The following is a 229,473-nucleotide window of genomic DNA, read 5'->3' as shown; positions in this document are numbered from 1 at the left end:
CCGAAGGCAACTCGGCCGGGTCGAGGTACAACCCGCGATACAGGAAAACGGCCACCACCAGAAAAATCGCCAGTGGCAACAGCATTAACCAACGTCTCATGCAGTGGCTCCCGTCATGCCCAGTGCTTCACGCACGCGGCTTTTCACCTTGACCCGATAACGGCGATCCAGCGCTGCCAGCAAACCGCCGAAACCGGTCAGCAGACCGCCGAACCAGATCCAGCGCACAAACGGTTTGACGTGCACGCGCACGGCCCAGGCGCCATCGCCCAGCGGTTCGCCGAGTGCGACGTAAATGTCACGGGTGAAACCGGCGTCGATCCCGGCTTCGGTCATCACCGAGTTCTGCACGGTGTAGAGGCGTTTTTCCGGGTGCAGTACGCTGACTTCCTTGCCGCCCTTGATCACCCGCACGGTGCCCTTGTCGGAAGTGAAGTTCGGGCCTTCGTAGTGCTTGGCGCCTTCGAACACGAAGTGGTAACCGGCCAGGTCCATGGACTCGCCAGGCGCCAGGCGCAAATCGCGCTCGGCACTGTTCTGGCTCGACAGCACGACGCCGAGGGCGCACACGGCGATGCCGAGGTGAGCGATTTGCATGCCCCAGTAGCTGCGGGTCAGGGTCGGCAGACCTTTGATCAGGCCTTTGTGGCGGGTCTTGTCGAAGATGTCACGCACGCCGGCCAACAGCACCCAGGCCGCGAGCATGAACGTGGCGATCACCGCCCAGTTGAAATCGCCGTAAGCGACGCCAGCTACTACGGCCAACGCGGCACTGCCGAGCAACACCGGGGTCAGCATGTTGAACAGCCATTTGACCGGGGTGTCTTTCCAGCGCACCAGCATGCCGACGGCCATCACCATCATCAGCAACGCCATCAACGGAATGAACAGCGCGTTGAAGTACGGCGGGCCGACCGACAGCTTGGCGCCGGTCATCGCATCGAGAATCAGCGGGTACAAGGTGCCGAGCAGGATCATCGACGCCGCCACCACCAGCACCAGGTTGTTGCCCAGCAGCAGGGTTTCCCGGGACCACAGGTTGAAGCCGACGTGGCTCTTCACCACAGGGGCGCGCAAGGCGAACAGCGTCAGCGAGCCGCCGACCACGAACAGCAGGAAAATCAGAATGAACACGCCGCGTTCAGGATCGGACGCAAAGGCGTGAACCGAAGTCAGCACGCCGGAACGCACCAGGAAGGTCCCCAGCAGGCTCAACGAGAATGCGGCGATGGCCAGCAACACGGTCCAGCTCTTGAACACGCCACGTTTTTCCGTGACCGCCAGCGAGTGAATCAGCGCCGTACCCACCAGCCATGGCATGAAGGAGGCGTTTTCCACCGGATCCCAGAACCACCAGCCGCCCCAGCCGAGTTCGTAGTAGGCCCACCACGAACCGAGCGTGATGCCGATACCGAGGAAGGCCCAGGCGACGATGGTCCATGGACGCGACCAGCGCGCCCACGCCGCATCAAGACGACCGCCCATCAGCGCCGCAATGGCGAAGGCGAAGGCCACCGAGAAACCGACGTAACCCATGTACAGCATTGGCGGGTGAACGATCAGGCCGATGTCTTGCAGCAGCGGATTGAGGTCCGCGCCATCGCTGGGCACTTGCGGCAGGATGCGCTTGAACGGGTTGGACGTGAGGATCAGAAACAGCAGGAAACCGGTGCTGATCATGCCCATCACGGCCAGCACGCGGGCCAGCATCACTTGCGGCAACTGCCGGGAGAACACCGACACCGCAAAGGTCCAGCCGCCGAGGATCAAGGCCCAGAGCAGCAACGAACCTTCGTGAGCGCCCCACACCGCACTGAACTTGTAGTACCACGGCAAGGCGCTGTTGGAGTTGCTGGCGACGTAGGCGACGGAGAAGTCGTCGGCCATGAACGCGTAGGTCAGGCAGCCGAAGGCGAACAGCAAAAAGGCGAACTGGCCCCAGGCGGCCGGTTGGGCCAGGCTCATCCACAAACGGTCACCGCGCCAGGCGCCGAGCAACGGCACGCTGGCCTGAACCAGCGCGAAACACAGCGCCAGAATCATGGCCAGGTGGCCGAGTTCAGGAATAAACAGTCCGGATGTCATCGATCAACCCTCCTTCGCGGGCGTTGGAGCAGATTGACCGCTGTCTTTCAAAGCCTTGGTCACTTCCGGCGGCATGTACTTTTCATCGTGCTTGGCCAGTACTTCGTCGGCCACCACCACGCCGTCGGCGTTGAGTTTGCCCAACGCCACGATGCCCTGCCCTTCGCGGAACAGGTCCGGGAGGATGCCGCGGTAGCTGATGGTTACGGACTTTTTGAAGTCGGTGACGATGAATTTCACGTCCAGCGAATCGCCGGAACGTTGCAGCGAACCTTTCTCGACCATGCCACCCGCGCGAATGCGCGTGTCTTGCGGGGCTTCGCCGTTGGCGATCTGGGTCGGGGTGTAAAACAGATTGATGTTCTGCTGCAGGGCGCTCAGGGCCAGGCCGACGGCAGCGCCGACACCCACCAGGATCGCGAGAATGATGATAAGACGCTTTTTGCGCAGCGGATTCACTTGCCGTTCTCCCGGCGCAGACGACGCGCCTCTTGTTGCAGATACCGCTTGCGGGCCAGGATCGGCGCCGCCACGTTGAGGGCCAGCACCGCCAGGCTTATGCCATAGGCTGACCAGACATACAGGGCGTGATGGCCCATGGCGAGAAAGTCGCCGAATGAAGCGAAACTCATCGAGCGGCCTCCAGGCTGTTCTGCACTTCGGCCTTGACCCAACTGGCGCGGGCTTCGCGCTTGAGCACTTCGAGGCGCATGCGCAGCAACAGCACCGCGCCGAAGAAACAATAGAAACCCAGCACCGTCAGCAGCAGTGGCAGCCACATCTCGGCCGGCATCGCCGGTTTTTCAGTGAGGGTGAAGGTCGCGCCCTGGTGCAGGGTGTTCCACCACTCCACCGAGTATTTGATGATCGGGATGTTGATCACGCCGACAATCGCCAGGACCGCGCAGGCCTTGGCCGCGCTGTCACGATTGCTGATCGCGTTGCCCAGCGCAATGAGACCGAAGTACAGAAACAGCAGAATAAGCATGGACGTAAGTCGCGCATCCCAGACCCACCACGAGCCCCAGGTCGGTTTGCCCCAGATTGCGCCGGTGACCAGCGCAATAGCTGTCATCCACGCACCGATGGGTGCCGCGCATTGCAGGGCGACGTCGGCCAGTTTCATTTTCCAGACCAGCCCGACGATGCCGCACACCGCCAGCATGACGTAGACGGACTGCGCCAGCATGGCGGCGGGAACGTGGATATAGATGATGCGAAAGCTGTTGCCTTGCTGGTAGTCAGGCGGCGCGAAGGCCAGGCCCCAGACGACACCGACGCCGATCAGCAGCAACGCGGCAATACTCAGCCACGGCAGCAGTTTGCCACTGATGCCGTAAAACCATTTGGGCGAGCCGAGCTTATGAAACCAGGTCCAGTTCATTACTGTTTCCATCACGGTTGCTCTTCGCTTTGAAGAGCCAAGGGTCTGCCTTTTTTTCAAAAGAAAGCGATCAAAAAATGACCAGACCTCATTATTATTCGCCGACGCTGATCTTCAGGCCAGCAGCTATTGCAAAAGGTGTCAGGGTTATCGCCAGGGCGGTCAGGCTACCAAGCCACAAGAGATAACCGGTCGCCGGCATGCCCTGCAACGCCGCCTGCAAGGCGCCACTGCCGAGAATCAACACCGGGATGTACAGCGGCAGAATCAGCAGCGCCAGCAACAGGCCGCCGCGCTTCAATCCCACCGTCAGGGCTGCGCCCACCGCACCGAGCAGGCTCAGCACCGGTGTACCCAGCAATAAAGAAAGCAGCAACACCGGCAGACAGGCGGTTGGCAAACCGAGCATCAATGCCAGCAGTGGAGCGAGCAAAACCAGTGCCAGGCCAGAGAAGGCCCAGTGTGCCAGTACCTTGGCCAAAACCAGAAGAGGCAGGGGGTGCGACGAAAGGACCCACTGTTCAAGCGATCCGTCTTCGAAATCACTGCGGAAGAGCCCGTCCAGCGAGAGCAGGACCGATAAAAGGGCTGCCACCCAGACCAGTCCCGGAGACAAGGTTTGCAACAATTGAGACTCGGGGCCGACCGCCAAAGGGAACAGCGAAACCACGATCGCGAAGAATACCAGCGGATTCGCCAGTTCAGCAGGACGGCGGAACAGCAGACGGGCCTCACGGGCGACCAACAGGCCGAAAACACTCATACGGCCCAATTCCCCAGATCGATGTCGCGATAGCCGGCCGGCATTCGGCTCAGCGTGTGGTGAGTGGTCAGCACCACCATGCCACCGCGCTCGCAGTGGGCGGCCAGGTGTTCTTCGAGTTGCGCCACGCCTTGTTTATCGAGCGCGGTGAACGGCTCATCGAGGATCCACAGCGGCGGACTGTCCAGGTACAAGCGCGCCAACGCCACGCGACGCTTCTGGCCGGCGGACAACGTGTGGCAGGGAACATCCTCGAAACCGCGCAGTCCGACATCGGCCAGCGCTTGCCAGATCGCCTCGTGGGTGGCCGGTTGATGCAAGGCGCAGAGCCAGATCAGGTTCTCCTCGGGCGTCAGCAAATCCTTGATGCCAGCGGCATGACCGATCCACAGCAGGTTGCGCGCCAGTTCAAGGCGCTGATCGTTCAGCGGCTGGCCATTGAGCAGCACTTGACCAGCGGTCGGCTGCATCAGGCCGGATAACAGACGCAGCAGGCTGGTTTTGCCGCTGCCGTTGGGGCCGCTGATTTGCAACATTTCGCCACTGGCCAGTCTCAATTCGAGATTTTCGAAGAGCAGCCGAAGGTCTCGCTCACAAGCGAGGGCAACGGTTTGCAGGACAGGACTGGTCACGAGATCACGGGCCTTCAAGGTTCAAGTCGGCAGTGGAGCGGCCGTTAAAGACATGCAGGATAAATGCATTGGCGGCCCGTTCTAAGGAGCTGGATCAAGTATTTGAAATGTTTTCAGCGCTCCGGATACAACGGGGCGGCATTATACATGCCATGCCCTACTCTCAAGAGGGCAATTTCCTCAGGTTGTGACCGCGTATGACAGGCGAAATGAACATCCTCCCGCTACCGCAGACCGCCCCCGCGACTTCGCGGCCATTGGTGGTGAGTGGCGATCTGCTCAAGCTGCTGACGCCGATGGAGGGCCTGATCACACCCGGCCAGACCGCCAAGGCTGAAGTGCTGTCGCTCAAGCAGGCGGATCAGACCTTTCAACTGTTGCTCAAAGTCACCCTTGAGAGTGGCCGCCAGACCACGGTCCAGGCCACCAGCACCCAGCCTTTGCCCCAAGGCACCAGCCTGGCCATCACCCAGCCGTCAGCCAGCAACCTGGCGATCACGGTGCAGCAGGCCATCGCTTCCAGCGTCGCCACCCTCACCCGCATCGACACCGCACAATTGCCGGTCGGCACCTTGCTGCAAGGCAAAGTGCTGACCTCACAGGTTCTGCCGCAGGTGCCGGGACAGCCGACGGTGTTTCGCTCGATGGTGAGCCTGCTCAACACTGCGTTGAGTGGCAGCACGCTAAGCATCGAAAGCCCGACACCGTTGCGCATCGGTACGTTGTTGAGTGCCTTGGTGCAAGACACACAAACCCTGAAATTCGTGCCGCTGAGCAATCGTCAGGAGCAGTTGGCGGTCACCCAGCAGCTGGTCAGTCAGCAGAGCCGCCAAGGCTCGCTGGATGGCTTGATCAAAGTCCTGCAAAACCTGCCTCCCCCGTCGGATCAGACGTCCAGTGACCTGCGGGTTGCAGTGGAAAAACTGCTGGCCGGTTTGCCGGACGTTCAACAACTGAGTACGCCCAAAGGCCTGGCTCAGGCGCTGGCCAACAGCGGCCTGTTCCTCGAAGCGAAACTGCTGACCGGGCAAAACCCGACGCTGGCGCCGGACATGAAAGGCGATTTGCTCAAGCTGATCGCGCAACTGACGCCGGGCTTGCCGGCCAACACCAATCTCAACGCGATCCTGGCGGCCAACACGCTGGTTCAGTCCATGCCGAGCTTCGTGCGCAGCGCCCTCGGCATGCTCGGCCAGGTCAGCGCCAAACCGCTGCCCACCAGTTTCCCGCTCCCTGAACGGCTGCTGCAAAGCCAGGACGGTGAAAACGATCTGGAGCATTTGCTGCGTCTGGCCGCGGCGGCCGTTTCGCGCCTGCAAAGTCATCAATTGTCGAGCCTTGAGCAAACCGGCGTCACTGACGATGGACGGCTGCTCAGCACCTGGCAGTTGGAAATCCCGATGCGCAACTTGCAGGACATCGTGCCGTTGCAGGTCAAATTCCAGCGCGAAGAAGCGCCCGAGAAAGAACAGCCGCACGAACGTCGGGACGAACGCGAGCCGAAACAGCAACTGTGGCGCGTGGACCTGGCGTTCGACATGGAGCCCCTGGGCCCGTTGCAGATTCAAGCGCAACTGATCAGAGGCAGCCTGTCCAGCCAGCTTTGGGCCGAACGGCCGTACACCGCCAGCCTGATCGAAAGCAATCTGGCCGCACTGCGCCAGCGCCTGCTGGACTCCGGACTGAACGTCGGCGATCTGGATTGCCACCTCGGCACGCCACCGCAAGGCCCTCAAACCCGCCTCGAACAACGCTGGGTCGACGAAACCGCATGAGAAACCCCAACACCCCACGCCAGGCCATCGCCCTCAAATACGACGGCAGCCACGCCCCTACCCTCACGGGCAAAGGTGACGAAGAACTGGCCGAAGCCATTCTGAAGCTTGCCCGCGATTATGAAGTGCCGATCTATGAGAACGCAGAGTTGGTGAAGCTGCTGGCGCGGATGGAACTGGGGGAGAGTATTCCGGAGGAGTTGTACCGCACGATTGCCGAGATTATTGCGTTTGCGTGGAACCTGAAGGGCAAGTTTCCGACGGGGTATGATCCGGATGCGCTGATGGTGGAGAAGGACATCACCGATCGCGGGGATGATTACTGATTTAAGTACTCTTTCACTTATATCCTTACACGGTCATCCCTCACCACAACCGCTCGTCGGTACTGTCAGATCTGACAGTAGCCTGACCTTTTCCGTCTCGCGCCTAATAACTCCGTCATTACCCACTTCGACAGGAGTCACTCATGAGTAACGCCAACAAAAACTTAACCAATACCCCCCTGAAAATCACCACCGTATTGGATGCGAAAGGCAAATCTGTTCTTCCAGAAGGGGAGCTCAGCACAACTGAAGGATTTGCGACTTTCTCTGGAACCTGTAAATCCTGGCCCGAAGAAAGGTCATTGTTCCTGAGAGCTGGCGAGACCGATGGAGGCTATCAATTCCCTGTAGACGCGAATATTACTGAATGGTCAACACAGGTATGGTTGAACGAACCAGGTCTCGTCAATCACAACCTAGTTGATGAAGAAACTGAGGAAGAATCTGACGCCTATCCGATTAATTGGGTTTGATGTGCTGGCGCAAAAAGGTGATGGAAGGCCCAAGAGTTCATCTTCCTGCAAGTTAACGTGTGGGCTTTCCTTGAACATCCCTCTCCGAACTTAACTACCGCCAGAGCTGATGCTGGTAATGAATGCGCCAGAAACCCTGGACATTGATTAGATTCAAATTTCAAAAACGCACCCTGCGGCATCTCGCCTGTTGACAGTGAACATTCACAAACAGGAGGTGCCGAGGCTGCGACCTTTCGATTTCATCAACTCTTGTGAAGCTTACGCATCAACTCCGCCTCAGCCTGGGTCAACCCGCAAGACTGGGTCAGCTCATCAACGGTAGCCCCCATCCCGACCAGGCGCGCCGCCTGGGCAAACGACAGGCTCGACGGATCGCGCTGTTCCAGCTGAGCCAGTTTGTCCGGCAACGGGCCAACGACGGCGCGCAGTTCGTGCAGGTCTTCACCCATGCGCACGTTGCCGCTCTGATAGTCGTCGACGCGCTTGGCCAGGTCCTTGATGCGCTGGTCGCGCAGCGCATCACCCTGGGCCTGTTGCGCGGCAATTTGCCGTTGAGCGCGAATGTACGCCAGGAACATTGCCAGCGTGCCTGCCCAGAAGAGGAACAGGACAATGACCGCTACCTCAAGAATCAATCAGATGTTCTCCAGGTCCGACCATTCTTCTTCGCTCATCATCTTGTCGAGTTCGACCAGGATCAGCAGTTCGTTGTTCTTGTTGCACACGCCTTGGATGAACTTGGCGGACTCTTCGTTACCCACGTTTGGCGCGGTTTCGATTTCCGACTGACGCAGGTAAACCACTTCGGCCACGCTGTCGACCATGATCCCGACCACTTGCTTGTCGGCTTCGATGATGACGATACGGGTGTTGTCGCTGATCTCGGCATTCATCAGGCCGAAGCGCTGACGGGTGTCGATCACGGTGACCACGTTACCGCGCAGGTTGATGATGCCCAGCACGTAGCTCGGGGCACCCGGGACCGGGGCGATTTCGGTGTAACGCAGGACTTCCTGAACGCGCATCACGTTGATGCCGTAGGTTTCGTTGTCCAGTTTGAAGGTTACCCATTGCAGGATCGGATCTTCAGAACCTTTTGCATTCGTCGCTTGATTACTCATACCCTGACCCCTCGAAAAACCGCTTCTGGCGGTGTGTGCTCTGTTGGCGGCATTCAACAATGCCATCGCATACTTGTTATGTCGGCAGCTATGTCGGTTTGTGTAGCGGCTTGCTGCTGCTCATGTGCTTAGCCCCGCCGCTGGCGATCAACTCGGCCAGGGCGGAAACGTCCAGCAATGCACACATGTGCTCAATCACCGTGCCGGCGAGCCATGGCCGCTGACCTCGATGACTTCTCCATTTGATTTCGTTCGGGTCCAGGCGCAACGAGCGGCTGACCTGATGCACCGCCAGCCCCCACTCGTAGCCCTGAACCGAAATAACGTATTGCAGGCCCTGACGGAAATCGTCGCGGTAACGGTCGGGCATGACCCAGCGTGCGGTATCCAGGACTTTCAGGTTGCCGGCCTGACTCGGCAAGATCCCGAGGAACCATTCCGGCTGACCGAACAGCGGTGTCAACTCGTGACCGGCCAGCGAATAAATCGAGCCCAGGCACACCAGCGGCACCGCCAGGGTCAACCCGGCGACATCGAACAACAGGCATTCGAACGGCTCGGCAGCCCACGCCGGACGACCGTCGGTTTCCACCGGTGGCGGCGTGTTGCTCGGCGGCAGATGAACTTCGACCAGCGGCGGTACAAGGGTTTGTAGCAACGGTGCGAGGGTCGAGACCGGCGCCAGAATCGGTGCCGGCGCCTCTTCGATCACCACCGGTGCTTTTGCGACCGCCGCAACCACTGGCGCCACGACAGGCGCGGCAGGCATAACGGGTTTCCGCGCATCACGCGCCTGCTCTTCAAGCACTGCTGCCTGGAACTCATCCAGTGCTGCTTCGACCTCGACCGTTTCAACGGCCTCAATGACTTCAGCCACCGCTTCGACTTCCAGCGGCAACTCTTCAGTCGCCTCCATCAGCAGGCTGTCCAGATAGGACTGGAGCGCCAGTTGTGGACGCGAGGTGATTTTCACCGGCCGACTCATGCGCGCACCTGTGTAGGAGCGAGCGGTGCGGCGATCCGACTTGCCCGCGAAGAACGATAATGCGATTTAACAGTTAAGACCGCGGTGCTGCCTTCGCGGGCAAGTCGGATCGCCGCATCGCTCGCTCCTACAAGAGCTAGGTTCATCTCAGGCCACCTGCGGGACAAGTTGTGCCGCCAGCAAATGCTTGAGCAAGGCGCGATAAGCGAGAACACCACGGCTCTTGCCGTCGAATTGTGAAGGCGTCAGCCCTGCCCGACTCGCATCCCGCAGGCGCGTGTCGATCGGGATGTAGCCTTGCCAGATTTCTTCCGGGTATTTGTCGCGCAGCACGCGAAGGGTTCCGAGGGAAGCCTGGGTGCGGCGGTCGAAGAGGGTCGGAATGATGGTGAACGGCAACGCCACTTTGCGTGAGCGGTTGATCATCGCCAGGGTGTTGACCATGCGCTCCAGGCCTTTGACGGCCAGGTGCTCGGTCTGTACCGGGATCACCAATTGCTGGCTCGCCGCCAAGGCATTGACCATCAACACGCCGAGCAGCGGCGGGCTGTCGATCACCGCGTAATCGAAGTCCTGCCACAGTTGCGCCAGGCTCTTGGCGATCACCAGGCCCAAGCCACTCTGGCCCGGCGACTGACGTTCAAGCGTGGCCAGAGCGGTACTCGACGGCAACAGGGAAATGCGTTCGTCACTGGTCGGCAGCAGCAACTGCCCGGGCAAGCCTTGCGGCACAGTGCCCTTGTGCAGAAACAGGTCGTAGCTGCTGTGTTCCAGGCTGTCGGGGTCGTAGCCGAAGTAGCTGGTCATGGAGCCGTGCGGATCGAGATCGACCACGACCACGCGCTTGCCCCCCTCGGCCAGTAAACCGGCTAAAGCGATAGAGGAAGTGGTTTTACCAACACCACCCTTTTGATTGGCAACGGCCCAGACTCTCATTCGGATTGTTCCACCCAGGTCAGGTCGACCGGGAAAAAGCTCAACGTGTTAATGCAGGCGACGGAGAATTGACGGCGCTCTCTCGTACCGGCGACTTGACCGGGGTAGGTGCAGTTTGTGTGCCAGCACGCTTCAACGCGGCATCCGGTTGTGCATGGGCGGTTCCGGTACCGGTGAGGCTGCGGCGTACATCGAGATTGCGTGACACCACGAGCACCACACGCCGGTTACGTGCGCGGCCCTCGGCGGTGGCGTTATTGGCCACCGGCTGGAACTCGCCGTAACCTACCGATGCAAGACGGCCGGGGTTTACACCCTGCATCGCCAGCATGCGCACGATGCTCGACGAACGGGCCGAGGACAGCTCCCAGTTGGTTGGGTATTGCGCGGTGCGGATCGGTTGATCGTCGGTAAAGCCTTCGACGTGAATCGGGTTGTCGAACGGTTTCAGAACGCCGGCAACCTTGTCGATGATGCTGAACGCCATGTCGCTGGGCATGGCGTCGCCGCTGCCGAACAACAGGCTGGAGTTGAGCTCGATCTCGACCCACAACTCGTTGCCGCGCACGGTCATCTGGTTGGACTTGATCAAGTCGCCGAACGCCGCGCTGATGTCATCGGCGATACTTTTCAGCGGATCGCTGGCCCCGGCCACACCCGCGTCGACCTGCTCGCTGTCCTTGACCAAGGGCTTGGCCGGGGTCACGGTCTGCGGCCGTTCTTCACCGATCGGAATCGGCTTGAGCGAGCGATCGGCATCCGCAAAGACCCCGATCAACGCTTGCGAGATGACTTTGTACTTGCCCTCGTTGATCGAAGAAATCGAGTACATGACCACGAAGAATGCGAACAGCAACGTGATGAAGTCGGCGTAGGAAACGAGCCAGCGTTCGTGATTGACGTGTTCTTCAGGTTGCCTGCGACGTGCCATGGTCCATGTCTCCCATCAATCCATGAAGCCCTGAAGCTTCAACTCAATAGAGCGAGGGTTTTCACCTTCGGCGATCGACAGGATCCCTTCCAGCAACATTTCGCGATAGCGCGACTGGCGCAATGCGACGGACTTGAGCTTGGCGGCGATTGGCAGCAACACCAGGTTGGCACTGGCCACGCCATAGATGGTCGCGACGAAAGCGACGGCGATGCCGCTGCCCAGTTGCGTCGGATCGGCCAGGTTGCCCATGACATGGATCAGGCCCATCACCGCACCGATGATGCCGATGGTCGGCGCGTAGCCGCCCATGCTTTCAAAGACTTTGGCCGCTTCGATGTCGCGGGATTCCTGGGTGTAGAAATCCACTTCCAGAATGCTGCGAATCGCTTCCGGTTCGGCGCCGTCCACGAGCAGTTGCAGGCCTTTGCGCGAGTAGCTGTCAGGTTCGGCATCCGCCACCCCTTCCAGGCCGAGCAAACCTTCCTTGCGGGCGGTCAGGCTCCAGTTCACCACGCGATCAATGCCACCGGCCAGATCAACGCGCGGCGGGAACAGAATCCAGCCGATGATTTGCATGGCGCGCTTGAAGGCGCTCATCGGCGATTGCAGCAATGCCGCGCCGATGGTCCCACCGAGTACGATCAGCGCCGCCGGGCCGTTGGCCAATGCGCCGAGGTGACCGCCTTCAAGGTAGTTGCCGCCAATGATGGCGACAAACGCCATGATGATCCCGATTAGGCTTAAAACATCCATCAGATACACGCCTCGACCAAGTGCTTGCCAATATCATCCAGGCCGTAGATCGCGTCAGCGAGGTCGGCTTTGACGATGGCCATCGGCATGCCGTAAATCACGCAGCTCGCTTCATCCTGAGCCCAGATCGCACTGCCGCCCTGCTTGAGCAGACGCGCGCCTTCACGACCGTCGGCGCCCATGCCGGTCAGTACGACCGCCAGAACTTTGTCGCCGTAGGACTTGGCTGCCGAACCGAAGGTGATGTCCACGCACGGTTTGTAGTTCAGACGTTCGTCGCCCGGCAGGATTTTCACCGCGCCTCGGCCGTCGATCATCATTTGCTTGCCACCTGGGGCCAGCAGCGCCAGGCCCGGACGCAGGATGTCGCCATCCTCGGCTTCCTTCACGCTGATGCGGCAGAGCTTGTCCAGACGTTCGGCGAAGGCCTTGGTGAAGGCGGCCGGCATGTGCTGGATCAACACGATCGGGGCCGGGAAGTTGGCCGGCAACTGGGTCAACACCCGTTGCAGGGCAACCGGGCCGCCCGTGGACGTGCCGATGGCCACCAGTTTGTAGGCTTTGCGTTTCGGCGCGGGCGACGACGGGCCGGCCGATGCAGGGGCGTGGGTACGCGCAGGAATCGAAGCCGGTGCCGGACGCGCAGGTGCACTGCTGCCGTAACTGCTGACGCTCGAAGGCGCAGGCATCGGGGCTGGCGCGGCGACCGGGGCCGGTGCACTGTAGGTATTGGCACGACGATTACTGCGCGAAATGCTGAGAATCTTCTCGCACAGCAGTTGCTTGACCTTCTCCGGGTTACGGGAGATGTCTTCGAAATTCTTCGGCAGGAAATCCACCGCGCCGGCGTCCAGTGCATCGAGGGTTACCCGAGCACCTTCATGAGTCAGCGAGGAGAACATCAATACCGGGGTCGGGCAGCGCTGCATGATATGCCGCACGGCCGTGATGCCATCCATCATTGGCATCTCGTAGTCCATGGTGATCACGTCTGGCTTGAGGGCCAGCGCCTGATCGATCGCCTCTTTTCCGTTGGTCGCCGTACCGACGACCTGGATGTTCGGATCCGCTGAAAGAATTTCCGAGACGCGGCGGCGGAAAAACCCCGAATCGTCCACCACCAGGACTTTGACTGCCATAAACACTCCGTTAGACGGAGCGAGGCTCTGTCGCCCCGCTCCACCAGAATCAAATACGCCGTGCGGCGTAACGCTTGAGCATGCTCGGAACATCGAGAATCAGCGCAATGCGGCCGTCACCGGTGATGGTGGCGCCCGACATGCCCGGGGTTCCCTGGAGCATTTTGCCCAATGGCTTGATGACCACTTCTTCCTGGCCCACCAGCTGGTCGACGACGAAGCCGATCCGCTGAGTACCCACCGAAAGGATCACCACATGGCCTTCGCGCTGCTCTTCGTGAGCGGCGGAGCTGACCAGCCAGCGCTTGAGGTAGAACAATGGCAGTGCCTTGTCCCGCACGATCACCACTTCCTGGCCGTCCACCACGTTGGTGCGCGACAGGTCGAGGTGGAAGATCTCGTTGACGTTCACCAGCGGGAACGCGAACGCCTGGTTGCCGAGCATGACCATCAGCGTCGGCATGATCGCCAGGGTCAACGGGACCTTGATGACGATCTTCGAGCCTTTGCCCTTGGTCGAGTAGATATTGATGGTGCCGTTGAGCTGGGCGATCTTGGTTTTCACCACGTCCATGCCCACGCCACGACCCGACACGTCGGAGATCTCGGTCTTGGTCGAGAACCCCGGGGCGAAGATCAGGTTGAAACAGTCGGACTCGCTGAGGCGGTCCGCCGCATCTTTGTCCATCAAGCCTTTCTTCACGGCAATGCCGCGCAGAACATCAGCGTCCATGCCTTTGCCGTCATCGGAGATGGACAGCAGGATGTGGTCGCCTTCTTGTTCGGCGGACAAAATCACTTTACCGCTGCGCGGTTTGCCCATCGCTTCACGCTCGGCCGGCTCTTCGATGCCGTGGTCGACCGAGTTGCGCACCAAGTGGACCAGCGGGTCGGCCAGGGCCTCGACGAGGTTCTTGTCGAGGTCGGTTTCTTCGCCGACCAGCTCCAGGTTGATCTCTTTCTTGAGCTGGCGAGCCAGGTCGCGAACCAGACGCGGGAAGCGCCCGAAGACTTTCTTGATCGGTTGCATCCGGGTCTTCATGACCGCGGTTTGCAGGTCGGCCGTGACCACGTCGAGGTTCGACACGGCCTTGGACATGGCTTCGTCGCCGCTGTTGAGGCCCAGACGGACCAAGCGGTTACGCACCAGTACCAGTTCGCCGACCATGTTCATGATTTCGTCGAGACGCGCGGTATCAACCCGCACGGTGGTCTCGGCTTCACTGGCCGGTTTTTCCGGTGGCGGCGCAGACGGTGCGCGGGCCGGAGCCGGCGCAGCGGCAGCAGCTGGCTTCGGCGCTTCGGCTTTAGGCTCGGGCGCTTTGGCAACCGGTTTCGGCGCAGCAGCCTTGGCGGCTGGAGCAGCCACCGCAGCACCTGTGCCGACTTCGGTGAACTTGCCTTTGCCGTGCAATTCGTCGAGCAGCGATTCGAACTCGTGATCGGAAATCAGATCACCGCCGGCCGCTTTAGCGGTTGGCGCAGCCGAAGCGGGTACGGAGGCAATGGCCGACTCCAGCGCATCAACAGCAAAGTTGCCTTTGCCGTGCAGCTGGTCGAGCAGTGCTTCGAATTCATCGTCGGTAATGTCGGAGCTGTCGCCTGCCGCTTTCGGGGCAGCCGGTGCAGCAGGTGCCGCCACCGCATCAACGGCGAACTGGCCTTTGCCGTGCAGTTGATCGAGCAAAGACTCGAACTCGGCATCGGTGATTTCGTCGCTGGCCGCTGAATCAGCGGCAGCTACTGGAGCCACGGCCGGCGCTTCGGCTTGAGCCTTGACGGCGTTCAGCGAGTCCAGCAGTTGTTCGAATTCGTTATCGGTGATGTCGCCCGATTCTTCAGCGGCCGGTGTTTCGACCACTTCAGCAACCGGGACCGATTCATCAGCCGTTTGCGGCTCGGCCAGACGGGCCAGTGCCGCGAGCAATTCAGGCGTTGCAGCCGTAATCGGGCTGCGTTCGCGCACTTCGGTGAACATGCTGTTCACCGCGTCCAGCGCTTCGAGAACCACGTCCATCAGTTCCGAGTCGACGCGACGTTCACCCTTGCGCAGGATGTCGAACACGTTCTCGGCGATGTGACAGCACTCCACCAGCTCGTTGAGCTGGAGGAAGCCGGCGCCCCCTTTTACAGTGTGAAAACCGCGAAAAATTGCATTGAGCAAATCCGCATCATCCGGTCGGCTTTCAAGCTCGACCAGCTGTTCGGACAGTTGCTCTAGAATCTCGCCGGCCTCAACCAGGAAATCCTGAAGGATCTCTTCATCGGCGCCGAAGCTCATTAAGGGGGTGCTCCTGAGGTCTAAAAACCTAAAAAACCTAAAATGCTAAAACTCTAAAATCCTAGGCTGGATAACAAATCGTCCACATCGTCCTGACCGGACACAACGTCTTCTCTTTTATCGGCATGAATCTGCGGACCTTCACCCTGAGAGAGATGTTTTTGCGGATCTTTTTCAGCGAGCATCGCATCACGGTCATGTTCGATACCCGCAAAGCGGTCTACCTGACTGGCCATGAGCACGAGCTTGAGCAGGTTGCTTTCAACTTCGGTGACCAATTGGGTCACGCGCTTGATCACCTGACCGGTGAGGTCCTGGTAATCCTGGGCCAGCAGAATGTCGTTGAGGTTGCTCGACACCGTGCGATTGTCTTCGCTGCTGCGCGTCAGGAAACCGTCGACGCGCCGGGCCAGCTCACGGAACTCTTCAGCCCCGACTTCGCGACGCATGAACCGACCCCAATCCGTGCTCAACGCCTGGGCTTCTTCGCTCAGGCGGTTGACCAGCGGCGTGGAATTCTCCACCAAGTCCATGGTGCGGTTGGCAGCGGCCTCGGTCAGCTTGACCACATACCCCAGACGCTCGGTGGCGTCCGTGATCTGCGACACTTCCTCGGCTTGCGGCATGTTCGGGTCAATCTGGAAATTGACGATCGCGCTATGCAGCTCGCGAGTGAGCTTGCCCACTTCCTGATACAGGCCGCGGTCACGGGTCTGATTGAGCTCATGGATAAGTTGCACAGCGTCGCCGAACCTGCCTTTTTCAAGGCTTTCGACCAGTTCGACCGCGTGTTTTTTCAGGGTCGATTCAAAATCGCCCAGTGAAGATTCTTTATGCTCCATAGCTCCCCCGTGGCGCAGTGGATCAACCGATGCGTTCGAAAATCTTCTCGATTTTTTCTTTCAACGCCTGGGCCGTGAAGGGTTTGACCACATAGCCGTTTACACCGGCCTGGGCCGCTTCGATGATCTGCTCGCGCTTGGCTTCAGCGGTCACCATCAGCACTGGCAAGTGCTTGAGCTTTTCATCGGCGCGCACGTGACGCAGCAGATCGATACCGGTCATGCCAGGCATGTTCCAGTCCGTTACCAGAAAGTCGATGCTCCCGCTGTTGAGAACCGGAATGGCAGTAGTGCCATCGTCGGCCTCGACCGTGTTGGTGAACCCAAGGTCACGCAACAGGTTTTTTATGATCCGCCGCATCGTTGAGAAGTCATCAACGATGAGGATTTTCATGTTCTTGTCCAATTCGACCTCCAAGCAGTCTTAAACGCGCCCAGCACCTGGACGCGCCATTTCAATCAATCCGGCAATGCACTCGATGACTGTCTGGAGCACAACAGATCGCGACCGGTGCAGTTCAACACCACACCGGCCTCGTTCGCAGTGTCCCCACACTGCCTTCAGCGCGCTCGCCACTCCCCCAAACGCCCCCGCAAACGGGCCGCGCACTGGCTGTGTAACTGGCTGACCCGAGATTCGCTGACCCCCAGGACCTCACCGATTTCCTTGAGGTTCAGCTCTTCGTCGTAGTACAGCGCCAACACCAGTCGCTCACGCTCCGGCAAATTGGCAATCGCGTCCGCCAGCGCAGCCTGGAAGCGTTCATCTTCCAGATCGCGTGACGGCTCGAGATGAGCACTCGCGCCATCCTCGTGCAGCCCTTCGTGTTCGCCGTCCTGCAACAGATCGTCGAAACTGAATAACCGGCTGCCCAGGGTGTCGTTCAAAATCCCGTAATAATCGTCGAGACTCAATTGGAGTTCGGCCGCAACCTCATGATCTTTAGCGTCACGACCGGTTTTAGCTTCAATCGAGCGAATTGCGTCGCTGACCATGCGGGTATTGCGGTGAACCGAACGTGGCGCCCAGTCCCCCTTGCGTACTTCATCGAGCATCGCGCCGCGGATTCGAATGCCCGCGTACGTCTCGAAACTCGCGCCTTTGCTGGCGTCATATTTGGTCGATACTTCAAGCAGGCCGATCATCCCGGCCTGGATCAGGTCTTCAACCTGAACACTGGCTGGCAGACGGGCCAGCAAGTGGTAAGCAATGCGTTTGACCAGTGGCGCGTAACGCTCGATCAGCTCGTACTGCGCGTCACGTGCCGACTTCTTGTAGAGGTTGTAGCCACTGGCTGTCATAGGACGGGTCCTGCGGTCTGTTGCACGAGGCGCTCGACGAAAAACTCCAGGTGCCCACGCGGGTTGGCAGGCAGCGGCCAGGTGTCGACCTTCTGCGCGATCGCCTTGAACGCCAGGGCGCACTTGGAACGCGGGAAGGCTTCATAGACTGCACGCTGCTTCTGCACGGCCTTGCGCACGCTTTCGTCGTAAGGCACCGCACCGACGTATTGTAAGGCGACGTCGAGGAAGCGGTCCGTGACCTTGGTCAACTTGGCGAACAGGTTGCGACCTTCCTGCGGGCTCTGGGCCATGTTGGCCAGGACGCGGAAGCGGTTCATGCCGTAATCGCGGTTCAGCAGTTTGATCAGCGCGTAGGCATCCGTGATCGAGGTCGGCTCGTCGCACACCACCAGCAAGACTTCTTGCGCTGCGCGAACGAAACTGACTACCGAGTCACCAATACCCGCAGCGGTGTCGATCACCAACACGTCGAGATTGTCGCCGATATCACTGAAGGCCTGGATCAGGCCGGCGTGTTGGGCCGGGCTCAGATGAACCATGCTCTGTGTGCCGGACGCGGCCGGGACGATGCGAATGCCGCCGGGGCCCTGCAACAGAACGTCGCGCAGCTCACAGCGGCCTTCGATCACGTCGGCCAGGGTACGTTTGGGTGTCAGCCCCAACAGGACGTCGACATTCGCCAGCCCCAGATCGGCGTCCAGCAGCATGACGCGCCGGCCGAGCTCAGCTAGAGCCAGGGACAAGTTCACTGACACGTTAGTCTTCCCGACGCCACCTTTGCCGCCGGTCACCGCGATCACCTGTACGGGATGCATGCTGCCCATGTTATTTCTTTACCTTGTCTTGCATAGACGGAGGCCACATTACTGGCTGCGCGTTCATCAACTGAACAATGCATGGCAGACCATCGATGTAGGTACAAAAACTGTTCATTAGTACCTCAGCCAACCTGCTTGGTCGGGCTGTGGTAAATATCAGCGAACATGTCAGCCATGGCTTCTTCGCTGGGTTCTTCTTGCATTTGCACGCTTACGGCGCGACTGACCAACTGATGACGACGCGGCAGATGCAGATCATCCGGAATCCGCGGGCCATCGGTCAGGTACGCCACCGGCAATTCATGACTGATCGCCAGGCTTAACACCTCGCCCAGACTTGCCGTTTCATCCAGTTTAGTCAGGATGCAGCCAGCGAGCCCGCAGCGCTTGTAACTGTGATAAGCGGCCGTTAGAACCTGTTTCTGGCTGGTGGTTGCCAACACCAGATAATTTTTTGACTTGATGCCACGTCCGGCCAGGCTTTCGAGCTGCATGCGCAGTGCCGGATCGCTGGCCTGAAGGCCCGCGGTATCGATCAACACCACGCGTTTGCGCAACAAGGGATCCAGTGCCTGCACCAGCGATTGCCCCGGATCGACGTGAGTTACCGACACGTTGAGGATCCGGCCCAGGGTCTTGAGTTGCTCCTGAGCTCCAATACGGTAGCTGTCCATGCTCACCAGCGCGATATTTTGTGCGCCATATTTCAGAACGTAGCGGGCCGCGAGCTTGGCCAGGGTGGTGGTCTTGCCCATGCCGGCAGGGCCGACCATGGCAATCACGCCGCCCTCTTCCAATGGCTCGACTTCCGGTGTGGCGATCATCCGCGCCAGGTGCGCCAGCAACATGCGCCAGGCCTGACGGGGTTCCTCAATGTCGGTAATCATCGACAGCAAGTCGCGGGACAACGGGCCGGACAGGCCGATGCGTTGCAGGCGACGCCAGAGGTTGGCCTGGGCCGGACGGCTGCCTTGCAGCTGATTCCAGGCCAGGGAGCCGAGTTGCACTTCCATCAGTTCGCGCAGGCTGTTGAGTTCGAAACGCATCGAGTCAAATGCCCGTGGGTCCACGCCGCCAGCGGCTGGTGCCGGGGCTGGAGCGGAGCGACGAGGTTCGGCATAGGTCGGTTCGATCAGCGGCTCGGCGGCGGTCAATGGCAGGCCGGCGAACAACTGGCGATTGGTGGTCTTGTCGCCTTCGGTTTCGCCTTCGCCACGCAGGCTCAATTCGGCCTGGGCAGTGACGATCCGCGACTGGGTCTTGCGCAGCTCGTCCTCGAGTTCCATGTTCGGAACACGCGGGGCCAGCGCCGACAATTTGTAATCCAGGGCAGCCGTCAGCTCGACACCACCGGCGATCCGGCGGTTGCCAATAATGGCGGCATCAGCGCCCAGCTCATCACGAACCAGTTTCATGGCCTGACGCATATCGGCGGCGAAAAAACGCTTAACTTGCATAAACCACTACCTCAGCCGTTGGGCCCTACTGTCGCAACGATGGTCACTTGCTTGTTGTCAGGAATTTCCTGGTAAGCCAACACATGCAAACCCGGGACTGCCAGTCGGCCGAATCGCGAAAGCATCGCGCGAACCGGACCGGCCACCAGCAGAATCACCGGTTGACCTTGCATTTCCTGACGCTGCGCCGCATCGATCAACGAGCGTTGCAGTTTCTCAGCCATGCTTGGCTCCAGCAGAACGCCCTCTTCCGAGCCTTGTCCTGCCTTCTGAAGACTATTGAGCAATATCTGTTCCAACCTTGGCTCCAGAGTGATAACTGGTAGCTCGGAGTCAGTCCCTACAATGCTTTGGACGATTGCGCGGGATACGCCGACGCGCACCGCGGCCACCAGAGCGGCAGTATCTTGACTCTTGGCAGCATTGTTGGCGATGGCCTCGGCGATGCTGCGAATGTCCCGCACTGGCACCTGTTCGGCCAGCAACGCCTGAAGCACTTTGAGCAGTTGCGACAGCGACACCACGCCCGGCACCAGCTCTTCAGCCAGTTTCGGCGAGCTTTTGGCCAGCAATTGCATGAGTTGCTGGACTTCTTCGTGACCGATCAGTTCGCTGGAGTGCTTGTACAGAATCTGGTTCAAGTGAGTGGCCACAACCGTACTGGCATCGACCACGGTGTAACCGAGCGACTGCGCCTGGGCACGCTGGCTGATTTCGATCCAGACCGCCTCCAGGCCAAAAGCCGGATCTTTGGCGGTTATGCCATTGAGAGTGCCGTAGACCTGCCCCGGGTTGATCGCCAATTCGCGATCCGGGTAAATCTCGGCTTCAGCCAGGATCACGCCCATCAGGGTCAGACGGTAAGCACTCGGCGCCAGGTCGAGGTTGTCACGAATGTGCACAGTCGGCATCAGGAAGCCCAGGTCCTGGGACAGCTTCTTGCGCACGCCCTTGATCCGCGCCAGCAACTGACCACCCTGGTTGCGATCCACCAACGGAATCAGGCGGTAGCCGACTTCCAGGCCAATCATGTCGATCGGCGTCACGTCGTCCCAGCCCAGCTCCTTGGTTTCCATGGCGCGGGCCGGCGATGGCAGCAACTCTTGCTGACGCTTGACCTCTTGCAGGGCCTGAACCTTGACCACATTCTGCTTCTTCCAGAACAGGTACGCGCCACCAGCGGCCACGGCCGCCATGCTGAGAAAGGAGAAGTGCGGCATGCCGGGCACCAGGCCCATCACTGCCATCAAACCCGCCGCCACGGCCAACGCTTTCGGCGAGGCGAACATCTGGCGATTGATCTGCTTGCCCATGTCTTCCGAACCGGAAGCACGGGTCACCATGATCGCTGCCGCTGTCGATAACAGCAGTGATGGCAATTGCGCCACCAAACCGTCACCGATAGTCAGAAGTGCATAAACCCGGCCGGCATCGCCGAAGGTCATGCCGTGCTGGAAGATACCGACCGCCATGCCGCCGATCAGGTTGATGAACAGAATCAGCAGACCGGCGATGGCGTCACCGCGCACGAATTTGCTGGCACCGTCCATGGAGCCGTAGAACTCGGCTTCCTGGGCGACTTCCGTCCGGCGCAGCTTGGCCTGGTTCTGGTCGATCAGGCCGGCGTTCAAATCGGCGTCGATCGCCATTTGTTTGCCGGGCATCGCATCGAGAGTGAAACGCGCGCTCACTTCGGAAATCCGCCCGGCACCCTTGGTCACTACGACGAAGTTGATGATCATCAAAATCGCGAACACCACGATACCGACCACGTAGTTACCGCCGATCACCACCTCACCGAAGGCCTGGATCACCTTGCCGGCTGAGGCGTGACCGTCCTGACCGTGGAGCATCACCACCCGCGTGGAGGCCACGTTCAACGCCAGCCGCAGCAGCGTCGCCACCAATAGAATGGTCGGAAACACCGCGAAATCCAGCGGTCGCAAGGCATAGACGCAGACCAGCAACACCACGATCGACAAGGCAATGTTGAAGGTGAAGAACACGTCCAGCAGGAACGGTGGGATCGGCAACATCATCATTGCCAGCATGACCAGCAGCAACAACGGCACACCCAGATTGCCCCGACTCAAGTCGGCAACGTTTGTGCGGGCAGTGTTGAATAACTGAGAGCGATCCACCGGTTTTCCCCGTTTCTTTAAAGCAAACTTTTGACGCCCAAAGCAGGCGCAGGGCGGCTACTGCAAGAAACCTTCCAACTTTTGCGGAGGCGGGAAATAGAGGGGCTTATGAAGCTTTTGGTAGCAGCTGCCGAGCCTGCGAGGCTGCGTTCGGCTGCGCAGCAGTCGTCAAGCCGTTCGAGGACTGCGGTCGATGACTCCGTTTCGAACGCAGCCTCGCGGGCTGGTCAGTTTGTACGCTTGTAAAGCACCCGATAAAAGGATCAACCCGCCGTCAGAATCTGCTCTTCGCGAATCTCGCCAAACTCAAGCTTGCTGCCAACCATGTACCGTGTACCTCGATTCATCTGTGATCCCTCCGCCTCCACCAACTCTTCTTGGGCATAACCAAGCATGACGACTGCCGCCGGCGACTTGGAATCATCCGCCACGTCATGCCCCAGCATCACGTCCAACGCCCATTGAAACTTAATGACCGGCAAATCATTCACCCGGATCTCGCGCTTTTTCGTATGGCGATAATCCAGTGTTGCGACAACCTGAAGCTGCCCATCGACAAATGAGAACTCAGGTTTATGAGCACGTTGCTGCAAGACCCCGGCTGACCACTGATCGTTGTAGTATCTTGGATCATCAAAGATGCGGCACAGCGCCTCTGCGCTATGGATATTTCCGGCAGAGCTTCCCAAATAGTTGAAGCTGTCATGGTTGGCGAGCCCATCCAACACGGGCCTGATGGCATTTTCTTCAAAGTTTAAATACCCAGGTATCCAGGCATTGGCCACCTGCACAAAGTGCGTGAAATCCAGCGACATTCTGAACGTGACCGAATAACCGATGGCGCTTTCTGCCGGCTTATTCTTCAGAACACCCGAAACAAACTTCAACTCCATACCCTGCAGTTTTCGATATACAAGTGCTGTCATGATTATTCCCATTGGAGCTGACGTAAACACCCATCCTTGGTGCTCCAATCGAATGATCAGAACCTCCACTGCAAGGACATTGATCGGGAGATTTCCCACGGGAATGACAGCGCGAGAGCCCACAGGCTGTCTACTGTCAGAACTAACAGGTGCGCAACGGTTTCGGACGAACGGAATCAGCGTGCGGGATCAGGAATCGCGGCGCAGATCCGGAGGAATCGGCAAATCATCCTTGAGCGGATCCGGACGCTTACCCTTGCCCGCGCGGTACTGACGGATCTGGTAGACGTAAGCCAGTACCTGAGCAACCGCCAGATAAAGCCCACCGGGGATTTCCTGCTCCAGCTCCGTGGAGTAATAGATCGAACGCGCCAGGGCGGGCGATTCGAGCAGCAGCACATTGTTGGCCACGGCGATTTCACGGATCTTCAAGGCGAGGAAGTCACTGCCCTTGGCCAGCAATACCGGCGCACTGCCCTTGTCCGGATCGTACTTGAGCGCCACGGCGTAGTGTGTCGGGTTGGTAATGACCACGTCAGCCTCGGGGATGGCCGCCATCATCCGGCGCTGGGACATCTCGCGCTGCAACTGGCGAATGCGCTGTTTGACCTCCGGCTTCCCTTCCTGATCCTTGTGTTCGTCGCGCACTTCCTGCTTGGTCATCAGCAGTTTCTTGTGGCTTTCCCACAGCTGCACCGGCACGTCGACGGCGGCGATGATGATCAGCCCGCAGGCCATCCACAACGTGCTCCAGCCCACCACTTGCAGACTGTGAATGATCGCCATGTCCAACGGCTCGTGCGCGATGCGCATCAGATCATCGATATCGGAAGACAACACCGCCAGCGCCACGAACAGCACAATGAAAAACTTCGCCAGGGCCTTGAGCAGTTCGACCAGCGCCTTGGCCGAAAACATCCGCTTCAGCCCTGCACCGGGGTTCATGCGACTGAATTTCGGCGCCAGCGAGCCCGCCGCAAACAGCCAACCACCGAGGGAAATCGGGCCGATCAACGCCGCCAGCAACAAGGTGATCATCACCGGCTGAACCGACAACAGGGCGATCAAACCGGAGTTCATCAGAAAGGTGCCCATGTTGCGCTGATCCAGAATCACTTCCCGCGACAGCGTGAAGTTCATCCGCATCAACTCCATCAGGTCCTGCGCCAAGGCGCCGCCAAAAATCAGCAGCGCCCCCGCGCCGGCGAGCATGACCGCCAGGGTGTTGAGCTCCTTGGAGCGCGCAATCTCACCCTTGTCCCGGGAGTCCTTTTTACGTTTCTCCGTGGGGTCTTCTGTTTTGTCCTGACCGCTTTCGCTCTCAGCCATGACTCAGCGCGCCCGTGCCAGTTCGCGTAACAACTGCAAGGCCTCGGAAGCCAGCGGTTGATACTGATTGATGATGTCCGCCAGACCGACCCAGACGATGAACAGACCGAGCACCAGGGTCAGCGGGAAGCCGATGGAAAAGATGTTCAACTGCGGCGCGGCGCGGGTCATTATGCCGAAGGCAATGTTGACCACCAACAGCGCCGTGACTGCCGGCAGTACCAGCAACAACGCAGCACCGAGAACCCAGCCAAGCTTGCCGGCCAGCTCCCAGAAATGATTGACCATCAAGCCACTACCGACCGGCATCGTGGTGAAGCTTTCGGTCAGGACTTCGAAGACCACCAGGTGGCCATTCATGGACAGGAACAACAGCGTCACCAGCATGGTGAAGAACTGCCCGATCACCGCCACCGAGACGCCGTTGGTGGGGTCGACCATCGACGCGAAGCCCATGCCCATCTGAATGGAGACGATCTGCCCCGCCACCACGAAGGCCTGGAAAAATAACTGCAGCGAGAAGCCCAGCAGCGCACCGATGAGAATCTGCTCGGCAATCAGCAGCAGCGCACTCAAATCCAATGCATTGATGGGCGGCATCGGCGGCAGGCCCGGCGCAATCACCACCGTGATCGCCAGGGCGAAGTACAGACGCACGCGCGTAGGCACCAGGGACGTGCCAAAGACCGGCATGACCATCAGCAGCGAGCCGATGCGGAACAGCGGCAACATGAACGTCGCCACCCAGGTACTGATCTGGGTATCGGTCAGTTGCAGCAGCGACGGCATGGTTTAGCCGATGACCTGAGGAATACTGCCGTACAGCTGCAGGATGTACTCCATGAACGTCTGCACCATCCACGGGCCGGCGACGATCAGCGTCACCAGCATGACCAACAGGCGCGGCAGGAAGCTCAGGGTCTGTTCGTTGATTTGCGTGGCGGCCTGGAACATCGCCACCAGCAGGCCCACCAGCAGACTCGGAATCACCAGCACAGCAACCATCATCGTGGTCAGCCACAGCGCTTCGCGGAAGATGTCTACTGCCACTTCCGGCGTCATGGCGACACACCGCCGAAGCTGCTCGCCAGGGTGCCGATAATCAACGCCCAGCCATCCACCAGCACGAACAGCATGATTTTGAACGGCAGGGAAATGATCAGCGGCGAGAGCATCATCATACCCATGGCCATCAGCACACTGGCCACGACCAGGTCGATGATCAGGAACGGAATGAAGATCATGAAACCGATCTGGAACGCGGTTTTCAGTTCCGACGTCACGAAGGCCGGCACCAGAATGGTCAGCGGTGCCTGATCCGGCGAGGCAATGTCGGTACGCTTGGACAGGCGCATGAACAGCTCAAGATCGCTGCTGCGCGTCTGCGCCAGCATGAAGTCCTTGATCGGCACCTGAGCCTTGGCCACGGCATCCTGAGCGGTGAGTTTTTCCGCCAGGTACGGCTGCAAGGCGTCCTGATTCACCCGGTCAAACACCGGCGCCATGATGAACAGGGTCAGGAACAGCGCCATGCCAGTGAGGATCTGGTTCGATGGCGTCTGCTGCAGGCCCAGGGCCTGGCGCAGGATCGAGAAGACAATGATGATCCGGGTGAAACTGGTCATCAGCATGACGAACGCCGGAATGAAACTCAGCGCAGTCATGATCAGCAGGATTTGCAGGCTGACCGAGTATTCCTGAGCGCCATCGGCGTTGGTGCCCAGGGTGATTGCCGGGATCGACAACGGATCGGCGGCAAACGCCAGCGGCGCGGCCAGCATCAGGGCCAGCGTCAAGACGATGCGTAACGCACCCATTACTTCTTATCCTTCTGATCCTTGCCGAGTATCTTCAACAGATGCTGGGCAAACTCCGGAGTCGCTTTATCGGTAGTGGTCGGCACTTCAATCGGCTCTTTAAGCACATGCAACGCAGTAATGGTGCCGGGGCTGAGGCCGAGCAGGATCTGCTCGTTGCCGACTTGCACCAGCATCAGACGGTCACGCGGGCCCAGTGCGCGGGAACCAACAATCTCGATCACCTGCCCTTTGCCGGCCGGCCCGGCCTGCTGGACCCGGCGCAACAGCCAGGCGAGGAAGAAGATCAACCCCAGCACCAGCAGCAAGCCGAACACCAACTGTGTCAATTGCCCGGCCACACCGCTGCCGGCCGCCGGCGCAGCAGCGACCGTTGCAGCCGTGGCCACAGGGTCGGCTGCCAGAACACTGAACGGCAACGCAAGCAGAAGCCCTAGAACCTTTTTCATTTAGCGCAGCTTCTTGATACGTTCGCTTGGGCTGATCACGTCGGTCAGGCGAATGCCGAACTTCTCGTTGACCACGACCACTTCGCCGTGGGCGATCAGGGTGCCGTTGACCAGCACGTCCAGCGGCTCACCGGCCAGGCGATCCAGCTCGATCACCGAACCCTGGTTGAGTTGCAGCAGGTTGCGGATGTTGATGTCGGTGCTGCCCACTTCCATGGAAATCGACACCGGGATGTCGAGGATCACGTCAAGGTTCGGACCGTCCAGGGTGACCGGGTCGTGGTTCTTCGGCACGCTGCCAAACTCTTCCATCGACAGACGGTTGGACGGCGAGCCCGCAGCGTCGGCAGCCAGCAAGGCGTCGATGTCGTCCTGGCCGGCGTCACCGGTTTCTTCCAGAGCGGCGGCCCATTCGTCAGCCAGTGCCTGGTCGTCCTGGGCGTTCATATCGTCGTTCATCATTTGTCCTCGGCGGGCAACTGCTCAATCAAGAGCAGCAAATTAAAAGGGGGGTTGGAGCGCCGGTCAGCGGCGCTCGATCGGCTCGATCACCTGCAACGCGAGGTTGCCTTTGTGCGAGCCCATCTTGACCTTGAAGGCCGGCACGCCGTTGGCGCGCATGATCATTTCTTCCGGCATCTCGACCGGGATCACATCCCCCGGCTGCATGTGCAGAATGTCGCGCAGACGCAACTGCCGACGGGCAACCGTGGCGCCAATCGGCACATCGACGTCCAGCACGTCCTGGCGCAGGGCGTTGACCCAACGCTCGTCCTGATCGTCCAGGTCCGACTGGAAGCCGGCGTCGAGCATTTCGCGCACCGGCTCGATCATCGAGTACGGCATGGTCACGTGCAGGTCGCCGCCACCGCCATCGAGTTCGATGTGGAAAGTCGAGACCACCACCGCTTCGCTCGGGCCGACGATGTTGGCCATGGCCGGGTTCACTTCAGAGTTGATGTACTCGAAGTTCACTTCCATGATCGCCTGCCAGGCCTCCTTCAAATCGACGAAGGCCTGCTCCAGCACCATGCGTACGACGCGCAGTTCGGTGGGGGTGAATTCACGCCCTTCGATCTTGGCGTGACGGCCGTCGCCGCCGAAGAAGTTGTCCACCAGTTTGAACACCAGTTTGGCGTCCAGGATAAACAGCGCGGTGCCGCGCAACGGCTTGATCTTGACCAGGTTTAGACTGGTCGGCACGTACAGCGAGTGCACGTATTCGCCGAACTTCATCACCTGCACACCACCGACGGCAACGTCCGCCGAGCGGCGCAGCATGTTGAACATGCTGATGCGGGTGTAGCGGGCGAAACGCTCGTTGATCATCTCCAGAGTCGGCATGCGTCCGCGGACGATGCGATCCTGGCTGGTCAGGTCGTAGCTTTTGACGCTGCCGGGTTCAGCAGCGTTATCGGTCTGTACCAGACCATCGTCGACGCCATGCAACAGCGCATCGATCTCATCCTGGGACAGCAGGTCCTGCACGGCCATGTCGTGTTCCTACTGCAGTACGAAATTAGTAAAAAGCAGCTGTTCGATAACCACTTTGCCGAGTTCTTTCTGCGCCACTTCCTGGACGCTGGCCGTGGCCTTCTGACGCAACATCTCCTGGCCGACCGGGGTCGCAAGCGTGGCAAAATCCTGGCCGGAGAACAGCATGACCAGGTTATTGCGGATGACCGGCATGTGCACTTTGAGCGCCTCCAGATCAGCCTGATTGCGACCTTGCATGGTGATGCTCACCTGCATGTAGCGCTGGCGACCGCTCACGTTGTAGTTGGCCACGAAGGCCGGGGCCATGGGCTCAAAAATCGCTGGCTGCTTGCCGACCACTGCGGATTCCGCGGCGGCAGGCTTGCTCTGGGCGCTGTGCATGAAGAACCAGGTTGCCCCCACGGACATGCCGATCGCCAGCAGCAGGGCCACCACGATCACAATGATCAGCTTGATCTTGCCTTTGGTTGCGGGGTCTTTTACTACTGCGTCGCTCTTCGCCATGCCAATAATCCGTCACTATTCGGGTTTTCACAGTCGCACGGCAAGGCAAGAGCAAGTGTTATGCCAGAAGTGTCGGGAGGGGTTTAGCCGGAGCACCACAACGCACTGTGGGAGCGGGCTTTTGTGGCGAGGGGGCTTGCCCCCGTTCGGCTGCGCAGCAGTCGCAAAATCTGACCATTTGCACTCGCCCTCAAAAAGGGACCGCTACGCGCTCCAACGGGGGCAAGCCCCCTCGCCACAAAAGCCCGCTCCCACAAGGGAAGGTGTTGTATTTGATCAGGCGTAGTAGTCGACGGCGCTGGAGCCGATCACGCTGGTGGCGGCGGCCGCTACTTCGGCGACGGTTGGTGCGATCTCTTCATCCACACCATCGAGGCGACCACCATTGGCGCTGGTCCGGCCTCCCTGCCCCTGCTGAGCCTGATCCTGGCCCTGACCTTGGCCCTGCCAGCCACGAGACTGGTCGGACACGTTGACGTCGACCTGGCCCATGCCCTGCTGCGTGAACATGTCACGCAGACGATGTATCTGGCTGTCCAGCGCTTCGCGAACGCTTGGATGGGCGCTCATGAAGGTGACCTGGGTCTGCTGGTCCGGAACCATGTTCACGCGGATATCGAGACGCCCCAGCTCAGCCGGTTGCAACTGGATGTCGGCGGCCTTGAGGTTGGCGCTGGAGAGGTACATGACGCGGTTAACCACTTCCTCGGTCCAGCCACTCTGATGCATGGCGATCGGCTGGTTCACCGGCAAGGCATTGGCGGTTTTCGGGGTGGCCGCCTGGGTCAGTGCTGCCAGACGGTTGGCGAAGTCATCGACACGAGTATCGCTGCTGGCGGACGTCAAATCCTTGAGGCCGCCATCGATCAGACCGCTGAAGGCTTTCTCGCCGCCCTGGCTGGTGCTGTCCTTGTCGGCTTGCACGTCGAGCATGCTGGCCATGCCGGCGGCAAAGTTCTGCGCCGTCGTCAGCTCACCGTCAGCCTGGGTTTGGGCAGGCGTGGCTTTTGGTTGGGACTGGCTGCTGGCAGATACGTGACCGCTCTGTTCCATGGCCATGCGCACGGCTGGCAGTGCGTCGAGCGGATCAGCTTCGGGGTCGAAATCGCTATCGGTGGTGGCCGCCGCTTGCGCGGTCGCGGCCACGACGATGGCGGCGGTAACCGGTGCTTCAACCTGTGGCGCTGCGCTCGTGACAACGGGCGCAGTAGTTTGCGCGACCGGCACGGTCACCAGCGGTTGCACTGCCTGCATCAACGCAGGATCAAGGGCCGGATCGAGGCTCGGATCAACGGGCGCCGTATCGGTCACCAGCGTTTCGGTGGTCCCGGGCTGGTCGTCGCTGGCAGTGGCGTCGTCAGTCGGCGCCGGTTTATCGGCGGGCAAGGAATTGCCGCTATCGGCAACCGCAGGTTCCGGGGCGGCAGGCTTATCACTGCTGGCATTCGGTTTGCCGGAGCCTTGCGCAGCATTGTTGGTCGCAGGTCTGGTCGATTTATCAGCGACCACAGAAGGCTTGTTCTGGGCTTGATCGGCGTAAACATCAGCGAAGCTGGGCGCCTTGTCCCCTGGCTCAGCGGCCGGCGCCGGGGTATTGGCGGGGGCGACTTGAGTCTTGGCCGTCGGGGCGGCCTGAAGAAGCGAATTGGGGGTAACGGGCATAAAACGGTCTCCGCTGCACTGGGATCGTAGGTACAGTTGAGTGAGATGACTGCAAAGGTCGAGCCAGGTTGGCTCGACAGATACCAAAAGCGCCGGACGGTCGCGTCAGTCAGCCAGAGAGCGCTGTCGCTCCGCCTCATACAGCGGTCGGACAATGGCGAATTCGCCGTCGATTTCGCCGACAAGCGCTTCGATACCCGCAAGACTTTTTTGCCTGGCGCGTTGCTCAAGCTCATTGCACAGTTCAGCCAGGCGAATGGCGCCCATATTGCTGCTGCTGCCCTTGAAGCTATGGGCGGCATTCATGAGTTGCGCGGCATCTTCGGCTTTGTGCAAGACGCGCAAGCGCTCTTCGGAGTCAGCGATGAAGGTATCCAGTAACGTCGGATACTCATCCTCCATGACTTCCTGCAACGCGCTCAGCACGTCGCGGTCCAGATGTGTGTCAGCCACTTGCTCACTCCTTGATCAAGAATGGGTGAATTATGCCAGAGCCTCCCAAAAAAACTCCACGCATGCACTTCGTCCATCGTCGGACCAGCTCGCACTGCGGCTCAATTGGCGGATCAGACTGACCCCGCGCCCCGACAGACGGCCACCATCGACAGGACGTTCCATCACTCGCGCCACATCAAAGCCCTTGCCGCTGTCTTCGACCCGCACAATCAGGCTCCCGCCCTTGCCCGTCGGCACGACCTGCAAATGCACCCGCACATAGCCGTCGTCCAACGCCTCCAGCCGCTCATTGCGCGCTTGATAATAGCGTGCGAACCCCGAAGCATCGCGCTTGAGGCTCGAATCCAGACCCAGCACGCCGTGCTCCAGGGCATTGGAATAAAGCTCTGCCAACACACTGTAGAGCGCGCCACTCTGAGCCCGCAGGCCGTGGACCTCAAGCAGCAATTGCAGAAGATACGGCAGCGGATTGAACCGTTTGAGCGTCGCGGCGCGTAACTCGAAACTCACCGACCAGTCCAGCGGACAGGACTGGCCGCTGTCGGAATACACCGGCGCCGGCGGGATCAGCTGCGCGGCCTCCAGCAGACTGACCTCGACCATGCTCACGTCATCGCGCGCCTCGCCACGAAAATCCCGCAGCGCCTGCTCGATCTCCTCGAACAGCGCGTCTGGCTGGCGATTGGCCGCGAACACCCGCTGCAACCGCTCCACACCAAACAGCTGTTCGTTGGCATCGCAGGTATCGATAACCCCGTCGGACAGCAGGAACACCCGATCGCCGACGGCCATCGGAAACACTTCGGTGCGGTCATTGAAGGTTTGCGGGCTCAGCACACCCAGCGGCAAGTGCCGCGCCGGCAGCGGCGTACGCTCACCGCTGGCGATGTTGTACAAATAACCATCCGGCATCCCGCCGTTCCAGACTTCCACCGAGCGCCGCTGAAAGCTCAGGCACAGCAAAGTGGCGCAACAGAACATGTCCACCGGCAGGATGCGTTTGAGCTTGGCATTCATCTCGCGCAGGGTTTCGGCCAGGCCGTAGCCCTTGGCAGTCATGCCGTAAAAGACTTCAGCCAGAGGCATGGCGCCCACGGCAGCCGGCAAACCGTGCCCGGTGAAATCACCCAGCAACACATGCATGTCGCCGGCCGGGGTGAACGCCGCAAGCAGCAGGTCGCCGTTGAACAGCGCGTAAGGGGATTGCAGGTAGCGGATGTTCGGCGCACTCAGGCAGCCCGAATGCGCCACCTTGTCGAACACAGCCTTGGCCACCCGCTGCTCGTTGAGCAAGTAGTCGTGATGTTTAGCAATCAGGTCGCGCTGTTGCAACACCGTGGCCTGCAACCGGCGCAAGCGGTCCATTGCCTTGATCTTGGCGGCGAGGATCACCTGGTTGTAGGGCTTTGCCAGAAAATCGTCGCCACCAGCCTCCAGACACCGGGCCAGGGCCTCGCTCTCGGTCAGCGAGGTCAGGAAGATGATCGGCACCAGGGTTTCCCCGGCCAGCGCCTTGATCTGTCGTGCCGCCTCGAAACCGTCCATCACCGGCATCATGGCATCCATCAGCACCAGGTGCGGCCGTTGCTCGCGAAACGCCTCGACCGCTTCGGCACCGTTGGCAGCCGTGAGCACTTCATGGCCCTGGCGTCGGACGATCGTCGACAGCAGCATTCGATCGGCCGCGCTGTCTTCGGCGATGAGGATCGTCAGCGATTCAAGCGACGGCTGCATGGCGGTCATGCAACTTTGAAGATTTGTTCGAAGTTGGAGATGGCGAGAATCTTGCGCACATCCGCATTAGCATTGGTCAAATCGATTTTGGCATTGTCGCCGCCAGCGTGATCACGCAATAGCAGGAGCATGCCGAGCGCGGAACTGTCGAGGTAGGTGGCGTCCTTCAAATTCACCTCGAAGGAATCCGGTTTTGGCTCAAGATTTTCGTAGGACTCACGAAATTCCTGGTGCTTGGCGAAATCGAATCGTCCCTTGATCGAAATCGTCAGCTTTTGCCCATCCTGGGAGACTTCTGTAACGACTGACATTTATCGGCTTCCTTGTCATGGGTGAACGTGCGTGTACAAGGTTTAGCACTTGGCGGAGATGGGGGCAAGGCGGGAATTGTGGCGTCTTTGAGTACGCCTTCGCGGGCAAGCCTCGCTCCTACAGGTTAGGTGTCGTTCGTGATGAACATAAACGACGAGAAACCTGTGGGAGCGTGCGGTGCGACGATTCGACTTGCCCGCGAAGAACGATGAAACGGTCCGACTGATTCAATAAGGATCATGCCGCGGCAACCGCTGGGACAACTCATCCAGCAGCTTCTGCTCGCGCTTGTCTTCCAGCTGCCGCGCTTCGTCCATGTAGCGTTGTACAAGTTTGCGCAAGCCTTCGACCCGGGCAAACGCCTGCTGCCAGGAATCGCGCGCCTTGTTCAGGTTGTTCTGGTGCCAGTTCAGGCTTTGGCGCTGCTGGTCGATGGCGGTGCCCAGTTGTGCAAGAAAGCCCTGATAGCCGAGCAACCACTGGCCGGATACGCCGGTGCTGCCGCGCACGATCCATTGCTCCTGGTATTCGAGGCGGAAGTTTTCGAGGTCGGCGAGCTTGCTTTCTGCCACACGCACCTGGCCCTGGAAGTGCCCGAGGCGCATGACCGCGGTTTTTTCGGCCTTTTCGGCCATTTCCACCACGGGTGCCAGGCGTGCCGCGCGGCTCAGAGCCATGGCCGGTTAGCCGCCCGCTGCCGGGGCGAAGATCGAGGCGAGATGGTTTTCGCTGGCGCCCATGCCGATGTTGTCGTTCAAGCCCTGACGCAGATAGGTGGTCATGGCCGGCTGCAGGGAAATCGCGACGTCGGTTTCTCGATCACCGCCCGGCACATAGGCACCGACGCTGATCAAGTCGCGGCTCTGCTGATAACGCGACCAGTACTGCTTGAACATCTGCGCGCGCGCCATGTGCTCGGGGCTGACCACCGACGGCATGACCCGGCTGATGGAGGCTTCGATATCGATGGCCGGGTAATGACCTTCTTCCGCCAGTCGCCGGGACAGCACGATGTGCCCGTCGAGCACGCCTCGCGCGGCGTCGGCGATCGGGTCCTGCTGATCGTCGCCTTCGGACAATACGGTGTAGAACGCGGTGATCGAGCCACCGCCCTTCTCGGCGTTACCGGCCCGTTCCACCAGTTTCGGCAACTTGGCGAATACCGACGGCGGATAGCCTTTGGTCGCTGGCGGTTCGCCGATGGCCAAGGCGATTTCCCGCTGGGCCTGGGCGAAACGGGTCAGCGAGTCCATGAGCAACAGGACGTTCTTGCCCTTGTCGCGGAAATATTCGGCAATGCGCGTGCAGTACATGGCGGCGCGCAGACGCATCAGCGGCGCATCGTCCGCAGGCGAGGCGACGACCACCGAACGCTTGAGCCCTTCTTCACCGAGGATGTGCTCGATGAACTCTTTAACCTCACGACCCCGCTCACCGATCAGCCCGACGACGATAATGTCGGCCTCGGTGAAGCGGGTCATCATGCCCAGCAGCACGGATTTACCGACGCCGGTACCGGCGAACAGGCCGAGACGCTGGCCACGACCCACCGTCAACAAACCGTTGATGGTGCGAATGCCCACGTCCAGCGGCTCGCTGATCGGATGACGCTTGAGCGGGTTGATGGTCGGACCGTCCATCGGCACCCAGTCTTCAGCCTTCATGCCGCCCTTGCCGTCCAGCGCACGACCGGCGCCGTCAAGCACCCGCCCGAGCATGCTCATGCCCATCGGCAGGCGGCCGGTATCCGCCATAGGAACCACGCGGGCACCGGGCGCAATACCGGCGACGCTGCCCACGGGCATCAGGAATACCTTGCTGCCGGAGAAGCCCATGACTTCGGCTTCGACCTGCACCGGGTGATAACTGTCGTCGTTGATGACCATGCAGCGGCTGCCCATGGCGGCGCGCAAACCTTCGGCCTCGAGGGTCAGGCCGACCATGCGCAGCAGGCGGCCTTCGAGGATCGGTGCGCCGGCAAGCTCCGTGGCTTCGGCGTAACTGCCGAGGCGCTTGGCGAAGCTGGTGCGATCAAGGCGCATCAGGTTCATCCAGTGTCGGCTCGACCGGTGCAACCGCAGGCTTTTCGTCGACCGGCAGTTCCAGGCTCAGGTCCGGCGCAGCCGGGTGCAAGGCCTGGTCATGCAACTGATCGAACAGCTTGGCCATGACCTGGGCGACGCGAGTTTCAACGGTGGCGTCGATGCGACTGTGTTCGGTCTCGACCCGGCAACCGCCGGGCAGCAGGGACTCGTCCTCGACGATGCGCCAGGTTTCTTCATGGCGCTCGCGCAGGGCTTTGACCTGTTCGAAATCTTGCGGATTGATGTACAGCCGCACATTGCCCACGCCCAATGGCAACAGCTTGAGGGCCTCGCGCATGACGTGTTCGATTTGCGTCGAATCGATGGCCAGTTCACGCTGGATCACCTGTTTGGTGATGTGCTGCACGAGGTCGACCAGCGACTTTTCAATCTGGGTGTCCTGCTCGGCGATGGGTTCGAACAGGTTGGCCATCAGCTGTTCAAGGCCGGCAATCTTCGGCGCCAGCGCCGCTTCGGCTTCCTGACGAACCTTGAGCGTGGTGCTGTGAAAACCCTCTTTCTCGCCCACGGCGAAGCCTTCGTTATAGGCTTCCTGGCGAATCGCTTCGAGTTCTTCGAGCGTCAGTGGCTGGACTTCATCCAGCGGCACCTCTTCCATTTCCGGCGGTTCGGGCTCAGGTTCCGGCTCGGGTTCCGGCACAAACGGGTCGAAACTGGGCAATGCCCAGACGTCGAAACCGGCGACGGCCTTGCCTCGGATCAGGTCGGTCTGGGACTCATCATGTTTGGACGACATAGTGACCTTAGATCATCTCTTCGCCGCCCTTCCCGCCGAGAACGATTTCTCCGGCTTCGGCCATACGGCGGGCAATGGTGAGGATTTCTTTCTGCGCGGTTTCCACGTCGCTGACACGCACCGGGCCTTTGGCCTCGAGGTCGTCGCGCAACAGTTCGGCCGCTCGTTTGGACATATTCTTGAAGATCTTTTCCTTGACGCCTTCGTCCGAACCCTTGAGGGCCAGTACCAGCACGTCGGAGGATACTTCGCGCAGCAACGCCTGAATCCCGCGGTCGTCGACATCGGACAGGTTGTTGAACACGAACATGAGGTCTTCGATCTGACCGGACAGGTCTTCGTCGACTTCGCGGATCGAGTCCATCAGCTGACCTTCGATCGAGCTGTCGAGGAAGTTCATGATGTCGGCCGCACGCTTGATGCCACCCAGGGTGGTGCGCGAGGCATTCGAGTTGCCGGAGAACTGCTTCTCGAGAATCTGGTTGAGTTCTTTCAGGGCTGCTGGCTGCACGGTATTCAGCGAGGAAACCCGCAGAATGATGTCCAGACGCACCTTGTGGTCGAAGTTGCCGAGTACTTCGCCGGCCTGATCCGGATCGAGGTACGCCACGACGATCGCCTGGATCTGCGGGTGCTCGTAACGGATCACGTCGGCGACGGCGCGCGGTTCCATCCACTTGAGGCTGTCGAGGCCGCTGGTGTTGCCGCCCAGCAGGATGCGATCGATCAGGCCGTTGGCCTTGTCTTCGCCCAGTGCCTGGGTAAGCATTTTGCGCACGTAGTCATCGGAGCCGACGCCCAGGCTGGTCTGGTCGCCGACGATGTCGACGAACTCGCTCATGACCTGCTCGACCTGCTCGCGATGGACGTTGCCCATCTGCGCCATGGCCACGCCAACGCGCTGGACCTCTTTGGGCCCCATGTGGCGCAACACTTGGGCAGCATCGGTCGAACCCAGGGACAGCAGCAGAATCGCGGCTTTGTCGACCTTGGTCAGTTTGGCGGCAACGGCTCGGTTATCACTCATCTGCGTTAATCCACTCTTTCACGACCTGGGCCACGCGACCCGGATCTTCTGCCACCAGACTCTTGATTGCGTTCAACTGTGCGTCATAGCCTTCGCTCGGGCTCGGCAGCAGGATGCTTTGCGGGCCGCCGAGGCTGACGCGGTCGTTGGCCAGTTCGCCGTCCAGGCCGCCCATGCCACCGAGTTCCACGTCGCTGCCGATGCCGGCCAGCTGCTTGCCTTTGCCGCCACCGGTGATGTTGTTGAGCACCGGACGCAGCACACCGAACACCAGCACCAGGATGAACAAGACACCCAGCACTTGCTTGACGATGTCCCAGAACCACGGCTGGGAGTAGAACGGAATATCGGCAATCACTTCACCGCGCTCGGCGGAGAACGGCATGTTGATCACGCTGACGCTGTCACCACGGCTGGCGTCGAAACCGACGGCGTCCTGCACCAGGCGAGTGAAGCGCGCCAATTCATCGGCGCTCCATGGCGCACGAGTGGTTTCGCCGTTGGCTGCGTTGAGCTTGACCTGATCGTCCACCACCACCGACACCGACAGGCGATTCAAACGACCCTGCTGTTGTTTGGTGTGGCTGATGGAACGGTCGAGTTCGAAGTTCTTGGTGGATTGTTGACGCTTGTCCGCCGGGTACGGCGCCAGCATCGGCTGACCGGTGGCCGGGTCCATGATTTGCTGACCGTTGGCATCGATCAACGGCTGGCCTGGCTGAACCATGCCGGCCGCGGCGGTGCTGCCACCGGTGGTTTGCGGCGCGGAGGCTGGCGATGGCGGCTGGTTGCTCAAGGCACCCGGCACACCCTGCGGGCCATTGCTGGCGGTGCGTTGTTCGTTGACCGACTGCTCGCTGCGCAACGCCGGCTGATCCGGGTTGAACTGCTCGGAGGTCGACTCGACGGCACTGAAGTCCACGTCTGCCGACACTTCGGCTTTATAGCGGTCGTTGCCCAGCACCGGTTGCAGGATGTTGTGCACGCGCTGGGTCAGCATGGTTTCCATGCGACGGCTGTAATCGAATTGCTTGCCGGCCATGGTCAGTTCGGAATTTTCCGCCTGATCCGACAGCAGGTTGCCCTTCTGGTCGACCACGGTGATCTGGGATTTGCTGAGCTCGGGAACGCTGGTCGCGACCAGATTGATGATCGCCACCACCTGACCCGGCTCCAGCGAGCGGCCGGAATACAGTTCAACCAGCACCGAAGCGCTTGGCTTGCGTTCGTCACGCACGAACACCGAGCTTTTCGGAATCGCGAGGTGCACGCGGGCACCCTTGACGTTGTTCAGGCTGGAAATGGTGCGAGCCAGTTCGCCTTCGAGGCCGCGACGATAACGGGTCGCTTCCATGAACTGGCTGGTCCCCAGGCCCTGATCCTTGTCGAGGATTTCAAAACCGATGTTTCCGTCGCTGGGAGTGACACCAGCGCCCGCGAGCTTGAGCCGCGCACGGGACAGGTCATCGGCCTTGACCAGCAAGGCACCGGAGTTGGGTTCAACGTTGTAGGGAATGTCGGCGGCGGCAAGGGTCTCCATGACCTGTTTGGCGTCCATGCCGGCAAGGCTGCCGTACAGAGGCCGGTAATCCGGTTGCTGTGACCACAGCACCACGGCAAAACCAATCGCCACGCTCGCAGCCAGGCCGACCAACAGGCCCACCTGACGCAACATGGTCATCTCGGAGAGGTTTTCCAGGAAGGACAACCCGAACAGCGGCGGTTTGCCGTCTATCGGAGTGGCCTTGGCCGGAACGTTATCAGCGACTGCTTCTGCCATGACTCAATTCGTCCTTAAACCGGCATCTGCATGATGTCTTGGTATGCCTGAACCAGCTTGTTGCGCACTTGGGTCAACGCCTGAAAAGACACGCTGGCCTTCTGCGAGGAAATCATGACATCCGTCAGGTCGACGCCACTTTTGCCAATCTCGAAGGCACTGGCCAACTGACTGGACGCCTGCTGGGTGTCGTTCACTTTATTGACAGCCTGACCGAGCATGTCGGAAAAGCTGCTGCCACCCAGTTCAGGGACTGCGGCAGTCGATTTAGGCGCAGACATGGCATCCATTTGCATGGAGCGCATGTCGAGCATCAACCGATTAAATTCAATACCTTGGCTCATCGTCTACTCTCGTTGGCGACCCGCAATTTTTTGACACTCACTCGGCGGGTAGTGAGGTGTTAGCAACAAGGGTGCCAGCTCCGTGGCCACTGCAAACAAAAGCCGTCCCGGCTTCACTTGAATCGTGAATTATCGCAAAACCCCTGTAGGAGCGAGCCTGCTCGCGATGAGGTCGTGTCAGCCTACATTTATGTATCTGTCACCCCCCTCATCGCGAGCAGGCTCGCTCCTACAGGGGTTTTGCGCACATCAAATTTCAGGTGGCGAACAGGTAGGCTTCCACGTCCATACCGGCGTCGCGCATCTGCGCCAACTTGTAGCGCAAGGTGCGCGGGCTGATGCCCAATCGCTCGGCGGCTTCCTTGCGACGGCCGCGCTCGGTGCGCAAGGTGTCGATGATCATCTGGAATTCACGGCGACGCAGGTCATCGCCCAACGCCCCGGCCGATTCAGCCTCGACCTCCACGGCACGCACCGACACCAATGCCGGCAACGGCGCACAGGCCACCGGGCCGGACAGGCAGAAATCCTGAGGCTGGATCAAACCGCCCTGCTGCAGAATCAAGGCGCGCTGGATCGCGTTGTCCAGCTCACGCACGTTGCCCGGCCACGGATAACCGATCAGGCACGCCTGCGCCTCAGGCGATAGTTTCGCCGCGGCATGCTTCATTTTATTGACGTGTTTGGCCAACAGACGCTCGGCCAGCGGCAGGATGTCGGCGGTGCGCTCGCGCAACGGACGCCAGGCCAGCGGAAACACCGATAACCGATAGAAGAGATCTTCACGAAACCGCCCTGCCGCCACCTCCCCGGCCAGATCACGGTTAGTCGTCGCGACCACGCGAATGTCCAGGGTGATCGGCTTGCGCGCACCGACCCGTTCGACTTCGCGCTCCTGCAACACACGCAGCAACTTGGCCTGGAGCCCAAGGGGCATTTCGGAAATTTCGTCGAGCAGGATCGTCCCGCCATCGGCCTGCTCGAACTTGCCGGCCTGCGCCGCGATGGCTCCGGTGAACGAACCTTTTTCGTGACCGAACAAGGTGGCTTCGAGCATGTTGTCGGGGATCGCCGCGCAGTTGATCGCAATGAACGGCTGACTGGCGCGATGGGAATGTTGATGGATGTAGCGCGCCAGGACCTCTTTACCTGTGCCGGACTCGCCGGAGATCAGCACTGTCGAATCGCTGCGTGCGACCCGCGCGGCCAGTTCCAGCAATTGCACACTCGCCGGCTCGAAGGCGATCGGACCTTCGCTATCTGTCGCACCGAGCGCGCCCAATGCATGCCGCGCCACCAGGTCGAGCAAAGCTTTAGGCTCGAACGGCTTGACCAGGTAATCTGCCGCGCCTTGACGCATCGCATCGACGGCCCGCTCTACAGCGCCGTGAGCGGTCATCAGCAACACCGGCAATTGCGGCTGGCGCGCTCGCAGCAAAGCGAGCAGTTGATGGCCGTCCATGCCCGGCATGTTGACGTCGCTGATCACCAGGCTGAACGCCTCATTGCCGACCGTCGCAAGCGCCTCTTCCGCCGAACCGACCGCCGTGTAGTCGTGCCCCGCGAGCAGCAGCGTATCGGCCAGTGCTTCGCGTAGCGCGCGGTCGTCCTCGACCAGCAGAACCTTGATTGCCATGTCCTTCACTCCGCTCCCTGAGCGCTGGGCTGCTCACCGGAAAAAAGCGGCAGAATGACTTGCGCGCAGGTGCCGCGACCTGGTCGCGAGCGCAACTGCAATTCTCCCTGATGAGCACGGGCCACCGCCTTGACGACGGTCAGGCCCAGGCCGGTTCCGGTGGTTTTAGTGGTGAAAAACGGTTCGCCCAGGCGCGCCAGAACCTTGCCGTCGATACCACTGCCGCTGTCACTGACGCACACGCGCAGGGTGTTTTCACGCGCATAGAAATGCACTTTCAACCGAACATTACCGGCACTGGCCTGAATCGCGTTCTCGATCAGATTGAGGATCGCCCCGACCAGGGTGTCGCGATTGCACAGCAACTCACCGGCGTGACTGTCGCACTGCCAGCGAATCGGCAGGTCCTGAACATGGGTCAGCGCCGCCGATTGCAGCGACTGCATCAGCTGTTTGGGGGTGACCCGGTCAGTCAACGGCAACTCGCCTCGAGCGAACACCAACATGTCGCGGACCTGATGCTCCAGCTCATGCAAACGCTCTTTCAGGCGCCCGGCGAAACGCTGCTGCGTGGCGACCGGCAATTCCTGCTCAGTCAAATGACTGGCGTAGAGCAAGGCGGCGGACAGCGGTGTACGAATTTGATGGGCCAGCGAAGCGACCATGCGACCGAGGGACGACAGGCGTTCGTGACGGGCCAGTTGATCTTGCAGATGACGGGTTTCAGTCAGGTCGTTGAGCAGCACCAACTGCCCAGGCTCGGCATCCAGCGAGCGCGTGGCGATCGACAGACGCCGACCGTCCTTGAGGGAGATTTCGTGGCCGTCGTCTTCGCGGGGAGCAAAGCAGCGAGCAATGACATGGCGCCAGAGCTCACCTTCGAGGGGCAGACCGAGCAACTCGCAGGCCGCCGGATTGGCTTCACGCACGATGCCCTGGGCATCGATGACGATGACGCCGCCAGGCAACAGATCGAGGAGGTTTTGCAGTCGGTTGGCCAGGCGTTCTTTTTCTGCCAACTCTTGCATGCGTTGAGCGCTGACCACCGCCAGCTCGCCCTTGAGCTCGGTGACCCGGGCCTCAAGCATGCTGTAGGAATCGGTCAACTGGCTCGACATCTGGTTGAACAGCGAGAACGCCTGCTCAAGGCCAAGCCGGCTTGCCTGCTCTACGGACGACGGTTGCCCCGAAACATCTGGGACAGGAGACATCTGGGCGGCTTGGGGCATCGTGCTCTCTCGCTTGGCTGACCGTCAGTTAAACGGAACGTTGCGAGGGCTGTAGCAATACCCGTGCCTAAAAAAAACCGCCTACAAATGAACGACTTGAAAAACAGGCGTCAATCATCCGCCTGTTCATCACCGTCGCGACGGCTCATGCCGTACTTGCGCATCTTTTCCACCAGGGTGGTACGACGAATTCGCAGGCGTTCCGCAGCGCGCGCAACAATGCCATTGGCATCATCCAGCGCCTGCTGAATCAGCCCCTGCTCCAGACCACCGAGGTAGTCTTTCAAGTCGAGACCTTCCGGCGGCAACAGCGCGTTGGCGGTGAAGTCCGGCGTATGACCGTTGATGGCCACGCGCTCTTCAAGGTCGCTGCGCAGGCTGTCGACCAGCTGCTCGTCTTCATCATCGACGTAACGGAATTTCTTCGGCAATTCGACCACGCCGATCACCCCGTACGGATGCATGATCGCCATACGCTCGACCAGGTTGGCAAGCTCGCGAACGTTGCCCGGCCAGCCGTGACGGCACAGCGACATGATCGCCGCCGAGTTGAAGCGGATCGAACCGCGCTTCTCGTGCTCCATGCGCGAGATCAACTCGTTCATCAGCAACGGGATGTCTTCGACACGTTCGCGCAGCGGCGCCATCTCGATCGGGAACACGTTCAGACGGTAGTACAAGTCTTCACGGAAGGTGCCGATCTCGATCATGCTTTCGAGATTCTTGTGTGTCGCCGCAATGATGCGCACGTCGACGCTTTGGGTTTTGTTGCTGCCCACGCGCTCGAAGGTTCGCTCCTGCAACACGCGCAGCAACTTGACCTGCATCGGCAGTGGCATGTCGCCGATTTCGTCGAGGAACAGCGTACCGCCGTTGGCCAGTTCGAAACGCCCGGCGCGGCTGGTAATGGCGCCGGTGAAAGCACCCTTCTCGTGGCCGAACAATTCGCTTTCCAGCAACTCGGCCGGGATCGCCCCACAGTTGACCGGAACGAACGGCGCGTCACGACGTTTGGAGTGGTAGTGCAGGTTGCGCGCGACCACTTCCTTGCCGGTGCCGGACTCGCCGAGGATCAGCACACTGGCGTCGGTGTCGGCCACTTGCTGCATCATCTGACGGACGTGTTGAATCGCCCGGCTGGTGCCGACAAGACTGCGGAAAAGATTGGGTTCGCGATGACGACCGCGCTCGCGGGCCTGGTCATACATCTCACGATAGACCTGGGCACGGTGCAGCGAGTCGAGCAGTTTGCTGTAGCTGGGCGGCATTTCGAGGGTCGAAAGCACTCGGCGACGCTGGTCTTCAGGCAAGTCAACGGAAGAATTATCACCCATTAACAAAACCGGAAGGAACTCATCCCAGGTAGCGAGTGTCTTTAACAAGCCCGGAAGTGCGCCAGGAGCATTGACCGTCCCGATCAGGACACAGATCACTTCACGACTTGATGACAAAGAGCCGACAGCCTGCTGCCAGTCATGGCTACCACAGGGTAAATTTTCTTCACCGAGAAAATTTAAAATCACCGCTAAATCGCGGCGGCGGACGCTATCGTCATCAATCAGCAGAATTTTGGTTTCACGCCACATGCAATAGCAACTTCCCTAGTCAACTCAATGCCCAAAATGATGGGGCAAGCTAGACGCTTGCAGACACGTTATGCCTGTAGACGCCTGAAATCTGGAACCAGCCACTAGTTAAGTCAAAAAACCGTGCACAGTCAAATTTATGGCGCACTATGTTTGGATTAACTGAGGATTAATTAACCAAACAGATGGTAAACCTTTGCCGCGCTCTGTGCTTGATGGATCTGCGACATCTCGTCGACTATCGCCTGCCTCTCCCCCGTCGCCGCCTCAAGAAGCTGCTTGTACACCCCCAGCAACTCCTCAAGATTGTCGCGCAGGGCACCTTCGTCCACCGAAGCTTCACTCAAGACGTCTTCCATGCAGGAACGACACGCCAGGTCCAACTCACCGATGGCCTCCCAGTTTCGCTCGGCCAATGCACCGACCAGGGCGTCGCGGGTGTGTTCGATTCGCTGCAATACAAGACTCATGGTGATCTCCTTAGAACTGCGGACCCGGTGCGGCAATAGCATCCCAACCGTCTTTGACTGTTCGAAGCAAATCAGAGACTTCGTCGAGAATCTTCGGATCAGTCTTGATGTTGGCCTCGGCCAGACGCTTCATCATGTAGGTGTACAGGTTATCCAGCTCACCGACGGTCTCAACAGAGTTCTCAAGGTCCAGGCCTTCACGCAAACCACCGATGATGCCGATGGCCTTGCCGATCAGAACACCCTTGTTCGGAATGTCTTTACGCTCCATCGCGCCCTTGGCCTGGGCGATACGGTCCAGCCCGCCCTCCATCAACATCTGCACCAGACGATGCGGGCTGGCTTCGGAAGTTTGCGCCTGAGCGCCAATCTTCTTGTATTGGCGAAGGGCTAACATTGGATTCATGTTGTACCTCATCAAAATTCTGTAGTTCGTCTAACCAGTGTATCGACGACGCGTCAAAAAACTTTAGATTCAAATGCAAAAAGCCCGGAGCGCTTGAAAACGCTGCCGGGCTTTTGGCGTTATGCGTGTTACGAGTTCTTCTGCTGCGCACTCATCGCCTCAAACATCGAGGTGATGTTGCTGGCGGTCGCTTTCAACTTACCAACGAGTGTATCCATGTCGTTGTACTTTTTGGTCAGTACCGCGGTCAGTGTTTCGACCCGACGATCCAAATTAGCCTGATCAGCGGTCAGCCTGGTTTTGGTCACATTCAGGTTGGTGGTGCGAGTATCGAGAATACCGCCTGTATCGGTGTACGGCTTGATCACATTGTTCATGCGCTCGAGCAAACCGTTGGTACCGGTAAACAGGGTCTGAACCTCGCCACCGAGCTTCTTGCCATTCATCGCGGCGGTGAACTTGGTGGAGTCAAAGTTCAGTGCACCGGTTTTCTGGTCAGTGGTGATCCCCAACTGCGAGAGCACGGTCAACTTGTCGCCAGCACCGGTCTGGGACAGCGGACCACGAATGGCGGCCAGCAGCGATCGTGGTAACGGGTCACCGGTCAGCGCAGCAGCGACAGTCGGCTTGCCATCGTCATCCAGGGAAGGCTTGGTCAAGGACGTCACAGCATTTGCGATGGCGTTATAGGCGTCAACGAACTTCTGGATCGATGCCTTCAAACCATCGTTGTTGGAAGCGACGTTAACAGTCGATGTACCTGCACCGGTCAGGGTCAGACTCAGGCCGGAGATCGTGTTGGCGACGGTATTGGACTTGCTGGTCATCGCCAGACCATCGACCGAGAACACCGCATCCGCGGCCAGGCCGCCGATGGCACCCGAAGAGGTCGCGGTCGGTGCGCCCATTGGGGCCGTCCCGTCGATTGTCAGGCCGGCGATACCGCTGGCGGAGATATCGGAACCTGCACCGGTCGCGGTAGAACCCAATACCAGGCGCGAACCGAAACTGTCGGTCACGATGTTAGCGCTCAGGCCACTGGCTTGGTACTGACTGTTGATCGAGTCACGAACCGATTGCAGCGTGGCGCCCGCACCTACGGTGACAGGGTAGCTGGTACCGTTCTGGGTGATGGTCAGCGTGCCTGCCGGGATAGCACTGGTCGCTCCGCCAGCAAATGCCTCGGAGGCTACTTTTGACGAAGTGGCAAGACTGGTTACTTTAACGACGTAATTGCCGGCAACAGCCGTGTTACTGGACGTGGCGGTCAGTACTTTGGCATCGGAAGACGTCGCAGCAAAACCCGTGAACTGGGGGGTTGTCGTGCTGCCCAGATCGGTGAGTGCTTTCTGGAACGTGGCCAGCAGCGACTTCAGCGTACCGATCCCGGAGATGCTCGCCGTGTTGGTAGTGGCCCCACGGTCGATCTGACCTTGCTTGGCCGCTTTGTCAGCGTTCACCAAGGCTTTGACGATAGCACCGGTATCAAGGCCTGAGCCTAAACCCGTGCCCGGTAAAATTGGACTTGCCATGTGGAACTCCCTTCAGTGTGTCGCCGGCCTTTTGACCACTACAACGCCCAAAAGAACATAGCAACAAAATTCATGCCAACTGTCAGGCTTTAGCGCTGAACAACAGGCTGCTTGCATCATTCAAACTATTGGCCAGTTTCAGGACTTCTTCGTTGGGGATCTGACGGACCACCTCACCGGACTCACTGGCAATGACCTTCACAACAACCTGACCTGAAGGCTCATCAATCGAGAACTCCAGATTACGTTTGACCGACTGAACGAACTTTTCAATTTCTTGAACAGCCATTTTCAGTTTGTCCTGCTCGGCTTGTGCGCTCTTGCGCACCTCCTTGACGTCGACCACTTTCGCGGGCTCCGCTTGAGGCTTTTCCGCGGGCTTGTCGGCAACCGTGGTCGCCTGCTTGGCCGCCGGATAAGACAAGTTCAGCTTCACGCTCATATCCATGTCCATCACCTCTAAAAGTAAAAAAGCGAGAGGGCACGACCAGCGCACACCCCTCGCCGAAACTCAATCGCTATTACTGAAGCAGTTTCAGTACAGCGGATGGCAGTTGGTTGGCCTGAGCCAGAACTGCGGTAGAAGCTTGTTGCAGAGTTTGTTGCTTGGTCAGTTCTGCAGTTTCAGAAGCGAAGTCGGTATCTTGTACGCGACCACGAGCAGCACTGGCGTTTTCGTTGATGTTCTGCAGGTTGGAGATGGTGCTGGTCAGACGGTTTTGTGCAGCACCGAGGTCAGCACGTGCGGTGTTGATGGTCTGCAGAGCGGCGTCGATACGGGTCAGGGCAGCGGAGAACGAAGCCTGAGCGGTAGCCGAGCTGTTACCAGTGATCTGAGTGGTAGCCGAGTCAACCGACAGGGTTGCAGCGCCGAAACCGGAGGCCAGGGTCAGAGTGATCTGGTTAGCCGAACCAGTGTTGGAACCAACCTGGAAGGTCATGGTGCCAGCAGTACCGTCCAGCAGGTTCTTGCCGTTCAGGTTGGTGGAGTTGGCGATACGAGTGATCTCGTCCGACATTGCCGCGAATTCTTTGTTCAGAGCAACGCGGTCTTGAGTACCGTTCGAGTCGTTTCGAGCTTGTACGGCCAGTTCACGCATACGCTGCAGAATGTTGGTGGTTTCCTGCATCGCGCCTTCAGCGGTCTGAGCGATCGAGATACCGTCGTTGGCGTTTTTGATCGCCATGGTCTGACCGCGGATTTGCGCGGTCATACGAGTGGTGATTTGCAGGCCGGCGGCGTCGTCTTTGGCGCTGTTGATTTTCAGGCCGGAAGACAGGCGAGTCATCGAAGTCGACAGAGCGTCGGAGGAGCGGTTCAGGTTCTTCTGAACGCTCAACGATGTGACGTTGGTGTTTACTGTTAAAGCCATGACGAATTCCTCGTTGGTTGGGTACTGCGGCTTCCGGCCCTGGCAACCGCCGGGTATGGCCTAGAGAACCTTCGTAATAGTTATCGTCGCCAATGCAACTTGCTTTAGGGGATTTTCAAAATTATTTGCCATCACGTTGCCACCCCCCGTAAATCAAGGGGTTGACAACAGTCTGACAGCGAAAAAATGACGTCAGGGAAATGTCGGCAACAGGTTGGCGAGGACTCGTCGGCACCGACAGAAGGGAAATGGCTTAAACAGACAGGCTTTCGGTCAGCAGCTCGACCAGTTCATATTCCAGGTAATCGGCCAGTGCGAGCCAGTTCTGCGCCTCCTGACACGCGAACATCTGGCCGAGCACAAACGCCCACTGTTGCTGAGCCTCCTGCGGCTTCGAATCGAACGCCGGGTGGACTGCACCGGCCAACTCGATCATCGCCAGCCCGGCTTCGACATCACGCCCCAAGCGGAACAAAGCTGCACATTGCTGCGCGTCGGCAACGAAGGTTTCAAGCGTGCTCATGATGCAAACTCCGGATGAAAAACCGTGCCGGCGATCATCGCCCCTGCCCGACTGCTGTTATAGAAGCGCACCTGCGGATGGCCCGCGATAAAACGCTCCAGCTCACACAGATAGCTGCGGAAGTTGAGCTGAGTCTTGATGCGCTGACCGTGACCGTCCAGCACCCAGTGTTTGGCAGCGCCCAATTGCGGCCCCAGATCACCGTCGTTCCAGCCAGCGTGGGTCTTGTCGCCCGGGAAGGCGAAGTCGGCGCCGAACAACGTGATCTGCGCCGCACCCATCTTCACCGCCAGATCCGCGGCCGGATGAATCACGCTGCCGCCGACATACAACTCGCCCCGGGGCAATTGCCGACGCAGCTGTTGGTAGATCGGGCTCGCGGAGTAACCGGCATAACGCGGCCCCTGCCAGGACTCGATCACCGCCGGATCCAACATGGGCATGTACACCAGCGTGATATCGGACGAGCCTTCAGCCGGCAGGTGCCGGTCGGAAATGCGCTGGTCGATGCTGACGACGATATCGGGACGAATGCCGTGCTTGAGCAACGGACGATAGGCCGTGTCGACGCAGATGAATAACGGTCGCTCGGCTTCATTGCGAATCGCGCGCAGGGTCGCGAAGTGCTGCTCCAGGCTTGGCCCGGTGGCAATGACAAAGGCCTCCTGCCCCGGTTGCGAACCAAACAACTCGGCCACATCGTGATCGGCCTGCACCCACTTGAGACTGACCTGCAAGCGCTCGATAATCTCAGGCGCCTGCGGGTCGAACTCACGATTATTGAACGTCAAGTGAGTTTCGCTGATCAGCCGATCACGGATCTTCGCATTGAAATCGTCGGCCAGTACCAGCTCCGATGGCAAGGCAAAAAACGGCAGCTGGATTTCTCCCAGATCGCCGGCATACAGCAGCTCGACCCGCGGATCGCTGAGCCACATGTGCTGATCGAGCAGTTGCAGCACCAGGGCAAACACGGCGCCGTTGAGAATGTGCACGTACAACCGCTCGAGACCGGCACGTTGCAGCAACTCCATTTGCAGATCGCCGAGCCCGGTGCCGTAGACGTGTATCACCGGGCTGTCTACCGGCAAGCTGTCGGCCTGAAGCACGGCTTCGCGACTGCGATCATGGCGGCTGGTCAGCTGAATGCCGTTGATGCTCAACGTCGAACCGAGGCCTTCCACCAGGTCAGCCTGCAACTGGCTCGCGTCTTCAATCAGCAAACGCACAGCCAACGCCGGCCAGCGTTGCTGGATGACATCGACGTTGTGCTCAAAGAACTCGCTCATGGAGCCTCGCTTTTTATTCGGGCAAAAAAATAGCGCTCAAGATTACACCTTGAGCGCTATTTTTGTGTCTGGCTTTCTTTGACTAAAGCACCGGGTTCAAGGGCGATAGATGATCGCCGAGCCCCAGGACAGTCCAACGCCGAAACCGCTCAGCGCAACGCGCTTCCAGTCGGAGTCCAGCACGTGTTTTTCCAACAGCAGCGGAATGCTCGATGACACGGTGTTGCCGGTCTCGACCATGTCCTTGATGAACTTCTCCGGCTCACCTTCGAAGCGGCGCGCCACAGCGTCGACAATCGCTGCGCTGCCCTGGTGAATGCAGAAGGCGTCGATGTCGTCAGCGGTCAGTTGCGAGTCGGCCAGCAGTTCATGCAAGTGCGCCGGGACTTTGAGCAGCGCAAAGTTGAACACCTGACGACCGTTCATGTAGAACACGCCGTCGGTGACTTTCAGGTGCGGCGCACCGGAACCGTCAGTGCCGAACTTGGCTTTGCCCAGCTGCCAAGGCGCGTTTTCACCCATCCAGGTCGCGGTGGCGGCGTCGCCGAAGAGCATGGTGGTGTTGCGATCTTCCGGGTCGACGATCTTCGAATACGGGTCGGCGGTGATCAGCAAGCCATTCTTCAGGCCGGCAGCTTCCATGAAGCCCTTGATCGCGTAGATGCCGTAAACGTAGCCGGAGCAGCCCAGGGAAATATCGAACGCAGCCACGGTGGTCGGCAGACCGAGTTTGTCCTGAACGATGGCTGCGGTGTGGGGCAGGCCTTCTTCGTCGCCGTTCTGGGTAACGACGATCAGTACGTCAATGGATTCGCGTTTCAAATCGGGGTTGTTGGCGAACAGCGCGTTGGCTGCTTCGACACACAGGTCCGACGTTTCTTGCCCGGCGTCTTTGCGCGGCAGGAAGGCCGAACCGATTTTGCCCAGGATGAACTCTTCATCCTTTTCGAATTTTGCACCTTGTGCGTAATTGTCCACGCCGGCTACAGGAACGTAGCTCGCAATGCTTTTTATGCCAATCATTACGGCTTCCCAATAATAAACAGCCCAATACCACCGCTCGTAATGATTCGAGGGGCGCCGACAAACAGAGAAAAACGTCGTCCCGTCGAGGCGACAACGGGAAGAATAAAAGGCTATCACTGGGCTAAACAGAGACCAGGCGCCACCTTCCCGATTAATACAATACAGTGAAGATGCGCGTTATGACTCGCAGGTCACGCTATTTTGCCGAAACAGACCGACAAGGCGTTATTCGACCAACGACCAGTCCAGCGCGGTTCCACGTTTGATGGCGTGGCGGGCGTGGCGGCTCAGAAGGGTTTCAGCGTGCTTGGGCGCCAGCCCCAGGCCAGGACGGATGGCACGCAGATTGGCGACAGTAAACGGCTCGCCGGCCGCCATGTCTTGCGTGACATAGAGCGAGCGTCGGTACACCAGTGACTTGCGCTCCGCTTCGGTAACGCCGTAATGCACCTGGCCCATGGCCTGCCAGGCACGCTCGGTTTCGATCACCAGGCTTTCGAGTTCGGCCGGCTCCAGGGAGAAACTGGCGTCCACGCCACCGGCCGCGCGGTCGAGGGTGAAGTGTTTTTCCACCACCGTCGCCCCCAGCGCTACCGCCGCCACGGACACGCCGACCCCCATGGAGTGATCGGACAGCCCGACTTCGCAGCCAAACAACTCGCGCAAATGTGGAATCGTGCGCACGTTGCTGTTGGCCGGTGTCGCCGGGTAGGTGCTGGTGCATTTGAGCAGCACCAGGTCCTTGCACCCCGCCTCACGGGCAGCACGCACGGTTTCGTCGAGCTCGGCGATACTGGCCATGCCGGTAGAGATGATCAAGGGCTTGCCGGTGGCGGCGACCCGACGAATCAGCGGCAGGTCGGTGTTTTCGAAACTGGCGATCTTGTACGCCGGCACGTCCAGGCTTTCGAGGAAGTCGACGGCGCTGTCATCAAACGGCGTGGAGAACGCCAGCATACCCAGCTCTTTGGCCCGGGCAAAAATCGGTGCATGCCATTCCCACGGCGTATGCGCTTTCTCGTACAACGCGTACAACGAGGTTCCAGCCCACAGACTGTTGGGGTCCTTGATGAAGAACTCGCCTTCGGACAGGTCCAGGGTCATGGTGTCTGCAGTGTAGGTTTGCAACTTCAAGGCATGCGCGCCGGCCCTGGCCGCGGCTTCGACGATTTGCAGCGCCATCTCCAGCGACTGGTTATGGTTGCCACTCATCTCGGCAATGATAAACGGTGGCGCGTCGGCACCGATTGAGCGGTTGCCGATCTTGAAGCTAGTCATTTCGATGATCCTTTAATACGCGCGTGAACGCGCAAGCACTCTGAGTGAAACCGGCTTCGCGAAATACCTTCAGCGACGGCTGGTTGGCCGGCAACACCTGGGCGGTGATGGCCGTCAGTTGCGGCCAGTGGGCCGTGACGAACGTTTCGCCGCGGGCCAGCAGCGCCCTGCCCCAACCCAGGCCGATGCGATCTTCGAACAGGTAAATCGAGACTTCGGCGTCGAAGCCGCGCAAGTCATAACGCAACACACCCACCGGACCGTCATCGGCTTCGGCGATCAATAGAAGGCGCTGCGCATTACTCAAACTAGCGGTCAGCCAGTTTTGATGCGACGCCCATTCAATCGCCCCGGTTTCAAGCGACCAGCGCCGCACCGCCTCGGCATTGCGTCCGTCGAACAGAAGCTGCGCATCGTCTGCTGTCGCGGGGCGGATTTGCAACACCGCACCGGCCAAGGCGGCCGCCACTCGCTGCGCACCCCGACCATCGACCAGTTGCCGCGAATGTGCGGCCAGGCTCTGGCGTATCCCCTGATTGCCCGTGACAAAACCGATGGCCTGGCGCAGTTGTTCGACGCTCACCTGCTCGCGCGCCCCCAGATAAACATGGGCACCCGAGGCGGCCATGACCTCGCCGTTGGCCTGCTGATTATTCGAGACCGCAATGCAAATCGTCGGCAGCCCCATGGCCGCCCGCTCCCAACTGGTGCCGCCACCGGCGCCGACAAACAGGTCAGCCTCGGTCATCAGCCGGTAAAAGTCGCTGACAAAACTGTGCAAGCGCCAGTTCGGGCGCTTCGCCGCCATGGCCTGCATTGCGTCCCAGGCCGGGTTGTCGGCACCGGCCACAAAATCGACTTCCAGCGCATCGAAATCCGCCATCGCCAACATCGCGTGATGCGTCTGCATCGCCGCATCGAAGCCGCCAAAATTCACCAGCACCCGTTTGGCTTGCGGCTTGATCGGGATCGCCGGGCAGCGGAACTCATCGCGCAGCATGGCAAAACGTGGACCGAACAATGTCTGGCAGCCGGGCGCGAGCAGCGATTCATAAGCCTCTGGCGTGCCCGACAGGTTCTGGTTGAGCAGCAGGTCGACGGCATACTGGCGAGTGGCAAGGTCATCCACCGCAGCGATCCGTGGCGCCCAGCGCCGGGCCGCAGTCTGCCAGTGATGGTCGAGGCCATAGTGGTCGACGATGATCCAGTCAAATGCCGGATGGTTTTCCAGCGCCTGCGCCAGCGCGTCGATGTCCGCCTGCCACGGCAGCATGGATTCGATGGCTTGCTGCGGGTCTTCGTCGGAATAACGTTCTGGCAGCGCGAAGGTTTCAAAGCCTTCGCCCGCCAGCGTCTCCAACCGATGGCCCGGCAGCAGGCGACACGCAAAGGCAACATGCGAGCCCTGCTTGCGCAAGGTTCTGGCCAGCGGCAACAAGCGAGCGATATGCCCGCTGCCAATGGTCGGCGACGCGTCGGAGCGAATCAGTACCCTCATTGCAATTCACCACCGGCCTTCAGCGCGGCGTACAGGTACTCGGCGCGTGTCCAGTCTTCGAGGGTGTCGATATCCTGCACCAGATGCCGTGGCAGAATCACCGGCAGGCTCGCCGGGGAAAACAACACATCGCCGCGCAACCAGGCCTCGCTGCGCCCCCAGTAGAACTGACCGGCGTCTTGAAAGGCTTCAGCCAGATCCTGCGAGCGGGTGTTGCGAAATTCCGGGTACAGCGACGTCAGTGCGCCCTGCTTGTCGAGGGTCAAGGTACGCTGCACGGGAAAGCCGAAACCGGCCACGGAAAACGCAAAGGATTTATCCGGGTGCTGCGCCAGCAATTCAAACCCCTGACGCAGAAACCGCGCCTGCAACAGTGGCGCGGTGGCGTAGAGGCAGCAGGCATAGTCGAACGCCGGAAGCTCTTTCAAGGCATGCACCATCACCGCAGCGGTGCCGGTGAAATCATCGGCCAGTGACGCCGGACGCATGAACGGCACTTGAGCGCCGTGCGCCCGCGCGACCCCGGCGATTTCTTCATCGTCGGTGCTGACGATCACCTGATCGAACAGCTGCGAATCCAGCGCAGTACGAATCGAACGGACGATCATCGGCACGCCGTCGAAGGGCTTGAGGTTCTTGCGCGGGATACGCTTGCTGCCGCCCCGGGCCGGAATAATGGCAACGCAGCTCAAGATTCACTCCTACTCAACGAGCAGCCGCCGTAATTGCTCGACCACATAATCCTGCTGTTCGTCGCTCAGCAAGGGAAACAGCGGAAGGCTGATCGCCTCGGCGTAATAACGCTCTGCTTGCGGGAAATCACCTTCGGCAAAACCCAGGTCGCGATAGTACGGCTGCAAGTGCACCGGAATATAGTGCAGGTTCACACCGACACCGGCCGCTCGCAAGCCTTCGAACACTTGTCGATGGTTGAGAGTGATGTGATCAGTCTGCAACCGCACCACGTACAAATGCCATGCCGACTCGGCCTCGGGCTGCGCATTGGGCAAGGTCAGCGGCAAATAGGCCAACAACCGGTCATATCGCGCCGCCAGTTCGCGACGGCGTTCGATGAAGTCGTCGAGCCTGTTCAGCTGCGACAAGCCGAGGGCCGCTTGCAGGTCGGTGATCCGGTAATTGAACCCCAACTCCACTTGCTGGTAGTACCAGGGACCGTGGCTGGCCTCGGTCATTCGCTGTGGATCGCGGGTCATACCGTGGCTGCGCAGGCGCTGCAAGCGCTCGGCCAGGTCCGCACGATTGGTCAGGACCATGCCGCCTTCGGCGCTGGTGATGATTTTCACCGGATGAAAACTGAACACCGTCATTGCCGCGAATTCGCCGCACCCCACCGGACGCCCGGCATAGGATGCACCCACCGCGTGGGAGGCGTCTTCGATCACCGTGAAGCCATATCGCTCGGCCAGTTCGGCGATCTTGCGCATGTCGCAGCTTTGGCCTGAGAACGCCACGGCCACCAATACTTTTGGCAGCGTCCCGTCACGTTCGGCGGCTTCGAGTTTCGATTCCAGCGCATAGGCATCGAGGTTCCAGGTCTGCGGATCGATGTCGACGAAATCCACCTCGGCGCCGCAATAGCGACCGCAATTGGCAGAGGCCAGAAAGGTGTTCGGCGTGGTCCACAAGCGATCGCCCGCCCCGAGCCCCGCCGCCAGGCAGGCGATGTGCAGCGCGGCAGTGGCATTGCACACCGCCACCGCGAAATCGGCCTGGCAGCGCTCGGCCACGGCCTGTTCAAAACGCTCGATGGTCGGCCCTTGGGTCAGCCAGTCAGACTGCAACACAGCAACCACCGCATCGATGTCTGCCTGATCGAGACTTTGCCGACCGTATGGAATCATGCCGGCAACTCGGCGTGCAGGTCGGCGATCTGGCCCACCGACAGGAAGTGCGGGTTGGTGTCGGAGCGGTACTCGAAGTCTTCATCCACAGGCCGGCCCTGCTCACCGGTGTTGTCGACGGCAAAATCCACGTCGACGCTGGTGAAGCGAATCGACGGCTGAATGGTGTAGTGATCGGCGAACTCCAGCGTCATGCGCGCATCATCCAGCGGCACCATCAACTCGTGCAGTTTTTCGCCGGGGCGAATGCCGACGTTCTTGTGCGGCAAGTGTTCAGCCATGCCCAGCGCCAGATCAACGATGCGGATCGATGGGATCTTCGGCACAAATACTTCACCACCGTGCATGCGGGCAAAGCTGTCGAGTACGAACTGCACACCGTGATCGAGGGTGATCCAGAAGCGCGTCATGCGCTCATCGGTGATCGGCAACTCGGTTGCGCCTTCGCTGATCAACTTGCTGAAGAACGGCACGACAGAGCCGCGCGAGCCCGCGACGTTGCCGTAGCGGACCACGGCAAATCGAGTCTGCTGCTCGCCGGCAATATTGTTGGCGGCCACGAACAGTTTGTCCGACAGCAACTTGGTCGCGCCGTACAGATTGATCGGGCTGGCAGCCTTATCGGTAGACAGCGCGACGACTTTCTTCACGCCGTTATCAATGGCCGCGGCAATGATGTTTTCCGCGCCATTGACGTTGGTACGAATGCATTCAGTGGGGTTGTATTCCGCCGCCGGCACTTGCTTCAGCGCGGCGGCATGCACCACGTAATCGATACCGCGCATGGCCTGACGCAAACGCTCGCCATCACGTACATCGCCGAGAAAGTAGCGCATGCACGGCGCATTGAACGTCTGCTGCATCTCGTACTGCTTGAGCTCGTCGCGCGAGAACACCACCACCCGCTTTGGCTGGTATTGCTCCAGCAGGCGGCGGATGAAATTGCGCCCGAACGAGCCGGTACCACCGGAGATGAAAATCGATTTACCATTGAACATGCCTTGAGTCCTTTTACCTGTCAGCAGGCTTAAGCAAGCAACTGCGCCCAGTTCACACTGGAAGCGTCGCCGAGGGTAAAGCCCTTGCCGGTCAAGGCCAGGTTCTGGTTGTAAGCCGAATCTTGGGCGAAACGTGCTTGCCACTTGTCTTGCAGGGCGGCGGCGGTCTGCGGCGCGTCAGGCAACAGGCCCGGGTGCAGCATTTGCGCCTGAGGACACCAGACAATCAGGTAACCGGCGTCGGCGGCTTTCAGGCACAGATCGATGTCAGCGAAGGCTTCGTCGAAATGCTCTTCGTCCAGACCGCCGACGGCTTCATAAAGGTCTTTGCGAACCATCATGCAAGCCCCGGACACTGCCGAGTAGTTCTGCTCCACCTGATGACCGTTCATATAGCCTTTGGCATCTTTGCGCTCACCGATAAACACCGAGCCCAGCACACCGTTGAAGCCCAGCACCAGGCCGGCCTGAGTGGTGACGCCACGGAAGTCCATCAGCTTGGCGCCGACAATCCCGACTTCCGGACGCTGGGCCTGGTTGAGCAGGCTGTCGAGCCAGTTGGAGTTGACCACTTCGACGTCGGCCGACATCAGCACCACGTAGTCACCCTTGGCCTCACGCACGGCAACGTTATGCAGCGCCGAGGCGCTCAGACGCTTGCCGGTACGCAGGATGCGCAGGCGATCGCTCTTGCCTTCCAGGCTGGCGAGCCAGGTCGCCAGCTCTTCGGATTGACTGTGGTTATCGGCAATAAGAATTTCATGCTGCTGATAACGGGTGCGTTGCAGCACGCTGACCACGGCGCGCCGCAGCGACTCTAAATTGTCCTGACTGTGCAGAATGATCGAGACTTTCGGCCGCTCGGCGTGCTGGTAGTCGATCTGCCAGGTTTGCGGCAGCTCGGAACTGACCCGGCCGCGGTAGCCGCGGGCCGTCAGGGAACGGGTCAGGGTCTGACGTTCGTGAGGGTTTTCCTCGGCAGACGGCGCGTTGCAGATCAGCAGCGGCTCGGCCAGATGTGCCAGGCCACCCAAGCCGCCGTCTTCGATCAGGCGCAGCACCAGATCGAATTCCAGCGCCGATGCGTATTCAGTCGAGTAACCACCGGCCTCGGCCAATACATCACGCTGGATCAGCCAGTGACGAGCCATCAGCGACGGCACGGTTTGCAGCAGATCGAGGTTGACGCCCGGACGGAACACTTCGCTCAGGGAGCCGTTTTCCTGACGCTGGATTTCGTCCATGGCCACCGCACGTACGCCTTCGGCGCCCTGCAATTCGAGACTGGCACGCAGCAGGCCGCTGGCGGTGAATTGATCACCGGCCTCGGCCAGCACCAGCCAGTCGACGGTGGACTGGGCCACGCTCTGGTTGATGCGCTCGACGTAGTTGGCAGCGGTGACTTTGACGAAGTGCACGGTGTCACGCGGCGTGGTGGTCGCCGGCAAATCGCCGGTGGTGAACACCACCAGCTTGAACGCTTTGCAGTGGCCACTGACCAGGCTGTCGAAGGTGGCCTGCAACTTGACCATATCGGCGTCCAGGTCCAGCAGCAGGATGCCGAATTGTGGACCGCCGTTGTGTTTGGCCAGGTGTGCACTGATCGACTTGAGTTGCTTGGCATCCGGGTTGCGCGCTTCGATCCAGTTCAGCAGGCGACCGGACGGCATGTTTTCGAACAACGACTGTTCGTCCTGCTTCGGCACCGACAACAGGCGCTTGGCCCAGGCTTGCAGCTTGACGCCCTCTTCCTCATCTTCGGTGCCCTGCAACGACTCGGCCAGACGTGCAACCACGGTGCGGTTGAACGCATAGAGGCTCAGCGCTTCCCACAAACGGGCGCGCAGGGTGCGGTCGTTGTCGTTAGGGTGAACGCGCATCAGCTCATGCTGCTTGAGCAAAATGCCTTCCAGTTCCTGCAACTGCAATTTGCCAGCGGGCATGGTGTGCAGAAGGAATTCGAATTCGGTCAGCAGGTCGAACACCGGCTGGTTGTAGAACGGCATTTCGACGAACTGCTCGGTGTTAAACGTACGCACCGGCTCTTTGCCGGACTCGAGCCAGGCCGAGGTGAAAATCAGCGTGCCCTTCAGCGAACGCATGTTATTCAGGCAGTCGGCCATGGTGGCGAAACTGTCCAGCGCCACCTGCTTGCCCTCGGCCAGCGTCTTGTGGCTCATGCCGGTGGGCAACGAAGCCAGAAACTCGGCGAAGCGCTCACGGTCGGCCACGGTTTTCGCGTCTTTAAGCGTCAACACCGTCAGCACGTTGGTGTTGTGTTCCGAGGCACCGTAAGGGATTTCTCGCACGGCGAACGGGATCGGCAGAATTCGCGCCTTGGCCCGCGCGAGCATGTAATAGGCATGGCCGATTTCCTGCCACTCGAAGCTGGTGCCCGGCAGCAGCGCGTTGTGCCAGTCTTGCAGCAGCTCGGTGCGGCTGACCGCATAGAACGGCGGCAGGAAGTGCCCCATGAATTGCATCAGGCGATCTTCGGCTTTATCCGAGCAATAATCTTCCGGCCCCTTGCGGTCGCGGCGGAAGTAATTCACTTCCGTGGCGCGGGCCAGGTACATGATCCCGTAACCGTGGGCCATGCCGTAGTCGGCGTTGTCCTCGAGGAATTCCAGCGACTCGGTGACCGCATCGTGCAGCAGGAAATCGTCATCGGCCGCCAGCACCATGTACGGCGTGGTCACCTGATTCACGCCATAGGCGAGTTTTTCCTGCAGCCCGGTGTAGGTGAACTGCGGCAGGTGCCGGTAATCGACCATCGGGTAATCCCGGGTGACGTCATCGTCGCTTTTGAGCGAAGAATCCAGGACCAGAATCGTGCAGGGATAGCTGCTGTAATACTGCAAGGTGCGCCGCAGGTAGGCGTTGCGATTGTGGGAAATCACCACCACCGTCAACCGTTGGTTCAGCGGTGCCACATCGTTACGAGCAGTGTTTTGAACGTGCATATCTCTATCCCCACAACCGGCCAAGCGCCGAGAACCCAGATTCAATAATGATTAACGAACGCGACGCAGGTAGCCGTCCGGCGCCACGGTGATCAGCAGCTTGTTCTGCAACTGACGGTCGATTTCGAAGTCAGCGTTTTCTTCCAGGTATTTCCACACGGCGGTCTTCGGGTTATCGCCCGGGCCCCATGGACGATCAGGGAAGAAGTCGGCCGGCATGTCTTCAACCACGGTGTCCATCACTACGCAGTAGCTGTCGACCGACACCAGTGGTGCGTACAGACGCAGCTCTTCCAGCACGTGGTCGTGGGTGTGGTTGGAATCCAGTACCAGAATGACTTTCTTGCCTTCGGCCGCCGCGCGCACTTGCTCGGCGATGGCCGCGTCGATGCTCGAACCTTCGATCATTTTGATGCGCTTGCTCATCGGGTGGCTTTCGATGGCTTCGCGGTTGTGCGGGCGAATGTCGAGGTCGATGCCCAGCACTTCACCGTGGCCTTGCAGCTCCAGCAACGAGGCGTAATAGATGATCGAGCCGCCGTGGGCGATGCCGCATTCGATCACCAGGTCAGGTTTGACCTGCCAGATGATTTCCTGCATCGCCATCATGTCTTGCGGCAACTGAATGATCGGACGGCCCATCCACGAGAAGTGGTAGCTGTACTTGTGCTTCGCTGACTGGTTGAAGAAATCCTGGGCCAGACCAGTGAGTTTCTGGTCGTCGCCCTGAGCTGCGATTTCTGCCTGGCATTGGGCTTCGAAGGCTGTATTGATGGTGTTGTCGGTCATTTTTCTAATCTCAATAGTCACTGGAACGAAGCGCTGTCGACGGCGTGATAGACGTAGCGTCCATCGGTCATCCGCTTGATTTCTTCGAGGTAGTTGGAGTTCATCACAAACAGGTTGGCGCCTTCGGGCAACGCATCCATCGCCTCTTGCGGCGAGGACACCCGCACGCCACTGAGGGGCAGATACCGGCCCTGTTTGGCCGGATTGATATCCACCACGCGATCCACCGCCACACCGGCCCGTTGCAGGAACAGCGAATAGATCACGCCTTTGGACGACGCGCCCCAGATCGCCGAACCTTGTTCAGGGGCGGCTTGAATAATCTGCACCGCGCGCTCGAGGCTGCTGGTGAAACCTTGCGGCAACTCAAGGCGCGGCACCGGTTGTTCGGGGGTCAGGCGTAAAGTTGCCAGGTCCGCCACGATGTACAGGTATTGGCCACCGAACAGGTGACCGGCCTCATGCACCGTGCCGAACATCCGGCGCAGGTCATCGAGGCGGAAGTAATTGACGTGCTCGTAGAACAGGTCGAACCAGGCACGGTGCTCCAGGATCCAGTCGAAGCACGGCACTTCGATGTAGATCTGCCCGCCCTGATTGGCGTCGGCCATTTCGGCGAGGAAGCTCACCGGGTCCTGAATGTGTTCCAGCACATGGCGCAGCACAATGGCATCCGCCGCCAGACCCAGGCCGCGGGTGAACGGCGCCTTGATCACGTCGGCGTTGTTGCCTTCGTAGGCCGGGTCGATGCCGGTGATGGCGTAGCCCAGGCTTTTCAGCAGTTCCAGGAAGTAGCCTTTGCCGCAGCCGACCTCGATCAGTTCCTGACCCTTGAAGTGGCGGGCAATGATGCCTTCGACATCGCTCAAGTGCTTCTGGAACTGGCCCGAGTGCGCCTGTTCGTTCTGGTAGTCAGCGTCGTAGCTGAGCTTGTCGGCATCGAAGGCCTGGTTGAAGATCAACCCGCTCTTCTCATCCTGCACCAACAGCATGTCGGCGCAGGCCGATGCCCGGGCCGACTCGAGGTCGGCAAAGGTGCGGTTCTGCAACACCGGCAGGTCGGCGACCCGATACAACTCATGCCTCATGCTCTGCTCCCAGTAGCTGTTGCAAACGGTCGGCCACGCCCCAGAACGCCATCGGCTCGTGGGTCGGGTATGGGTAGTGACCGAGGTTCAAACGGATCGCTGCGCCACGTTCCCGCAGTCGTTGCTCGACCAGCGCCCGCACCGAAACCGGCTGGCCGCTGGAACAATTGATCACGCCGTCGAAATCACGCTGTTGCACGATGGCGGCGAGGTAGCCGGCAGCCGCCTCGATCGCCAGGTAATCGCGCAACTGTTCGCCGGCCGACATATTGAAACTGTCGTCGCCGGCATCGATTGCCCGGTCCAGCGCCGCCAGCAAACTGTTCGGGTTTTGCCCCTCGCCGTGCAGGTAGAACAGCCGTGCCCATTGCAGGGTGAACGGTTGAACCCGCTGCAGATTTTCGAGGAACAGACGCAGGGTGTTCTTGGCCAAGCCGTAAGGATTACTTGGCTGCGGAGCGGTCTGCTCGCTGAGCGGACCGCTCTGCAGGCCGTATTCAAAACAGGTGCCGGTGACCAGCACTTGTGAGACGCCCGCCTCGACCGCGCCCTTGATGAACCGGTAGTCGGCCATCAGGTTATGCTCGAAGTGAAACAGCGCCTGATAGTTCGGCAACCCTGGCCAGGCCAGATGTGCCAGTGCGTCGATGCCATCGGTCAGCGCGGCGATGTTCACATCGTCGGCGTGAATATCCGCCGCAACGAACTCCACGGCATTGATCCACGGCATGTTTGCAGCGGTCTCGGCGTTGCGCGCCACGGCGCGGACTTCGCAGCCACGGGCGAGCAAGGCCTCGACCAGATGCCGACCGACGAACCCGGTCGCCCCGGTGACCAGGACCTTCACAGGACAGTCAACTCAGGCACGGCGATGACAAAGCGGCCGCCCCACTCGCGCACCTGGGCCAGTTGCTGACTGACTTCGTGCAACAGGTTCCACGGCAGCACCAGCACGTAATCAGGTTTTTCCAGATCGATCTGCGCTGGCGAAACAATCGGTATGCGACTGCCCGGCAGGTACTTGCCCTGCTTGTGCGGGTTGGCGTCGGCCACCCAGGCCAACAGGTCCGGTTTGACGCCTGCGTAGTTGAGCAAGGTGTTGCCCTTGGCCGCGGCGCCGTAACCGACCACGCGTTTGCCGTCGGCTTTCGACTGCAACAGGAAACGCAACAGTTCGTGCTTGATGCGTTCGGCGGCAGGCGCGAGGGTCGCGTAGTACTCGGGGGTTTTCACCCCGGCGGCGAGTTCGGCTTGCAGCTGCCGGGCAACCGCTGGCTGCACGTCGCGGCGTACACCGTCGGCACGCTGAACGAAGACTCGCAGCGATCCGCCGTGGGTCGACAGCTGACTGACGTCGAACACTTCCAGACCGTTGCGCTCGCACAGCGTTTGCACCGCGGTCAGCGACAGGTAGGAATAATGCTCGTGATACAGCGTGTCGAACTGCTGCCCGGCCATCAGGGTCAGCAACTGCGGAAACTCGAACGTCGCCACGCCGGTCGGCTTGAGCAACGTCGCGAAACCGCCGAGGAAATCATTGATATCCGGCACATGGGCCAGCACGTTATTGGCCGCCATCAAGTCGGCGGACCAACCGTCGGCGATCAACTGCGAAGCCGTGTCGCGGCCGAAGAACAGTTCGCGGATCTCCAGGCCTTTTTCCCGCGCCGCTTGCGCGGTGCTGCGGGTCGGCTCTACGCCCAGGCAAGGGATGCCGCGCCCGGCCACGTACTGCAACAGGTAACCGTCGTTGGCGGCGATTTCCACCACGCGACTGTCGCCAGTCAGGCCGAAGCGCTCGACCATCTCGGCCACATACTGGTCGGCATGGGCCAGCCAGGTGCTGGAGAACGAACTGAAGTAAGCGTACTCGGCATCGAACAGGCTGTCGGCGCTGGTGTAATCCTCGGTCTGCACCAGCCAGCACTGCTGACACACCGCAACCTTCAGCGGCACCCATTGTTCGGCTTGTTCGAGCTGATCGGCGCGCACATAAGCGTTGGACGGCGGCGAGGTGCCGAGATTGATCAGCGGCAAGGCCAGCGAAGTCCCGCAACCACGGCAGTTCATACACGTACTCCAGCGAAGTGCTCATCGAGCAAGGGATGGCTGGAATCCCTGGCCGACAGATTATTGACAGGCAACGGCCAGGCAATCGCCAGCCGTGGATCGTTCACGCTCAAACCACCCTCGTGCATAGGCGTGTAATCAGCGCTGTGCAGGTAGAGCAATTCGGCGTCGTCGGTCAGGGTCTGGAAGCCATGGGCGAACCCGGCCGGGATCAACAGGCTGCGTCCGTCGCCGGCGCGCAGGTGTTCGGCGTGCCAGTGCAGGAAGGTCTCGGAGTCGGGGCGCAAATCCACCGCCACGTCCCAGACTTCACCGCGCAGACAGGTGATCAGCTTGGCTTCCGGCGCGCTGGCGCTCTGGTAATGCAGACCGCGCACACTGCCGCGTTCGCGGGTGCAGGAATGGTTGATCTGGCGGATATGAAACGGCTCGCCAAAGGCGCTGAGGCTGCCTTCACAGAACAGCCGCGCAAAGTGCCCGCGCTCATCTTCGAAGCGTTTGTGCTGCACGCTGAACAGCCCGGCGAGCGGCAATGGTTTCAACAGAAACTCGCTCACAGCGTGCCTCGGTACAGGTTCAACTGGCCCAGGGTGATGGCGCGCATGTCGTCGCCGTTTTGCCACGCCAGGTGCCAGTCGAGGGTCTGGGTCAGGCACTGCTGCAACGACCAGCGCGGTTGCCAGGCCAACAGTTGACGGGCACGGCTGCTGTCCAGACGCAGCAGACCGGCCTCATGCAAATCACTCGGTTCGATACGCAGGCCGCGCGCTTGTGGCCAGCGACTGGCAAGCAATTCGACGACTTCGCCGACGCTGCACATGTCCGCTTCGCTCGGGCCGAAGTTCCACGCACCGGCAAACTCCGGACCTTTTTCGTAGAGCCCGGCAGCCAGTTGCAGGTAACCGGCCAGCGGCTCCAGCGCGTGCTGCCACGGGCGCACGGCTTGCGGGTAGCGCAGGGTCACGGGTTCGTCGGCGGACCAGGCTTTGAGCACATCGGGAATCAATCGCTCCGGCGCAAAATCGCCACCACCCAAGACGTTGCCGGCACGCGCCGTGGCCAGGGCCAGACCGTGCTCGGCATACTTTTCAGCCGGGAAAAACGAAGCGGCGTAAGACTGTGCCAACAACTCGCAGCAGGCTTTGCTGCTGCTGTAAGGATCGTGTCCGCCGAGGGCTTCGTTTTCACGGTATGGCCACAGCCATTCCTGATTGGCGTAGACCTTGTCGGTGGTCACCAGCACGCAGGCGCGCACACCGCCGATCTGGCGGATCGCTTCAAGCAGATTGAGGGTGCCCATGACGTTGCTGGAGTAAGTCCCCAGCGGGTCGCGATAACCTTCGCGCACCAGCGGCTGGGCCGCCAGGTGCAGGACGATTTCCGGTTGGGTCTCGGCGATCAGCTCCAGCAACGCGCCAAGGTCACGCAGGTCACCGCGCTGATCGTTGATGCCTTCATGCACCCGCGCCAGTTCGAACAGGCTCGGCTCGGTCGAAGGATCAAGGGAAAATCCGCTCACTTCAGCGCCGAGGCTTTGCAGCCACAACGTCAGCCAGCTGCCTTTGAAACCGGTATGGCCGGTCAGCAGAACCCGCTTGCCGCGCCAAAACTCTGGACTCAGTCCCATTGTTTCCATGGGGCCTCCCCGCTCAGCCACAGTTGCTCAAGGTGGTTTTTGTCGCGCAGGGTGTCCATCGGATGCCAGAAACCGTCGTGCTGGAACGCTTGCAATTGCTGTTCACTGGCCAACGCGGCCAAGGGCTCGGCTTCCCAGGAAGTCTGATCGTCGGCGATGTACGGCAGCACTTTTGGCGACAGCACGAAGAACCCGCCATTGATCCAGCCGCCGTCACCGCGCGGCTTCTCAATGAAGCCTTTGACACTGTCACCGTCGCGCTCCAGGGCGCCGTAACGGCCCGGTGGCTGCACGGCGGTCACGGTTGCGAGCTTGCCGTGGGTCAGGTGGAAGTCCACCAACGCGCCAATGTTGAGGTCCGAGACGCCGTCACCGTAGGTGAAGCAGAACGCTTCTTCGCCTTCCAGGTAACGCGCGGCGCGGCGCAGGCGGCCACCGGTCATGGTGTCTTCGCCGGTGTCGATCAGGGTCACACGCCACGGCTCGCTGTAGTTCTGGTGAACGTCCATGCGGTTGTTGCACATGTCAAAGGTGACGTCGGAGGTGTGCAGGAAGTAGTTGGCGAAGAAATCCTTGATCGCGTAGCCCTTGTAGCCAAGGCAGATCACGAAGTCGTGAATCCCGTGGGCGGAGTACTGTTTCATAATGTGCCAAAGAATTGGCTTGCCGCCGATTTCGATCATTGGCTTGGGCTTGAGGTGCGACTCTTCGCTGATCCGCGTACCGAGACCACCTGCCAGAATTACTGCCTTCATCGCTGTCCTCTTGCTCTTCGCGCGGCCCTGCCACCCCCGCAAGGGTCGGCGAACCGTCAGATGCACATCATTTACCCGCAGCCACTGGGGCCTTCACGCGTTTTCAGGTGAAGGTTTTATGGCGATATGCGGGGGACTTGCAGGAAGTGAGCCAATTGCTTGGGGTCGGCGACTGGCGGGGTTTGGAGGGATTTTGGATTTGGGATTTGGGATTTGGGATTTGGGATTTGGGATTTGGGATTTGGGATTTGTGTACATATCCGTTGCTGCGGTAACGGCTACTTATGGTTTCGCTCTTACAGCGACTCACTTTTCCAAACGCCGAAAAGTAAGCAAAAGGCTTCGCCCCGGCGTACGGCGCCTCGCTGAGGCTCCGCGTTCCCTCGCTACGGTGTCCATCAGGGGGCATCGCCTACGGTCTGCTTCGCGACGACCTCCTCTCGATGTGTGCGGCTTCGCCGCACGGCGCTACGCGCCTAACCCCCTGATGAACACCTACGCTCGGCCTGCCGAAGGGGCGAGAGATCAAGATCAAGATCAACTTCAAAAGCCAAAGCCAAAGCCACAGCCACAGCCACAGCCACAGCCAAGCTTCCTCACACCTGTAGGAGCGAGCCTGCTCGCGATGGCGGCAGTTCGATCAACATTGCTTTGCCTGACAAACCGCCATCGCGAGCAGGCTCACTCCCACAGTGGATTGATGTACACCTGTAAGAAATAGGTCGGCTGTCAGGCCGCCTTCGCGGGCAAGCCTCGCTCCTACATAAAACAGATTGGCGCAGAGCTTTTGCTTCTCACCACTCATCAGGCCGAGCGTTAGCTCGCCTTCAGCTTTTGATCTGCCCGCCCCTTTCCTGTAGGAGCGAGCCTGCTCGCGATATAGATAGTCCGATCAACATTGCTTTGCCTGACACACCGCCATCGCGAGCAGGCTCACTCCCACAGTGAATTGATGTACGCCTGTAAGAAATCGGTCGGCTGTCAGGCCGCCTTCGCGGGCAAGCCTCGCTCCTACAAAAAGCAAGCAGAGCAGCGTACGGCTTTTGCTTCTCACCACTCATCAGGCCGAGCGTTAGCTCGCCTTCAGCTCTTGATCTTGATCTACCCGCCCCTTTCGGGAGGCTGAGTGGAGGTGTTCATCCGGGGAGTGGCGCGTAGCGCCGTTCGACGCAGTCGAACACGCTGCATGTAGGTGCAGCGAAGCCAACCGGAGGGCAGTGTCCCCGGATGGATACCGGAACGAAGGAACGCCGAGCCTTAGCGAGGGGCCGGACGTTCGGGGCGAGCCTTTTTTTGCTTACTTTTTTTTGGCGTTTGAAAAAAAAGTGAGTCGCCGTAAGGGCGAAACCCTAAGCCGCCGTTACCGCAGAAACGGATATGTACACAGACAAAACAATCAGTCCGGCAACCACCCCCAAAGCCAGTGCTGCAGATTATCCCCACGCAACATAAAGTCCCGATGCACCGCCTCACGCAACTGATCCCCCATTCGATAACTCGCATCCGGATCAGCCAAATGCATACGAATCGCCTGCAACCACTCTTCAGTGCTATTGCTCAGAACCTTGGTGCAAGGCAGAAAACCATCATAAGCCCGGGTATCAGTGCAAATCACCGGATACCCACACGCGCCATACTCCAGCAACCGCAAATTGCTCTTGCAGTCGTTGAAGATATGAAACTCCAACGGCGCCAACGCCAAATCAAGATTCAGGCTCGCCAGTTTGTACGGATAACTCTGCAAATCGATGGTGCCGTGGAACTCATGGATGTACGGGCGCAACGCATCCGGACACATACCAAAGAACACCCAATCCACCTCATTGGCCAACTCGCGAACCACATCGGCAATGATCTCCAGGTCGCCGGTATGACTGGTACCGCCACCCCAACCAACCCGTGGCTTCTTCGAGGTACGACGCTGACTGCTCAACGTCAACCACGGCTCAGGCGGGAGCATGTTGGGCACCACGCGAATCTCGCTGTGCATGCTCGACAACACATCGGCCAGCGACTGAGTGGTCACCACCACGCGGTCGCACAGGGCAATGCCGTCACGCAACATCTGCTCCGTGTTGGTCGGCTTGTTACGGGCGTGGCTGTTCTTTTTCGGCGTGCTGACAATGTAGTCATCCAGCTCGAAAATCCGCAGGGCACTGGAATACTTCTTCATACGCAGAATATCGGCCGCCGAGCCTTCGCTATAGCGGCCCTGCAAGATAATTGTGTCTGGCGACAGACGCTCGATTTCCACGGTCGACGGCGACTCGTAAGCCACGCGCGCAATGACTCGCCCGGCGGCCTCAAGCTCTGCCAAAGGCGCGGTCACACGGTAATGCCCGATCGCTGATTCATTGACCGGCAAACCGAGAATCAGCGGCAGGTCGCGATGGCGGAACGGGTTCCAGTTATTGCGCAGCGAAGGCTCCAGACTGAAGCTCGCCACACCGAGTGTCAGCGCCGGGTTGTAGGCCGGGTCACGAGAGATCGTCGGCAGCCACTTTTTGTAAAAAGTTTCATGCTCAGACACCTGCGCCTGCACATCGGCCTGCGAGGCTACAGGCGACGGGTCTTCGCCCATCATCACATTCGCGAAAGGCGTCCAGACCACCAGGTAGCCGTTTTCGCCCGCCTTGAGGCACAGATCAACGCCGCTGAGCCCGAGGTTAAATTCGGCTTCATCGCGTTGACCGAGGCTGTCGAACACCTCTTTGCGCACCATCAGGCAATCACTGCTGACGGCACTCCAGTTCTGCGTCACTTGCAGACGCTGCATGTAGCCACGGGCACTGACGTGCTCGCCGAGAAATGGTGAACTGGCCGGGCCGGCCAGCCCCAGGATCAAACCGGCAGAGACGATCGCATTGTTGGGACCGAGCAGCCGCGCGCCCACCACACCGACTTCCGGGCGCTGCGCGTGATTGAGCAGTTCGGCGAGCCAGTCGCCCTCGCGAATCACGCTGCGCGGGTTGAGCGTCAGCAGGTACTCGCCACGGGCATGCTCGGAGGCGAAGTTGACCAGGGTCGCCTCACCGCCACTGCCGGCATAACGCAGCACTCGCAGCAGGGCCGCGCCCATCTGAGCCATGGCGTTCAGCCAATCGGCCATCGCCGGATCGCCGCGACCGTCATCGACAATCAGGACTTCATATTCGGAGTACGTGGTGTTTTCGATCAGGCTTTCGGTGCAGCGCTGCAACGCGCCCAGCGACGTGCCCGCGGCAATGATGATCGAGACCAACGGCCGGTGACCGTGCAGGTAATCGATGCGATTGAGCAGCGGCAATTCTTCATGGCGAATCCGGTGATCCAGACCAATGCGTGTCAGGTGCGCACTGACCAGCGCCTCACTGCCCTCAATCACCTCAGGCAACGACATCCAGTCCGGGAAGGTCTGGGTCGACTCCACCTGAATCTCGGCAATGTGCTCGATGGTGTGCAACCCGGCTTCTTCCACCAGACGCCAGAGCAAATCCTGCGGTGCCAATTCGCCGTGAGCCGAATCGAAACCACCCGCCGCCAGAAAGCGCTGGCGCTCGAACGCCAGGGTTCGGCCGACGTAAGGGTAGGAACGCATCAGGTCGAGGTTGAAGTCAGGCTTGAACACCGGGTCGACGGATTCCCCCTCGACCAGCGCGCCTTCATCGCTGTACGCGCACAGCATGCCCGGCGTACTGGCAATGCGCTCGGCCAGCACCAGCAGCGCCGACTCGCGCAACGTGTCACCCGCACGCAGCAGGTAGAACCAATGCGCACCTTCCAGTTGCGGCACCACGCCGTTGAGCTGTTGCGCCCAATTCGCCTCAAGCGGCAATTGCAGGACTTTATCGTCGGCATCGCAGTCAGCGTTGGACAGCACCACGACCGCTTGCGGTGCGTACAGTTGACTGGCAATGCTGGACAGCGTGGCTTTGAGCCCGACGCAGTCGGATTCGGTGTCGATGACGATCGGCACCAGGTTCGGACGCACAGCCCAGCGGCTGATGCGTTCCGGCATGTGCCGCGCTTCCGCCGGGTTGAAGGTGCGGACCGCCAGCCACTCGCGGTAGAAATCGGCGTAGCTGTCGCTGTTCCCGCCGACTCGGCCGTTGACCACGGTGTTGCGGTTGCCCAGCACACGCACCACACACAGCTCTTCCCACTTGCGCGGTTCTTCAGCAGCCTTGCTCAGTTCGACGCTGCGCACCCAACCCGAGGCCGGTGCCGACTCGCCGCCGCGTGCGGTCAGCATTTGCGTCAGCCATTCCCATTCCTGCACAGCGGCCCGCGTCATTTCCAGGGTCTTGCTCAGGCGTTCCGGGTACTGACGCTCGGTGCTCTGCACGGTGTTCAGCGCAGCCAGGTTGCCGCGACGTAACAGGCACACGAACAAGGCGAAATCGAGCATCGCGACGAAGCCGGAACCTTCCTGGATCAGCGCGGGCAACAGCTCGAGCACATCGGCACGGCGCATCAGCGTCGAGCTGAAGTTGCCGATGAAGTTCTTCGGCGTACCTTCGAAAATCGCCAGCATGTCATCGCCCTTGAGTAACGAATCAATGGGCGAAAAACGGCAATTGTCGATCCGTGGCGGCAAGATGAAGTTGTTGGCATCGCTCATCATGCGCAGGGCGCAAACGAGGGTGACCTCGGGATGATCGATCAGCACCTGTGCTTGCAGGGCAATAGCCGGCGCGAACAGACGGTCGTCGTCGCACAGCACTTTGATGAACTCGCCACGCGCGGCTTCGACGCAGCGCAGCAGGTTCTTTTGCAGGCCAAGACGCTTGGGGTTACGCAGGTAACGAACGGTGTGCACAGGGTCGGCAAACGACTCGACGATGTCGCGAATCTCGTCGCCGGACGAATCGTCACAGATGACGATTTCGACGTTCTCGTAAGTCTGAGCGAGCGAACTTTCCAGCGCCTGGCTGAAGAAGCGCGGGTTGAAGGCGGGGATGACGATACTGACTAGAGGGTGTTGATTCACGACAAAACTCTCGAGCGGCGAACCCCTGCCCTTTCAGGCAGAGGCTTCAAAACCGCTTAGGAAAAGACGGTTGGCAGCTCGACAGGCACAGACTCAGATCTTGTTGAACAAGCCCAGCTGAGCAATCTTGCTGAAGGCCAATTGCGACGCTTGCAACATGGTTTGTTGCAACGTCAGGCGAGTCATCACTGCGGCCGGATCGGAATCGCGGATCGCCGACTGGGTCTGGGTATTCGCCAGGACCAGGCTCTGGTTGGTGTCGCTTTGGGTATCCAGGGCCGAACCACGACCGCCCACCGAACTCAGTGCACTGGACAACTGATCGTTGCCGCTCTTCAGGTTGCCGATGCCCGAAGCGAGGGAGGCTTGCAGCTTCTGGGTCAGGATCGGATCGCCATTGGTTGGCGTGTTCAGCGCCGATTTCAACTGGCTCACGGTGTCCAGAATGTTCTGGGTTTCGTGAGTGTTGACCGCCACGCTGAACTGATCGCCTGCCGCCGGTGTACCGGCCAGGTTGAAGCTCACGCCCGAGGCGGTCGCAACGCCGGCCACCACGGTGCCGGAAGACACCGGTTTGCTGTCGGCCGTCAACGGTGCTGCGTACAAATCGAATGCGGTGGCACTGGTGAATTTCATCACCGCCGAACCGGTCGGGAAACTGGCGTGGTAAGCCGTCGGGTTGGTGATGCTGCTGCCGGTCACCTGAGTCGCTGACGGGTTGCCCGGGCTGCGAGTTGCGGTGAACGTGTCAGGCTTGGCCGCCAAAGTGAAGCTGCGGCCCGGCAATACGGTAGCTGCGTTGTCACCGGCTGCCAGGTTGATGTTGAGCGTCAGCTCGACACCACGGAAGGACACGCCCTGGCCGGCTTTGGCGGCCGGGTCGAACGCACCGCCCTGGCTGGCTTCGGCAGTCACGTCGTTACCGCCCGAGTCGGTGATTTTCAACTGGGTGGCGCTGACGAAATCAACGGTGTACGGCTCGCCCGCACGGAATTTGCTGTTGTAGGTCACGCTCGACGAAACCTGGCCATTAGACAGGACGACACGCCCGTCATCCACGGCCGGCGCGATGCGGGTGACCTGGCTGCGGCTGGTATTGATCGCCTGCTGGAACACCTCCCAACCGGTGCTGTTGGTCGCCATCGACATGGTGTCGCCGATTGCCAGGTCGAGGGTCACCTGGTCACCGTTGTAGCTGTAGGTGCCATCGTCGTTGCGCGAGAACGGCGCGGTGTCGCCCTTGGAACCGGCGAAGATGTACTTGCCGTTCTCGTCCTTGCTGTTCATCAGGCTCAGCAACTGCTCTTCGATCTGGCCCAGCTCTGTGGCGTTGGCCTGACGATCGGCGTCGGTGTAGCCGCCGTTGCCGGCACCGATAGCCAGTTCCTGGGCACGCTGCAGCACGTTGTTGATGCTGGTCATCACCGCTTCGGTCTGACCCAGGGTCGCCTTGAGGGTGTTGGTGTTGGCTTTGTACTGATCGAGCATCGACGCCTGTTGACCCAATTGCAGCAGGCGCGAGGCACCGACCGGATCATCGGCTGCGGTGTTGACGCGAACCAGGCTGCTGGCCTCTTCGCTGCTTTTGACCACGTTGGCGAAATTCTTCTGATAGTTCGCGGCAGAGGACTCGTAAAACTGGGCGGTAGAAATGCGCATGGGCTACGACTCCTTAAAGACTGTTGATCAGTGTGCTGAAGATTTCCTGCGCAGCCTTGATGATCTGCGAAGAGGCGGTGTAGTACTGCTGATACTTGACCAGGTTGCCGGTTTCCTCATCGAGGTCGACACCGGACAGCGAGTCGCGAGCACCTTTGGCGTTGGCCAGGATGGCGCCGGTTGCGGCACTGTCGAGCTTGCCCTGAGCGGCTTTGGCGCCCACACCTTCGACCAGTTTGCCGTAGGCGTCGGTCAGGGAAATGCCTTTGCTGGCGCTCCCGGTGTCCACGACCTGTTTGGTCTGCAAGCCGGCAAGGGCGGTACCGTTACGGTTGTCCATCGTGCCTGGCTGCGCAACGTTGATGTCGATCGCGCTGCCGGTGCCCGGCGAGCCGGCCACGGTCATGTCGAAGGTCGCGGTACGCTGCACGGCCGGCGGGCCCGGATCCATGATCGGCGCACCCAAGGCATCCTTGAGCGGTACGCTCAGGCTCAGGGTGTTGTTCTGGTTTGGCTTGATGGTGCCGGTGCTGATCTGCACGCCCGTGGCGTCCAGCAACTGGTAAGTCTGGCTGGTGCCGTCGGCAGATGCCGCACCGAACACCACTTTGACCGGCGTCGAATTCTTGATGCCATTCTGGATCGCCGTGGTGGTGGCGGCATCGTAAATATCAAACTTCGTGGTCAGGGTCGGCTGACCGCTGGCCGGGATCGTCAAGGTGCCGCTGCCGCCCGGCGTAATGGCCGCGCTCAACGGTGCAGCGATGGCCAGACGCTTGGAGTCGGTCATCTCGGTCTTGATGTTCGCCGCCGCGTTGCGAGTCGGAGTGATCTTGAACGTGTCGCCCGCAGCGGCGGTGCCGCCGGTCAGTTTCAACGAGAAACCATCGATCACCGGCGGTGGCGTGGTCAGGGTGCTGTAAGCGCCCATGGACGTGCCATCCGGCAGACGCGACACGGTGTAGTCGGTGCCGGTGGTGAAGGTGATCTTGTAGTCGTTGATGGTCAGCTTGCCGCTGTCCGCGATGGTCACATCGAAGTTGCCTGAACCGGCGCTGTTGCCGACGGTGGCAACACTGCGGCTGGCCATCTGCGCGGCACTGTTGATGCTGTTGAACAGGTTCGAGCCGAACGCACCGTTCTTGTCGATGCCCTGTGCCTGGAGGCTGTTCATCTGATCGGCGACAACCAGGGCCACGCGGCCCAGTTCGTTCATGGCTGGGTCCAGCACGGTGTCGCGATAACGCAGCAGACCGCCCATTTCACCACCGGTCATCACCGAGGTGATCTCAACGGTGCTGCCGTTGCGATCGAGCTGGATGCCCATGCGCGAAGGATCTTTTTGGCTCGGCACCACTGACAGGGTACTGGCGGTGCCACCTATGACCAGCGGCTGGCCGCTGCCCAGGTAAACGTCGAGGTTACCGTCGCGCTCGATGACCTGCGCACCGGTGAAGGTGGAGAGCTGACGCACGGTTTCGTTACGCGCATCGAGCAGCTCGTTCGGCATGCCGCCGGACTTGGAAACTTCGGAAATCTTCTGGTTCAACTGCGCCACGGTGGCGGCGAGTTTGTTGACCTGATCGGCCATGTTCGTCAGGTTGCCGTTGATGCTCGCGTTCTGCTGGGTCAACTGGCTGGACACTGAGTTGAAACGATTGCTCAAGGCCTGGGCATCGCTGAGCAGCAGCTGACGCGACGCGTCGTCACCCGGCTTGGCGTTGACGTTCTGCACCGAGGCGAAGAACTTGGTCAGGGCGCCATTGAGGCCAGTGCCGCTGTCCGACAGCAACGCGTCGAGCGGGCTGATCTGCCCGGCGTACGCGGCCGCATCGCTGTTGAGCGACGTGGTGGTCTGCAATTGCGCATCGAGGTAGCTGTTGTAGACGCGGCGTACATCGGCCAGGGTCGTACCGGTGCCAATGTAGACGTTGCCGAACTGATTCGAGGCTTTAGTACTCTGCACGGTTTGCTGGCGTGAGTAACCGGCGGTGTCGGCGTTGGCAATGTTATTGCCGGTAGTCATCAACGAGGATTGGCCAGCGGCCAGACCCGACATCCCGATATTGAGCAAACTCATGGTTCAGACCTTATGCCTTGTGCCTATAGAGGCGTAGTGGAAGCGCCCGCCGCAGCGTAGTTTTGGTAACTCGTCATCTGCTTGGCTATCTGCGAAATCTTGCTTGCGTAGGACGGGTCTGTTGCATACCCGGCTTTCTGCAGCTCGCGTACAAACTGTTCTGGGTTATCGGCAGACTTCAGAACATCTTGATAGCGATTATTGGATTGCAGCAAAGTCACCAGGTCATGGAAGCTGTCTTTGTACGAGTCGTAGGAACGAAACTCGGCCGTCTCCTTGACCATCTCGCCATTCCTGAATTCGCTGGTGATCGCGCGCGCCGATTCACCCTTCCAACTGCTGCTGGCCTTGATGCCGAACAGGTTGTGGCTGCTGCTGCCATCCTGGGCGCGCATGACCGATTTACCCCAACCGGTTTCCAGGGCCGCCTGGGCCACCAGGTAACGCGGATCGACGCCGATTCGGTCGGCAGCTTCCTTGGCCATCGGCAGCATGGTGTTGACGAATTCGTCGGCGGAGCTGAAGGCTTTCTTCGGCGGTGCCAGTGGAATCTGCGCCATCGCACGGCCGTAAACCTGCAAGCGTCCGCTCGATTTGTTATCGGTTGGCGAAGGCAGCCAGTCACCATTGAACAGCGGCCCGGCACCGGCCACTACCGGCGTCGCGGCGCGTTCAGGCAGCAGGGTTTTGTTCGGAGTTGTCGCGGCGGTCGTCGTTGCCGAAGGCACCAGACCGGCAAGCAAGCGATCGGCCAGTTTCGGTGGCAAGGCCAGACGGCGCTGATTGATCAGCTCCATGTCATTGCGATGGGTGCCCTCGCCTGTCGGCGCTTTGACCGAACGCGAAGCCCACAACGGACGCTGACCATTGAGCCGCGACAGTGGACCGTCGGTGGCCACGGTGCCCGCGGCAATCGGCGTCGGCACCGCGGCTTTCGCCGCTTCCTGCTTGGCGGCGGACAAGGCCGCAGCCTCGCCCGGCGCCAACGGTTTGTTCTTCGACATCTGACGCATCAGCACGTCCGCCAGACCAATACCGCCGCCTTCGCGGGACATGGAAACAGCCAACTGCTGGTCGTACATTTCCTGGTATTGCTTGGCCGCCGGCGTGTTGAGCGGGTTGTCCTTGCCCAGCGCTTCGGTGGCCGAGCGCATGGACTTGAGCATTTCACCGAGGAACAGCGACTCGAATTCCTGCGCAACCTTGCGCATGTTCGCGTCACTGTCCTTGTCGCCGACCTTGAGCTGGTTCAAACGATTCAAGTCCGAATAGGAGCCCGAATCGTTGCTGCTGACACCCAGACCGCCCTTGCGCATATCCATGGTCGCCGTCCTCAGATCACGATCAGGTCGGCTTGCAACGCGCCGGCCTGTTTCAGTGCTTCTAGGATTGCCATCAAGTCACCCGGTGCCGCGCCGACCTGGTTCACCGCCCGCACGATTTCATCGAGGGTGGTGCCCGGGCCGAACTTGAACATTGGCTTGGCTTCTTGCTGAGCGTTAACCCGCGAGCGCGGCACGACGGCGGTCTGGCCATTGGACAGAGGGCCGGGCTGGCTGACGATCGGGTCTTCGGTGATGGTCACTGTCAGGCTGCCGTGCGTCACGGCTGCCGGTGATACCTTGACGTTCTGGCCGATCACGATGGTGCCGGTACGCGAGTTGATGATGACTTTCGCCACTGCCTGACCCGGGTCGACTTCAAGGTTCTCGAGAATCGACAAATAGTCGACGCGCTGGCTTGGATCGAGCGGCGCGCTGACCCGAATCGAACCACCGTCGATAGCTTGGGCAACGCCAGGGCCGAGCATGTCGTTGATCTTGTCGACGATGCGCTTGGCGGTGGTGAAGTCCGAACGGTTGAGGTTCAGGGTCAGGCTGTTGCCCTGGTTGAAACCGCTCGGCACCGAACGCTCCACCGATGCACCACCGGGGATACGACCGGCCGACGGAACGTTGACGGTGATCTTCGAACCGTCGCGACCTTCAGCATCAAAACCGCCGACCACCAGGTTGCCCTGGGCAATCGCGTAGACGTTGCCGTCGATACCTTTGAGTGGCGTCAGCAGCAAGGTGCCGCCGCGCAGGCTCTTGGAGTTACCGATCGAAGCAACAGTGATGTCGACCTGTTGACCTGGCTTGGCGAACGCCGGCAGATCAGCACTGATCGACACGGCGGCGACGTTCTTCAGCTGCACGTTGCCCGAACCCGGCGGCACCTTGATGCCGAACTGCGAGAGCATGTTGTTGAAGGTCTGCAGGGTGAACGGGGTTTGCGTCGTCTGGTCGCCGGTACCGTTAAGCCCGACCACCAGGCCGTAGCCGATCAATTGGTTGGAACGCACGCCGGAAATACTGGCGATATCCTTCAGCCGCTCGGCTTGCGCGTTGAACGCAGCGGACAGCATCAGGGCGGCCACCATCAGGTGTTTAAGATTCAACGTAGCCACCTAGAAAGGGAACAGCGGGCTGAGGAAGAAACGGTCGAACCAGCCTGGCTGACTCGCATCGGCAAACGCACCGGTGCCCGAGTAGGTGATGCGTGCATCGGCGACGCGGGTCGACGACACGGTGTTGTCGGTGGCGATGTCATCGGCGCGCACCATGCCGGCAATCCGCACCAGCTCATCGCCGGTGTTGAGCGTCAGCCACTTCTCGCCGCGCACGGCGATGATGCCGTTGGGCAGCACGTCAGCGACGGTCACGGTGATCGAGCCGGTCAGGCTGTTGCTCTGCCCGGACTTGCTGTCGCCCTTGGTCGCACGGTCGCCTTCGTAACCGACGTCCAGGCTCAGGCTACCGCTGCCCACCGGATCGTTGGTGCTCAGACCGCCACCAAAGAACGAGCTCAGACCGATGTCGGTCTTGCTGTTCTTGGCCACTTGCGAGTTGGCGTTCTTGCTGGCCTGGGTGCGTTCGTTCAGGGTGATGGTGATGATGTCACCGACCCGGAACGCCTTGCGGTCGCTGTACAGGTTCTGTTCAAAACCGGCCTGATAGATCGAGCCGTTATTGGCGGCAGCCGGCAACGGCGTGCGCGGCAACACCGGGGCGTAGTAAGGGTCATTGGGCTTGGGCGGCGGAGCGACGCAGCCCGCGAGCACGACGACCCCACTCAGTGCCAGAACAGATACAAAGCGATTCATGACCCTACCTCACGGTATTGCAGGCGACCTCATGGTCGCCTCATAGACTGATTACAGATTCTGCGTTACGAACGAGAGCATCTGGTCGGCGGTGGAGATCACCTTGGAGTTCATCTCGTAGGCGCGCTGAGTGGTGATCATGTTGACCATCTCTTCAACGGTGCTGACGTTGGACGTTTCCAGGGTGTTCTGCAGCGTGGTACCGAAACCGTTCAGGCCCGGCGTACCGATTTGCGGCGCGCCGCTGGCAGCGGTTTCCAGGAACAGGTTGTTACCCACTGCCTGCAGGCCGGCCGGGTTGATGAAGTCGGCGGTTTGCAGGTTGCCGATCACCTGGTTGGCCGGGTTACCCGGAACGGTGATGGACACCGTGCCGTCGCGACCGACCGTGAAGGTCTGCGCGTCGTTCGGAATGACGATGGCCGGCTCCAGGGCGAAGCCGCTGGCGTTGACGACCTGACCGTTGGAATCAAGGTGGAACGTGCCGTCACGGGTGTAGGACGTGGTGCCGTCCGGTTGCAGGATCTGGAAGAAACCGCGACCGTCGACGGCCAGGTCGAGTGGCTGCTCGGTGGTTTGCAGGCTGCCGGCGGTGAAGTTTTTCTGGGTGCCGACGATGCGCACACCGGTACCCACTTGCAGACCCGACGGCAGTTCGCTGTCCTGGGTCGACTGGGCGCCTGGCTGGCGTTTGATCTGATAGAGCAAGTCCTGGAACTCGGCGCGGTCACGTTTGAAACCCGTGGTCGACACGTTGGCCAGGTTGTTGGAAATGGTAGTCAGGTTGGTGTCCTGGGCGGACAGACCTGTTTTGGCAACCCATAGAGCCGGAAGCATTCGATTCTCCTCGTGCGCCTGTTTTACGGCGCGACGTTCTGATAATTAGCTGATCTGCAAGACCCGAGCCATGGCCTGGTCATCGTCTTTGGCGGTGTTCATCATCTTGATGTGCAGCTCGAACTGTTTCGACAAGGCCAGCACCGAGGTCATCTCTTCCACGGCGTTGACGTTGCTCGACTCGAGGAACCCGGACACCAGTTTGACGCCCGCATCGGCTTGCGCCGGCTTGCCGTCTTTGGTGTGGATCGAACCATCCAGGCCTTTGGTCATGTTCTTCAGGTCAGGGTTGACCAGTTTGATGCGGTCGACTTCAGCCATCACGCGCGGGCCTTCGCCCATCGCACGGATGCTGATGGTGCCGTCTTCGCCGACTTCGATTTGCTGCTCGGGCGGCACGGCGATCGGTCCGCCATTGCCCATCACCGGCATACCGTTGCCGGCCCGCAGCACGCCCAGGGCGTCCACGTTCAGGCTGCCAGTGCGCACGTAGCTTTCAGCGCCGTCCGGGGTCTGCACGGCGATCCAGCCATTGCCTTGCACCGCGACGTCGAGGTCGCGACCGGTTTGAACCAGCGAACCTGGAGAGAAGTCGGTGGCCGGACGCTCGGTCATGGCAAAAGCACGCGCCGGAAAGCTGTCACCGAACACCGGCATCGAACGGGCCTGTTCCAGGTCCTTCTGAAAACCGTTGGTGGAAATGTTTGCCAGGTTGTTGGCATGAGCCTTCTGCGCCAGTGCATTCTGGCTGGCGCCGGTCATTGCCACATAAAGGTACTTATCCACGCTCTTTCCTCTGCATGCCGGACGTTTGCCGCCCACCGCTGTACTGCTGAGCGATAAGCAATTTGCAGACCAACTTTCTTTTGACGGCGCGAGGCCCGGCAAACAAAGGACTTGAGGTGTTTTGCGAGGACTGGGGAAATGTATCGGAGACGAAAAACCGGCGGTGTCATGCCGTTTGGTGGCAAGTGTCAGCCTCGTGAGCTCAACGCAACCCTTGTAGCAGCTGTCGAGCACCGCGAGGCAGCGTTCGGCGGCGAAGCCGTCGCAAACCCGGCATGCAAGATTTTCCTGTTACACCGCGGGGGATGGTTTTACGACGGCTGCGCCGCCGAACGGGGATAAATCCCCTCGCCACAACGACAGCTGCTACAGGGGCCTATGCGTTGCCGGTGTCTTTTCCGACTTCATACTCACGCAACTTGTTGGCGATGGTCGTATGGGAAACCCCCAAGCGCTTGCCCAACTGCCGACTGCTCGGATGTTCGGAATACAAACGCTCCAGCACCGCTTTCTCAAAGCGCCCGACGATCGCGTCCAGTCCGCCCTCCAGCGAGAAATCGCCAAGCGGCTGACGCACGCCGTAATCCGGTAAGCGAATGTGCTCGGCCTTCACCGTCCCGCCTTCGCACAGGGAAACTGCCTGGAACAACACGTTCTCCAGCTGCCGGACATTGCCCGGCCAGTGGTAATGACTCAGCCGTTCCATCGCCGCCGGCGCGAGTTTCGGCAGCGGGCAACCGATCTGCCGGCTGGCCTGATCGAGGAAGTGTTCTACCAGCGGCGTCAAACCGTCGAGGCATTCACGCAGCGGCGGGATGTGCAGCGACAGCACGTTCAAGCGGTGATACAAATCCTGGCGAAACTCACCGCGCGCGCACAACTCGGACAAGTCTACTTGCGTCGCGCAGATCACCCGCACATCCAGGTAAACCTCTTCATCACTGCCTACGCGGCGGAAGCAACCGTCCTGCAGGAAGCGCAGCAATTTCACCTGCAAGCGCGGGCTCATTTCCCCGACACCATCGAGAAACAGCGTACCGCCCGCCGTCAGTTCCAGCAGCCCGAGCTTGCCTTCGGCCCGCGCCCCTTCGAAAGCGCCGGGGCCATAACCGAACAACTCGGTCTCGGCCATCGATTCCGGCAGACCGGCGCAGTTGAGTGCCATCAACGGTGATTGACCGCGAGGGCTCGCCAGGTGGCAGGCACGCGCCAACAACTCTTTACCGGTGCCGGTTTCGCCTTCTATCAATAGCGGCGCATCCAGCGGCGCCATGCGCCGGGCTTCACGCACCACCGCTGCCATGACCTTTGAGCTCTGGAAAATGCTGTCGAACCCGCGCAGCTCCTGCTTGCGCACGTTATAGATGCGCTCGCCGACCCGATCAGCCCGGTGCAGCGTCAAAACCGCGCCCGCCATGGCTTCGCTGTCGTCATGCTCCGATTGCAGCGGCGCGATGTCAGCGAGAAACACATCGCCCTTGACCTTGACCCGCAAACCATTGATCCGCGACTTGTTGGCGCGCACCAGTTCCGGCAAGTCGAAATCCTCGGCATACCGCGACAACGGAATGCCCGGCACCTCATCGACCCGCACACCCAGCAACTGCGCCGCCGCCCGGTTGGCCGCGACGATGGAGCCGCCCATGTCGATCGACAACACCGGAAACTCCAGGGCGCCGAGCAAGGCATTTAGCTCCATGTGCCGACGCTCGCTGGGCATCAGCCCTACACGCTTGACGCCAAACACCCCGGCAATCGATTCGAATTTCGGACGCAACGCCTGGAACTGAATGTTGATCAGGTTCGGGCAATGCAGATAGATCGCATTGCCATGCTCACCGCCGACCTCGCCGCGAGCGACGTTGATCCCGTACTCGACCAGCAAGTTGAGAATGTCGCGCAGGATGCCGATACGGTTCTGGCAGTGGACTTTGATACGCATATAAAAGGCCTGAAAAACGATAAATGAGGTCAATGCCTGGATGCATTCCTTGTAGGAGTGAGACCGGCTTGCCGGCGATAGCGGTGTGTCAGGCGAAACTTGTACTGACTGGCACACCGCAATCGCGAGCAGGCTCACTCCTACATGGGCGAAACGCTCAATTGAGCGCGACCGGCAGGAGTTTTCTGTCGAGGCACGCAGATAGTCGTCAAGATTATGTGACAGCTGCAATGCTTTTCAAACCCGGAAAACTCAATACCTGCGCAGCAGGAGCCAATTCGTAACGAATACTTTACGAAATACGACGATTTTTCCTACTCATGCCAGCGATCACCTGCTGCAACACCGCACGCCTTGGGTTATTTCTAAGTCCATAGCAGCACATAACAAGAACGAAATCCCTTAGCAGGAGAGCAGCATGAAGCAGACGCAATACGTGGCTCGCGAGCCCGATGCGCAAGGTTTTATCGACTACCCCGCTGAAGAACACGCGGTGTGGAACACGCTGATTACTCGTCAACTGAAAGTGATCGAGGGGCGTGCGTGCCAGGAATACCTGGACGGTATCGAAAAACTCGGTCTGCCCCACGACCGCATTCCGCAACTGGGCGAGATCAACAAAGTCCTCGGTGAAACCACCGGCTGGCAAGTGGCCCGGGTTCCGGCGCTGATCCCCTTCCAGACCTTTTTCGAATTGCTCGCCAACAAACAGTTTCCGGTCGCGACGTTTATTCGTACCCGAGAAGAGCTGGATTACCTGCAAGAGCCGGACATTTTCCACGAGATCTTTGGCCACTGCCCGCTGCTGACCAACCCCTGGTTCGCCGAATTCACCCACACCTACGGCAAACTCGGCCTACAGGCCAACAAGGAAGAACGCGTGTACCTGGCGCGTCTGTACTGGATGACCATCGAGTTTGGCCTGGTCGATACGCCAGATGGTCTGCGCATTTACGGCGGCGGTATTCTCTCCTCGCCGAAAGAAACCGTTTACTGCCTGTCGGACGAACCTGAGCATCAGCCGTTTGATCCGTTGGAATGCATGCGCACGCCGTATCGCATCGACATCCTGCAACCGCTGTACTTTGTCCTGCCGAACCTCAAGCGTCTGTTTGATGTGGCCCATGAAGACATCATGAGCATGGTCAAGCAAGGCATGCAGCTAGGCTTGCACGCGCCTAAATTTCCGCCAAAAAAAGCCGCGTGATCCGCAGCTTTTAGAATCAAGTGAGCCTGTCAGAAACCGACGCTTTGGTTTAGCGTGGGGAGATTGACGGCCGATTTCCAATAATTAGATTTCAGGAACTCATCATGTCCACATTGAACCAAGCCCATTGCGAAGCCTGCCAAGCCGGCGCTCCTCAGGTCAGCGACGAAGAACTGCCGGTACTGATCAAGCAGATCCCGGACTGGAACATCGAAGTGCGCGACAGCATCATGCAGCTGGAAAAAGTTTTCCTGTTCAAGAATTTCAAGCACGCGCTGGCGTTCACCAACGCGGTCGGCGAAATCTCCGAGGCCGAAGGTCACCACCCTGGCTTGCTGACCGAATGGGGCAAAGTCACCGTGACCTGGTGGAGTCACTCCATCAAGGGTCTGCACCGCAACGATTTCATCATGGCCGCACGCACTGACGACGTGGCCAAGGATGCCGAGGGCCGCAAATAATGCATTTCGACGCCATAGGTCGAGTACCCGGCGACCCGATTCTCGGCCTGATGGAGGCCTACGCGCAGGACCCGAACCCGCGCAAATTCGACCTTGGCGTAGGCGTCTATAAAGATGCCCAGGGCCTGACGCCGATTCCCCAGTCCGTGAAGCTCGCCGAGCAGCGCCTGGTGGATCGCCAGACCACCAAGACCTACATCGGCGGTCACGGCGAACCGGCATTCGGCAAGGCGATCAATGAGCTGGTGCTCGGCGCCGATTCCCCGCTGATCGCCGAACAACGGGCCGGCGCAACCCAGACCCCTGGCGGCACCGGCGCGCTGCGCTTGAGCGCCGACTTCATCGCCCAGTGCCTGCCGGGCCGTGGCGTGTGGCTGAGCAACCCGACCTGGCCGATCCACGAAAGCATTTTCGCGGCGGCCGGGGTCAAGGTCAGTCATTACCCGTACGTTGGCAGCGATAACCGCCTCGACGTCGAAGCCATGCTCGCAGTCCTCAAGGATGCACCGAAGGGCGATGTGGTTTTGCTGCACGCCTGCTGCCACAACCCGACCGGTTTCGATCTGTCCCATGACGATTGGCGCCGAGTGCTGGACGTGGTGCGCAACCGCGATCTGGTGCCGCTGATTGACTTCGCTTACCAGGGTTTCGGCGACGGCCTGGAACAGGATGCGTGGTCGACTCGGTTGTTCGCTGCCGAGCTGCCGGAAGTGCTGATCACCAGTTCCTGCTCGAAGAACTTCGGTTTGTACCGGGACCGCACCGGCGCACTGATTGTCTGTGCGAAAACCGCTGAGAAGCTGGTGGATATCCGCAGCCAACTGGCCAACATCGCCCGCAACCTGTGGTCGACGCCACCGGATCACGGCGCTGCCGTGGTGGCGACGATTCTTGGCGATCCGGAGCTGAAAAGCCTCTGGGCCGACGAGGTGGAAGCCATGCGTTTGCGCATTGCCCAACTGCGCAGCGGCTTGGTGGAAGCACTTGAACCCCATGGTTTGCGTGAACGCTTTGCGCATATTGGTGTGCAACGCGGGATGTTTTCCTACACTGGGTTGACGCCGGATCAGGTTAAACAGCTGCGCGATCACCACAGCGTGTACATGGTCGGCACCGGCCGGGCGAACGTGGCCGGGATCGACGCAACACGCCTTGACCTGCTGGCCGAGGCAATTGCCGCAGTCTGCAAGTAACCCTCAGGCACAACACATCCTGTAGGAGTGAGCCTGCTCGCGATAGCGGTATATCAGCCACATTGATGTTGAATGTGGCGTCGCTATCGCGAGCAGGCTCACTCCCACATTGTTTTGTATTGGCCCTTCCAACGAGCCAATCGCTGAAGTCGCGCCCGGCCGTGTCAGACCTTTCTCAAAAAATCCCAAGCCAATAAACACGATCAGTCACGGCTGTTTATCGACACGCCGTGATACGCCCCAAGAGCTACAAAACCTTGCGCCGTTGCCTACGGCTACGCCAGAATCCGCCGGCTTGTGCGCCTGGTGCTTGCTGGGTAATTTGATTGCGTCACTGATTCCAGTGATCGAGTTTAGCGGCTCGGCCAGTCGTCTACGGTTGCACATGTCGAATCCAGTCAGGCACTCGCCTGCACTTGATGGTGGCTGTGCGCATGGCACCTTCGGGTGCACCGGGTTTTAGGTGACTACCGGTCCGCTAACTTGCGCACAGCTGCCACCCTTTGCTTAGCGGCGAGAGGGTCGCAGCCTCACCAGAGGTTAGTCACCCATGTTCAAGGTCACGCCAAACCCGCCTGTCACCGAACCGGCCTCCATCACCGATCCAGCATCCCCCTACGAATGCCCTGGCTCGAAAAAATTCAACGAAGCCGCCGAGCGCGCCCTCGACTACCACCTGGGGCCACCAGCCTCCCAAATCATGGCGGCGCCCTACCGCCCCAACCGCCTCGACATGGCCAACCCGAAGTCCGACAACGAATCCCTACTGGTCGACGCCAGCGAAACCCTCGGCTCCGCCAACGTCATGCTCAACGACTTCGCCGCCTGCTCGAAGGCACCCACCGCAAAACGCTGTTAGGGATCGCCCAGATTGTCATGCTGGGAGAGTTGGCGGTTAATCAGGTGCTGGATAGCCTGGTACCGACTGAGTAATACCTGCTGACCCAAGCAATTTCCATAGTCTGCAAATAACGAAATGTGGGAGCGAGCCGACTCCGGGCGGCGTTCCGACGACTGCGGTTCATCAGCCACATTGATGTCGAATGTGGCGCCGCTATCGCGAGCAGGCTCACTCCTACAATTGTTTTGTGGTGCTGCTACTGACCTGTCTAGACAACGCCATCCGTCGAAACAAATGGATATAAAAGTCTGATTGTCATTTCTCCTGCTGTATCCTGCCCAAGCTTTTTAAAAGCGCGGATCTACCAGATCTATCAACAGACTTTGCGAGGAGCGCGAAACATGCACGAGATCCCTAATCTCCCCTTCCCAAGCCTGCACGAAACTGAGCAGACAACCCCGCAACAAGCCGGTGCCCAACAGCCCGAGCCGAAAGAAGCCACTGAACGCCGCCAGGCCGACAGCGAAGACTGAAACACCTGCAATGCCAGACCGTGTGGAAAGCGCTAACATGCGCTTTCCACACCGCCTGAACCCTTGAGCTGCCCACCATGACCGACGACTTTTCTGAAACTCAAGCCAGCGTGCTGATCGGCACCGCCGAGAAGATGATCGAGATCTGGAATCGCCTGTCCCCCGAGAAACAAGCCGCGTTGCTCGCCCGTTTCGGCAGCGAAGAAAACGCCCTGGCCGCCCTGGTCACGACGCAATTGGTTGCCCCCGCCAAACCTGAATAACCCCGCCCGGCAAATAGTTTTACTTTTCCACGCCCTGCGGCCGCTCGCGCCGCTATCATAAGCAGCCTATCTATCCCGCTTTCCCGTGGACCTTTACCCATGTCTGAAAACCAGCGCCCCCTGGCGGTCACGCTGCAAGTCGTTTCCATCGTTCTCTTTACCTTCATCGGCTACCTGAACATCGGCATTCCTCTCGCCGTATTGCCCGGCTATGTCCACAGCGACCTCGGCTTCGGTGCCGTGATCGCCGGGCTGGTGATCAGCGTGCAATACCTGGCCACCCTGCTCAGCCGGCCATACGCTGGAAAAATCATCGACAACAAGGGCAGCAAACTGGCGGTGATGTACGGCCTCGCCGGCTGCGGTTTGAGCGGCGTGTTCATGCTGATTTCGGCCTGGACCCAGAGCCTGCCCATGCTGAGCCTGATCAGCCTGTTGATCGGCCGCCTGGTGCTTGGCAGCGCGGAAAGTCTGGTGGGCTCCGGCTCGATTGGCTGGGGCATCGGCCGGGTCGGCGCGGCGAACACCGCCAAAGTCATCTCCTGGAACGGCATCGCCAGTTATGGCGCACTGGCGGTCGGTGCACCGCTGGGCGTGCTGCTGGTCAGTCAATTGGGCTTGTGGAGCATGGGCGTGAGCATCGTGCTGCTGGCCGTCCTCGGCCTGGCGCTGGCGTGGCCGAAAACTGCCGCGCCGATTGTGGTCGGTGAACGGCTGCCGTTCATGCACGTGCTGGGACGGGTGCTGCCCCATGGATGCGGCCTGGCCTTGGGCTCGATCGGATTCGGCACCATCGCCACCTTCATTACGTTGTATTACGCCACGCAACACTGGGACAACGCGGTGCTATGCCTGAGCCTGTTCGGCGCCAGCTTCATCGGCGCGCGGCTGCTGTTTGGCAACCTGATCAACCGCCTCGGCGGCTTTCGCGTGGCGATTGCCTGCCTGTCGGTGGAAACCCTGGGGTTGTTGCTGCTGTGGCTGGCACCGGATGCTCATTGGGCATTGGCCGGCGCGGCATTGAGCGGTTTCGGCTTCTCGCTGGTGTTCCCGGCGCTGGGCGTGGAAGCGGTCAACCTGGTGCCCGCCTCCAGCCGTGGCGCGGCAGTCGGGGCCTATTCGCTGTTCATCGATTTGTCGTTGGGGATTACCGGGCCTGTGGCCGGTGCGATTGCCGCCGGGTTTGGTTTTGCCTCAATCTTTCTGTTTGCCGCGATTGCAGCGTTGAGTGGTTTGGCGCTAAGCGTTTATTTATACCGACAAGCGCCCAACCACCTTAATGAAAAGTACCGCGAAGAAAGAGACGCCCGCTAGAAATCGATCTTGCCGCGCCCAGCCTTGATGCTGCCACGCTTGGTCTTGGACTCCAGCCGACGCTTCTTCGAGCCGAGGGTCGGTTTGGTCGGACGGCGTTTCTTCTCGACCTTGGTGGCGCTGAGAATCAACTCGGTCAGCCGCTCCAGCGCATCAGCGCGATTGGCTTCCTGCGTGCGGTATTGCTGGGCCTTGATGATCAACACCCCTTCGCTGGTGATGCGACTGTCCCGCAGCGCCAGCAGCCGCTCCTTGTAGAACTCGGGCAAGGACGAGGCCGGAATGTCGAAGCGCAAGTGCACGGCGCTGGAGACCTTATTGACGTTCTGCCCACCGGCGCCTTGCGCGCGAATGGCCGTCAACTCGATCTCGGCATCCGGCAGATGCACATTGTTGGAAATCACCAGCATGGAAAAACGTCCGGGTTCAGGGACCGCTAGAATACCGCGATTGAACTGACGGAATACGACTCCTGTAGGAGCGAGGCTTGCCCGCGAAGCAGACACCGCGGTTCATCAGGTACACCGTGTTATCGTTCTTCGCGGGCAAGCCTCGCTCCTACAGGTTTTGCAGCGCACACAAAAAACCCGGCACATTGGCCGGGTTTGTTGTTTCTGCGTGCTGCGCTTACTTCGCGTTTGCCGCGTGCAACGCATGCTGCGCGCTGCGCTTGTTCTTGATGCCGTAGCAAATCCACATGAACGCGACCCACACCGGAATCGCGTACACCGAGATCTGGATGCCCGGGATCAGCAGCATCACGCCAAGGATGAACACCACGAACGCCAGGCAAACATAGTTCCCGTACGGGTACCACAGGGCCTTGAACAGCGGCGTCTGTTTGGTCTTGTTCATGTGCTGGCGGAACTTGAAGTGCGAGAAGCTGATCATCGCCCAGTTGATCACCAGGGTGGCAACCACCAGCGACATCAACAGTTCCAGCGCGTTCTGCGGGATCAGGTAGTTCAGCAGCACCGCGATCAACGTCACCGCCGCCGAGGCGAGGATCGAGCGCACCGGCACGCCGCGCTTGTCGATCTTCGACAAGGCTTTCGGCGCATCGCCCTGCTCGGCCATGCCCAGCAGCATGCGGCTGTTGCAGTAAGTACCGCTGTTGTACACCGACAATGCCGCGGTCAGGACCACGAAGTTGAGGATGTGCGCGGCGGTGTTGCTGCCAAGCATCGAGAACACTTGCACGAACGGGCTGCCGCTGTAGGAATCACCCGACGCGTTCAGGGTCGCCAACAGGCTGTCCCACGGCGTCAGCGACAGCAGAATGACCAGTGCGCCGATGTAGAAAATCAGGATCCGGTAGATCACCTGGTTGATGGCTTTCGGGATCACGGTTTTCGGCTTGTCGGCTTCTGCTGCGGTGAAACCGAGCATTTCCAGGCCGCCGAAGGAGAACATGATGATCGCCATGGCCATCACCAGACCACTGACACCATTCGGGAAGAAGCCGCCGTGAGCCCACAGGTTGGTCACCGAGGCTTGCGGGCCGCCGTGGCCGCTGACCAGCAGGTAGCTGCCGAGCGCGATCATGCCGACGATTGCCACGACCTTGATGATCGCGAACCAGAACTCGGCCTCGCCAAAGACTTTGACGTTGGCGAGGTTGATCAGGTTGATCAGGACGAAGAACCCGGCGGCCGAGACCCAGGTCGGAATGTCCGGCGCCCAGTAGTGGATGTATTTGCCGACCGCAGTCAGCTCCGACATGCCCACCAGAATGTACAGAATCCAGCAGTTCCAGCCCGACAGGAAGCCGGCGAAACCGCCCCAGTATTTGTGGGCGAAGTGGCTGAAGGAACCGGCAACGGGCTCTTCGACAATCATTTCGCCGAGCTGGCGCATGATCATGAACGCAATGAAGCCGCAGATGGCGTAGCCGAGGATCATCGACGGGCCGGCGGATTTCAGTACGCCGGCCGAGCCCAGGAACAGCCCGGTACCAATCGCGCCACCGAGGGCGATCAGTTGAATATGGCGATTTTTCAGGCCGCGTTTCAGCTCGCCTGAATGCGGGTTTTGTCCACTCATGAAAAGGGTCTCACGCAAGGTTTGATGATGTTCGTTAGACGTTGCTGCTCGGTTGCGATTTCAAGCAGCGCCGATCAAACCCCAGAGTAGGCAAAAGGAGTTCAGCGTTTTTACAACGGTCATGCGTCACCTGTTTGTTTTTATCTGTGACGAAATCGAACCCGACACGCTTGTGGCGCGGCGGAGTGAACAAGGCGGATAGCCTTGAGGTTTGCGCAGATGCGCAGGAGGTCACAGTTAAAACGCGGCGCATTGTACACCTGTAACCCCCTGCTGCCAGACACCGCTGGATCAGCGTGTCGTTTGCCGGGATTGCCTGTGTCCGCCCCGAGGGTCTCGGGCGGCTGCAAAAACTGGGTCAGACCTTTGCGGGTCGTCGATAAGGGCGACGGAAAAATCGCCCCTTGGGGAGAGGTGGATATGAGTCACGGCGTACATTGCGCCTCCTTCTTGTTATGCACCTGCACGACAGGCATGCAGCGCATCTCACCCTTCCAGCGCCGCTGAAACAAGCGGGCCAGAGCCTTGCAGGATCGCAGACCTGCGTACTTGCGGCAGGTTTTCCTTACACCCCTTCCGCAAGCGTCAATCCAAGGGCTTTCAGGCGCGATTTCGTCAGCTTTTCTTTACAAGCTGTAACGCATATTTTCCAAATCAGATCAATCCGTAGGACGACTGCAAATTGACGGTAGGAAGCTTCCTAAGGAAAAGGTCGAGTTAGTTTTCTGTTTTATATCGATAAATTTCTCACCAAAAAACAGAATAAAAAGTTCAAATAAATCTAATTTGATTATTTTTTTGCAATTTAAAAACCTCTGAACTAGGTTTTCAGCGACTTGCCGAGACGCATCGACCGGCAAGTTGGCTCGTTATTCAATGACTGAAAAACGCGCCGCTGCACTTACCGAAAAAGTCTCTAGGAGATTCACAATGCAAGCACTTGAAAAAGACTTGGAAACTGAACTGCAACTGGACGATTGGTTTGAAGCACCGACCCATGAAGCCGCCGTTGAAATGATGCAAGCCGATGCGGTCGTTCCGTTCGGCACGGCGATGTGGCCTTTGTAAGACACTCCGGCAGGCATGATCCGGCCGGTTGTGCCTGCCACTTTTCTCGGTTTGTCAGGGAGGACTACATGGATAAGCAACGCGCCATTTCGCATTTCCTTTACTATCTCGAACACCACCCTGCCCTTGTCGGCATCAACCCGGCGAAGGTTTTGCTCGGCCATACCGCTGATTACGAGGCACTGACCGGCGCCATCTCAGAACAGGCCGGTGACAGCCAGCCCTTCCGTTTCAGCGCCATGCGCCTGGACCTCGAACCTACAGAAAGGCTGGCCCAGGCGATTGCCGACAGCGATCTGTACATTTTCTTCTACGACTCTTCCACCCTGCCCAATCCTCGCCCCGACGGCCCGGAATTTGTCCGTGCGCTGCAAGGCGTAATGGCCGAGAACTGGAAGAAGTCGCTGCTGTTCAAGGATTACGGCGATTACTTCTACGACACCTTCAGTGTCACCCCGCAACGTATAGCGGGACTGAACAGCCACTTGATCCAGCGCATGTCCCACGCGACAACGTTAAGTTTCAAAGATGATCACGGTTCGTGGTTCGAAACGCCGATGCATAGCATCAAGAAGTGGACCGATATCAACGGTGTCGGCAACTTTGACCTGGCACCCGGTGAAATTGCGACACACAGCGAAGCGATTAACGGCCAGGTGAAATTCATGGGGACTTTCCTCAGCACCATTCCGTTTGCCCGCAAGTACGGGGTGCTGGATTCGCCGCTGGAGTTGTGGATCGAGAACTCGACCATCCGCAAAATCGCCACCGATGTGCCGGGGCTGGAACATGACTTCAACAAGTACCTTGAGGCCAATCCGTCGAACCGGCGCATTGAGGAACTGGGGATTGGCACCAACGAAGGCGTGAAGGCGCTGTATGCGCGCAATGCCGGGTTTGAGGAGCGTCATTGCGGGTTGCATCTCGGGTTGGGAGGTGGGGCCAAGGGCAGCCATCATCTGGACCTGATCTTCTCCAGCGGCGTGTTGGCGCTGGATGATGAGCCGGTGTTTGATGGGCGGTTTGTGTTTTAAGCGAGATTAATAGTGTTCGGGCCGACGCCTTCGCGGGCAAGCCTCGCTCCTACAAGGTCGACGCGATCCCTGTAGGAGCGAGGCTTGCCCGCGAAGAGGCCGGCAAAAACACCGCCATCACTAAAGCCAGACGAAAAAAAACGCCAACCCGAAGGTTGGCGTTTTTTATGGGGCGCTTACCGCTTACTCAGGCTTGCGACGACCAAAGCCCGGACGCTGGCCCGAACCGGCTGGCGCACCACGGCGTTTGCCCGATGGAGCATCCTTGTCGACCAGGACGATGCCTGGACGCTTCTTCGCCGGAGCCTTGGCCGGGCGCTTGGTGTCGGAAGGACGATCTGCCACTGGCGTACCGCGACTCGAATCACCACGAGACTCACCACGACCAGCTGGAGCGCCGCGATCGCTACGACCACCGGACGGAGCACCACGGCCTTCGCCGCGCTCGGTGCGACCGTTGGCCGGACGCGGCGTGCGTGGACCGCGCTCGCCATCAGCGCGTGGCGCCGCTGGTTTGCGGGCTGGACGCTCGCCTTCGATATGCGGTTCACGAGTATCACGTGGAGTAGCAGCGGTCTGGTTGCCGATGGCTGGACGCAACGAACGCACGCGCTCGGTCTTGCCCATTGGACGCGACGATTTACGCTGCATCCGGTCGAGCTTGTCTTTGCTCTTGGCGTTCATCTGCGGCATGGCCACAGGCGTCAGGCCGACTTCAGCACTTAGAATGTCGACTTCGTACTGGCTCATTTCGCGCCAGCGGCCCATCGGCAAGTCGGAGTTGAGGAACACCGGACCGAAACGCACGCGCTTCAGACGGCTGACCACCAGGCCCTGGGATTCCCACAGACGACGAACTTCGCGGTTGCGACCCTCCATCACCACGCAGTGGTACCAGTGGTTGAAACCTTCGCCACCCGGTGCTTGCTTGATGTCGGTGAACTTGGCCGGGCCGTCTTCGAGGACGACGCCAGCTTTCAGACGCTCGATCATCTCGTCATCGACTTCGCCACGCACACGTACCGCGTATTCACGGTCCATTTCGAAGGAAGGGTGCATCAGGCGGTTGGCCAGCTCACCGTCGGTGGTGAACATCAGCAGGCCGGTGGTGTTGATGTCCAGACGACCGATGTTGATCCAGCGACCTTCTTTCGGGCGCGGCATCTTGTCGAAAACGGTCGGACGGCCTTCCGGATCAAGGCGGGTGCAGATTTCGCCGTCCGGCTTGTTGTACATGATCACGCGGCGTACCGACTCGGCGGCTTCTTCGCGCTTGATCACCTTGCCATCAATGGTGATGGCGTCATGCATGTCGACGCGCTGCCCGAGGGTGGCGTCTTTGCCATTGACCTTGATGCGGCCGTGGCTGATCCAGGCTTCCACGTCACGGCGCGAGCCGACGCCGATACGGGCGAGGACTTTCTGCAGTTTTTCGCCTGCTGGGCCGATTTCCTGGTCGTCTTTCTGGTCGTTGATACTCATCTGGGCACCTCCCGGTGTGGTCTGTTCAGGCGGCCCTTGATTGAGCGTCCTGAAGCGATGTAAATCTGGTACTTTTTTGAAGAGCTTGGGCGAGGGGATCGCCGAAGGGTCGCGAATCATACGCTCATGGGAGCGTTTGCGCATCAGAGACTAGCTGATGATTGCCTGCTTATTTGCTTTTACGCCGAACGGCGCCGCCCAGCTTGATCAATCGTAGCGAGGCTTCAGCCAGGACGGTGCGCTTGTCGGCCTTGTCGAGTTTCTTCCAGGACTTGATCTCGCGCTTGCTGCGGCCGCAGCCGAGGCAGATATCGTCGGTGAATTTGCAGAGGCTGATGCAGGGGTCTTTGGTTGAGCTCATCAAATACTCCAGAGCCTGCTCGCGATAAGGGAGTGTCAGTCGACATCATTGTTGCCTGACCCACCGCTATCGCGAGCAGGCTCACTCCTACAGGGGGAATCGGCGCTCGCAAGGTCCGGGTCAGTCGTCGAATTCGCGGCGTTCGGCTTCGATGGCTTCGGCCAAGGCCCGAGCTTCGGCTTCTTCGTCGCTCAATTCGGGCTCGGGTTTTGGCTGCTCTAGAGCGGCGACAGCGGCCAGGAGTTTCTCTCGCGCTTCGGCGACGCCAAGCACGTCATCCTCCAGCTCTTCTTCCGGTTCTTCTTCGACTGGGGCTTCTGGCTCGACCTGAAGTTCAACTTCGATTTCCGGCTCAGGCTGATCCAGCACCTCTTCAGATTCCGTCACCGCGCTATCGCGCAGGATGTCATCAAAGTCGGTCTTGATCCCCTCCTCCATGGTGTCCAGTTCCAGCAACAGCGTATGGAAACTGGTTTCCTCTTTGGGCTCCTCCGGCTCGGCGCTGGCATCCGCCAGTTCTTGCAGACCGGCAGGCACCGGTGCGTCGTCGAAGTCGAGTACCGGATCAGGCTCCAGCTCGCGCAGGTCGGCAAGCGGCGGTAAATCGTCGAGGTTCTTCAGGTTGAAGTGATCGAGAAACGCTTTGGTGGTGGCGAACATCGCCGGTTTGCCGGGCACGTCGCGGTACCCGACGATGCGGATCCACTCGCGCTCCAGCAAGGTCTTGACGATGTGACTGTTGACCGCCACGCCCCGCACGTCTTCGATCTCGCCCCGGGTGATCGGCTGGCGATAGGCGATCAGGGCTATGGTTTCAAGCATCGCACGCGAGTAACGCTGCGGGCGTTCTTCCCACAAACGGCCGACCCACGGCGAGAACTTTTCGCGGATCTGCAAGCGATACCCTGAAGCCACTTCCGTCAGCTCAAAGGCACGACCGTCACAGGATTTGGCCAGAATCGTCAGCGCTTTCTTGAAGACAGGCGGTTCCGGCCGCTCGCCCTCTTCAAAGAGTTCGAACAGGCGTTCAAGCGATTGCGGTTTTCCCGAGGCCAACAGAAAGGCTTCAAGCAGTGGCGCCAGCTCGCGGGGTTCAGTCAGGTTCATGATTCAACTCGTTATTCGGCTCGGGCTCGCACGTGGATCGCCGCGAACGGCTCATTCTGCACCAGCTCGACCAAAGATTCCTTGACCAGTTCGAGGATCGCCATAAAGGTCACCACCACCCCCAGACGCCCTTCCTCAGCGGTGAACAGCTCGACAAAGGGCACGAAACCGCCGCCCTTGAGCCGTTCCAGCACATCACTCATGCGTTCGCGCGTGGACAGTGCCTCGCGGCTGACCTGGTGGCTTTCAAACATGTCGCCACGGCGCAGGACCTCGGCCATGGACAGTAATATTTCTGAAAGTCGCACGTCCGGCAACAGCTTGCGCGCCCTGGCTTCCGGGGCGTCGAGCTTGGGTACCACCACGTCGCGGCCGACCCGGCTCAGGCCATCGATACCTTCGGCGGCAGCCTTGAAGCGTTCGTATTCCTGCAAGCGGCGGATCAGTTCGGCGCGTGGGTCGTCTTCTTCGTCTTCGATGGTTTCGGCACGCGGCAACAGCATCCGCGACTTGATCTCGGCCAGCATCGCGGCCATCACCAGGTACTCGGCGGCGAGTTCCAGGCGCACCGACTGCATCAACTCGACATAGCCCATGTACTGGCGGGTGATTTCCGCCACCGGGATGTCGAGGATGTTGATGTTCTGTTTACGAATCAGGTACAGCAGCAGGTCGAGGGGGCCTTCAAAGGCTTCGAGAAACACCTCAAGTGCATCCGGCGGGATGTACAGGTCCAGCGGCATTTCCATGACCGCCTGGCCATAGACCATGGCGAAGGGCAGCTCTTGCTGGGCGCCAGCCTGACTGTCGACAACGGGTTCTACTGCAGACATCTACGCCTCGGCCATGAACGGCGTAGGGTCGCCGCAACCGACACGGATCACTTCCGGTTCACCATCGGCGAGGTTGATCACAGTGGACGCCTTGATCCCGCCGAAACCGCCATCGATGATCAGGTCGACCTGATGCTCAAGCAATTGGCGCATTTCGTAAGGATCGCTCATCGGGTCGGTTTCGCCGGGCATGATCAGGGTCACGCTCATCAGCGGCTCGCCGAGCTCTTCCAGCAGCGCCAGGGCAATCGGATGGCTCGGCACCCGCAGGCCGATAGTGCGTTTTTTCGGGTGCAACAACAGCCGCGGGACTTCGCGGGTGGCGTTGAGAATGAAGGTGTAAGGCCCCGGCAGGTGCGCTTTGAGCAGGCGGAAGGTGCCGGTGTCGATCTTGGCGAACAGCCCCAGTTGCGACAGGTCGCTGCAAATCAGCGCGAAGTTGTGTTTGTCATCCAGCCCGCGCAAGCGGCGCACGCGATCCACGGCAGTCTTGTCACCGATCTGGCAACCAATGGCGTAGGACGAGTCTGTGGGATAAATCACTACCCCGCCGTTGCGGATGATCTCGACAGCCTGTTTGATCAGGCGCACTTGCGGATTTTCCGGATGAATCTGGAAAAATTGACTCACATTCTCTACCTGTTCAGACGGCGGCAATAATTGGGTCATGTTTGAATCGACACCACAGTGGTGGCAGATCCTCCGGAAGCGGGCGGTATTCCCCGATCTCGGACCAGCCTCCAGGGCCATGAAAATCACTGCCGGCGCTGACCAGCAGACCGAATTCGCGGGCAAGAATCGCCAGGCTGCCCACTTGTTCGGCGGGCTGATGGCCATTGACCACTTCAATTGCGTGGCCCCCGGCTTGAATATAGTCAGAAATCAGGCGGCGACGCTTGCTGCGAGTGAAATCGTAGTGCCACGGATGCGCCAGGCTGACCCAGGCTTTCGCGGCTCGAAGGGTTTCGACCGTGTCTTCCAGGGTCGGCCAGTGCTGCTTAACGTCGCCCAGCTTGCCGGCGCCCAGCCATTTACGGAACGCTTCGGCGCGATCCTTTACGAAACCTTCACGCACCATCCAGTCGGCGAAGTGCGGACGGGCCGGCGCATTACCACTGTCGCCCAGTTCCTGCTGAATGGCCCGGGCACCTTCCAGCGCTCCGGGCATGCCTTTCAACGCCAGCTTGCGGCTTATTTCTTCGGACCGTAACCAGCGGCCATCGTGCAATTTGGCGATTGCCTCGACCAACGGTGCGGCATTGACATCAAATCCGTAGCCAAGCACATGAATGGTTGCGCCGCCCCAGGTGCAAGACAATTCGACGCCATTGACCAGTTGCATCCCCAGCGCAGTCGCCGCATTGCGGGCCTCATCGAGGCCCTCGAGGGTGTCGTGATCGGTCAAGGCCAGGACTCGCACGCCTTTCTCGAACGCACGCGCCACCAGGACAGCAGGCGCGAGAGCGCCATCGGAGGCGGTGCTATGGCAGTGCAAATCGACATTCACGGGGATGTGTTACCTCAAATCAGCTGGCGCTATCGCGCGCCCATATGTTTGTTATTATGCCGCCACATCCTGCTTCTGGCTGCCACTGTGAAACAATTCATCGATTTCATCCCGCTCCTGCTGTTTTTCATCGTTTTCAAAATCGATCCACGGGTCGTCGACATCGGCGGTCATCAACTGACTGTAGGCGGTATTTACAGCGCCACCGCGATGCTGATCATCAGCTCGCTGGTGGTTTACGGCGCGCTGTTCATCAAACAGCGCAAGCTGGAGAAGAGCCAGTGGCTGACCCTCATCGCCTGCCTGGTCTTCGGTAGCCTGACCCTGGCGTTCCACAGCGAAACCTTCCTGAAGTGGAAAGCTCCGGTGGTCAACTGGCTGTTTGCCCTGGCCTTCATTGGCAGCCACTTCATCGGTGACCAGCTATTGATCAAGCGCATCATGGGCCACGCGCTGACCCTGCCGGACCTGGTCTGGACTCGCCTGAACATCGCCTGGATCGGCTTTTTCCTGTTTTGCGGTGCCGCCAACCTGTTCGTCGCGTTCACGTTCCAGAGCTACTGGGTCGACTTCAAAGTCTTCGGCAGCCTGGGCATGACGTTGCTGTTCCTGGTCGCCCAGGGCATTTACCTGTCCCGCCACCTGCACGACGCCGATACCACCACGCCAAAAACCGAGGACTGACATGCTTTACGCAATCATTGCCACAGACGTCGCCAACTCCCTGGAAGCCCGCCTGGCCGCTCGGCCTGCCCACCTCGAGCGCCTGCAAGTGCTCAAGGGCGAAGGTCGTATCGTATTGGCCGGCCCGCACCCGGCGGTCGACAGCAATGATCCGGGCGCTGCGGGTTTCACCGGCAGCCTGATCGTCGCCGAGTTCGATTCCCTGAGCGCCGCCCAGGCGTGGGCCGATGCGGATCCGTACATCACCGCCGGCGTCTACGCCAACGTTTCGGTGAAGCCGTTCAAGCAAGTCCTGCCGTAAACTCCCTTGCGCGGTGAACCTTGTCGGCTCATCGCGCTCTCAACGCTCATTATTCTCGTTCAGCGGCCGACAACCTGCCCAATACTCGTATTGGAATCAGGAGTGGCGATGCGCAAAGGTCCGTTGTGTCTGATGTTGGTGACGTTGTCGATGGTGGCCCCCGCCCACGGTGAAGAAAGCGCCGAGGGCGGCAGTTCGACGCCGCTGTCGCTGAGCGCCGGCAGCCAGATCACCGAGTTGCAGCAGCGCTTGAAGGCAAGTGAGCAGCAACGAGAAGAACTGAGCAAACAACTGCAAAATACCGACAGCGAACGCGAAAGCGCTCAGCTGAGCCGGTTGCGCCAAGAGAATCAGCGCCTCAAGCTGCAACTCAAGGAAGCTCAGGCCAGCAATCCGCTGCCACGACTGCTGACTGATCAGCAGCAATGGTTCGTAATCGGTGGCGGAGTTGCGCTATTGGCCCTGCTCTGCGGTATCTTCGCCAGTGGTGCCACCAGAAAACGTCGGCAATGGCTAAATTGAGTGAGTGATGAGCGAGCTGCTATTAATTGATGATGACCAGGAGCTGTGCGAGCTCCTGAGCAGTTGGCTGAGCCAGGAAGGCTTTCAGGTCCGTGCCTGTCACGACGGCCAGAGTGCTCGCCGTGCGCTGGCCGAAACCTCCCCGGCCGCCGTGGTGCTGGACGTGATGCTGCCGGACGGCAGCGGTCTGGAACTGCTCAAGCAATTGCGCAGCGACCACCCTGACCTACCGGTGCTGATGCTTTCTGCGCGTGGCGAGCCGCTGGACCGCATCCTCGGCCTGGAACTCGGCGCCGACGACTACCTGGCCAAGCCGTGCGACCCACGGGAATTGACAGCCCGTCTGCGCGCCGTACTGCGCCGCAGTCATCCGGCGGCAGTGTCCAGCCAGCTCGAACTGGGCGACCTGTGTTTCAGCCCTGTGCGCGGCGTGGTCAGCATCGACGAACAGGAATTCACCCTCACCGTCTCCGAAAGCCGCCTGCTTGAAGCCCTGCTCAAGCAACCCGGCGAGCCGCTGGACAAACAGGAACTGGCGCAACTCGCCCTCGGCCGCAAGCTGACCCTGTACGACCGCAGCCTGGACATGCACGTCAGCAACCTGCGCAAAAAGATCGGCCCGCACCCCGACGGTCGCCCTCGCATCGTTGCCTTGCGTAGCCGTGGTTACTACTACAGCCTCTGAAACTGAACACGATCCGTTTTGTAGCAGCTGTCGAGCCTGCGAGGCTGCGTTCGGCTGCGCAGCAGTCGTAAAACCTGCAGGCATGTTCTTTCAGATACACCGCGTCAGATGGATCACGACTGCTACGCAGCCGAACGCAGCCTCGCTGGGGCTCGACAGCTGCTACAACGGTCGTGTTTCGTCAGGGGTATGGATGTGTCAGTTCGGCCAGAACTCGTCTTTACCCAAGCTTTACGCTCCGCTGACCGCCGCTGACCTTGATCTCCGTAATCTGAACTCATCCGGAACGTACCGGGAACGAGACAAGGAGATTCACCATGCGCAAGACTCTTATCGCTCTGATGTTCGCTGCCGCCCTGCCGACCGTTGCCATGGCCATGCCTGAAGGTGCCGGCCCGATGGGTGGCCCGATGGACGGCTCGCGCCACGGCGGTCAGATGCACGGCATGCACGGTAAAGGCCCGTACAGCCAGCTGGACCTGAGCCGCGAACAACGCGAGCAGATCCGCAAAATCATGGGCGAGCAGATGCACGAGCGTAAGCAAGTGGTCGAGAAGTACCTGGAGAAACTCTCGCCGGCCGACCAGAAAGCCATGAAAGACGAAATGGCCGCCAACCACAAAAAAGCTGAAGCCGATGTCCGTGGCCTGCTGAAACCGGATCAACAGAAGAAATTCGACGAGATCCAGAAGAAGAAGGCTGAGCGCCGCGCCGAATGGGCCGAGTTCAAGGCGTGGAAAGCGCAACAACCGCAAAAAGCGCAATAATGCGTTGACCACGGACCCGACAGCTAACCCCGTCGGGTCTTTTGCCATTGTAGGAGCGCTCCCACACTGGTTTATGTTTGTCTGAGGATTTTCTGTGCGCTCATTGTTCTGGCGTATCCTGGCCAGCTTCTGGCTGGCCATCGCTCTGGTTGCAGGGCTTTCCATTCTGCTCGGGCACATGCTCAACCAGGATGCGTGGATTCTCAGTCGCCACCCGGGCCTCAACACCCTGGCCGAACAATGGACGCAAACCTACGAAGCCCAAGGTGAGGAAGCGGCCCAGGACATTCTGGAACAGCGCAAGCGCCAGTATCACATCGACGTTCAGGTGCTCAACGAAAGCGGCGACCCGGTGGTACGCGGCACCTTCCCCCGGCGTGCGGCGGCCTTCGAAGCGCGGCAGAACAACGACGATCGCCGCCTGCCCTGGCGGCGTCTGACCGCGGAATACACCAGCGAGAAAACCGGCGACACGTACCTGCTGATCTATCGTATTCCGCACCCGGAACTGGACTCATGGCACCGTGAAAGCCTGCTCTGGCCATTGAGCGCGCTGGGCATTGCGCTGGTGGTGCTGACCCTGTTCAGCCTGTTCGTGACATTGTCCATTACCCGACCGCTGAACCGCTTGCGCGGTGCGGTGCATGACCTTGGGCAAACCACCTATCAGCAAAACAGCCTGGTGAAACTGGCCAACCGTCGCGACGAGTTTGGAGTATTGGCCAACGACTTCAACCGCATGGGTGCGCGCCTGCAAAGTCTGATCGGCAGCCAGAGGCAGTTGCTGCGCGACGTGTCCCATGAACTGCGCTCACCGCTGGCGCGACTGCGCATTGCACTGGCACTTGCCGAACGTGCCACCCCCGAAGAACGGGAAAAACTCGCGCCACGCCTGACCCGCGAATGCGACCGGCTGGAAGCGCTGATCAGTGAAATCCTGGTACTGGCGCGAGTCGATGCCGACAACGCCAGCGCTGAAGACGTGGATCTGAACGCATTGCTCAATACGCTGCAAAAGGATGCTCAATTGAGTTCGCCGGAGCAGACCGTTCGCCTCGACGCGGAACCGCAGCTGAACCTCAAAGGCTGGCCGACGATGATCGAGCGCGCCGTCGACAACCTGCTGCGCAACGCGCAGCGCTTCAACCCGCAAGGGCAGTCGATTGAAATGCAGGCGGTGCGTCAGGGTGAGCGGATTGTGGTCAGCGTCCGGGACCATGGACCCGGTGTCGACACCGAGCATTTGACTCAACTGGGTGAGCCGTTCTATCGGGCTCCGGGTCAGACGGCGGCCGGGCATGGCTTGGGATTGGCCATTGCGCGACGCGCGGCAGAACGGCATGGCGGGAGTCTGGTGTTGGCCAATCACCCGCAGGGCGGGTTCATTGCCAGCCTTGAATTACCGTTGGTGCCGGGAATCATCGTCCAACCTTAAAAGCTTCGCGGGCAAGCCTCGCTCCTACAGGTTTTATGCCGAACACAATATCGTGGCATGACACATAACCCTGTAGAAGCGAGCGGGCGGCGATCCGACTTGCCCGCGAAGCATTTGATCTTAAGGCTTGGAGGGCCAGGCGCTGACGAATTCGGCCAGGTCGACTTTCTCCGCCACGCGCGGTTCTTTCTGCGGTGTGCCGAGGTACAGGAAGGCAATCACCTCCTCCCCTTCCGCCAACCCCAATCCCTTGGCCACATGCGCCGAATAGGCCAGTTCACCGGTGCGCCACACCGCGCCAATGCCTTGCGCATAAGCGGCCAGCAGAATCCCGTGAGCCGCACACCCTGCCGCCAGCAATTGCTCGGATTTCGGGTATTTGACGTGGTCCTGCAACCGCGCGATCACCACAACCACCAGCGGCGCGCGCAATGGACCGTTACGCGCCTTGTCCAACGCCGCCTCGGACACCTCGCTGTCTTGCAGCTTCGCCGCTTCGGCCAGCAACTCGCCCATTTGCTCGCGCGCCGCACCTTCGACTGTCAGGAAGCGCCAAGGCTGCAAATGGCCGTGGTCCGGCGCACGCATCGCGGCAGAAAACAGCACTTCGCGCTGCGCTGCAGTGGGTGCCGGTTCGAGCAGTCGTGGAACGGAAACACGGTTGAGCAAAGCGTCGAGAGCCTGCATCGGCCACCTCCTGAAAAATATGTGCGGCTATTCTAGCTGCAAGTGCCACGGGGATGCCGGTTTACATGCCCCGCCCCACGGGTAGAATGGCGCCCTTCCTACTTTCAGCCCGAGCGGACTTCATGGCGTTGCCGACCTTACGTCTCATTGGTTTCATCATCGGCCTCTTCCTGATCACGCTGGCCATCGCCATGGTCGTGCCCATGGCCACGCTGGTGATTTACGAACGCACGGGCGATCTGCCGTCGTTCCTCTGGGCGAGCATGATCACCTTTGTCGCCGGCCTCGCGCTGGTCATCCCCGGTCGCCCGGAACACGTACACCTGCGTCCGCGAGACATGTACCTGCTGACCGTCAGCAGTTGGGTGGTGGTGTGCATCTTCGCTGCGCTGCCGTTCCTGCTGACCCAGCGCATCAGCTACACCGACTCGTTCTTCGAAAGCATGTCCGGCATCACCGCCACCGGGGCGACGGTGCTCACCGGCCTGGACACCATGTCCCCCGGCATCCTGATGTGGCGTTCATTGCTGCACTGGATCGGCGGTATCGGCTTTATCGGCATGGCGGTGGCGATTCTGCCCCTGCTGCGCATCGGTGGCATGCGCCTGTTTCAGACCGAGTCGTCGGACCGTTCCGAAAAGGTCATGCCCCGCTCACACATGGTGGCGCGCTTGATCGTTGCGGCTTACGTCGGCATCACCATTCTCGGCAGCCTGGCGTTCTGGTGGGCCGGGATGAGCCCGTTCGATGCGATCAACCATGCGATGTCGGCGATCTCCACCGGCGGGTTCTCCACCTCCGACCAGTCCCTGGCCAAGTGGACGCAACCGGCGGTGCACTGGGTGGCGATTGTCATCATGATTCTCGGCAGCCTGCCGTTCACCCTGTACGTGGCGACCTTGCGCGGCAACCGTCAGGCGCTGATCAAAGATGAGCAGGTTCAAGGTTTGCTCGGCATGTTGCTGGTGACGTGGCTGGTGCTCACCACCTGGTACTGGTGGACCACTCAGTTGCATTGGCTGGACGCGTTGCGGCATGTGGCGCTGAACGTGACCTCGGTCGTCACGACGACAGGATTTGCACTGGGGGACTACAGCCTGTGGGGAAATTTCTCGCTGATGCTGTTCTTCTATCTGGGGTTTGTCGGGGGCTGCTCGGGTTCGACCGCTGGCGGGATCAAGATCTTCCGGTTCCAGGTTGCCTATATCCTGCTCAAGGCCAACCTTAACCAATTGATTCACCCGCGCGCGGTGATCAAGCAGAAGTACAACGGCCACCGTCTCGACGAAGAGATCGTGCGCTCGATCCTGACCTTTTCGTTCTTCTTCGCGATCACCATCTGCGTGATCGCGTTGCTGCTGTCGCTGCTCGGTGTGGACTGGATGACCGCCCTGACCGGCGCCGCCAGTACCGTGTCCGGCGTCGGTCCGGGATTGGGCGAGACCATCGGCCCGGCAGGCAACTTCGCTACCCTGCCGGACGCCGCCAAGTGGATTCTTTCGTTCGGCATGCTGCTGGGCCGACTGGAGATCATTACGGTGTTTGTTCTGTGTATTCCTGCGTTCTGGCGGCACTGACAACCGCAGGCGTTTCCGTCAACCGCGCCCGGTACTCGCCGGGCGTCGAGTCGAACCAGCGCCTGAAGGCGCGGAAGAAGTTGCTCGGATCGGCGAACCCCAACAGGTAGGCAATTTCCAGCAAGGTCATGGTTGGCTGCGCCAGGTATTGCTCGGCCAGCTCACGTCGCGTGTCATCCAGCAACGTTTGAAAACTCGTGCCTTCTTCCTGCAAGCGTCGCTGCAAGGTGCGCTGCGACAAGTGCAGGGTCTGCGCCACCGTCTCGCGTTTGGGCTCGCCCTGGGGCAGCAAACGGCACAGCACTTGCCGCGCCTTGTGGGTTACGCGGCTCTCGGAAAACCGCGCCAGGTATTCGCCGGCAAACCGGTCATGCAACAGCGCCATCGCTTCGTTGGCCGTCGGCAGCGGCGCCTCCATATCGGCGCGCTCGAAGATCAGGGCGTCGTAAGGTGCGTTGAACACCAGCGGCGCGTGGAAGGCCAGTTTGTAAGGTTCGAGATCGGCGGGCTGATCGCCCTCCAGCAGCACTTTGCGCGGTTGCAGGGTGCGACCGGTCAACCAGCCGCACAGCGCCAGCGCACAGGCCAGCGACGCTTCGGCGCTCTGTCGGGTGGGCGGCAAGTGATCGCCATGCACCGTCAGAATCAGCGCATAACCTTCATCCAGCAGTCGGAAACTCAGGTCAGCGCTTTCGGCAATGATCCGCTGATAACGCACCAGTCGCTGAAAGCCTTCGGCCAGGGTCTGGCTGGACATCAGGGCGTAGCCGGCCACATGGAAAGAGGCCGGTCGCACCACTTTGCCCATGTTCAGGCCGATCGCCGGGTTGCCGGACAGCTCGACCGCTCGCTGCCACAGTCGTGTCATGGAATCTTGCGGGAAGCGCGCATCCGGATCGTCCAGTGACGCGTAGTCGAGCCCCAGCTGCTTGAACAGAAGCCGACAATCCAGGCCGTCCATCTCCAGTGTTTTGACAATCCCCATCGCCCAGCTTGCAGAAGTCGTTCGTTCGCTCATGGCGTCTACTTACTACTTTGTGAGCCGTCTACCGCGGCAAATTTGCGAAGGATACTAAAGTGGCGCCTATTGTCACTGGCTGATGCCAATGATCACTCTAGACTCAAATAGGCTACCCGCCGAACAACTTGCAATCAGAACAACAATAACCACAGAGATCGCAGTCGTGGAAAACATCAGACGTTTCAACAGTTTCGCTGAGTTTTACCCGTATTACCTTAGTGAACACAGCAACAGCACCTGTCGACGATTGCATTTTGTCGGTACCAGCCTCGTCATCTTCATCTTGGCGCTGACCATCGGCAAAGGCGCCTGGTTGATGTTGCTGGCCTTGCCACTGGCGGGTTACAGCTTCGCCTGGATCGGGCATTTCTTTTTCGAGAAGAACCGTCCCGCCACGTTCCAGCATCCTCTTTATAGCCTGCTCGGCGACTTTGTCATGTACCGCGACATGATTCTGGGTCGCGTGCCGTTCTAGGCTCCCTTGGCCACAAAAGCGTCCTGCATAGCCAGTGCGATCTTGGATCCAAGTTCTACACTCAAGACATCCCTTTCGATTAGAACAAGAGGATAGCTGATGAACGCCAATGCACGATTCACCCACATGCAGGATGGCACACAGGAAGACTGGGCAATCATCGCCGCAGACTTCAGTGCCTACGCCAGGCAGTTGCCGTCACGGATTGTGGCGCACCTGAAATTGCTGGAGGGTGATTTTGGCGGCTTCCCGGTGGATCGTCTGACCCACTCGTTGCAGACCGCCAGCCGTGCCTGGCGCGATGGCCGTGATGAAGAATATGTGGTCTGCGCGCTGCTACACGACATCGGCGACACACTGGGTTCCTATAACCATCCGGACATTGCCGCGGCGATTCTCAAGCCGTTCGTCAGTGCCGAGAATCTGTGGATGGTGGAGAAGCACGGGATATTCCAGGGGTATTACTTCTTCCATCACCTGGGCATGGATCGGCATTTGCGCGAGCAATTCAGCGGGCATCCGCAGTATCAGGCGACCATTGAGTTCTGCGCCAAATATGACGCGGCGGCGTTTGACCCGGCTTACGAGACGTTACCGCTGAGTTTCTTTGAGCCGATGATGGAGCGCTTGTTTGCGCATCCGAAGAACTCGATCTACATGGCGGCGATGGCAGAACATTCGCCAGCCTGACAGATTCGGGGGGACTGCTGCGCAGTCCATCGCGAGCAGGCTCACTCCCACAGGTGACCGAGTTCTTTCAGGGAAATACGATCAAAAATGTGGGAGCGAGCCTGCTCGCGATGAGGCCAGCCCGAACACCTTTTTCTTAAGCCGGCTCTGCAATTTTGATGGCCTTCAACTCTGCCTCCCGCGCCTGGGCATCCGCCAACCGGTACAACTCGATCGACCCGTCCCAATGCTCGATCAGCGCCGTGCACGACTCCACCCAATCCCCGCAATTGAGGTAGTCCACCCCACCGACCTTGCGAATCTCGGCATGGTGAATGTGCCCGCACACCACCCCATGCAACTCGCGTTTGACGCACTCGTGGGCGATGGCTTCTTCGAAATCACTGATGAAGCTGACCGCCGTTTTCACCTTGTGTTTGAGGTAGGCCGACAACGACCAGTAGCCGTAGCCATAACGGGCGCGCCAATGATTGAGCCAGCGGTTGAGGGTCAGGGTGAACTCGTAGGCCGAGTCGCCGAGAAAGGCCAGCCAGCGGTGATACCGGGTGATCACGTCGAACTGGTCGCCATGAATCACCAGCAGATGGCGGCCATCGGCGGTCACGTGCACCGCTTCGTCCACCAGTTGGATGTTGCCCAGAATCAGCTTCGAATAGCGGCGCAGGAATTCGTCGTGGTTGCCGGTGACGTAGATCACCTCGGTGCCGCGCTTGCTCATGGTCAGCAAACGGCGAATCACGTTGGTGTGCGCCTGAGGCCAGTACATGCCGCTGCGCAGTTTCCAGCCGTCGATGATGTCGCCCACCAGATAGACCTTGTCCGCGTGGTAGCCCTTGAGGAACTGGGACAAGTGTTCGGCCTGGCAGTCCCGGGTGCCCAAATGCACATCGGAAATCCACAAGGTCCGCACACGTTGCTTACGGCTGGGTTTGGCAAGCTCGGCGCTGGTCATGGGCAACCCTCTGGGCAAGTTTTGGCAACTTTGCCTCAATCCGGTTAATTGCCCATGACAACCGCGAGTCAATCCTGTGACAACGCCCGGCCGGTGTAGACTGGCCGCATCTTGACCGGGAGACCTGCGATGAGACCGATCCTCACGCTGCGCCAATACACCAAGGACCTGATCGTCCACAGCCACGACCACGCGCAACTGGTGTTCGGGCTGTCGGGAGCCCTGGACTTCGAGGTGGACGGGCATGGCAGCCAGGTGATTCAGCAGAGTTTCGTGGTAGTACCGTCGGGTTTCCATCACGCCTGCGGCAGCAGCAATGGCAGCCGCTGCCTGGTGCTGGATGTGCCGAGCGATCAATGGGTTTCGCAGTCCCTTGGCGATCACGCCGACGCCAGCCGCCGGTTGCTCGACAACGCCGGTCGCCTACCGCTGGATGCCGGGCAAAGCCAATTGGTGAGTTGGCTGGCGGGCAGCCAGGTCAGTGACCCGTTGATTGCCCAGCAAGGCGCTGTGCTGTTATTGGCCAGCCTCAATAACGCCAAGCCTGAGGTGGTGGGCGGTCGGCGCCTGCCGTATGCGGCGCTGAATGCGCACATTGATCAGTACGCGGCTTATCCGCTGCAAGTCGCCGATCTGGCGCGCGTCGCCGGGCTGTCCAGCGCCCGGTTGCATGCGCGGTTTGTCGCTGAATGCGGGCAGACGCCGATGGATTACATCCGCAGTCGGCGGCTGCATATTGCGGTAGGACTGCTGCGCGATTCACCCTTGCCGATCGGCGAGATTGCCAGTCGGGTCGGTTACAGTTCCCAAAGTGCATTTGCCGCGGCGGTGTTGCGCGAGTTTGGTACGACTCCGGGAAAACTGCGGCGCGAGGCTGGCGACAAAAGTCGATAGTTTGCCGACAGACTCGCGAGTGGCTACGCGGTCAAATGTGTAGCAGCTGGCGAAGCCCTGTGGCGAGGGGATTTATCCCCGTCCGGCTGCGCAGCAGTCGTGAAACCATTCAACCACGGTGTTTCAGGAAAACCGTGCACACCGGGTTTACGACTGCTGCGCAGCCGGACGGGGATAAATCCCCTCGCCACAGGGCTTCGCCAGCTGCTACAGGGCTGCGGTGTCTATCGTCCCAGGTTTACTCAGTTATCAAGGAATGCAATGACTCCCCGTACCGCCCTTGGCGCCTTGCATATCGGCGCACTGATGTTTGGCCTGACCGGTGTGTTCGGCAAACTCGCTGCCGCCTCGCCTGCCGTCATTGTATTTGGCCGGGCCGCATTTGCCGTCCTCGCCCTGGCGGTGTTCGCACGGTTCGCCAGCAACACGCGCTGGCAGAAACTCGAAGCAGTGGACTGGCGTCGTCTGCTGCTCAGCGGTTTGCTGCTGGCTGGGCATTGGGTGAGTTTTTTCATTGCGGTGAAAGTGGCCGGCGTGGCAATCGCGACCCTGGGTTTCGCCAGCTTCCCGGCGTTTACCGTGATCCTCGAGGGGCTGATATTCCGTGAGCGGATCCGCGCCAATGAAATCCTCTTGGTGGTGCTGGTGAGTGTCGGGCTGGTGCTGGTCACGCCCGACTTCGATCTGGCGAGTGGCGCCACCACGGGCCTGCTCTGGGCGGTCGGCTCAGGTTTGCTGTTCGCCCTGCTATCGCTGACCAACCGCGCCAGCTCCGGAAGAATTCCGCCGGTGCAGGCGGCGCTGTGTCAGAACGTGGTGGTCGCGCTGTGCCTGCTGCCGGTGGCGGCGCCGCAGTTGAGCGAAGTCCGCGCTATCGACTGGCTGTGGATCGGTTTGCTCGGGGTGTTCTGCACCGGCGTCGCTCACAGCTTGTTTGTCGCCAGCCTGGCGGTGATCAAGGCGCGCACCGCCGCCGTGGTGTTCGCCCTGGAGCCGGTGTACGGCATCACCATGGCCTGGCTGTTGTTCGATGAAAACCCGACGCTGCGCATGCTGATCGGCGGCGCGTTGATCATCGTCGCAATCGTGGTCTCCAGCAGGCTGTCAGGCGGTTCAAGCAAAAAGACCGTAGCCGCCGAAGCCGCGTCTCACTGAGTGCGGTCGTTGTGGCCGAGGTCGCGGTCAGGGTCGATCTGATCGCGGACCCGCTGCTTGAGCACCTTGGCCTCCGGGAAACCGCCGTCGGCCTTGCGCTCCCAGATCTGTACATCGTCACAAAAAATATGGAAAACCCCACCGGTGCCGGGCACCAGCGAAACTTTGCCCAAGTCATCGCCAAAGGTGCTGAGCAGTTCCTGGGCCAGCCAGGCCGCACGCAACAGCCATTGGCATTGCGTGCAATAGGTGATGATGATTTCCGGTTTACGCGTGGTCATGATGGGCAAGACTCCTGAGCCTGAGAGCGCCGCTATAGTAGAGGCTCAGCGGATTCCGGCCAACAGGCTCCGGGCGGTCTGCTTGAGCGGCTCATCGCCTTCCTTCAGCAACTCGTTGAGCAGTTCGATGGCGTTGTCCAGATCGCCGTCATCGATACAGGTCTGGGCTTGTTCCAGTTTGTCGTTGCTGGTTGACTCGGCCGGCTCCAGGCTGAGGGGTTCAAGTTCCAGCGACGGGCCGGCATCGCCGAATTCGTTGAGAAAGTCGTCATCCAGCGCCTGTGAATCCGGTTCTGCAACCCACTCAAGCTCCGGTTCGTCCAGAGTCGACTCTTCAGGCATCTCGATCACCTCGGGCAACACATGCAGGTTCGAGGTGAACTCGGGCTCTACAGCTTTTGGTGATTCGTCTGAAGATTTAGCCTTGTCGAAAGGGCTGACCAAGTCCCAGCTGGAATCCATGGACAGGTCATCCAGGTTCAACTGGAACTCGTCGACAGGTGCCGTTTCTTGCGCGGGAGTGATGACTGCAGCGGCTGCAATCGGAGCCGCATTGTTCAGTTTCGGGTAGCGGGCACGGATGTCCTGAAGCTTTTGTACATCGAACCCGTCGTCACGCAGACTTTTTTCCTGTGCGTCATAGGCGGGTACGTCGCCTTGCTTACCCAGGACTTCCAGCAGTTGCACGGCCAGATCCGTGCGCAGGGGTTCCTTGGCCAACGCTTCTCGCAACAAGCCGACCGCTTCGGAAAAACGGCCATAGGCCAGGTAAATACCGACCCCTTCCAGTACATCGCCTGTTGGCATTTCTTCACGATCTTCGGGAGCGGATTTGAGTATGGGTTGTTGCACCGACGATTGCGCCGCACGCTCAAGCATCGGCTCCTGTCGCGCAGGTGCAGCGGGCGAAGACTCGGGCAATGCCTGAAGCTGCTGGCGTTGACGTCGAACAAATAGCCCCAGCAATACCAAAGCGATCAGCGCCAGCAAGCCGATGATCAGCGGCCAATGGCTAGCCTCGGGTTCTTCGACAACGACGGGAGCAGGCGCTACCGCGACCGGCATCTCCGGTGGCGCCCGTTTGACCTCCGCCAGCTGGGTTTGCAGTTCGGTCACCTGTTTTTTCTGGCCAGCGATCTGCTCGTCCTGTGCCTGAAGCTTCGCATTCAGCTCATCGACGGTTTTTTGCAGCTGCTGGTTTTGCAGCACGCTGGCGGCCAATTGTTCGGCAACAGGATCAGGAACAGGCGCGGCAGGTTGAACGACGGCAGGCGCTGGCGCGGGTTTCTTCGCCGTGGGTGCCTGCGCAGTGGCCGGTTTGACGCTCGGGAATGGAGAGTTTTGCGCGCTGGCGACCGGTTCGTCGTCCGGAATAATCCCCGGTGAACCCGGTGGATCGATCAGTACCGTGTACTCGCGCAGCAAACGCCCGTTGGGCTGATTGAGCTGCACCAGGAAATTCAGGAAGGGTTCATTGACCGGTTTGTTGGAGGTCACCCGGATCAGGCTACGGTTGCCCCGCAGGACGGGCATGAACTTCAGATCGTTGAGGAAGAACACCCGATCGACGCCAGCGCGGGTGAATTCCTCCGCCGACGCCAGGCTGACCGAGAGCTCGCCCTCCTCCAGCCCACCGACATCCACCAGGGCAATGTCGGCACGCAATGGCTGATTCAACGAGGAATGAAGGGTAATGTCGCCCAATCCCAGCGCAGGGGCCAATGCCGAGTAAGTGACCGCACCACCGACCAGCAGCAGCCTGGCGCAACACCGCAATACAACGTGCCAACTCTCGAGCATGAGCATCCCTTAGATAACAAGAACCAACCTGTACGCGTTCGCACATCCGTTACGAACACGATATCGCCTAGTAGTTCTTTATAGTCTGCCCAACGGGGTATCTCAAAAAGCTGACGCGCGGTTATGCCTCAAGATTTTTCCAGGTTGGCCAGAATGTGCCCGTGCACACGCATGCAAATCTTTAAATCCGCCTCGTCGACGCCGTCAAACAGTTCGCGGCGCAGTTGCGTGGCAATGGTTTCAATTTGTTCGATCAGAGGACGGGCCGGCGCACAGAGGACAATTTTTTTCGCCCGACGGTCTTCCAGCACCGATTGGCGCTGAACCAGGCCTTGGGTTTCCAGGCTGTCGAGCAACCGGGCCAGGGTCGGCCCTTCGACGCCGACGCTTTGCGCCAGCTCACGTTGGGTCGGTGCTTCTTCGAAGCGCGCCAGGTGCAGCAGCACCAGCCAGCGCGCCTGGGACAGACCCAGGCCGGCCAGGCGGCGATCCAGTTCGGCACGCCAGCCGCGGGACATCTGGGCCAGTTGCATGCCAAAACGGTGTTGATCGGTTAACGGCATAAGAAACTCATGATTAGACTGAAATAGAGAAAACTAATTATTAGTCAGCTAAGCATGGCAGTTGGCTTGAGGCAAGGCCTGGTCTGTAGTGAATCGTTACATCACTGTAACAAGTCATTTAAACCTCAAATTCGGATTGCAGTGCCGCCCGAACGCAGTACAGGACACCTTCAGGCACTCTCCCTGCGAACAGCGCGGCAATCTCCGACACCGGCGGCAACTCGCCTTCGCCATCCAGGAAGGCATCCTGGACCTCACCCATCAATTCTTCAGGCAAGTCCAGCGCTTGCTCCAGCGACAACTGCTGCTTGCCGATCGCTTCGGCGAGCATGGTGTAGACATTCTTTTCCGAGCATTGCAACTGACCGGCGATCTGCAGCGGCGTCATGCCTGCGCGAGCGAGGGTGATCAGCTCGTGGCGCACATCGGCGACGACTTTCGGCGCCTCGACCTGACCGCCCAGCACTTCGAGGAAGGCCTCGCCGTAACGTTCGAGCTTGCGCGCGCCAACGCCGCTGACCGTGGCCATTTCCGCCAGCGAGGTCGGTTGGCTGCGGAGCATTTCCAGCAGTGTCGAGTCGGGGAAGATGACGTACGGCGGGACCCCGTGTTCTTCGGCGAGTTTGCGACGCAAGGCGCGCAAGGCTTCCCACTGTTCGCGTTCTTCGCCGCGAACCAGTTGGCTCGCCTGGCTCTTGCTGCTTTTGGCGGTGGTTTGCGGCTTGAGGTCGCGGCGCAGTTCCAGGGTCACTTCGCCCTTGAGCAGCGGCCGGCAGGAGTCGCTCAGGCGCAGGCCGCCATAACCTTCGAGGTCGATGTCTGCCAGACCACGGGCCACCAGTTGTCGGAACAGGGAACGCCATTCACTCTCGCCCATGGCCTTGCCGACGCCATACACCGACAGATGTTGATGGCCAAAGCTGCGGACCTTTTCGTTGTCCTTGCCCAGCAACACGTCTACCAGATGCCCGACGCCATAACGCTGGCCGGTGCGGTAAATCGCCGAGAGCGCCTGACGGGCCGGCTCGGTGGCGTCCCAGGTTTGCACGCCATCGACGCAGTTGTCGCAATGGCCGCACGGCTCGGGCATGTCTTCGTCGAAATAAGCCAGCAAGGTTTGCCGACGGCAGCGGGTTTCTTCGCAGAGCGAGAGCATGGCGTCGAGCTTGTGCTGCTCCAGACGCTTGTGGCGCTCGTCGCCTTCGGAGTTTTGCAACATTTGCTTGAGCATCACCACGTCTTGCAGGCCGTAAGCCATCCAGGCGTCCGCCGGCAGGCCATCACGGCCGCCGCGACCGGTTTCCTGGTAATACGCCTCAAGGGATTTCGGCAAATCGAGGTGCGCGACAAAGCGCACGTTGGGCTTGTCGATGCCCATGCCGAACGCCACGGTGGCGACCATGATCAGGCCTTCCTCGTTGAGGAAGCGCTTCTGGTGATGGGACCGGGTGTCGTTGGGCAAACCGGCGTGGTACGGCAGCGCCGGGAAGCCTTGTTCGCTGAGGAACACCGCGACTTCGTCGACTTTCTTGCGTGACAGGCAATAGACAATGCCGGCATCACTGCGGCGCTCGGCAAGGAACGCCAGCAACTGCTTGCGCGGCTGCTCTTTGGGCACGATGCGGTAGAAAATGTTCGGACGGTCGAAGCTCGACAAGAAGCGCTCGGCATTCTGCAAATGCAAACGATCGACGATTTCTTCGCGGGTACGCTTGTCGGCCGTGGCCGTCAGGGCAATGCGCGGTACGTTGGGGAACAGCTCCGCCAACTGGCCCAGTTGCAGGTATTCGCGACGGAAGTCGTGACCCCATTGGGACACGCAGTGGGCTTCGTCGATGGCGAACAGGGCGATTTCAAGACTTTGCAGGAACGCCAGCATCCGCGGCTGGACCAGACGCTCGGGCGCCAGATAGAGCATCTTCACTTCGCCGCGCTTGATCCGTGCCGCCAGATCGCGCTGCTGCTCGGCGCTCAACGTGGAGTTCAATGCAGCGGCAGCGACGCCCAGCTCTTCGAGGGTCGCGACCTGATCGTCCATCAGCGCGATCAGCGGCGACACCACCACCGCCAGGCCTTCGCGCAGCAGCGCCGGGACCTGGAAGCACAAGGATTTGCCGCCACCGGTAGGCATCAGCACCAGGGCGTCGCCGCCGTTGGCCACGCGCTCAATGATTGCACCCTGGCGGCCACGGAAACTGTCGTAGCCGAAGATGTCCTTGAGGACGCGTTGAGCCTGTTCGAGCATAAAAACTCCAAAAATCACAAAAACATCCCTGCAAGGCTGGTTCAGAACCACACAGGCTGCACTGACAAATCGTAAGTGCGCATTGCATGACGCTTCACATTCCAGCCGTGACGCCAGCAGGGCATCACAAAACGCGCGAGTATACCCGAGGCCTGCCCACCAAAGGGTGCCGCTGAGAAGACACATGATGCCAATGCCATTAAGCCCCCTGTAGGAGTGAGACCGGCTTGCCGGCGATGTCGGTGGGTCAGCAACATTGATGTTGGATGAGGCACCGCTATCGCGAGCAGGCTCACTCCTACAGGGATTGCGGGGGTGCTTGTTCTTGCGAAGGCTTCAAATATCCCGCGCGGCTGGCCTGACCGCTCAAGAAGGCCTAGAATTCCCGCATCTGTTAATTCCCCAAGGTAGCCCTTTAATGTCCTTCGCTGAGCAACTAACCCGCCTGCAAGTCTTCCTCGACGCCGACGAACTGCATGACGAGGCGCTGGACTACGTGGCCGCCCACGGCTACCTCACTGCGCTTTCGATCTGCTCCGAAGAGGTCCCGGATCGCGAATGGATTGACGCCCTCTTCGCCGAAGAGCCGCATTACGCCGACGACACCGAGCGTGAAGCGATCGAATCCACCCTGCTGGCCCTCAAGGCTCACATCGCGCGCCAACTGGCGTCCGATGAAGAGTTCGAGCTGCCGTGCGACCTGGACCTGGGCGAAGAGCCGGATGACTCCGACCTGCGCGGCTGGTGCATCGGTTTCATGGAAGGCGTGTTCTTGCGCGAAGCGGCCTGGTTCGAAACCGCCGAAGACGAAGTCAGCGAAATGCTGCTGCCGATCATGGTCGGTTCGGGTCTGTTCGACGAACAACCTGAGTTCGAAGACATCGCCAAAGACGCCAACCTGATGGACGACATGATCGTGCAGATCCCGGAAGCCCTGACCGCGCTGTACCTGCTGTGCCAGGCGCCAGACGAAAAACCGGCGATCCTCAAGCCACGTCACCACTAAGGTTTTGCCTATGGACAACCCCATAGGCAACCGCTCCCTGATGTTGCGTTACGTGCTGCTGGCCATCGGCTGGCTGAGCGTAGCGCTGGGGGTGATCGGGATCTTCCTGCCAGTGTTGCCCACCACACCTTTCCTGTTGCTGGCCGCCGCTTGCTTTGCCCGCAGTTCGCCGCGGTTTTATCAGTGGCTGGTGGGGCATCCACGGCTTGGCCCGTGGATTCGCGACTACCTCGACGGCAACGGCATCCCGCTCAAGGGCAAGGTCTACGCGATCGGTCTGATGTGGGTGAGCATCCTGTTTTCCTGCTACCTGGTGCCCCTGCCGTGGGCGCGGGGGGTCATGCTGACCAGCGCAGTGCTGGTGACGATCTACATCCTCAAACAGAAAACCCTGCGCAAATCCTGATACCAACACGGTCCCTTGTAATTGGATGGACTCGCCCAAGCCGAGGCGTCAATGCGCCACGATGGCAGTCTAAACAGCCAACGACAGCGAGGGCGAGTCCATGAAAAAGCATACTTCGGTTGATCAATCCCTGTCTTCTTCCGATTTGTCGGCCTGCACAACCGTAGCGGTCGATCTGGCCAAACAGGTCTTTCAGGTCGCCGGGGAAGATGTCCTCGGTCAGGTGCACTATGAGCAGCGGATCAAGTCGCGCGAGGCGTTTTATGAGTTTCTCCGCCAGTTGCCACCTCATGTCGTGGTTCTAATGGAGACCGGTCCGGGTGCTCAAGCCTGGGCCCGGCAGCTGCAAGACCAAGGCAATCTGGCGCGGATTCTTCCAGCCGGTTTGGTGGCCACCCATCGCAGCGGGCCTAAAAATGATCGCAACGATGCGCTGGCGATTCTGCGGGCTGGTCGCGATGAAAAGATCTACGCAGTGCCGGTCAAAAGCGTTGCGGCGCTGGCAATGCAGGCGTTGCATCGCGCCCGCCAAGGCTATGTGCGTCGACGCACGGCGGTGAGCAATCAGATGCGCGGCCTGCTGCTCGAGCACGGTGTGGCCTTGGCGCAGGGTGACGTTGCGATCAGCCAGAAAATCCCACGGGTACTGGAAGATGCCACCCAGCCGGTGCCGGGCCTGCTGCGTGAACTGATCGACGAACTGTTGGCCGAGTGGCGCCATTTGGGCGAACGCATCAGCGTACTGACGGGGCGCCTGGAAGTGGCTGCCAACGCCGACATGACGGCGAAGCGACTGATGACTGTGCGCGGCATTGGCCCAGTCACTGCCACGGCACTGGTGGCCAAGGAAACCAAGCCTGAGCGATTTCCCAATGCCCGCAAGTTTGCCGCGTACTTTGGCATGGTGCCTGACCAGTACAGCAGCGGGCAGACGGTCCGGCTGGGGGGCATGACCAAGCGAGGCGATGTTTATTTACGCAGCCTGATGATCCAGGGAGCCCATGCGGTACTGCAACAACTACGACCTGATTCCCAGCAACCCGATGACCGCCGCTTGTTGCGCTGGATGAGCCGACTGGGCCGTAAGGAGGCTGCGGTCAGGTTGGCCAACCGCAACCTGCGAATCGTCTGGGTGCTTCTACAGAATGACCAGACTTATCGTCGCCAGGCTGGTGATGGCCAGCAAGCGACGATGAGCCACTGAGCGACAGAGTTCTGCCACCGAGGTACTAACTGTCCGGCCCTTTGCTGAAAAAAAATTGACCCCAGGTAAGACCGGCGTGGATTGATGCCTTAGCTGCTACTGGCCTTCGAGGCCTGACTGTAATCGGCATACCACGAGCTCTTCCAATTTTGGCCAGAAGCCGAAGACGGCTTCCTCGAATAGGCCTAATACATAGATGCAACGGGGCGGCGGTTTTTCAAAAGCGGGTAGACAGTGGGGGCGAGTCCATACATAGCAGCTGGCGAAGCCTGCGTTCGGCTGCGAAGCAGTCGTAAACCCTGAATCCCGGATTTAACTGAAAGACCGCGTTGCCTGATTTCACGACTGCTGCGCAGCCGAACGCAGGCTTCGCCAGCTGCTACAGGTCCGCGTGCCACCCGACGATTTGTCCTGCCTCGCCGAAAACACCGCCTAGACTTCAGTCATCTGCACCCGAGCAGCCAGTCATGTCTCGTCGACGGCGTAGTCCAGGATGGCCAACGCTCCGACTTCGGCTCGGCGGATGGCTGCTGTTGGCCAGTTTTCTGCTGACGGGGCTGGGCAGTGTCTGGGCCGACTGGGATTTTACGCAGATCCTGCAAATCGCCGAAAAGCGCTACGGCCCGCTCGGCCCCGCTCAAGGAAGAATCGAGGCCTGGAGTCAAATGCTCAAAAGCGAACTCAACCAACCCGAGCGCGAGCAACTGAACGCAGTCAATCGCTTCTTCAATCAACAGCTGAGCTTTCAGGACGATACACGCATCTGGCGTCAAACCGATTACTGGGCCACGCCAGAAGAATCGCTGATCAAGGGCGCCGCCGATTGCGAAGACTACGCGCTGGCAAAATATTTCAGCCTGCGCCAACTCGGGATTCCCAGCGAAAAGCTGCGCATCACCTACGTCAAAGCCCTGAACCAGAATCAGGCGCACATGGTGTTGACCTTCTACAGCAGCCCCATTGCCGAACCGCTTGTGCTCGACAACCTGATTGGCGAGATCCGCCCCGCCTCCCAACGCAAAGACCTGTTGCCGGTCTACGCCTTCAACGCCGAAGGCCTGTACTTGCCGGGTGCCAATGGCGGTAAACGCAGTAGCGACTCGAAGAAATTGTCGCGTTGGCAGGATGTGTTGAAAAAAATGCAAGCCGAAGGGTTCGCCGTAGGTGAAGGCTAGCCGCCATCGCAAGGAGCGTTTTTATGTCACTGCGCAAACAGTTGTTTCTCGCCATCTGCCTGTTTCTGCTGGTGGCCTTCAGTGGCAGTTTTTTTGTCAGCCTTGAAAGTTCCCGTGAGCAAATGCTCGGCCAGTTGCGCTCCCACGCCCAGGACGCTGCCACCGCGTTGGGGTTGTCGTTGACCGCACAAATCGACGACCCGGCGATGACCGAACTGATGGTCAGCTCGATTTTTGACAGCGGCTATTTCCGCAGCATCCGCGTCGTCAGTATCGTTGATGAAAAGGTGCTGGTGGAGCGCAACGCACCGGCACAAATCGAAGGCGTGCCCGGCTGGTTTATGAGCCTGGTCAACCTGCGCCCGGAAGGTGGCGATGCGCTGATCATGCGCGGCTGGGAACAAGTGGCGCGGGTCGAAGTGCTGAGCAATCCCCAGTTCGCTCTGGCAAAACTCTGGGACAGCACTCTCGGCAGCCTGATCTGGCTGTTGATCTGTGGGCTGCTCAGCGCCGTGTTCGGTGGATGGCTGTTACGCCGGCAATTGCGCCCGCTCGACAAAATGGTCAGACAAGCCGAAGCCATCAGCAAGCGCGAGTTCCTCAGCCTGCCAAAACTGCCACGCACGCCTGAACTGAGGCGCGTGGTGCTGGCCATGAATCAGATGGTCGAAAAGCTCAAGACGCTGTTCTCCGAAGAGGCCACGCGCAGCGAAAAACTGCGCGCCGAATCCTATCAGGACAGCCTCACGGGCCTGGCCAATCGACGCTTGCTCGATGAACAACTGGCCGATCATTTGTTGATCTCCGAACAAAGCAGCGAAGGCCATTTGCTAATGTTGCGGATCAACGATCTGATCGGCCTCAACCAACGCCTGGGCGGTCAGCGCACCGATGGGCTGATCAGCGCCGTCGGCGAATTGCTCAAGCGTCTGACGCAACTGCCGGAACGGCGCACCTGGCTGGCGGCGCGCAACCGTGGTGGCGAATTCAGCCTGCTGACACCGGGCCTGGACAGCACCGAAGCGGCCCGCCTCGCCTCGGAAATCAGCGCCACGCTGGAAAATCTACGCCTGACCGGCGCCAGCGATTGCATGCCGGTGGCGCACTTGGGTGTGGTCGCCTATCAGCCCGGCGAACCGGCCGCCGACGTCCTGCTGCGCCTCGATCAAGCGCTGGCCCAGGCCCAGCAACACCCGGAACGGCCGTGGGTGCATCTGGCCCGTTCCGATACCGCGACGAACCACACCCAGCACGACTGGCGCACCTGGATCGACGACGCGTTGACCCAGGGCAACATGCAGCTGTATTTCCAACCCGTCGTGCAATGCGCCGACACCAGCCAGGTGCTGCACCACAAAGTCCTCGCGCGCCTGCTCGACCCGCAGGGCGAGGCCATTGCCGCCGGGCATTTCCTGCCGTGGATCGAGCGTCTCGGCTGGTCGGCACGGTTTGACCTGGCAATGCTCGAAGCCACCCTCGACTACCTCGTCGTCAACCGCTGGCCCTTGGCGCTAAGCCTGTCCGGCAGCACCTTGCGTGATCAAACGCAGCTGAAACAAATCATCGACATGCTCGAATCACTGCCCGACCTGGCGCCCCTGCTGACACTGGAAATCGACGAACGCCAACTGCCGCCGCCGGAAGAATTGCAGCGCCTGAGCCACAGCCTGCTCAACACCGGGTACCGCATCGGTTTGCAGCACTTCGGCGGCAGCTTCAGCCAGATCGGCAATCTGACGCAGTTGGGGTTGGCGTACCTGAAAATCGATGGGGCGTACATCCGTCACATCGATGAGCAGAGTGACAAGCGGCTGTTTATTGATGCGATTTTCCGGGCGACCAACAGTATTGATTTGCCGTTGATCGCGGAAATGGTCGAGACCAAAGGGGAGCTGGAGGCGATTCGGGAATTGGGGGTGTTTGGAGTGATGGGACGGTTGATCGGGCCGCCGGAGCCGATGTGAGCGGTATGACCGTTCGTCTGGGAATCACGCCAACCTGTCAGATCTGACAGTAGCCAGTCTTCCCAGCCTGGTGTGTGATCAACCCTCGCCCCGAGAGAGCGCAGGGCTTGTCACCTTCCAGGAGAACATAATGGATATCCAGTCCGCCGAGTTGAAAGCATTGTTAGTGCTGTACCCCTTTATCATCCCGGGCTGGGTCGAGCCAGTGAAACCGGACGGCATCGCCCACGGCGGCATTCCAAAAGCCCTTTACGATGGCCAGGCTCGTGGCCTTGAACTCCTGGTCGATCCTTGGAGCGAGCTGGGGCTGCGTTCCTTGATCATGGCGGCCGATGATCGCTTGGATTTGTATTGCAACGGCATTCTCGTCCCAGGAGCAGGCGTGACCGTCAAGCCGGGTGAGGAGACGCTGCGACAGCGTCTGTACCTGCCACACGGGTATTTGATGCAGGGCGTCAACCGTCTACATTACGTGGTCACCCGTGTCGGGGGGAACTCCGAACCCTCTCGGGATCTGCTGGTGTTGTACCACCTGCGGCCTGCGGACAACCTGGATCTGGTGATCCCGGACGACGTGCTCAAGGACGGCGTCAGCGCCGCACGGGCGGCGCAGGGGGTGGAGTTCAGGTTCACCTATGCCAACCGGCGCAACTATGACCGTATTGAATTTCTGTTGGGCGACACCCAGGTCCGGTTCGACGTCGCCGACGGCACGGGGCCAATCACCCACACACTGTTCACCGACACGTTCCAGAAGGCGGGCGACAACCCGAGTGCAGTGGCCGAGTTTCATGTCATCGACCAGTTGGGCAACCGGGTCAAATCCCCGGAGAAGCGGCTGGCCATTCATCTCGATCGATTTGACCTGCCGGCCCCTACCGTCAAGGGCATGATCGGCAACAACTTCAGCCCGACCCTGCCGGAAGTCCGGGTGCTGGTGCCGGAGGGTTCGCTGCAACCCGACGACAAGTTTAGCGTGAACTGGCAAGCCGCGGCCGGCACAGCGGTGGCGGGCTCCTACACCAGCCCGCAACGGCTGGTCAGCGCCGGTCTGGAGATCGCCGTGCCGCGCTCGGTGCTGGCCTACAACTTCGGCAAACAGGTGACTGTCACCTACGTCGTCGAACGCAACGGCAAACCCTCCCCCTCATTACCTTTGCTGCTGAACATCCTGACGCTGCCGGCGACGGCGCTGATCCCGCCAAAGATCGTCGAAGCCGACGACAACAACTCCTGGACCTGATGGCGCTGGGCAGCAAAAACGCGACCATTCACGCTCTGCTCCACACGTTGATCGAAGCGGGCCAGCCATGCTGGCTGAGTCTGGAAGGCAGAAAGGCGGACGGCACGGCGCACAACCTTGCGCTGTGGGACGGCCTCCCGGATCAGGTCAACGACACTTGGATCAGTCAAGGATTCTGGCCTGTCGAGCTGGCCAACAGCTACCTCAAGCAACTCGGACACGGCACCACGCTGACGATCAAGTTCGAGGTGTCAATGGACAAGAGCAACAACCCGGCCACGGCCACGGTGTTTCCGGATCGCACCTATACCATCAAGGCGATAGAGCTGGAGGCGCCGACCATCACCTCGGTGAGAGGTAATTCTGACAGCGGTCCGGAAATTCCCAATGGCACCTCCACCACCGCGACCACGCTGGTGTTCACTGGCAACGCGAGTGCCAATCAAAGGATCGAACTGCGAGACAAGGGCGTAGTGAAATACACGATCACTGTCGGTGCCACGGGCTACTGGAGCCATACCCTGACAGGGCTGGCGCAGGGAGATCACATCTATACGGCGAAGGCGACTTACGGGACATTACCGGAATCAGCGGCCTGGAGGTTGACCGTCATCGCCGAGGTGGCGCCCACCATCAGTTCGGTGAAGGACTCCAAGGGGGAAATTCCCCATGGTGGCTCCACCGTGGACTCCCGCATAACGCTGACCGGTACTGCCAGCAAGGGTCAAAAAGTTAAGGTTCTCGACGGCGGCACCGATATGGGAGAGGCCATTGCCGACCTGGTGACCGGTATCTGGACGCTAGTGGTGTCGGTGCTGAGCTTGGGGGGGCACATCTACTCTGCCAGGGCGCGCTATGGGACCGAACCCGTTTCCAACGCCCGGAATCTGGTCAGATACGCTCCACTGCGGTCCCCGACGATCACAGGGGTTTACGCCAACGGAGTGCGAATTCCACCGGGTGGTTCGCTCACGACGCCAGCCACAATTCACTTCACTGGCACCTGTTCTCCGGGACCTCAGGGGTATACATATTTTAGGTTCAATGGCGTGCGCGACACCGCGTGGGCGGTCAATATCTCGACAAATGGCACCGTCTGGACCTCAAGCAGCGTCTTTGTTCAGTTCTTCAGCGGGGGGCAGTCTATCCCCCAGACGGTCTCTTTATTGGACGATCGTATGGGCGGTAACCTCCTGAGCCCCACCTACACATTTACCCCTAAATATACCCCCTAAAAGTTGAGCAAAACCCAGCGACAGATCACGATATCAATCGTGGTCTGTCGCTTCGTGCCCCGGAAAAACGGAAAAAAACAAAAGAAAAGACAAAAGGGGACGTATTTATTTACCTCCCCTTTTCTATCTTCCGACATTTGATTGAGCATAAACGGCGATGTTTAAAAGACATCTCCAGACACTCACGCAGGCTACACATCCTTGCGCCGTTACCTACGACTGCGCCAGAATCCGCCGGCTTGTGCGCCTTGCTCCCTCGCTCTATCGTTTCCGTGTCGTTGCAAATGCAGCGATCGGGTTTAGCAGCTCGGTAAATATCAAGGCACGCGATGTCCCCTCTAGATCAGTCGGCTTTTTTGCCTCCTGATTGGCGTTTTGGTGACTGTGCGTGGGGCACTTCGGTGCGCCGGGTTCCTTGATCCCTGGTCTGCTAACCCGCGTACAGTCGCCACCCTTTTCGTTTAGCAGCGATGCGTGGCGGCCTCATTGATCAGGGAGTTTCACCATGTTCAAAATCACACCCAACCCACCCGAAACCGACGACGTCTCCCCCTACGAAACAACCGATTCCAAAAAACTCAACGAAGCCGCCGACCGCGCCCTCGATTACTACCTCAAACCGGTCATTCCCCAAGACACCCCGCGTAAACCGAGCACGATTTACTCCATCGACCCCGACACCAACGACGAAACGCTGCTGGTCAACGCCTGCGAAACCCTGGCGTCGGCGAGTGTGATGCTGAGTAATTTTGCGGGGTTGATGGAGGGGTCGCATCGCAATACGGTGTTGGGGATTCAGCAGGTGGTGATGCTGGGGGAGTTGGCGGTGAATCGGATGCTGGATAATTTTGTTCCGCAGGGTTAGCAAAGAACCAGCGGCGAACATTTTTCTGTGGCGAGGGAGCTTGCTCCCGTTCGGCTGCGCAGCAGTCGCCCTCCCGGCATAGGCGGGTGACCTGAAAAACTGCGGTGAATGGTTTTCGGGCTGCTTCGCACCCCAGCGGGAGCAAGCTCCCTCGCCACAACAGCTCTTCAGGCAGCAGGTTTTGCAGTAGTCTTTTGGGCCTCATCGCTAGCAAGCTTGCTCCCACAGCGGGCCTGCTGTGTATCCAGATTTTGCGACCGCTACAGATCAAAATTGTGGGAGCGAGCCGGCTCCGGGCGGCGATCCGACGATGGCGATGCTACAGACAACAAAGACCCGCCATTCCTTTTTCGGGAATGACGGGTTTTGTCGTTTCGGATTTCAGCCCTCAGATCACACCGTATCCACCTTCAACGAATGGTCATTCAACATGCCATTGATGATGGTCGCCGTATCGTGCCCGCCCGCGACCACCCCGCCCGCTCCTGGCGTGACGCCGTAGTGGCTGGCCAGGTTCACACCCGCCAGGTCGATGGTCTGGTTCGGGGCCGCGCCGGCCATGGCGCTGACGTCGATGCTGGTCAGGACCGAGGCGCCGCTGCCGATGACTTTGAAGTGCAGGTAGTCATCCAGCGAGGCTGCGGTGTTGTTTTCGCCTTGCAGCAGTTGCGACAGGTCCAGCTTGTCGGTGCCTGGGGTGAAGTCAGTGACGAGGTCGTGGCCGCTGTTGCCTTTGAGCCACTGGAAGGTGTCGGCCCCTGCCCCGCCGGTGAGGGTGTTGTTGCCCAGGCCGCCGATCAGGAAGTCGTCGCCGCCACCGCCCTTGAGGATGTCATCGCCCAAGCCACCGTTGATGACATTGCTGAAGTTATCGCCTGTGAGTGAGTCGTTGAAGTTGGAGCCGGTGAGGTTTTCGATGGCGGTCAGGGTATCGGTGCCGGCGCCTCCGGTGTTTTGCGCGGTGGCCAGGTTCAGGTCGACCGTGACCGCGCCACTGGCGTGGGCGTAACTCGCGGTGTCGGTGCCAGTGCCGCCGTCGAGCAGGTCCTTGCCGGTGCCGCTGAACAGCAAGTCATTGCCGGCGCCGCCACGCAGCTCGTTGTTGCCATTACCGGCGGTGAGCACGTCGTTGCCGTCGCCGGCATTGATGACGTTGTTGCCGGCGCCCGCCACCAGCACATCGTCGCCTGCCGTGCCGGTGAGGGTGTGACCATCCTGATAGCTGATGGTCACGGCCGCGCTGTCGCTGCCGCCATGGCTGTCATTGGCGGTGTAGGTGCCGTGGGCATCCGGGGCGATGTCGTGGCCCCCGGCGTAGTTGAGGGTCATGGTCAGCTGGTAGTTTTCGGCGTTGTTCACGCCGTTGCCGCTGGTGTTGGTGATGTTGGTGATGTGGATCTGATAGGTCCCGTCCGCCGCCGCAGTAAGGGTTTGCCCGTCCGCGAGGGTGATCCATGCACCCCCGTTGAGCGAGTACTCCATGGCGATGTGACCACCCGCCAGGTTGTGGTCCAGGTTGAGGGTTTCGCCCTGTTTCAGGTTGACGGTAATCCGGTCTTCATCGTTGGCATTGCCGGTGGTCACCCCTCCAAGGTAACCACTGACCACCAGCACGGCTGTCATGGTGGCCGCGTTCGCCGCGAAGGCGTTGCGCACATTCGCCAAGACCTGGTTAGCGGTGTTGTTGCCGGTCGAGGAGAAGCTGATCGCCCCGGTGCCGGTGAAGTCAGCGCCTTTTGAAATCCAGCCAGTGGTGAAGGTGGTGGGTGAAGCCGTCAGCGGATCACCATTGGCATCGGTGTCGTTGGCCAGCAGCAACTCGCCCGGCACCACGACGCTGCCCGAGAGCACGTTGGTGATGATGTGGTCATCCACCGCCACCGGCGCCGCGTTCGGAATGACTTTGACCGTCAGCGTGGAGCTGGCCAGGTCGCCATCGTTGTCGCTGGCGGTGAAGCCGATGCTTTCGGTGATCACCACCGCCGTGGTTTTTTGCGAGGTGTAGGTGTACTCGCCGGTGTCGAGGTTGACCACCAGGGTGCCGCCATTGTTGGTGGCGATGCTGATGGAGTTGTTCACCGTGTTGAACGTGCCGTGGTTGGCGCCGCCACTGAAGTTCAGCGCGCCCTGATTGCTGTTGCCTTTAGGGTCGTAGGTGTACGTGGTGCCGTCGACCACGAGGGTTTTGATGAAGCCGCCATCGGCGCCGAACGTACCGCCCTCCAGCAATGTGCCGGTGACCGGCGCGCCGACCACCGTGCCCGAGAGCACCGAGTTGAGCTGGTTGAGATCAGTCACCACCACCGCATTGGTGTTGGTGTGCGTGCTGCCGTCATAGGCCAGCGGATCGAGGTTGGCGTTGCTCACGCCGCTGCCCAGGCCGATCGCGTAGTTCTTGATGCTGTTGGCATCGAGGAAGGCTTTGAGCGCGGTTTCGTCCGCGGTGCCGATGTCGCCTTCGTTGGGTTTGCCGTCGGAGAAGAAGTAGCCGACGTTCTGCGCCCCGGTCAGCTTGCCCGAGGTGTTGAACGCGGTTTGCATCGTCGCGACAGCCGCGTCGTAGTTGGTGCCACCGCCGGCAGTCAGGCCGGAGATGATCGACTTGGCGGTCGCTACATCAACCCAGATCGATGTCTTGTCGGTGGCGTTGCTGCTGAAGGTGACGATCTGCACTTTCACATCGCCCAGGTCGTCGTACTTGTCGAGCAAGGCACTGATCGCCTGCTTGGCCAGCGCCAACCGCGACAGCCCGGGTACGCCCGAAGCGTCGGCCATACTGCCGGAGACGTCGATCACCAACAGCAGATTGGAATCGATCTCGACCGCGGCGACCGAACGATCGGCAGCGACCGCTTTGGGCACGTCATCGACGATGCTCACCACGATGGTGCTGGTGGTGCTGTTACCGGAGGCATCCGTGGCTTTGTAGGTGAAGCTTTCGCTCAGGGTGTTGGCCCCGTCGTTGGCGTTCGGCGACGTTTTCGGTGCCGAAGTCAGGGTGTAGGTATAGGTACCGTTGGGGTTGAGCAGCATTTGCCCGTACGTTCCGGTGGCGCTGCCGACCAGGGTGTACGTGACCGCGCCACTCGCGCCGGTGACGGAACCCACGAGGGTGCCAGTCGCCGTTTCGCCGGTGTTGCCCGGGTCGCTGCCAGTGACGGTGCCGGCCGCCAGATCCAGACCATCCTTGCTCAGGTCCAGCGCTTTCTCGTAGACGGTCACGTCGGTATCGGTGACCGCTTTGATGCAGCTGTTCGACACATCGATGGTGATGGTGGTGGTGCTTTCATCGCCATCGGCATCGCGCACGGTGTAGGTGAACGTGTCCGTGGCGCCCGCCCCACTCACGGCGTTTGGATTGCTGTGATAAACCGCGTTGCCGTTGGCATCCAGAGTCAAGTAGCCGTAGGTGCCGTTGATGTTTGTGCCCAGGCCGCCGATGGCCGAGGACGACGTGTCCGAGCCCGCGCGCACGCCGACCACAGCACCGCCGGAGGCCGCGCCGTCGGCGCCCTTGATGTCGTTATCCAGCACGTTGCCGCTGACCGTGCCGCCTTCGGTCACGCTCGCCGTGTCCGCTTTGGCGGTCGGCAGATCATCGACGATGTTGACGTTGATCTGGCCCGACGCGGTGCTGCCGTCGGTGTCCGTCGCCACCACGTTGAAGTTCTCGGTGATGCTGTTGGCGCCGTTGGCGGTTGGATGGGTTTCGTTGTCCGCCAGGGTGTAGCTGTAACTGACCACGCCGGTGGCCGGGTTGTAACCGGTGATGGTCAGCGTGCTGCCGAGCGGTGTGACCACCGATTGCGGGAAGCCTGCCGCCACGCCGCCGGTGACCAGCGTAATGCCGCCCACCGTCAAGGTTTGCAGACCATCCAGCGCGGTCACGGTGAAGGTGCCGCTCTGGGTCAGCGCCGGCGTATTGGGACTGGTGCCGTCGCTGAGGTTTTTCTCGTAGACGGTCAGTTCACCGCCGTACACATCGAGGCCGTTGAGGGTGACCGGGTCGTTGTTGTTGTGGACGTTCAGCACCAGGTTGGCGGTGCTGGTATCGCCGTCGGCATCGGTAATGGTGTAGGCGAAAGTTTCGGTGCCGTTGCCGCCGCCGTGCAGGTTTTTGAAGTCGGCATCGTTGGTGTTCAGCGTGTAGGTGTACGTGCCATTGGCGTTGAGCACCAGCGTGCCGTAAGTCCCGGCGAAGGTGCCGGGGGTCACAGGCCCGGCGTTCGGCCCGGTGGCGACGTGGTCCGCGCCCTGAACGTCGTTGGTCAGGACGTTGCCATTGAGCGTCAGCACGGCCTCCGACGCCGTACCGGTGTTGCTGTCGTTGACGGCTTTTGGCACATCATCGACGATCTTCACCACGATGGTGCTGGTGGTGCTGTTGCCCAACGAATCGGTGGCTTTGTAGGTGAAGCTTTCGGTCAGCGCATTCGCACCGTCGTTGGCATGCGGCGTGGTGGTCGCCGGCGACGTCAGGGTGTAGGTGTACGTGCCGTTGGGGTTGAGCTGGAGCTGGCCATAGTTGCCCGTGGCGCTGCCGACCAGCGTGTAGGTGATCGCGCCGGTCGCCCCGGTGACCGAGCCGACCAGTGTGCCCTTGGCAGTTTCGCCAGTGCTGGTGGGGTCGCTGCCGATGACCGTGCCGGCCGCCAGGTCTTGCCCGTCCTTGGTCAGGTCCAGGGCTTTTTCATAGACGGTCACGTCGGTATCGGTGGACGCGACGATGCTGCTGTTGGACACGTCGATGGTGACGGTGGTGGTGCTTTCGTCCCCATCGGCATCGCGCACGGTGTAGGTGAACACGTCGGTCGCGCCCGGGCCGTTCACCGCGTTGGGATTGCTGTGGTAGGTCGCGTTGCCGTTGGCATCCAGCGTCAGGTAACCGTAGGTGCCGTTGATGTTGGTGCCCAGGCCACCGATGGCCGAGGTCGATGTGTCCGAGCCTGCGCGCACGCCAATCACGGCGCCACTGAGCGCCGGGCCGTCGGCACCGCCGATGTCGTTATCCAGCACGTTGCCCGAGACGGTCGCGCCTTCCGCGACCGAGGCATAGTCCGCGTGGGCGGTGGGCAGGTCGTCGACGATGTTGACGTTGATCTGGCCCGACGCGGTACTGCCGTCGGTGTCCGTCGCCACCACGTTGAAGTTCTCGGTAATGCTGTTGGCGCCATTGGCGGTTGGATGGGTTTCGTTGTCCACCAGGGTGTAGCTGTAGCTGATCACGCCGGTGGCCGGGTTGTAGCCGGTGATGGTCAGCGTGCTGCCCAGCGGGGTGACGATCGATTGCGGGAAGCCTGCGGCCACGCCACCGCTGACCACGGAGATGCCGCCGACCGTCAGGGTTTGCAGGCCATCGAGGGCGGTCACGGTGAAGGTGCCGCTCTGGGTCAGGGCTGGCGTGTTAGGGCTGGTGCCATCGCTGAGATTTTTCTCGTAGACGGTCAGTTCACCGCCGTAAACGTCGAGGCCGTTGAGGGTCACCGGGTCGTCGTTGTTGTGGATGTTCAGCACCAGGTTGGCGGTGCTGGTATCGCCGTCGGCATCGGTGAGGGTGTAGGTGAAAGTTTCAGTGCCGTTGCCATTGCCGTGCAGCGCTTTGAAGTCGGCATCGCTGGTGTTCAGGGTGTAGGTGTACGTGCCGTTGGCGTTCAGCACCAGGGTGCCGTAAATCCCGGTGAAGGTGCCGGGGGTAATCGGGCCGGCATTTTCGCCGATGGCCACGCGGTCAGCACCTTGCGTGTCGTTGGTCAGCACGTTGCCGTTGAGGGTCAGCAGGGTTTCCGAGGCGGTGCCGGCGTTGCTGTCATCGACCGCTTTGGGCAGGTCGTCGACGATATTCACGTCGAGGTTGCCGTTGGCGGTGGTGCCGTTGTCATCCACCACGGTGACGGCGAATTGCTCGGAAAGGCTGTTGGCGCCATTCGCGGTCGGATGCGCTTCGTTATCGACCAGGGTGTAGCTGTAACTGACCACGCCGGTTGCGCTGTTGAACCCAGTGATGGTCAACGTGCTGCCGAGCGGCGTAACGATCGATTGCGGGAAGCCTGCGGAGACACCGCCGACCACCACGTTGATGCCGCCAACGCTGAGGGTTTGCACGCCGTCGAGGGCGGTGATGGTGAAGGTGCCGCTCTGGGTCAGCGCCGGTGTATCGGGGCTGCTGCCGTCGCTGAGGTTTTTCTCGTAGACGACGAGTTCGCCGCCCTCGACATTGAGGCCGCCAATCGTGACCGGGTCATCGTTGTTGTGGATTTGCAGCACCAGGTTGGCGGTGCTGGTGTCGCCATCGGCATCGGTGAGGGTGTAGGTGAAGGTTTCGGTGCCGCTGCCACCACCGTTCAGTGCTTTGAAATCGGCGTCGCTGATGTTCAGCGTGTAGGTGTAAGTGCCGTTGGGATTGAGCACCAGGGTGCCATATGTCCCGGTGAAGGTGCCGCCGATGATCGGCCCGCTGTTGGGGCCGGTGGGAATGCGGTCAGCACCCTGCGAGTCATTGGGCAGCACGCTGCCGGTCAGGGTCACCAGGTTTTCCGAGGCGATACTGGCGTTGCTGTCATCGACCGCTTTGGGCACGTCGTCTTTGATGTTGACGTCCAGCGTGCCGGTGGCGGTATCGCCATTGGAATCACCGGCAACCACGGTGAACTGTTCGCTGAGGTTGTTGGCACCGTCGCCGGCCGAATGGGTGTCGTTGCCGACCAGCGTGTAGCTGTAACTAACAACGCCGGTGGCCGGGTTGTAACCGGTGATCGTCAGGGTGTTGCCCAGTTGTGTGGTGATCGACTGCGGGAAACCGACGGCCACCCCGCCGGTGATCACGTTGATCCCGCCGATGCTCAGGCTGGTCAGCCCGTCGGGGGCCGACACGGTGAAGGTGCCGTTCTGGATCAACGCGCCCGGATTACTGGCAGAACCGTCGGCGAGATTGGCTTCGTTAAGGGTCAGCTCGCCCCCTGCCACCGACAGGCCCGCGAGGGTGACCGGGTTGTTCGGCAGGACGCCTGTCCCGCCTGAACCGGCACCGTTGTCGCCGTTGTCCGGATCACCGGCCAGCCGTTCCAGCGGAAATTCAGGAATGCCGTTGAAGCCCGCGGTGGGGAAGCCAATGACGGGATCGACCCGCCCGCCCACTTCTTCGAGCATGACGAAACTATGGCCACCGCCCGCCGCCCCACCGGGTGCGCCGGTCGGAGCAGCTCCGGCCGCCGTGGCTTCAGCCGTTTGAGTCGGGTCATCACCGGCTGCGATAGCTTTTTGCAGTTGCTCGACATCGGTCAGTTGCGCCTGAGTCGGCGTCACAGCTTCAGCGGTATCCACATGGGGTGCCTGATGCGCCAGTAGCTGGGAAGTCATCTGCAGGCTGCTGCCACGCCCAAGGGTCAGTTCCTGGCCATTTTCCAATTCCACGGCCACCGCGCCTTCGGCCCCGGTGATCAATTGGTCGCCGGCGAACAATCGGTCGCCCTCGACCAGCGCACGTCGGGTGCCACCGCTCGTTTCCGCGAACACCTGACCAATGACTTTACTGACGATACCGATGAGCGTTGCCATTTGCATTTCCTCCGCTGCCAACCGCTGTCGGCACCCTGTTTGTGCGAAGAACGTGCTCATGGTTCAAGCAGGTTTGCCTGGCGGATCGCCTGCGGGGCGCGTTTACCTGAGTAAGCCGATGCCCCGGCGTTCTTCTCGCCAAGCGTGTCGCTCGCAGGGGACGTGTCCGATTTCGGTAAAACCCCATTGCAATCAATAACCTTGGGGCGCCAATCACCATCAAATCGCCCTGCGAGCGATGCGTAACGATCTTGAACCTAAGCAGTGACAAAAAACTGTCACCTCAAAACCGTTTCGCTTCCCTCCCCTCCAGCACTTCTCCGCCCTATGTCGATAAGTGAATGGAACTTTCCTTAAACCCTCGAATACTCCCAAGAGCTCCTAAATCAAGGGCTTCCGGAGTGAACAATGTGCTGGATTTCGCAGCACGCATAAGTTTTTTTTGGAATAAACCATATGAAAAAAATTTCTTAGCTACGCTCTAGAATGTTCTTAGCTTCGTTGTTACAAGCATGAAACGGTTTTACCTATAAATGCCGTCAAATAATTGGCGACTTATAAAGAACCATCAGGAATCAGGGAGATGTACCCATGCGCGTTTTAACCCCCCTATACAGCGCAATTCTGCTGGCGATGGCCTGCACATCCCAGGCGCAAGCCATGTCGTTGACCGAGGCGATCCAGAGCACCATCGCCACCCACCCGGAACTGGCGTCGCGGGTGGACAGCCGCCTCTCGGCCGATGAGCAAGTGAAAGTCGCCAAGGGGGGATTTTATCCATCGGTGGACCTGAACGCCGCCTACGGGCGCGGGTACAGCGATAACACCAATACTCGGGCGTTCGGCAATCACCACACCGAAATCCTCACCTACACCCAGTCGGAGCTGCGCCTGCGGCAGATGCTCTTCGACGGTTTCAACACCGCGAACGAAGTCGAACGCACCAAGGGCGTGGTCAACTCCCGGGCCTATTACGCTCAAGGCACCGCTCAGGACCTGGCATTGCGCACCACCGAGGTCTACCTCGAAGTGCTCAAGCGCCGCGAACTGGTGACCCTGGCCACGAACAACTTGCAGGCTCACTTGCGGGTCAACGACCAGATTGGCCTGCGCACCCAGCGTGGCGTCGGCAGCAACGCCGACTCCGACCAATCCGGCGCGCGCCGGGCACTGGCGCAAAACAACCTCGACACCGCCGAGGTCGATCTGGCGGATGCCGAGTCGAACTTCTACGCCGTCACGGGGCGCATGCCCGATGAGCTCGAAGCGCCGCCGTCGATCCGTGGCGAACTGCCCGCCACCCTGCCGGAAGCCCAGCAGAGCATGGTGGAAAACAACCCGTACCTGAAATCCGCCCAGGCTGACGTGCAATCGGCCGAGAGCCAGTACGAAGTTGCCAAGTCGCCGTTCTACCCGCGTTTCGACGCCGAAGCGGCGGTGGGCGCGAACAACAACGTGCAAGGCGATGAAGGCCACGACAACGAATGGCGCGTGGGTGTGGTGATGAACTACAACCTGTTCCGCGGTGGCAGCGACAAAGCGCGCCTGCAGTCCAATGCGCATCAGATCAACCAGGCGATGGACATCCGCAACAACGCCCTGCGCCAACTCAACGAGAACATCCACCTGGCCTGGAACGCCATGGTCAATGCCAAGAAACAAACCCCGACCGCCCGCGAATACGCCGACACCAGTAAACGCGTGCGCGTGGCGTATCAGGACCAGTTCGGCCTCGGCCAACGTACCCTGCTCGACTTGCTCGACAGTGAAAACGAGCTCTACAACGCCAATCGCCGCTACACCGAAGTGCGCTACACCGAGGAATATTCGATGTACCGCGTGCTGGCGAACATGGGCCAGTTGCTGAGCAAACAACGGGTGGTACTGCCCGCCGATGCGATCGCCTCCACCGAAGTGAAAAACGAAGCCCGTTTGCCTGAACTGAAGTAGGCCTGTGGAGAGATCAATTTGACCAGCATGGAACCCGGCAACACCGGTGTCGATCCGCGCCTGAGCTTCGATGACCCGCTTCTGGACGGTCTGTTGATCCTCTGCAAACTCCACGGTGCGACGGTCAGTCGCGCCAGCCTGAGTGCAGGGCTGCCACTGAACAAGCAGCGCTTGAGCCTGGACCTGCTGCCCCGCGCAGCCGCCCGGGCCAGCCTGCAAGCGCGGGTGTTGCGCCGCGAACTGGCGGACATTTCCGCGCTCAACCTGCCCGTGATGCTGATCCTCAACAATGGCCGCACTGCCATCCTGCGACGCTTCGGCGATGACGGCCGATTGCTGATTCTGCCCAGCGAAGCGGACGGCGGTGAACAATGGGTCAGCCGTGAAGAGCTGGCCGAGAATTACAGTGGCCAGGCCTTGTTCGCCCGGCCACGCCATGAACTCGAAGACTTGCGCTCGCCGCTGGTGCCGCGTGTCGAGGCCTGGTTTCGCGACACCTTGAAGCTGTCCAAATGGCTGTACAGCGATGCGATTCTGGCGAGTTTTTTGATCAACCTGCTGGGGTTGATGGTGCCGCTGTTCGTGATGCAAACCTACGACCGGGTGGTACCGAACCAGGCCACGTCGACCTTGTGGGTGCTGTCGATCGGCTTGCTGATCGGCACCGGTTTCGAACTGGTGCTGCGGGTCGTGCGTGCGCACTTGCTGGACACCGCCGGGAAGAAAACCGATGTGATTCTTTCGGCGACGCTGTTCGAACGCATCACCGGCATGTCCATGAAAGCGCGGCCGGCGACCATCGGCGGTTTCGCCCAGAGCATCCATGACTTCCAGGGCCTGCGCGAATTCCTCACCGCCGTCACCCTGACCAGCCTGATCGACCTGCCCTTTGCCGTGCTGATGCTGGTGGTGATCGGCCTGCTCGGTGGCTGGCTGGTGGTGATCCCGTTGCTCGCCTTTCCGATCACGATCATTTTCGCGATGGTGATCCAGGTGCGCCTGCGCGAAACCGTGCAGAAGAGTTTGAGCCTCGGCGCCGAACGCCAGGCCCTGCTGATCGAAACCCTCGGCGGCCTGGAAACCCTCAAGGCGTGCAGCGCCGAAAGCGAGCGCCAGCACAAATGGGAAAGCACCCACGGCGCCCTCACCCGCCTCGACAGCCATGCGCGCAACCTCTCGGCGCTGGCCACCAACGGCACGCTGTTCATCCAGCAATTCTCCGGCATGGCGACCATCGTCGCCGGGGTCTACAGCATCATCGCCGGCAACCTCAGCGTCGGTGCGCTGGTGGCGACCTACATGCTCGGCAGCCGCGTGCTCGCGCCATTGGGACAAATCGCGGGTTTGATCACACGCTATCAGCAAGCGCAACTGACCATGAAAAGCACCGATGCGCTGATGTCATTGCCGCAAGAACGCGACGCCAAACAGCGACCGCTGGAGCGCACGCAACTGCAAGGTGCACTGGATGTCAGCGGTGTGACCTTCCACTACAACGGCCAGAACGCCCCGGCCCTGGCCAACGTTAGCTTCAGCGTCAAACCCGGCGAGCGGATCGGCATCATCGGTCGCAGCGGTTCGGGCAAAAGCACCCTGGCGCGATTGGTCATGGGATTCTATGCGCCGGAAGAAGGGCAACTGCTGCTCGATGGGCTGGACCTGCGGCAACTCGATGTCGCCGACCTGCGCCAACAGATCGGTTACGTCGCCCATGACCTGCCACTGCTCGCTGGCAGCCTGCGCGACAACCTGACCCTTGGCGCCCGTTACATCAGCGATTCGCGAATGCTCGAAGTCGCTGAGCTGACCGGCGTCACCGAGCTGGCGCGTCAGCACCCGCAAGGTTTTGACCGGCCCGTTGGCGAACGCGGGCAGTTGCTGTCCGGCGGTCAACGTCAGGCAGTGCTGCTGGCCCGGGCCTTGTTGCTGGACCCGCCGATCATGCTGCTCGACGAACCCACCAGCGCGATGGACAACAGCAGCGAAGATGTTTTGCGGCAAAAACTCCACGGTTGGGTGCAGGGCAAAACCTTGCTGCTGGTGACCCACCGCACCTCGATGCTCAGCCTGGTGGATCGGCTGCTGGTGCTGGACAACGGGCGGATCGTTGCCGACGGTCCAAAAGAAGCGGTCATCGATGCACTGCGCAAGGGCCGTGTCGGCTCTGCGGCTGTCTAGGAGCTACCCATGGCCCGTTCATCATCAGACAAGTCGCAGGACCGGGGCTATTTCGGCAGTTTCGGCAAAACCGCAGAAAGCGAATTCATGCCGGAAACCGCCGGCGCCTCGTTGCAGGACTCGCCCCGCTGGTCGCGAATTACCGTGTGGCTGGCCGCTGCGTTGCTGATTACAGCGCTGGTCTGGGCCAAGTTTGCGGTACTGCAAGAAGTCACCATGGGCGAAGGCAAGGCGATCCCGTCGAGCAAGGTCCAGGTGATTCAGAACCTTGAGGGTGGCATCGTCACCGAAATCTTCGTGCGCGAAGGGCAAATGGTGAACAAGGGCGACACGTTGCTGCGCCTGGATGACACGCGGTTTCTGTCGAACAAGGGCGAGAGCGAAGCGGATCGTTATGCGTTGACTGCGCAGGTCGAACGGCTGTCGGCCGAAGCGGAAGGCCGGCCGTTCAAGCTATCGCCTGAAGTGATCGCCAAGGCCCCGCAAGTGGCCGAGGACGAGCGCTCGCTGTACGAACAACGTCAGCGTCGACTGGCCAGTGAGCAACGCACGTTGAGTGAACAACTTCGGCAAAAAACCCAGGAACTGGCGGAATTCCGCTCCAAACAGGGGCAATTCAGTTCGAGCCTGGCATTGTTGCAACAAGAGATGAACATGTCCGCGCCGCTGGTGGGCACCGGGGCGGTTTCACCGGTGGAAATCCTGCGGCTCAAACGCAGCGCGGTGGAGATTCGCGGCTCGCTGAACGCCACGACGCTGGCGATTCCACGGGCGGAATCGGCGATCAACGAGATCAAAAGCAAGATTGATGAATCGGAACAATCCTTCCGTTCGGACGCAGCGAAAGAGCTGAATGAAAAACGCACCGACCTGTCGAAAATCACAGCGTCGAGTATCGCCATCGATGACCGTGTGACCCGCACCACCGTGGTGTCTCCGGTACACGGGATTATCAAGGTACTGAAGGTCAATACCATCGGCGGCGTGGTTCAACCGGGCAGCGACATGGTGGAAATCGTCCCCATTGAAGACAACTTGCTGATCGAAGCCAAGGTGCGGCCACAGGACGTGGCTTTCCTGCATCCGGGGCAGAAAGCGATGGTGAAATTCAGCGCGTACGACTACACGATTTATGGCGGGTTGACTGCCAAGCTGGAGTTGATTGGTGCAGACACGATTACCGATGACAAGGGCAACAGCTTTTATCTGATTCAGGTGAGGACGGACAAAAACCACTTGGGCGGGGATGTGAAACCGTTGCTGATTATTCCGGGGATGGTGGCGACGGTGGACATCATCACCGGGGAGAAAAGTGTGCTGGATTACTTGCTGAAACCGGTGTTGAAAGCCCGGACCGAGGCGATGCGGGAACGGTAGGCCTGACTCATTCTCTGTGGCGAGGGAGCTTGCTCCCGCTGGGCTGCGCAGCAGCCCCAAAATCATTCAACCAAGCGCAATAGGTGTACTGGGTCGACAAGTTTGGGAGCGCTTCGCACTCCAGCGGGAGCAAGCTCCCTCGCCACAAGAGATCACTTGCCATGGTTACGCAGGTAGGTCTCCTCCCCCATCGCCGCAATCTGCCCCTCGATCAATGCCTCGAACGGTTTTAACAGCGGCTCGAACGTCGTCGGCGCTTCCAGCGTCTGTAGCGCCTGAACAATCGCCTCCACCGTCGACAACGCCCCCGGCCCCGGGGCTTTGCGCAGTCGATATCGAGACACGCCGCCATCCGCCAACGTCACTCGTGGCAACGCCGCCAGCAACGGATTGAGGTGCAACATCTTGCGCGCCTTGCGCCAAGTGCCGTCCGGGACGACCAGCAACAGCGGCTCGTCATTCGCGGTGTACGCCTGCATCGGTTGCGCATCATCGGCCGGAAACAGCAGTCGCGCCTGATAACCCGGCTGATTCAACAGCGCCGGCAAATCCTCGAACACCTCGCCCACAATCAACTCGGCATTCTTCAAGCCCAACGCGGCCAGTCGCGCCGTGTTCAGCGCATGGTTCACTTCGCTCGGATGCTGCAACAGCAACACCCGGGTGCGGCTGTCGAGGCTCGGGATCAATGGGCACAGGCAATGGGTTTGTGGGCGCAGGCAGCGCGGACAGTGGATTCTGGACATGTTCTCAGGCCTGGTTCAGTTGTGCTTTGAGCAGATCGCGGAAGGTCTGGATCAGCGGCTCGCGACTGCGGCCACGGCGCACGATCATCGAAAACGGCGCCTGATAACCAAAGGTCGCCGGCAGCAATACGCGCAAATCGCCCTTGTCCGCCCAGGCCTGGGCGTAATGCTCCGGCAGGTAACCGATGTAGGCGCCGGACAGCACCAGAATCAGCTGCGCCTCCATACTTTCCACGGTGGCGGCGCTGTGTTTGAAACCGTGGCGGGCCAGTTCGGCCTGGCTCCAGTAACCACGGCCCACCATGCGCTGCTGGGTGATGACTTGTTCGGGAATGCGCCGCTCGGTGAACAGCGGATGACGGCTGCTGCAATACAGCCAGTGTTGTTCGCGGTACAGCGGCATGTAGACCAGGCCGCTCATGCGCGTGGAAAACGCGCCGATGGCCAGGTCGAGACGGTTGTCCTGCACGCCGAGTTGCAATTCGTAAGGGCTCATGACCGACAGGTGCAAATGCACGGCCGGGTGTTCCTGGCTGTAGGCGCCGATGGCTTCGGCGAAGGGCAAGGCCTTGTCGCTGACGGTGGAGTCGATGACGCCCAGGTTCAGCGTGCCGCGCAGTTCGCCCTTCAACGCCGCCGCGTATTGCTCGAAGCCTTCGAGCTCGCCCAACAGACGAAGGGTTTCCTGATGGAACAGTTCGCCCTTGCTGGTCAGACTGAAACCACCGCGACCGCGATGGCAGAGCACCAGGCCAAGGGCGGCTTCGAGCTGGCTCATGTAGGTGCTGATGGCCGAGGTCGAGAGGTTGAGCTCTTGCTGGGCGTTGGCGAACCCCTGATGACGGACCACGCTGACGAAAATGCGCAGGAGTTTCAGGTCGGGTAAAGCGTTGGCCATGGGGCACTCCAGCAGAAAACTTCAAACGTAGAAATCGTATAGCAACTGTCGAGCACCGTTCGGCTCTGTAGCAGCTGTCGAGCACCGCGAGGCAGCGTTCGGCTGCGCAGCAGTCGTGAAACCTGAACCCTGGGCATTCCTGAAAAACCGCGTTGATCGATTTTACGACTGCTTCGCAGCCGAACGCTGCCTCGCGGTGCTCGACAACTGCTACAGAATCGAGTGCAGGCTCGGCAGCTGCTACATGAGCATTGTGAGTCTATCGTCGTCATCGGCATTAGTTTAGAAAAATCTGAACTAAGTATTTGCCCGTAGCGATTCTTCCCGGCCACTACATTTCGCAGAATCGGCCCCCAACGGTGCCCGTACCTCCCCGGAGCGGCGCAACCGACATAAATAAAACAACGACGATGAGGCCTTACCCGTGGACAAGATTCTTCACCAACCACTGGGCGGCAATGAAATGCCGCGCTTCGGCGGCATCGCCACCATGATGCGACTCCCCCATTTGCCTACCGCTGCCGGTCTGGATGCTGCTTTCGTTGGCGTTCCGCTGGACATCGGCACCTCGCTGCGCCCTGGCACCCGTTTCGGACCTCGCGAAATCCGCGCTGAATCGGTGATGATCCGCCCGTACAACATGGCCACCGGCGCTGCACCGTTCGACTCGCTGTCGGTTGCCGACATCGGCGACGTGGCGATCAACACGTTCAACCTGCTGGACGCCGTACGGATCATCGAAGAATCCTACGACGCCATCCTCGAACACAACGTGATCCCGCTGACCCTGGGCGGCGACCACACCATCACCCTGCCGATCCTGCGCGCCATCCATAAGAAGCACGGCAAGGTCGGCCTGGTGCACATCGACGCTCACGCCGATGTGAACGATCACATGTTCGGCGAGAAAGTCGCCCACGGCACCACCTTCCGTCGCGCGGCCGAAGAAGGCCTGATCGATTGCGATCGCGTGGTGCAAATCGGTCTGCGCGCCCAAGGTTACACCTCTGAAGACTTCAACTGGAGCCGTAAACAGGGCTTCCGTGTGGTTCAGGCTGAAGAGTGCTGGCACAAGTCCCTGGCACCGCTGATGGCTGAAGTTCGCGAGAAAGTCGGCGGCGGTCCGGTGTACCTGACTTTTGACATCGACGGCATCGACCCAGCCTGGGCCCCAGGCACCGGCACCCCGGAAATTGGTGGTCTTACGACCATTCAGGCGATTGAGATCATTCGCGGCTGCCAAGGACTCGACCTGATCGGCTGCGATCTGGTAGAAGTCTCGCCCGCTTACGACACCACCGGCAACACCTCGCTGCTGGCCGCCAACTTGCTGTACGAAATGCTCTGCGTACTGCCTGGCGTGGCCCACCGCTGAGGATCGGTCATGAACGAACGTGATCAGGTTTTGAGAGCGGCTGCCGATCTGGTGTCCGCCTTCGCCCGTAACGATCGCGAAGCCTACTTCGGTGCGTTCAGCGCCGATGCCAGCTTCGTGTTCTACACCCTCGAGCAGCCTCTGCTGTCGCGCGATGCCTATCAGGCGTTGTGGGACACCTGGCGCACCGAGGATGGCTTCGAGGTGCTTGCGTGCACTTCAAGCAATGCCTTCGTCAGCCTGCAAGGTGACGTGGCGATTTTCATCCATGACGTGGCCACCGAGCTGCGCATGCAAGGGGAGCAACACTTCAGCCAGGAGCGCGAGACGATTGTGTTTCGCCGACAACAACAAGGCCTATGGCTGGCCTGCCACGAACATTTGTCCGCGATGCCGGAAGGGCTGCCACCCCCTTAGCCAAACAGGTGACGCTCACACACGATGAGCGCGCCTTTATGATCGGAGCTGATCATGAATAACAACAACAAAGACCAAAGCCTTACGCACATTGAAACCTACGGGGTCGAACAGATCCCGGACAACGAACGCACTGCAGGCCCGACGGACTTGTTCCGGATGATCTTCGGTGGTTCCAACACCTTTGCCACCGCCGTGCTCGGCAGTTTCCCGGTGCTGTTCGGCCTGTCTTTTCAGGCCGGCGTCTGGGCGATTGTGCTGGGCGTGCTGCTGGGCTCGCTGATCCTCGCGCCCATGGGCCTGTTCGGTCCGATCAATGGCACCAACAACGCCGTGTCTTCCGGTGCGCACTTCGGCGTGCACGGGCGGATCGTCGGTTCGTTTCTGTCGCTGTTGACCGCCATCGCCTTCTTCTCGCTGTCGGTGTGGAGTTCGGGTGATGCGCTGATCGGTGGCGCCAAACGCCTGATCGGTTTGCCGGAAACCGACCTGACCCTGGGCCTGGCCTACGGTCTGTTTGCGATTCTGGTGCTGACGGTCTGCATCTATGGCTTCCGCTTCCTGCTGTGGGTCAACAAGATCGCCGTGTGGAGCGCCAGCCTGCTGTTCCTGCTGGGCATCTTCGCGTTCGCCGGGCCTTTCGATGTGAACTACGCCGGCACCGTGAGCATGGGGCAGCCGGGTTTCTGGGCAGCCTTCATCGGCGCTGCACTGGTGGCGATGAGCAACCCGATTTCATTCGGTGCGTTCCTCGGTGACTGGTCGCGCTACATCCCGCGTGCCACTTCCAAGCGCCGGATCATGGCCGCCGTGGTGATCTCGCAGATCGCAACGTTCATCCCGTTTCTGTTCGGCCTCGCCACCGCCACCATCGTAGCGATCAAGGCACCGGACTACATCGCGGCCAACAACTACGTCGGCGGCCTGCTCGCGGTTTCGCCGAGCTGGTTCTTCCTGCCGGTGTGCCTGATCGCGGTGATCGGCGGCATGTCCACCGGCACCACTTCGCTCTATGGCACCGGGCTGGACATGTCCAGCGTGTTCCCTCGGGTGCTGTCGCGGGTCAAGGCGACGTTGCTGATCGGGGTGATGTCGATTGCCTTCATCTTCATCGGACGCTTTGCGGCGAACCTGGTGCAGAGCGTGTCGACCTTCGCCGTGCTGATCATCACCTGCACCACCCCGTGGATGGTGATCATGATCATCGGTCTGCTGGTGCGTCGCGGCTTCTATTGCCCGGATGACCTGCAAGTGTTCACCCGCGGCGAGAAAGGTGGCCGCTACTGGTTCACCCACGGCTGGAACTGGCGTGGGCTGGGTGCCTGGATCCCGAGTGCACTGGTGGGTTTGTGCTTTGTGAACCTGCCGGGGCAATTCGTTGGCCCGCTGGGTGAACTGGCGGGAGGCATCGACATCAGCCTGCCGGTGACCCTCGGCCTGGCGTCGCTGGTGTACCTGACGCTGCTGAGCCTGTTCCCGGAACCGGCCGCGGTGTTCGGACCGAACGATCCACGCAGCAAAGGCACGGATTCGCTCGGTAAACCGACGATGCGACAACCCGCCTGATTCAACGCACTACCTGTGGTCAACGCATTACCTGTAGGAGCGAGGCTTGCCCGCGAAGGCGGCGGCACATTCAACATCAATGTTGACTGACACACCGCCTTCGCGGGCAAGCCTCGCTCCTACAAGGAATGGGTATTTCCACAGGGATTGATTTTCGCCTCACCATAAAAAAGACAATCGGAGACACGCCATCATGGCTTTGGATTTATTCGTCGTACTCATCTACGCCGCCGCGATGCTGATACTCGGCTACTACGGCATGCGCAAGGCCAAGACCAACGAAGACTTTTTGGTCGCCGGTCGTAACCTCGGCCCGAGCCTGTACATGGGCACCATGGCCGCTACCGTTCTGGGCGGCGCCTCTACCGTCGGCACCGTGCGCCTGGGCTACGTCCATGGCATCTCCGGTTTCTGGCTCTGCGCGGCCCTCGGTTGCGGGATCGTGGCGCTGAACCTGTTCCTCGCCAAACCGCTGCTGAAACTGAAGATCTACACCGTTACCCAGGTGCTGGAAAAACGCTACAACCCGATGGCCCGCTCCGCGAGCGCGGTGATCATGCTGGCGTATGCGCTGATGATCGGCGTGGTCTCGATCCTGGCCATTGGCACCGTGCTGCAAGTACTGTTCGACCTGCCGTTCTGGCTGTCGGTACTGGTCGGCGGTGGCGTGGTGGTGATCTATTCGGCGATCGGCGGCATGTGGTCCCTGACCCTGACCGACATCGTCCAGTTCGTCATCAAGACCGTGGGCCTGATGTTCATCCTGTTGCCAATCTGCCTGTACCGCGTCGGTGGTTGGGATGAGTTGGTGTTGAAACTGCCGGCAACCGCCTTCAGCTTCACCACGATTGGCTGGGACACCATCATCACCTACTTCATGATCTACTTCTTCGGGATCCTGATCGGCCAAGACATCTGGCAGCGTGTGTTCACCGTCAAGAGCGCCAAAGTGGCTCAAGTCGCCGGTACCTTCGCAGGCTTCTACTGCATCCTTTACGGACTGGCCTGCGCCCTGATCGGCATGGCCGCTCATGTGCTGATCCCGGACCTGGACAACGTCAACAACGCCTTCGCCGCCATCGTCAAACTGTCCCTGCCGGACGGTATCCGTGGCCTGGTCATCGCTGCGGCACTGGCCGCCATGATGTCCACCGCCAGCGCCGGCCTGCTCGCCGCTGCCACCACCCTGACCGAAGACCTGCTGCCGAAACTGCGCGGCGGTAAACAGTCGAGCCTGGGCATCAACCGCCTGTTCACCCTGCTGACCGGCATCGCCGTGCTGGGTATCGCGCTGGTGGTGAACGACGTGATCAGCGCCCTGACCCTGGCCTACAACCTGCTGGTGGGCGGCATGCTGATCCCGCTGATCGGTGCAATCTTCTGGAAACGCGCAACCACCGCCGGCGCTATCGCCAGCATGGGCATGGGCTTTGCCACTGCGCTGCTGTTCATGTTCAAGGACGGTATGGACGCCAACACCCCGATCTACTACAGCCTCGGCGTCGGCCTGGTGAGCTTCGTCGTGGTCAGCTTGCTGTCCCGTCGCCCGGCAGCGGTGGCGAGTGCCATCTAAGCTTTCCATAACGACTTGATGCTTTCTTCGACGGGTGTGGCGTCGGTTGCCACACCCGTTTTTTTTCGTCTGGAGAAAACCTTTGATGAAGATTGTTTCTCGCGATCAGTGGTTCGAGGTCAAACAGCTCAGTGACGGCATTCGGCTGATTCACGAGCCTTACATCAGGCCCTTCTATCGCTGCAACCTCTGGCACATTCAGGGTCGCGACAAGGACTTGCTGCTGGACAGCGGTTCCGGGCTGGTGAGCCTGCGCGAACAACTGCCGTGGATCACCGAGCGGCCATTGGTGGCGGTGGCCAGTCATTGCCATTTCGACCACATCGCCGGGCATCACGAATTTCCGGAGCGGCTGGTGCATCCGGCAGAGGCCGACATCCTGGCGGCGCCTGACGGCGAAAACGATTTGAGCCGGGCATTTGTCGGTGACGAGATGTTCGAGGCGCATCCGGACTGCCCGCTGTGCTACGCCGAATACCGGGTCAAAGCCGCACCGGCCACGGGGATGATTGAAGAAGGCGACATGCTGGATCTGGGCAATCGCGTGCTGCACGTGCTGCACACGCCGGGGCATTCACCGGGAGGCATCAGCCTGTATGAAGCCGCGACCGAAACCCTGTTCAGCGGCGACATCATCTACGACGGTCCGCTGATCGAAGACGCCTACCACTCCAATCTCGACGACTACGCCCGCAGCCTGCAACGCTTGCGCGCGCTGCCAATCCGCACAGTACACGGCGGGCATTTCGGCAGTTTTTCCGGGGAACATTTGCGCACGATGATTGACGAGTGGCAACGCTCACACGCCTGAAGCCTGCTGTACTCAAACGCAGGGAAAACAACAATAACGCCCTCGAAGAACCATCATGAAAAGAGCTGCCGTCCGTGCCGCCGTGCATCGTTACATCAGCCGTCTGCTGGAGGGTCAGGATGACTTTGACGACAACGCCAGCCTGGCGCAGTTGGGATTGGATAAACAGGATATCGAAGAGCTGATCTTCCATCTGGAGGATGAGCTGGGCTTGACGGCGTTTACGGCGGAAGAAGACCGGATGCTCAAGAACGCCAGGACGGCGAATGATTTGAGTCGGTTTTTGATTGAGATCGGGCGGGATTGAGCCCGCCCACGATCTTGGATTCGCCTGTTTCCCTGTAGCAGCTGTCGAGCACCGCGAGGCAGCGTTCGACTGCGAAGCAGTCGTGAATCAGACGACGCGGTGTGTCAGGCAAATCTTGCAAACAGGGTTGACGACTGCTGCGTCCGAACGCGGCCCGAACCGAACGCTGCCTCGCGGTGCTCGACAGCTGCTACAACAACAGCAGCAGCGTTGCGATTACCGGCGGCGCTGCTGGCGTCGACGCTGTTCGTCGTCAGTGCGAATAGGCACAGGTTGCAGAGGCGGTTCGATCAAACCGAGTGCAACACCCAGATCGTGCAGCCAGTTTTGGATTTTCTCTTTCATGGTGCCCCCTTCAGGGTAGTGCCGAGCGACCGGAATTCTGTGGCCCCTTCGCACTGATAATAGTCCGAAGTCCTACGCATTGCTCGCCCAAATCCGCAATGATCTGTTACTGAATTGATCAAAATACCTGACCGATAGTTCAAGCTATCGCCGGGGCCTGAATCGGCGCCGACGGATAGACCGCCTGTTGCTGCTCAATCCACGCGTTCAGGTTGGCCCCGACCATGCCCTTGCGCCACATCAACCACGTCGTCGCGCGGGCAAACGGCTCCGCCAACGGGTGCACCGCCACACTTTCGCGGCCCGGCAGGCTGGCAAGCATCGACTCCGACATCAGCGCCACACCCGAGCCGGCAATCACACACGCCAGCATTCCCGGATAGGATTCAATCTCCATCGCCCGGCCCATGGCTGCGTGGTCATGGGCAAACCAGGCTTCCAGGCGCATCCGGTAGGAACAACCCTGCCGAAAGGTGAACACCGAGCGCCCTTCTACATCCAGGGCGCTGAGGATCGGCGGGTGATCGGCCTCGCTGATCAGCACCAGCCGCTCGTCGCATAACGGCACACCGTCCAGACCGGCCAGCTCCAGCGGGCCGTCCACCAGCGCCGCATCGAGACGACCGGTGAGCAAGCCTTCAAGCAATTCGCCACTGGGCCCGGACTGCACTTGCAGGTTCACCGCCGGGTAAGTGCGGTGATAACGCGCCAACAACCCCGGCAGATGAATCGCCGCCGTGCTGTACATGGTGCCCAGCACGAAGTCCCCGGCCGGTTGACCGCCCTGCACCGCTGCCTGGGCTTCGTCATGCAGGCTGAACAGTTTGGCGGTGTAGTCCAGCAGGACTTTTCCCGCAGGTGACAACTGCAAACGCTGACGCTCACGCACGAAGAGTTCTACGCCGAGCTGCTCTTCAAGTTGTTTAAGCCGCGTCGACAGGTTTGACGGCACCCGATGCAAACGTTCGGCAGCACGGGTTATCGAGCCTTCCTGCGCCACAGCCTGGAAGATCCGCAATTGGCTGAATTCCACGATCTTCTCCAAACCAGAACAAGTTGCTCAATATTATTCATTTTTAAAGAAAGTCAATCAGTCCTAGCCTGACGGTCATTGATCCATTGCCGGAACCCAGACCATGTCTCCGTTGATTCGCTTACTCGCCAGTTTTATTGCCCTGATGATGGCCATGGGCATCGGGCGCTTCGCCCTCACGCCGCAAATGCCACACTTGCTCAGTGAAGGTCAGATCGACCTGACCGCCGCCGGTCTGGTTGCCGCCGCCAACTACCTCGGCTACTTCGTCGGCGCCGTGGACGCGATGTTCTCTCGCCGTCCTGAACAGGTTCGCCGGCGATTGCTGGGTGGTTTGTGGTTGTGTGTGCTGCTGACGCTGGCGTCGTTCTGGGCCAACGGGTTCTGGTCGCACCTGGTGCTGCGATTCGGTACCGGCGTGGCCAGCGCCTGGGTGCTGGTGATGATTACGGCGTTGAGCCAGCCACTGGCAGCAGCCGCCGGTCGCCCGCGCCTTGGCGCCCTGGTATTTGCCGGACCGGGTTTGGGGATTTTTCTGACAGGGTTGCTGGCCTTGGGCTCGCACCTGCTGGGGCAGACTTCTGCAACCTTGTGGCTGGTGTATGCCGGTGTCGCACTGGTGATGCTGTTGGGCATTCTGCCGTTTTTGCCACAACCGACCGCAACCGTCGTTGCCGCACCGAGCGCAACCACTTCCAGCCATCAAGGCATGGGTCGTTTGGGTGTGATCTACGGGTTGTACGGCTTGGGCTACATCATCCCCGCCACTTTTCTTTCGCAAATGGCCAGCGCTCAGTTTCATGGCCAATGGCTGGCCGACCTGTTCTGGCCGTGCTTCGGCCTGGCGTCGGCTATCGGGGTGGTGCTGGTCAGCCTGCGTCGACCCCATCCGAATGGCACTCGCCACTGGCTGATCGCGACCTTATGGCTCCAGGCCGCCGGCGTCTTCGCCTGCCTGTTGGGCAGCGGGCCGGGTCTGGCGCTGGGGGTGATTCTTTGCGGCACGCCGTTCCTGGCCTGCATGCAACTGGTGATGCAACGTTCCCGGGAACTGGCGCCCCACGCCACCCAACGCAACGCCGGACTACTGACGGCGTGCTTCGCCGTGGGTCAGCTCGCCGGACCGTTGCTTGCAGCGATGAGCAGCCATTTCAGTGGCGGTTTGCAGCCAGCATTGGTGCTCGCCGGTAGCGGATTGCTGGTGGCTGGCGGGCTGTTGTTGCGTCCGGTCAATGCTGCCCAAGCGCTTTTCGCAAACGACGGCGCACCCACTGCTCAGCGCTGACAAACGTGATGCCCAGCAGCACCAACACCGCGCCGATGACGAAATTCAGGCTCAGCTCTTCACCCAGCAGCACCACGCCGAACGTGACACCAAACAGCGGCGTCATGAACGAAAACACCGCGAGGTTCGCGGCCAGATAACGGCGCAACAGCCAGAACCACGTCAGGTAGCTGAAGAACGACACGACCAGTCCCTGGAACAGCACACTCGCCACCGCCACGGTGGTCAGGCTGACATGGGTCACCTGACCGCTGAGAATCGCGATCAGCAACAGCCCGACGAAGCCAACGATCAGTTGATAAAACAGGGTCAGCGTGACGGGGGCTTCGGACAGTCGCGAGGCGCGCACCGCCACCGTGGTCGCGCCCCAGGATGCACCGGCCAGCACGCCCAACGCATCGCCCATCAACATGCGGTGATCGAGGTTGTCCCAGGACACCCCGCCAGCAAACGCGATGGCGATCCCAACGAAGGCGAGGAAAATCCCCAGCCACTGGACGGGTCTCAAACGCTCGCTTGGCAGCAGCCAGTGCACGCCCAGCGCGGTAAAAATCGGCGCGGTGTAAAGGAACACCGACATGTGTGCGGCCGTGGTCAATTGCAAGCCTTCGGAAATGAAGAAGAACTCCAGGCCAAACAGCCCACCGGCCAGCAAGCCGCCACGCCAAGTGCTACTGACCTGATCCCAGCCGCCCTTCCAGCAGATCAACAATCCTACGAGCAATGCGGAAATACCCGACCGCCCCGCCGCTTGCATGACCGGCGCGATGTCCGGCGCCGCCCATTTGATCATCACCTGCTGCACACCCCAGATCAGGCACAACCCGATCATCACTTGCAGGGCAAACCCATCGGCGCTACGCCGGGTGGCGCTCACCGGAAAACCTCGACAACACACAACATGGCAGTGACCCGACCGTAAAAACAAAGCCCCGGCCTGCTTGCTGAACAAACAGTACCGGGGCGAAAAATGAGGGTGTCGATTATTAACCAAACGGCCAGAAAATGCCGCTTCGACGAGACCTTAAAATTTCCTGGTGAACACGTCGAAAATCAATGGGGGAGTGCTCGCGATGACGGCCTCTCAAACCACGGAGATCACCGCGCCTTGCGCGCAGCCCAATACCCAGCGCTGCAAGCAACACACGTGGCAAAAGCGCCCCACGCCATATCCATCAATGCCAACTGTGCCGGCCACCCCTTTAACGTCGCCCAGTTGCTCAAGTCATACGTGCCATACGCCACCAATCCCAGAAGCGCCCCCAAACGGGCAGCACGCCGCCAGGTATTCGCCGGCAACACCACGAACACCACACAACCGAATACATAGAGAAGATAGAACACCGCTGCCGGGGCCAGCAGCGGTTGGTCGAGCATCAGCGAGCCGAGCAACGCCCGATACGTGGGCGCCATCAGCACGCCGAGCCAGAGGCCGTCGAGCACGAGAAACGCGAGCAAGGTGCCCGCGTATGCAAACAGCGCTTTTTTCATAGCCGCCCAACCCCATGTCATCGTCCTACATGGGGCCGGAGCGAGGTCAGCTTAGTTCAATGCGATCTGCATGAATGACGATCTGGCCATTCTTGTACAGCGCACCGATGGCCTTCTTGAAGTTGCCTTTGCTGACACCAAACATGCTGGTAATCACGGTCGGGTCGCTCTTGTCGCTGACCGGCAGGCTGCCGTTGTTTTCACGCAACTTGGCGAGAATCTTCGAATTGAGGCTGGTAGCCGCTTCTTCGCCCACCGGTTGCAGGCTCAGGCTGATCTTGCCGTCGGCACGGACTTCTTTGATAAAGCCCTTCTCTTCCTTGCCAGCGCGCATGAACTTGAAGATTTCGTTCTTGTGGATCAGGCCCCAGTGCTTGTTGTTGATGATTGCCTTGAAGCCCATGTCGGTCGCTTCGGCCACCAGCAAATCAACTTCCTGGCCTGGGGTGTAATTGGCCGTGGTTTTGTCGAGGTAGCGGTCCAGGCGCGCCGTCGCGGTGATGCGGCGGGTGTGCTTGTCGAGGTAGACGTGCACCACGACATATTCGCCGGCCGTCATCTGGCGCTTTTCTTCGGAGTACGGCAGCAGCAGATCCTTCGGCAGACCCCAATCCAGGAAAACGCCGATGCTGTTGACTTCAACGACTTTCAAACTGGCGAATTCACCGACCTGAACTTTCGGCGTTTCGGTAGTTGCGATGAGTTTGTCATCGCTGTCCAGATAAACAAAAACGTTGAGCCAATCTTCATCTTCGCTGGGAATATCTTTGGGAATATAACGATTAGGCAGGAGGATTTCGCCGTCCGCGCCACCGTCAAGATATAAACCGAAGTTAGTGTGTTTAACCACTTGCAAACTGTTGTAGCGCCCGACTAAAGCCATTTCCAATACCCTCATTGCGTGGGCGGCATTCTACCCGTTTTTCCGGGCGGCGTTTCTGTGGCCGGCCCGGTGACAGCAGAAATTCTTCTGAAGGCCTTCATTTTCCTGGGTTCTGCCTCAGGTCTTTGGCCGCTCGTCAGGCCGAACGGGGGATTTCACTCCTGCCAGCCCATCAGAATTTCATACGTTTCCACCGTCGTTCTTAGTTAAAACAGCAGCTTAGGGGCGTATTTCCAATATTAACTTGTGAGTCATTACGCCCCTACGATGTGTATTTTGAGGGGATATTTGCCAAGCAATTGTCAAGTATTTCCTGTACGATGCCTGGCCAAGTTAATTTTCTACAGGTTAATGGCCGCCATGCGTGTAAAAGCATCCAACAGCAAAGCAAAGCCAGCTCCAGCCGTTGAAACCAGCGAATCGATCAACAACCAGATTGCTGCGTTCCTCAAGTCCGGCGGCGAGATCCAGCAAATTGCCAAAGGCGTCAGCGGCCAGACGTTCGGCCCGTCCAAGCAGATCACTTTGGGCAAGAAGTAACACTCCCCCAAATATCTGCCGCGTCACCTGGTCCGTAAGCGCTTTGAGCTTCGAAGCGCTTGGACTGGAACCCTCCTCGCAACACCCCGCCAAACACACCCATATTTCAAAAATCGACGAACGGCCGTCAATGCCGATCATTCGCCGGTATGCTTGCACACGTCTAGATCAAGCGTTTCAGTAGGTTTTCGTTCCTGCTCCCCGCTGTCATGGAGTGACGCATGCTCAAACCCTCCTGTTTATTGCTCGGCACCCTGCTGTCGTGTTCGGTCGCCAACGCGCAAGTCTTTCAGCGTGAATTGGGCGTCTTCGATCTCAAACTCGGCACCACCCCCAGCCGCAGCATGGCCCAGGGGCTGGTCAAACCTTCCAGCACCGGCTCATTCCACGGTGGTCTCGACCTGAGCCACGACAGCGGTTTTTACGTAGGGCAATGGGCACCGAGCATGGGTTTGACGCCGGGGGCCAAACTGGAAGTCGACTCCTACTTGGGCTTTAAACAGCCTTTCGACAATACCCTCGGGTACGAAGTCGGCATGATCCGTTACAGCTATCCGAAAGTGGACACCCTCGACAGCCAGGAGCTGTTCGGTGGCCTGACTTTTCTCGGCAGCCGTTTCGGCGCCGCGTTCAGCAACGACCCGGACAAACAGAACAGCACCGTCTTCGCCGACCTGGGCGGCAATCAGCCGTTCGGCATCGGGATCAGCATGAAATACACCACCCACCAGCTCAACACGCCGGCGTCCGTCGACGGTGGGTACATCGGCAGTTTCACCGATTGGTCCGTGCAACTTTCCCGGCCGTTCATGGGCGTCGACCTGGACCTGATCTACAGCGACTCAAGCCTCAGCGGCAGCGACTGCTCCGCCTATTCCGGGCACAACACCCAATGCGACGGGCTGGTCACCCTCAAGGCCGAGCGCGCCTTCTATTGATCGGCTGAACTGCCGGGCACATTCTGCGTTCACATAAGAATCCACTCAAGAAGCCAGGCCTTCGCAAGGACTCGCCCATGTCGCGCTGGTTGAAGTATCTCGCCGTCATCATCACCCTCAGTCTCGCCCTTGGCGCGTGCAGCCGCGTGGGCCTGGCCTACCGCAACCTTGACGTGATCATTCCGTGGACGCTCAGCGACTACCTGGACATGAACGGCGAACAAAAAGGCTGGTTCAACGAGCGCCTCAAGGAACACTTGAGCTGGCACTGCACCACGCAATTGCCGGGCTACCTCGACTGGCTGGACCGCTTGCAGGTCATGGTCGAGACCAATCAGGTCACCGACGCCGCGCTGCAAACCCGCACTCAGGAAGCCAAAGCCGCCATCGCCCAGACCGCCCGGGAAATCACCCCCTCGGCCATCGAATTATTACAGGGACTGGATGACAAGCAAGTCGCGGAGATGAACGACGCTTTCGCCAAGGACCAACGCAAACGCCAGGAGGATTACGTTAAACCGTCTCTTGATCAGCAGATCAAACAGCGCGCCGAGCGCATGGAAAAACGCTTGAATGACTGGCTGGGTCCGCTCAGCCCGACCCAGCAACAACGGGTGGTCACCTGGTCGAACGCTTTGGGTGACCAGAACACGGAATGGATCGCCAACCGTGTCCATTGGCAGAAGCAGTTCAGTGCGGCGGTTGCGCAGCGCCAGAGTCCGCAATTCCCACAACGCATCGAGACGCTTCTGGTGAATCGCGAGAGTTTATGGACGCCGGCGTACCGTCAGGCTTTTGCCAACACAGAAGCGCAGGCACGAAGCTTGTTTGTGGATTTGATGGCTGAGAGTACGCCAGCTCAGCGTCAGCGGCTGTTGAAAAAGATTGAAGGGGTGCGCAAGGACTTCAACGATTTGAAATGCCTGAGAGCTGCACAGAAAGGCTAAGCCCAACACAAATCAAAATGTGGGAGTGAGCCTGCTCGCGATTGCGGAGTATCAGACAACGACGATGTCTACTGACACTCCGCAATCGCGAGCAGGTCGAATCGTTGCACCGTCACTCCCACATTAGTTATCGGTGGTCTTCAGGCAATCTGCGCCTTCGATGCCACCTCATCAAACGTCACCTCATCCAGCGCATCTTCCTGCTCATCCAACACCTGGCGCGGATGATCATTACCCGGAATGCTGCTGTCGATCAGGCTCAACAAACTCGAACCTCGCGGCGTCAAATTGTAATTGGAGCCGGTGCCGCCCTGCTCTTCGGGCCGAGGCTCAATGTAACCGCGCGCCAGCAGTAATTTTTCGTACTCGCCGGCCACCGCTTTCAGGTGATCCAGGTTTTCAGTCACTTCCCCTTTCGACGCTTTCTCCGCCGCATACCGTTCGGCATACGCTCTCGGCGTATAACTGGCCTCACCGTTTTGCACTTCGTGCAGCAAGCGTTCAATCAAATCCCAGTTGTAAGTTGTCATCCTGATTCAACCTCCAAAGCCTGTGAGTGAGATGGCCTTCTTAAGTTGTGACCGGCACCGCGCGCAGCCGTTCAGCCGATGTTTTCGCGGCCACCGACCGGCGGTATGTCGAATTGGGCGCAGGTCAAACGACTAGGCTGTGTAAGTCACCTCCCAGCATTGCGAAGGAGAACAACTGATGAACGTTCAGAATCATCCTGTCGTGTCCCGCGAAGAATGGCTCGCCGCCCGCAAACAACACCTGGCCCACGAAAAAGCCTTCACCAAAGAACGGGACAAACTCAGCGCCGAACGCCGCGCCCTGCCCTGGGTGAAAATCGACAAGGACTACCACTTCCAAGGCCCCCACGGCGAACTCAAACTCGCCGACCTGTTCGGCGGCCGCAGCCAATTGGTTATCTACCACTTCATGTTCGCCGCCGGATGGGACGAAGGCTGCCCCGGCTGCTCGTTCCTGTCCGACCACATCGACGGCGCCAACCAGCACCTGGCTCACCATGACGTGGCCGTGGTGGCGGTTTCCCACGCACCGTTTGCCGAATTCCAGGCCTTCAAACGGCGCATGGGCTGGAAATTCGATTGGGTGTCGTCAGAAGGCTGCGATTTCAACTACGACTTTGGCGTCACCGCCCGAGCCGAAGACGTCGCTGCCGGTAAAGCCACCTACAACTACGAAAAATCCGACGGCGCCGAAGAAGAACTTCCCGGCCTCAGCGTGTTTTATCGCAATGAAGCGGGAGAAATCTTTCACACCTATTCCACCTATGCCCGAGGCCTGGACATGTTGGTCGGGGCCTATAACTACCTCGACCTCATGCCCAAGGGGCGCAATGAAGAGCAGATCATGGAATGGGTGAAGCACCATGACAAATACGAAGACAAGACGTCGTCGAGTTGCTGCCATGGGGGATAGTTCGCGCTAAAACACATAACAACTTTCAGGTCTCAGAGTCTCGAATCGCCACGACCGGATCACGCCATCGGCCGTGGTGTACACCGAGTAGCTGCAATCGAACAACCAGTTGAAGTAGTAGCGATTGCCGTCGCCCTCGACCACTCGCTCATAGCGGTGTTCGTGATTGTTCGGGGACCACAACATGAGCCGACAGCGATCATCGCAAGGGCCGTTTTCGATGTTGGGCATTGGCTTCCCCACCAGGCTGTTGGCGCTATCGATCCATGCTGAACGAGAAGGTCCGCAAGCTGATAGCGAGAGGGCCAGCAACATCAATACCAATTTTGGAAACATGTCCGATCCTTGGGCATAGAGGTGCGCAAAAAAGGGGCAGCTTCACTGAGTAGGCACTGGATAGGGGGAAGATTTATTTTCTAGTCATTGCACCAATGGCAAACAAATAAATCCGTCCCCTTTTCTACAAGGTCTTCGAACTGCACGCGACCAACAAGAGCATGCTCGTTGATGCATGAGCGCCCTCTTCGACTAATGCGATGGCCTCCAGCAATCGGTCACAATTCTGCGGAATCTGCGCGATTGCACCTAGGACGCTGCAGAAGTACAGGCTATAGCGCTGCGCATCGTCCTGCTCAGAAAACACCTCGGCCGTAGCATGAAAACTTGTCGTGCATTGGAGTAGGTTCCCCCGGCGACGTGATAAAACTTAAGTTCCATGGGCATCCTTAAAATTTGGGGCCCCCTCAGGTTCCGCCCCCTGTTTGCGTTGCTCGTTTTTCTTACGGCAGTTTAAATGTAACTACTGACTCTTCCGACTCAGGCAATCCCAGAAAATACCTCCACTGCTCTAGAACGATTCGCCACTCCTCTAGGGTAAATTTGCCCTCGGGCTGTCCATTCCAATCGTCGTTGACGCGGATGTCGACTTGCACACCTGAAGCGTCCATAGTCAGTGCAACATCGTTCCCGCCAGTTTCGACAGACTGTTCCGAACCGTTTTCGATAGATGCAATATAACCAAGTAATCGATCGCAATCTTGTGGGATCTGGGCAATAGCGTCTAGCACAGAGCATATATAGAGCTCATAGCGCGGGGCATTTTCTCCCGAAGAAACCGTCGCACCCCGGCAATACAAATGCCCTAAAACAGCGTCATACCCCGCGTAAATATGGCAAAACTTCAGTTCCATTTCTCTCTCCTGCTTTAAGGTTTGTAGAGTGGGTAAACGGTTGCTCTTGGGGAAGTGTACCCGGTTACTTTAACACCGGAAGGCGTCCAGGAAGTCCAGCGGCTCCCATTTACTACTTTCCTAGGACTATTCCAAGCGCCATCAATTTCATCTATCAATTGTGCTTTAGTCCAAGAGGCAGGGAACATCGTATTTATCGAATTGTTAGTCCTTTTGGTCAGCCACTGACCTGGGTTTTTTGGGTCCGGAACCTGAACAGTGGCCCGATATACACCAGATGCGTCAGGAGCCGACTGTGATCCGGGAACAATTCTTACATCGCCATTCAATAATGTATGCGCCCCCGTCGGATTGCCATCCCTATCATCGGAAATCAGGGACAGACCACGTTTAATCGAAGAAGCACTGTCCCACTCTCAGAATAAACGTGGTCTGTCCCCGTTTATCCCGCTGTTGGCCGCTTCGTTGAGTTTGGCGATCCAGCCGCAACAGAAAAGGGGACAAATTTATTTACTCACCAAACCGACCAAGTAATAAATAAATTCGCCCCCCTTTTCTTCCACTTATCCTCCATCAGTCAAATTCAATAGCATCCAGAATAACTTGCAACTTTACCGGATCAGCAGCACCACCAAAATAGTATTCATTACCGCCAAAATCCTTGAGATCCTCAGGTGCTCCCTTCCAATAAAGCACATAATAAATCTCATCCAAAACTTCTTCCAGTGCGCCACCATCTTGAAATGTTGACACGCGAATATAGGGACCATAAACCTCATCCAGCTGGACCAAAATTCGCTCACCAGTTTTTGAGTCAATCATCTCATCAGTCCCATTTAATACTATCAAACCATTCCAGCTCCGCTCTGGTCGGAGCTCGCTTATCACCTTGTTTATTCACAGCGTCTTCAAATTTTACTGGTCTAGTGCGACCTGGAACGTAAGGATTACTCTCGGTTTCCTTAACTCTAGTTCGCGTCATATCAAACTCGGTGCCGTCCTTGAACACTATTTTTACACCAGGCTCTCCTGGTTGACCACCTAGACGGGTTTCATTTTTCGTTGTTCTTGTCGTAATGGTTCCAATCTCCTTCGGTGTTGTCGTTCCCTTTCCAGCTCCTAGACCAGGAATAATTCCGACGCCCATTCTTACAAAATCTGCAGCAATCCTAGTCAGGACACTACCGTTCGAAGAACTCACATCTGCAGCCATGGCCCCTGCAGAGCTTAAATTTCCTTCCTGTATATGAGCTACTAAGTGAGCTGATCCTCCCTTACCTTCGCTTCTCAGCTGCTCAATCAGTGCAGTCAGTTTCTGATCGTCATCCACCAGACCATGTGCAATTGTTTGACAGATTTTGGGGGATCGCGTGCAAAGTTCTTCACGCTCCGCCTCTCGTTGGCTGTCGAGGGCGGCGTATCGATCTCTAACCGCTCGCTTCTCTTCCTCGGTCTCCTTGCTGTCCATTTCCGCCAGCATTTCTTTCACCTCGCGGTGATAGAGATAGTTGTAAGTCGTGGCATTCCCCGCAATGCTGGCTCCCTGCTGAAGATCCCCATCTACCGCCGCAGCGGCCACAAGCCCGGTTAACTGCGACATCATTACGTGCAACTGGTCGTTGCCATCCGCAAGGCTGATCAGCTGATTCATCATCACTTCGTTAAGCCCTGCCGCCGCTGCGCCGGTGGCAAAATCGCCCCCCAGCGCCTGCGATAACAGGCCGCCCATCAACGCATGAGCAACGACTTTCTCGAGGCTGCCTTCTGGGAACTTGATGGTGTCGCCAATCCAGTCAAACCCGGTAGCCATGGCCACATTGCCAGCCTCCCCCAACAGTGCCGCACCGAGGTTGTCGCCAAAACTGCCGCCACCAATCGCGGTTGAGATGCTGCTGGAGATCACCGCACGGCCAGCTACCCGTGTCGCAATGTCGGTGAAGTTGGTGCTGGTGAGGATATTTGCTGAGTTGCTACCTCCAGCTGCAGAGGCAAACCAGTTCTGGTCCGCATAATTGAGTATCCCAGCGGTGAACCCGGCAATGGCGGCGCCTTTGAGGCTGTCAGCACTGAATGTTTCCTTGAACGCAGCGCCCAGATTGCCTTTGTTGCTGATGGTGCTGGTAACAGCAGTGGTCGCCAGACTCGTGGCAACGGCGCCCCCGGCAGTAGCCCCCACCAAGCCCAATCCTGCCGGGCCCATGATGAAAGACATCAGGATGGCGATGGCGATTTTTGCCCCCGCCCCGAGCCCTGAATTGTCGTACTTGAAGCTCTCGTGAATCTCCTTCACCTGACGCCAGTCGATGTCGCCGCGTGCTTCGGCTTGCTTCAACCAGGCCAGTTGCGGATCGGCCTTGACCATCGCATCAATGGATTGACTGACGCTTTGCTGATCGACTTGTTTGATGTCGATGCTGATCTGGCCAGCCGCTTTGATCACCAGTCGTCCCTGGGCGACGAGTTGGCTCTGACGAAGGGTTTCATCCGTGGAGCCCGAACCTTTGGCTTCGAACCAGGCCAAGTCTCCATCGCTTTTGGTATGGCTCTCGTCGTGAAGGTCCTTCACCCCTTCAAACGTAATGTTTCCACCGCTGTCGAGGATGATGTCCCGATCACTGTTGAGCTTCGCCACCTGATACCGCTGATCCCCACCGCTGGACAGCGTCAGGTCACCACCGGACTTGATCTGCATACCAATATGGGTGATCTGCGTCACCTCATCGCGCTGGGTCTTTTCACTGCCCCAACCACCGCTTTTTTTCATGTCGTACAGCGAATAGTCGCTGTTTTGCGCAGCCAGCAGTTGCAGGTCGCCGTCGGCGTGCAGGTAGGCTTCTTTGCCGGCGCTGATGTCGCTGGCGATCAGGGTCATGTCCTTGCCGGACTTGAGCGTGAGTTTGCCGCCGGCCTCCAGTGTGGTGCCGACCTGGCTGACGTGGTCTTCCTGTCGGGTTTCTTTTTTGTCCTTGAAGTAGCTGTGTTGTTCGTCGGCGGCAGTGGCGAACAGCAGGTCGCCTTTGGCGTCCATCGTCACGTCGCCCTTGGCGTCGAGCTTGCTCGCCACCACGGTCACGTCGCCGCCGGAATTGACTGTCAGGCCACCGCCCGCACTGACGCTGGAGCCATGCTGGGTGAGGGTTGAGTCGAGGAAGTTGGTACGGCTTTCGGACTTGCGCTCCTCCACGGAGGTGATGGTGACGTCGCGCTTGGCATCGATGTCCATGTTGCCACCGCTTTTCAACACACCACCGGTGTTGATCACATCGCGACCGGAGTTGATCACCAGTTTGTTGGCGGCTTCGATCCGTGCGGCGTTGTCCACGAAGTCTCGTGCGTGGCTGTAGTCGCCGACGCTGCTGTCGTGGGAGGTCACCGTGCGTTCGTTGATCACATCGCCGTTCGTGGTCGTGAGCGTCACGTCCCGCCCGGCAATGATGCCCCCCGCCTTGTTGGTCAGGTTATTAGTGGCGAGCACCTTCAACTGATCCCCCGCCTCCAGCAACCCGCTGCTGACCAGATCATTCTTGGCCGTCGCATCAAGGTTCTGGCTGGCGCGCAGGGTGCCGGCGTTGTTCAGGTCTTTGCCGGCGATGAGGGTCACGTCGCTGCCCTGGATCAGCGCGCCGTTGGCCGCCAGGCGATTGTTGGCGTTGGCCAGGTACAGCACCGGCACCAGGACTTTTTCGCCGTTCACTTCGTGTTCTTCGAGCCAGACGATGTCGTGGGTCAGGGCCGCGACTTGTTGTGAAGTGAGGGTCACGCCGAGGCTCAGGTTGAGCTGGTCCTTGCTGGCGATGGCGTTGTTCATCAGGTACTTGTAGAGCGCTTCGTCCGAGATCTGGCCGTCGATGAAGCGCTGGCCGGTGCGGGCGACCACGGCTTGCTGGATCAGTTTCTGCTCGTAGAGACCGTCGCCCAGGCGCTTGGCACTCTGGTCGGGGTCGTAGCCCAGGCCGGACAGTAGGTAGTCCGAACTCATGAACTGCTTGAGGTCGGTGAGTACCGGGTTGGTTTCGATCAGGTATTTGTGCGGCTGGGATTTGCCGGCGCTGTTCGGCAGGCCTTGCACGCGGTTGATAGTGACCGGCGTACTGGTGGACGAGGTGACACTGGCGCCGGTGAGGGTCCAGCTTTGCGGGCCGGTGGCGGTCGGGTTGGTGCTGCCTTCCTGGCTCAGACGGAACAGGCCGTTCTGGCTGGTGGGCAGGCTGAAGCCGGGGAGCGTCAGCGGGTTGACTTGCTGCTGGGCCAGGTCGGGGGCGAGTTGCTGGTTGATCTGGATCGGCGTCGAGTAACCACTGCCCGCGCCGGTGTCGGTTGTGGTGCGACCCGCCGCCACATAGGCATAGAACGGGCGGACCACGCTGTTGTTGATGTTCTGGGTGGCATCGAGGGTGACGTTTCCACCTGCCTGGATGATTGCATCCAGAGACTCGCCGTTGATGATGCGGCTGCTGGTCGGCAGGGTTTCGCCCATCCAGGCCAGAAAGTTGCTCATGTCCTGTTCGACGGTGGCCGAAGGTGTCGGGTTGTTTCGTTGGGTGAAGAGGTCAGCCATGCCAATGGCCGAGGCGGTTTCGTTGACCCAGCTCACGAATCGTCGGGTGGTTTCGATGTCCTGCTCTTGCACACCTTTGTTGTTGATCGTCGACGCCGTGATCTTTAAATCCCCGGCGGCGGTCATGCTACTGCTGGTGTTGTTCACTTCGCCGGCGTTAATCGTCAGGTCCGCGCCGCTGTTGATCGAGGCGGCTTCAGAATGAAGCGTGATCTTCAAGCGATCGGTTTCTGCAATTTCCCAAAGACCGTTGATGCGGCCACCGCCACGGCTGTCACATCCATAGGCAATCAGCGTGCATGACAACTGAGTGATGGTCGCGACACTTTTCTCATGCTCGGTGTACTGCAACACATCCATGACGTTGTTAACCGTCGTGGCGGCGATCGTCAGGTCGCCGGTGCTATCAATCCCTCCAGACCTGTTGTCCAGCAGATCAGCCTTGGTGCCGTTTTTGTCCCTGGCGATGAGCGTGTTGCCCAGGCTGTAGACCTGCCCGTAGCTGTTAGTGAAGCTGGGGCTCAGGAGCTGCATGTCTGCGCCACTGAAGATCAAGCCCCGGTCGTTGCGTAACACACCTGTGGTCAACGTCAGGTTCTTGCCGGCGCCCACGGTGCCGGTATTGTTTACGCCACCGGCCGTCAGGGTCAGGTCGGCCGCCGAGGTCAGGCGACCTGCGTTAGTGAGCAGTCCCCCCACGGAAATGGTGGTGTTGCCACCACCGGCGATGCTCGATGCGGCAGTGAGGTTCAGTTGTGCAGCGCTGAGGCCAAGCGTTCCCAGGCTGCTGACCCGACCATTGCCCGAGTACGTGCCACCCAGATTCAGGCTCAGGGTGCCGTCACTCGCGATCAGGCCATCGTTGTTCCAATTGCCGCCGTTGCCGGTCAGTGTGCTGACGGCCAGCAGTTGACCGCTGGCCGTCTGGTTGAGGCTGTTGATGTTGACGGTCAGGCGATCGGCCTGGATCAGGCTGCTGTTGGTCCAGTTGGCGGCGGTCAGGGTCAGGCCACCACGGGTGACAAAGTTGCCGCCAGCGCTGCCCAGTTGCCCGGTGGCGATGTCGAAGATACCGGTGCCGACGTGCAGCACGTTGCCGCCGGCGTTCTGCAAGCTACCGGCAGTGAGGGCCAGGTTGGTGTTGGCGGATTCCACGGTGCCATTGCGGTTATCGAACAGGCCGCCGATGGCGAACGTGGTTTTACCATTGCCGCCTAGCGCGCGAAGTTGACCGGTCTGGTTATCGAGGCTGGCGGCGGAAATGGTCAGGGTGCTTTCGCTTTCGATGATGCCCAGGCGGTTGTTCAATGCGCCACGCAGACTCAGGTCGATCTGCTGCCCGCCGATCTGCCCGTCGTTGTCGCCACTGTTGTCGAAGTCTTTAGCCGTGACGCTGACCAACCCCTTGGCGTAGAGGCCGCCATTGCGGTTGTCGAAGTTGCCGTTGGTGCCGGTATCGACGATGGCGTCACCGGTTTGCGCGGTTATCCGCCCGCCGTAGTTGTCGATGCCGGCCAGTGCCTTGAGGTCCAGGCTCTGGGCTTGAATGATCCCGACCTGACGGTTGTTGTTCAGGTCATAGCCGTTGCGCAATACACCCGTGATGTGGCTGCTGAAGGCGCCTTGCAGGCTGGAGAGCACACCGCCGCGGCTGTCGAGGCTGGCGGCGGTAATGTCGAGGTTGCCGCCCTTGGCGACGATGCGCCCGCTCTGGTTGTCGATGGCGCCGCGGGTTTTTACCGTCAGGTCGCCCTCGCTTTGCAGAGAGCCCTTGGCGTTGTCGAGGCTGGCGGCATTGAGTGTCAGGCCGGCGACGCTGCTGAAGATCTGACCGCCTGCGCTGTTCTGCACGGAACCACTGGCCGTGAGCGTCAACAGATCGTTGGCCGCGACAGTGCCACCATTGCGGTTATCGAGACCACCGGTCAACAGGCTCAGTAAACCCTGGCTGATCAATTTGCCGTTCTGGTTATTGATCTGCTGCGCGCGCTGAATGACCAGCGGGCCGTTGCTCGCCAGTTTGCCGCTGGTATTGGTCAAGGTGCCGAGCAGATCGAGGGTGATCGCGCCATTACCGGCCAAGGTACCGGCGCTGTTGTTCAGGTCAGTACCGGTGAAACTGATGTCCTGTTGTGCATTGATCGTTGCGTTGGTGTTGTCGAGCGCTTTGGCCTGGATATCCAGAGCGGCGCCGCTGTCGATCAAACCACCTTGGGCGTTATTCAGTGTTCCGGCGATGACGAAGGTTTGCGCACCGGCACTGGAAAGAATGCCGTTGTCGCTGTTGTCGAGGCTGGCCGCCGTGACCTTCAACGTGCCGTTACTGACCAGAGCGCCGGCGTTGCTGTTACGCACGGCACCGGTAAGGTCCACCAGCACGTCACCGTTGCGGCTGGACAAGGTGCCGTGATTGCGGTTGTCGAGGCTGCCGCCTAGAAGGCTCAGGCTTTGCCAACCGGAAATCAGACCATTGAGGTTAGTGGTGGTAGCGGCGCTAAGGTCCAGTTGCTGACGACTGATGAGCTTGCCATCGCTGTTGTCCAGGTGGCGACCCGTCAGCGTGTAGCTTTGGCTGCTGGAGATTTCACCACTCTGGTTGTTCAAGTCCCGCAGGTTGCGCAGGCTCAGTTGCCCGGTGGTGGTGATCAGGCCGTTGGCGTTGTTCAGGTCACCCATGGCGCCGCTGAAGTCGATGGCAATGGCGCTGCCAAGCAACGAGCCGCCATTCTGGTTGTTCAAACTCGCCGCGTTGATGTTCAGGTTTTGAGTGGCGTTGATCAGCCCTTGGTCCTGATTGTCGAGTTGGCCGTTAACCCGAAGTTCGAGGCCGGCACGACTGGTGAGGGTGCCGCCGTTGTTGTTCAGGCTACCGGCCTGTACATCGACGCTTGCCGCCGCGATCAGGCCTTTGATGTTGGTCAGCGCCTGCTGTATGCGTAGGGTCACCGCTTGATTGCCGAGCAGTTTGCCGTTGCTGTTGTCGAGGCTGTCGGCCGCCAGCGTGAAAGCCTGGGCGCTGGAAATTTCGCCGTTGCGGTTGTCCACCTGCGCGAGGTTTTTCAGCACCAGCACCGGGGCGTTGATCAAACCGTTCTGGTTGTTCAGCTCGCCGTGATTCAGATCCAGGGTCAGCAACGTGCCACTGGTGAGTTGCCCGCCATCGTGTTGGTCGAGGCCACTGACGGTGGCCGTCAGGGCCTTGTTGCTGGCGATCCGGCCCTTGTTGCCGTTATCGACCTTGCCGGCGTTGACGCTCAGGCTGTCGAGGCTGGTCAGTTTGCCGCCCTGGTTGTTCACCAAACCCGTGGCGGTGATGCTCAAAGCCTGACCGGCGTTCACCAGTCCCGCCACGTTATCCAGCGTGGCCATGCGCAACGTCGCGGTCGCCAGGCTCGAGAGTTCGCCATTGCGATTGTTCAGGTGGCCAAGGGTTGCGCTGAGATGGCCGGTACTGGTGATCAGACCGTTGCCGTTGAGCACCTGATTGGCGGTGAGATTGAGGTTGCCACTGCTCAACACCCGCCCGTTGTTCTGGTTATCCAGGGTTGCAGCAGTGATATTGGCGGTTTGCCCGGCGCTCAGCGTGCCGTTCTGGTTGCCCAGGGTCTGGCTGGTGTTGACCGTCAGGTTGCGGCTGGCAACCACGCTCTTGCCGGTGTTGGTGAGGTTCTGCGCGCTCAGGCTCACATCGCCGTTGGCGTTGCGACTGTTATCGGCATTGACCCCGGCTTCGATGATGCCGTTGTTGGTCAACTGCCCGCCGGCACTTAGGGCGATGGTGTCGCGAGCGGCGAGGGTTTGCTGGTTGGTCAGGTTGTCTTGGGTTTGCACGTTTAGCGCCGTGCCCGCATAGACCGGACCACGTACATCCAGGCTCGCGGCTTTGACATTGACCGCGCCATTGGTCGCCGAGGTGTCGACCAAGCTTAATTGGCCGCTGGCATCGAGCTGAATATCGCCACCGCTGGCGATCAGTTTGCCGTCGAGTTTCACCCCGACCCCGGCCTCGGTGCCGACCAGCTTGATCGCCCCGGCGTACATGCCGCCCAGCGCCGACGAGTCGATGGCCAGTTGCGGTTTGGCGCTGCCATCATCGGCGCGTACGGTGGCGTTGAGCGTCTGTGCATTGACGTCGTTGCGACCGGCCACAATCGTCAGGTTTTTCGCCTGAATCTCGGCGTTGATCTTCGCGCTGCGGGTGATGATTTCGAAGCTGTCGACATTGTTGGCATTGAGCCCGGCGCCGTCGATGGCAATGCTGCCCTGATCGACCTGAAAGCGATCCAGACGCCCGTTGTCCAGTACCGGTTTGCCGGTGGTCAAGGTCACGCGCGGGGTGTTAATGAAACCGCACCCGTTGCAGCTGATGCCATAAGGGTTGGCGACGATGACACGAGCGGACTGCCCCGCCACTTCCGTGTACCCGCGCAACTGACTCGGGCTGCCGCCGACCACTTCGTTAAGAATGGTTTGCGCCGCGACCCGGTTGGTGAGGTTGGGGTTACCGACGATGATGCCGCCCAACTGCGTCGCGCCGGTCTGATTGGCGACGTTGTTGAGGATGACGCCCTGGGTGCCGACGTTGTAATCGTGAAACTGGTTATGCGACAGGCCGGTGCCATTGGGCGTGGCGATATTGACGATCGGCACGCCATTGCCCGCTTGCCCAAGACTGGTCCCCGGCGTCGCCACCACGATCCCTTCGGCCTGGGCCCACATCGGTTGCCAGAACATGACGTTGGCCAACAGGAACGCTAGTCCGCGCTTGGGCATGCCCCAGAAGTGCTCGCGGTTTTTTACGGCAGCGGAAGGCTGGCGAGCGAGAAAAGCGTAGTGGCGAACGTCCATGTCAGATATCTCGATGCATCAGGGCAAGGGGAAATAGCAAATCGAAGGCGAAATTCAGCCAAGGCCAGTGCAAAAGGCATCGACCGTGGGTAACGACAAAATGGGCAGGGAGACGGCTGGATCAGAATGTCCAGTGCGTGGCGTAACGCGCCTTCGCCACCCTCAGCGACAGGCAGCTCGACCCCTCGAAATGGCAAAGTGATATCACTTTGGTGGCGCGATATTAAGTTGCCATCATTCTGACGTCAAATAGTTGATTGGTGTTTTTTCGCCAGCGCTCTAGTCCGGGGCCTTGCGCGATCAGCCTGAACTTTTCAGTGAGTTGAACCCTCAACTCAATAGAGTCGCAATCCTGAAAAATGAGGTCTGCCCGATGAAAATCCTGCTGAAAATAACCCTCGCCACCACACTCGCCTGCGCCCTCCCCGCTTGGGCCTGCACCCCCGAAGAAGCCACCGCCAAGCGCGAACAACTGGCCAAGGAAGTGACCAGGCTCACCGAGCAAAATCCGAAGAAAGCCAAAGAGATCAACGATGAGTTGCAGAAGATGGATTTGGGCACCGCCAGCGCGGATCTGCCCGATAAATGCCAGTTGATCGATCAGAGGTTGAAGGAGCTGAAAGTGGCGGATAAAAAGGCTGAAAGCTGAAAGCAAGGATCGCAACCTTCGGTAGTAACTGCGCAAGAATGACGTTTCCTCTCACGCGGCCAAACGAGGTGATGGTTTGATCTGGAATTTGCATTAGCGCATTTAATTATTTGCACAAATGCATATGCGTACCTAAGGTTACCTCGAGCCCGGATCGGAGCCGGCCATCCAGCATGGCAAAACGCACACGCCGATCGCTCAGCAACACCGCTACAGACCCACTAGCTGGACGCTAGTTTTCACTCATGGAGGATTGAAAAATGTTAACCACTGAAGCAACGTCATTCACCGGCGAATCCCTGCCAAGGTGCCTGACCGGCCATCTGCTGAACCCGCAACTGTCCGATGTCAAATCAGCTGCACCACTCGGTGCTCAGGCTGCTGCCAGCCTGAACTTCACGATGCAGAAACAAACCCAGACCAACTGGTGTTGGGCAGCCGTTTCCGCCTCGGTCGGCAACTATTATGGCACCGGGTCCTGGACCCAATGCGGCGTGGCCACCACTGCCCTGGACCGCAATTGCTGCGATCAACCGGGGCCCTGCAACGTGTATGGCTATCTGGATTCAGCCCTGACGATTACCCGAAGTTTCAACGGCATGAACCAGGGTTCGCTGCAGATGACGGCCATCCAGAACCAGATCAACATGGGCCGACCGATTGGTTTGCGCTGTGCCTGGTACGGCGGTGGTGCGCACTTCCTGACGATCTATGGCACCAACGGCAATTACGTGCTGGTTGCAGACTCTATCTACGGCTACTCGACCCGCGCGTTGAACTCGTTCCCCGGTTCTTACAACGGCGGCGGCAACTGGACCCACACTTACTTCACCGCTAAAAACTAGGAGGGCGACATCATGCAACTGACTTATCCAAAGGCGCCTTCCAACGGCGTGCAGACATTGCGTCCGGCGCTGCAAGACGCCCTGCAAACCCAAGGCTTCGGCGTCAATCGCCAGTTTGCCAGCGCCGCGCCCGGCAAGATCAGCCTCAGCGAGGCTTACCGTGGCTACTCGCTCAGCCTGGAAGACGTGAGCCAGGGCAAAGGCCTGAAAGACGCCAAGATCGGCGATTGGCATTACCTGGTGTTTTCCGATGGCGTGACGATTGCCGATGCGCAATTGGCCGACGTTCGCGGGCATGTCGAGTTCTCTTCGCTGAACCACGGGGCCATGGCGGCCGCGACGGTCGGGGCGTTGAAACTGGCGGAACAGTCGCCGCAACTGCAGGGCAAAACCGTTGAACTGCGGGTGCTGTTTGTTTCGGCGCTGCACTTGGTGGCGATCTGGCTGCATGCAGACACTGAAGACGTGTTGATCCCGATTGAACCGACGCCCCGGGAACTCGCGGTGACTCAGTTGTACAGCGAAGCCGCGCTGCTCGCGTTACTCAAACCCAAGGCTGATCAAGCCAAACAACGCTTTGATGCGGACACCAGCGGGCTGTTGGGGAGCTGACAAACGCTGGACCTAAAAAAACCCGGACACTGTCCGGGTTTTTATTGGATCGCTACGGCGCTTTATTCAGCAGCCGGCGCTTCCGGCTTGCGGCGCTTGAGCGGTGCCATGCCGTCCTTGCTGACCAGCGACAGGGCGTCGGTCTTCGGGCGGTTGGCGATTTTGCGTTTGGTCGGGGCCTTGGCACCGGTTTTCTTCTTGTCGCCCTTGGCGTCGACTTTTTTCTTCTTCACGCCAACGGCTTTGCCCGAGGCCTTGACCTTTTTCGGTCCGCCGTAGGTGCCTTTGACTTCCTTGATGGTGCGGCGCTCGAAGCTCTGCTTGAGGTAGCGTTCGACGCTCGACATCAGGTTCCAGTCGCCGTGGCAGATCAGCGAGATGGCCAGGCCATCGTTGCCGGCGCGGCCGGTGCGACCGATACGGTGAACGTATTCGTCGCCGCTGCGCGGCATGTCGAAGTTGATCACCAGGTCCAGGCCTTCCACGTCGAGGCCGCGAGCGGCGACGTCGGTGGCGACGAGGATTTTCACACCGCCCTGCTTCAGACGGTCAATGGCCAGTTTGCGATCTTTCTGGTCTTTGTCGCCGTGCAGCACGAACGCTTTGTATTCCTGCGCCACCAGACGACCGTAAATGCGGTCAGCCATGGCCCGGGTGTTGGTGAACACGATGGCCTTCTGATAGGTCTCGTTGGCCAGCAGCCAGTTCACGATCTGTTCTTTGTGCTGATTGTGGTCGGCGGTGATGATCTGCTGACGGGTGGTCGCGTTCAGATCGCTGACGTTGTTCAGTTGCAAGTGTTCCGGGTTGTTCAGGACCTTGGCGACCATCTCGCGCAAGCCCGAACCACCAGTGGTGGCCGAGAACAGCATGGTCTGCTGACGGTTGGTGCACTCTTCCACCAGACGCTGCACGTCTTCGGCAAAGCCCATGTCGAGCATGCGGTCGGCTTCGTCGAGTACCAGCACTTCAACTTCTTTCAAGTCGAGGTTGCCGGCGTTCAGTTGCTCGATCATCCGGCCCGGCGTACCGATCAGGATGTCCGGCACCTTGCGCAGCATGGCGGCCTGGACCTTGAAGTCTTCACCGCCGGTGATCAGGCCGGACTTGATGAAAGTGAACTGCGCGAAGCGCTCGACTTCCTTGATGGTCTGCTGGGCCAGCTCACGGGTCGGCAGCAGGATCAGGGTCTTGATGCTGACGCGGACTTTCGCCGGGCCGATCAGACGGTTGAGGATCGGCAAAACGAATGCAGCGGTTTTGCCACTACCGGTTTGCGCTGTCACCCGCAGGTCACGCCCTTGGAGCGCCAGCGGAATAGCCGCTGCTTGCACAGGCGTTGGCTCGACAAATTTAAGCTCGGCCACGGCTTTGAGCAGGCGTTCGTGCAGGGCGAATTGGGAAAACACGGGTGCTACCTCGAAGAAATACAAAAAAACAGCTGCATAGGGTAACGGTTTCGAGCGCCGAGGCCGAGTTTCTTTATGCAAACGACGGTAAACAGTGGCTTTTTTGTTGCCTGATTTGTCTCCAAACGTCATGCAAAGCGTCTTAAATGCTCTAATCGCCCCGTCGCGTCCTACAGAAGAACCGTTTTCGCCCATGGATATCAAACAGCTCTGGCTCAACGTCCAAGACCTTTGGGGTGCCCTCGATCAGCACCCCCTCCTGCATTCCAGCCTGGCGCTGATCCTGCTGCTGGTGGTGGCGCTGGTCCTCGGACGAGTGGCGCGCTACCTCATTCTTCACGCGACCAAAATGCTCGGTCGCCAACCGGCCTTGCACTGGATCAACGACTTTCGGCACAACAAGGTCTTTCATCGCCTGGCACAAATGACGCCGTCGCTGGTAATCCAGTTCGGCCTGTACCTGGTGCCGGATCTGAGCAAGACCAGCCTGATTTTCCTCGGCAACGTCGCACTGGCGTTCACCATCCTGTTCCTGGTGCTCTCGGTCAGCGCTTTGCTCAGCGCCCTGCTGGACATCTATGCGCGTACCGAACATGCCCGTACCCGCTCGATCAAAGGTTACGTGCAGCTGGCGAAAATGGTCTTGTACGTGTTTGGCGCGATCATCATTGTCGCGACATTGATCGACCGCTCGCCGCTGTTGTTGCTGTCAGGCTTGGGCGCCATGTCGGCGGTGATTCTATTGGTCTACAAGGACACGTTGCTGTCGTTCGTCGCCAGCGTGCAGCTGACCAGCAACGACATGCTGCGGGTCGGTGACTGGATCGAGATGCCGCAAGTCGGTGCCGACGGTGACGTGGTCGACATCACCCTGCACACGGTGAAAGTGCAGAACTTCGACAAGACCATCGTTTCGATCCCGACCTGGCGCCTGATGTCCGAATCGTTCAAGAACTGGCGCGGCATGCAGCAGTCCGGCGGCCGACGGATCAAGCGCAGCCTGTTCATCGATGCCAGTGGCGTACGATTCATCCGCGATGACGAAGAGATGAAGTTGTCGCAGGTGCATCTGCTGACCGATTACATCAGCCGCAAACAGGCCGAACTCAAGGCCTGGAACGAGGCTCAGGGCAACGTCGCGGCGATGTCGGCCAACCGTCGGCGGATGACCAACATCGGGACGTTCCGGGCCTATGCGTTGGCGTATCTGAAGAGTCACCCGGAGGTCCAGCCAAACATGACCTGCATGGTCCGCCAGATGCAAACCACCGCGCAGGGCATTCCGCTGGAAATCTACTGCTTCACCCGCACCACCGCGTGGGCGGATTACGAGCGGATTCAGGGGGATATTTTCGACTACTTGCTGGCGGTGCTGCCGGAGTTCGGGTTGAGCCTGTATCAACAGCCCAGTGGCGGGGATTTGCGAGTGGGGTTACTGCCGGCGGTGCTTGGTGCAAGTCACATACCTGAGCCCGAAAAACACATCATGTAGAACCACAAAACCCTGTGGGAGTGACGGTGTGAGGCTCACCCGGCTTGCTGCTGGATGATTACCGTCTGCGCCGGCATCGGAGCCGGGAAACCGGCTTCACCGAGGGAATCCTTGATGGTGCGGTTGGTGTCGAAATAAACCTGCCAATAGTGCTCGTTGTGGCAGTAAGGACGCACCGCCAACACCGGACCGACCAGGTTGAACTCCAGAATCTCGATCTCCACCGCAGGCTCGGCGAGCACGTTGGGGATCGCAGCAATGTGTTGTTTGAGCAAAGCCGCCGCCGCTTTCCAGTCGGCCGCGCCCGATAGCTGTGCTTTCAGTTCGACACGGCGGAACGGGTTGTGGGTGAAGTTCTGGATGTTGTCGCTGAAAATCTTGTTATTACCGACCAGAGTCAGCACGTTATCCGGGGTGTTGATAGCGGTAGCGAACAGACCGATCTCGGTGACCGTACCCGTCACCCCACCCGCGCAGATGAAGTCGCCGACCTTGAATGGGCGCAGGACAATAATAAACGCGCCCGCCGCCAGATTGGCCAGCAACCCCGACCAGGCCAGACCGATCGCAAGACCGACCGCAGCGAGCAGCGCGGCAAAGGTGGTCGTTTGCATGCCCAGGTAGCCGAGAATACCGATCACCAAAATGATATTCAGCGTCACGGTAATGGCTGAGCCAACATAGCGCAGTACGGTCGGGTCGACCTTCTGTTTGCCCAGGGCCCGCTGCACCATGCCGACAGCAAAGCCTATCAGCCAGCGCCCGACGATCCAGAAGGCGATTGCGGTGAGAATCTTCACCGCGAAAGCGGCGCCATACACTTGTATCACCGTGATTAACGCGTTGAACTTCGCGGTGGTCACGTCAACGATCGTCTCGTCCATGGCTGGAGCCCAAAGGTGAAGAATTGGTTCCGAAACACTAGCACAGCCTGTAGGCCCCGCCAGTCAATGGGCTGCGCTACGTATCGCGGTACAACAGCACCAAGCCTCCAGGGGTCAGGTGACCGCCAAAGACTTTCGTACACCCAACCGGCTAATCCACACCGCCATCAAAATCACCGACCCACCCAGGAACAACCGCCCCAGCTCTTCATGCTGATTCCAGATCAGCAGGTTGATCAGCAACCCCACCGGCACATGAAGGTTGTTCATCACCGCCAGCGTCCCGCCATTCACCAGGCAGGCGCCCTTGTTCCACCAATACAACCCCAACGCAGTCGAGACCAGGCCTAGGAACACCAGCACGCCCCATTGCAACGGCGCTTCCGGCAGGAAATTCTCTTTGCCGAACATCAGGAACGCCGGCAATGCCACCGCCAGCGCGCCCAGGTAGAAGTAGCCGAAGCGTCGGTAATGCGGAAGATCGCTCGGATGACGCGCCACCAGATGCTTATAAAGGACCTGCCCGGCGGCGTAGGTGAAGTTGGCCAGTTGCAGCAGCAGGAAGCCCATGAAGAAATCCGGGTTGATCCGGTCATAACGAATCACTGCCGCGCCGAGCACCGCCACCAGTGCTGCCACCAGCGCCCACGGATTGAAGCGTCGATTCAGGGCGTCTTCGATCAGGGTCACGTGCAGCGGTGTGAGGATGGTAAACAGCAGCACTTCCGGCACTGTCAGCACCCGGAAGCTCAGGTACAGGCATACGTAAGTCACGCCGAACTGCAACGCACCGATCACCAGCATGCCGCGCATGAACGCCGGTTCCACCGAACGCCAGCGCGTCAGCGGAATAAACACCAGCCCCGCCAACAACACGCGCACCAGCACCGCAAAGTAGCTGTCGACATGACCGGCCAGGTATTCGCCGATCAGACTGAAGGAAAACGCCTGGATCAGCGTGACAAAAAGTAGATAGCCCATGCTCGCCTCGTTTCGAATGGCGGCGACGATAGCGGGTTTTGGTGGTGATCGCGAGAACACACAGATCCCTGTAGGAGCGAAGCTTGCTCGCGAAGACGGCGTGTCAGCCGCAATCTATGTTGAATGTGACACCGTCTTCGCGAGCAAGCTTCGCTCCTACAGGTTCATGTTGCGGACACCAAATCACAGGCAAAAAAAAGCCCGATCTCGCTAAAGCGTTCAATCGGGCGACAGCACTCAGGAGCAACAAGTGCAAAGGGAGGTTCGATGCGCGTAAAGCCTTGAAGGGGTTGCGCCAGGTCACTTGAACATCAAGGGATTATCTGGCGATTAAAGCCTCAAGCCACTTGGGAAAGCTTGGCGTTGGCCTGGTTCAGGCCTTTCTCCTGGAAGTCACCGCCCAGGTTCATGCCCTCGGCGTGAATGAAGGTCACGTCGTGAATCCCGATGAAACCCATCACCTGACGCAGGTACGGTTCCTGGTGATCCGCGGTGCTACCGGCGTAGATCCCGCCGCGAGCAGTCAGCACATAGGCACGCTTGCCGCTGAGCAAACCTTGCGGGCCGGTGTCGGTGTACTTGAAGGTCACGCCGGCACGCAGCACATGGTCGAGCCAGGCTTTGAGGGTGCTCGGGATGGCGAAGTTGTACATCGGCGCGGCCATGACCAGCACATCGGCGGCCAGCAGTTCGTCGGTCAACTGGTTGGAGCGTTCCAGGGAGACCTGTTCGATGTCGCTGCGCTGTTCGGCAGGTTTCATCCAGCCACCGAGCAGATTGATGTCCAGGTGCGGCACTGGGTTGACGGCGAGGTCACGCACGGTGATCTGGTCGTTCGGGTGCGCGGCTTTCCACTGACTGATGAACGTCTGGGTCAACTGGCGGGAAACCGAGTCTTGCTGACGGGCGCTGCTTTCGATGATCAGAACGCGTGACATGGGATGTAGGCTCCATCTGAGAATGCTGTAAGGCGATGGAGTGAAGGTTAAACAGAGTCATATCGATGAAAAAGCGCAAATAACTGCTATAACCCATCAATAAATTCGTTTATAAGCTGAGCATACTTACTCTGTAGGAACGAGGCTTGCCCGCGAAGTGGCCGTGTCATTCAACATCGATGTCGACTGACACACCGCCTTCGCGGGCAAGCCTCGCTCCTACAGTGTTTCATGTCATTTGGGGTTGCAGGTCAGGTTGATTCGCATCTTGATAATGGTCCGGGTGAATTTGGCGGTGGCATTTTTGTGTTTGCCGGCGGCCACTTCGATAGAGCGGGTGCGCGGTGCTTCCGGGCCATTGTTGAAAACCACCTTACAGATCGCATCGGTGTCGCCGTAGTTGTTGACCTGAATGGAGGCGATGTCGTTATCCGTATCGTAGGCGTTGTAGTCGATCTTCATGCCGTTAAGGTTTTTCTCCACATCAATCGGATAAGCAAACGCGGTCAGCGGCAGCATCGCCAGCAGTACACAACAGAATTTTCTCATTCAGCAGTCTCCAATAAGGACTGCCAGCTTAGGACAAGAGGAGCTATTCATGAAAGCGCCCCGCGTGACCCTTGATCAATGGCGAACCTTACAAGCCGTGGTCGACCACGGTGGTTTCGCCCAGGCCGCCGAAGCGCTGCACCGCTCGCAATCGTCGGTGAGCTACACCGTGGCGCGTATGCAGGACCAACTCGGCGTGCCGCTGTTGCGCATCGATGGCCGCAAAGCGGTGCTGACCGAAGCCGGTGGCGTGTTGTTGCGCCGCTCGAGGCAACTGGTGAAACAAGCCAGCCAGCTCGAAGACCTGGCCCACCATATGGAGCAAGGCTGGGAAGCGGAAGTGCGGCTGGTGGTCGACGCCGCTTACCCGAGCGCCCGCCTCGTCCGTGCGCTGACCGCGTTCATGCCGCAAAGCCGTGGCTGCCGGGTGCGTCTGCGCGAGGAAGTGTTGTCGGGTGTGGAGGAAGTCCTGCTGGAAGGCGTGGCCGACCTGGCGATCACCGGGTTCAGCATTCCGGGCTATCTGGGTGCAGAGTTGAGTGACGTCGAATTCGTCGCCGTCGCCCATCCCGAACACGCCCTGCATCGTCTGAACCGAGAACTGAATTTCCAGGACCTGGAAAGCCAGATGCAAGTGGTGATTCGCGACTCCGGTCGCCAGCAACCACGAGACGTCGGCTGGCTCGGCGCCGAACAGCGCTGGACCGTCGGCAGCCTGGCCACCGCGGCGACGTTTGTCAGCAGCGGCCTGGGTTTCGCCTGGCTGCCCCGACACATGATCGAACGCGAACTCAGGGAAGGTACGCTCAAGCTGCTACCGTTGGACCAGGGCGGCAGCCGCAACCCGAGCTTCTATCTGTACTCGAACAAGGACAAACCCCTGGGCCCGGCGACGCAGATTTTGATCGAGCTGCTGCGCACCTTCGACACCGCGCCGCTGGATGCGCCGTTCGCCGCCCCTGAACAAGCCTGACATGGAGTATCCGCATGGCCTATTTCGAACATGAAGGTTGCAACCTGCACTATGAGGAATACGGCCACGGCACGCCGTTGCTGCTGGTTCACGGGCTGGGTTCCAGCACCCTGGACTGGGAAAAGCAGATCCCGGCGCTGTCCACCCGATACCGCGTGATCGTTCCGGATGTGCGTGGTCACGGTCGTTCCGACAAACCCCGGGAGCGTTACAGCATTGCCGGGTTCAGCGCGGACCTGGTTGCCCTGATGGAACATCTGAACCTCGGTCCCACGCATTACGTGGGCTTGTCCATGGGCGGCATGATCGGTTTTCAGCTGGCGGTGGATCAGCCACAAATGCTCAAAAGCCTGTGCATCGTCAACAGCGCGCCCGAGGTCAAACTGCGCAGCCGCGACGATTATTGGCAGTGGTTCAAGCGCTGGAGCCTGATGCGTGCCCTCAGTCTGGGCGCCATCGGCAAGGCCTTGGGCGCCAAGCTGTTCCCCAAACCCGAACAAGCTGATTTGCGCCAAAAGATGGCTGAGCGCTGGGCAAAAAACGACAAACATGCTTATCTCGCCAGCTTCGATGCCATCGTTGGCTGGGGCGTTCAGGAACGACTTTCGAAAGTCGCCTGTCCAACCCTCATCATCAGCGCCGACCGCGATTACACGCCGGTATCGCTGAAGGAAACCTACGTAAAACTGCTACCCGATGCGCGGCTGGTGGTGATCGCCGATTCGCGCCACGCCACCCCGCTGGATCAACCCGAACGCTTCAACCAAACCCTGCTCGAGTTTCTCACCGCAGTCGACACCACCCCACTCAGGATCACTGACCCATGCTGAAAAAAATCGCCCTTGTCGCCGGCTCCGTTCTGTTTGCCGCCAACCTGATGGCCGCAACGCCCGTCGCTAAAGCGCCACACGTGTTGCTGGAAACCACCAACGGCCAGATCGAAATCGAACTGGACCCGGTCAAGGCGCCAATCAGTACCAAGAACTTCGTTGATTACGTCAACAGCGGCTTCTACAACAACACGATTTTCCACCGTGTGATTCCTGGTTTCATGGTCCAGGGCGGTGGTTTCACTCAACAAATGCAGCAAAAAGAAACCAAGGCACCGATCAAGAACGAATCCAAAAACGGTCTGCATAACGTCCGTGGCACGCTGTCCATGGCACGGACCTCCGCGCCGGACTCGGCCACCAGCCAGTTCTTCATCAACGTCAAAGACAACGACTTCCTCGACCAGGGCGATGGCTATGCCGTGTTCGGTAAAGTCGTCAAAGGGATGGACGTGGTGGACGTCATCGTCAACTCCCAGACCACTACCAAAAGCGGCATGAAAGACGTGCCGGCCGATCCTGTGTTCATCAAGTCAGCCAAAGTAATCGACTAATCTGCACAGGAGTGCTTGAGCGGCTGCCGGTCTCCGGCGCCGCTCATATCGTTTAAAGGAGAGCCCGCGCGCGGGCGGAGAACAAATGCTTTATCGCCGTTTTGAACAACTGATCGACGTCTTCCGTGACGCCCCGACGGCGGCTCCGCCCGACCGTGTTTTCCCCTTCTATACCTATTATCTGAAGCAGGTCTGGCCGAGCTTCGCTGCCCTGCTGACCGTCGGCCTGTTCGGCGCGCTGATCGAAGTCGCGCTGTTCAGCTACCTGAGCCGCATCATCGACCTGGCCCAAGGCACGCCGAACGTCAACTTCTTCAAGGAACACGGCATCGAACTGGCCTGGATGGCGGTGGTGGCGCTGATCCTGCGCCCGATATTCGTGGGCCTGCACGACCTGCTGGTGCACCAGACCCTGAGCCCCAGCATGACCAGTATGATTCGCTGGCAGAACCACAGTTATGTACTCAAACAGAGCCTGAATTTTTTCCAGAACGACTTCGCCGGGCGTATCGCCCAACGCATCATGCAGACCGGCAACTCGTTGCGCGATTCGGCCGTGCAAGCGGTGGACGCGCTGTGGCACGTGCTGATCTACGCGATCAGTTCCCTGGTACTGTTCGCCGAAGCCGACTGGCGCCTGATGATCCCGCTGCTGAGCTGGATCGCCGCGTACATTGGTGCGCTCTGCTACTTCGTGCCACGGGTCAAGGAGCGCTCGGTGGTGTCCTCGGATGCGCGCTCCAAACTCATGGGCCGCATTGTCGACGGCTACACCAACATCACCACGCTGAAGCTGTTCGCCCACACCAACTTCGAGCAGCAATACGCCAAGGAAGCCATCGAAGAACAGACGGTCAAAGCCCAACTGGCCGGCCGCGTGGTCACCAGCATGGACGTGGTCATCACCAGCATGAACGGCTTGCTGATCGTCACCACCACCGGTCTGGCGCTGTGGCTGTGGACGCAGTCGCTGATCACCGTGGGCGCGATTGCCCTGGCCACTGGCCTGGTGATCCGCATCGTCAACATGTCCGGCTGGATCATGTGGGTGGTCACCGGCATCTTCGAAAACATCGGCATGGTCCAGGACGGTTTGCAGACCATTTCGCAACCGGTCAGCGTCACCGACCGCGATCAGGCCAAACCGCTGACCGTTGCCCGTGGCGAAGTGCGCTTCGAGCACGTGGATTTTCACTATGGCAAGAAGAGCGGGATCATTGGCGACCTCAACCTGACGATCAAACCCGGTGAGAAAATCGGCTTGATCGGACCGTCCGGCGCGGGCAAGTCGACCCTGGTCAACCTGCTGCTGCGCCTCTATGACGTGCAGGGCGGGCGAATCCTCATCGATGGGCAGGACATCGCCGAAGTCGGCCAGGAAAGCCTGCGCGAGCGCATCGGCATGATCACTCAGGACACCTCGCTGTTGCATCGTTCGATCCGCGACAATTTGCTGTACGGCAAACCTGACGCCACCGACGCTGAACTCTGGGAAGCCGTGCACAAGGCGCGCGCCGATGAGTTCATTCCGTTGCTGTCGGACGCCGAAGGCCGTACCGGTTTCGATGCGCATGTGGGTGAACGCGGGGTGAAACTCTCCGGCGGCCAGCGCCAGCGGATTGCGATTGCCCGGGTGCTGCTCAAAGACGCACCGATCCTGATCATGGACGAGGCGACCTCGGCGCTGGATTCGGAAGTCGAAGCCGCGATCCAGGAAAGTCTCGAAACCCTGATGCAGGGCAAAACCGTGATCGCCATCGCCCACCGGCTCTCGACCATCGCCCGTATGGATCGGCTGGTGGTGCTGGAAAAAGGCAAGATCGCCGAAACCGGCACCCACGCCGAGCTGCTGGCGCACGGCGGTCTATATGCGCGACTGTGGCAGCACCAGACGGGTGGGTTTGTCGGTATCGATTGAATGGAATGAACAACACTGAACCTGTGGGAGTGAGCCTGCTCCGGGCGGCGTTCCGACGATGGCGGAGTTTCAGTCGGCATAAATGTTGACTGTTACACCGCTATCGTCGGAACGCCGCCCGGAGCAGGCTCACTCCCACAGGGATTATCTACACCCTGATAAACCACCATATCCCTCTAACACAAGCTCTGGCGGTTTTTTTGGCCGTTGGAAATCCGCAAAAGTATCGCTGGCGGGGCAAGGAAGGCAATTGACGCCACAGGCGAGGATCATTCTTGCCGATAAGGCAACGCGGTCCTCGCTTCCTCAGCGTAAGCCATCACGCCGACCCTTTCCTGTTCCAGAAAGTCCTTTACCGCCGCTTTCAATCCCGCGTGACGCAAGTAATGCCAGGAATGCGTGATCACCGGTTCAAACCCGCGAATCAACTTGTGTTCACCCTGGGCGCCGGCATCGAAACGCTGTAAGCCGTTGGCAATCGCGTAGTCCATGCCCTGGTAGAAGCAGGTCTCGAAATGCAGACGGTCGAACTCCGCCAGGCAGCCCCAATAACGCCCATAAAAACTGTCGCCGCCCACCAGGCTGAAGGCCATGGCTACGGGGCGTGAACCTTGTTTGGCCAGCACCACGCGTATGGATTCGGGCATGCGCTCGGCCAGCAGACTGAAAAATTCCCGCGTCAGATAGGGCCTTTGCCGACGCACCGCGTAGGTATTGGCGTAACAGGCATAGACGAAATCCCATTGCGCCTGATCCAGTTGCCTGCCTTCAAGCCACTCGAAATCAATCCCCTGCCCCGCCACTTGCTCGCGCTCTTTGCGCATCTGCTTGCGTTTGCGTGAACTGAGGACGTCGAGGAAGTCCTGAAAATCTCGATAACCGCGATTCTGCCAGTGGTACTGACAGCCGATTCGCTGCAACCAGCCGGGTTGTTCGGCCAGTGCCGCGTCGGTGAAAGGGTCCGTGAAATTGATGTGAGCGCTGGAAAGCGCTTCGATCTCAAGGTAGCCCGGCAGACTGTTCAGTAATTCAAAGCCATCCTCGACCGTGGCCGCCAGCAAGCGCGGCCCGCTGACCGGACTGAACGGCACGGCGGTCAACAGCTTGGGGTAATAGTCGATACCGGCACGCTCGCAGGCATCGGCCCAGGCGTGATCGAACACATACTCGCCGTAGGAATGCCACTTGCGGTAACTAGGCAACGCGGCAATCAGCCGCCCCCCTTCGATGTGCAACAAATGCTCGGGTTGCCAGCCGGAATGAGGACCGAGACTGCCGCTGTCTTCCAGCGCGCTGAGGAAGGCGTGGCGCAGAAACGGCTGATTATCCGGCACCAGGGCATCCCACGTGTGCGGACCAATATCGGACAGGCTTTCCAGACGTTGCAGCGGCATCGACACCCTCTCTACTTCTTCGCGAAACAGCCTGGCGAGTATCGCCTATCGCCCGCCATTGCACATCCGTCAAAACCGCCGACAGGGCTTTGGATCAAAAGTTCAGACAGTCTTTGTATCGTCATCGAGACGCCATCACTTTGCCACCGCCCTGTCATAAACGATCGCGATACTGGCGCCAGTTTTTAGAGCGTCGGGTTCTACCCGGCCACTGTTTTCCGTCCATCAATGGTCGGTTGTGTCCCGGATGGCTCAGTCATCCCCTTACATCTTCGGAGATTGATATGCGTCTTGCTTCCACGAAAACTGCGGCGGTCCTGTGTGGCGGTCTGCTGCTGGCCATGAGTGTTCCGGCCAGCGCCGCAGTCGACGCCAAACTGCTCGACATGCTTAAGGCAAACGGCTCGATTACCAACGCGCAATACGGCGAACTGCAAGCCGAGCTGGCCAGGGATCAGAAAGATCAGCAAATCGCCCGTCAGGCTCAGCAAGAGACCAACGAGCAAATCGCGGCAACCGCGAAGAAAACCAATGAACTGAGCACCTTCGACCAGAAACTGGCCTGGGCCGCCAAGACCCAATTCAAGGGCGACGTGCGTTTCCGTCAGGAGACGGTCAAGAACGATGGCGTTTCCAACAACCGCGACCAGGATCGTCAACGCGTTCGTGCCCGCCTGGGTGCTTACACCGAGATCAACCCGCAAGTCGACACCGGTATCCGTATCGCCACCGGTAACAACGACGACGCGCGTTCCACCAACCAGAGCCTGGACAACTACTTCGACAAGAAGTCGATCTGGCTGGACCAGGGTTACGTCGACTACCACCCTACTGCCATCAAGAACCTGCACTTCGTTGGCGGCAAGATGCCACAGCAATGGGTGAGCATGGGCGACATCATCTGGGATAGCGACATCAGCCCTGAAGGCCTGGCGCTCACCTACAAATACCCGCTGGGCGCGAGCACCGAGCTGTTCGGTAGCGCCGGCCACTACACCCTCAAGGACAACGTCGACGGCGACGGTGTGCAGTTCAAGCACGACTTGCGTCTGTACGCCGGCCAGTTGGGCGCGCGCTTCGCCCTTACCGACAACCTGAAACTGACCCTGGGCGGCAGCGTCTACGGCTACGACAACGACGACGACATCACCGCAGGCGGCACCAGCATTCCATCCGTGCTGGCCACCAACGGCAACACCCCGAACGAGCAATTCAAACTGTACGAAGGCTTTGGTCAGATCGACATCACCGGCCTGCCACTGCCGCTCTCGTTCTACGGTCAGTACGTCAACAACAAAGATGCCAGCAACGATCAGGATTCTGCCTGGCTGGCCGGTGTAAAGACCAAGTTCTACGGCTTCGCGGTGGACTACAACTATCGCGACGTACAGCGTAACGCGGTGGTCGGTGCGTTCACCGACTCTGACTTCGCCAACGGTTTCACCGGTTCGCGTGGCAGCAAGTTGAAAGTGAGTTATGAGCTGGACAAGAACTTCGCCCTGGGCGCGACGTACTTCATGGCTAACTCTGACTACACCAACGCCAACCTCAAGGATTCGGACATCAACACCCTGCAACTGGACGCCGAAGCCAAGTTCTAAGCAGTACCGTTGCACGCCTCAGGTCATGGATGCTTGAGGCGCTTTACAGTCTGGCGTGGATGGATCGATCCCCATCATCCGTTCGATGCATCCACGCCGGCCTGCTTCTCTTCCGCGCAGTGCCCCACGAAACTTACGGAATGTTCTTGCGACGCTCCGCAGCGAGACGTTCGGCGAGTGCATCGACTTCCGGCATTGCCTCCTCCGGCAAGACGCGCAGCGTCGCCTGCATCAGCCGCATCTGACGAATGAACCGCCGGCAATTAGGGCAGAACATTAAATGATGCCGCACCATCAACTTCTCCCGAAAGCTCAACTGGCCATCGAGATAATCACTGGAACGTGCCACTTGTTCCTTACAGGTCAGCATTCACCGGTTTCCTCAAAATGCTCTACGGTCGCAAAGACCTTCAACCGTGCCCGATGCAGCAGCACGCGAACATTGGAGAGCGAGAGTTCCAGAAGATTACAGATCTCTTCCAGTTCCAGGCCCTGACGTTCGCGCAGCAGCAACACGCTGCTTTGCAGTTCCGACAGGCTGAGCAAGGTGTGTTCGAGGCATTCGCGCAGCTCGTTTTCGGTGAGCAACGCCTCTGGGGTGTCCTGGTGCCAGGCGAATGGCGCCACCAGCCAATGGCCATCGCCGGGCGAAAAACGATCATCATCGATCGTGCCATGGGGCGATGGAAGGTCATCGAGCAGCACTTCGCGACGGTTCTGCTTGTATCGCCCTTTCGCCGCATTGGCGGTGATGGTCAGCAACCAGGTCTTGAGGCTCGATCGCGCCTCGAACTTGCTCAGGTTGCGCACGACTGACAGCCACGCGTCCTGCACCACTTCGTCGGCATGCCGACTGCCGACAATCGCATAAGCCACCGCGCGCATGGGGCTCTGGTAGGTGCTGACTAAGTCTTTGAAGGCCTGTTGCTCACCTGCCAGCAATCGTTCCAGCAGTTGCGCGTCATCCACTGCCATTCACCAATCCCCTTGTCCTGACCTCGAAAATGAATCAGCAGGACTTCACCGTAGGCAAAGTCCTGCTGTCATTTGCGAAAAATTACAGCGTCCTGCCTGTTTCGACTGTAGGAAAAGCCGCCGCGAACCCGAGGAAAGAACCACAGCCGTGGCGCCTCAACGTTTGCGCAAAATCACGCTGCCAATCGAGTAACCCGCGCCGAACGAGCTGAGCACGGCCAGGGAACCGGCGGGCAGATCGTCCTGATGTTTGTGAAACGAAATCACCGAACCGGCGGAACTGGTGTTGGCGTAGGTGTCGAGAATCACCGGTGCTTCTTCTTCCGTGGCTTCGCGGCCCAGCAGTTTCTTGACGATCAGGTGGTTCATGCTGAGGTTGGCCTGGTGCAACCAGAAACGCTTCACGTCGCTGACGTTGAGCTTGTTCTCTTCCAGGTGGGTAGCGATCAGCTCGGCCACCATCGGGCAAACGTCGCGGAACACCTTGCGGCCTTCCTGCACGAACAGTTTGTCCTTGGCCCCGATGCCCTCTTCCGCCGCGCGGTTGAGGAAGCCGAAGTTGTTGCGGATGTTGTTGGAGAACTTGGTCAGCAGCTTGGTGCTGACCACGTCGAACTGATGCTTGGACGTCGCCAGGTCGGCCCGCTCGATGATTACCGCAGTGGCCGCGTCACCAAAGATGAAGTGGCTGTCGCGGTCGCGGAAGTTCAGGTGACCGGTGCAGACTTCCGGGTTGACCATCAGGATCGCCCGGGCCTGGCCCAGTTGCACGCTGTTGGCGGCGGCCTGGATGCCGAAGGTTGCCGAGGAGCAGGCCACGTTCATGTCGAAACCGAAACCCTGGATGCCCAGCGCTTCCTGGACTTCGATGGCGATGGCCGGGTAGGCGCGCTGCAGGTTGGAGCAGGCAACAATGACGCCGTCGATGTCGGCGGCGGTTTTGCCCGCACGTTGCAAGGCTTGTTCAGCTGCGCCGATGGCCATTTGGCAAAGCACCGACCACTCGTCGTTGGAACGCTCAGGCAGACGCGGTGCCATGCGTTGCGGGTCGAGGATGCCGTCCTTGTCCATGACAAAGCGGCTTTTGATGCCGGACGCTTTTTCGATGAACGCAGCGCTGGATTCGGTCAACGCTTCGACGTCGCCACGGGCGATGGCATCGGCGTTATCGGCGTTGAATTGCGCGACGTAAGCGTTGAAAGACTGCACCAGCTCTTCATTGGAGATGCTGTTGGCCGGGGTGTACAGGCCGGTGCCGCTGATGACGACGTTATGCATGGTCGTTTCTCTAATCTGTTCAGGCAGAAAGCGTTGGCACCGACGTACCAACACATAAAGGCTCTGCTCCCGTCACGGGAAGCACACCTGGCAACGCTTTATTCCGATCCGCCCGAACCTGTAAAGGCTCAAAACCGCGGGACCGGCGTTTATAGGCGCGAAGTTTGCCATAAACATTGGGTTTTGGCCCTATTTGCTGGATCAAACACCCACCGCAGACACAACGCATTACCGTAGGAGCCAGGCTTGCCGGCGAAGGCGTCCTTATGACCGCCTTCGCCGGCAAGCCTGGCTCCTACAAAAAGCCCTAGGGTTCTACCTGGGTCCATTGCTTGTTCAGGCGCTTGTCGGAGATCGGCACCCTGGTCCCCAGTTGCTGGGCGAACAGCGAAACCCGGTATTCCTCCAGCCACCAGCGATAAAGCTCCAGCTGCGGATCGCGTTTACCTTCCTGGACGTGCTTGTTGGCGCGGGTCTGGTATTGAGCCCAGAGACCAGACAGTTCGCCACTCCAGACCCGATCCCTCTGCACCTGAGCGCCGATTTTCTCGAAGCGCTGCTCGACCGCTTTCAGGTAACGCGGCAGCTCCTTGAGCCACTGCATCGGCGTTTCCCGGACAAACCCCGGATACACCAAATGGCTGAGCTGCTGCTTGATGTCATTCAGGGCCACCGCTTGTGCCAGGTCGATCTTGCCCTTGAAGCGTTTTTGCAGACCGTGCCAGTGTTTCAGAATCTCCAGCGTCAATTTGGCCAGACGCTCGGCATGCTCGGTCCAGCCACCGCGTTTACGCTCCGCCAACGCCGCCAGACCCGCACCATCCCGGGGCAACGGGTCTTCGCCGTCGAGAATGCAGCTGTCGAGGCTGGCCAGCAGAATGTCTTCCACCAGACTGTCGATACGCCCCATGTCGCGGTACATCAGGCCCAGTTCGGTCAGCCCCGGCAACTTGCCGCGCAGGAACTTCGCCGGCTCAGCCAGTTGCTGCATCAACAGACGCTGCAAGGCGCGGCGATGCTGGAACTCGGCTTCGGCCGGCGTGGAGAAACGCCCTTCCTTAACTGTGCCGCTCTCTTCCACCAGCGCCGGATACACCGTCATCGACAGTCCGGCGATTTTCTGTTGAGTCTTTTCGGCGACAGCGGCGAACACCTTCGCCTCCACCGGCTGCTGGTTTTTCGCGGTTTGCGGCACGGCCAACGCGGCCTGACTGGCCTCAGCAAAACGTGCGGTCAGCTCGGCCAGATCTCGCCCTTCGCCGAGGAACTTGCCCTGGCCATCGACGATTTCCAGGTTCATCCGCAGATGACTGTCGACCTGTTGCTCCGCTTCCGCCCAGGCTTCATCGCTGACCCGCGCGCCCGTCATGCGTAGCAGTTCGCGACCCAACGCCTGAGGCAACGAGCCGTCGGCGAAGGTCATGCGCTGCAATGCAGCTTTGACGAAGTCCGGCACCGGCACGAAATTCTTGCGCAGGGCCTTGGGCAGGTTGCGCACCAGCGCGATGCACTTGGCCTCGATCACGCCCGGCACCAGCCATTCCAGACGCTCCGGCGGCAACATCGGCAACAGCGGCGCCGGCACGCGCAGGGTCACGCCGTCGCGTGGATGATTCGGCTCGAAGTGGTAACTGAGGGCCAGTTCCAGATCGCCGATGTGCAAGGTGTCCGGGTAATGCAACGCGGTGACTTCACTGGCCTCACGGGCCAGCACGTCTTCTTCGCGCATGATCAGCAGCTGCGGGTCTTTCTGGCTAGTGACCCGATACCAGCTGTCGAAGGTCGCGGTCTGGTGAATCTCCGCCGGCAATCGCGCATCGTAGAAGGCGAACAGGGTCTCTTCGTCGGCCAGAATGTCGCGACGGCGAGCCTTGGCTTCCAGTTCGTCGAGCTGTTCCAGCAGTTGCTGGTTGGCCGTCAGGCACTTGGCTTTGGATTGGATCTCGCCCCGCACCAGGCCTTCGCGAATGAAAAACTCACGGGACACCACCGGGTCGATCGGACCGTAATGCACCGGCCGGCGACCGACCACGATCAACCCGAACAGGGTGATCTGCTCGAAGGCCACGACCTGTCCGCGCTTCTCCTCCCAGTGCGGTTCGAAGTGGTTTTTCTTGATCAGGTGCCCGGCCAGCGGCTCGATCCAGTCAGAGTCGATCTTGGCCACCATGCGCGCGTAGAGCTTGGTGGTTTCCACCAGTTCGGCGGTCATCAGCCATTGCGGGCGCTTCTTGCCCAGCCCGGATGACGGGTGAATCCAGAAGCGGCGCTGACGGGCACCGAGGTAATCGCCTTCATCGGTCTTCTGGCCGATCTGGCTGAGCAGGCCCGAGAGCACGGCTTTGTGCAGTTTCGGGTAATCCGCCGGCTCTTTGTTGAGGCTGAGCTGCATGTCGCGGCAGATCAGGCTCAGTTGGCGGTGAGAATCGCGCCATTCGCGCAGGCGCAGGTAATTGAGGAAATTCTTGCGGCACCAGTTGCGCAGCGGGCTCGCCGTCAGCGCCTGGCGCTGTTCTTCAAAACCACGCCACAGATTGACCAGCCCGGCGAAGTCCGAGTCCACGTCTTTCCATTGTGCGTGGGCCTGATCCGCCGCTTGCTGACGCTCCGGCGGACGTTCGCGCGGGTCTTGAATCGACATGGCGCTGGCGACGATCAGCACTTCCTGAAGGCTGCCGAGTTTGGCCGCTTCCAGCAGCATGCGGCCCATGCGCGGGTCCACCGGAAGGCGCGCCAACTGGCGGCCGAGCGGGGTCAGCTGACTGTTGCGGTCCACCGCCGAGAGTTCTTGCAGCAGGTTGAAACCATCGCTGATGGCCTTGCCATCCGGCGGCTCGATAAACGGGAAGTCGGTGATCTCGCCGAGGCGCAGATGCAGCATCTGCAGGATCACCGCCGCGAGGTTGGTCCGCAGGATTTCAGGGTCGGTAAATTCCGGGCGACCGATGAAATCTTCTTCGCCGTACAAGCGGATGCAGATGCCCGGCTCGACCCGTCCGCAACGGCCTTTACGCTGGTTGGCGCTGGCCTGGGAAATGGCTTCGATGGGCAGCCGCTGCACCTTGGCGCGGTAGCTGTAACGGCTGATGCGGGCGGTGCCGCTGTCGATCACGTAGCGAATGCCCGGCACCGTCAGCGAGGTTTCGGCGACGTTGGTCGCCAGCACTACGCGACGGCCAGGGTGTGACTGGAAAATCCGCTGCTGTTCGGCCGGCGACAACCGCGCGTACAACGGCAGAATCTCGGTGTGCTTGAGCTGGGCCTTGCGCAGCATGTCGGCGGCGTCGCGAATCTCGCGCTCGCCGGGCAGGAACACCAGCACATCACCGGGGCTCTTGCGCTCGCTGCGCTCGAACGCGGCGATTTCGTCGAGGGTGGCGAGGATCGCCTGATCCACGGTCAAGTCGTCCTCGACGCGGTTGCCCTCCTCGTCCTGCTCCAGAGTCAGCGGGCGATACCAGGTTTCCACCGGGAAGGTGCGACCAGAGACTTCGACAATCGGCGCATCGTCGAAGTGCTTGGAGAAGCGCTCCAGGTCGATGGTCGCCGACGTGATGATGACTTTCAGGTCCGGACGACGCGGCAGCAGGGTTTTCAGGTAACCGAGCAGGAAGTCGATGTTCAGGCTGCGCTCGTGGGCTTCGTCGACGATGATCGTGTCGTAGCGTTCGAGGTAGCGGTCGTTCTGGGTTTCCGCCAGCAGGATGCCGTCAGTCATCAGCTTGATCAGGGTGTTGGAATCGCTCTGGTCTTCGAACCGCACCTGATAGCCGACCAGCGCGCCCAACGGCGTCGCCAGTTCTTCGGCAACGCGGCTTGCCACGCTACGTGCAGCGATTCGACGCGGCTGGGTGTGGCCGATCAGGCCATGCTGGCCGCGACCGATTTCCAGGCAGATCTTCGGCAACTGGGTGGTTTTACCCGAACCGGTCTCGCCGGCAATGATCAACACCTGATGCTTGAGCAGCGCCTCTTTGATTTCATCGCGCTTGGCGGCGATCGGCAAACTGTCGTCGTAACGAATCACCGGCAGGCTGGCGCGCCGCGCCAACACCTGGTCACAGGACGCCTGCATGCGCGTCACCCACTGGGCCAGCTTGGCCTCGTCAGGTTTCTTGCGCAGCTCAAGCAACTGCCGCCGCAGCCGGTGGCGGTCGGCGAGCATGGCGTGATCGAGGTTTTTCAGCAGTTTGTCGATGGAAGGCGATTCGTCAGTCATCAGGTACGCAAAAGTCGTCTAGTGGCGCAGGGGGGCGATTGTCGCAGATTTGCGGGGTGTTTGGCGTGTCAGTTGGGCCCCCAATCCCCTCACCCTAGCCCTCTCCCAGAGGGCGAGGGGACTGACCTATGTGACTTTCGAAAATTTGCGATCTGAGATATCGCGCCGAACTCAGGCGTCGAAAAGCATGAAGATCTGCTCCCTTTCCCCCTCTCCCCCGTGGGGAGAGGGCTGGGGTGAGGGGGTGGTTTTCAGCCGTTATTCGTTATCAAGGCCTTTTCGGCGGTAAGGGAACACGTCGATCACCTTGCCGGCGCGAATGGCTTCCTGGAGGCTTTTCCAGTAGTCGGCGTTGTACAACTCGCCATGCAACTGGTCAAACAGCTTCCTCTGCCCGGAATCGGCAAACAGGAACGGCGGAAACTCTTCAGGAAACACATCCAGCGGCCCGATCGAGTACCACGGCTCGGACGCCATCTCGTCTTCCGGTGTGCGCGGTTGCGGGATGTGACGGAAGTTGGCTTCGGTCAGAAAGCAGATCTCGTCATAGTCATAAAACACCACGCGACCGTGGCGGGTGACGCCGAAGTTCTTCAACAGCATATCGCCGGGAAAGATGTTCGCCGCCGCCAGTTGCTTGATCGCCAGACCGTAATCCTCCAGCGCCTCGCGCACCTGCGCCTCGTTGGCGTTTTCCAGGTACAGGTTCAGCGGCGTCATCCGCCGCTCGGTCCAGCAGTGACGGATCAGCACCGTGTCTCCTTCCACCGACACCGTGGACGCGGCCACCTCAAGCAGTTCTTCCAGGCAAGCCGGATCGAACTTGCTCAACGGGAAGCGGAAATCCGCGAACTCCTGGGTATCGGCCATGCGCCCGACGCGGTCGACACTTTTCACCAAACGGTATTTCTCGATCACCGTGGCGCGGTCGACGTTTTTCGACGGCGAGAACCGGTCCTTGATGATTTTGAAGACGGTGTTGAAACCCGGCAGCGTAAACACGCTCATCACCATGCCGCGCACACCCGGGGCCATGATGAATTGGTCGTCGGTGCTGGCCAGGTGATTGATCAGCGCCCGGTAAAACTCGGACTTGCCGTGTTTGTAGAAACCAATCGAGGTGTACAGCTCGGCAATGTGCTTGCCCGGCAGGATGCGCCGCAGGAAACCGATGAATTCCGCCGGCACCGGCACATCCACCATGAAATACGAACGGGTGAACGAGAAAATGATCGACACGTCCGCTTCATCGGTGATCAGCGCATCGATCTGGATGCCGCGACCTTCGAGGTGCAGCAGCGGAATCGCCAGCGGCCATTGCTCGTCGGTGGTGTAGATGCGCCCCACCAGGTACGCGCCCTTGTTGCGGTAGAGCACCGAGGAAAACAGTTCGACGCTCAACTCCGGGTCCTTGCACACCCAGTCCGGCAGGTTCTCGCGCAGTTGCGCTTCGAGGCGGCGCAAGTCGCCGGCCAGATCGGCGTAATCCTCGCTGAAGCTGTAATCGGCAAAAATGCTCGCGAGCATGCCGGACAACTGGCCCTGAGGCTTATAGGTCCGGGTTTGCGCAGCGCGGGCGCGGCGCAGGCTCGGCCGGGTGGTGTGAATGAACATGCAGCCGTCGCTGATCAGGTCATGGCTGAACAGCCCGCAGAAAATCGAGTTGTACCAGGTCTCGGACAGTTCATCGTCGAAACGCAGGTCGATCAGGGTGATGTAAGCGCTTTTGACCAGCGGCCAGCAACTGACGTCCAGCGTGTCGGCGTCAAACGCAATGCGCAGGCGGTCGACCGTTTCGCTGACTTTCTCTTCGTACAGATTGATCCGCGCGGCCGAGGCGATTTGCGCCTCCTGCCACTTGGCCTGCTCGAAGCGAGCCCGGGCGCCATCGGTGATCTGACGGAAATGCTCGCGGTAATCGTCAAAGCCATCGAGGATCATTCGGGCGATGTCGGCGGCTGGCCATTGCTGCGGCATGGTGAGACCTCTGCGGGAATTCGGGAGCCCTGAGCTTAGCCAGTGAACCGGGTGCAGGAGAAGCGTAATTTTCGGCTCGAGTTAAATGCTCGTTTTTCGGTTGCCATGGATAAGGCGCTCGGCAACACTCTCGTCCTCATCAAGGAAGGAATGCACCGTGAGCCCTGTCGATATTTTCCGTTTATTGTCGCTGGCAGCGATCTGGGGCGCGAGCTTTCTGTTCATGCGCATCATCGCCCCAGTGATTGGCACAATCCCCACGGCCTTTTTCCGCGTGTCGATTGCTGCCACCGGCTTGCTGGTGATCCTCGGCCTGATGCGTATCAGCTGGGATTTCAAAGGCAAACTGAAGACGGTGATGCTACTCGGCGTGATCAACTCCGGCATTCCGGCGACCCTCTATTCCGTAGCCGCCCAAGTGCTGCCGGCCGGTTACTCGGCGATTTTCAACGCCACCACGCCGCTGATGGGCGTGTTGATCGGCGGCCTGTTTTTCCATGAAAGACTGACCGCTGCCAAGCTTGGCGGCGTGTTCCTCGGGCTGCTCGGCGTTGGCGTCCTGACCCGTGCCGGTCCGGTGGCGTTCGACATGGAGTTGCTGATGGGCGCCGTTGCCTGCCTGCTCGCCACCACCTGTTATGGCTTTGCCGGGTTCCTGGCGCGCCGCTGGCTTGACCACGCGGGCGGTCTCGACAGTCGTCTTTCGGCGCTGGGCAGCATGCTCGGGGCGACGCTGTTCTTGCTGCCGTTGTTCGGCTACAGCGTGATCAGCCAGCCACCGGCAAGCTGGGGTGGCTGGAATGTCTGGTTGTCGTTGCTTGGGTTGGGGCTGGTGTGTACCGCGCTGGCGTACATCATTTACTTCCGTTTGCTCAGTTCGATCGGGCCGGTGAGGTCGATGACCACGACCTTCCTGATCCCGCCGTTCGGGGTGTTGTGGGGAGCGCTGTTGCTGGATGAGCCGTTGTCGATGGCGCATATCTATGGTGGGGTGTTGATTGCGGCGGCGTTGTGGCTGGTGTTGAAGCCTTCGGTGGTGAAGGCTGCCGGGGTGGCGGCCAAGTAGATTTTTGGTGAGGCTGATGACGTCATCGCGAGCAGGCTCACTCCCACATTGGATCTCCTGTGAACACAATTTCTGTGAACACCGAGGTTAAATGTGGGAGTGAGCCTGCTCGCGATGGTGCCAGCCCAGGCGCTACAAAGCCGACTGACTCACTTCCCCATCCACCAACCGCCGAATCCCCAGCGGATTGGCGTTCTGCAACGCCTCGGGCAGCAATGCATCCGGATAATTTTGGAAGCACACCGGCCGCAGAAACCGGTCAATCGCCAACGTCCCGACCGATGTCCCGCGCGAATCCGACGTCGCCGGATACGGCCCGCCATGCACCATCGCCTCACACACCTCGACCCCCGCGTCTGGCTGAGCATGCCCGTCACTTCGGCCAGCGCCACGTGGGAGGTCCAGAGGTTTTCTGCCCGGTGCTGGCCAAATAGAACAGGCCCGGAGCAACGTTCCAGGCCTTATCATTTTTACACTGTTTTACGGAACACGAAGACCAGACCGATGATGATCAGCAGCATGCCGAGCATGCTCAATGCCGCCAGCCGATTGCCAAAAATCAGGTAGTCCATCACCGCTGTCACGGCCGGCACCAAGTAAAACAGACTGGTGACATTCACCAGATTGCCCCGAGCGATCAAGCGGTACAGCAACAACGTTGCCAGTACCGACACCACCAAACCCATCCACAACACCGGCACGATAAAACCGCTGCTGTGTTCGAAATGAAACGGCTGAAACGGCACGAAGATCCCGCAGAGCAACAGCCCCGCGAGGTATTGCACCGGCAGCGTGCCGAGCGGGTTGTCGGTGATGCGTTTCTGCATGATCGAACCGAACGTCATGCTCGCCAGCGCCAACAAACCGAAAAGCATCCCGGCCAGTGACATACCGGCCAGACCGATGCCCTGATAAACCACCATGATCAACCCGGCCAAACCCAGCGCCAGACCAAACATCCTGCTGGCTGAACGCTGCCGTTCCATGATCACCACCGTAAGAATCGGCTGCACGCCCATGATGGTTGCCATCACACCCGGGGTGACTTTCAGGTCCAGGGCCAGCAGATAAAAAATCTGATAAGCCCCCAGCAACACCACACCCGTGGTCATCGCATACAGCATCGGCTTGCCGCCCTTGGGCAGTTTCAGCTTGAGCAACGGCACCAGCAGCATCAATCCGCACAAGGCGATGCCAAAGCGAATCAGCAAAAAGGCAAAGGGTGATGCGTGGGCCAGGCCCCATTTGGAGAAGATCGCCCCACTGCTCCACAGCAGAACGAACAGGCTCGTGGACGCCGCCGCGAGCGCGGATTTTTTCGAAAGGACAAACATGAATACCACCTGTAGTCAGGCAAAAAGCGAAGCCAGCCGAAGCTGAAATTCAGTAGTTTTTCAGGCGAAAGCTTTTTAGACGGGCATGGGAACAGCAGAAAAAGCTGATCAACCCGAGAAGCCAACGCCCGACGGTGATACGACTGCGTACACCGGCGTGCTACTGACAGGTGGGGGGTAATGACTGATCTGCGCAGGCTGCTGATTCCCGCACGGCATGACGCCAGCGTTGACCGCTGAATCGACTACCGCGTTGATGAGGGAAGCTGGCATGGGCTGATCTTTTTTGATGGGGTGGGCGGTGGGTTGGAGATCACCGAGCGCCGACTATAAACAGCGCGTGACATGGATTGCAATGACTTGGACAAAGGGCCAGTAAAGACAGCATGTGCGGCTCGATCTACCTTGGAGGGGAATACAAACGCCCGATAATGGGGACATGGAATGCAAGAGATCACATGCCAAGGGAACGGACTCAACTTCGATATCAGCTGCACAGATCCAGGGCACGAAAACTGGCCAATCTCTCTATAGCTGAGAAAGACGCCGTACTAGAGCCTGATAGCACTCGAAACAATGATTTAGAGGGCGTTCGATTCGAAGCGATCAATGCGGAGGCTTTAACTGCGTTCAGCCTCTGGGATGAACCACACTTTTCATGGAACGAGGTCATTGCCTGGAAGGCGAAAGAGCCCATGGCACTGGATCTGGCTATCTGGTTCGGCCCCGAACTATGTGGGTTGTGCTTTGCCAACCCCAACAACAGCCGACTTCGAGTCAGGATTGTCCGGCTGGAAGGGAAACCAGGCAGGCCCCGTCGCCTCAAGAACCGTATAGCCCCATTGGCCTTGATTGCGGTCGAACATTACGCACGAATCATCGGCAGCACGCTGATAGAAATTCAGGAACCGGCGGAAGGCGCGGTCCCTATTTATCAAAAACTCGGTTTCGAGTTCGACAACGAAGACCGTCTTGTGATGGCCATAGGGAGCGACTAGTATCGTGAGAACTGTTCAATTTGAGATCAAAAATGGAGGTAATATGCGAGCGCGCGTTAAAAAGTCTTCCGCCCAAAGTGAATCGCCCAAGGCAGTAACAAAACCCATGCCGACAAAGCTTTCGGCCAATCAACTTCGCTTTCTCAAAGTAGCTTTGACGGGTACCCACATCGACGAACCGGATCTGCTCGCAGGACGTCCCTAGTACTCTCTAACTCAAAAAAAAACCGCTCCCAAAGAGCGGTTTTTTCTTATGTTGGTCGCTTTCACCCAAACAACCAATACCCCAACAACGTCAACACCGCCACCGCCAAAACCGGCCGCAGCACGCGGTATGCCTTGGGATTACGACGCTTCCACCGCTTGACCACGCCGCTGACCTTGTCGCTGGAGTTCTTGCTCCAGGCGTAAAACTGGTTAATCCCGCCAACCCGTTCATCATCAAGATTCTGCGGTGCGGTGGCGCGACCGAGCAAGCCGCTGATCCAGCGGTTGATACGGGTCATGACGCGATTGCTCAGTGGCCGCTCGATGTCGCAGAACAGAATGACTCGGGTTTTCTCGGTTTCGTTCTTGACCCAATGCACGTAGGTCTCATCGAACATCACATCTTCACCGTCACGCCAGGCGTAAACCTGACCGTCGACGAAGATACGGCAATCATCGGAGTTCGGCGTCGACAGCCCCAGGTGATAGCGCAGGGAACCAGCAAACGGGTCGCGATGCGGGTTGAGGTGGCTGCCACCCGGAAGCAACGCGAACATCGCGCCCTTGACGTTGGGAATGCTGCTGAGCAAGGACACGGTTTTCGGGCACAAGGTTTCGGCTGATGGCAGAGGTTTGTCGTACCACTTGAGGTAGAAACGTTTCCAGCCCTTCTTGAAGAACGAACCGAAACCGGCATCGTTGTTCTTTTCGGCGGCGCGGATGTAACCCTCGTCGAACAGGTGCATGGCTTCGTCGCGGATGACTACCCAGTTGTCCTTGAGCACGTCCAGTTCCGGGAACTTGCTGCGGTCAAGATAAGGTTTGGACGGCACGCCAGAGAACAGGTACATCAAGGCGTTGTAAGGTGCAAACAAGGCCGAGTGATTGACGAACTGCCGCAGAACCGGCAATCGCGCCTTGCCGCGTAAGTGCACATAGAGCGTGCTGCCGAGAAACAGCAGCAACAATGACGCTTTCGCGGCGAAGGAAAAGGTCATCTACGGCTCCTTGAGAATTGGTTCTATGCACAACGCCATTTACCCGACGTGGCAGCCGGCCATGATAAACACTACCGGCCTCGGGAAGAACCCGCAAAACTCAACATTCAGTATTAAGGCTTGTGCAATAAAGCACTTATTAACATAAGGTTCCTGAACGGGGGCTGACCTGAATCAGCCCTCTCGCCACACGTTAAAAAGATCCCGCAGACGTCACCGCTTTACTGCTGATTCTCCTGCTCGGTAAACAGATCGCTGAACAACATGCTCGACAGGTAGCGCTCACCGGAGTCCGGCAGGATCACCACGATAGTCTTGCCCTGCATTTCCGGTGTTTCGGCCAGACGCACTGCCACCGCCATCGCGGCGCCACAGGAAATACCGCACAAAATCCCTTCTTCCTGCATCAGGCGCAGGGCCATGGCCTTGGACTCGTCGTCGCTCACCAACTCAACCCGATCAACCATAGACAAGTCCAGATTCTTCGGGACAAAACCGGCACCGATCCCCTGGATTTTGTGCGGGCTCGGCTTGATCTCTTCACCGGCGATCGCCTGGGTAATCACAGGCGACACCATCGGCTCCACCGCCACCGAGATAATCGGTTTGCCCTGGGTATTCTTGATATACCGCGAAACACCGGTAATGGTTCCGCCGGTTCCAACGCCCGCTACCAGCACATCGACCGCGCCGTCGGTGTCGTTCCAGATTTCCGGGCCGGTGGTTTTCTCGTGAATGGCCGGGTTGGCCGGGTTGTCGAACTGCGCCGGCATAAAGTATTTGGCCGGGTCACTGGCCAGAATTTCGGCAGCCTTCTCGATTGCGCCCTTCATGCCCTTGGCCGGTTCGGTCAATACCAGTTCGGCGCCCAGCGCCTTGAGAACCTTGCGTCGTTCGATGCTCATCGACGCTGGCATGGTCAGCATTAATTTGTAACCACGGGCAGCAGCAACAAACGCCAGGCCAATGCCGGTATTGCCCGACGTCGGTTCGATGAGGGTCATGCCAGGCTTTAGTTTGCCGGAGCTTTCGGCGTCCCAGATCATGCTCGCGCCGATCCGGCACTTGACCGAATAACCAGGGTTGCGCCCTTCGATCTTGGCCAGGATGGTCACGCCGCGCGGGGCAATGCGGTTGATCTGCACCAGCGGCGTATTGCCGATGGAATGGGCGTTGTCAGCGTAAATACGGCTCATGGCTGGGTCCTTGTACAGCGTTGAATAAGCTCCCAAAGGTATGCCTGTTGCCGGTGGTCGTCCAGTCAGGTCGAACGTCCGGTGATCGCCGCAGTCAATGGCTTTACATCGCCAGAGATTTGCCGTCATGAAACGTCGATACAGTTGGCCCCTGTGGACCCTCGCCGGCCTCGTTGTGTTGCTGATTGCCCTGCACATCGCCCTGCCCTACCTGGTGCGCGATTACCTGAACGACAAGCTGGCGGACATGGGCGATTACCGAGGTCAGGTGACCGACGTGGACCTGGCCCTGTGGCGCGGCGCCTACAAAATCAACGGACTGAAGATCGTCAAGGTCGACGGCAAGGTGCCGGTGCCTTTCGTCAATGCGCCGCTGATCGACCTTTCTGTCAGTTGGCACTCACTCTGGTCCGACCGCGCAGTGGTGGCCGAGGTGCAGTTCTTCAACCCCGAGGTGAACTTCGTCGACGGCGGCGCCAACAAAAAAAACTCCCAGACAGGTCAAGGCACCGACTGGCGCGCACAGTTGAGCAAACTGGCACCGTTCACCTTTAATGAAATACGCATCTACGACGGCAAGATCACCTTTCGAAACTTCAATTCCAAGCCCCCCGTCAACATGAACGCCACCCAGGTCAACGCCAGCCTTTACAACCTGACCAACGTGGTCGATACCGAAGGCAAGCGCGACGCCCGTTTTGAAGGCAAGGCGCTGTTGCTGGGCCATGCTCCACTGGAGACAACGGCAACCTTCGACCCGTTAAGCAACTTTGAAGACTTCGAGTTCCGCCTGCGGGCCAGGGACATTGAACTCAAACGCATGAACGACTTTGCCTCGGCCTATGGAAAGTTCGACTTCAACGCCGGTCACGGCGATGTGGTGATCGAAGCGCAAGCCAAAAAAGCCAAACTGACCGGCTACATCAAACCGCTGCTGAAAGATGTCGACGTGTTCAACTGGCAACAGGATGTGGAAAACAAGGACAAGGGACTTTTCCGTTCCATCTGGGAAGCCATTGTCGGGGGCTCCGAAACCGTGCTGAAAAATCAGGGCAAGAACCAATTCGCAACTCGCGTCGAACTGAGCGGCAATGTGCATCGGCAAGATATCAGCGCGTTCCAGGCGTTTTTGCAGATTTTACGCAATGGTTTTGTTCAAGCGTTCAACGCACGCTATGAGCGGCCGAAGCCGGAGGCGGGTTAAGGTTTGCGCGTAACGGTGTAGCGACCGGTTTCTTCGGCGGCCCGCATCGGGCTCGCTTGCTGCTGCAGGAAATCCCACCCCAGACAGGCCAGCGCCAATGATCGGGGCACCGGTTCACGCCCGCTGCTATAACGCGTGATGCTGCGCGCGCTAACCCCCAACGCTTCAGCCGCCTGATTGAGCGGCAACCCGGTACGGGCGCGCCAATCGATAAAGACCCGGGTGTTTTCGTCCGATGCATTTTGCGCGAGCGCATCCAGATACAGAGTGTCGGCGCCGATCTGGATGTCGTGCTCCGGCCACTCGACACTCCAGCCGTCATCGCCCGACATTGCACTTTCGAATACACCAACCTCCAGCAATGGCTGCAATCCTGGAAAGGCGTGCAGGTCGCGACTCAAATCGAGGGTCAGTTGCTGACCGTCGATAAAGGTCAGCGCCAGGCGGTAGTCCGGCAAGGCCTGCACAGCCGACAGCCGTGGTCGTTTCATGGGTAGCATCGTTTCTTTAGACATGCCGGGCAAGCTATCGCCAATATGGCGATAGCTCAATACTGGCCAGCAGCCGAGACTGAGTCAAGATGTGACGCCCCATTCAGAGACTGAATAAGCCGTCTGCGTTCACAGTCGACGGGGCAGCGCGTTATAGTCGGGTACTACAATTATTGCGCCCCGCCCTGCCCCGTTCAGGTCGGCATTACCGTTCGAGGATTAGCAGATGAAGTTCGAAGGCACCCAGGCCTACGTCGCCACCGATGACCTGAAGCTGGCGGTCAACGCCGCCATTACCCTGGAGCGTCCACTGCTGGTCAAGGGCGAGCCGGGCACCGGTAAAACCATGCTCGCCGAACAACTGGCCGAGTCCTTTGGCGCCAAGTTGATCACCTGGCACATCAAGTCCACGACCAAGGCGCATCAGGGCCTGTACGAGTACGACGCGGTCAGTCGGCTGCGTGACTCGCAACTGGGCACGGAAAAGGTCCATGACGTTCGCAACTACCTGAAAAAGGGCAAGCTCTGGGAGGCGTTCGAGTCCGAAGAGCGGGTAATCCTGCTGATCGACGAAATCGACAAGGCTGACATCGAGTTCCCCAACGACTTGCTGCAAGAACTCGACAAGATGGAGTTCTACGTTTACGAGATCGACGAGACCATCAAGGCCAAGAAACGCCCGATCATCATCATTACCTCCAACAACGAGAAAGAGCTGCCGGACGCCTTCCTGCGCCGCTGCTTCTTCCACTACATCGCGTTCCCTGACCGTGTGACGCTGCAGAAGATCGTCGACGTGCACTACCCGAACATCAAGAAAGACCTGGTCAGCGAAGCGCTGGACGTGTTCTTCGACGTGCGCAAGGTCCCGGGCCTGAAGAAAAAACCATCGACTTCCGAACTGGTGGACTGGCTGAAACTGCTGATGGCCGACAACATCGGCGAAGCGGTATTGCGCGAACGCGATCCGACCAAAGCGATTCCACCGCTGGCAGGCGCCCTGGTGAAGAACGAACAGGACGTTCAATTGCTTGAGCGTCTGGCGTTCATGAGCCGTCGCGGCACCCGCTAAGAGGCTGATCGCCATGCTGCTCAACCTGTTCAATGAAATGCGCGCAGCCAAGGTGCCGGTCTCGGTGCGTGAGCTGCTGGACCTGATCAATGCGCTGAAACAGCGCGTGACCTTCGCCGACATGGACGAGTTTTATTACCTGTCCCGGGCAATTCTGGTGAAGGACGAACGGCATTTCGACAAGTTCGACCGCGCGTTCGGTGCCTACTTCAACGGCCTGGAAAAACTCGACGACCACCTTCAGGCGTTGATTCCTGAGGACTGGCTGCGCAAGGAATTCGAGCGTTCCCTGACCGCAGAAGAGCGGGCCGCGATCCAGTCACTCGGCGGCCTGGACAAGCTGATCGAAGAGTTCAAGAAACGCCTCGAAGAACAGAAAGAACGCCACGCCGGCGGCAACAAATGGATCGGCACCGGCGGCACCAGCCCGTTCGGCTCCGGCGGTTTCAACCCGGAAGGTATTCGGGTTGGTGATGCCGGCAAGCGTCAGGGCAAAGCGGTCAAGGTGTGGGATCAGCGCGAGTACAAGAACCTCGACGATTCGGTCGAACTGGGCACGCGCAACATCAAGGTCGCGCTACGGCGCTTACGCAAATTCGCACGTCAGGGTGCGGCGGAAGAGCTGGACATCGATGGCACCATCGACCACACCGCACGCGATGCCGGCCTGCTGAATATCCAGATGCGGCCGGAGCGGCGCAACACCGTCAAGCTGTTGCTGCTGTTCGACATCGGCGGCTCGATGGACGCTCACGTGAAGATTTGCGAGGAGTTGTTCTCGGCCTGCAAGACCGAGTTCAAGCACCTGGAGTACTTCTACTTCCACAACTTCATTTATGAATCGGTGTGGAAGAACAACATGCGCCGCACGTCCGAGCGCACGTCGACCCAGGACCTGCTGCACAAGTACGGCGCCGACTACAAAGTGATCTTCATTGGCGATGCTGCCATGGCGCCATACGAAATCACCCAGGCCGGCGGCAGCGTCGAGCACTGGAACGAAGAAGCCGGTTATGTGTGGATGCAGCGGTTCATGGAGAAGTACAAGAAGGTCATCTGGATCAACCCATATCCGAAAGATACGTGGAGCTATACGTCCTCCACCAATATTGTGCGGGACTTGATTGATGACCAGATGTACCCGCTGACGTTGCGGGGGTTGGAGGAAGGGATGCGGTTTCTTTCCAAATAGAGATTTGTGTTGCCTGAAAGGCAGCCTTCGCGGGCAAGCCTCGCTCCTTGTACAGGTTTCGGTGTTCGTGCGTCATGCACCAACCCTGTAGGAGCGAGGCTTGCCCGCGAAGCTTTTAGCGGTCTGAAAATCGGCGCAAATACTTGACCTGCTCCCGATGCGCAACATCCTGCACCACCGGCCGCAACCGCACCTTCGCCCCCGGCAAGCACTGCGCCAGCCGTGCCAGCGCCAACGGCGTCAACGCCCCCAATCGCGGATAACCGCCAATGGTCTGCCGATCATTGAGCAACACAATCGGCTGCCCATCCGGCGGCACTTGGACGGCGCCGAGGGGTATGCCTTCGGAAATCATCGGTTTGCCCTGGTACTGCAACGCCGTTCCCAGCAAGCGAATACCCATGCGGTCGGCACGGCTGTCGAGGGTCCAGACGCTGTTGAACGCGTCGAACAGACTTTGCCCGCTGAACTCACCGATCTGCGCGCCGAGGACCAGATCCAGTGGCGAATCGACTTTGAAATCCGGCCGATGTTCTACCGGTAACTCCCGCAGCAATAACAGCGCACTGCCGCTATAGCTCAACGGCGCGCCTTTGGCCAAAGGCCGGCCCATTCCATCCAGGCCGCCGAGTTCTTCACGCACCACCGTCGCGCTGCTGCCCAGCACCTTCGGCGCCTCAAACCCTCCCGGCGCCGCCAGATACGCCCGCGCCCCGAGCAACGGCTGAGTGAACTGCAAACGCTGGCCTTTGTTCAGCCGGAAACTGCGCCACGGCGCCAGTGCCTCACCATCCACTTGCGCACCTAGGTCCGCCCCGGCCAGCGCCAACACGCAATCCTCCTCGGCCACGACGCTGAATCCGCCGAGGGTGATTTCAATCACCGGCGCATCCAGCCCGTTACCCAGCAGCCAGTTGGCCCACGACATCGAGCGCCAATCCAGCCCGCCGCCCTGGGTCACGCCCAGATGCCGCACACCGAAACGGCCAGCGTCCTGCAACAGGCACAGCGGCGTACTCGCCTCAATCAATAGACGGCTCATGCCTGGGCCTCCAATGGTGTGTCGTCACCGCCCAGGTTGATGAACTCGGCATGACTGACCGCTTCAAAGCGCACGGTGTCACCCGGTTGCATCAGGCTGTAGCCGTCGCGTTCGCGGTCGAACAATTTAGCCGGCGTGCGGCCAATCAGGTTCCAGCCGCCGGGGGAAACCACCGGGTAAGCAGCGGTTTGCCGCTCGGCGATACCGACGCTGCCGGCGGCAACCTTTTTGCGTGGTGTATTCAGGCGTGGCGCGGCGAGTACTTCCTCCACCAGCCCCATGAAGGCGAACCCCGGTGCAAAGCCCAAGGCGAACACCTGATATTCACGCTCACTGTGACGGCGGATCACCTTGTCCACCGACAGCCCGCTGCGCTGAGACAACAGGCTCAACTCCGGGCCGACGCTCAAGTCATACCAGACCGGCAGCACATGGCATTTGCCACTGGTGCGGGCATTGGGCGACAGGTCGATCAGCGCTTCGGCGATCAGTTCCCGGGCCTGAGCCGGGCTTAACGCGGTCAGATCGTAATGCACCATCAACGTCGTGTAAGACGGCACCAGATCGATCAGATGCCCGGCGAACGCCGCACGCAGGTTTTCGCTGGCCGCCAGCATCCATGGCATGTTGGCTTCGGCAATTTCATCGAACAGCCGCACCATCAGACAATCCAGCGCCACCACCTCAACCCGAAATTTCATGGTGCGCTCTGCTGATCAAGGGCTTCGCGAATCCGGCGCACGGCCGCCACCGAACTGGCGTTGTCGCCGTGGACGCAAAGGGTGTTGGCCTGTAAATGCAAGGCGCTGCCGTCGCTGGCGGTGAGGTTATCGCCACGGGCGATGGTCAGCGCTTGCTCGATAATTCTCTCGGGATCGTGGTGCACCGCCCCCGGCAGTTGCCGCGAAACCAGCATCCCGGCGCTGTCGTAGGCGCGATCGGCGAAGGCTTCGAACCACAGGGTCACGCCGTATTCATCACCCAGTTGCTGCGCGGCGCTGTTGTCGCGAGTGGCCATCAGCATCAGCGGCAAGGTCCGGTCATACGCCGCCACGGCCTGAAGCACCGCGCGCAATTGCGCCGGGTTGGCCATCATGTCGTTGTACATCGCGCCGTGAGGTTTGACGTAGCTGAGGCGCCCGCCCTGAGCCCGGCAAATGCCGTCGAGGGCACCGATCTGGTAATGCAGAATGTCCTGAAGTTCCTGGGCGGCGTAGGTCATGGAGCGGCGGCCGAAACCCACCAGATCCTGATAGGCCGGGTGCGCGCCGATCTTCACGCCGTTGCTCAGGGCCAGGCTGACGGTCTTGCGCATGATGCTCGGGTCGCCGGCATGGAAGCCACAGGCGATATTGGCACAATCAATGAAAGGCATGACCTCGGCGTCCAGACCCATGGTCCAGTTGCCGAAACTCTCGCCGATGTCGCAGTTCAATAGCAGGCGGCTCACGGTGAACACTCCTGTAGGCATTTTCTTTTTTTACTGCCGGGCAGATCCCCGCAGATTATCAGTTACTGGGCGTCGAGTTGTTTGCCACGGGTTTCCGGCAGGCTCAACGCTGCAAGGATCACCACGCCGTAGGACACCGCTGCAAACGCCCCGATGCCTACGCTCAACGGCACCGTCTGACTCAGCAAACCGATCAGCAGCGGGAACAACGCCGCCAACGCCCGGCCGATGTTGTAGCAGAAGCCCTGGCCCGAACCGCGAATCCGTGTCGGAAACAGCTCGGTCAAAAACGCGCCCATGCCACTGAAAATCCCCGAAGCGAAGAAGCCCAGCGGGAAGCCCAGCCACAGCATCACACCGTTACTGACCGGCAATTGGGTGTAGAGCAGCACGATGGTGAACGAGCCCACGGCGAACAGGATGAAGTTCTTTTTGCGGCCGAGGATGTCAGTCAAATACGCACTGATGACGTAGCCGACGTAGGAACCGACGATCACCATCGCCAGATAACCGCCCGTGCCGAGTACGCTCAAACCGCGCTCGTTCTTCAGAAAAGTCGGCAGCCAGGAGGTGATCGCGTAGTAACCGCCCAGTGCGCCAGTAGTCAGCACCGACGCGCGAATCGTAGTGAACAGGATGCCGGGGGCGAAGATCTCGTAGAACTTCGCCGCGTTACCGGGTTCCTGTTTGGCTTTGGCTTCGCGGTAGATTTCCGGGTCCTTGACCAGTCGACGGACGAAAATAACGAAAATTGCCGGCACGATGCCAAGGATGAACAGCGCGCGCCAGGCATCTTCCGGCGGCAATACCGAGAACAGCAGCGCATAGAGAATCGCCGTCAGCCCCCAACCCAGCGCCCAGCCCGATTGCACCATGCCCACCGCTTTGCCGCGGTCCTTGGCGCGAATCACCTCGCCCATCAGCACCGCGCCGGCGGTCCACTCACCGCCAAAGCCGAAGCCCATCAAGGTGCGGCTGATCAATAGTTGCTCGTAGTTTTGCGCGAAGCCGCAGAGGAAGGTGAAGAAGGCGAACCACAGCACCGTCAGTTGCAAGGTGCGCACGCGGCCGATACGGTCCGACAAAATTCCCGCCACCCAGCCACCGATGGCCGAAGCAATTAGGGTGCTGGTGTGAATCAGTCCGGCCTCGCCGGTGGTGATGCCCCACATGGCAATCAGGGTTGGCACCACGAAGCTGAGCATCTGAGTGTCCATGCCGTCCAGGCCATAGCCGATCTTGCAGCTCCAGAAGGTGCGGCGTTCCTGCTGATTGATGTTGCGATACCAGTCGAAAGGTCCCGGGCGAGCCGTGGCTTTCGGGATGGCGGTGGTGTCGGGCGCACTCATGGCGAATCTCCGTGCAAATTTTATTGGTATTGTTCTGAGCCCCGACGACGCCTATCGTGGGAACCGGATGGCCCGATTTTTGGGCGCCCTGCCCCGTTCCGTCCAACTAATAAAACCCCGCCCTAGACATAAGAATTCTTTATCCCCGAGCAGATCCCATGAATTTGAAGTTTCTCGAGACCTTCGTCTGGGTCGCCCGACTCAAGAGTTTTCGCCTGACGGCAGACAAGCTCTTCACCACCCAGGCATCGATTTCCAGTCGCATCGCGGTGCTCGAAGGCGAGCTCGGGGTGAAGTTGTTTCTGCGTGATTCGCGGGGCGTGAGCCTGACGCCCGAAGGCTTGAAAGTGCTCGAGTATGCCGAGCAGATGATGGACACCATGCAGGCCCTCAAGCAGTCGATCGAGACGCGTTCGAGCAAGGTCGGGCGCGTGCGGATCGGCGTGATGGACACGGTGATCCACACATGGTTGAGCCCGTTGGTGGCACAGATGATGGATCATTACCCGCTGGTGGAAATCGAGCTGGTGGCCGATACGGCGCTCAACCTCTGCGATCAGCTGCAAAAAGGCTTTCTCGATCTGATCCTGCAAACCGACCTGGTGCGTCAGGAAAGCGTGCGCAGCCTGGAGCTGGCGAGCCATCCGATGGGCTGGATTGTGGCCAGTAACTCGATCTACAACCGTGAGTACTCAGGCATTGCCGATGTGGCGCGAGAGCGAATCATTACTTACTCGAAGAACTCACATCCGCATCAGGACATTTTGAGTCTGATGCAGGCTAACGGGGTGATGACGCCCCGGCTGAACTGCGTGAACTCTGTGTCGGCGATTACCCGGCTGCTGCGTGACGGATTCGGGATTGGTGCGTTACCGCCGGTCCTGGTGGCCGAGGAACTGGCGCGGGGGGAACTGACCTTGCTGGCCATCGATCAGCAGTTGCCGAATTTGCAGGTCGTGGTGTCGTGGCGGGTTGGTGTGGAGTGGGTCGAGGAGATTGTGGCGTTGTGTCAGCAGGTGCTGGAAGGGTATGCGCGCAAGGTGGGCGAAGACTACATCACCCTGGCGCGCTGAGCTTTTGCTTTTGTAGCAGCTGTCGAGCACCGCGAGGCAGCGTTCGGTGCGGGCCGCGTTCGGACGAAGCCGTCGTAAAACCAGCCCCCGCGGTGTATCAGGAAAACCTTGCATGCCAGGTTTGCGACGGCTTCGCCGCCGAACGCTGCCTCGCGGTGCTCGACAGCTGCTACAGGTGTCCGCGATGCGCCTTACAACCCACGCACATCCCGGTCTTCGATCGGGCGGCTCTGGCGCAGGCGTTTGCCGCCCAGCACCACCCAGTCGATCAGACGGAACAGGCATTCAATGCCGAAGGACAGGAGCAACGCGCCGCTCATGCCCCAGATCATCGCTTCCGGTGTCAGCAGGATCTGGTAGCTGTAGCCATTCCAGGTTTCCTTGCGGATATCCGGATCAGCCGCCAGCGCAACCTGCAGGACGCGGATGTACCACGGGCCCTGCATGGCCTGGAACTGTTTATCGAGCGCCAGCTGACGGGTGAGCAAGGTGCTCAGGCTGTCGGCGTCGCTGCGAAAAATCGGGTCTTCGCTGGCACGGTAATGCGCGACCAATGCCTGCATATCGCCCTTGAAGAACTGATTGGCTGTACCCTGAAAACCGCTCAAGCCGGTCTGCGCTTCAATCAGATGCGCTTCGACCCGCTTGGCGTAATCGTTGATGAACCCCGGCACCTGGACACCGATCAACAGGCCCGCCGCAAACAACACCAGCCGTAGATAACTGAGCAACATCGGGTGAGATCCTTATTCGGTCTGGCCCTGGCTGACGCATTCGCCGCGTCGCCAGAGGCTCCATTGGCCCGGTTCGTAACGGGTCCAGGTTTCGTTTTCGGTCAGGGGTTCGGTGGCGATCACCGTGACCACATCGTTGGGCGTGGTTTCGGCCTGGAAATCGACGATCACATCGACATCCTTCAACCGTGCCGGGCCGAACGGCGCGCGACGGGTAATCTGGGCCAATTTGGTCGAGCAATAGCAGAACAGCCAGTCGCCGTCGCTCAACAGGCAGTTGAACACGCCTTTGCTGCGGTATTCGGCGCAAGCGGCAACCAGGTCCGGCAGCAACGCTTCGATCTCCACCGGTTCCGGAAACGCTGCGCGCACGCGGTTGAGCAAATCGCAGAACGCCGCTTCGCTGTCGGTATCACCGACGGGGCGGTAAAAGCTTTTGATCGGTTCAAAATCCGCAAGCTGACCGTTGTGGGCGAAACACCAGTTGCGCCCCCACAGTTCACGCACGAAAGGGTGCGTGTTGGACAGGCAGACCTTGCCAACGTTGGCCTGGCGAATGTGCCCGATCACCACTTCGCTTTTGATCGGATAGCGCTGCACCAGGTTTGCCACTTCGGACTCGCAGCTTGCCGCCGGGTCCTGAAACAGCCGCAGGCCACGGCCCTCGTAGAAGGCGATGCCCCAACCGTCACGGTGCGGACCGGTACGGCCGCCGCGCTGCATCAGCCCGGTGAAGCTGAACACGATATCGGTCGGCACATTGGCGCTCATGCCCAATAACTCACACATGCTCGGACTCTCGATGGAAGGCAGGGGCAAGGTTACAAACGCGGTTCGACCCGCAATCGCTGAGGGTTGCTCGGCACTGGCGGACGACCGTAACGATCATCGCCGGCACCGCCGAAAGGATGATCGTCTTCAGGGTCGTCGGCCCGGGCTGCGGCCTTCGCGGCGGCAGCCTGTTCCTTGCGAGCGTTGGAGGCGCGTTCGAGCGGAAAGCGGATCGCCACGTAAACCAGGTAAATGCCGAAGGCGATCATGCCGTACATGAACAGATCGGAAACCGCCCGCCAGGCGTTGTTGCCCACTTTGAACAACAGATCGAGCGCGGTAATGGCGATGGCCGGGGCCACTTTTTCCTTCACCGGGTCGATGATGGTCGGGCTGAACAGCAGCACGGCAACCAGCAGCCGCAGCGGTTCGCGCAGCCAACGCCACATCCAGCGGGTCATGCGCATCCACACCAACAGGCAGCCTAAAGCGGCAAAGGCGTAGAGGCCCCAGGCGATCAGATAGTCGTTCTCGGTCATGGTGTCCATGGCAAGGCAGGCAAAGAGGCGCTTATAGTAACGACTTTTCGCCCGTCAGGCTTGCCCCAATGCCAGTCGGTCAAGACACAGAACCTGTGGGAGCGAGCTTGCTCGCGATGAGGTCAGTACATTCAACATTCATGTTGTCTGGCAGTCCGCTATCGCGAGCAGGCTCACTCCTACAGGGACTGCACAGGCATCAAGATTTGCGTGCTGTCTGCGAAACCCTATTTTCCGTACAACGTTCGAGAGTCCTTCATGCCTTTATCCGCCAACGTTTCCGACGCCCCTATCGCCCACAAGGCCGAGGGTGATGACCCGTATGCCTGGCTGCAGGAGCGCGACACCGACGCGGTGCTCGACTACCTCAAGGCTGAAAACAGTTATCAAGAGGCGCAAACCGCCGATCAGGCCGGGCTGCGCGAAACCCTGTTCGAAGAGATCAAGGGCCGGATCCTCGAAACCGACCTGTCGCTGCCCTCCCCGTGGGGCCCGTACCTGTATTACACGCGCACCACCGCCGGTGACGAATACGCCCGCCACTACCGCTGCCCGCGTCCGGCCGATGACAGCCTGCAGCTCGACGAAAGCCAGGAACAACTGCTGCTGGACCCAAACGAATTGGCCAACGGCGGCTTCTTTTCCCTCGGCGCGTTCAGCATCAGCCCGGATCATCAGCGCCTGGCCTACAGCATCGACGCCACGGGCGATGAGATTTACACGCTGTTCGTGAAGGAATTATCCAGCGGCCGTGTCAGCGAGCTGGAATTTCAGGACTGCGACGGCAGCATGACCTGGGCCAACGACAGCCTGACCCTGTTTTTCGGCGAACTGGACGACACCCACCGCCCGCACAAACTGTTGCGCTATCGACTGGACGGCACGGCGGCCGAAGAAGTGTTCAATGAGCCGGACGGACGATTCTTCCTGCATTGCTACCGCTCCAGTTCCGAACAGCAACTGCTGCTGTCGCTGGGCAGCAAGACCACCAGCGAAGTCTGGGTCCTCGACGCCTCGCAGCCGCAGCAAGCCTTTACGTGCCTGGCGCCACGGGTTGAAGACCATGAGTACGACGTCGACCACGGCACGCTGAACGGCGAGTGGGCCTGGTTCATCCGTACCAACCGCGACGGCATCAACTTTGCCCTGTATACCGCCGTCGATACCGGCGTGGCGCCCACTGAGGCCGACTGGCAGAACCTAATCCCCCACAGCGACACCACGATGATCGAAGGCATGAGCCTGAACGTCGGCGCGATGACCCTGAGCCTGCGGGTCGGCGGCTTGCCGGTGATTGAAGTCCACCCGCAAGACCTGCCGAGCTACCGCGTGCAACTGCCGGATGCGGCGTACAGCCTGCATGTGCAGAACAGCCTGGAGTTTGTCAGCGACAGGATCCGCCTGCGTTACGAGGCCTTGAACCGTCCGGCGCAAATCCGTCAGCTTGAACTGGACAGTGGCGAGCAGAAAGTCCTCAAGGAAACCCCGGTGCTCGGCCCGTTCGACGCCGACGCTTACGTCAGCCAGCGCCTGTGGGCGACGGCACCCGACGGCACGCAAGTGCCGATCAGCCTGGTGGTCAAACGCGAAGCACTCGGCAAACCGACGCCACTGTATCTCTACGGCTACGGCGCTTACGGCGAGAGCCTCGACCCGTGGTTCTCCCACGCCCGCCTGAGTTTGCTGGACCGCGGCGTGGCCTTTGCCATCGCCCACGTGCGTGGCGGCGGTGAACTGGGCGAAGCCTGGTATCGCGCCGGTAAGCAGGAACACAAGCACAACACCTTCAGCGACTTTATCGCCTGTGCCGAACACCTGATCGACAACGGTTTCACCACTTCGCAACAATTGGCGATCAGCGGCGGCAGTGCCGGCGGATTGCTGATCGGCGCGGTGCTCAATCAGCGTCCGGAGCTGTTCGGCGCGGCGATTGCCGAAGTGCCGTTCGTCGACGTACTCAACACCATGCTCGACCCGGACCTGCCGCTGACGGTTACGGAATACGACGAGTGGGGCAATCCTGAAGAGCCGGACGTTTATGATCGGATCAAGGCCTACGCCCCGTACGAAAACGTCACCGCGCAAGCCTATCCGGCGACCCTGGTGATCGCCGGCTACAACGACAGCCGCGTGCAGTACTGGGAAGCGGCGAAATGGGTGGCGAAATTGCGCGCGACCAAAACCGACACCAATCCCCTGCTGCTCAAGACCGAACTGGGCGCCGGGCATGGCGGGATGAGCGGTCGATATCAAGGATTGCGTGACGTAGCACTCGAATACGCATTTGTTTTCAAGGTTTTGGGGATTGCCTGAGGAACTTGGCCCGGTGCGCTGGTCTTAACACCAGACACCGGGGCTAGGCCCTTGTAGGAGCGAGGCTTGCCCGCGAAGGCATTTTCACAGTCAACATTGATGTTGGATGTTACGGCCTCTTCGCGGGCAAGCCTCGCTCCTACAAGGGATTCGGACCGGAACCAGACACAAAAAAAGACCGTGCCGACATGTCAGAACCGACCTTACTGAACAACGAAATCCGCGACTGGCTGATGGACTGCGGCCTGTTCGATCAGCTGTTGCCAGCAGACTTCGCCGCCGCTTCCGGCTACTTCAGCATCAGCACCATCCCCGAAGGCGAAGAGATTTTCCATGAGGGCGATGCCGGCAGCTTCATGTGCATCATCCACACCGGCCAGGTGTCGGTGCAGAAGACCAACGGCGACGGGCAATTGGTGACCATGGCCACCTTGCGCAGCGGTCGCTCGTTCGGCGAAATGGCCGTGCTCGATGGCGAACGACGTTCGGCCAGTTGCGTGGCCGCCAGCCATTGCCAGCTGCTTAACCTGGGCAAGGACTCTCTGGAAAAGATGATCAACGACGCGCCGAAAATCGCCGCCAAGATCATCCGCGCCCTCGCCGTCGCCCTCTCCAAACGCCTGCGCATGGCCGATGGGCAACTGCTCTCGCAGCAGGTTTAACCCCCGGGCGACTTGATCTTCGTGCTGCTTGGCTCAAGCCCCGGCAGCGGTAGATCCTTGGTCGGAGGGCTGGGCATTTCGATCGGTACCAGCGGTGGGCCGCCACTGCCAGGCCCGGTCCTGGGTGCAGTGGATGGGGTGATTTGCGGATACGGCGTCGGGGTCGCGGTGCCGGGCGAACCGGGCATCGGTGCCGGGCTGATCGGAACGGGTTGCAACTGCTGGGCCTGCACCGCAGTTATCGAGAGCGCGGCCAAGGCAATGACCGTTAGAATGGTGCGCTTCATCAATGGCTCCGTTGGCCTTGTTGTCATTGGCAGGCTACTCCCAACTGCCTCTGTTTGCCTTCCCCCAATTTGAGATTTCCATGAAACGTTTCGTTCTGCTCGACACCGCCCCTATCCCTGAAAACGGCGGCGCCTTGTGCCTGTTCGAGTATGGCGAAGATTTTGTCATCAAGATCCAGGGCGGCGACGGCGGGCAGCTGATGAACACCCGCATGCACGGTTCCGAAGATGCCCTGGCAGAGATCCCGTGCCGCAAAGTGGCCGGCCGGCCGAATTCGCGGGTGCTGATCGGCGGCCTGGGCATGGGCTTCACCCTCGCCTCGGCCCTCAAGCATTTGGGCAAGACCGCTGAAGTGGTGGTCGCCGAGTTGGTGCCTGGCGTGGTGGAGTGGAATCGCGGGCCGCTGGGAGAGAAAGCCGGCAACCCGCTGCTCGACCCTCGCACCGTGATTCGCATGGAAGACGTGGCCAAAGTGCTGCAAGCCGAGCCACAAGGTTTCGACGCCATCATGCTCGACGTCGACAACGGCCCCGAAGGCCTGACCCAACGGGCCAACAGCTGGCTTTACTCCGCCGGCGGCCTGAGCGCCTGCGCCAAGGCCCTGCGGCCCAAAGGCGTGCTGGCGGTGTGGTCGGCCAGCGCCGACAAGCAATTTTCCGACAAATTGAAGAAGGCCGGTTTCAAGGCCGAGGAAGTCCAGGTGTTCGCCCACGGCAACAAAGGCACGCGCCACACCATCTGGATTGCCGAGAAGCTCAAGGGCTGAGCTAAACTTCGTTCATAACCGTCATTAGTCTTTTACAAAGGTGAACCCATGAGTTCGTCAACGCCTCCGACCAACACGTCGAAACTGGACCGCATCCTTGCCGACAATCAGCGCGACAAGGAAATGGGTTACCGCGACAAGGCCCTGAAGATGTATCCGCACGTGTGCGGCCGCTGCGCCCGCGAGTTCTCCGGCAAGCGCCTGAGCGAACTGACCGTACACCACCGCGACCACAACCACGACAACAACCCTCAGGACGGCTCGAACTGGGAATTGTTGTGCCTGTATTGCCACGACAACGAACACTCGCGGTATACCGACCAGCAGTATTTTCACGAAGGCTCACTGAGCACGCCGAAAATCGCCAAGGCGACGCATAACCCGTTTGCGGCGTTGGCTGGGCTGATGAAGAAAGACGAGTAATCTTTAGCGCCTGAACTGGCCTCTTCGCGGGCAAGCCTCGCTCCTACAGGTATTGAGTCGCTCACCCGTTTGTGAGCGACTCAATACCTGTAGGAGCGAGGCTTGCCCGCGAAGACAATCTCCCCGACACCACCAATCTCCAAACTGAACACCCCTCCCCCAATCCCCGTATAATCGCCGTTTTTTCCCGAAGGCACCCCGCTCGTGGCAGATAAACGGTACAGCTGCATTGGTTTGTATAACCCCAAATCACCGGAAAACGTCGGCTCGGTCATGCGCGCCGCCGGCTGCTATGGCGTGGCGTCCGTGTTCTACACCGGCAAGCGCTATGAACGCGCCGCCGACTTCGTGACTGACACCAAGCGCGTCCACTACGACATCCCGCTGATCGGCATCGACGATTTGAAGAAAATCCTGCCATTAGGCTGCGTCCCCGTTGCGGTGGAGCTGGTCGAAGGCGCCCGCTCGCTGCCCGAATACACCCACCCGGACCGCGCGCTGTACATCTTCGGCCCGGAAGACGGCTCGCTGGATAAAGAGATTCGCGACTGGTGCGAAGACGTGGTCTACATCCCGACCACTGGCTGCATGAACCTGGCCGCCACGGTCAACGTCGTGCTCTACGACCGCATGTCCAAAGGTCTCAATACCCGCTCCGGGGCAAAATTCCGCTGAATCACCGCACATTCGATGGAACAAGCCGACGGCTCCGGTAGTCAGCTTAACTATCTATTGTTGAATGCCTGGAGACAGATCATGAGCGAACTCAAACGCGTAGAACGCATCGAATCCACCCCGTTCCAGACTCATTCCGAGCAAAATGTTCACGGCTGGGAACGCGTCGGCTCTCTCGCCGGTGGCGTGCTGATGATGGGCAAAGGGCTGCGTCGCGGCGGTCTTTTCGGGCTGATTCAAGTGGCGATCGGCGGTGTGGCGCTGGCTCGCGGGATTACCGGGCACAGCTCGGCGAAAAGCCTGCTGGAGAAAAGCCGTCAGGACATGAACAACGTTCGGGCGAAGATCGAGCGGGCCGGAGAAGAGTTGAGCAAGTTGAAGGCGAATGCCGAGGCGGCGACCAATACCGCTACGGTGACGGGTAATGATTCGTTGAAATCGCCTAAAGCCGGGGTTTGATCCGGAAGATGTGTTGAGGCATAGGGCCTCTTCGCGGGCAAGCCTCGCTCCTACAGGATTAGCGTGATCACACACAAAACCCTGTAGGAGCGAGGCTTGCCCGCGAAGGCGATGTTACTGGAGTAACTCGGTATCAAGGACTTTGGAAGACTCGCCAATCACGCTTTCCGCGAGTTGCACAAACTCCTTGGTATCCACACTCTCCAGATGCATCGCCCCACGCAACACATCATCCAGCGACCGCTTGTTGCGCGTCTTCAAGCGAATCTCGCGATCCAGTTCCTGCAGTAACAACACCGCTTTCGACACCTGAGCCGGGCTCACCTGTTCGCCACGCAACGTGGTGACTTTCTGGCTGTCCTTGATCAACTTGCGGTGCAAATTTTCATACCGCTCATCACTCATGCCGCCGGCGCGGCGCACCAGTTCGATGGCGTAGTACTCGGCAAACCCTTCGCTGATCCAGTCACTGCGCTGTTTGTCGTTGATCCGCGCGAACACCTGCGCCAGTTCACGTATCACCGCGCTGGTGCCGCTTTCGCTGACCAAGGGCAGACGCGTGTTCAGGTAGATCGATTCGCGCGCGGCGAGGCTACCGCGCCACATCGGATCGTTGGCGCCGACGATCAACAGTTTGGCGGGATGACGCGGGAACACTGCTTGAACCTGCGGCCAGACAAAGGTCAGCAGCGTCAGCACGTCCATGCGGCGCATGCCCTGACCTTGGGGCGAGGCGACGGTGACTTCGGTTTCCCCAAGCCGGGTGCGACGGCTGCCGAGGTGGCCGGCGAGCATCCAGCCCGTGGGACGGTCGAACAGTCGGGAGACATTCTCGATGCGGAATTTGTTCTTGCCGATTCGCGGCCAGGCGGTTTCGACGCTTTTCCAGCCGCTGGGCAACTCGAATTCAAGGCGTGAAACCAGCTCGATGCCGTCCTGCTGATCGAGTTTGGCCGGTGGCACCAGATCGTCGCCGCGCATCAGCGCCCAGGTCGGGGTCATGCGTGTATCGAAGCTGCCGCTCTTGCGACCGTGGCTGATGCGCACGCGGTAGGTCAGGCTGGCCTTGTCAGTGGCCGGACGCCAAACCCCGCGCGCCTGCTCGCCCGGCGTGAGCTGCCATTGGCCGTCGGCCTTGAAGTCACTGTAGTGGCTGCCGTCGCCCAGATCGAAATCCAGACTGCGCACCGCCGAGCCCTGGGCCAGCGTCAGTCGCACTTCAGCCTGATCGCTTTGCGGCAGCAGGCGCACGTGATAATCCAGATCGACCTTCTTCGCCGCCCACACGGACGAACTCAGGGCCAATAGCCCGACAGTCAACGCCAGCCGCAATCCCACAGCCATACACACTCCTTTGTAAAACTAGCCTGCCCGGAAAATCAGATGATCTTCCCAGTCATCTTCGTCCACGCTGCCTTCGGCGAGCATGCGCCCGGACTGGGAAATACGTTCGTGGTGCACCGCATCGCGATCACCGCACACCAGGTGATGCCAGAGTGGCAGGTCCTTGCCTTCGCTGACCAGGCGATAACCGCAGGTCGGCGGCAGCCATTTGAACTCGTCTGCCTTGCCCGGCGTGAGCTGGATGCAATCGGGGACGAATTCCCGGCGGTTCGGGTAGTCGGTGCACTGACAGGTGTTCAGGTCCAGCAGTTTGCAGGCGATGCGCGTGTAATAGACGGAGTTGTCGTCTTCATCTTCGAGCTTTTGCAGGCAGCACAGGCCACAGCCGTCGCACAGCGATTCCCATTCCTGTGGATCGAGTTGATCGAGGGTTTTGCGTATCCAGAACGGTTCGACGTTGGCGGCCATGGTTCGAGCATCGACATCAGGTGGTGAAAAGGCCGCCAGTCTAGTGCCAAGGCCCTTGCGGGCCAAGCATTGGCGACTGCCGGTAGAACGGGGCTTGTCAGTTATTGCGCCGCCACGTAGCTTTGCCAGTCGCAAGGAGCCATGCCCAAATGCCATTAACGCTCAACCGCGTTGCATTCAGGTGAACTGCCAGGCTCTGGAAAACCTTAGCGCTCAGCTCAACTGCGCCCGCAGGTTTCAGACGACCCTCACTTTCAAACGAAGCAAGGAATCTCTTGATGAGTGCAAATCCACGCGTTGCCGATTATGCGATCCACCCTCAGTTCACCGATCGCTGGTCGCCCCGCGCCTTCACCGGCGAAACCATTGCCGAAGAAACCTTGCTGAGCTTCTTCGAAGCCGCACGCTGGGCGCCATCGGCCTACAACTCGCAGCCTTGGCGGTTTCTCTACGCGCGTCGCGACACGCCGAACTGGGAGCGCTTTCTGGGCTTGCTGAACGAATTCAACCGCGGCTGGGCGCAACACGCTTCGGCGCTGGTGATCGTGATCTCGAAAACCACCTTCGCCGTACCCGGCGCCACCGAAGAAACCCCGGCCCTGTGGCACACCTTCGACACCGGTTCGGCGTGGGGTCACCTGGCGCTGCAAGCAAGCATCAGCGGCTGGCACACCCACGGCATGGCCGGTTTCGACCAGGACCTGACCCGCAAGGAGCTGAACATTCCAGAAGGTTATGCGCTGCACGCAGCGGTGGCCGTGGGCAAACTGGGCGATAAAGCGACGCTGGCCGATTACCTGCAAGCGCGCGAAGAACCAAGCCCACGTCGCCCGCTGAGCGAACTCGCGGCTGAAGGCGACTTCACCCTCTAAGCCACACCACAAAACCAAATGTGGGAGCGTGACTGCTCGCGATGAGGCCGGCACATTCAACATCAATGTTGACTGACATACCGCCATCGCGAGCAGGCTCGCTCCCACAGTTGATTTCTGGTGTTCCCACAATAGTGGATTCACCGCAGACCCCCATGTGGGAGCGAGCCTGCTCGCGATGAGGTCAGCACATTCAACATCAATGCTGACTGTCACGCCGCCATCGCGAGCAGGCTCGCTCCCACAGGTTTTGCACAATGTTCGAGTGAGCGGTGGTTTCAGTAGCCGCGGTTGAAATCCACTTCTCCGCGCAACGCCTCGCCCGCCTGATACGCCCGCAGGTTGTCGACAAACAGGTTCACCATCATCGATGGCGAGGTCGGTGCCGAGCTGTGGCCGGTCAGCAGCAAGCCCCAGGCTGTCCAGAACGGATGACGCTGCGGCAGCGGTTCCTGACGGCAGACGTCGATCACCGCGCCCGCCAGATGCCCTTCTTTCAAGGCTTCCACCAGGTCCGCGTCGACCACGGCCACGCCACGCCCGACGTTGATGAACAACCCGGTCGGCTTGAACTGCTTGAACAGCGCAGCATCGTACAAGTCGTGGGTATTGGGGGTATTGGGCAGCAGATTGATGACGAAATCCACTTCACCGACCAGGCGCGGCAAGTCTGCCATAGCGCCGACTTCAACAAACGGCGCCTGCTCGCGGGCTTCGCTGGCGATGCCGTACAACTCGACGCCAAACGGCACGAGGAACTGCGCCACGGTCTGGCCGATGTCACCGGTGCCGACGATCAACACTTTACGTCCCGCCAGGCTTTGACCCTGACGGCTGTCCCACTTGCGCTCGACCTGGCTGACCAACCGCGCCAGCACTTCGCGTTCGTGGCCGAGCATGTAGGTCAGGACGTATTCGGCCATGACCTGACCAAAAATCCCTACCGCACGCGTCAGGCGATAATCACGGCGCAAACCGTCGGCCAGCAGCGGCGTAATGCCGGCCCATGTCGATTGCAGCCATTGTGGCTGGTGGCCCTGGCGCAACAGGTTCGCCAGCAGGTCCGGCTGGCCCAGCCAGATCGGGCAGTCCGCCGCCTGGCTGGCCAATTCTGCGGAGTCGCCGCTGGTCAGCACTTCCAGATCAGGCGCAGCCTGACGCAGCAGTTGGGCGTACACAGGGTGGTCGTGTTCAGCAATCAGAACGCGCATGTTTCAAACCTTTCGAAAACAGTGCAGACGGCCGTCGAAGGAGTATCACTCCGTCGCCCTGGCCATCGCCAAAATCATTCCAGTGTTTCACACAGACTCTGAACAGAGCCTGTCTGCCGATCACATCGGGTCGTTACGTCGCAGCAACTCTTCCGGCAAGTGTTCGATGTATTCGTCTTCGGCCGGTGGCATCTGCAGGTGGTAGCCCTGCTTCTCAAGGTTTTCCAGGACCACGGCGATGTCCTCGCGCGACAGTTTTCGCTCGGGGGTCAGCACCAGATCGAAAGCGTGATGAGGTTTGCCGAAGGCGGCCATCAGGCTTTCCGGGACGCGCTCCAGTGCATCGCTTTTGAGCACATAGAGGTACATCTCGTTTTTCTTCAGGCTTCGATAGATGGAGCAAATACGTTTCAAGGCTGTTCTCCGGCGGTGGCCAGGCTGTCAAGCAGCGCTTGGCCCATCAATTCGCGGCGCCAGCCACGCAGCGAATCAGGCAATTGGTAGGGACCGTTGGGGTAGCCGCTCTTGAGCAGCGCTTCCAGGGTTTTCTTGCGCAGCATCAGCTCCGGCGCAATGTTCAGGCGCTCGGCTTCGGCCTGGCCGATCGCACGCAGCTGTTTGACCAGGGTGGCGGCGTCCACCGGCAACGGCTCCGGCACGGCGGGCGGCCATTGATCTGGCGACACACTGCCAGAGCGCTTGATCAGATCAAGCAGAAATTCGCCGTCCTGACGCACGGTACGCGGGTGCATGTCTTCGATTTTCGCCAGCGCTCCGAGGTTGTCGGGCTGCGTGCGCGCCAACGGCCACAGCGAATGCTCACGCACGATGCGATTGCGCGGCAGGTCACGGGCGCGTGCTTCGCGTTCACGCCAGGCACAGAGTTCACGCAAAACGGCGAGTTGGGCGCGGGAGAGCTTCCAGGCCAGCTTGGCTTCGCGATAGACCTCGTACGGATCGATCTCGCGGCGCAAGTTGGCCACCAACTCGGCGCCGTCTTCCAGGACCCAGTTGTACTTGTCGTCAGAAAGCTTCGGACGCAGTTGTACGAAAACTTCTGCCAGATGCAGCGCATCTTCAGCGGCATAGCTGATTTGCGTATCGGACAGCGGACGTTGCAGCCAGTCGGAACGGGTCTCGCCCTTGGGCAGGTCGATACCGAGCACTTCCTGCACCAACCGCGAATAACCCATCGAGAAACCGAGGTTCAGGTAGGCGGCGGCCAGTTGCGTATCGAACAGCGGCGCCGGCAGGCTGCCGGTCAGGCGCAGCAACACTTCGAGGTCTTCGCTGCACGCGTGGACGACTTTGACCACGGCCGGATTTTCCAGCAACGCGGCAAGAGGCTTCCAGTTGTCGATGGTCAGTGGGTCAATCAGGTAAGCGCGTACGCCATCGCCGATCTGCAGCAGGCCTGCGATCGGATAAAAGGTGTCGACCCGCATGAATTCGGTGTCGAGGGCAACGAATGGCAGCTGCTGCCACTCGGCGCAAAACTGACCGAGGCTATCGTTGTCGCGAATCCAGTGAATATCGATGGCCACACGGCTCTCCCTTGAAGAATGGCGCGCAGTATATATCGCCCCCGGCGATTTCCGCGCATTCACTGAACAAGAGCTTTAACGAAAAGACCTGCCAGACGGCAAGAAATGTCTGACAAGCGGAGGTTAACCGGCCTTACGCAGCACGTAGACCCGCATCCGCGCACAACCGGGCAGGAAGTCCTGATGACTGAGCAAGCGGAAACCCGCTTGCCTGAATTCGGCTTCGACCTCTGCCTTGTCTGCCAGCTGCCGGGCGTGAGCGCCTGATCGGCGGAGCTTGAAATGCGCATTGATCTGTACCGCCACAATCACGGTATCGCGACTCACACGGTGAAACTCTTTAAGCAAGGCCAACCGATGCTCCGGGCTGGTGATGTGCTGAAACAGTTGCATGCAAAAAATGCTGTCCACCGCGTTCGCCGACAAACCGAGGGTGAAGGCCGAACTCTGAAACGTCTTGATCCGCTGGAGCAGGCTCTGCGAATGGTGAGTCTGGGCGTGATTGAGCATGTCCTGCGAATGATCGGACGCGAGGATCACTCGATTCGTGTGCTCGACCAACACCGGCCAGAAGCGCCCGGCACCGCAAGCCACATCAAGCAACAAGCCCGGCTCGCCAGCGACCTTGAGCGCATTGCGCACCAGCTGCTCGTCGCGCCAGAACGTCAAGCGCCCCGCCAGGCCACGCGGTCGCGGCTGAAGGCAGGCGCGGCTGTGTTCCTGATCGTAGCGCCGGGCGAACTCAAGCTCGATGGCGGATGGGGGCTGCGCGGACATGTGCACTGACTCTTGTAGGGATATGTACCGGCCGCAGGTTAACCACCGGTACGTGAAAAAAAGGTCGAAACGCTTACTCTTTGGCCAACACACCGTCGATCACGGCCCCGCGGCAACCGGCGAACATGTCCAGATCCTGGTTGTAGACCTTGCTGTTGACCTCCAGCAGACCAAGCATCGAATGGAACAGGTTGTCCTGGCTCAGGGGCTTGTCGCGGCTCAATTGCAGGCAATGGGTGTCCACCGAGAACGACTTTTGGTAGCTGTCGGAGAACCACGCCAGCATCGCAACATGCTTCTGCTGATCCGGCGCCAGCATGTAAGGCGTACCGTGGAGGAACAGGTTGTATTCGCCCAGGGATTCGCCGTGATCCGACAGATACAGCATGGCGGTATCAACTTTGTCCTGGTTGCTGCGCAACAGATCGATCAGGGTCGACAGCACGTGGTCGGTATACACCAGCGTGTTGTCGTAGCCATTGACGATACTTTCGCGGCTGCAATTGTTCAGTGCGTTACTTTCACAGACGGGCGTGAAGCGTTCGTACTCTTTCGGGTAGCGCTTGAAGTATTCCGGGCCATGGCTGCCCATCTGGTGCAGGACCAGCACGGTGTCTTTATCCAGCGTGTCGATGAAGTGCTGCAAACCTTGCAGGAGAATTTCGTCGCGGCATTCACTGTTGGCGCACAGCACCGGGTCCTTGAGATTGCTGACGTCATCAAGGGTGACCCGGTCGCACGTGCCTTTACAGCCTGATTGATTGTCACGCCAGATCACCTCCAGACCGGCGCGCTTGAGCACGTCCAGCAGGCCTTCTTCATTCTTCGCCTTGCCGGCGTTGTAATTCTTGCGGCCCATGTTCGAGAACATGCACGGTACCGACACGGCCGTTTCCGTGCCGCAGGAATGCACATCGGTGAACGCAATCAGGCCGGCTTCCTTGTCCAGTTTGGGTGTGGTGTCGCGGTCGTAACCGAGGATGCCGAAGTTCTCGGCCCGGGCACTTTCACCGACGACCAGCACCGTCAGGGATTTACGGCCGTGGGTTTGCCAGGCGGGATTTCGCTGGGCATCTTCACCGACCTTGACGAAGGGCTGCCGGGCGGAGACGACTTGCTCACGCAGGTAACCGAACGCAGCACCGATGTAGTTACTCGGCACCACCATCAGGCGCAGTTCATGGTGATTGCGAAACAACGAGGACAGGCCCTGATAGTTCACCAGCGCGACGCCACCGACAACCGCAACCGACGCGACACTCACCAGTGCCTTGCTTAACAACTCACGGTGCCAGCGGCGATAACTAACCGGAACCTTCCACAACAACCAGGAGGGAAAAACACCCAGCAAAAGAATATAAACAAACAACTTCAACGACAGCAAATCACGCACTTCCGTCGCGTTGGTTTGCGCAAAGTTGCGCAACATGCCGATGTCCATCAGAACACCGTATTGACTCATAAAGTACGCCACGCCAGCGCTGATCATGAAGATCAGAATCAAGACCGGCTTCATCACGTGCCGAAACGCCAAAAGGGTCAACACAATGTTGAAGGCCGCCAGAATCATCACGCCGAACGCAACGCGAATGACGATGCCTTTACCGTCCGTGGCGGTGATATCAAACAGGTGCTGCCAGAGCACTAAATTAAAGCCCGTTAGTAGAAAGGCGCTGGCAATCAGTGTCACCCATTCCGGGCGCACGGGTTTGAACTTCAACATGATGATTGGCTGTTCCTGAAAAGAAGTGCCTTCGGCAAATGTGAAAATTTCATTTACCGTGACAGCACTAACTTTAGGCAGCCAACCATCAATTTTTTGTGAAAAAGAAGCCAACGATTAGTTGGCTTCTGTTGTTGGATTGATACTTTTAACTTATTTGAGAATGGTTCAGCTCTTGTTCAGGCCTGATGCAAGTACCAACGCCAATCCTGCTCGCCGACCTCGCCCATGAACTGCCGATACTCGGCGCGTTTCACCGCCAGGTACACGCCGAGGAATTCACCGCCGAACGCCTCCCGCGCCCAGGTCGAACCTTCCAGCGCCCGCAACGTGGTCAGCCAATCGGTTGGCAACAACTCCGTGGCCTGGGCGTAACCATTGCCTTCCACGGGTGCGCCCGGGTCGAGCTGTTCGCGAATGCCGCGATGGATGCCGGCCAAAATCGCCGCGGCCGCCAGATACGGGTTGGCGTCGGCGCCGCAGATGCGGTGCTCGATGTGCCGGGAGAAGGCCGGCCCACCGGGAACCCGCAAACTCACGGTACGGTTGTCGACGCCCCAGGTCGCCGCCAGGGGCGCGTAGCTATTGGTCTGGAATCGACGGTAAGAGTTGGCGTTCGGGCAGAACAGCAGCAACGAATCGAGCAAGGTACTGAGCATGCCGCCGACCGCTTGTTTGAGCAGCGGCGTGCCGTCCGCAGACTCACTGGCGAACAGGTTGTTGCCGTCCTTGTCCGCCAGGCTGACGTGCATGTGCATGCCGGTGCCCGCCAGGTCATCGAATGGTTTGGCCATAAAGCAAGCGGCCATCCCGTGTTTGTGCGCGACACCTTTGACCAGCCGTTTGTAGCGCACCGCTTCGTCCATCGCCTGCAGGGCGTCGGTGCGGTGTTCGAGGGTAATTTCCACCTGCCCCGGTGCGTATTCGGAAATCGCCGTGCGCGCCGGAATGCCCTGCAATTTGCAGGCACTGTAGAGATCCGCCAGAAACGGCTCGATCTGCTCCAGCTCACGCAAACCGTAGACCTGCGTCGAGCGCGGTCGTCCGCCATCGACGTCCCGCGCCGGTTGCGGCCGACCGTTGCTGTCGCGTTGCTGATCGAGCAGATAGAACTCCAGCTCTGCCGCCATCACCGGGTAATAACCGTCGGCCTGCAAGCCTTCGATCACCTTCGCCAGCAGGTGCCGTGGATCAGCAATCGTCGCCGGCATGCCTTCTTTCGGATGCATGCTGACCTGCACCGCCGCCGTTGGAATCAATCGCCATGGCATGCGCGTCAAACTCCCGCTGATCGGGTACGCCCGGCAATCGATGTCGCCGACGTCCCAGACCAGGCCAGAGTTTTCCACGTCATCGCCGTTGATGGTCAGGCCAAGAATGGTGCTCGGCAACGGCCGCCCACTTTCGTACACCGCCAGCAGTTCATCGCGATGCAGCAACTTGCCCCGAGGCACGCCGTTGTTGTCGAGGATGAACAACTCGAACATCTCGATATCCGGGTTCTGTTCCAGAAAGGTCAGGGCTTCTTGTTTGGTGGCGAAGGATGTCGTGGCACAACTCATGGGAATTCTCTTGTTTTCGCGTCAGGCAAACGCCCAGGCGTTGCCGGTTTGATCCCGGCGCACAGCGCGGGACCTGTCAGAAGAATCAACGGGAAAGGCAGGAATCCGGTGGGCGCGCGTGGCGACAGTGCCATAGCGCCCAGAAGGCTAATTCGGAGGGAAGTGCGACGGGGCAACCGTCCATAGAAATGACCGCAGGAAACAGATGAGCAGCAGCGTCACACGGGTGGTCAGGTCGTTAAATCGGGATTTGTAGAACCTTGGGTGTGGCTGGACTAAACAATCAATCTCCCAAACACCCAATATCCCCTGTAGGAGTGAGCTATGTGGCGAGGGGATTTATCCCCGTTGGGTTGCGAAGCGGCCCCGAATTGAACACTGTGGTGTTTCAGATACACCGCAAGCAATGGTTTTGCGACTGCTTCGCAGCCGAACGGGGATAAATCCCCTCGCCACATAGCTCACTCCTACAGGGGAATTGTGGTGTGGCGCAGGTATTTAATTTTTAAATACCGCTGCGGACTATCTGATTTGAGACCTCCAGCCCCTCGCGCGCCTAATCTGCCCCTGATTATTCAAGGTCCGATTGATGGAAAACGTTCGCGCCACTTCCCGCCCTGCCCTCTGGCTGATGGTCAGCATCATCCTTGTCGCCCTGAACCTGCGGCCATCGATGGCGGCTGTCGGGCCGTTGCTGTCGGCCATTCGCGGGGACATCCCGCTGAGTTTCAGCCTGGCCTCGCTGCTGACCATGCTGCCCGTCATGGCCATGGGGCTGGCGATGTTCTTTGGCCTGAGCGTCAGCCAACGCCTCGGCAAACAGCGCACCGTGGTGATATCACTGCTGATCATTGGCTTGGCCACGGTGTCGCGGTTGTTCGTGGACTCGGCAGTCGAACTGATCCTCAGCGCCATGCTGGCCGGTATGGGGATTGCGCTGATCCAGGCATTGTTGCCGGTGCTGATCAAATCCCGCTTCAGCGACAACGTTGCCGTGTGCATGGGACTCTACGTGACGTCGATCATGGGCGGTGCGGCGATAGCGGCATCGTTTGCAACCCCTGGTGATGACCCGCACCGGCAGTTGGCGGGTGGGGCTGGCAATTTGGGCCGCGTTGGCACTGGTGGCGTTGCTGTTCTGGAATCTCGGGCGTCAGGGGACATCGACGCCAACGGCACCAGCACCAGCAACACGCGAGACATCCTTCTTCACTAATTCCCGCGCCTGGTTACTCGCCATCTTCTTCGGTTTGGGCACTGCGTCCTACACCTGTGTACTGGCCTGGTTGGCGCCGTACTACATGGAAAAGGGCTGGAGCGAACAAAATGCCGGTTTGCTGCTGGGCTTTTTGACGGCCATGGAAGTGTTGTCGGGGCTGGTGACACCCGCCATCGCCAACCGCAGCCGTGACCGGCGCCGGGTGCTGGTGGTATTGCTGGTGCTGATCATGGCCGGTTTCTGCGGGTTGATCCTCAGCCCGCAACACTTCAATCTGCTCTGGCCGTGCCTGCTGGGACTGGGCATTGGCGGCCTGTTCCCGATGAGCCTGATTGTGTCGCTGGATCACCTCGACAACCCGCAACGCGCCGGTGGGCTGACGGCCTTCGTACAAGGTATCGGCTACCTGATCGCCGGTCTGTCGCCGCTGATGGCCGGAATGGTCCGCGATCAGTCGGGCAGTTTCGAATGGGCCTGGTGGTGCCTGACCGGGGTCATGGCGCTGATGATCCTGATGGCCCTGCGCTTCAATCCGCGGCATTACGCCCGACACATTCATTGATTTGGAAGCCCACTCTGAAATCCTCCGGGTGCACCGCCGCTCAGGAGTAAAGGCCTTCGGCCATGTTATGTAGGATTAAATTCCCACGTCGTGTTCGTAACATTTTCTGTCCCACAACTGACCGTGAAACGTCCTACAAGGCATTCTCCTGGCACCATCGTTCCGTTAGGATCATTCGCACACGTTTGCGCACAGTCAGCGCAAGGAGCACAGCGAGACAGAACGGATGCTGAACAGTAACTTGCTTAGAAAGCTCGATATGCAGGACCTCATGGTGTTTGTCGCCGTGTATGAGCAAAGCAGCGTCACCGGTGTGTCGGAGGCGCTCTGCGTCAGCCAGTCCACCGTGAGTTACTGCCTGAAAAAACTGCGCACCAGTTTTGAAGACGAGCTATTCATCAATACCCGCACGGGTATGCGCCCCACGTACAAAGCCAGCACCATGTACACGCATGTGCTGAAGATTCTCGAAAGCATCAATCTCTGCCACGCCGGCGCCCAGGCCTTCGACCCGACCTTGCAACCGGTCACGTTCAATATCTGCGCACCGGAATACTTCGAGCAGTTGATCCTGCCGCGCCTGTTGAAAAGCTTCGATTTCGCCGACCTGCCGGTGATGGTCAACATGCACAAGTTCGAAACCGACATCCCGACCGAAGATCTGCGCGATGGCAGCCTCGATCTGGTGATTTGTTTCGGCCCGCATTTTCATCGCAGCCACACCGACTTAAAATCCCGGATGTTGCTGGAAGATGACCTGGTCTGCGTCTTCGACAAGCGTGCCACACCACTGGAACCGCGATTAAGCCTGAAAGCCTTTGTCGAACGCCGGCATGTGTTTCCGACGCCGTGGACGTCCACCACCAACATGGTCGATGGCTGGCTGGCGCGACAGGCGCACAAACGGCAGATCGTCGCGCGGTCCAACAGCTACAGCGCGGCGCTGAAAATGATCACCGGCACCGACTTCATCCTGACGCTGCCCCGTCGCATCCAGCAATTGCTGGCCAACGAGGCGATCTTCAATCACTGCGAAGCGCCCAACGGCTTGCCGGGTTTCACCCTGGACATGCTGTGGAGTCAAAACGTCGATCAGGACAGCGCCAATACCTGGCTGCGCGAGCAAGTGATCAAGGCCTGCGTCGGGCAGGAAATGGCCTGAAATTCAGTGGCCGATGGCAGTCTTGGTGTAGGACTCTCGATCGATGTCGAGGATCTCCACGCACAACTGGACTTCAATCCCTGTCGGCCATTCACACAGATCCTGCACCACGGCCAGCAGGCTTTCGGACAACTGCTGTTTGATCTGTGGCGAGCGACCGCTCAGCAGCGCCAGCTTCACATGCACAAACGCCCGCTCCCCCATCGCCGTGCCGACCTTGAACGTCTCGACCTTCACCGCCCGGCTCTTGATGTCGAACTCCGCAGCAAACTGACCGGAAGCCACCAATGCATTATTGAGCCGAATCAACGCCACGTCGGCGTTCAGTCCGGGCAGGTTGGCGGTGTATTCCATGTGCAGGTGGGGCATGGTTTGGCTCCTGATGGTGAGCGGAAAAGTCCTACATATAACACAGCGCCGTCTGACTCATTTGGACAGCAGCGATTCAGCGCGCTCACTCATGAACGCCTCCAGCCGTGAGCGCAACCAGCGTTCGGCCGGGTCGGTATCCACATGACTGAGCCAGACCATGGACAAGTCCAGCGTCGGCGTCTTGAACGGAAAGGGTTCCTTGAACAGTTGCCCTGAGGCGGCCATCGCCTCGGCCGTGTAATCCGGCAGGCTGGCGATCAGGTCGGTGCCGGCGAGCAGGGCCGGCAGCGAACTGTATTGCGGCACTGATAGCACGACCTGACGCGTGCGGCCGATCTCCGCCAGCCATTCATCAGCGTAGCCGCTGACGTTGGCCGTGTGCGACACCAACACGTGCGGGCGGGCGCAATACTCATCGAGGGTCAGCGGGGTGTCCGAGGCATCGGCGCGCAAGATGCTTGGCTGGATGTGCCGCAACAACTTGCGCTTGGCATTGGCCGGCAGGCCGCGGGTCTGGCTGATGCCGACCGTGATATCGCCGGAGGCCAGCAGGTCGGGAATGCGCCAGTAATCGACATGCTGAACCACGAACACCACCTTCGGCGCTTCCTGACGCAAGGCGCGCAGCAGCGGCGGCAGCAGGCCGAACTCGACATCGTCCGACAGCCCGATGCGAAAGGTCATGGTGCTGCTGGCCGGGTCGAAATCGTGGGTCAGGCTCAGGGCCACCGACAACGAATCCAGTGCCGGCGACAGGTGCAGGATGATTTCCTCGGCCCGCGCCGTCGGCTCCATGCGATGGCCGACCCGAATGAACAGCGGATCGTTGAACATCGTCCGCAAGCGGTTGAGCGCGGCACTGATGGTCGGCTGGCCGAGAAACAACTTCTCCGCCACCCGCGTGACGTTGCGCTCGAGCATCAACGTTTCGAACACCACCATCAGGTTGATGTCAGCCTTGCGCAATTCGTTTCGATTCATTCCTTGCCCTCGGTCCTCAACACTTCAGGCAGTGTAGAAAGGCGCGAAGGGGGCGTCTACGTGCGTCGACCCTCAATTGACCGTCAGGGTCTTCAATCCGAATGCGAGTTGTCGGGCGTCCTCGCCTATCCCGAACTGTTTCGGGCTGACGGCGTCGGCGAACTGCATGTGCAAACTCAATACACCCTGACTCGACACCCGTTCCTGCATTTCGGTGGTGAGGCGCACATCGATAATGTTTCATCGGCCTGCTGGAGTTGGGTCTTCAACGCCGCAATGCCGTTGATGCTGATGACAACACGTTGGCCAGCATGCCCGGGAGGGAGAAACGCCGTGGCCTCCAGACGCAAGGAATGCACGGGCACCGGCACCCGGAACATGACTTCGGCGTCGGGACCTTCGGACCAGGTGCCCCAGAGTTCGGAATCGGACCAGCCCCTGGCCAGAAACGCCCTCCCCTTGCTGCCGTAGTTAAACAGCGCTTTTTGTCCGGTTTCAAGGGAAGGGATCAGCGCGAGCGGGTTAACTGGCGTATTCATCTGCAAGCAAGCTCCGCATTGTTTCCATCCCGGAGCAAGCACCGTAAATCCGTCAATCCTGTTGCCCGAAGCCGGTATTGCCTTGCAGTAAACCGACCACTGCACAGATGCCCAGCGTGATCAGCCCAAGTCCCAGAAAGGCAAATCCTTCGCCGTCACCGACCCCTTGAACACCAGGCAGATCCTTCAGTAAATAGGACCAGTTCCCCGGATCGATCAGTGACAGCAGGTTCATGGCGTACATGCCAAAACCATCGGATACCGCGCTGTCGCCGCCCACCGAAAAATACCCCGCCTGCCAACAGCAGAAGCTGACCAACGAAAACAGCACGATGAATTCGGTTAACGCCGACCGTAGCGTCAGTTTTTCCCGGGACCAACCGGCCGCGAGATTGGCAATCCAGATCACTGCAACCATTGCCAGAAAGTACGCGTGGACCAACGCGGCCGCCGCCAGCAACGCACCCCATTTCAGATATCGACGCTGCAGTTGCGGATGCAGCCCCAAGTACAACGAGGCCAGCACCAGAAAATGCCCGCCCAGGGACAAATGAAAGGGCATGCGCATGAGCATCGGCGGAACAAAAAGGAACAACGCCGTACTCACGGCCCGTACACCCACGTGCGAAGTCACCAGCCCGACCAGTTTCCAGGCGAACCACGCCTGCAGGACGAAGCAGGTCAGGAACCAGAGGCAGAAGTACTGAAAAGGCATCGGCAACAGCGAGGTGAACGGTTTGAACAGGAACGCCAGCAGCGGATTGGAATCAGAAAAAATGATGCCGGCCCAGCTCCAGCCCGTAGGACGGATTGAGCCCGATGGGAAAGCTCCAGGGCGACTGCCGGAAAAACACCCAGCCCAGATAATGCGTCGCCGGGTCACCATTGCCCAGCCACGCAATGTTGAGCGGGTTCAGCGCCCTGGGCCCGACGACGAGGAAAAAGGCCACAACACCGATCAACAGCGGCAACAGATTGAGCGGCAGGCGTTTAGCGAAATCCTTCATCGATACGTCCAGAAGTTATGCAATACAAAGGTGAAGGCCGGAAGGGTCAGCGCCACCGCACCGATCCCCAGCAAATAATGCAGCCCGGCCATTTGCGCAGCCCAGGCCACCAGCATCGCCAGCAGGAAACCGGCAACCGAAACCATCATGAAGCGCAGCAACGTTCGCCCATGCAATCGGGCGGAAAAGCTCCAGGTGGTATTGATCAGGTAAGACACCACGGTCGCCACGGCAAACGCCGCGCCGTTGGCCAAGGGCGGCAGAGGCAACACGTAGTTGATGAACAACACGGCCACCAGCGCGTGCAGGGCCGTGACGAACAACCCGGTCACGGCAAAACGCAGGCCACGCTGGATCAAGGCGGATTTTTCGGCTGACGTCACGGCTTCTGCGCCAAGACAAACACCGTCAACCCCGCCAGACGATTCGCGCCCATGAACGGCAGTTCGACGCTGCACAGCGTCTTCAAAATCGTATTCACCAGCGGATGGTGCTGCTTGAGCTGCGAGCGCGGTGGTGACGGCTGTGCACCGTTTGGCAGCAGTCTCAGGGTGGCGGCAATCGGGAACACCAGACCGAAATAGTAAGCCCCCTGCTTCACGGTCAAACCGGCATCCCGGGCCACAGTTTCCATTTGCGGCAAGGTATAGCGGCGCTTGTGTTCGAGGAAGTCATCGTGCCCGCTCCAGAGAAACTGGAACGCCGGCACCGTCATCAGGAAACGGCTGCCGGAAGGGACTTTATCGACGTAAGCCTTGAGCAGTCCGACGTCGTCATCGACATGTTCCAGCACGTCCATCAGCAGCACCAGATCGGCGTCCACCGAGTCGATGCCGCGACGGTAATGCACCGGTTTACCGGCAGTTGTGGCGTCCGAATCGGCGTCGTAGCTGATGTCGACACACCACGCTTCACAGGCAGCTGAGTGCGTCAGCAAATGGTGGGAAAAGAACCCGGAGCCTGCGCCCACGTCGAGAATCTTTTTGATCGGTGTGTTGCCCAACAGTCGCGTAGTGGCCGCCGCTTTGGAGGCGTAATACCAATGCTGGTCGATGCTTGAACCGAGGATATCGGTTTCCTTGAGATCCATTGTCAGTCCTTTGGGTCATAGACTCGTCGCACCAGATACACCGGGCGGCGTTTTGACTCGATGTAGGTCCGGCCCAGGTATTCACCCAACACGCCGATGCCAATCAATTGCAGGCCGCCGAGAAAAGTGACGGCGACCATCAGCGAGGCATAACCCGGCAGATCGACACCGGAGATCAGGGTGCGCAAGATGATAAAAATGGCGAACGAAAAAGAGATCAGCGAGACGAACAGCCCCAGATACGTCCAGATGCGCAGCGGTTCCGTGCTGAAACTGGTGATGCCTTCCAGCGCGAAGTTCCACAAGCGCCAGCCGTTGAACTTGCTCGCCCCTGCCACCCGCTCGAGCCGCTCGTAATTCACGTAGGTGGTGCGAAACCCGACCCAGGCAAACAGGCCTTTCATGAAGCGCCGGGACTCGGGCAAGGTTTGCAAGGCATCCACCACGCAGCGGTCCATCAGCCGGAAATCGCCGACGTTTTCCGGAAGGTGCTGCTCAGCGATTTTGTTGTGCAGGCGATAGAACCAGTTGGCCGAGGTTTGCTTGGCCCAGGAGTCGGTCTTGCGACTCACCCGATGGCCCAGCACCACTTCATAGCCTTCACGCCAGCGGGCGATCATTTCGAGGATGACTTCAGGCGGGTCCTGCAAATCGACATCGATCGGCACCACCACCTGGCCGGTGGCGGTCTGCAAGCCTGCGGTCAGGGCCGCTTCCTTGCCGAAATTACGGCTCAGATCGACGACGCGAATCCGCGGATCGGTCTGTTGACGCTCCAGCAGCAGGTCGAGCGTGGTATCGGTGCTGCCGTCGTTGACGAACACCATTTCCAGACTGACCAGCGTTTCTTCCTTGAAGACGTCAGTGATCCGCGCGATGAACAAATCAATGGTCGCCGCTTCATTGAGTACCGGTATCACGAGCGAAAGCTGCAAATGCCCGGCCAGTTGCGTTCCGTGCTGATGAGTCAATTGATTGCTCTTTTTTATAGTGATTTTTCTACAATCCGGGGTCGTCGACAGCCGCGCGACGCCATGAGCCGTGTCGTATTAAGCAGGACCGAGGGAGGTGATGCAAGGGCGAAACTGCGGGGGTTTTGGCCATTCGCGCCGGCCCGGTTGCGCTGGCTGAAATATTTTCAAATGCCTGGAAACAAATGCCTGATGGTCAAAAAAGCCAGCTCCGCTAGGCTTGCCCCCGATGCGTCACACAGGTTGTCGCAATTACCCATCGCATGGAGCGAGCAGAATGTATTTCGAGATTTACAGGCAATCCAAAGGCACGCCGAGCACCGGCAAAGGACAATGGCGCTGGCGCTTGAGGGCGGGGAACCACGAGACGATCGCCAGCGGTGAGTCGTACGTGAACAAGGCGGATTGCCTGCATGCCATCGGGTTGATCAAAGGGGTTGAGGGTGAGACGCCGGTGAAGGAGATCTAAACCTGAGGCCAATGCCGAAGCTGTTCAGCGGCTGTGAACAGCTTCGGCATTTCGGGTTGAACTCACTGGCCCCATCGCGAGCAGGCTCGCTCCTACATTGGATCTGTGGCGTTCACAAATCCCCTGTAGGAGCGAGCCTGCTCGCGATGAGGCCCGAAAGAGCCCATCAAATTCTTGGCCAAAAGCCCCCATTAGCCAGGCAACGGATACAACCCATCATCAAACTGCGACAACCGCGCAAACTGCATCGGCTGATCATCACTCAGGTGTTCCAGACGCTGCTGGTAACTCTGCAGGAAATCCTTGCGAGCCTCGTCAGTGATGTACGGCACATGCCAGGCCACGAACGGTTCCAGCACATCAAACCCGACATAGGCCAGCGTGCCGCGCAGGATTGGCCGCAACATGTCTTCCAGCGGACCGTGGATCGCGCCGTCACCGAACATATGCTCACGGCCGCCCAAGGTAATGGACACCAGCGCCTTCTTGCCGCTCAATCCGCCCTGGTCGTAAAAGCGCTTGCCGCCGTAGCAGATCCCCGACACCAGCACCCGATCAATCCAGCCCTTTAGGATGGCCGGGGTCGAGAACCAGAAAATCGGGAAGTTCAGAATCAGCAGGTCAGCCCACAACAGTTTGTCGAGTTCTTGCTGGATGTCCGGCGCCAGCGACTGGCTCTTCACCCCCAGACGTTGCTCCAGCGCATACACCAGGTACTCGGGGTTCTCCCGCGAAGAAAAGTCATCAGCGCTGGCCACCGGGTTCCAGTTCATCGCGTACAGATCGCTGACCTGGACTTCATGCCCCTGGGCCTCAAGTGTCGCCACCGCCTGATCACGCAGGGCGGCGGTGAAGGATTTCGGCTCCGGATGAGCGTGGACAATCAATACTTTCATGGCAATTCCCTAGACGCTTACAGGTTTTGAGTTTGAGGGCGATAACGCTTCACGTCACACTTGAATCGCCTTCACTTCGACGAACTCGTTGAGCCCTTCTTCCCCCCATTCACGGCCATTGCCCGACTGCTTGTAGCCGCCGAACGGCGCCTGATAATTGAACGCCGCGCCATTGAGAAAACACTGCCCGGCGCGCAACTGACGCCCAAGGTGCAAGGCGCGCTCGGTGCTGGCGGCCCAGACGCCGCTGGACAAGCCAAACGGCGAATCGTTGGCGATCTGAATCGCTTGTGCTTCATCGGCGTAAGGAATCAGGCACAGCACCGGCCCGAAGATTTCTTCCTGGGCGATGCGCATGCGGTTGTCGACATCGGCGAACAGCGTCGGACTGACGTAGTAACCGCGCTCGAAGGCGTGCGCCGTATCGCCGCCACACAACAGTCGCGCGCCTTCCTGTTGACCGACCTGAATGTAATCACGCACGGTGCGCCGTTGCGCCGCCGAACACATCGGCCCGAGGAAACTCTGCGGGTCCAGCGGATCGCCCATGCGCAGGCTTTGGGTTTCGGCGATGGCCAGTTCCACGGCCTCGGCGTAACGACTGGCGGGCAGCAACATGCGGGTCAACGCGGTGCAGGTCTGCCCGGAGTTGATCATCACGTCCTGCACGCCGTGGCGCACTGCGGCAGCGAGGTCCGCGTCTTCGGCAATCAACAACGCCGACTTGCCGCCCAGTTCCAGGCATACGCGCTTCACCGAACGTGCCGCCGCTTGCACCACGCGAACCCCGGCACCGGTGGAGCCGGTGAACGAGACCATGTCCACGTCCGGGTGTTTGGCCAGTGCTTCGCCGACCTTCGCACCCGGTCCGCTGACCAGGTTGAACACCCCGGCGGGCAAGCCGATGGCTTCGATCATTTGCGCCAGCAAAAAGGCGTGCAGCGGCGTTTCCTGACTTGGCTTTACCACCACCGTGCATCCGGCGGCCAGTGCCGGAGCGAGCTTGCCGATCAGTTGATGCAGCGGGTAGTTCCAAGGGTTGATGAAGGCGCAGACACCGACCGCCTCGCGGATCACCAGCGAATTGCCGACCTCGCGAACTTCATCCATCAAGCCGGCGAGTTCGACGTATTGCTCCAGGCCAATGATGGGGCCGTCGACCTGAACCGACCGACACCATTGCACCGGCATCCCCAATTCAGTGGTGATCACCGCGGCCATCTCGTCGGCCCGCGTGTGCAACTGCTCGGCGAGCGCGCGGATGTATCCGGCGCGAACACTTGAAGGCGTCCGCGACCATGAACCGAACGCGCGGCGGGCGGCGGCCACCGCGTTGTCGACATCGCGCTCATCGCCCAGCGGCACCGAACCGGCGACTTCTTCAGTGGCCGGGTTGATCACTTCGGCAATGCCTTGCCCCGACGGGGTTTGCCAGCGGCCATCGATAAACAGCGTCTTGTGGTTATGCATAGACTTGGGCTTCCATCAGTTCAGTGGCGCAACGGGTGATTCGCTGGCAGGCGTCACGCAAGGGTTCTGCGCCCAACACCAGCCCCAGACGGATATGCCCCGCAGCGCTCGGGCCGAAGGCTTCACCGGCCAGGACCGAGACGCCATGACGGTCGAGCAAGCGGTCGGCAAACGCCTGGGCACTGAGCCCGGTGTCGCGGACATCGACCATCACGAACATTCCGCCATCGGGCTTCAAGGCACGCACGCCGGGGCAGTCGGCCAGGCATTCGCAGACCAGATCGCGACGTTGGCGATAGGCTTCGCGCATCGCTTCCAGTTCCGGCAGGTTGCTTTCCAGCGCAACGACGGCGGCGTCCTGCACGAAATCCGGTAAACCGTAGAGCATGCACAGCGCGAGGTTTTCCAGATGCTCGGCCAGGGCGGGCGGCGCGATTGACCAGCCGATGCGCCAGCCGGTCATGGCATGGGATTTCGACAAACTGTTAAGTGTCGCGGTGCGCTCGGCCATGCCCGGCAGACTGGCCGGGCTGATGTGTTCGCCGTTGAACAGCAGCTCGCTGTAGACCTCATCGGAAATCAGCCACAGGTCGTGGGTGATGCACAGCTGCGCCAACGCTTGCCACGTGGCGCGCGGCAAACTGGCACCCGACGGGTTGTGCGGGCTGTTGAGTACCAGCGCCCGAGTGCGCGGCGTGATGCGTGCGGCGACGTCTTCGGGCAGTACCCGAAAGCCGTTTTCCGAGCGCGCCGGCACTGGAATCACCACTGCGCCACAGGCACCGAACACCGCTTCATAGGTGACGTACATCGGTTCGGCGACGATCACTTCATCGCCCGGATTCAGTACGCACTGAGCCACGCAGAACAACGCGCATTGCGCCCCGGCGAGCACGGTGACCTGCTCCGCCGAGACCTGCTGGCCGCTGTGTTTAGCGTAATGCCGGGCGATGCTTTCGCGCAGTGCGCGTTTGCCACGCACGTCGGCGTAGTGGGTGTTGCCCGACAACAGACTGTCGATGGCCGCCTGCACAATCGGCACCGGCGTGTCGAAGTCCGGGTCGCCAACTGACAGCAGCAGAATGTCTTCACCCTGTTCCAGCAGCGCCAGGGCGCGGTAATGAATGCCCCAGGCGGCAGCGCCGTCACCGGCGATACGTTGAGTCAGGTCGGAAAAACGCATGTCGGTATCCCTGTAAAAAAATGGCAGTCAGAGCGCGCACGCATGCTTGAGTTCGATCAGGGTCACGCCGTTGCGCTTGAAGC

Annotated in this window: 211 protein-coding genes and 5 pseudogenes (2 of these 216 running past the window's edge); 70 read left to right on the top strand and 146 right to left on the bottom strand. The window is 59.8% G+C overall.

Annotated elements, in window-relative coordinates; translation table 11 throughout:
- The 7 genes from ACYZTY_RS06760 to ccmA all read right to left on the bottom strand — a co-directional run.
- Positions 1-100: the 5' portion of a DsbE family thiol:disulfide interchange protein gene (locus tag ACYZTY_RS06760; RefSeq protein WP_403099509.1), read on the bottom strand. It extends 437 nt beyond the left edge of the window; the window shows 100 of its 537 coding nt (coding positions 1-100); its start codon is at positions 98-100; the stop codon falls past the left edge of the window.
- Complete coding sequence (locus tag ACYZTY_RS06755; protein WP_461957821.1) at positions 97-2,085, bottom strand: heme lyase CcmF/NrfE family subunit; 1,989 nt, start codon at positions 2,083-2,085, stop codon at positions 97-99. Before ACYZTY_RS06755 ends, ACYZTY_RS06760 begins: the two co-directional genes overlap by 4 nt.
- Before the next feature lie 3 nt (positions 2,086-2,088).
- The gene (gene ccmE / locus ACYZTY_RS06750) at positions 2,089-2,544 is read right to left on the bottom strand and encodes a cytochrome c maturation protein CcmE (protein WP_095127755.1); all 456 of its coding nucleotides are present in this window, start codon (positions 2,542-2,544) and stop codon (positions 2,089-2,091) included.
- On the bottom strand, positions 2,541-2,717 hold the full coding sequence (gene ccmD, locus ACYZTY_RS06745) for a heme exporter protein CcmD (RefSeq protein ID WP_150655118.1): 177 nt from the start codon (positions 2,715-2,717) through the stop codon (positions 2,541-2,543). The genes ccmE and ccmD overlap by 4 nt, the downstream gene beginning before the upstream one ends.
- A complete protein-coding gene (locus ACYZTY_RS06740) occupies positions 2,714-3,469 on the bottom strand; it encodes a heme ABC transporter permease (RefSeq protein ID WP_461957820.1) in 756 nt (251 codons plus the stop codon). The genes ccmD and ACYZTY_RS06740 overlap by 4 nt, the downstream gene beginning before the upstream one ends.
- A 94-nt stretch (positions 3,470-3,563) precedes the next feature.
- Complete coding sequence (gene ccmB / locus ACYZTY_RS06735) at positions 3,564-4,232, bottom strand: heme exporter protein CcmB (protein WP_090188533.1); 669 nt, start codon at positions 4,230-4,232, stop codon at positions 3,564-3,566.
- Positions 4,229-4,864: a cytochrome c biogenesis heme-transporting ATPase CcmA gene (ccmA, locus tag ACYZTY_RS06730; RefSeq protein WP_461957819.1), complete on the bottom strand. Its 636-nt coding sequence runs from the start codon at positions 4,862-4,864 to the stop codon at positions 4,229-4,231. Before ccmA ends, ccmB begins: the two co-directional genes overlap by 4 nt.
- Positions 4,865-5,061: 197 nt before the next feature.
- Here ccmA and fliK point away from each other — a divergent pair, with 197 nt between their 5' ends.
- The 3 genes from fliK (at position 5,062) to ACYZTY_RS06715 (ending at position 7,438) form a co-directional block, all read left to right on the top strand.
- Positions 5,062-6,639 carry a flagellar hook-length control protein FliK gene (gene fliK, locus ACYZTY_RS06725; RefSeq protein WP_461957818.1) on the top strand — a complete coding sequence of 526 codons (1,578 nt, stop codon included), beginning with the start codon at positions 5,062-5,064 and terminating at the stop codon, positions 6,637-6,639.
- Positions 6,636-6,965, top strand: a complete 330-nt coding sequence (locus ACYZTY_RS06720; RefSeq protein WP_461957817.1) for an EscU/YscU/HrcU family type III secretion system export apparatus switch protein — start codon at positions 6,636-6,638, stop codon at positions 6,963-6,965. Before fliK ends, ACYZTY_RS06720 begins: the two co-directional genes overlap by 4 nt.
- Before the next feature lie 143 nt (positions 6,966-7,108).
- On the top strand, positions 7,109-7,438 hold the full coding sequence (locus ACYZTY_RS06715) for a hypothetical protein (RefSeq protein ID WP_461957816.1): 330 nt from the start codon (positions 7,109-7,111) through the stop codon (positions 7,436-7,438).
- Between the two features lie 245 nt (positions 7,439-7,683).
- Here ACYZTY_RS06715 and ACYZTY_RS06710 read toward each other — a convergent pair whose 3' ends face one another.
- The 66 genes from ACYZTY_RS06710 to ACYZTY_RS06385 all read right to left on the bottom strand — a co-directional run bounded on the left by ACYZTY_RS06710 (position 7,684) and on the right by ACYZTY_RS06385 (position 80,256).
- Positions 7,684-8,076 carry a DUF2802 domain-containing protein gene (locus ACYZTY_RS06710; protein WP_461957815.1) on the bottom strand — a complete coding sequence of 131 codons (393 nt, stop codon included), beginning with the start codon at positions 8,074-8,076 and terminating at the stop codon, positions 7,684-7,686.
- A complete protein-coding gene (locus ACYZTY_RS06705) occupies positions 8,077-8,562 on the bottom strand; it encodes a chemotaxis protein CheW (RefSeq protein ID WP_008155806.1) in 486 nt (161 codons plus the stop codon).
- Positions 8,563-8,650: 88 nt separating this feature from the next.
- A complete protein-coding gene (locus ACYZTY_RS06700; protein WP_461957814.1) occupies positions 8,651-9,547 on the bottom strand; it encodes a CheW domain-containing protein in 897 nt (298 codons plus the stop codon).
- 147 nt (positions 9,548-9,694) lie between these two features.
- Complete coding sequence (locus ACYZTY_RS06695; protein WP_461957813.1) at positions 9,695-10,483, bottom strand: ParA family protein; 789 nt, start codon at positions 10,481-10,483, stop codon at positions 9,695-9,697.
- Positions 10,484-10,523: 40 nt separating this feature from the next.
- Positions 10,524-11,414 (bottom strand): flagellar motor protein MotD, encoded by an 891-nt coding sequence (gene motD, locus ACYZTY_RS06690; RefSeq protein WP_461957812.1) that lies wholly within the window; start codon positions 11,412-11,414, stop codon positions 10,524-10,526.
- Between the two features lie 15 nt (positions 11,415-11,429).
- On the bottom strand, positions 11,430-12,170 hold the full coding sequence (locus ACYZTY_RS06685) for a flagellar motor protein (protein WP_131061601.1): 741 nt from the start codon (positions 12,168-12,170) through the stop codon (positions 11,430-11,432).
- Complete coding sequence (locus ACYZTY_RS06680; RefSeq protein WP_461957811.1) at positions 12,170-13,309, bottom strand: protein-glutamate methylesterase/protein-glutamine glutaminase; 1,140 nt, start codon at positions 13,307-13,309, stop codon at positions 12,170-12,172. The genes ACYZTY_RS06685 and ACYZTY_RS06680 overlap by 1 nt, the downstream gene beginning before the upstream one ends.
- Positions 13,310-13,358: 49 nt before the next feature.
- The gene (locus ACYZTY_RS06675) at positions 13,359-15,590 is read right to left on the bottom strand and encodes a chemotaxis protein CheA (protein WP_461957810.1); all 2,232 of its coding nucleotides are present in this window, start codon (positions 15,588-15,590) and stop codon (positions 13,359-13,361) included.
- Positions 15,591-15,643: 53 nt separating this feature from the next.
- The gene (locus ACYZTY_RS06670; RefSeq protein ID WP_461957809.1) at positions 15,644-16,432 is read right to left on the bottom strand and encodes a protein phosphatase CheZ; all 789 of its coding nucleotides are present in this window, start codon (positions 16,430-16,432) and stop codon (positions 15,644-15,646) included.
- Positions 16,433-16,454: 22 nt separating this feature from the next.
- Positions 16,455-16,826: a chemotaxis response regulator CheY gene (locus tag ACYZTY_RS06665; RefSeq protein ID WP_003183998.1), complete on the bottom strand. Its 372-nt coding sequence runs from the start codon at positions 16,824-16,826 to the stop codon at positions 16,455-16,457.
- A 167-nt stretch (positions 16,827-16,993) separates the two neighbouring features.
- Entirely contained in the window at positions 16,994-17,734 is a 741-nt protein-coding gene (gene fliA, locus ACYZTY_RS06660) for an RNA polymerase sigma factor FliA (protein ID WP_007894214.1), read from the bottom strand.
- A complete protein-coding gene (gene fleN, locus ACYZTY_RS06655) occupies positions 17,731-18,561 on the bottom strand; it encodes a flagellar synthesis regulator FleN (RefSeq protein WP_003222917.1) in 831 nt (276 codons plus the stop codon). The genes fliA and fleN overlap by 4 nt, the downstream gene beginning before the upstream one ends.
- Before the next feature lie 116 nt (positions 18,562-18,677).
- A complete protein-coding gene (gene flhF, locus ACYZTY_RS06650; protein WP_461957808.1) occupies positions 18,678-20,012 on the bottom strand; it encodes a flagellar biosynthesis protein FlhF in 1,335 nt (444 codons plus the stop codon).
- Between the two features lie 11 nt (positions 20,013-20,023).
- The gene (flhA, locus tag ACYZTY_RS06645; protein WP_461957807.1) at positions 20,024-22,153 is read right to left on the bottom strand and encodes a flagellar biosynthesis protein FlhA; all 2,130 of its coding nucleotides are present in this window, start codon (positions 22,151-22,153) and stop codon (positions 20,024-20,026) included.
- A gap of 263 nt (positions 22,154-22,416) precedes the next feature.
- Positions 22,417-23,079 carry a hypothetical protein gene (locus ACYZTY_RS06640; protein ID WP_461957806.1) on the bottom strand — a complete coding sequence of 221 codons (663 nt, stop codon included), beginning with the start codon at positions 23,077-23,079 and terminating at the stop codon, positions 22,417-22,419.
- 189 nt (positions 23,080-23,268) lie between these two features.
- Entirely contained in the window at positions 23,269-24,408 is a 1,140-nt protein-coding gene (gene flhB, locus ACYZTY_RS06635; RefSeq protein ID WP_461957805.1) for a flagellar biosynthesis protein FlhB, read from the bottom strand.
- 3 nt (positions 24,409-24,411) lie between these two features.
- Positions 24,412-25,197, bottom strand: coding sequence for a flagellar biosynthetic protein FliR (gene fliR, locus ACYZTY_RS06630; protein WP_461957804.1), 786 nt, complete (start codon positions 25,195-25,197; stop codon positions 24,412-24,414).
- A gap of 3 nt (positions 25,198-25,200) precedes the next feature.
- Positions 25,201-25,470: a flagellar biosynthesis protein FliQ gene (fliQ, locus tag ACYZTY_RS06625; RefSeq protein WP_219095676.1), complete on the bottom strand. Its 270-nt coding sequence runs from the start codon at positions 25,468-25,470 to the stop codon at positions 25,201-25,203.
- Positions 25,467-26,225, bottom strand: a complete 759-nt coding sequence (fliP, locus tag ACYZTY_RS06620) for a flagellar type III secretion system pore protein FliP (RefSeq protein ID WP_007948917.1) — start codon at positions 26,223-26,225, stop codon at positions 25,467-25,469. The genes fliQ and fliP overlap by 4 nt, the downstream gene beginning before the upstream one ends.
- Positions 26,225-26,674, bottom strand: a complete 450-nt coding sequence (fliO, locus tag ACYZTY_RS06615; protein WP_461957803.1) for a flagellar biosynthetic protein FliO — start codon at positions 26,672-26,674, stop codon at positions 26,225-26,227. Before fliO ends, fliP begins: the two co-directional genes overlap by 1 nt.
- On the bottom strand, positions 26,675-27,133 hold the full coding sequence (gene fliN / locus ACYZTY_RS06610) for a flagellar motor switch protein FliN (RefSeq protein WP_461957802.1): 459 nt from the start codon (positions 27,131-27,133) through the stop codon (positions 26,675-26,677). It lies immediately after the preceding gene.
- A 66-nt stretch (positions 27,134-27,199) separates the two neighbouring features.
- The gene (gene fliM / locus ACYZTY_RS06605; protein ID WP_010456950.1) at positions 27,200-28,168 is read right to left on the bottom strand and encodes a flagellar motor switch protein FliM; all 969 of its coding nucleotides are present in this window, start codon (positions 28,166-28,168) and stop codon (positions 27,200-27,202) included.
- A 9-nt stretch (positions 28,169-28,177) separates the two neighbouring features.
- Positions 28,178-28,675, bottom strand: coding sequence for a flagellar basal body-associated protein FliL (gene fliL, locus ACYZTY_RS06600; protein WP_461957801.1), 498 nt, complete (start codon positions 28,673-28,675; stop codon positions 28,178-28,180).
- 276 nt (positions 28,676-28,951) lie between these two features.
- Complete coding sequence (locus ACYZTY_RS06595) at positions 28,952-30,337, bottom strand: flagellar hook-length control protein FliK (RefSeq protein ID WP_461957800.1); 1,386 nt, start codon at positions 30,335-30,337, stop codon at positions 28,952-28,954.
- 105 nt (positions 30,338-30,442) lie between these two features.
- Positions 30,443-30,790 (bottom strand): Hpt domain-containing protein, encoded by a 348-nt coding sequence (locus tag ACYZTY_RS06590; protein ID WP_461957799.1) that lies wholly within the window; start codon positions 30,788-30,790, stop codon positions 30,443-30,445.
- A gap of 30 nt (positions 30,791-30,820) precedes the next feature.
- Positions 30,821-32,527, bottom strand: coding sequence for an ATP-binding SpoIIE family protein phosphatase (locus ACYZTY_RS06585; protein ID WP_461959262.1), 1,707 nt, complete (start codon positions 32,525-32,527; stop codon positions 30,821-30,823).
- Between the two features lie 5 nt (positions 32,528-32,532).
- Positions 32,533-32,838, bottom strand: coding sequence for an STAS domain-containing protein (locus ACYZTY_RS06580; protein WP_461957798.1), 306 nt, complete (start codon positions 32,836-32,838; stop codon positions 32,533-32,535).
- Positions 32,839-33,066: 228 nt separating this feature from the next.
- A complete protein-coding gene (gene fliJ, locus ACYZTY_RS06575; protein ID WP_461957797.1) occupies positions 33,067-33,516 on the bottom strand; it encodes a flagellar export protein FliJ in 450 nt (149 codons plus the stop codon).
- Positions 33,517-33,522: 6 nt separating this feature from the next.
- The gene (gene fliI, locus ACYZTY_RS06570) at positions 33,523-34,881 is read right to left on the bottom strand and encodes a flagellar protein export ATPase FliI (RefSeq protein WP_461959261.1); all 1,359 of its coding nucleotides are present in this window, start codon (positions 34,879-34,881) and stop codon (positions 33,523-33,525) included.
- Positions 34,871-35,680, bottom strand: a complete 810-nt coding sequence (gene fliH / locus ACYZTY_RS06565; RefSeq protein WP_461957796.1) for a flagellar assembly protein FliH — start codon at positions 35,678-35,680, stop codon at positions 34,871-34,873. Before fliH ends, fliI begins: the two co-directional genes overlap by 11 nt.
- A gap of 7 nt (positions 35,681-35,687) precedes the next feature.
- Complete coding sequence (gene fliG, locus ACYZTY_RS06560; protein ID WP_007894195.1) at positions 35,688-36,707, bottom strand: flagellar motor switch protein FliG; 1,020 nt, start codon at positions 36,705-36,707, stop codon at positions 35,688-35,690.
- Entirely contained in the window at positions 36,700-38,487 is a 1,788-nt protein-coding gene (gene fliF / locus ACYZTY_RS06555; RefSeq protein WP_461957795.1) for a flagellar basal-body MS-ring/collar protein FliF, read from the bottom strand. The genes fliG and fliF overlap by 8 nt, the downstream gene beginning before the upstream one ends.
- A gap of 14 nt (positions 38,488-38,501) precedes the next feature.
- A complete protein-coding gene (gene fliE / locus ACYZTY_RS06550; protein ID WP_010456962.1) occupies positions 38,502-38,831 on the bottom strand; it encodes a flagellar hook-basal body complex protein FliE in 330 nt (109 codons plus the stop codon).
- 256 nt (positions 38,832-39,087) lie between these two features.
- The gene (locus ACYZTY_RS06545; RefSeq protein ID WP_461957794.1) at positions 39,088-40,467 is read right to left on the bottom strand and encodes a sigma-54-dependent transcriptional regulator; all 1,380 of its coding nucleotides are present in this window, start codon (positions 40,465-40,467) and stop codon (positions 39,088-39,090) included.
- 5 nt (positions 40,468-40,472) lie between these two features.
- Entirely contained in the window at positions 40,473-41,678 is a 1,206-nt protein-coding gene (locus ACYZTY_RS06540) for a sensor histidine kinase (RefSeq protein WP_461957793.1), read from the bottom strand.
- 128 nt (positions 41,679-41,806) lie between these two features.
- Entirely contained in the window at positions 41,807-43,282 is a 1,476-nt protein-coding gene (locus ACYZTY_RS06535; protein WP_131061623.1) for a sigma-54 dependent transcriptional regulator, read from the bottom strand.
- Positions 43,283-43,455: 173 nt separating this feature from the next.
- Positions 43,456-43,752 carry a flagellar protein FliT gene (locus tag ACYZTY_RS06530; RefSeq protein ID WP_461957792.1) on the bottom strand — a complete coding sequence of 99 codons (297 nt, stop codon included), beginning with the start codon at positions 43,750-43,752 and terminating at the stop codon, positions 43,456-43,458.
- Between the two features lie 10 nt (positions 43,753-43,762).
- Entirely contained in the window at positions 43,763-44,158 is a 396-nt protein-coding gene (gene fliS / locus ACYZTY_RS06525) for a flagellar export chaperone FliS (protein WP_461957791.1), read from the bottom strand.
- Positions 44,159-44,286: 128 nt separating this feature from the next.
- On the bottom strand, positions 44,287-45,690 hold the full coding sequence (fliD, locus tag ACYZTY_RS06520) for a flagellar filament capping protein FliD (protein WP_461957790.1): 1,404 nt from the start codon (positions 45,688-45,690) through the stop codon (positions 44,287-44,289).
- 82 nt (positions 45,691-45,772) lie between these two features.
- On the bottom strand, positions 45,773-46,138 hold the full coding sequence (locus ACYZTY_RS06515; protein WP_461959260.1) for a flagellar protein FlaG: 366 nt from the start codon (positions 46,136-46,138) through the stop codon (positions 45,773-45,775).
- A 73-nt stretch (positions 46,139-46,211) separates the two neighbouring features.
- Positions 46,212-47,063 (bottom strand): flagellin domain-containing protein, encoded by an 852-nt coding sequence (locus tag ACYZTY_RS06510; RefSeq protein WP_461957789.1) that lies wholly within the window; start codon positions 47,061-47,063, stop codon positions 46,212-46,214.
- A 253-nt stretch (positions 47,064-47,316) separates the two neighbouring features.
- Positions 47,317-47,586 carry a hypothetical protein gene (locus tag ACYZTY_RS06505; RefSeq protein ID WP_461957788.1) on the bottom strand — a complete coding sequence of 90 codons (270 nt, stop codon included), beginning with the start codon at positions 47,584-47,586 and terminating at the stop codon, positions 47,317-47,319.
- Positions 47,583-48,875 carry a motility associated factor glycosyltransferase family protein gene (locus ACYZTY_RS06500; RefSeq protein WP_461957787.1) on the bottom strand — a complete coding sequence of 431 codons (1,293 nt, stop codon included), beginning with the start codon at positions 48,873-48,875 and terminating at the stop codon, positions 47,583-47,585. The genes ACYZTY_RS06505 and ACYZTY_RS06500 overlap by 4 nt, the downstream gene beginning before the upstream one ends.
- Positions 48,876-48,971: 96 nt before the next feature.
- Complete coding sequence (locus ACYZTY_RS06495; RefSeq protein ID WP_438662276.1) at positions 48,972-49,898, bottom strand: ketoacyl-ACP synthase III; 927 nt, start codon at positions 49,896-49,898, stop codon at positions 48,972-48,974.
- Between the two features lie 228 nt (positions 49,899-50,126).
- Positions 50,127-51,179: a pseudaminic acid synthase gene (gene pseI, locus ACYZTY_RS06490; RefSeq protein WP_461957786.1), complete on the bottom strand. Its 1,053-nt coding sequence runs from the start codon at positions 51,177-51,179 to the stop codon at positions 50,127-50,129.
- Positions 51,172-52,677, bottom strand: a complete 1,506-nt coding sequence (pseG, locus tag ACYZTY_RS06485; protein ID WP_461957785.1) for a UDP-2,4-diacetamido-2,4,6-trideoxy-beta-L-altropyranose hydrolase — start codon at positions 52,675-52,677, stop codon at positions 51,172-51,174. The genes pseI and pseG overlap by 8 nt, the downstream gene beginning before the upstream one ends.
- Positions 52,674-53,369 carry a pseudaminic acid cytidylyltransferase gene (gene pseF, locus ACYZTY_RS06480; protein WP_461957784.1) on the bottom strand — a complete coding sequence of 232 codons (696 nt, stop codon included), beginning with the start codon at positions 53,367-53,369 and terminating at the stop codon, positions 52,674-52,676. Before pseF ends, pseG begins: the two co-directional genes overlap by 4 nt.
- A gap of 9 nt (positions 53,370-53,378) precedes the next feature.
- Positions 53,379-54,539, bottom strand: a complete 1,161-nt coding sequence (gene pseC / locus ACYZTY_RS06475; protein WP_461957783.1) for a UDP-4-amino-4,6-dideoxy-N-acetyl-beta-L-altrosamine transaminase — start codon at positions 54,537-54,539, stop codon at positions 53,379-53,381.
- The gene (gene pseB / locus ACYZTY_RS06470; RefSeq protein ID WP_461957782.1) at positions 54,536-55,537 is read right to left on the bottom strand and encodes a UDP-N-acetylglucosamine 4,6-dehydratase (inverting); all 1,002 of its coding nucleotides are present in this window, start codon (positions 55,535-55,537) and stop codon (positions 54,536-54,538) included. Before pseB ends, pseC begins: the two co-directional genes overlap by 4 nt.
- Positions 55,538-55,566: 29 nt before the next feature.
- The gene (locus ACYZTY_RS06465; protein WP_461957781.1) at positions 55,567-58,500 is read right to left on the bottom strand and encodes a TIGR00180 family glycosyltransferase; all 2,934 of its coding nucleotides are present in this window, start codon (positions 58,498-58,500) and stop codon (positions 55,567-55,569) included.
- A 51-nt stretch (positions 58,501-58,551) separates the two neighbouring features.
- The gene (locus ACYZTY_RS06460; RefSeq protein ID WP_461957780.1) at positions 58,552-59,289 is read right to left on the bottom strand and encodes a cephalosporin hydroxylase family protein; all 738 of its coding nucleotides are present in this window, start codon (positions 59,287-59,289) and stop codon (positions 58,552-58,554) included.
- 17 nt (positions 59,290-59,306) lie between these two features.
- Positions 59,307-60,377 carry a class I SAM-dependent methyltransferase gene (locus tag ACYZTY_RS06455; RefSeq protein WP_461957779.1) on the bottom strand — a complete coding sequence of 357 codons (1,071 nt, stop codon included), beginning with the start codon at positions 60,375-60,377 and terminating at the stop codon, positions 59,307-59,309.
- Positions 60,367-61,224 (bottom strand): NAD-dependent epimerase/dehydratase family protein, encoded by an 858-nt coding sequence (locus tag ACYZTY_RS06450; protein WP_461957778.1) that lies wholly within the window; start codon positions 61,222-61,224, stop codon positions 60,367-60,369. The genes ACYZTY_RS06455 and ACYZTY_RS06450 overlap by 11 nt, the downstream gene beginning before the upstream one ends.
- Complete coding sequence (locus ACYZTY_RS06445; protein WP_461957777.1) at positions 61,221-62,447, bottom strand: methyltransferase domain-containing protein; 1,227 nt, start codon at positions 62,445-62,447, stop codon at positions 61,221-61,223. The genes ACYZTY_RS06450 and ACYZTY_RS06445 overlap by 4 nt, the downstream gene beginning before the upstream one ends.
- Complete coding sequence (locus tag ACYZTY_RS06440; RefSeq protein WP_461957776.1) at positions 62,444-63,004, bottom strand: dTDP-4-dehydrorhamnose 3,5-epimerase family protein; 561 nt, start codon at positions 63,002-63,004, stop codon at positions 62,444-62,446. The genes ACYZTY_RS06445 and ACYZTY_RS06440 overlap by 4 nt, the downstream gene beginning before the upstream one ends.
- Entirely contained in the window at positions 63,001-64,083 is a 1,083-nt protein-coding gene (gene rfbG / locus ACYZTY_RS06435) for a CDP-glucose 4,6-dehydratase (RefSeq protein ID WP_461957775.1), read from the bottom strand. Before rfbG ends, ACYZTY_RS06440 begins: the two co-directional genes overlap by 4 nt.
- Complete coding sequence (gene rfbF, locus ACYZTY_RS06430; protein ID WP_461957774.1) at positions 64,065-64,838, bottom strand: glucose-1-phosphate cytidylyltransferase; 774 nt, start codon at positions 64,836-64,838, stop codon at positions 64,065-64,067. Before rfbF ends, rfbG begins: the two co-directional genes overlap by 19 nt.
- A gap of 1,396 nt (positions 64,839-66,234) precedes the next feature.
- The gene (locus ACYZTY_RS06425; protein ID WP_461957773.1) at positions 66,235-69,807 is read right to left on the bottom strand and encodes a glycosyltransferase; all 3,573 of its coding nucleotides are present in this window, start codon (positions 69,805-69,807) and stop codon (positions 66,235-66,237) included.
- A gap of 93 nt (positions 69,808-69,900) precedes the next feature.
- Entirely contained in the window at positions 69,901-71,466 is a 1,566-nt protein-coding gene (locus ACYZTY_RS06420) for a flagellar hook-associated protein 3 (RefSeq protein ID WP_461957772.1), read from the bottom strand.
- A 13-nt stretch (positions 71,467-71,479) separates the two neighbouring features.
- Positions 71,480-73,546 (bottom strand): flagellar hook-associated protein FlgK, encoded by a 2,067-nt coding sequence (gene flgK / locus ACYZTY_RS06415; RefSeq protein WP_461957771.1) that lies wholly within the window; start codon positions 73,544-73,546, stop codon positions 71,480-71,482.
- Positions 73,547-73,569: 23 nt separating this feature from the next.
- Entirely contained in the window at positions 73,570-74,868 is a 1,299-nt protein-coding gene (flgJ, locus tag ACYZTY_RS06410; protein ID WP_461957770.1) for a flagellar assembly peptidoglycan hydrolase FlgJ, read from the bottom strand.
- A gap of 11 nt (positions 74,869-74,879) precedes the next feature.
- Positions 74,880-75,968 carry a flagellar basal body P-ring protein FlgI gene (locus ACYZTY_RS06405; protein WP_219097715.1) on the bottom strand — a complete coding sequence of 363 codons (1,089 nt, stop codon included), beginning with the start codon at positions 75,966-75,968 and terminating at the stop codon, positions 74,880-74,882.
- Positions 75,969-75,995: 27 nt separating this feature from the next.
- On the bottom strand, positions 75,996-76,691 hold the full coding sequence (flgH, locus tag ACYZTY_RS06400) for a flagellar basal body L-ring protein FlgH (RefSeq protein WP_461957769.1): 696 nt from the start codon (positions 76,689-76,691) through the stop codon (positions 75,996-75,998).
- Between the two features lie 51 nt (positions 76,692-76,742).
- On the bottom strand, positions 76,743-77,528 hold the full coding sequence (flgG, locus tag ACYZTY_RS06395; RefSeq protein WP_461957768.1) for a flagellar basal-body rod protein FlgG: 786 nt from the start codon (positions 77,526-77,528) through the stop codon (positions 76,743-76,745).
- A 45-nt stretch (positions 77,529-77,573) separates the two neighbouring features.
- On the bottom strand, positions 77,574-78,314 hold the full coding sequence (locus ACYZTY_RS06390) for a flagellar basal body rod protein FlgF (protein WP_461957767.1): 741 nt from the start codon (positions 78,312-78,314) through the stop codon (positions 77,574-77,576).
- Positions 78,315-78,690: 376 nt separating this feature from the next.
- Positions 78,691-80,256 (bottom strand): sigma-54-dependent transcriptional regulator, encoded by a 1,566-nt coding sequence (locus ACYZTY_RS06385; RefSeq protein WP_461957766.1) that lies wholly within the window; start codon positions 80,254-80,256, stop codon positions 78,691-78,693.
- A gap of 418 nt (positions 80,257-80,674) precedes the next feature.
- Here ACYZTY_RS06385 and phhA point away from each other — a divergent pair, with 418 nt between their 5' ends.
- The 7 genes and pseudogenes from phhA to ACYZTY_RS06350 all read left to right on the top strand — a co-directional run bounded on the left by phhA (position 80,675) and on the right by ACYZTY_RS06350 (position 86,068).
- Complete coding sequence (gene phhA, locus ACYZTY_RS06380; protein WP_461957765.1) at positions 80,675-81,463, top strand: phenylalanine 4-monooxygenase; 789 nt, start codon at positions 80,675-80,677, stop codon at positions 81,461-81,463.
- Between the two features lie 104 nt (positions 81,464-81,567).
- On the top strand, positions 81,568-81,924 hold the full coding sequence (locus ACYZTY_RS06375) for a 4a-hydroxytetrahydrobiopterin dehydratase (RefSeq protein ID WP_131061639.1): 357 nt from the start codon (positions 81,568-81,570) through the stop codon (positions 81,922-81,924).
- Entirely contained in the window at positions 81,924-83,117 is a 1,194-nt protein-coding gene (locus tag ACYZTY_RS06370; RefSeq protein WP_461957764.1) for an amino acid aminotransferase, read from the top strand. Before ACYZTY_RS06375 ends, ACYZTY_RS06370 begins: the two co-directional genes overlap by 1 nt.
- 550 nt (positions 83,118-83,667) lie before the next feature.
- Positions 83,668-84,050 (top strand): annotated as a pseudogene (locus ACYZTY_RS06365) (DUF6124 family protein).
- A 309-nt stretch (positions 84,051-84,359) separates the two neighbouring features.
- A complete protein-coding gene (locus ACYZTY_RS06360; protein ID WP_017337149.1) occupies positions 84,360-84,491 on the top strand; it encodes a hypothetical protein in 132 nt (43 codons plus the stop codon).
- Between the two features lie 77 nt (positions 84,492-84,568).
- Positions 84,569-84,754, top strand: a complete 186-nt coding sequence (locus ACYZTY_RS06355) for a hypothetical protein (RefSeq protein WP_461957763.1) — start codon at positions 84,569-84,571, stop codon at positions 84,752-84,754.
- Between the two features lie 99 nt (positions 84,755-84,853).
- Positions 84,854-86,068, top strand: a complete 1,215-nt coding sequence (locus tag ACYZTY_RS06350) for an MFS transporter (RefSeq protein WP_461957762.1) — start codon at positions 84,854-84,856, stop codon at positions 86,066-86,068.
- Here the strand turns inward: ACYZTY_RS06350 and arfB are convergent.
- Both arfB and ACYZTY_RS06340 read right to left on the bottom strand, forming a co-directional pair.
- Entirely contained in the window at positions 86,065-86,478 is a 414-nt protein-coding gene (gene arfB, locus ACYZTY_RS06345; protein ID WP_123364512.1) for an alternative ribosome rescue aminoacyl-tRNA hydrolase ArfB, read from the bottom strand. The genes ACYZTY_RS06350 and arfB overlap by 4 nt on opposite strands.
- A 217-nt stretch (positions 86,479-86,695) precedes the next feature.
- Positions 86,696-88,111, bottom strand: a complete 1,416-nt coding sequence (locus ACYZTY_RS06340; protein ID WP_461957761.1) for an amino acid permease — start codon at positions 88,109-88,111, stop codon at positions 86,696-86,698.
- A 930-nt stretch (positions 88,112-89,041) separates the two neighbouring features.
- Here ACYZTY_RS06340 and ACYZTY_RS06335 point away from each other — a divergent pair.
- Entirely contained in the window at positions 89,042-89,179 is a 138-nt protein-coding gene (locus ACYZTY_RS06335; RefSeq protein WP_010461921.1) for a hypothetical protein, read from the top strand.
- A gap of 68 nt (positions 89,180-89,247) precedes the next feature.
- Positions 89,248-90,213, top strand: coding sequence for a leucyl aminopeptidase (locus ACYZTY_RS06330; protein WP_461957760.1), 966 nt, complete (start codon positions 89,248-89,250; stop codon positions 90,211-90,213).
- A 183-nt stretch (positions 90,214-90,396) separates the two neighbouring features.
- On the opposite strand, the gene rluB is transcribed toward ACYZTY_RS06330, so the two are convergent.
- From rluB to ACYZTY_RS06300, 6 genes are all read right to left on the bottom strand, one after another.
- Positions 90,397-91,695, bottom strand: coding sequence for a 23S rRNA pseudouridine(2605) synthase RluB (gene rluB, locus ACYZTY_RS06325; protein WP_461957759.1), 1,299 nt, complete (start codon positions 91,693-91,695; stop codon positions 90,397-90,399).
- 169 nt (positions 91,696-91,864) lie between these two features.
- Positions 91,865-92,056, bottom strand: a complete 192-nt coding sequence (locus ACYZTY_RS06320) for a DUF1289 domain-containing protein (RefSeq protein ID WP_461957758.1) — start codon at positions 92,054-92,056, stop codon at positions 91,865-91,867.
- 120 nt (positions 92,057-92,176) lie between these two features.
- Complete coding sequence (scpB, locus tag ACYZTY_RS06315) at positions 92,177-93,163, bottom strand: SMC-Scp complex subunit ScpB (RefSeq protein ID WP_461957757.1); 987 nt, start codon at positions 93,161-93,163, stop codon at positions 92,177-92,179.
- Between the two features lie 11 nt (positions 93,164-93,174).
- Positions 93,175-93,996, bottom strand: a complete 822-nt coding sequence (locus tag ACYZTY_RS06310; protein WP_461957756.1) for a segregation and condensation protein A — start codon at positions 93,994-93,996, stop codon at positions 93,175-93,177.
- Positions 93,997-94,626 carry an L-threonylcarbamoyladenylate synthase gene (locus ACYZTY_RS06305; RefSeq protein ID WP_461957755.1) on the bottom strand — a complete coding sequence of 210 codons (630 nt, stop codon included), beginning with the start codon at positions 94,624-94,626 and terminating at the stop codon, positions 93,997-93,999. It lies immediately after the preceding gene.
- Positions 94,627-94,639: 13 nt separating this feature from the next.
- Positions 94,640-95,503 carry a PHP domain-containing protein gene (locus ACYZTY_RS06300; protein ID WP_461957754.1) on the bottom strand — a complete coding sequence of 288 codons (864 nt, stop codon included), beginning with the start codon at positions 95,501-95,503 and terminating at the stop codon, positions 94,640-94,642.
- 87 nt (positions 95,504-95,590) lie between these two features.
- Between ACYZTY_RS06300 and ACYZTY_RS06295 the strand changes: the two genes are divergently transcribed.
- The 6 genes from ACYZTY_RS06295 (at position 95,591) to ACYZTY_RS06270 (ending at position 99,897) form a co-directional block, all read left to right on the top strand.
- Entirely contained in the window at positions 95,591-96,187 is a 597-nt protein-coding gene (locus tag ACYZTY_RS06295) for a septation protein A (RefSeq protein ID WP_219095129.1), read from the top strand.
- Between the two features lies 1 nt (position 96,188).
- The gene (locus ACYZTY_RS06290) at positions 96,189-96,488 is read left to right on the top strand and encodes a YciI family protein (protein WP_149418689.1); all 300 of its coding nucleotides are present in this window, start codon (positions 96,189-96,191) and stop codon (positions 96,486-96,488) included.
- Positions 96,489-96,596: 108 nt separating this feature from the next.
- Complete coding sequence (locus ACYZTY_RS06285; protein WP_461957753.1) at positions 96,597-97,010, top strand: translation initiation factor 2; 414 nt, start codon at positions 96,597-96,599, stop codon at positions 97,008-97,010.
- A gap of 7 nt (positions 97,011-97,017) precedes the next feature.
- Positions 97,018-97,695 (top strand): response regulator transcription factor, encoded by a 678-nt coding sequence (locus ACYZTY_RS06280; RefSeq protein ID WP_461957752.1) that lies wholly within the window; start codon positions 97,018-97,020, stop codon positions 97,693-97,695.
- 317 nt (positions 97,696-98,012) lie between these two features.
- Positions 98,013-98,462, top strand: a complete 450-nt coding sequence (locus ACYZTY_RS06275; protein WP_131062526.1) for a Spy/CpxP family protein refolding chaperone — start codon at positions 98,013-98,015, stop codon at positions 98,460-98,462.
- 94 nt (positions 98,463-98,556) lie between these two features.
- Positions 98,557-99,897, top strand: a complete 1,341-nt coding sequence (locus ACYZTY_RS06270; protein ID WP_461957751.1) for a sensor histidine kinase — start codon at positions 98,557-98,559, stop codon at positions 99,895-99,897.
- A gap of 120 nt (positions 99,898-100,017) precedes the next feature.
- On the opposite strand, the gene ACYZTY_RS06265 is transcribed toward ACYZTY_RS06270, so the two are convergent.
- Positions 100,018-100,584, bottom strand: coding sequence for an NAD(P)H nitroreductase (locus ACYZTY_RS06265; protein WP_461957750.1), 567 nt, complete (start codon positions 100,582-100,584; stop codon positions 100,018-100,020).
- Between the two features lie 122 nt (positions 100,585-100,706).
- Between ACYZTY_RS06265 and ACYZTY_RS06260 the strand changes: the two genes are divergently transcribed.
- The gene (locus ACYZTY_RS06260) at positions 100,707-102,161 is read left to right on the top strand and encodes a TrkH family potassium uptake protein (RefSeq protein WP_461957749.1); all 1,455 of its coding nucleotides are present in this window, start codon (positions 100,707-100,709) and stop codon (positions 102,159-102,161) included.
- On the opposite strand, the gene ACYZTY_RS06255 is transcribed toward ACYZTY_RS06260, so the two are convergent.
- The gene (locus ACYZTY_RS06255) at positions 102,118-103,179 is read right to left on the bottom strand and encodes an AraC family transcriptional regulator (RefSeq protein ID WP_461957748.1); all 1,062 of its coding nucleotides are present in this window, start codon (positions 103,177-103,179) and stop codon (positions 102,118-102,120) included. The two genes, ACYZTY_RS06260 and ACYZTY_RS06255, sit on opposite strands and share 44 nt — an antisense overlap.
- 166 nt (positions 103,180-103,345) lie before the next feature.
- On the opposite strand from ACYZTY_RS06255, the gene ACYZTY_RS06250 reads away from it, so the two are divergent.
- Together ACYZTY_RS06250 and ACYZTY_RS06245 are read left to right on the top strand one after the other, a co-directional pair.
- Entirely contained in the window at positions 103,346-103,657 is a 312-nt protein-coding gene (locus ACYZTY_RS06250; RefSeq protein ID WP_131062531.1) for an Mpo1-like protein, read from the top strand.
- Positions 103,658-103,756: 99 nt separating this feature from the next.
- A complete protein-coding gene (locus tag ACYZTY_RS06245; RefSeq protein WP_461957747.1) occupies positions 103,757-104,347 on the top strand; it encodes an HD domain-containing protein in 591 nt (196 codons plus the stop codon).
- A 136-nt stretch (positions 104,348-104,483) separates the two neighbouring features.
- On the opposite strand, the gene ACYZTY_RS06240 is transcribed toward ACYZTY_RS06245, so the two are convergent.
- A complete protein-coding gene (locus ACYZTY_RS06240) occupies positions 104,484-105,299 on the bottom strand; it encodes a UDP-2,3-diacylglucosamine diphosphatase (protein WP_461957746.1) in 816 nt (271 codons plus the stop codon).
- 129 nt (positions 105,300-105,428) lie between these two features.
- Here ACYZTY_RS06240 and ACYZTY_RS06235 point away from each other — a divergent pair, with 129 nt between their 5' ends.
- Both ACYZTY_RS06235 and ACYZTY_RS06230 read left to right on the top strand, forming a co-directional pair.
- Positions 105,429-106,193: a helix-turn-helix transcriptional regulator gene (locus ACYZTY_RS06235; protein ID WP_461957745.1), complete on the top strand. Its 765-nt coding sequence runs from the start codon at positions 105,429-105,431 to the stop codon at positions 106,191-106,193.
- 261 nt (positions 106,194-106,454) lie between these two features.
- Positions 106,455-107,348, top strand: coding sequence for a DMT family transporter (locus ACYZTY_RS06230; RefSeq protein ID WP_461957744.1), 894 nt, complete (start codon positions 106,455-106,457; stop codon positions 107,346-107,348).
- Here the strand turns inward: ACYZTY_RS06230 and ACYZTY_RS06225 are convergent.
- From ACYZTY_RS06225 to recQ, 4 genes are all read right to left on the bottom strand, one after another.
- The gene (locus ACYZTY_RS06225; protein WP_461957743.1) at positions 107,342-107,629 is read right to left on the bottom strand and encodes an Rdx family protein; all 288 of its coding nucleotides are present in this window, start codon (positions 107,627-107,629) and stop codon (positions 107,342-107,344) included. The genes ACYZTY_RS06230 and ACYZTY_RS06225 overlap by 7 nt on opposite strands.
- Before the next feature lie 45 nt (positions 107,630-107,674).
- Positions 107,675-109,429: a FimV/HubP family polar landmark protein gene (locus tag ACYZTY_RS06220; RefSeq protein ID WP_461957742.1), complete on the bottom strand. Its 1,755-nt coding sequence runs from the start codon at positions 109,427-109,429 to the stop codon at positions 107,675-107,677.
- A 128-nt stretch (positions 109,430-109,557) separates the two neighbouring features.
- On the bottom strand, positions 109,558-109,992 hold the full coding sequence (locus tag ACYZTY_RS06215) for a MarR family transcriptional regulator (protein WP_461957741.1): 435 nt from the start codon (positions 109,990-109,992) through the stop codon (positions 109,558-109,560).
- A gap of 118 nt (positions 109,993-110,110) precedes the next feature.
- Positions 110,111-112,237 carry a DNA helicase RecQ gene (gene recQ / locus ACYZTY_RS06210; RefSeq protein WP_461957740.1) on the bottom strand — a complete coding sequence of 709 codons (2,127 nt, stop codon included), beginning with the start codon at positions 112,235-112,237 and terminating at the stop codon, positions 110,111-110,113.
- A 418-nt stretch (positions 112,238-112,655) separates the two neighbouring features.
- Between recQ and ACYZTY_RS06205 the strand changes: the two genes are divergently transcribed.
- The 8 genes from ACYZTY_RS06205 (at position 112,656) to ACYZTY_RS06170 (ending at position 121,335) form a co-directional block, all read left to right on the top strand.
- Positions 112,656-113,243: a UPF0149 family protein gene (locus ACYZTY_RS06205; RefSeq protein WP_010461974.1), complete on the top strand. Its 588-nt coding sequence runs from the start codon at positions 112,656-112,658 to the stop codon at positions 113,241-113,243.
- Between the two features lie 10 nt (positions 113,244-113,253).
- The gene (locus ACYZTY_RS06200) at positions 113,254-113,649 is read left to right on the top strand and encodes a YbaN family protein (RefSeq protein ID WP_461957739.1); all 396 of its coding nucleotides are present in this window, start codon (positions 113,254-113,256) and stop codon (positions 113,647-113,649) included.
- 145 nt (positions 113,650-113,794) lie between these two features.
- Positions 113,795-114,853 carry an IS110 family RNA-guided transposase gene (locus ACYZTY_RS06195; protein ID WP_461959259.1) on the top strand — a complete coding sequence of 353 codons (1,059 nt, stop codon included), beginning with the start codon at positions 113,795-113,797 and terminating at the stop codon, positions 114,851-114,853.
- Positions 114,854-115,320: 467 nt separating this feature from the next.
- Entirely contained in the window at positions 115,321-116,028 is a 708-nt protein-coding gene (lapG, locus tag ACYZTY_RS06190) for a cysteine protease LapG (RefSeq protein WP_461957738.1), read from the top strand.
- Positions 116,029-116,051: 23 nt separating this feature from the next.
- Complete coding sequence (lapD, locus tag ACYZTY_RS06185) at positions 116,052-117,992, top strand: cyclic di-GMP receptor LapD (protein ID WP_461957737.1); 1,941 nt, start codon at positions 116,052-116,054, stop codon at positions 117,990-117,992.
- Between the two features lie 130 nt (positions 117,993-118,122).
- Entirely contained in the window at positions 118,123-119,235 is a 1,113-nt protein-coding gene (locus ACYZTY_RS06180) for a hypothetical protein (RefSeq protein WP_461957736.1), read from the top strand.
- Positions 119,235-120,470: an Ig-like domain-containing protein gene (locus ACYZTY_RS06175; RefSeq protein ID WP_461957735.1), complete on the top strand. Its 1,236-nt coding sequence runs from the start codon at positions 119,235-119,237 to the stop codon at positions 120,468-120,470. The genes ACYZTY_RS06180 and ACYZTY_RS06175 overlap by 1 nt, the downstream gene beginning before the upstream one ends.
- Positions 120,471-120,975: 505 nt before the next feature.
- Positions 120,976-121,335 (top strand): DUF6124 family protein, encoded by a 360-nt coding sequence (locus tag ACYZTY_RS06170; protein ID WP_461957734.1) that lies wholly within the window; start codon positions 120,976-120,978, stop codon positions 121,333-121,335.
- Between the two features lie 393 nt (positions 121,336-121,728).
- On the opposite strand, the gene ACYZTY_RS06165 is transcribed toward ACYZTY_RS06170, so the two are convergent.
- Complete coding sequence (locus tag ACYZTY_RS06165) at positions 121,729-128,889, bottom strand: retention module-containing protein (protein ID WP_461957733.1); 7,161 nt, start codon at positions 128,887-128,889, stop codon at positions 121,729-121,731.
- Positions 128,890-129,480: 591 nt separating this feature from the next.
- On the opposite strand from ACYZTY_RS06165, the gene ACYZTY_RS06160 reads away from it, so the two are divergent.
- From ACYZTY_RS06160 to ACYZTY_RS06150, 3 genes are read left to right on the top strand one after another with little or no spacing between them, the layout of a single operon-like run.
- The gene (locus ACYZTY_RS06160; RefSeq protein WP_461957732.1) at positions 129,481-130,839 is read left to right on the top strand and encodes a TolC family outer membrane protein; all 1,359 of its coding nucleotides are present in this window, start codon (positions 129,481-129,483) and stop codon (positions 130,837-130,839) included.
- A gap of 18 nt (positions 130,840-130,857) precedes the next feature.
- Positions 130,858-133,017, top strand: a complete 2,160-nt coding sequence (locus tag ACYZTY_RS06155; protein ID WP_461957731.1) for a type I secretion system permease/ATPase — start codon at positions 130,858-130,860, stop codon at positions 133,015-133,017.
- 9 nt (positions 133,018-133,026) lie between these two features.
- Positions 133,027-134,394, top strand: coding sequence for an HlyD family type I secretion periplasmic adaptor subunit (locus ACYZTY_RS06150; protein WP_131062547.1), 1,368 nt, complete (start codon positions 133,027-133,029; stop codon positions 134,392-134,394).
- 152 nt (positions 134,395-134,546) lie between these two features.
- On the opposite strand, the gene ACYZTY_RS06145 is transcribed toward ACYZTY_RS06150, so the two are convergent.
- Entirely contained in the window at positions 134,547-135,140 is a 594-nt protein-coding gene (locus tag ACYZTY_RS06145) for a tRNA-uridine aminocarboxypropyltransferase (RefSeq protein ID WP_461957730.1), read from the bottom strand.
- 4 nt (positions 135,141-135,144) lie between these two features.
- On the bottom strand, positions 135,145-136,038 hold the full coding sequence (locus ACYZTY_RS06140) for a LysR family transcriptional regulator (protein WP_007945995.1): 894 nt from the start codon (positions 136,036-136,038) through the stop codon (positions 135,145-135,147).
- 424 nt (positions 136,039-136,462) lie between these two features.
- Here ACYZTY_RS06140 and speB point away from each other — a divergent pair, with 424 nt between their 5' ends.
- The 6 genes from speB (at position 136,463) to ACYZTY_RS06110 (ending at position 142,087) form a co-directional block, all read left to right on the top strand.
- Positions 136,463-137,413 (top strand): agmatinase, encoded by a 951-nt coding sequence (gene speB, locus ACYZTY_RS06135; protein ID WP_010462004.1) that lies wholly within the window; start codon positions 136,463-136,465, stop codon positions 137,411-137,413.
- A gap of 9 nt (positions 137,414-137,422) precedes the next feature.
- Positions 137,423-137,830, top strand: a complete 408-nt coding sequence (locus tag ACYZTY_RS06130; RefSeq protein WP_461957729.1) for a YybH family protein — start codon at positions 137,423-137,425, stop codon at positions 137,828-137,830.
- Between the two features lie 54 nt (positions 137,831-137,884).
- A complete protein-coding gene (locus ACYZTY_RS06125) occupies positions 137,885-139,396 on the top strand; it encodes a purine-cytosine permease family protein (protein WP_461957728.1) in 1,512 nt (503 codons plus the stop codon).
- A 193-nt stretch (positions 139,397-139,589) separates the two neighbouring features.
- Complete coding sequence (locus ACYZTY_RS06120) at positions 139,590-140,969, top strand: sodium:solute symporter family protein (protein ID WP_461957727.1); 1,380 nt, start codon at positions 139,590-139,592, stop codon at positions 140,967-140,969.
- 85 nt (positions 140,970-141,054) lie between these two features.
- Positions 141,055-141,780 (top strand): MBL fold metallo-hydrolase, encoded by a 726-nt coding sequence (locus ACYZTY_RS06115; RefSeq protein ID WP_461957726.1) that lies wholly within the window; start codon positions 141,055-141,057, stop codon positions 141,778-141,780.
- Between the two features lie 55 nt (positions 141,781-141,835).
- A complete protein-coding gene (locus tag ACYZTY_RS06110) occupies positions 141,836-142,087 on the top strand; it encodes an acyl carrier protein (RefSeq protein ID WP_461957725.1) in 252 nt (83 codons plus the stop codon).
- A 216-nt stretch (positions 142,088-142,303) separates the two neighbouring features.
- Here the strand turns inward: ACYZTY_RS06110 and ACYZTY_RS06105 are convergent, their stop codons facing one another.
- Both ACYZTY_RS06105 and ptrR read right to left on the bottom strand, forming a co-directional pair.
- Positions 142,304-142,432 (bottom strand): PA1414 family protein, encoded by a 129-nt coding sequence (locus tag ACYZTY_RS06105; RefSeq protein WP_007914492.1) that lies wholly within the window; start codon positions 142,430-142,432, stop codon positions 142,304-142,306.
- A gap of 139 nt (positions 142,433-142,571) precedes the next feature.
- On the bottom strand, positions 142,572-143,465 hold the full coding sequence (ptrR, locus tag ACYZTY_RS06100; RefSeq protein WP_461957724.1) for a putrescine utilization regulator PtrR: 894 nt from the start codon (positions 143,463-143,465) through the stop codon (positions 142,572-142,574).
- A 103-nt stretch (positions 143,466-143,568) separates the two neighbouring features.
- On the opposite strand from ptrR, the gene ACYZTY_RS06095 reads away from it, so the two are divergent.
- Positions 143,569-144,750 carry an MFS transporter gene (locus tag ACYZTY_RS06095; protein WP_461957723.1) on the top strand — a complete coding sequence of 394 codons (1,182 nt, stop codon included), beginning with the start codon at positions 143,569-143,571 and terminating at the stop codon, positions 144,748-144,750.
- Here ACYZTY_RS06095 and ACYZTY_RS06090 read toward each other — a convergent pair.
- The 3 genes from ACYZTY_RS06090 to ACYZTY_RS06080 form a co-directional block, all read right to left on the bottom strand.
- Entirely contained in the window at positions 144,695-145,627 is a 933-nt protein-coding gene (locus ACYZTY_RS06090; protein WP_461957722.1) for a DMT family transporter, read from the bottom strand. The genes ACYZTY_RS06095 and ACYZTY_RS06090 overlap by 56 nt on opposite strands.
- Positions 145,628-145,848: 221 nt before the next feature.
- Entirely contained in the window at positions 145,849-146,241 is a 393-nt protein-coding gene (locus tag ACYZTY_RS06085) for a DUF2177 family protein (protein WP_461957721.1), read from the bottom strand.
- A 46-nt stretch (positions 146,242-146,287) separates the two neighbouring features.
- Positions 146,288-147,124, bottom strand: a complete 837-nt coding sequence (locus ACYZTY_RS06080; RefSeq protein WP_461957720.1) for a CvfB family protein — start codon at positions 147,122-147,124, stop codon at positions 146,288-146,290.
- A 351-nt stretch (positions 147,125-147,475) separates the two neighbouring features.
- On the opposite strand from ACYZTY_RS06080, the gene ACYZTY_RS06075 reads away from it, so the two are divergent.
- From ACYZTY_RS06075 to ACYZTY_RS06065, 3 genes are all read left to right on the top strand, one after another.
- On the top strand, positions 147,476-147,664 hold the full coding sequence (locus tag ACYZTY_RS06075) for a hypothetical protein (RefSeq protein ID WP_017337097.1): 189 nt from the start codon (positions 147,476-147,478) through the stop codon (positions 147,662-147,664).
- A gap of 221 nt (positions 147,665-147,885) precedes the next feature.
- Positions 147,886-148,602 carry a TorF family putative porin gene (locus ACYZTY_RS06070; RefSeq protein WP_461957719.1) on the top strand — a complete coding sequence of 239 codons (717 nt, stop codon included), beginning with the start codon at positions 147,886-147,888 and terminating at the stop codon, positions 148,600-148,602.
- Positions 148,603-148,679: 77 nt separating this feature from the next.
- The gene (locus ACYZTY_RS06065) at positions 148,680-149,549 is read left to right on the top strand and encodes a DUF6279 family lipoprotein (protein WP_461957718.1); all 870 of its coding nucleotides are present in this window, start codon (positions 148,680-148,682) and stop codon (positions 149,547-149,549) included.
- Positions 149,550-149,689: 140 nt separating this feature from the next.
- On the opposite strand, the gene ACYZTY_RS06060 is transcribed toward ACYZTY_RS06065, so the two are convergent.
- On the bottom strand, positions 149,690-150,079 hold the full coding sequence (locus tag ACYZTY_RS06060; protein ID WP_461957717.1) for a transcriptional regulator: 390 nt from the start codon (positions 150,077-150,079) through the stop codon (positions 149,690-149,692).
- A 178-nt stretch (positions 150,080-150,257) separates the two neighbouring features.
- Here ACYZTY_RS06060 and ACYZTY_RS06055 point away from each other — a divergent pair, with 178 nt between their 5' ends.
- Positions 150,258-150,992 carry a DUF899 domain-containing protein gene (locus ACYZTY_RS06055; RefSeq protein ID WP_461957716.1) on the top strand — a complete coding sequence of 245 codons (735 nt, stop codon included), beginning with the start codon at positions 150,258-150,260 and terminating at the stop codon, positions 150,990-150,992.
- Positions 150,993-150,998: 6 nt separating this feature from the next.
- Here ACYZTY_RS06055 and ACYZTY_RS06050 read toward each other — a convergent pair whose 3' ends face one another.
- The 5 genes from ACYZTY_RS06050 to ACYZTY_RS06030 all read right to left on the bottom strand — a co-directional run bounded on the left by ACYZTY_RS06050 (position 150,999) and on the right by ACYZTY_RS06030 (position 161,588).
- Positions 150,999-151,223, bottom strand: a complete 225-nt coding sequence (locus ACYZTY_RS06050) for a hypothetical protein (protein WP_461957715.1) — start codon at positions 151,221-151,223, stop codon at positions 150,999-151,001.
- Between the two features lie 548 nt (positions 151,224-151,771).
- On the bottom strand, positions 151,772-152,182 hold the full coding sequence (locus ACYZTY_RS06045) for a hypothetical protein (protein ID WP_461957714.1): 411 nt from the start codon (positions 152,180-152,182) through the stop codon (positions 151,772-151,774).
- A gap of 14 nt (positions 152,183-152,196) precedes the next feature.
- Positions 152,197-152,511: an EndoU domain-containing protein gene (locus ACYZTY_RS06040; RefSeq protein WP_461957713.1), complete on the bottom strand. Its 315-nt coding sequence runs from the start codon at positions 152,509-152,511 to the stop codon at positions 152,197-152,199.
- Positions 152,512-152,755: 244 nt separating this feature from the next.
- Positions 152,756-153,004, bottom strand: coding sequence for a hypothetical protein (locus ACYZTY_RS06035; RefSeq protein WP_461957712.1), 249 nt, complete (start codon positions 153,002-153,004; stop codon positions 152,756-152,758).
- Positions 153,005-153,008: 4 nt separating this feature from the next.
- Positions 153,009-161,588 (bottom strand): two-partner secretion domain-containing protein, encoded by an 8,580-nt coding sequence (locus ACYZTY_RS06030; RefSeq protein WP_461957711.1) that lies wholly within the window; start codon positions 161,586-161,588, stop codon positions 153,009-153,011.
- A 373-nt stretch (positions 161,589-161,961) separates the two neighbouring features.
- Between ACYZTY_RS06030 and ACYZTY_RS06025 the strand changes: the two genes are divergently transcribed.
- The 3 genes from ACYZTY_RS06025 to ACYZTY_RS06015 all read left to right on the top strand — a co-directional run bounded on the left by ACYZTY_RS06025 (position 161,962) and on the right by ACYZTY_RS06015 (position 163,694).
- A complete protein-coding gene (locus ACYZTY_RS06025; RefSeq protein ID WP_461957710.1) occupies positions 161,962-162,237 on the top strand; it encodes a hypothetical protein in 276 nt (91 codons plus the stop codon).
- 260 nt (positions 162,238-162,497) lie between these two features.
- Positions 162,498-163,082, top strand: coding sequence for a papain-like cysteine protease family protein (locus ACYZTY_RS06020; RefSeq protein WP_461957709.1), 585 nt, complete (start codon positions 162,498-162,500; stop codon positions 163,080-163,082).
- A 12-nt stretch (positions 163,083-163,094) separates the two neighbouring features.
- Positions 163,095-163,694 carry a hypothetical protein gene (locus ACYZTY_RS06015; RefSeq protein ID WP_461957708.1) on the top strand — a complete coding sequence of 200 codons (600 nt, stop codon included), beginning with the start codon at positions 163,095-163,097 and terminating at the stop codon, positions 163,692-163,694.
- A 62-nt stretch (positions 163,695-163,756) separates the two neighbouring features.
- On the opposite strand, the gene ACYZTY_RS06010 is transcribed toward ACYZTY_RS06015, so the two are convergent.
- The gene (locus ACYZTY_RS06010) at positions 163,757-165,103 is read right to left on the bottom strand and encodes a DEAD/DEAH box helicase (protein ID WP_008153197.1); all 1,347 of its coding nucleotides are present in this window, start codon (positions 165,101-165,103) and stop codon (positions 163,757-163,759) included.
- A 193-nt stretch (positions 165,104-165,296) separates the two neighbouring features.
- On the opposite strand from ACYZTY_RS06010, the gene ACYZTY_RS06005 reads away from it, so the two are divergent.
- Positions 165,297-166,595, top strand: coding sequence for a mechanosensitive ion channel family protein (locus tag ACYZTY_RS06005; protein ID WP_461957707.1), 1,299 nt, complete (start codon positions 165,297-165,299; stop codon positions 166,593-166,595).
- A gap of 35 nt (positions 166,596-166,630) precedes the next feature.
- On the opposite strand, the gene ACYZTY_RS06000 is transcribed toward ACYZTY_RS06005, so the two are convergent.
- From ACYZTY_RS06000 to ACYZTY_RS05985, 4 genes are all read right to left on the bottom strand, one after another.
- Positions 166,631-167,479 carry a mechanosensitive ion channel family protein gene (locus tag ACYZTY_RS06000; protein WP_461957706.1) on the bottom strand — a complete coding sequence of 283 codons (849 nt, stop codon included), beginning with the start codon at positions 167,477-167,479 and terminating at the stop codon, positions 166,631-166,633.
- 114 nt (positions 167,480-167,593) lie between these two features.
- Positions 167,594-168,460, bottom strand: coding sequence for a carboxylate/amino acid/amine transporter (locus tag ACYZTY_RS05995; protein WP_461957705.1), 867 nt, complete (start codon positions 168,458-168,460; stop codon positions 167,594-167,596).
- A gap of 338 nt (positions 168,461-168,798) precedes the next feature.
- Positions 168,799-169,398 (bottom strand): FMN-dependent NADH-azoreductase, encoded by a 600-nt coding sequence (locus tag ACYZTY_RS05990; RefSeq protein WP_219095154.1) that lies wholly within the window; start codon positions 169,396-169,398, stop codon positions 168,799-168,801.
- A gap of 234 nt (positions 169,399-169,632) precedes the next feature.
- On the bottom strand, positions 169,633-169,947 hold the full coding sequence (locus ACYZTY_RS05985) for a 3-phosphoglycerate kinase (RefSeq protein ID WP_461957704.1): 315 nt from the start codon (positions 169,945-169,947) through the stop codon (positions 169,633-169,635).
- Between the two features lie 49 nt (positions 169,948-169,996).
- Here ACYZTY_RS05985 and ACYZTY_RS05980 point away from each other — a divergent pair, with 49 nt between their 5' ends.
- The 4 genes and pseudogenes from ACYZTY_RS05980 (at position 169,997) to ACYZTY_RS05965 (ending at position 174,222) form a co-directional block, all read left to right on the top strand.
- Positions 169,997-170,920 (top strand): LysR family transcriptional regulator, encoded by a 924-nt coding sequence (locus ACYZTY_RS05980; RefSeq protein WP_028621594.1) that lies wholly within the window; start codon positions 169,997-169,999, stop codon positions 170,918-170,920.
- A gap of 14 nt (positions 170,921-170,934) precedes the next feature.
- Positions 170,935-171,740 (top strand): annotated as a pseudogene (locus tag ACYZTY_RS05975) (alpha/beta fold hydrolase).
- Between the two features lie 3 nt (positions 171,741-171,743).
- The gene (locus tag ACYZTY_RS05970) at positions 171,744-172,304 is read left to right on the top strand and encodes a peptidylprolyl isomerase (RefSeq protein ID WP_461957703.1); all 561 of its coding nucleotides are present in this window, start codon (positions 171,744-171,746) and stop codon (positions 172,302-172,304) included.
- A gap of 85 nt (positions 172,305-172,389) precedes the next feature.
- Positions 172,390-174,222, top strand: a complete 1,833-nt coding sequence (locus tag ACYZTY_RS05965) for an ABC transporter ATP-binding protein (RefSeq protein WP_461957702.1) — start codon at positions 172,390-172,392, stop codon at positions 174,220-174,222.
- Between the two features lie 269 nt (positions 174,223-174,491).
- Here the strand turns inward: ACYZTY_RS05965 and ACYZTY_RS05960 are convergent, their stop codons facing one another.
- Complete coding sequence (locus tag ACYZTY_RS05960) at positions 174,492-175,616, bottom strand: GNAT family N-acetyltransferase (protein ID WP_461957701.1); 1,125 nt, start codon at positions 175,614-175,616, stop codon at positions 174,492-174,494.
- Positions 175,617-175,900: 284 nt separating this feature from the next.
- On the opposite strand from ACYZTY_RS05960, the gene ACYZTY_RS05955 reads away from it, so the two are divergent.
- The gene (locus ACYZTY_RS05955; protein WP_461957700.1) at positions 175,901-177,217 is read left to right on the top strand and encodes a putative porin; all 1,317 of its coding nucleotides are present in this window, start codon (positions 175,901-175,903) and stop codon (positions 177,215-177,217) included.
- A gap of 133 nt (positions 177,218-177,350) precedes the next feature.
- On the opposite strand, the gene ACYZTY_RS05950 is transcribed toward ACYZTY_RS05955, so the two are convergent.
- The 5 genes from ACYZTY_RS05950 to aceK all read right to left on the bottom strand — a co-directional run bounded on the left by ACYZTY_RS05950 (position 177,351) and on the right by aceK (position 185,666).
- Positions 177,351-177,587 carry an anti-sigma factor family protein gene (locus ACYZTY_RS05950; protein ID WP_461957699.1) on the bottom strand — a complete coding sequence of 79 codons (237 nt, stop codon included), beginning with the start codon at positions 177,585-177,587 and terminating at the stop codon, positions 177,351-177,353.
- Positions 177,581-178,192 carry an RNA polymerase sigma factor gene (locus tag ACYZTY_RS05945; protein ID WP_461957698.1) on the bottom strand — a complete coding sequence of 204 codons (612 nt, stop codon included), beginning with the start codon at positions 178,190-178,192 and terminating at the stop codon, positions 177,581-177,583. The genes ACYZTY_RS05950 and ACYZTY_RS05945 overlap by 7 nt, the downstream gene beginning before the upstream one ends.
- Before the next feature lie 156 nt (positions 178,193-178,348).
- Positions 178,349-179,470, bottom strand: coding sequence for a beta-ketoacyl-ACP synthase III (locus tag ACYZTY_RS05940; RefSeq protein ID WP_461957697.1), 1,122 nt, complete (start codon positions 179,468-179,470; stop codon positions 178,349-178,351).
- A 307-nt stretch (positions 179,471-179,777) separates the two neighbouring features.
- A complete protein-coding gene (hrpA, locus tag ACYZTY_RS05935; RefSeq protein WP_461957696.1) occupies positions 179,778-183,689 on the bottom strand; it encodes an ATP-dependent RNA helicase HrpA in 3,912 nt (1,303 codons plus the stop codon).
- Between the two features lie 258 nt (positions 183,690-183,947).
- The gene (gene aceK / locus ACYZTY_RS05930) at positions 183,948-185,666 is read right to left on the bottom strand and encodes a bifunctional isocitrate dehydrogenase kinase/phosphatase (protein ID WP_461957695.1); all 1,719 of its coding nucleotides are present in this window, start codon (positions 185,664-185,666) and stop codon (positions 183,948-183,950) included.
- Positions 185,667-185,823: 157 nt separating this feature from the next.
- Between aceK and ACYZTY_RS05925 the strand changes: the two genes are divergently transcribed.
- Positions 185,824-186,732, top strand: a complete 909-nt coding sequence (locus tag ACYZTY_RS05925) for a DMT family transporter (RefSeq protein ID WP_461957694.1) — start codon at positions 185,824-185,826, stop codon at positions 186,730-186,732.
- A 132-nt stretch (positions 186,733-186,864) separates the two neighbouring features.
- On the opposite strand, the pseudogene ACYZTY_RS05920 reads toward ACYZTY_RS05925, so the two are convergent.
- The 3 genes and pseudogenes from ACYZTY_RS05920 to ACYZTY_RS05910 form a co-directional block, all read right to left on the bottom strand.
- A pseudogene (locus ACYZTY_RS05920) lies at positions 186,865-187,083 on the bottom strand (aldehyde dehydrogenase (NADP(+))); the annotation flags it as partial.
- 119 nt (positions 187,084-187,202) lie between these two features.
- On the bottom strand, positions 187,203-188,066 hold the full coding sequence (locus ACYZTY_RS05915; protein ID WP_461957693.1) for a DMT family transporter: 864 nt from the start codon (positions 188,064-188,066) through the stop codon (positions 187,203-187,205).
- Between the two features lie 108 nt (positions 188,067-188,174).
- On the bottom strand, positions 188,175-188,339 hold the full coding sequence (locus tag ACYZTY_RS05910; protein ID WP_461957692.1) for a hypothetical protein: 165 nt from the start codon (positions 188,337-188,339) through the stop codon (positions 188,175-188,177).
- A 422-nt stretch (positions 188,340-188,761) separates the two neighbouring features.
- On the opposite strand from ACYZTY_RS05910, the gene ACYZTY_RS05905 reads away from it, so the two are divergent.
- On the top strand, positions 188,762-189,064 hold the full coding sequence (locus ACYZTY_RS05905; protein WP_461957691.1) for a hypothetical protein: 303 nt from the start codon (positions 188,762-188,764) through the stop codon (positions 189,062-189,064).
- A 266-nt stretch (positions 189,065-189,330) separates the two neighbouring features.
- Here ACYZTY_RS05905 and ACYZTY_RS05900 read toward each other — a convergent pair whose 3' ends face one another.
- Positions 189,331-190,269, bottom strand: a complete 939-nt coding sequence (locus tag ACYZTY_RS05900; protein ID WP_461957690.1) for an aspartyl/asparaginyl beta-hydroxylase domain-containing protein — start codon at positions 190,267-190,269, stop codon at positions 189,331-189,333.
- Positions 190,270-190,490: 221 nt separating this feature from the next.
- Entirely contained in the window at positions 190,491-191,465 is a 975-nt protein-coding gene (cysK, locus tag ACYZTY_RS05895; protein WP_461957689.1) for a cysteine synthase A, read from the bottom strand.
- Positions 191,466-191,592: 127 nt separating this feature from the next.
- Between cysK and ACYZTY_RS05890 the strand changes: the two genes are divergently transcribed.
- The gene (locus tag ACYZTY_RS05890; RefSeq protein WP_461957688.1) at positions 191,593-192,669 is read left to right on the top strand and encodes a DUF748 domain-containing protein; all 1,077 of its coding nucleotides are present in this window, start codon (positions 191,593-191,595) and stop codon (positions 192,667-192,669) included.
- Here ACYZTY_RS05890 and ACYZTY_RS05885 read toward each other — a convergent pair.
- Entirely contained in the window at positions 192,666-193,169 is a 504-nt protein-coding gene (locus ACYZTY_RS05885; RefSeq protein ID WP_461959258.1) for a DUF2442 domain-containing protein, read from the bottom strand. The two genes, ACYZTY_RS05890 and ACYZTY_RS05885, sit on opposite strands and share 4 nt — an antisense overlap.
- Before the next feature lie 217 nt (positions 193,170-193,386).
- On the opposite strand from ACYZTY_RS05885, the gene ACYZTY_RS05880 reads away from it, so the two are divergent.
- The gene (locus ACYZTY_RS05880) at positions 193,387-194,232 is read left to right on the top strand and encodes an AAA family ATPase (RefSeq protein WP_010462104.1); all 846 of its coding nucleotides are present in this window, start codon (positions 193,387-193,389) and stop codon (positions 194,230-194,232) included.
- A 13-nt stretch (positions 194,233-194,245) separates the two neighbouring features.
- The gene (locus ACYZTY_RS05875; protein ID WP_461957687.1) at positions 194,246-195,424 is read left to right on the top strand and encodes a vWA domain-containing protein; all 1,179 of its coding nucleotides are present in this window, start codon (positions 194,246-194,248) and stop codon (positions 195,422-195,424) included.
- A 115-nt stretch (positions 195,425-195,539) separates the two neighbouring features.
- On the opposite strand, the gene ACYZTY_RS05870 is transcribed toward ACYZTY_RS05875, so the two are convergent.
- The 4 genes from ACYZTY_RS05870 to ACYZTY_RS05855 all read right to left on the bottom strand — a co-directional run bounded on the left by ACYZTY_RS05870 (position 195,540) and on the right by ACYZTY_RS05855 (position 199,265).
- The gene (locus ACYZTY_RS05870; protein ID WP_461957686.1) at positions 195,540-196,466 is read right to left on the bottom strand and encodes a 5-oxoprolinase subunit C family protein; all 927 of its coding nucleotides are present in this window, start codon (positions 196,464-196,466) and stop codon (positions 195,540-195,542) included.
- Complete coding sequence (pxpB, locus tag ACYZTY_RS05865; RefSeq protein WP_461957685.1) at positions 196,463-197,167, bottom strand: 5-oxoprolinase subunit PxpB; 705 nt, start codon at positions 197,165-197,167, stop codon at positions 196,463-196,465. Before pxpB ends, ACYZTY_RS05870 begins: the two co-directional genes overlap by 4 nt.
- Positions 197,164-197,916, bottom strand: coding sequence for a 5-oxoprolinase subunit PxpA (locus tag ACYZTY_RS05860; protein ID WP_461957684.1), 753 nt, complete (start codon positions 197,914-197,916; stop codon positions 197,164-197,166). The genes pxpB and ACYZTY_RS05860 overlap by 4 nt, the downstream gene beginning before the upstream one ends.
- Before the next feature lie 62 nt (positions 197,917-197,978).
- Complete coding sequence (locus ACYZTY_RS05855) at positions 197,979-199,265, bottom strand: MFS transporter (RefSeq protein ID WP_461957683.1); 1,287 nt, start codon at positions 199,263-199,265, stop codon at positions 197,979-197,981.
- Between the two features lie 158 nt (positions 199,266-199,423).
- On the opposite strand from ACYZTY_RS05855, the gene ACYZTY_RS05850 reads away from it, so the two are divergent.
- Positions 199,424-200,338: a LysR family transcriptional regulator gene (locus ACYZTY_RS05850; protein ID WP_461957682.1), complete on the top strand. Its 915-nt coding sequence runs from the start codon at positions 199,424-199,426 to the stop codon at positions 200,336-200,338.
- A gap of 191 nt (positions 200,339-200,529) precedes the next feature.
- Here ACYZTY_RS05850 and ACYZTY_RS05845 read toward each other — a convergent pair whose 3' ends face one another.
- The 3 genes from ACYZTY_RS05845 to ACYZTY_RS05835 are packed head-to-tail and all read right to left on the bottom strand — an operon-like array spanning position 200,530 to position 202,391.
- Positions 200,530-201,072 (bottom strand): DUF2937 family protein, encoded by a 543-nt coding sequence (locus ACYZTY_RS05845; protein WP_448092066.1) that lies wholly within the window; start codon positions 201,070-201,072, stop codon positions 200,530-200,532.
- A gap of 12 nt (positions 201,073-201,084) precedes the next feature.
- Positions 201,085-201,861 carry a class II glutamine amidotransferase gene (locus ACYZTY_RS05840; protein ID WP_461957681.1) on the bottom strand — a complete coding sequence of 259 codons (777 nt, stop codon included), beginning with the start codon at positions 201,859-201,861 and terminating at the stop codon, positions 201,085-201,087.
- A gap of 32 nt (positions 201,862-201,893) precedes the next feature.
- The gene (locus tag ACYZTY_RS05835; protein ID WP_461957680.1) at positions 201,894-202,391 is read right to left on the bottom strand and encodes an MFS transporter; all 498 of its coding nucleotides are present in this window, start codon (positions 202,389-202,391) and stop codon (positions 201,894-201,896) included.
- 249 nt (positions 202,392-202,640) lie between these two features.
- On the opposite strand from ACYZTY_RS05835, the gene ACYZTY_RS05830 reads away from it, so the two are divergent.
- Together ACYZTY_RS05830 and ACYZTY_RS05825 are read left to right on the top strand one after the other, a co-directional pair.
- Positions 202,641-204,695, top strand: a complete 2,055-nt coding sequence (locus tag ACYZTY_RS05830; protein WP_461957679.1) for a S9 family peptidase — start codon at positions 202,641-202,643, stop codon at positions 204,693-204,695.
- A gap of 188 nt (positions 204,696-204,883) precedes the next feature.
- A complete protein-coding gene (locus ACYZTY_RS05825) occupies positions 204,884-205,357 on the top strand; it encodes a cyclic nucleotide-binding domain-containing protein (RefSeq protein ID WP_403099087.1) in 474 nt (157 codons plus the stop codon).
- On the opposite strand, the gene ACYZTY_RS05820 is transcribed toward ACYZTY_RS05825, so the two are convergent.
- Positions 205,354-205,644 (bottom strand): hypothetical protein, encoded by a 291-nt coding sequence (locus ACYZTY_RS05820; RefSeq protein ID WP_461957678.1) that lies wholly within the window; start codon positions 205,642-205,644, stop codon positions 205,354-205,356. The genes ACYZTY_RS05825 and ACYZTY_RS05820 overlap by 4 nt on opposite strands.
- A gap of 80 nt (positions 205,645-205,724) precedes the next feature.
- Between ACYZTY_RS05820 and ACYZTY_RS05815 the strand changes: the two genes are divergently transcribed.
- The 4 genes from ACYZTY_RS05815 to ACYZTY_RS05800 all read left to right on the top strand — a co-directional run bounded on the left by ACYZTY_RS05815 (position 205,725) and on the right by ACYZTY_RS05800 (position 207,968).
- Positions 205,725-206,411, top strand: coding sequence for a spermidine synthase (locus ACYZTY_RS05815; protein ID WP_027925870.1), 687 nt, complete (start codon positions 205,725-205,727; stop codon positions 206,409-206,411).
- Between the two features lie 48 nt (positions 206,412-206,459).
- A complete protein-coding gene (locus ACYZTY_RS05810; protein WP_461957677.1) occupies positions 206,460-206,834 on the top strand; it encodes a YajD family HNH nuclease in 375 nt (124 codons plus the stop codon).
- A 204-nt stretch (positions 206,835-207,038) separates the two neighbouring features.
- On the top strand, positions 207,039-207,509 hold the full coding sequence (locus ACYZTY_RS05805; protein ID WP_008153126.1) for an RNA methyltransferase: 471 nt from the start codon (positions 207,039-207,041) through the stop codon (positions 207,507-207,509).
- A gap of 81 nt (positions 207,510-207,590) precedes the next feature.
- The gene (locus ACYZTY_RS05800) at positions 207,591-207,968 is read left to right on the top strand and encodes a YgaP family membrane protein (protein WP_461957676.1); all 378 of its coding nucleotides are present in this window, start codon (positions 207,591-207,593) and stop codon (positions 207,966-207,968) included.
- Positions 207,969-208,082: 114 nt separating this feature from the next.
- On the opposite strand, the gene ACYZTY_RS05795 is transcribed toward ACYZTY_RS05800, so the two are convergent.
- The gene (locus ACYZTY_RS05795; RefSeq protein WP_461957675.1) at positions 208,083-209,312 is read right to left on the bottom strand and encodes a hypothetical protein; all 1,230 of its coding nucleotides are present in this window, start codon (positions 209,310-209,312) and stop codon (positions 208,083-208,085) included.
- 18 nt (positions 209,313-209,330) lie between these two features.
- Entirely contained in the window at positions 209,331-209,780 is a 450-nt protein-coding gene (locus ACYZTY_RS05790; protein ID WP_461957674.1) for a YcgN family cysteine cluster protein, read from the bottom strand.
- 278 nt (positions 209,781-210,058) lie between these two features.
- On the opposite strand from ACYZTY_RS05790, the gene ACYZTY_RS05785 reads away from it, so the two are divergent.
- Complete coding sequence (locus ACYZTY_RS05785) at positions 210,059-210,652, top strand: nitroreductase family protein (RefSeq protein WP_131060411.1); 594 nt, start codon at positions 210,059-210,061, stop codon at positions 210,650-210,652.
- 278 nt (positions 210,653-210,930) lie between these two features.
- Here the strand turns inward: ACYZTY_RS05785 and ACYZTY_RS05780 are convergent, their stop codons facing one another.
- The 6 genes from ACYZTY_RS05780 to ACYZTY_RS05755 all read right to left on the bottom strand — a co-directional run bounded on the left by ACYZTY_RS05780 (position 210,931) and on the right by ACYZTY_RS05755 (position 217,469).
- Entirely contained in the window at positions 210,931-211,863 is a 933-nt protein-coding gene (locus ACYZTY_RS05780; protein WP_461957673.1) for a D-2-hydroxyacid dehydrogenase, read from the bottom strand.
- A gap of 120 nt (positions 211,864-211,983) precedes the next feature.
- Entirely contained in the window at positions 211,984-212,277 is a 294-nt protein-coding gene (locus ACYZTY_RS05775; RefSeq protein WP_131060409.1) for a YcgL domain-containing protein, read from the bottom strand.
- Positions 212,274-213,407 (bottom strand): ribonuclease D, encoded by a 1,134-nt coding sequence (rnd, locus tag ACYZTY_RS05770; protein WP_131060408.1) that lies wholly within the window; start codon positions 213,405-213,407, stop codon positions 212,274-212,276. Before rnd ends, ACYZTY_RS05775 begins: the two co-directional genes overlap by 4 nt.
- 123 nt (positions 213,408-213,530) lie before the next feature.
- Positions 213,531-214,184, bottom strand: a complete 654-nt coding sequence (locus ACYZTY_RS05765) for a class I SAM-dependent methyltransferase (protein ID WP_461957672.1) — start codon at positions 214,182-214,184, stop codon at positions 213,531-213,533.
- A 73-nt stretch (positions 214,185-214,257) separates the two neighbouring features.
- Positions 214,258-215,907: a phosphoethanolamine transferase gene (locus ACYZTY_RS05760; RefSeq protein ID WP_461957671.1), complete on the bottom strand. Its 1,650-nt coding sequence runs from the start codon at positions 215,905-215,907 to the stop codon at positions 214,258-214,260.
- A 179-nt stretch (positions 215,908-216,086) separates the two neighbouring features.
- Positions 216,087-217,469 (bottom strand): glutamine synthetase family protein, encoded by a 1,383-nt coding sequence (locus ACYZTY_RS05755; RefSeq protein ID WP_461957670.1) that lies wholly within the window; start codon positions 217,467-217,469, stop codon positions 216,087-216,089.
- A gap of 589 nt (positions 217,470-218,058) precedes the next feature.
- Between ACYZTY_RS05755 and ACYZTY_RS05750 the strand changes: the two are divergent.
- Together ACYZTY_RS05750 and ACYZTY_RS05745 are read left to right on the top strand one after the other, a co-directional pair.
- A pseudogene (locus ACYZTY_RS05750) lies at positions 218,059-219,250 on the top strand (cyanate transporter).
- Between the two features lie 226 nt (positions 219,251-219,476).
- Entirely contained in the window at positions 219,477-220,412 is a 936-nt protein-coding gene (locus tag ACYZTY_RS05745; protein WP_461957669.1) for a LysR family transcriptional regulator, read from the top strand.
- Positions 220,413-220,415: 3 nt separating this feature from the next.
- Here the strand turns inward: ACYZTY_RS05745 and ACYZTY_RS05740 are convergent, their stop codons facing one another.
- The 7 genes and pseudogenes from ACYZTY_RS05740 to ACYZTY_RS05710 form a co-directional block, all read right to left on the bottom strand.
- A complete protein-coding gene (locus ACYZTY_RS05740; RefSeq protein ID WP_461957668.1) occupies positions 220,416-220,781 on the bottom strand; it encodes a 5-carboxymethyl-2-hydroxymuconate Delta-isomerase in 366 nt (121 codons plus the stop codon).
- Between the two features lie 57 nt (positions 220,782-220,838).
- The gene (locus ACYZTY_RS05735) at positions 220,839-221,765 is read right to left on the bottom strand and encodes a LysR family transcriptional regulator (RefSeq protein ID WP_461957667.1); all 927 of its coding nucleotides are present in this window, start codon (positions 221,763-221,765) and stop codon (positions 220,839-220,841) included.
- Between the two features lie 176 nt (positions 221,766-221,941).
- Positions 221,942-222,304: a hypothetical protein gene (locus ACYZTY_RS05730; protein WP_461957666.1), complete on the bottom strand. Its 363-nt coding sequence runs from the start codon at positions 222,302-222,304 to the stop codon at positions 221,942-221,944.
- Between the two features lie 70 nt (positions 222,305-222,374).
- Positions 222,375-223,311: pseudogene (locus tag ACYZTY_RS05725) on the bottom strand (DUF6311 domain-containing protein); the annotation flags it as partial.
- On the bottom strand, positions 223,308-223,694 hold the full coding sequence (locus tag ACYZTY_RS05720; protein ID WP_461957665.1) for a GtrA family protein: 387 nt from the start codon (positions 223,692-223,694) through the stop codon (positions 223,308-223,310). The gene ACYZTY_RS05720 and the pseudogene ACYZTY_RS05725, both read right to left, overlap by 4 nt.
- Positions 223,691-224,401, bottom strand: coding sequence for a class I SAM-dependent methyltransferase (locus ACYZTY_RS05715; RefSeq protein ID WP_461957664.1), 711 nt, complete (start codon positions 224,399-224,401; stop codon positions 223,691-223,693). The genes ACYZTY_RS05720 and ACYZTY_RS05715 overlap by 4 nt, the downstream gene beginning before the upstream one ends.
- 2 nt (positions 224,402-224,403) lie before the next feature.
- Positions 224,404-225,372: a glycosyltransferase family 2 protein gene (locus ACYZTY_RS05710; protein ID WP_461957663.1), complete on the bottom strand. Its 969-nt coding sequence runs from the start codon at positions 225,370-225,372 to the stop codon at positions 224,404-224,406.
- Between the two features lie 277 nt (positions 225,373-225,649).
- Between ACYZTY_RS05710 and ACYZTY_RS05705 the strand changes: the two genes are divergently transcribed.
- Positions 225,650-225,841: a YegP family protein gene (locus ACYZTY_RS05705; RefSeq protein WP_010462174.1), complete on the top strand. Its 192-nt coding sequence runs from the start codon at positions 225,650-225,652 to the stop codon at positions 225,839-225,841.
- A gap of 191 nt (positions 225,842-226,032) precedes the next feature.
- On the opposite strand, the gene ACYZTY_RS05700 is transcribed toward ACYZTY_RS05705, so the two are convergent.
- The 4 genes in view from ACYZTY_RS05700 to ACYZTY_RS05685 are tightly spaced (at most 54 nt apart) and all read right to left on the bottom strand, a layout consistent with a single transcriptional unit that may run on beyond the window.
- Positions 226,033-226,737, bottom strand: coding sequence for an NAD(P)H-dependent oxidoreductase (locus ACYZTY_RS05700; protein WP_461957662.1), 705 nt, complete (start codon positions 226,735-226,737; stop codon positions 226,033-226,035).
- A gap of 54 nt (positions 226,738-226,791) precedes the next feature.
- Positions 226,792-228,207 (bottom strand): aldehyde dehydrogenase family protein, encoded by a 1,416-nt coding sequence (locus ACYZTY_RS05695; protein WP_461957661.1) that lies wholly within the window; start codon positions 228,205-228,207, stop codon positions 226,792-226,794.
- Positions 228,200-229,390 carry a pyridoxal phosphate-dependent aminotransferase gene (locus ACYZTY_RS05690; protein WP_461957660.1) on the bottom strand — a complete coding sequence of 397 codons (1,191 nt, stop codon included), beginning with the start codon at positions 229,388-229,390 and terminating at the stop codon, positions 228,200-228,202. Before ACYZTY_RS05690 ends, ACYZTY_RS05695 begins: the two co-directional genes overlap by 8 nt.
- Positions 229,391-229,417: 27 nt before the next feature.
- A protein-coding gene (locus ACYZTY_RS05685; RefSeq protein ID WP_461957659.1) for a 5-guanidino-2-oxopentanoate decarboxylase crosses the window boundary here: on the bottom strand, positions 229,418-229,473 show its 3' end. 1,552 nt of this gene lie beyond the right edge of the window; 56 of the gene's 1,608 nt are visible here — the last part of the coding sequence; its start codon lies beyond the right edge, outside the window; its stop codon occupies positions 229,418-229,420.

This window comes from Pseudomonas sp. LB1P83, from assembly GCF_054897885.1.
This window is presented reverse-complemented; position numbering and strand designations above follow the sequence as displayed.

Excerpts from the sequence above, each read along its gene's own strand:
- ACYZTY_RS06075 (WP_017337097.1), top strand. The coding sequence starts at position 147,476 with ATGGCCGCCATGCGTGTAAAAGCATCCAACAGCAAAGCAAAGCCAGCT.
- ACYZTY_RS06465 (WP_461957781.1), bottom strand. The coding sequence starts at position 58,500 with ATGCACGTTCAAAACACTGCTCGTAACGATGTGGCACCGCTGAACCAA.
- ACYZTY_RS06110 (WP_461957725.1), top strand. The coding sequence starts at position 141,836 with ATGAAAAGAGCTGCCGTCCGTGCCGCCGTGCATCGTTACATCAGCCGT.
- ACYZTY_RS06025 (WP_461957710.1), top strand. The coding sequence starts at position 161,962 with ATGAAAATCCTGCTGAAAATAACCCTCGCCACCACACTCGCCTGCGCC.
- ACYZTY_RS06085 (WP_461957721.1), bottom strand. The coding sequence starts at position 146,241 with ATGAAAAAAGCGCTGTTTGCATACGCGGGCACCTTGCTCGCGTTTCTC.
- ACYZTY_RS06045 (WP_461957714.1), bottom strand. The coding sequence starts at position 152,182 with ATGGAACTGAAGTTTTGCCATATTTACGCGGGGTATGACGCTGTTTTA.
- ACYZTY_RS06080 (WP_461957720.1), bottom strand. The coding sequence starts at position 147,124 with ATGGCTTTAGTCGGGCGCTACAACAGTTTGCAAGTGGTTAAACACACT.
- ACYZTY_RS06535 (WP_131061623.1), bottom strand. The coding sequence starts at position 43,282 with ATGTGGCGTGAAACCAAAATTCTGCTGATTGATGACGATAGCGTCCGC.
- ACYZTY_RS06580 (WP_461957798.1), bottom strand. The coding sequence starts at position 32,838 with ATGTCAGTCGTTACAGAAGTCTCCCAGGATGGGCAAAAGCTGACGATT.
- ACYZTY_RS06420 (WP_461957772.1), bottom strand. The coding sequence starts at position 71,466 with ATGCGCATTTCTACCGCCCAGTTTTACGAGTCCTCTGCCGCGAACTAT.
- scpB (WP_461957757.1), bottom strand. The coding sequence starts at position 93,163 with ATGAACCTGACTGAACCCCGCGAGCTGGCGCCACTGCTTGAAGCCTTT.
- ACYZTY_RS06050 (WP_461957715.1), bottom strand. The coding sequence starts at position 151,223 with ATGCCCAACATCGAAAACGGCCCTTGCGATGATCGCTGTCGGCTCATG.
- ACYZTY_RS06225 (WP_461957743.1), bottom strand. The coding sequence starts at position 107,629 with ATGACCACGCGTAAACCGGAAATCATCATCACCTATTGCACGCAATGC.
- ACYZTY_RS06055 (WP_461957716.1), top strand. The coding sequence starts at position 150,258 with ATGAACGTTCAGAATCATCCTGTCGTGTCCCGCGAAGAATGGCTCGCC.
- ACYZTY_RS06545 (WP_461957794.1), bottom strand. The coding sequence starts at position 40,467 with ATGGCAATCAAGGTTCTGCTGGTCGAGGACGACCGCGCGCTACGCGAA.
- ACYZTY_RS06355 (WP_461957763.1), top strand. The coding sequence starts at position 84,569 with ATGACCGACGACTTTTCTGAAACTCAAGCCAGCGTGCTGATCGGCACC.
- ACYZTY_RS05780 (WP_461957673.1), bottom strand. The coding sequence starts at position 211,863 with ATGCGCGTTCTGATTGCTGAACACGACCACCCTGTGTACGCCCAACTG.
- fleN (WP_003222917.1), bottom strand. The coding sequence starts at position 18,561 with ATGGGCAGCATGCATCCCGTACAGGTGATCGCGGTGACCGGCGGCAAA.
- ACYZTY_RS06005 (WP_461957707.1), top strand. The coding sequence starts at position 165,297 with ATGGATATCAAACAGCTCTGGCTCAACGTCCAAGACCTTTGGGGTGCC.
- ACYZTY_RS06290 (WP_149418689.1), top strand. The coding sequence starts at position 96,189 with ATGCTTTACGCAATCATTGCCACAGACGTCGCCAACTCCCTGGAAGCC.
- pseB (WP_461957782.1), bottom strand. The coding sequence starts at position 55,537 with ATGTTCAATGGTAAATCGATTTTCATCTCCGGTGGTACCGGCTCGTTC.
- pseC (WP_461957783.1), bottom strand. The coding sequence starts at position 54,539 with ATGATTCCATACGGTCGGCAAAGTCTCGATCAGGCAGACATCGATGCG.
- ACYZTY_RS05940 (WP_461957697.1), bottom strand. The coding sequence starts at position 179,470 with ATGCATAACGTCGTCATCAGCGGCACCGGCCTGTACACCCCGGCCAAC.
- ACYZTY_RS06170 (WP_461957734.1), top strand. The coding sequence starts at position 120,976 with ATGTTCAAAATCACACCCAACCCACCCGAAACCGACGACGTCTCCCCC.
- phhA (WP_461957765.1), top strand. The coding sequence starts at position 80,675 with ATGAAGCAGACGCAATACGTGGCTCGCGAGCCCGATGCGCAAGGTTTT.
- cysK (WP_461957689.1), bottom strand. The coding sequence starts at position 191,465 with ATGAGCCGTATTTACGCTGACAACGCCCATTCCATCGGCAATACGCCG.
- lapD (WP_461957737.1), top strand. The coding sequence starts at position 116,052 with ATGTCACTGCGCAAACAGTTGTTTCTCGCCATCTGCCTGTTTCTGCTG.
- ACYZTY_RS05800 (WP_461957676.1), top strand. The coding sequence starts at position 207,591 with ATGAGCGAACTCAAACGCGTAGAACGCATCGAATCCACCCCGTTCCAG.
- ACYZTY_RS05695 (WP_461957661.1), bottom strand. The coding sequence starts at position 228,207 with ATGCATAACCACAAGACGCTGTTTATCGATGGCCGCTGGCAAACCCCG.
- ACYZTY_RS06285 (WP_461957753.1), top strand. The coding sequence starts at position 96,597 with ATGCGCAAAGGTCCGTTGTGTCTGATGTTGGTGACGTTGTCGATGGTG.
- ACYZTY_RS06120 (WP_461957727.1), top strand. The coding sequence starts at position 139,590 with ATGGCTTTGGATTTATTCGTCGTACTCATCTACGCCGCCGCGATGCTG.
- ACYZTY_RS06530 (WP_461957792.1), bottom strand. The coding sequence starts at position 43,752 with ATGAGTCTTGTATTGCAGCGAATCGAACACACCCGCGACGCCCTGGTC.
- rluB (WP_461957759.1), bottom strand. The coding sequence starts at position 91,695 with ATGAGTATCAACGACCAGAAAGACGACCAGGAAATCGGCCCAGCAGGC.
- ACYZTY_RS06720 (WP_461957817.1), top strand. The coding sequence starts at position 6,636 with ATGAGAAACCCCAACACCCCACGCCAGGCCATCGCCCTCAAATACGAC.
- ACYZTY_RS06330 (WP_461957760.1), top strand. The coding sequence starts at position 89,248 with ATGGATAAGCAACGCGCCATTTCGCATTTCCTTTACTATCTCGAACAC.
- fliJ (WP_461957797.1), bottom strand. The coding sequence starts at position 33,516 with ATGGCTCTGAGCCGCGCGGCACGCCTGGCACCCGTGGTGGAAATGGCC.
- fliR (WP_461957804.1), bottom strand. The coding sequence starts at position 25,197 with ATGCCGTCGCTGCTGCAACTGACCGATACCCAGATCAGTACCTGGGTG.
- ACYZTY_RS05735 (WP_461957667.1), bottom strand. The coding sequence starts at position 221,765 with ATGAATCGAAACGAATTGCGCAAGGCTGACATCAACCTGATGGTGGTG.
- ACYZTY_RS06265 (WP_461957750.1), bottom strand. The coding sequence starts at position 100,584 with ATGCAGGCTCTCGACGCTTTGCTCAACCGTGTTTCCGTTCCACGACTG.
- flhB (WP_461957805.1), bottom strand. The coding sequence starts at position 24,408 with ATGGCTGAGAGCGAAAGCGGTCAGGACAAAACAGAAGACCCCACGGAG.
- ACYZTY_RS06455 (WP_461957779.1), bottom strand. The coding sequence starts at position 60,377 with ATGAGGCATGAGTTGTATCGGGTCGCCGACCTGCCGGTGTTGCAGAAC.
- fliM (WP_010456950.1), bottom strand. The coding sequence starts at position 28,168 with ATGGCCGTGCAGGACCTGCTGTCCCAGGATGAGATCGATGCGCTGTTG.
- ccmB (WP_090188533.1), bottom strand. The coding sequence starts at position 4,232 with ATGAGTGTTTTCGGCCTGTTGGTCGCCCGTGAGGCCCGTCTGCTGTTC.
- ACYZTY_RS05745 (WP_461957669.1), top strand. The coding sequence starts at position 219,477 with ATGCTGAACAGTAACTTGCTTAGAAAGCTCGATATGCAGGACCTCATG.
- ACYZTY_RS05950 (WP_461957699.1), bottom strand. The coding sequence starts at position 177,587 with ATGCTGACCTGTAAGGAACAAGTGGCACGTTCCAGTGATTATCTCGAT.
- rfbG (WP_461957775.1), bottom strand. The coding sequence starts at position 64,083 with ATGGAAACAATGGGACTGAGTCCAGAGTTTTGGCGCGGCAAGCGGGTT.
- ACYZTY_RS06680 (WP_461957811.1), bottom strand. The coding sequence starts at position 13,309 with ATGGCAGTCAAAGTCCTGGTGGTGGACGATTCGGGGTTTTTCCGCCGC.
- ACYZTY_RS05915 (WP_461957693.1), bottom strand. The coding sequence starts at position 188,066 with ATGTTTGTCCTTTCGAAAAAATCCGCGCTCGCGGCGGCGTCCACGAGC.
- ACYZTY_RS05760 (WP_461957671.1), bottom strand. The coding sequence starts at position 215,907 with ATGTTGAAGTTCAAACCCGTGCGCCCGGAATGGGTGACACTGATTGCC.
- ACYZTY_RS06035 (WP_461957712.1), bottom strand. The coding sequence starts at position 153,004 with ATGATTGACTCAAAAACTGGTGAGCGAATTTTGGTCCAGCTGGATGAG.
- ACYZTY_RS05825 (WP_403099087.1), top strand. The coding sequence starts at position 204,884 with ATGTCAGAACCGACCTTACTGAACAACGAAATCCGCGACTGGCTGATG.
- ACYZTY_RS05755 (WP_461957670.1), bottom strand. The coding sequence starts at position 217,469 with ATGAGTTGTGCCACGACATCCTTCGCCACCAAACAAGAAGCCCTGACC.
- ACYZTY_RS05715 (WP_461957664.1), bottom strand. The coding sequence starts at position 224,401 with ATGGATCTCAAGGAAACCGATATCCTCGGTTCAAGCATCGACCAGCAT.
- ACYZTY_RS05740 (WP_461957668.1), bottom strand. The coding sequence starts at position 220,781 with ATGCCCCACCTGCACATGGAATACACCGCCAACCTGCCCGGACTGAAC.
- ACYZTY_RS05880 (WP_010462104.1), top strand. The coding sequence starts at position 193,387 with ATGAAGTTCGAAGGCACCCAGGCCTACGTCGCCACCGATGACCTGAAG.
- ACYZTY_RS05980 (WP_028621594.1), top strand. The coding sequence starts at position 169,997 with ATGAAAGCGCCCCGCGTGACCCTTGATCAATGGCGAACCTTACAAGCC.
- ACYZTY_RS05830 (WP_461957679.1), top strand. The coding sequence starts at position 202,641 with ATGCCTTTATCCGCCAACGTTTCCGACGCCCCTATCGCCCACAAGGCC.
- hrpA (WP_461957696.1), bottom strand. The coding sequence starts at position 183,689 with ATGACTGACGAATCGCCTTCCATCGACAAACTGCTGAAAAACCTCGAT.
- ACYZTY_RS05870 (WP_461957686.1), bottom strand. The coding sequence starts at position 196,466 with ATGAGCCGTCTATTGATTGAGGCGAGTACGCCGCTGTGCCTGTTGCAG.
- ACYZTY_RS06335 (WP_010461921.1), top strand. The coding sequence starts at position 89,042 with ATGCAAGCACTTGAAAAAGACTTGGAAACTGAACTGCAACTGGACGAT.
- pseI (WP_461957786.1), bottom strand. The coding sequence starts at position 51,179 with ATGACTAGCTTCAAGATCGGCAACCGCTCAATCGGTGCCGACGCGCCA.
- ACYZTY_RS05970 (WP_461957703.1), top strand. The coding sequence starts at position 171,744 with ATGCTGAAAAAAATCGCCCTTGTCGCCGGCTCCGTTCTGTTTGCCGCC.
- ACYZTY_RS06260 (WP_461957749.1), top strand. The coding sequence starts at position 100,707 with ATGGCGTTGCCGACCTTACGTCTCATTGGTTTCATCATCGGCCTCTTC.
- motD (WP_461957812.1), bottom strand. The coding sequence starts at position 11,414 with ATGGCACGTCGCAGGCAACCTGAAGAACACGTCAATCACGAACGCTGG.
- flgH (WP_461957769.1), bottom strand. The coding sequence starts at position 76,691 with ATGAATCGCTTTGTATCTGTTCTGGCACTGAGTGGGGTCGTCGTGCTC.
- ACYZTY_RS05845 (WP_448092066.1), bottom strand. The coding sequence starts at position 201,072 with ATGTTGCTCAGTTATCTACGGCTGGTGTTGTTTGCGGCGGGCCTGTTG.
- ACYZTY_RS06320 (WP_461957758.1), bottom strand. The coding sequence starts at position 92,056 with ATGAGCTCAACCAAAGACCCCTGCATCAGCCTCTGCAAATTCACCGAC.
- ACYZTY_RS06030 (WP_461957711.1), bottom strand. The coding sequence starts at position 161,588 with ATGGACGTTCGCCACTACGCTTTTCTCGCTCGCCAGCCTTCCGCTGCC.
- ACYZTY_RS06595 (WP_461957800.1), bottom strand. The coding sequence starts at position 30,337 with ATGCCCGTTACCCCCAATTCGCTTCTTCAGGCCGCCCCGACGGCCAAG.
- ACYZTY_RS05705 (WP_010462174.1), top strand. The coding sequence starts at position 225,650 with ATGTATTTCGAGATTTACAGGCAATCCAAAGGCACGCCGAGCACCGGC.
- ACYZTY_RS05795 (WP_461957675.1), bottom strand. The coding sequence starts at position 209,312 with ATGGCTGTGGGATTGCGGCTGGCGTTGACTGTCGGGCTATTGGCCCTG.
- fliK (WP_461957818.1), top strand. The coding sequence starts at position 5,062 with ATGACAGGCGAAATGAACATCCTCCCGCTACCGCAGACCGCCCCCGCG.
- fliP (WP_007948917.1), bottom strand. The coding sequence starts at position 26,225 with ATGGGTGCGTTACGCATCGTCTTGACGCTGGCCCTGATGCTGGCCGCG.
- ACYZTY_RS05985 (WP_461957704.1), bottom strand. The coding sequence starts at position 169,947 with ATGAGAAAATTCTGTTGTGTACTGCTGGCGATGCTGCCGCTGACCGCG.
- ACYZTY_RS05840 (WP_461957681.1), bottom strand. The coding sequence starts at position 201,861 with ATGTGTGAGTTATTGGGCATGAGCGCCAATGTGCCGACCGATATCGTG.
- ACYZTY_RS05765 (WP_461957672.1), bottom strand. The coding sequence starts at position 214,184 with ATGTCCGCGCAGCCCCCATCCGCCATCGAGCTTGAGTTCGCCCGGCGC.
- ACYZTY_RS06245 (WP_461957747.1), top strand. The coding sequence starts at position 103,757 with ATGAACGCCAATGCACGATTCACCCACATGCAGGATGGCACACAGGAA.
- ACYZTY_RS06360 (WP_017337149.1), top strand. The coding sequence starts at position 84,360 with ATGCACGAGATCCCTAATCTCCCCTTCCCAAGCCTGCACGAAACTGAG.
- ACYZTY_RS06115 (WP_461957726.1), top strand. The coding sequence starts at position 141,055 with ATGAAGATTGTTTCTCGCGATCAGTGGTTCGAGGTCAAACAGCTCAGT.
- fliN (WP_461957802.1), bottom strand. The coding sequence starts at position 27,133 with ATGAACGACGATATGAACGCCCAGGACGACCAGGCACTGGCTGACGAA.
- ACYZTY_RS05960 (WP_461957701.1), bottom strand. The coding sequence starts at position 175,616 with ATGCCGCTGCAACGTCTGGAAAGCCTGTCCGATATTGGTCCGCACACG.
- fliE (WP_010456962.1), bottom strand. The coding sequence starts at position 38,831 with ATGAGCCAAGGTATTGAATTTAATCGGTTGATGCTCGACATGCGCTCC.
- fliI (WP_461959261.1), bottom strand. The coding sequence starts at position 34,881 with ATGCGCCTTGATCGCACCAGCTTCGCCAAGCGCCTCGGCAGTTACGCC.
- ACYZTY_RS06695 (WP_461957813.1), bottom strand. The coding sequence starts at position 10,483 with ATGAGAGTCTGGGCCGTTGCCAATCAAAAGGGTGGTGTTGGTAAAACC.
- ACYZTY_RS05945 (WP_461957698.1), bottom strand. The coding sequence starts at position 178,192 with ATGGCAGTGGATGACGCGCAACTGCTGGAACGATTGCTGGCAGGTGAG.
- flhF (WP_461957808.1), bottom strand. The coding sequence starts at position 20,012 with ATGCAAGTTAAGCGTTTTTTCGCCGCCGATATGCGTCAGGCCATGAAA.
- ACYZTY_RS06140 (WP_007945995.1), bottom strand. The coding sequence starts at position 136,038 with ATGGCCAACGCTTTACCCGACCTGAAACTCCTGCGCATTTTCGTCAGC.
- ACYZTY_RS06350 (WP_461957762.1), top strand. The coding sequence starts at position 84,854 with ATGTCTGAAAACCAGCGCCCCCTGGCGGTCACGCTGCAAGTCGTTTCC.
- ACYZTY_RS05810 (WP_461957677.1), top strand. The coding sequence starts at position 206,460 with ATGAGTTCGTCAACGCCTCCGACCAACACGTCGAAACTGGACCGCATC.
- pxpB (WP_461957685.1), bottom strand. The coding sequence starts at position 197,167 with ATGAAATTTCGGGTTGAGGTGGTGGCGCTGGATTGTCTGATGGTGCGG.
- ACYZTY_RS06205 (WP_010461974.1), top strand. The coding sequence starts at position 112,656 with ATGTCCTTCGCTGAGCAACTAACCCGCCTGCAAGTCTTCCTCGACGCC.
- flgJ (WP_461957770.1), bottom strand. The coding sequence starts at position 74,868 with ATGGATATGCGCAAGGGCGGTCTGGGTGTCAGCAGCAACGATTCGGGC.
- ACYZTY_RS05890 (WP_461957688.1), top strand. The coding sequence starts at position 191,593 with ATGAAACGTCGATACAGTTGGCCCCTGTGGACCCTCGCCGGCCTCGTT.
- pseG (WP_461957785.1), bottom strand. The coding sequence starts at position 52,677 with ATGAGGGTACTGATTCGCTCCGACGCGTCGCCGACCATTGGCAGCGGG.
- ACYZTY_RS05730 (WP_461957666.1), bottom strand. The coding sequence starts at position 222,304 with ATGAATACGCCAGTTAACCCGCTCGCGCTGATCCCTTCCCTTGAAACC.
- ACYZTY_RS06740 (WP_461957820.1), bottom strand. The coding sequence starts at position 3,469 with ATGAACTGGACCTGGTTTCATAAGCTCGGCTCGCCCAAATGGTTTTAC.
- ACYZTY_RS06145 (WP_461957730.1), bottom strand. The coding sequence starts at position 135,140 with ATGTCCAGAATCCACTGTCCGCGCTGCCTGCGCCCACAAACCCATTGC.
- ACYZTY_RS05815 (WP_027925870.1), top strand. The coding sequence starts at position 205,725 with ATGAAACGTTTCGTTCTGCTCGACACCGCCCCTATCCCTGAAAACGGC.
- ACYZTY_RS06215 (WP_461957741.1), bottom strand. The coding sequence starts at position 109,992 with ATGCCGTTAACCGATCAACACCGTTTTGGCATGCAACTGGCCCAGATG.
- ACYZTY_RS06670 (WP_461957809.1), bottom strand. The coding sequence starts at position 16,432 with ATGGAGCATAAAGAATCTTCACTGGGCGATTTTGAATCGACCCTGAAA.
- recQ (WP_461957740.1), bottom strand. The coding sequence starts at position 112,237 with ATGCTCGAACAGGCTCAACGCGTCCTCAAGGACATCTTCGGCTACGAC.
- ccmD (WP_150655118.1), bottom strand. The coding sequence starts at position 2,717 with ATGAGTTTCGCTTCATTCGGCGACTTTCTCGCCATGGGCCATCACGCC.
- fliF (WP_461957795.1), bottom strand. The coding sequence starts at position 38,487 with ATGGCAGAAGCAGTCGCTGATAACGTTCCGGCCAAGGCCACTCCGATA.
- ACYZTY_RS05785 (WP_131060411.1), top strand. The coding sequence starts at position 210,059 with ATGAGTGCAAATCCACGCGTTGCCGATTATGCGATCCACCCTCAGTTC.
- ACYZTY_RS06130 (WP_461957729.1), top strand. The coding sequence starts at position 137,423 with ATGAACGAACGTGATCAGGTTTTGAGAGCGGCTGCCGATCTGGTGTCC.
- ACYZTY_RS05885 (WP_461959258.1), bottom strand. The coding sequence starts at position 193,169 with ATGCTACCCATGAAACGACCACGGCTGTCGGCTGTGCAGGCCTTGCCG.
- flgK (WP_461957771.1), bottom strand. The coding sequence starts at position 73,546 with ATGAGTTTGCTCAATATCGGGATGTCGGGTCTGGCCGCTGGCCAATCC.
- ACYZTY_RS05835 (WP_461957680.1), bottom strand. The coding sequence starts at position 202,391 with ATGGACACCATGACCGAGAACGACTATCTGATCGCCTGGGGCCTCTAC.
- ACYZTY_RS06060 (WP_461957717.1), bottom strand. The coding sequence starts at position 150,079 with ATGACAACTTACAACTGGGATTTGATTGAACGCTTGCTGCACGAAGTG.
- ACYZTY_RS06445 (WP_461957777.1), bottom strand. The coding sequence starts at position 62,447 with ATGAACTGCCGTGGTTGCGGGACTTCGCTGGCCTTGCCGCTGATCAAT.
- ACYZTY_RS06255 (WP_461957748.1), bottom strand. The coding sequence starts at position 103,179 with ATGAGCGAACGAACGACTTCTGCAAGCTGGGCGATGGGGATTGTCAAA.
- ACYZTY_RS06665 (WP_003183998.1), bottom strand. The coding sequence starts at position 16,826 with ATGAAAATCCTCATCGTTGATGACTTCTCAACGATGCGGCGGATCATA.
- ACYZTY_RS06640 (WP_461957806.1), bottom strand. The coding sequence starts at position 23,079 with ATGACAGCACTTGTATATCGAAAACTGCAGGGTATGGAGTTGAAGTTT.
- rfbF (WP_461957774.1), bottom strand. The coding sequence starts at position 64,838 with ATGAAGGCAGTAATTCTGGCAGGTGGTCTCGGTACGCGGATCAGCGAA.
- ACYZTY_RS06385 (WP_461957766.1), bottom strand. The coding sequence starts at position 80,256 with ATGCGTATCAAAGTCCACTGCCAGAACCGTATCGGCATCCTGCGCGAC.
- ACYZTY_RS05990 (WP_219095154.1), bottom strand. The coding sequence starts at position 169,398 with ATGTCACGCGTTCTGATCATCGAAAGCAGCGCCCGTCAGCAAGACTCG.
- fliH (WP_461957796.1), bottom strand. The coding sequence starts at position 35,680 with ATGTCGTCCAAACATGATGAGTCCCAGACCGACCTGATCCGAGGCAAG.
- ACYZTY_RS06755 (WP_461957821.1), bottom strand. The coding sequence starts at position 2,085 with ATGACATCCGGACTGTTTATTCCTGAACTCGGCCACCTGGCCATGATT.
- ACYZTY_RS06705 (WP_008155806.1), bottom strand. The coding sequence starts at position 8,562 with ATGAGTAATCAAGCGACGAATGCAAAAGGTTCTGAAGATCCGATCCTG.
- ACYZTY_RS05690 (WP_461957660.1), bottom strand. The coding sequence starts at position 229,390 with ATGCGTTTTTCCGACCTGACTCAACGTATCGCCGGTGACGGCGCTGCC.
- fliS (WP_461957791.1), bottom strand. The coding sequence starts at position 44,158 with ATGAATCCAATGTTAGCCCTTCGCCAATACAAGAAGATTGGCGCTCAG.
- ACYZTY_RS05875 (WP_461957687.1), top strand. The coding sequence starts at position 194,246 with ATGCTGCTCAACCTGTTCAATGAAATGCGCGCAGCCAAGGTGCCGGTC.
- ACYZTY_RS06700 (WP_461957814.1), bottom strand. The coding sequence starts at position 9,547 with ATGAGTCGGCCGGTGAAAATCACCTCGCGTCCACAACTGGCGCTCCAG.
- ACYZTY_RS06370 (WP_461957764.1), top strand. The coding sequence starts at position 81,924 with ATGCATTTCGACGCCATAGGTCGAGTACCCGGCGACCCGATTCTCGGC.
- ACYZTY_RS06460 (WP_461957780.1), bottom strand. The coding sequence starts at position 59,289 with ATGACCGACAACACCATCAATACAGCCTTCGAAGCCCAATGCCAGGCA.
- fliO (WP_461957803.1), bottom strand. The coding sequence starts at position 26,674 with ATGAAAAAGGTTCTAGGGCTTCTGCTTGCGTTGCCGTTCAGTGTTCTG.
- ACYZTY_RS06160 (WP_461957732.1), top strand. The coding sequence starts at position 129,481 with ATGCGCGTTTTAACCCCCCTATACAGCGCAATTCTGCTGGCGATGGCC.
- ACYZTY_RS06585 (WP_461959262.1), bottom strand. The coding sequence starts at position 32,527 with ATGCAGCCGTCGCTTGAATCGCTGACGATCCTCATCGCCGAAGACAGC.
- ACYZTY_RS06230 (WP_461957744.1), top strand. The coding sequence starts at position 106,455 with ATGACTCCCCGTACCGCCCTTGGCGCCTTGCATATCGGCGCACTGATG.
- ACYZTY_RS06065 (WP_461957718.1), top strand. The coding sequence starts at position 148,680 with ATGTCGCGCTGGTTGAAGTATCTCGCCGTCATCATCACCCTCAGTCTC.
- ACYZTY_RS05965 (WP_461957702.1), top strand. The coding sequence starts at position 172,390 with ATGCTTTATCGCCGTTTTGAACAACTGATCGACGTCTTCCGTGACGCC.
- ACYZTY_RS05995 (WP_461957705.1), bottom strand. The coding sequence starts at position 168,460 with ATGGGCTATCTACTTTTTGTCACGCTGATCCAGGCGTTTTCCTTCAGT.
- ACYZTY_RS06275 (WP_131062526.1), top strand. The coding sequence starts at position 98,013 with ATGCGCAAGACTCTTATCGCTCTGATGTTCGCTGCCGCCCTGCCGACC.
- ACYZTY_RS06675 (WP_461957810.1), bottom strand. The coding sequence starts at position 15,590 with ATGAGCTTCGGCGCCGATGAAGAGATCCTTCAGGATTTCCTGGTTGAG.
- lapG (WP_461957738.1), top strand. The coding sequence starts at position 115,321 with ATGTCTCGTCGACGGCGTAGTCCAGGATGGCCAACGCTCCGACTTCGG.
- ACYZTY_RS06715 (WP_461957816.1), top strand. The coding sequence starts at position 7,109 with ATGAGTAACGCCAACAAAAACTTAACCAATACCCCCCTGAAAATCACC.
- fliL (WP_461957801.1), bottom strand. The coding sequence starts at position 28,675 with ATGGCGAAGAGCGACGCAGTAGTAAAAGACCCCGCAACCAAAGGCAAG.
- ACYZTY_RS06310 (WP_461957756.1), bottom strand. The coding sequence starts at position 93,996 with ATGTCTGCAGTAGAACCCGTTGTCGACAGTCAGGCTGGCGCCCAGCAA.
- ACYZTY_RS06125 (WP_461957728.1), top strand. The coding sequence starts at position 137,885 with ATGAATAACAACAACAAAGACCAAAGCCTTACGCACATTGAAACCTAC.
- ACYZTY_RS06175 (WP_461957735.1), top strand. The coding sequence starts at position 119,235 with ATGGCGCTGGGCAGCAAAAACGCGACCATTCACGCTCTGCTCCACACG.
- ACYZTY_RS06405 (WP_219097715.1), bottom strand. The coding sequence starts at position 75,968 with ATGGTGGCCGCCCTGATGCTGTCCGCTGCGTTCAACGCGCAAGCCGAG.
- arfB (WP_123364512.1), bottom strand. The coding sequence starts at position 86,478 with ATGCTGGTGATTTCCAACAATGTGCATCTGCCGGATGCCGAGATCGAG.
- ACYZTY_RS06510 (WP_461957789.1), bottom strand. The coding sequence starts at position 47,063 with ATGGCTTTAACAGTAAACACCAACGTCACATCGTTGAGCGTTCAGAAG.
- ACYZTY_RS06000 (WP_461957706.1), bottom strand. The coding sequence starts at position 167,479 with ATGGACGAGACGATCGTTGACGTGACCACCGCGAAGTTCAACGCGTTA.
- ACYZTY_RS05955 (WP_461957700.1), top strand. The coding sequence starts at position 175,901 with ATGCGTCTTGCTTCCACGAAAACTGCGGCGGTCCTGTGTGGCGGTCTG.
- ACYZTY_RS06105 (WP_007914492.1), bottom strand. The coding sequence starts at position 142,432 with ATGAAAGAGAAAATCCAAAACTGGCTGCACGATCTGGGTGTTGCACTC.
- ACYZTY_RS06095 (WP_461957723.1), top strand. The coding sequence starts at position 143,569 with ATGTCTCCGTTGATTCGCTTACTCGCCAGTTTTATTGCCCTGATGATG.
- ACYZTY_RS06180 (WP_461957736.1), top strand. The coding sequence starts at position 118,123 with ATGGATATCCAGTCCGCCGAGTTGAAAGCATTGTTAGTGCTGTACCCC.
- ACYZTY_RS06015 (WP_461957708.1), top strand. The coding sequence starts at position 163,095 with ATGCAACTGACTTATCCAAAGGCGCCTTCCAACGGCGTGCAGACATTG.
- ACYZTY_RS06540 (WP_461957793.1), bottom strand. The coding sequence starts at position 41,678 with ATGTCTCCTGTCCCAGATGTTTCGGGGCAACCGTCGTCCGTAGAGCAG.
- ACYZTY_RS06235 (WP_461957745.1), top strand. The coding sequence starts at position 105,429 with ATGAGACCGATCCTCACGCTGCGCCAATACACCAAGGACCTGATCGTC.
- ACYZTY_RS05905 (WP_461957691.1), top strand. The coding sequence starts at position 188,762 with ATGGCACTGGATCTGGCTATCTGGTTCGGCCCCGAACTATGTGGGTTG.
- ACYZTY_RS06515 (WP_461959260.1), bottom strand. The coding sequence starts at position 46,138 with ATGGATATGAGCGTGAAGCTGAACTTGTCTTATCCGGCGGCCAAGCAG.
- fliQ (WP_219095676.1), bottom strand. The coding sequence starts at position 25,470 with ATGACGCCGGAAGTGGCAGTAGACATCTTCCGCGAAGCGCTGTGGCTG.
- ACYZTY_RS06070 (WP_461957719.1), top strand. The coding sequence starts at position 147,886 with ATGCTCAAACCCTCCTGTTTATTGCTCGGCACCCTGCTGTCGTGTTCG.
- ACYZTY_RS05855 (WP_461957683.1), bottom strand. The coding sequence starts at position 199,265 with ATGAGTGCGCCCGACACCACCGCCATCCCGAAAGCCACGGCTCGCCCG.
- ACYZTY_RS06220 (WP_461957742.1), bottom strand. The coding sequence starts at position 109,429 with ATGCTCGAGAGTTGGCACGTTGTATTGCGGTGTTGCGCCAGGCTGCTG.
- ACYZTY_RS06280 (WP_461957752.1), top strand. The coding sequence starts at position 97,018 with ATGAGCGAGCTGCTATTAATTGATGATGACCAGGAGCTGTGCGAGCTC.
- ACYZTY_RS05820 (WP_461957678.1), bottom strand. The coding sequence starts at position 205,644 with ATGAAGCGCACCATTCTAACGGTCATTGCCTTGGCCGCGCTCTCGATA.
- ACYZTY_RS05910 (WP_461957692.1), bottom strand. The coding sequence starts at position 188,339 with ATGCCAGCTTCCCTCATCAACGCGGTAGTCGATTCAGCGGTCAACGCT.
- fliD (WP_461957790.1), bottom strand. The coding sequence starts at position 45,690 with ATGGCAAGTCCAATTTTACCGGGCACGGGTTTAGGCTCAGGCCTTGAT.
- ACYZTY_RS05700 (WP_461957662.1), bottom strand. The coding sequence starts at position 226,737 with ATGAAAGTATTGATTGTCCACGCTCATCCGGAGCCGAAATCCTTCACC.
- ACYZTY_RS06495 (WP_438662276.1), bottom strand. The coding sequence starts at position 49,898 with ATGATTGGCATAAAAAGCATTGCGAGCTACGTTCCTGTAGCCGGCGTG.
- ACYZTY_RS06240 (WP_461957746.1), bottom strand. The coding sequence starts at position 105,299 with ATGACCAGCGCCGAGCTTGCCAAACCCAGCCGTAAGCAACGTGTGCGG.
- ACYZTY_RS06150 (WP_131062547.1), top strand. The coding sequence starts at position 133,027 with ATGGCCCGTTCATCATCAGACAAGTCGCAGGACCGGGGCTATTTCGGC.
- fliG (WP_007894195.1), bottom strand. The coding sequence starts at position 36,707 with ATGAGTGATAACCGAGCCGTTGCCGCCAAACTGACCAAGGTCGACAAA.
- ACYZTY_RS06505 (WP_461957788.1), bottom strand. The coding sequence starts at position 47,586 with ATGAGCACGCTTGAAACCTTCGTTGCCGACGCGCAGCAATGTGCAGCT.
- ACYZTY_RS06340 (WP_461957761.1), bottom strand. The coding sequence starts at position 88,111 with ATGAGTGGACAAAACCCGCATTCAGGCGAGCTGAAACGCGGCCTGAAA.
- ACYZTY_RS05900 (WP_461957690.1), bottom strand. The coding sequence starts at position 190,269 with ATGACCTTTTCCTTCGCCGCGAAAGCGTCATTGTTGCTGCTGTTTCTC.
- ACYZTY_RS05790 (WP_461957674.1), bottom strand. The coding sequence starts at position 209,780 with ATGGCCGCCAACGTCGAACCGTTCTGGATACGCAAAACCCTCGATCAA.
- ACYZTY_RS06500 (WP_461957787.1), bottom strand. The coding sequence starts at position 48,875 with ATGAGCGAGTTCTTTGAGCACAACGTCGATGTCATCCAGCAACGCTGG.
- fliA (WP_007894214.1), bottom strand. The coding sequence starts at position 17,734 with ATGACAGCCAGTGGCTACAACCTCTACAAGAAGTCGGCACGTGACGCG.
- flgG (WP_461957768.1), bottom strand. The coding sequence starts at position 77,528 with ATGCTTCCGGCTCTATGGGTTGCCAAAACAGGTCTGTCCGCCCAGGAC.
- ACYZTY_RS06165 (WP_461957733.1), bottom strand. The coding sequence starts at position 128,889 with ATGGCAACGCTCATCGGTATCGTCAGTAAAGTCATTGGTCAGGTGTTC.
- ACYZTY_RS06375 (WP_131061639.1), top strand. The coding sequence starts at position 81,568 with ATGTCCACATTGAACCAAGCCCATTGCGAAGCCTGCCAAGCCGGCGCT.
- ACYZTY_RS06020 (WP_461957709.1), top strand. The coding sequence starts at position 162,498 with ATGTTAACCACTGAAGCAACGTCATTCACCGGCGAATCCCTGCCAAGG.
- ACYZTY_RS06685 (WP_131061601.1), bottom strand. The coding sequence starts at position 12,170 with ATGGATGTTTTAAGCCTAATCGGGATCATCATGGCGTTTGTCGCCATC.
- ACYZTY_RS06200 (WP_461957739.1), top strand. The coding sequence starts at position 113,254 with ATGGACAACCCCATAGGCAACCGCTCCCTGATGTTGCGTTACGTGCTG.
- aceK (WP_461957695.1), bottom strand. The coding sequence starts at position 185,666 with ATGCCGCAGCAATGGCCAGCCGCCGACATCGCCCGAATGATCCTCGAT.
- ACYZTY_RS05850 (WP_461957682.1), top strand. The coding sequence starts at position 199,424 with ATGAATTTGAAGTTTCTCGAGACCTTCGTCTGGGTCGCCCGACTCAAG.